This is a genomic window from Gemmobacter sp. 24YEA27, assembly GCF_030052995.1.
Classification (GTDB): domain Bacteria; phylum Pseudomonadota; class Alphaproteobacteria; order Rhodobacterales; family Rhodobacteraceae; genus Pseudogemmobacter.
Genome location: NZ_JASJPW010000002.1, coordinates 110643 through 339123 on the forward strand (window position 1 = coordinate 110643; position 228481 = coordinate 339123).

A 228481-nucleotide genomic window follows, 5' to 3' on the forward strand; every position below is an offset into this window, starting at 1 on the left:
CGGCTGCGCGAATACCAGGAGATCGGCATCGATACCGTGATCGCCTCGGGTTACCCGCATCTGGAAGAGGCCTATACGGTCGCGGAACTTTTGTTCCCCGAACTTGACATCAGACCGGCGACCGCTCCGCTGCGCCCGTCCTTCGGCGCGCCTGCGGTCTTTGGCGGCGGTGGCCATGGCGGCAATGTGAAGGCGACCAAAGCATGACCCTTTCAGCCAGCTATCCGATCAACCCGCCCGCCGCCCATGTGATCCGGGACGATACCGAAGCAATCCGGATCGCGCATGAGGTCGCGGCCTTCCTGCGCCCCGGCGCGGCAGAGCGCGATGCGACCCGCCAGGTGCCGGCAGAGGTGGTCGACCATTTCTCGAATTCCGGCCTCTGGGGCATCCAGGTACCCAAAGCCTATGGCGGGGCCGAGGTGTCTTACGCGACGCTGGCCGAAGTTATCGCGATCATCTCGGCGGCGGATCCGTCGCTGGGGCAGATCCCGCAAAATCATTACTGCCTGCTCGAAGACCTGCGACTGCAAGGGACGGAAGAGCAGAAGCGGCATTATTTCGGCCTCGTGCTGCAAGGTCATCGCTTCGCCAATGCGCTGTCCGAGACCGGCGGCAAAAACGTGGCCGATCTGCAAACCCGCCTCACCCGCGATGGCGAGGGCTATGAGATTTCGGGCCGCAAAGGCTATTGCACCGGCTCGCTTTACGCCCATTACCTCGGCGTGCTGGCGCTGGATGATCAGGATCGCGCGCAACTGGCCTTTGTCGCGCGTGAGACGCCGGGGCTCGTGGTGGTCGATGACTGGGACAGTATCGGCCAGCGCACCACATCCAGCGGCACGGTGCTGCTGGAACGGCTGCGGGTGCAGGATTTCAACCTGATCCCGAGTTACAAATCCTACGAATCCCCGACCCTTGCCGGCCCTTTCGCGCAGATCACCACTGCGGCGATTGATGCGGGCATTGCGCGCGCCGCGCTGGAGGACACAATCGCCTTTGTACGCGAGCAGGCCCGACCCTGGATCGATGCCGCGGTCGAACGCGCTTCGGAAGACCCGCTGACCATCCTCAGGATCGGGGAGCTCGAGATCCGTCAATCTGCTGCCGAGGCATTGCTGGAGCGCGCGGGGCGGGTGCTTGATGGCGCGAAACCGGCGCCGGATGAGGAGAATGTGGCCCTTGCCTCGGTCGCAGTGGCCAAGGCCAAGGTGCTGAGCACCGAGGTTGCGATCGAGGCCACCAACCGGCTGTTCGAGCTGGGCGGCACCAGGTCTTCCTTGCGAAAACACGCCTTTGACCGCCACTGGCGCAATGCGCGCGTCCATACGCTGCATGATCCGGTACGCTGGAAATATCACCTCGTGGGCAACTGGGCGCTGAATGGCGTGAAACCACCGCGCCACGACTGGAACTGAGATCGATGAAAACGGCGCAACGCGAAAGGGGCGCGGGGGAAGGTGATTCTCCCGCGCCCCTGTCCTTTGCGCGCACCCCTCGCGTGAAGTAGGGCGAATTTCCCCCACAGACCCGCCCTCGCCGCCCGCTTATTCTCCGCCCGCCCGAAATAAACACGTCTTATTTTATCGTGTTTATGCGAGACTGTCCTCAGACCCGCCTGTTCCCGGCTGCGAGAGGAAGAACTATGTCCCGCCACGAACCCTTGCTGCATCGGCCAACCCTTGCCGAACGTCTGGCGTCGGTGCCGCCGGGCAGCCCGATCCTGCGCGCCTTGCGCAACCGGCCAGAACTGCTGGCAGGCCTTGAATCCGGGTATCAGGATCTCTTGCGTCACAGCGGCGCCGCGCGAACCGAGGCGCTGGCGATTGCCGCTTTCACCGCGCATCTGCATGGCGAAGAGGCGGTCAGCGGCCATCTTCACGCGCTGCTTCAGGCGGCGGACAGCGAGCTTGCCCTCCTGATCGCGGAAGAGGCGGAGAACGCGGCTCTGCCCGGGCCTTACGGCACCTGGCCCCCCGGCCCGCTTTCGGCCGAGGATCTGGACGGGCCGGCCTGGCGCGCCGATCCGCCGCTGCGGCTGCGCCTTGGGGCGCGCCTGTCGGCGGCGCTGGAACATGCGCATCTGGTGACGCTGCACCCGCGCGACATCACTCCCGCGGCAGATGAGGCGCTGGAACGGGCCGGCTGGCTGCCCGCCGAGACGCTGGATCTGAACCGGCTGATTGCCTGGATCGGCGCGCTGAGCGCGGTGGTCGGTGGCCTCAGGGCTTATGCATATGCACGCCATTTGCAGCGCACAGGCACGACCGCCCAGGACCGTCCCGCCGGGTATGCCTATGGCTGACCCGCTGCTGCCCGAACCGGGGATTCCGGGCCAGGGCCTCGCCCCCTGCGGGGCACCGTCCGCTGAGCCGCCCGCGTCCCGCCTGCCTGACCGTTTTACCAGCCGTCGCCACGAATGGCGCCCCCGCAAACCCGCGCAGACGGCATTCCCGACGCCAATCCAGGTGCCGGAGGTCGAGACCGAGCCGGTTGCCTTTCTGCCTGCCGTGCTGGCCGGGGATGCGGGGCCCGTCCTTACAGCGTCAGCGGAATTTCTCGCCCGCCGCCGTGGCGCCGGGCTTGCCCAGGGGGAGCGCGATCTCGCGGCCACCGCTGTCGCGCGCCGCATCGGCTGTTTCTTCACCGCCGCCGCCCATGCCCGGCGCGCGGCTGCCGGCCTGAGGCGCAAGCGCGAGGTCGAGGTTCTGCTGGAAGAGGGTCTGCCAAGCCCGCTTGGGGGCCGCTCTGGCGGCGTGATCGCGGCAGCCTCGGCGCTGGCGGCGATCCCGGTCAGAGCCAGCCGCCAGGTCTTCTGGACACTGGAGGAGGAAAAGCTTGACGATCAGGAAATCACCGATCTGATCCTGGTGGCAGGCTTTGCGGCCTGGAATGCCCGCCTCGCGCTGGCCACCGGCGAGAGCCGTCGCCTTGATTCCGAACCCCGCCGGAGCGTCTCGCCATGAGTAAACCCTGGCGCCTGATCGCCCCGGCAGATCATACCCTGGCCGATGCGGTGCAGCTTGTGCTGCGGGCGCGGCAGCTGCCTGTCCTGCGCGATGAGTGCGGCCCGCTGCCGGCGCTCTTAGCGCCCGATGCGGATCCGGTACCCTTGCATGATGGCGCTGCGTTGCTCGCCGCGCTGCCGGATATGCCCGGAACTGCCCTGCCAGTGCTCGGGGCCGTGCATTCCGCCCAGGCGCGGCTGGCGGCGATCGACCCTGCGGCCTTTCCGGCCGATCTGGACCTGACCATCTACGCCCTGCGCCAGGAATTGCGCGCACTGGAACCCCTCGCCCCGCAAACGGCGCCGGAAAGCGATGCCGGGCTGATCATGGCGCCGCTTTTGTGGCGGGTCGGGATTTATGATCTCCATTTCGGGCTGTTCCTGCTCTCGGGCCTGCCGGGACTGACGACATTGCGTGCACAGCAGCGGATCAGCCCGCAGATTGCGGGCCTGCTGAACGCGGGCGGGGCACTGCGGATCCTGCAGCGCCCCGGGCGGCTGGCCGGGGCAACAGCCCCGCCGACCGACTGGTCCCGTGCGCTCGGCCCGGAGGGACGGGAGAAATCCCTTCTCCCAAAGGCGCAAAGAAGAAAAGATCCTTCCATTGGCAGCGGGGGTCACATTCGTTAGCCATCCGGCGCAGCGCGCGTAGTGCCAGTGACGGAGAGTTCGATGGACGGAGCCCCGGGGGAAACCATCGGTGATCAGGCGGCGGATGATGCCGCGCTGATCGCCCGCCTGACGGAACGGCTGCGCCTTTTGCGCATCGTCTCGCAGCAGCGGCGGTATCACGGGCGCCCGACGCCGCGCCTGCCCTCGAAACGCGCCATCATCGAACTGCTGAACGACATCGTTGCGACGCTTTACCCGCGCCATTTCGGCCCCCAGGACCTCGCGCCCGAGGCCACGGATACCTTCATCGCGCAGATGCTGGCCTCGATCCGTCTGCGCCTTGCCGATCTTGTCATCACCGAGCTGATGCTGGCCCCCGATGCCGAAGCGGCAGCGGCGCGCGCCCGGGGCGAGGCGCTGTCCCGCGCCTTCCTTGAACGGCTGGTGATCATCCGCGATCTGCATGACACCGATATTCTGGCGGCCTGGCAGGGCGACCCTTCCGCGATGAGCCTTGACGAGGTCGCCTTTTGCTTTCCCGGTGTGGCCGCGATCCTGCATCACCGCATCGCGCATGAGCTGAGCCGCGCCGGCATCCGCATGATCGCCCGCATCATGGCCGAGCATTCGCATTCCGTGACCGGGATCGACATCCATCCCGGCGCAAAAATCGGACCGGCCTTTTTCATCGACCACGGCACCGGTGTGGTGATCGGTGAGACGGCGGTGATCGGGCGCAATGTGCGGCTTTATCAACAGGTGACACTGGGCGCCAAGAGCTTCCAGGACGATGGCACCGGGGCGCTGGTCAAAGGGCAGCCGCGCCATCCGCAGATCGGCGATGATGTGGTGATCTATGCCGGGGCGACGATCCTTGGCCGGATCACGGTCGGCCAGGGCGCGGTAATCGGCGGCGGCGTCTGGCTTTTGGAAGACGTGGCCCCTGGCGCGATGGTCACCCAGGCGCGCCCGATGCTGCGGGTCGCTCCGGGCTGAAGGCGCTCGTCGGGCCCCATTGAACGGTTTTAGTCACAGATTCGCGGGAATTTCCGGCGCTGAGGCCTGCGCAGCTCCAGGCAGCCGCAGATCGCCCCTTCCCCAAACGCTGCGCGCGGAAGAGAAATTTTATCTCTTCCGAAGGCGCAGCAATCGGCCTGTTCCAAGTTTGGTGCCCGTGGGCAAAACGGGGCGAAAACCTGTTCCTGACCGGGATTTCCAGCGCTATCCTGACCCTGTTGCGGGCCCGGCCCGGCGGTTTGCGGACCCCGCAGCCAGGGCCGAAAAGTGGGAGTGTGATGATGAACCTTCGTGCCGATACCAGCTTTTCCGCGGTTCCCGTGGCGCAGGATGGCTTTGCCGGGGTCGTCGCGCCCCGCACCGCCTGGGATCTTGTCTCGCGCGGCGAGGCGGTGATCCTCGATGTGCGCACAGTGGAAGAGCGCGCCTATGTCGGGCGCGTTCCCGGCACGCTGCATGTCGCCTGGGCGACCGGAACCGCGATGAACCGCAACCCGCATTTCGCCCGCCAGGTGGCGGCGCTGGTGCCGGATAAGACATCGCGGCTCCTGCTTATCTGTCGCAGCGGTAAACGATCGGCGCTGGCGGCCGAGGCATTGACCAAAGCCGGCTGGACCCAGGCCTTCAGCGTGGCCGAGGGCTTCGAGGGCGAGCTGGATGCCGCTGGCCAGCGCGGCACCGCCGACGGCTGGCGCTTTCACGGCCTGCCCTGGCACCAGGATTAAAACGCCGCCCGTCCGGCCGCCCCCCCCCGGCTCCCCAGCCACGCCATCCCTGGTTTTACGGAGACAGCAATGCCCATCCCTGCCCGCGACCATGACGGTTTCGCGGAAGATATTTCGGCGACCATCGCCGGCCTCGCCGAAGCCCGCCATGACTGGCGCGTCTCACATCTGCGCCTTGAAGAGGCAGGGCCGCGAGAATTGCCCTCACCCGAGCGTGTCGCGGCGATTGTCACCGACCTGCGGGCGGTTTTGTTCCCGATGCGGCTTGGCCCGGCCGATCTGCGCCAGGAGAACGAGAATGAGTTCATTGCAATCACCCTCGCGCGCGCCGCGCAGGACCTGACCCGCGAAACCGCGCGCGAGCTTGACTGGGCGCGCCGCTATCTTGGCCCCGGCGCAGCGCCTGAGCCCGATGCCGCCCCGGCCATCGTCTCCGAATTCATCCAGAGCCTGGCCGGGATTCGCCGGGTCCTCGACACCGATGTTGTCGCCGCCTTCCGCGCCGATCCGGCTGCACGCGGGGTTGATGAGGTGCTTTTGTGCTATCCGGGTCTGCGCGCCCTGATCAACCATCGGCTCGCGCATCGGCTTTTCACCCTTGGCCTGCCGCTGATCGCGCGGCTGATTGCCGAGATGGCACATGGCGAGACCGGCATCGATATCCATCCCGGCGCCCGTATCGGCGAGAGCTTTTTCATCGACCACGGCACCGGCACCGTGATCGGCGCCACCGCCATCATCGGCGACCGGGTGCAGCTGTTTCAGGGCGTGACGCTGGGCGCCAAAAGCTTCCCGACCGACATACAGGGCAATGTGGTCAAAGGTCTGCCCCGCCATCCGATCATCGAAGACGATGTGGTGATCTATTCCGGCGCCACGGTGCTGGGCCGCGTGACCATCGGTCAGGGATCGGTCCTTGGTGGCAATGTCTGGGTCACCGGCGATGTCCCCCCCAGAAGCATGGTGTCGCAGGCCAGATCGCAATCGCAGGGGCAGCCAGAGAATGGACGTGTCAAAATTGCCTGACCCCCCTCCCGTTTATGGCAAAATATTCTACACAAATTGATTGAATTGGAAGTTTATTCCACCAAAGATATACAAAAGAGAACATAGTTTCACGCCCCTCCTCCCCCACCCCCTCAAGCGGAGCGCCTTATGGCCGATCTCTCCCCGCAATCTGCGCTTGGCGACAACGCCGCCCGGCAGCTTGCAAATGCCACCAAAACTGTTCCGATCCTTTCAACAATCAGCCCGCGCTGGCTTGTCCATCTCTTGCAATGGCTGCCGGTCGAGGCCGGGATCTACCGGCTGAACACGGTGAAAAACCCGCAGGATGTGCATGTCGCCTGCACCGCGCGCGAAGATGAATCTGAACTCCCGCAGACCTTTGTCGATTACGATGAGACCCCGCGCGAGTATTTCCTGAATGGCGTCTCGACCATCGTCGACGTTCACACCCGTATCTCGGATCTCTATTCCAGCCCGTTTGACCAGGTCAAAGAACAGCTGCGCCTGGCGATTGAGACCATCAAGGAGACCCAGGAAGGCCAGCTGATCAACAACCCGGATTACGGGTTGCTGGCCAATGTCCACCCCGATCAGGTCAACTACCCGCTGACCGGCGCGCCGACCCCGGATGATCTCGACCTGCTGATCGCGAAAGTCTGGAAAGAACCCGCGTTTTTCCTGACCCATCCCGATGCCATCGCCGCCTTTGGCCGCGAATGCACCCGCCGCGGGGTGCCGCCGCCGACCGTGTCGCTCTTTGGGTCGCAATTCCTGACCTGGCGCGGCATTCCGATCATCCCCTCCGACAAAGTGCCGGTCGTCGATGGCAAGACTAAGATCCTGCTGATCCGGGTTGGCGACAAGCGCCAGGGCGTGGTCGGCCTTTACCAGCCGGGGCTGGCGGGCGAACAGGCGCCGGGCTTGTCCGTGCGTTTCATGGGGATCAACCGCTCGGCGATCGCGTCTTACCTGATCAGCCTTTATTGCAGCCTCGTCGTGCAATCGCCCGATGCCCTGGCCGTGCTGGATGATGTGGAGATCGGCAAGTTCCATGACTATCCCGACACCTATAAGTAACCCGCTTCCCGCGCCGGATGCGGTGCCGCAGGGTCTGCCCGATGTGGCGGCCCTGACGAGCCTCGCCTCACAATTCTTCGCAGCGCTTCCGGGTTCTGCGGGGGTTGGAGGCGGTGCTGGTCATCTGCCGTCGAACCCGGTCCCCGCCAATCCGCAGCCAGCGGGCTTTTCGCCCGGGCCGCTGGCCAATGGCCTCGCTTTGCCCGGGACCTTTGCGCCCGGGGCAAATGCGGCGCCCGCCAACCCGCAGGACGGCGCGGCGGTGCTGGCCTCAACGCCCTCGCTGGCGCCCAAAGCGGCGGCGACCAATGGCCTGCCCGATCACGCAGCCATCGTGCCGCCCGCGCTGAACGGGCGGTTCGGGGGGCATTCGCTCGGCGTGCCGCAGGTTTCTCCGCGTGCAGCGCCCGCGACGGACAGCGCATCGCCCTTCTACTTCCTCGCCGATACCACGCCCTACGCGCCCCAGTCCAAAGCGCCGGATGTGCTAAGCGAGGATCTGGTTTCCGCCCGCAGCTTCGGCCTCCCCGGCGCGGATGATCTGCGAGCACTGCTGGCAGACAACCGGGCGCCCGCGCGCCCGGCCCCGGCAAGCCAGCCGCAGCGCGGGGCCTTTGACGTCCATGCCGTGCGTCGCGACTTCCCGATCCTGCAGGAACGGGTGAACGGGCGGCAACTCGTCTGGTTTGACAATGCAGCCACCACGCAGAAACCGCGCCAGGTAATCGAACGGGTCTCGTATTTCTACGAGCACGAGAATTCGAACATCCACCGCGCTGCGCATGAACTCGCCGCCCGCGCCACCGATGCCTATGAAAAGGCACGGGAATCCGTGCGGCGCTTCATCAATGCGCCCTCGGTGAATGAGGTGATCTTTACCCGGGGCACCACCGAGGCGATCAACCTGATCGCCAAGTCCTGGGGCGCAAAGAATATCGGCGAGGGCGATGAGATCATCGTCTCGAACCTTGAACATCACGCGAATATCGTGCCCTGGCAGCAGCTCGCCTGGGTGGTCGGCGCGAAGATCAAGGTGATCCCGGTTGATGAGGATGGCCAGGTGATCCTGTCGGAATATCAGCGCCTCCTGGGGCCGAAAGTGAAGCTAGTATCCGTGACCCAGGTCTCGAACGCGCTTGGCACCGTGGTGCCGGTGAAAGAGATCGTCGATCTGGCGCATCGGAACGGCGCAAAGGCGCTGGTCGATGGCGCGCAGTCGATCAGCCATATGCGGGTCGATGTGCAGGATATCGGCGCGGATTTCTTTGTCTTCTCCGGCCATAAGATTTTCGGCCCCACCGGCATCGGCGCGGTCTGGGCCAGGGCCGAGATCCTTGACGATATGCCGCCCTGGCAAGGCGGCGGCAATATGATCGAGGATGTCACTTTTGAGCGCACCCGCTTTCAGCCCGCGCCGAATAAGTTCGAGGCCGGGACCGGAAATATCGCCGATGCGGTCGGCCTTGGTGCCGCGCTGGAATATGTTGAGGGCTGGGGGATCGAAAATATCGGCCGTTATGAGCATGAGCTGCTGGATTACGCGACCCATCTTCTGCGGCCCATCAAAGGCGTGCGGCTGATTGGCACTGCGCGCGACAAGGCCTCGGTGCTCTCCTTCACGCTGGAGGGCTACACCACGCATGAGGTGGGCGTTGCGCTGAATGAGGAAGGTATCGCGGTGCGCACCGGCCATCATTGCGCACAGCCAATCCTGCGCCGCTTCGGGCTGGAGACGACCGTGCGGCCCTCGCTCGCGTTTTACAACACGCGCGATGAGGTCGACCGCTTCATCGCAGTGGTGCAGCGACTGTCGAAAGCGCCGCATTGAAACAGGCCCGCCCCGAAGGCACGGGACGGGCTATCTTTCGCTGAGGATCTGGTCAGTCGTCGCCAGCCGGATCTGATCCTCGCAGCGCGGGTAGATCAGGCGCAGGGCCGCCTCATGCGCTTCGCGGGCGGAACTGCCGACGGCATCGGTGACAATCGTCACGTCAAAGCCCAGATCCATCGCATCCATCACCGCCGCAAGCACGCAGACATCGGTTTCCACCCCGGAAAACACGATATGGCGCACGCCATCGGCGAATAGCCTCTCGGTCACGCCCGCGACCTTGAACGGCGAATAGACCAGCTTGTCGATCAACAGCGCTTTCGCCGCAAAGGGCTGCAATTCCGCCACAAGGTCGAGCAACGAACGGTCAATCCTTTCGCCGGTCAGCATATCCCAGCGTTGATAATAGCGCGCCCAGGTGCCGGTCGCGGCCTCCGCCGTCTCGGGCACGACAAAGCGCGCAAAGGCGTTCTGGCCGCGAAACCCCTCGCACAGCCGCACGACATTCGGCAGCACCTCGCGCAGCATCGGCGTATGCCAGACGGTTTCCTCGTCAAACAGGCGCTGCATGTCGATGACCATATGAAGCATATCGCGCATCTCAGCCCTCTACCAGGATCGTATGCGCGGCGCGCCAGCTGAGCGTGACCTCGGCGCCATTGGGCAGGATCACCCCGTCGCTGTTTTGCGCAAAGACCTTCAGCCGCTGGCCGCCTGGCCCTTCCATCAGATAGGTCAGGTTGGCGCCCGCATAGATCGCGTTCAGCACCTTCGCCTGCACCCGGTTTTCATGGGTCGCATCAAGGCTGATCTTTTCAGGCCTGACCGCCAGTGTCACCTCACGGCCCTCGGGCAGGCCAGGCGCGGTGATGCGGTGCGCCGCGACGGTGATCGCACCGCCCTCGACGCGGCCGGTGAAGAAATTGGCATCGCCAAGGAATTCGGCGGCAAAGCGGGTGGCGGGCCGTTCATAGATTGCCGCCGGCGCGCCCATCTGCACGATGCGCCCACGGTCTAGGATCGCCACCTGATCCGACAGGGTCAGCGCCTCTTCCTGATCATGGGTGACAAAGATCGTCGTGACACCGATCTCGCGTTGCAGGCTCAGAAGCTCGACCTGCATCTCCTGTCTGAGCCGCCGGTCCAGCGCGGAAAGCGGCTCATCCAGCAAAAGCACCTTCGGCCCGGTCACAATCGCCCGGGCCATCGCGACACGCTGCTGCTGACCGCCGGAAAGCTGTTTCGGAAGACGCTCGGCAAAGCCCGGCAGCCGCACCATCTCCAGCGCCTCGTCAACACGGCGCTTTGCCTCGGCGCCTTTGACCCCGCGCCGGCCAAGGCCGAAGGCGACATTGTCCCTCACGCTCATATGCGGGAACAGCGCGTAGCTCTGGAACACCATGCCGATATTGCGGGCCCAGACCGGGATGCGGGTGACGTCTTCGCCACCGATGGTCACCTGGCCCGCCTCGGGTGTGATAAAGCCCGCGATGATCCTCAGAAGCGTTGTCTTCCCCGAACCGGACGGGCCGAGAAGGCTGGTAAAGCTCCCCGATGGGAAATCGACGGTGATATCGGTCAGAACCGGGCTGCCGCCATAGGATTTGGCGATGCCCGTCAGTTTAACGTCGGACATCTTTCGCTCCGAACTTCGAGAAGATGAAATAGATCAGCACCAGCGCCATTGATGCGAGCAACAGCACCGTCGAGATGATGTTGATATCGGGGGTGAAGCCTTTGCGGATCGCGGAATAGATTTTCACCGGCAGCGTCGTATAGCCGGGCGTGGCCAGGAAATAAGAGATCACGAACTGATCGAGCGAGACCGCGAAGGCAAACAGCGCCGCGCCGATGATCGACGGGGTCAAGAGCGGCAAGGTCACCCGGAAAAAGGCGAAGAGCGGCGTGGCGCCGAGGCTCATCGCGGCCTCTTCGAGATCCTGGCGGATGGTTTGCAGGCCCGTCGAGACCACAAGCACCACGTATGGAATGGCCAGCGCGACATGGCCGATCAGCATGGCGTGAAAGCCGCGGCCGATGCCGCTCCAGTAAAACATCACGAGCATGGCGGTGCCGGTGATCAGCCAGGGGATGGCGATGGGCGGAAGCAGCATCACGCGCAGGAAGTTGCGCCCCGGAAACTCGCGCCTGTGCAGAGCCACGGCGGCAGCGGTGCCGATGGGCGTCGCGATCAGTGTCACGATTATGGCCACGATGACCGAGTTCTTACCGGCCTCGAGCAGCTCGGCATTCTGCCACAGCTCATGCCACCAGCGGGTCGAGAATTCAAATGGCAGCTGGTAATAGGGCGAGGCGTTAAAGCCCATGGCGATCATCACGCCGATGGGCAGGTAGAGAAAGAAGATCAACAGGCAGAGATAGACGCGACCAAAGGCTTTCATCCGCTCACAACTCCGCATTGCGGCGCAACACGCCGGAGAAGGTCGCGAAAATTGCCAGCACCACCGCGAGCAGCATGAAGGAAAGCGCGGCCCCTTGTGGCCAGTTGAAGCCCTGCGTGAAACTGTCCTCGATCACGGTGCCCAGTGTCACGCCCTGCGGGCCGCCAAGGATGCGCGGCTCCATGAACGCGCCCACCACGGGGACAAAGATCAGCACCGATCCGGCGATCAGGCCAGGCGCTGCCATCGGGATCAGAATGCGGCCAAGGATCGTCCACCACCGCGCGCCAAGGCTTTCCGCCGCCTCGACAATCGCATCATCAATGGTCGAGATCGCGATATAGCAGGTCAGGACCATATAGGGCAGATAGCCATGCACCAGGCCCAGCACGATTCCCGGGCGGGAATAGAGAAAGCCGACCGATGCGGCTTCGGGCAGGATGAACTGCACCACGGCGTCAAGGAACCCGCCCTCCCGGATCACCATGGTCCAGGAGAAGATCCGCACCAGCCCATTGGTCCAGAACGGCAGTAGGATCAGGATCAGGAAGATCCATTGCGACCGGCCAAGGCCCGACCGCGCCAGCGCCAGCGCCGCCAGAAAGCCGGTGATCGCGCAGATCAGTGTGGTCGCGAAAGCGATCTGGAAGGTCCAGGAGGCCACCTGCCACATATAGGGCTGGGTGAAGAATATTTTATACTGATCAATCGTGTAGCCGATTTCCTTGTTGCCGATGGGTGTGGCGGTCATGAAGGAAAAGAGGAACATCGCGCCCAAGGGCAGGAAGATCGCGATCAGCAGCCACCCATAGGCGGGCAAAAGCAGCGCCGTGGTCGCAACCCAGGGCGGCAGGCGCCTCCCGCCCATGTTCAGGGCGGGGGCTGTGGTGGCGGGGCCTGCGCTCATTTCGCGGCGTAATAGGCTTTCATTTCCTGCCAGAGCGCGTTGAATGTGTCGCGCCGCGCATCCGGCAGGGCAGACATGATCGACATCGTGTCGATATATTCCGCCTTATGGACCTGTTTCATCAGGTCATCCTCGGGCAGCTTCGCCACGGCATCGACATTGGCCGAAGCCGGCGCGCCCACCTCGGTCGCCCAGCGGAAATAGAAATCCGGGTCGATCATGTAATTGATGAACGCATGGGCGGCATCGACATCGGGCGCGGTGGTCGGCACAGCGAGGCCGTCGAGCCAGCCGATCGCGCCCTCTTTCGGCACCACGAAATGCACCGGCAGACCGCCATTGCGGAACGAGCGCACCACGCCGCCCGACCAGGCCACCGACAGATCGAACTCATTGGCGGCAAATGCCTTGTTCCACTGGTCTTCCGAGGTCCAGAGATTGTGCAGGTTCGGGCGCACCGATTGCAGGAAGCCTTTCACCGCCTCCAGGTCTTTCGGGTCATTCATGTCCTGACCGGTCGCCAGCGCGCCAAGGCCCACAGCGGTCACCGCATCATCGAACAGCGCGACCTTGCCCGCCCAGGCCGGGTCTGCCAGCGCGGCATAGCTGTCGGGATCGGTCTTGCCATCCCTGACGCCCAGCCCGTTCATCCCCCAGACCCAGGCGCAGCCGAAGGTCTCACCCTCATATTGCATATTGTCATGGTCTTTGAGCTTTGGCGCGAGGCCCGCCGCATTCGGGATCTTTGCGAAATCGACCGGCTGGATCAGCCCCTGCCCCGCCGCCTGCGCGATCCGGGCCGAGTTGATCAGCACCACATCATAGGCGCCGGGATTGGTCGCCAGTTTGGTGATCATCTCGGCTTCGGAATTGAAATAATCATGCACGACCTCGATGCCGGTCGCCGCCGTAAAGGCCTCAAGCGCCCATTTCTCGTCGGTGCCGTAGCCCTGCCAGTTCAGCACGGTGATCTTCGTCGCCGCCAGCGCGCGGCGCGGCCCCAGCAGCGTCGTTGCCAGAACCGTGCCGCCCATCAGTTGCACCATTGCGCGTCTGCTGAGTTTCATTTCCCGTCTCCCTCCCTGAAGGCCATGCGGGCGCGAACGGCTCCGGGCCTTTGATCTTCCTGCGATCTTGCCCCGCAAGGGACAGCGCAACTCCGTCACTGTCAAGCACCATGCCGGGTGTTGCGAAACCAGATCGAAAGCCGGGCCGGTCTGGCCGCCGACAGGCTCAGCTGCAAGGGGCCATCGCCGGGACCCTGGCGCAGCGGGGCGCCATCCAGCTCTACCGCCAGCACATCCGGCCTCCGGATCTGCGGCAGGCTCAGACTGCCCGCCTCGCAGGCGGGAATTTCACAGCTGAAACAGCCCTCACCAAAGCGGATATGCCTGAGTGGACCCGCGATATCGCTGACCAGCCGCGCCTGGCCCGTCGGGTCTGACAGCGTCAGCACCCCCCCTTCCCGGCTCACCACCACCGGCCCGAGCGGGCTTTCCAGCGGGCCCATGCGGCAATCGGGCCCGTTTTGCAGGCTCCACCCGGTCCAGGGGGAAAAGCCGCAGATCTCCTCGACCGCCATCAGTGGCAGCAGCCCCGCCCAGATGTAAAAGCCATCGGCATCACCCTGGTCGAGCACTTCGCCGGTTTCGGGGTTGTAATTCTCGCCCGCAATCCGCGCCTCGTCCCAGTTTCTTTGGAAAAGCGCGAGGCTTTCCGCCGCAAGACCTGCGGCGCGCGCGGTCTCGCCGGCGCGGTGCAGGCCCAGCCAGACAAGGTAATTCACATTGGGCCAGATCCGCCCGCGCCAATAGACATTGTCCTGATAGGCCGGATCGTCGCGGGTGGCATTGGGCAAGGGCCAGGGGCTGCGGAAGGTCTCAGGATCCTCCATATGCCGCATCAGGGCCGCCTGCTGGCCGGCATCCGCCGCGCCGCATAAAAGCGGGTAAAAGCTGGTCGGCGACAGCGATTTCACAAATGCCCCGCCGCGCTGGCGGTTGGCAAAGATCTGGCGGCTTTCATCCCAGAGCTTTTCGCGGATCAGCCGGCGATGCGTCCCGGCCAGTTCGCGCATTTCCGTCGCGGTGGCGGTATCGCCCAGCTCTGCCGCGATCAGCGAAAGCATCTCGGCATCCAGCGCGACCACGCAATTCAGCCCCAGATCCCAGGTCGAGAGGCTGCGGCTCTCCGCCTGCCAGACGGCCTCATCATGGGTGGCGCTGTTATCCATCCCCGTCTCATTCCGGGCACCGAAATGAGTGCCCTGATACAGCGCCGCGCCCACATCCGACGACCCGCAAGAGATCAGCCCGAACTGATCCGGATCGCGCTCCCGCCGCCACCAGCGATGGTTTCTCAGCAAAATCTCATATTGCGCCGACAGAAGCGAACGCTCGCCCAGGCGCAGGAACAGGGACCAGGCCACCAATGCGCCAAGCGGCGGCTGGCTGCGATCCACCCAGGCGTCGTTCGACGTCACGATACAGGCGATATTCCCCCGCGGCGTAGCGCCGCCATGCGCTACGGCCATGTTCTGCCGCGCAAGATCGGGGTCCAGCACGCCCGCCAGCAGCGCGGCATAGCATTGGTCATTATACCAGACCGCATAGCGCCCGAGATTCCAGATCCGCGTCACTTTGGTATAGGGGCGATGATTTTCGGCGTCCCAGACCGTGTTCCAGCCGGTGATGTCTCGAATGGCCTCCAGCGCACCGGCGGAAGCGCCCTCATGCAGCGATCCGGGCACAGGTGCGGGTGCGGCCAGCGCCGCTTTTGCCCCCGCCACAGCCAGGGCTTCGCTGTCAGCCACCGCCGCCGCCCAGGCGCCGTCTCGCATCATGTCGAGATTGAAACGCAATGCCAGCAAAGGGGCTGCATCAGCCCGGCTCTCCAGGCTGAAATAGCCGTTCTCTTCCAGATCCTCACGCAAAGCGCCCAGATCCTCGTGGCCGGATACGACAATCGCCGGATCGCGGCTGACAATCGCGGCCCAGCGATGGCCCATGCGGATCAGCACCGCCCCCGTCGCCTTGTCGAACCGCGCATCCGCCCCCTCGGCGGATATCGCCAGCGCCACCCAGAACCTCGCGCCCCATTCGCCAGTCTCGCGCGCCTCCCAGGCACCACGGATCACGAAAGGATCAACGGCTCCCGCCTGAAACCCGATCCTTGTGCCGGCGAAATCGGTCTCGAGCCCCGCGAAGCCGCCATCTGTCCGATGCGGTCCCAGCCGCACCACATCCGCCCGTGGCTCGATCAGCGAGGTCTTGCGCGCCCTGGTCGAGTAAAGGACCGGCGTCACCCTGAGCCCGAGCGGCTGGAAGATCATCTCGGCGGGCCGCTCGCCCCAGGTGAACCAGAGCCGCGACAGCGGCAGGGTCGTGGTCATCGACATCGGGGCCTCACGAAACGGGCGTCAGCAACATAGGCGGCGCGGTCAGCCCCGAAGCATCGGGCCAGAGCGCGCCCTGCCAGGGGGTGCCGGCATAGAAGCGGTTCGCGGCGGTATTGGCAATCTCAAGCCTGAGATGATGCATGCCCGCATCCAGCGTGCCGAGGGCAAGCCGGCAGGGCGGGTGCCAGATCCGGCCGACATAGCGCCCGTCAAGAAAGACCTGCGCCGCGCAGGCGAGACCTGGCAGTTCCAGCAGCGGCGCGGCAGGCTTTGCCAGCGTGAAGCGGGTCTCATAGATCCCGATGCCCGAGAAATCCGCATCGCCCTGATCCTGCCAGCCCCGGCAGACGCTGATCTGACGCGCCTCGCCCCGGGTTTGCAGGGTCCAGCCGCTGTCGAGCCTGTCGCGATGCCAGCGCGGCACAGGCTCGGTCAGCGTCCTGGCCTGACCTGCGGGCAAACCAGCCTCGCGCAGCCGCAGACAGCGCAATTCCTGCGGTTCGAGGTAAAGATCGAGCGCGGCGAGTGCCTCCGGCGCATCAACGTGATAATACCCGCCCGCGAGGCTGACCCGCGCCCGGAGCGGCGCAGCACTGTCATTGAACAGAACCAGACGCCATGCGCCCGTCGCATCGCGCCCGGCCAGATGGGAAACCAGATCACGGGACAGACCGGGCTCAGGCGTGACCACCGGCCCTTCGTCGGCGAGGAAGCGGTGCAGCCCGGGCAGATCCGGCGCGCCGCGCCAGACCGGCAGCGGCAGCGCATCAATGCGGGCCTGACTTGCCGGATCGGCAAAGCCCGTGACCGCTGGCAGCACAAGGGCCGCAAGGCGGCTGCCATAAAGCTCCGGCCCATTGGCGCCAGGGGTGATGCGCTGAAGACCCGCCTCATCAAGGATCAGCGGCGGCGGACCAAGCTGCCACAGCGCCTCGGCCCAGGCGCCGAACAGGCGGGCATGATCATGGCGCGGCCCTTCCGTCAGGGCGGTCTCGTAAGGGTAGAAAAGCGCTACCTGGGCCTGCGGCACCGCGCCTGCCAGAAAATCTGCGAGAGCGGTGATCTCGTCATTCAGCGCCCGCATCACCCCCCACCAGGGTTGCAGATTATAGCCCGGCGCAAAATCAAAGCGCATATTGGCCAGTGGCTCACAGCGCCCGTCGCCCGCATCGGCATAAAGCGCATGCAGGATCACCTGGCCCGCGCCCAGGAGATGCAGCCGGATCATCTGCGCGCGCAGGGCAGCGGGTGTAATCTCCCATTGTCCCGCGGCGCGGGTCTCGCTGCGTTCCGCTGTCAGATAAAGCTCGGTCAGACAGCCGCGCCGGCCGGAGGCGCGGGCGATACTGTCCCCAAGCATCGGCGCCAGCTGCGGGCCGAGGTTGTTGACGTCGACCGCCGTGATATCGCGCCATGCGTCCAGCCCGAAGAAATCCGCCGCCAGCGCCACACGCGGATCAATCGAGGAAAACCCGCCATTCAGCGCGAAAGAGGCGACATGCGGCAAGATCTCATGCCCGGTCAGCGCGAGGCCGTTGCGGTCACAAAACGCCCGGACCGGCGCGAAAAACGCCTCCCCGATCAGCCTTGTATAGAGACGCCAGATATGGCTGCGCGTGGCAGAGGTCCCGGGCCCGGTGTCAAAGAGCAGCGCGGCCAGTTGCGGACCGATGGCCCCCCGCGCCGCGATGCCGGCTGCGAGGTCTTCAGACCACAGGAAGCTGTTCAGCAGGTTCCCCTCTGCCTCGTTCCAGCGGTACAGAACCGGGGCGGGCTGGTCGAAAAACAGCTGATCCACCACGCCGGGGATCAGCCCCGTCAGCGCGGTCGCAAAGGGCGCCAGCCCGCGCTCGACAAAGCGCTGACCGGCTTCGGGCAGCAGGTAATTGATCACCCGCGAGCTGGCGATGCGGGTCGCAGCAAAGAGGATCCAGCGCGCGCCCTCTGGGAGGTCGTCGATCCGCGCCGTGGCGCCGGTCTCGCTCGTAGCGGTGAGCCGTGCCACCCCCTCCTCGATACGGCCATCGGGGTAGAGAACCACTGCCGCGACCAGATCCCAATCGGTGCAGACCGGATGGCCGCCCTCATGGATCCAGTCGCGCACCGCCGGGCCGAGGCTGGCGCCAAGCGTCGCGGTGATCCCGGAAATATGCGCCTCGGCGCGGGTGCTGACGGCCCAGAAAAGATGGCGCTCGCGAAGGTGATCCGCGCCCCCGACCACACGGCCCCCCGCCTGACCACTGGTCCAGGCATAGTCATCATAAAGCCCCGCCTTCAGCCCGAGCCTGCCCATGATGTCCACCGCCTCGCGATAAGCCGCGAGAAACCCGTCCGAGAGGTAAAGCGACAAGGGCATCGAAGGCCGCGCCTGGATATAGATGCGACTGAACCCGGCATCACGGAACTCTGTCAGCTGGGACAGCATGGCATCCCGTCCTGGCAGGCCAGACCAGAACCAATAGGCGGCGGGGCGGCCCGGTTCAGGCGTCTCGGTCATCTCTGGCTGGTTCTGCACTGCCTGTCTCCTCCCGCCGCCAGGCGGGATGCGGAGTATCTTCCTTCATCCGCCAGGCATAGGCGCGCAATATGCTGTAATAACTGGGGAAGACATAGCCGCCATTCAGCCGCTGCCACTCATCCCGTGCGGCGTTATAGGCTCCGGGCAGCCGATACCACGGCACGCGCGGCAGTTTGTGATGCACAAAATGCAGGTTATTAAACAAAAACAGCGGCGCGAGGAGCGAGCGTTCGACAATTATTGTCCGCCCGTTCGGGTCTTCGGCCCATTGATGTTCGCAATAGCTGCGGATCGCGATCAGCCCGAGCCCGATCCATCCCGGCCCCAGCATGTAGAGCCAGACCGGAATGCCCATCCCGAACTGGATAAACGGCAGAACCACCGCCAGCCCCGCCAGATGATGCGCCCAGGCGTTGCGGGTCCTGGCGTCGCCCGCCAGCATCCGGCGCGCCTCTGCCAGGGTGAAACCGATCACCGCAACCCATGGGCCAATCACCACCCGCCCGAGCAGCGTATTGTTGACCCGCAGCACCAGCCGCAACACTCCGGGCATCCGCGCCCAGGTGAAAAGCGCGATATAGTAGCTTTCGGGATCATCATAGGGGTCGGTCAGGCGCTCGTCATTATGGTGCTGAAGATGGGTCAGCTTATAGCTGCGATAGGCGTAGAAAATGCCGATCGGCAGCCAGACCAGGGCTTCATTCAACCCTGCGTTCCTGGTCGGATGGCCGTGCAGCACCTCATGCGCCAGCGAGGATTGCAGCGCCACCGCAACGCCCATCACGATCAGCGCAAGCCAGGGCAGGACCGGCCAGAGCCAGAGCCCCACTGCGAGCCAGCCGCCGTAACACAGCACGACCAGCCCCCAGGTCGGTGCCTCGAACCGCGGCGGCACCAGCATTTCCCGCGGCAGCACCGGAAGACGCTGCGGCACATTGGCCTCGCTCATAGCAGCACCGTGTCAGACACGCCTGAGCGCCCAGATCGCCAGCAAAGGCGCCTCGCCGGACCGCATCGCGTGCCGGACCGAGGGCTGATTGTAAAAGGTGCCGCCGGTTCCGGGGGTGAACCAGCCAGAGGTTTCACGCCAGAAATCGCCCTCGGACAGCGCCAGATAGACCTCTTCCGGCGCATGGTTGTGATCGGGGTAGCGCACATGCGGCGCCAGCAGCGAAAGGCCCAGCCAGACATCGCGTCGCTCTTCATGCCCGCCCGGGCCGAGCAGCGTGATTTCGGCATAGCTCCCGGATGCAAGGCCATTGCGCTCTTCGCCCGTCCATTCGAGATGCGGCTCGGCCGCCTCCAGCGCCGCGCAAAGCGGGGCGAGCTGCGGGGTTTGCGCGGCATGGACAAGTGCAGCCCCGAGATGCGTGCAGGCGGGTTGCCTTCCGGGGCTGCGCGGGGCCTGTGGATCGACCCGCTTCACGCCGTCGCGGATACCCGCGAGCGCCGCTTTTGCCTCGGGGGTCGCAGCCAGCTCTGCCATCAGTGCCAGCGTCACCTCGATGAAATTCTGAACCTCGGGGGGGCGGTTGTACAATGTCACAGTCGCGCCTTTCATCGGCTGGCCGCAGCGCAGAGTGCAGCTGCTCTGTCACACGAAATGATAGGAGGGCAAAAGGCCTGCGGCAATGGTTCTGTGAGGCTGACGCGCATAGCTTGTCACAAAGCGATAAACAGACTAAGTTTAACAGACTAAGTCAGATCGGGGCACTGTGATGAAAACCGTCAATATGCATGAAGCCAAGACACATCTCTCGCGCCTCGTCGAAGAGGCGGTGCAGGGGGAGCCTTTTATCATCGCCCGCGCCGGCAAGCCGCTGGTCAAGGTGGTGATGATCGAGACGGATGTGCCACGCCGCACCGGCTTTCTCGCCGGGCAGATCGACGTGCCCGAAGATTTCGATCACCGCGATGCGGATCTGATCCGTGGCCTCTTTGAGGATGACACTGGGTCTCAGCTGTGAATCTGCTGCTCGATACCCATTACCTGTTATGGGTGGCGGCGCGCCCGGATCTGATCCCGGCCCGGGCGCTGGCACTGATCGAGGATCCGGCGAACCGGCTCTGGTTCAGCGTCGCCAGCCTGTGGGAGGTGGCGATCAAGCGCGGCCTCGATCGCCCGGATTTCCGCAACGATCCGGGGGTACTCAGGGCCGGCCTGCTGTCAGCGGGCTATGAGGAACTGACCGTCGAAGGGCGTCATATCCTCGCGCTTGCGACCCTGCCGCCATTGCATCGTGACCCGTTCGACCGGCTGCTGGTCGCCCAGGCAGCGGCAGAGGGGATGCGCCTTTTGTCTCAGGATCGCTATGTGCTCGCCTATGGCGGGCCGGTGCTGGAAATTTAAGCGGCGTCAGATCGCAAGGGCGGTCTCGGCATGGGCCAGCAGATCTTCTGCGGCCTCACCGGGCGCATAATGCACCCGCTGGCTGCGGTCGCGGCGCAGGATCGTCACCAGCCGCGTCTCAATCTCCATCGCCACCAGCTCGCGCAGGACAAGCGCATGTTCGACCCCGAAAATCCGCGCGAAACTGCGGCTGTCGGAACAGATCCCCATATGTGCCGTGACCAGCAACATCGCCGCCATCATTGACGGCCCCCGTTCAGCAACCGCCTCGCTGAGCGCGATGAAGCGCTCTTCCCGGGGATCGGAACCGGTGCTCATTGCGGGTGCAGCGTGACGAGGATCGACTTGGAAACCGGCGTGAAACTGCCCTCGCCCCAGGCGTCATGCGGCACCAGAAGGTTCAGTTCGGGGTAATAGCCGGCGATGCAGCCCTGTGGGATGTCATAGGGCACGAGGCGGAACCCACTGGCCCTCCGGATCGCACCATCCGCTGCCTCGCTGATCAGATCGACCAGATCACCCGCGCCATGGTCCAGCCGGGCAAGGTCTTCGCGATTGATAAAGATCACCCGCCGTTCGCCATAAACCCCGCGATACCGGTCATCCATACCGTAAATGGTGGTGTTGTACTGGTCATGCGAGCGGAATGTCTGAAGGACAAGCCGCCCCGGCCCCGCCTGCTGCCATTCGGTCTGATCGGGCAGCCGGTCGGGGAAGAAATTCGCGCGCCCGGTGGCGGTGTTGAACTCGCGCTCCGATGCCGGGTTCCTCAGCCAGAAGCCGCGCTTTTGCCGCACCGCAGTGTTGTAATCGCCAAAGGCAGGCAACACGCGGGCGATCAGGTCGCGGATCCGGTCATTGTCATCGGCAAGGCCCGCCCAGTCGACATGTTCCGACCCCACCGTCGCCGCTGCGATCCCTGCGACAATCGCCACTTCGGATTTCAGCTCTTTCGAGGCAGGCATATTGATCCCGCCCGAGCCATGCACCATGCTCATCGAATCCTCGACAGTGACGATCTGACGGATGCCTTTGGAATTCTTGTCAATTTCTGTGCGCCCAAGGCAGGGAAGGATGTAAGACACCCGCCCCGGAAGCAGATGCGAATGGTTCAGCTTGGTCGCAACATGCACCGTCAGATCGAGGCTTTGCAGGATCTTTGCCACCAGATCACTGTCAGGCGTTGCGCGCGCGAAATTGCCGCCAAGCCCGATGAAGGCCTTCGCCCGGCCCGAGATCATGGCGCCAATGGCCTCGACCACGTTATGCCCGCGCGCGCGGGGCATCTTCACACCGATCTCGCGCTCCAGCGCATCGATCAGCGCTTTCGGGGCTTTCTCATTGATCCCGACGGTGCGGTCGCCCTGAACGTTGGAATGGCCGCGCACCGGGCAAAGCCCCGTGCCGGGCCGCCCGATATTGCCGCGCAGGAACATCAGACTGGCAATCTCGCGGATCGTCGCGACCGAATGACGGTGCTGCGTGACCCCCATGGCCCAGGTGCAGATCACCTTATCTGCGGCCAGATAGACCCCGGCCGCGCGGGTGATTTCCTCCAGCGTGAGGCCGGACTGTTCGAGAATCTGATCCCAGCAGGTGCCATCGACCTCGGCCTTCCAGGCCTCGAACCCGTGGGAATGTTCTGCGATAAAGGCGTGGTCGATCACCGAAGGGCGCCCTTCGGACAGGGCCTCAGCTTCCGCCGCGAAAACCAGTTTCGCCATTCCCCTGACCGCCGCCATATCTCCGCCAAGGCGCGGCTGGTAATAGTCGGTCGAGGTCGGCTCTGACCCGCCAAAGATCATTTCCAGCTTGTTCTGCGGATCGGCAAAGCGCTGAAGGCCCTTTTCTTTCAGCGGGTTGAAGACCACCACTTTCGCACCCCGCGCGGTCGCCTTCCGCAGATCGGCGAGCATACGCGGATGATTGGTGCCGGGGTTTTGCCCGATCACGAAAATCGCATCCGCCGCTTCGAAATCCTCCAGCAGCACAGTACCCTTGCCGATCCCGATCGCTTCGGTCAGCGCAACCCCCGAGGCCTCATGGCACATATTCGAACAATCGGGGAAGTTGTTGGTGCCGTAAAGCCGCACGAAAAGCTGGTACAGAAACGCCGCCTCATTCGAGGCCCGCCCCGAGGTGTAGAATTCCGCCCGGTCGGGATCATCCAGCGCCTTCAGCGCGGCGCCGATGGCGGTGAAGGCCTCGTCCCAGCTGGTCTGGCGGTAGCGGTCGCTGGCCGCCTCATAGACCATCGGATGGGTGAGCCTGCCCTGATGCTCCAGATCGAAATCCGACCAGGTGCGCAGCTCAGACACGCTATGGGCGGCAAAGAAATCAGGCGTGACACGCTTTTGGGTCGCCTCCCAGGCCACCGCCTTGACGCCGTTTTCGCAAAATTCAAACGAAGAGCCATGTTCCGGGTCGCCCCAGGCGCAGCCCGGGCAGTCAAATCCGTCGGGCTGGTTCGCCCTGAGCATGGTCCGGGCACCGGCAAGGGGATTGCCGGTCGCAAGCAGCCGCTTGCCACAGCTTTTCAGCGCACCCCAGCCGCCCGCCGCCGCCGAAGACTTGCCGATAAACTCGTTCTTGCCCATGACGGCCCCTTTTCGCGCGCAAAGCCCCCTCCCCCATCGCGGGATAGGGAAAATAAGGCCGGATTTATGGCTGACTGCTGCCGGAGGCCGCTTGTCCACAGCGGTCAAAGACCGGCGGGCAAGGCAAAAGCGCAAGGGTTGCCCGGGTGAAATAGCGCAGGATGCGGGAATTCCAAGGGCCAGATGCGCCTTTTCAGGCAGTGCATAGGGCATTTGCTTATTTTCCCATCAGGAATGTGTCTTTCTTGCCAGTGGTTGTAATGCCCCGGCTGGACGCGGCCCCCTGGCCGAGGTTGACAAATGCCGGCATTCCCGCCGGACTGCGGCACATGGCGACCGTAATAGACACCAAGATTCACCCCCCGCACCTTCGGTCGACGCTTTTGCGCCGCGAGGCGGCCCTTGCGCTGATGGATCAGGCGCTGGCGCATCCGCTGACGGTCCTGCGCGCGCCGGCAGGGTTTGGAAAATCGACATTGGTGGCGCAATGGGGCGCCGGGCTTGAGGAGACGGGTTTCGCCTGGCTTTCGCTGGATCCGATGGCCGACAGCGGCAGGTCGTTCATCCTGCATCTGATCCGCGCGGTCGGGCGCGCCTTGCCCGCGCCCGATATGGCGCTGCAAAACCTCACCACCTCGGAATCCCTGTCTGCGACCGGCGCGCTGGCGGCCCTTGTGGCGGCAATTCTGGCAGCGGGGCGACCGCTGGTGCTTGTGCTTGATGACCTTCACCGCCTGACCTCTGCCGAAGCGCTCGCCTTCCTGCAATCGCTGATCGACCACGCGCCCGCCCGGCTCCATATCGTGCTGATCTCGCGCAGCGATCCGCCTTTGCATCTGGCGCATCTGCGGGCACGCGGCCAGATGGTCCGCATCCCCGACAGCGCCCTGCGCTTCTCGCGGGCCGAGGCGGCGGATTTCCTGCATGAGAGCCTCGGGCTCACGATGGAGCCCGCAGAGCTGACGACGCTCCATTCCCGGACCGAGGGCTGGATCGCGGCGCTGCAACTCGCCGGTCTCGCGATGCATGAGGAAGGTGACCGACCCGGCTTTCTGGCGCGGTTTTCCGGCGCAGGCGGTGATATCGCCGCCTTTCTGGGCCAGGAGGTGCTGTCGCGCCTACCCGCCGATATGATGGATTTCCTCAGCCGCAGCGCGGTCCTGGAATGGTTCGATGCCGATCTGGCTGCGCGGGTGACCGGGCATCAGGATGCGGCGGCGATGATCCGGCGGATCGACCAGGCGAACCTGTTCCTTGTCGCGCTGACGCCCTCGCGCACGACCTTCCGCTACCATCACCTCTTTGCCGATCTCTTGCGCAGCCTGCCTTGCACCGCCGAACTGGCCCCGGATCTGAACCGCGCCGCCGCCGACTGCCTTTCCGCGCGCGGCCTGGAAATTGACGCCGTGCATTATGCCCTTGCGGCCGGAGATACGCTGCGCGCGGCCGAACTGGTCGAGACCTGCTGCATGGCGGCGGTCAAGCTCGGCCAGATCACCCGGCTGCGCGCCTGGCTGGAACGGCTGCCGCCGGGGGTGAATGACAGCCGCCCGCGTCTGTTGCTGGCCCAGGCCTGGGTCTATTTCCATTCCAGCGCGCCGCGCCGGGCGCTGACCTGCGTGCGCGCCGCCCGCGATCTCCTGCGCCAGATGCAGTCTGACGCAGCTTTGCCGCGCGAGGCCCATGCCGCGCTCTGGGCCGAGATGCAGGTGCTGGGGGTCGGCGCGCTTTCGGCCGGGGAACGCTCTGCCCGGGCGCGGCGGATGGCGCTGGCCTTATTGCCCGGCCTGCCACGTCAGGAGCATTTCCTGCGCGGCACGCTGAACAATGTGCTTGGGTTTTGCGAATATTCGCTGGGCAGCCTTGGCCCCGCGCGCCTTGCCTGCAGCCGGGGCCGCGCGGCGCATGAACAGGCGGGATCGGTCTTCGGTATGGCCTATTCCGAGCTGATCCTCGGGCTGATCGAGAAATCCGCCGGCAATCTGCAAATCGCGCGGCAGCATTTCGCCTCTGGCGCCGGGATGGCGCGCGAGGCGCTTGGCGCGGGATCTTATGCCGAGGCGATGGCGGCGGTTTTCCAGGCCGAACTGGCCTATGAAAGCGATGATCTCGACGCAGCCACGCGACATCTGGCCGACCATCGCGGCGAGATGGAGGCTTTTGGCCTGGTGGTCCATGAGATGACGGTGCGCCTGTCTGCCGCACGCCTTTCGGCGGCGCGGGGCGAGACGGCAGCCGCAATCGCGATCCTTTCCGAGGCAGAGGTTTCCGGCACCCGCAACCATTACCGCCGGCTGGTCGCATCGGCGCTGAATGACCATTTCCGGCTCTTGCTGGCCGGGGGTAATGCGGCGCTGGCGCGGGGGGTGCTGCTGGCACGCGGCGTCAGCGAAGACAGCAGTGAGAGCCCTGGCGCGCCTTCGACCGCGCATGAGATGGAACAGATCGCGCTTTCCAGGGTTCTGATCGCCGAAGGCAATCCCGCCGCCGCGCATGAGCGCCTGACCGGCATCGTCGGGCGGCTGCGCTATTCGGGGCGGCTCAGACGGCTGGTGCAGGTTCAGGCGGTGAACGCAATCGCCGCGCTGAACGCCGGCGAGCGCATGGCGGCGCTGAATGCGATTTCCGAAGCGGTCGAGACCGCCTTTCGCCAGGGTGCGCTGCGCAGCCTGCTCGATGAGGGCGCGGCCCTTGCACGGGTGATCGACTGGGCAAGGCCGCGCATCCCGTCCTGGTCGCGCGATGTGGCGCTTTCCGCCTTTGTCACGGGCCTTCATTCCCGGCTGTCTCCCTTTGCAACTGCAACCGGGCCACAGGCTCAGGCCGCGCCACCGCTCCTGTCACCCAAAGAGGCCGAGGTCGCGGCGGCCTTGCAGGCCGGGGCTTCGAACCGCGAGATTTCCGAACAGCTTGCGATTTCGATGGATACGGTGAAATGGCATCTGAAGAATATTTTCTCCAAGCTCGGTGTCTCCAACCGCATCCAGGCCGTGCTGGCTTTGTCGGCCAGGGGAGACCGCCCGGGCCCCCACCCGAAAGGGTAGTGAAGATTTTTCGCCGCCCCCCACCCCTAAGGGAGGCGCGTCCCCTTTGACCCTCGCCTAGCCTCCTCCCCGCAAGACCTGAGAATCACTGGGCGGGAGAAACGCGCGATGACCACCGGCCTCGTGTCGCATGAGCTGTATCACTGGCATAATACCCAGAACTGGAACCTGGTTTTCCCGCCAGGCCTGACGGTGCAGCCCGGCGAACATGTCGAAAACCACGAGACCAAGCGGCGGATCCGCAATCTGCTCGAGGTCTCTGGCCTGCTGGATTACCTCGCGCCGATCAAACCGCGCCCCGCGACCGAGGATGAGATCGCCCGCTTTCACACCCGCGACCATATCGCGAAGATCAAAGCGATCAGCGAGGCGGGCTGGGGCGATGCCTCTTACCTTACGCCGCTTGGCGCCGGAAGTTTCGACATCGCGCTGCTGGCGGCGGGCGGCACGATTGCCGCGATGGATGCGGTGCTGACGGGCCAGGTGCAGAATGCCTATGCCCTGGTGCGCCCGCCTGGACATCATGCCGAGCGCAATATCGGCATGGGGTTCTGCCTTTTCGGCAATGTGCCGGTGGCGATCATGCATGCCCAGGCGACGCATGGTCTGGGCCGTGTCGCGACGGTCGACTGGGATGTCCATCACGGCAACGGCACCCAGGACGCGTTTTATGACAGCGGCGATGTGCTGACGATCTCGCTGCATCAGGACCGGCTTTACCCGACCCATTCCGGCCTGCATTCCGAGCGCGGCACCGGCAAGGGTGAGGGCTACAACCTCAATATCCCGCTGCCGCCGGGCTGCGGCAATGGCGCCTATATCGAGGCGTTCCGCCGTGTCGTCCTGCCCGCGCTTGAGCGTTACAGGCCCGATCTGATCGTGGTGCCCTCAGGGTTCGACGCCTGCGCGGTTGATCCGATGGGGCGGATGATGGTGACTTCGGAAGGCTATCGCCAGATGACCGCCATGCTGATGGAGGCCGCAGACCGGCTGTGCGGCGGGCGCCTCCTGATGTCGCATGAGGGCGGTTATTCGGCGATGTATGCCCCCTATTGCGGCCTTGCGGTGCTGGAAGAAATGAGCGGCATCCGCACCCATGTCACCGACCCCTGGGCCGAACATGCAGGCTGGGGCCAGCAGGAATTGCAGCCACATCAGGCCGCGATGATTGCCGGGGCGGCGGCACTGCTCGACGCGATCAAATAAAAACACATATAAAACAACAGGGAAATGATCATGAAAACGCTGAAACTGGCAGCCCCCAATGTGATCCCCGGGCGGCGGACTTTCCTCAAGGGCGTCGCGGGCTTTGGCGGCGCGGCGGGCGCGATGCTTGCCGGAATGAATGAGGGCGCCCGCGCGCAGGGAGCCGCGATCCCGGTCGGCCAGGCGGCCCCCCTGACGGATTTCGCTGCCGCTGACGGGGTCGAATTTCGCAACGGTCTGATCATGGCCTGTGATGAGATCAACGCGCCTTGGCGGCATTCTGGGCCGCCCGCTGGAGCCTCAGTTCGAAGACACAAGCAGATGGGCGATGCCACCAACGTCCAGGCCGTGCAGCGTCTGATCGACCGCTACGGCGTCCATGCGGTGATCAACGGCTATAATGTCGGCTCGGGCTCGGCGATCCCGATGTGATCGCCGACAGCGGCATCATCTATGTGCATTATGATGCGACGCTTGGCCATACGAGCCTCATTGAATCCGACCCCGAACGCTATTTCGGCTCCTTCCAGGGCTGTGCTGCGGAATACTGGTACGGGCCGGGTTTCCTCGATTTCTCAAATCGCTGGAAGCGAATAAGGAATTCACCCGTCGAACAACAAGATGGCGGTGATCCTTTCGCGGGCGTCTATGCCGCGAATATCGCCATGGCGTCAAGGAACGCGCCGCCGAATATGGCTGGGAGATTCCATGTTCGAGACGGTTTCCGTGCCGATCTCGAATGGGGGCCGACGCTCGCGAAACTGCGCGAAGACCCGCCGGCAGTGATCTGCATCACCCATTTCTTCCCCGCCGATCTGGCGCAGTTCATGGTGCAATTCGCACCCAACCCCACGAATTCGCTGATCTATATGCAATATGGCCCGATGGTCCCCCGCCTTCCGCGAGATTGCCGGCAAGGCATCGGAAGGGGTGATCTATGCAACCCTGGTGGGCGATCTTCAGGATGAGATCGGGCTGGATTTCGAGAAACGTTTCAAAGAGCGGTTCCGGCGAAACTGCGGGCCATAATTCCGGGGCGCAACCTTATGATGATGGCGTATCTCTGGGCCGTGGGCGCGGCGCTCGCAGGGGGAGCGGCGAGCCGATAATGCCGACCAGAACCGCCTGGTCGCCGACCGGATGCGGAACCTCCATCTATCGCGGCGTCTGTGGCACCACGCGGATGAACCCGGCCAACAACGCCGCGCGCGCCTTCCGACCGAGGTCAACGACCCCTCGCTCGGCATGCCGCATCAGTTCCTGCAGATCCAGGATGCGGCCGTGGGCGGTAAGCTGATCGCGCCCTGGCCCTATGCGACCGGCCCCTATGTGAAACCGTCCTGGCTGAAATGACGGAGCCCGCGACGATCCTCGCCTGCTGGGCGCTTGAAAGCCGTCAACGCGCTGGACTTCACGGTCCGGCGCGGCGAGGTGCTGGGGATCGCGGGCCGAATGGTGCGGGAAAGACCACGCTTTTCGACGTACTCTCCGGCCTCTCGCCGCGACGCCCGCCGGGCGGGTGCTGCTGGCTGGCAAAGAGATCACCGCTGACGCCCCCGACCGCATCTGTCATCAGGGCCTTGCACGAACCTTCCAGCTGAATGCGGCCTTTGATTCCATGTCATTGCGCGACAATGTGCGGCTGGCGGCGCAATTCGGGCGCCGCGCGCGGCGATGCCCGGGCTGCGGCTTTCACGCGCGACGCAGAGGCCGCCGATCAGGCGCTGGACTTCGTGGGGCTGACCCGCGCAGGGCAACACTCGCGGGCCAGGCGCCGGTGATCGACCGTAAACTGCTGATGATCGCCTCGGCTTTGGCGACCGATCCGAAGATCCTGCTGATGGATGAACCCGTCGGCGGCCTGACCCATGCCGAGACCGATGTGATCATGGATTGCGTCCGGAGGCTGAAGGCGCGCGGCGTGACAATCATCCTGATCGAGCATGTGATGCGCTTTCTCGTTGGCCTGTCCGAACGCGTGATGATCCTCCATCACGGTGAGAAAATTTTCGAAGGCCCGCCCGGCGGACTGGTCGAAGATGCCACTGTGGTTGATGTCTATCTCGGGGCCGGCGCCTCTGAACGCTTGCGCGGTCATCTCAACGGGGGCGCAGCATGAGCCTGTTGGAAATCAGCGGCCTTGAGGTCGCTTATGGTGTGCAGCGGGTGATAAGCGGCATTTCGCTGACGGTCAAAGAGGGCGAATTCGCGGCGCTGGTCGGCCCGAACGGGCATGGGAAAACCACGGTTCTGCGCGCGATTTCAGGCCTTGCCCGCGCACGCGCCGGAGAGATCCGCCTTGACGGCCAGTCGCTGACCCGCGCGCGGCCCGACCGCATCGTCGCGGCGGGCATCATCCATGTACCGCAGGGCGACCTGTTATTTCCGGGCATGTCGGTGCTCGATAATCTCAGGATGGGCGCCTACCTTCCCGAAGCCGCGCGCGACGAGGCGCGCCGCCTTGATGAGGTCTTTACGCTGCTGCCGAAACTGAGGGACCGTCAGGCCAGACCGCCTCTACCCTTTCAGGTGGTGAACGGCGCATGGTCGGGATCGGGCGCGGGCTGATGGCGGGCGGGCGGATCCTGATGCTTGATGAGCCCTCTCTCGGGCTTGCCCCATCGTGATTGACCAGATCTATGAACTGGTACAGGCGCTGGCGAAATCGGGGCGCACCATTCTGGTGGTCGAGGAAAACGCCATCCGCATCGCCGATATGGCCGACCGGATGCATCTTCTCGACAATGGCGTCCTTGCCTGGTCGGGCACGGGACAGGAATTCCTGTCATCGCCGGAAATCTTCGCCACATATCTGGGGGGCTGAGCCATGGATGTTGCAACCCAGATCCTGATTTCCGGCCTGACTTTGGGGCGGTTTATGCGGTCTCGACCATTGGTCTTGCGCTGATCTACGGCGCGCTGAACATGCTGAACATGGCACAAGGCGGTCTGCTGGCGCTTGGCGGCTATATCGCGATGTGGGCGATGCAGGCGATGGGCTGGCCGGCGCCGCTGGCCGCGCTGGCCGCAATGGCGGCGGGGGCGATCGCGGGCGGGCTGATCTTTGTCGCGGCCGCGCGGCCGATGCTGGGCGGCGAAGGATTCGAGACCCGTATCTTCATCGCCACCATCGGCATCGGGCTGATGCTGGAAAGCGCGATCCTCAAAACCTTTGGCCCGCAACCCCAGGCGCAGAGCCTGAAGCTGGAAGGCGGCATCATGCTCGGCCAGGTCAACCTGCCCTGGCAAAATGTGCTGATCTTTGTTACCGCCCTGCTGATGCTGGTGCTGGTGGCGGGAATGCTGAACCGCTCGCGCCTCGGGCGGGCGATCCGGGCGACCTCGATGAACCGCGATGCGGCGCAGCTGATGGGGGTGCCGATCCGCCGGATCTACCTGACGATCCTGATGCTGTCCGGCGCATTGGCAGCGCTGTCGGGGATCATGATTTCCTCAATGTCGGGGCTGTTGCCGAATATGGGGGCCGACCCGATGCTGAAAGCCTTTATCATCTGTGTCGTGGCGGGGTTGGGGAATGTGCCGGGTGCCGCGCTGACCGCCTTTGCCATCGGCATGCTAGAGGCAGTCATCCAATACATCTTCGGCGTGCAATATGCCTTCGCGATCCTTCTGTGCCTCGTGATCGCGGTGCTGATCTGGAGACCTCAGGGCGTCTTTGGCCATAAGGAAGTGGTGCGGCTATGATCCGGTCTCCTGTCAGACGCGATGTCGTGATTGCGCTGGTGCTGTTTCTTCTGATGCTGGCGGTGCCGCTTTTGACCGGCACCCGCTATGTGCTGACGCAGCTGACGGTGTTCTTCATATGGGCGGTGGTGGCGAGCCAGTGGAACCTTGTCCTCGGCGTTGCGGGGATCTTTTCACTGGCGCAGATGGCGCTCTTCGCGGTCGGCGCCTATGCCACTGCGATGCTGGCCTATTATATCGGGCTGATGCTGCCTGCGGCGATGCTGCTGGCGGCCCTGGTGACGGTTGGGGTCTCGCTGGTGATCGGCTTTGCCTGCCTGAGGCTGAAAGGCCCCTATGTGGCGCTGCTGACGCTGGCAATCGGCCAGGTCATGTACCTTCTGGTCGTGAATGACACCGCCTGTTTCACCACCCCCGCCTCGGGCTGCCTGCCTTTGTTCGGCGGCGCGCGCGGCTTTTCGCGGTTCGGGGATCTGGGCTTTCGCGATCTTTTCGGCTCGAAATGGTATGTCGGGCATTACTATACCGGGCTGGTGCTGCTGCTTGCCGCGCAGCTGTTCTGCATCGCGATCATCCATGGCCCGCTGGGACTGGTCTTTCGGGGCCTGCGCGACAATCCCGGCCTTGCGCTGGCACGCGGCGTCTCGCGGATGCGCTATCAGCTCTGGGTCTTCGGCCTTTCCGCCTTTTTCACCGGCCTTGCCGGCGCCTTTCATGCCGCGCATTTCGGCGTGGTCGGGCCAACCGCCTTCGCTTTTGCAATGCTGCTCTTCATCCTTGCGATGATCGTGGTCGGCGGGCTTGGCACAACATGGGGGCCCCTGATCGGGGCCGCGCTTCTGATGTGGGCCGATGAGGGGCTGCGCGAAGTGTCGGACTGGCGCGAGATCGGCATCGGGCTTGTGCTGGCGGGCTGCGTGATCCTTTTTCCCAAAGGGCTTGCCGGGATCCGGTTCAGGTTCAGCCAGGGGCGCGGTCAAAAACCGGATGCACCACCTGCGCCCCCGCCTCATACCAGCCCGGTCTGACCGTCCGGAGCCGGAAACATCACCACCCCCCATTGGCGGGCAATCCGGTGCGGGCAGCGGGGGCCGGTGAAGCACAGGCCCCCGCCATGGGTCGGGCAAAGGGAGCAGCCCGGCCGGGGAAAAGCGACCATATCCCGGGAGGTCAGATGGCCTGTGGCCGGAAATCCGCATCGCGCGCAGGCATCACATTGCGCAAAAGCGTGATGGATTTCTCGAGACCTTCGAGCGAATTCAGCAGCACATCCTCATGCTCGATTGAGAGCCAGCCATCATACCCTGCCATCTTCAGCCGATAGCAGAAGTGCCGCCACCATTCCTCGCCATGGCCGAAACCAAGCGTAATGTAAGACCAGCTGCGCGCCGGAATATCCATCAGACCGCCGTTTTCCAGCAGGCTGGTCGTGGCCTGTTTCGGCGCATTGAGGAAGGTATCCTTGGCATGGACATGAAAGATCGCCGGCCCGAGCGCCCCGGCTGCGGCCAGCGGGTTGGCCCCCATCCAGAACAGATGGCTCGGATCGAGATTAGCACCGATCACCGGCCCGACCGCCTCGCGCAGCTTCAGAAGCGAGGGCACGTTATAGACGCATTGATTGCCATGCATCTCGAGCGCGATCTGCGATACGCCCGAAGCCGTCGCCAGATCAGACATCTCGCACCAGAACGGGATCAGCTTTTCCTGCCATTGCCATTCGAGGATCTTTTGCGTCTCGGGCGGCCAGCTTGCCACCACCCAGTTCGGCATCAGATCCCCCTCGCGCCCGGCCGGAAGCCCCGACATGGTCACGATCTTCGTGATCCCCATATCGCCCGCGATACGGATCGTGTCGCGCAGGCATTCCGCCTGGTGCGGCTCGGTCGGATGCAGCGGATTGCCGTTTGCATTCAGGCAGATCAGCTCCAGCCCGCGATCTGCAAAGGCCTTCAGGAAGGCCTTTCGTGCGCCCGCATCGCGCGCCATCAGCGCAAGGTCGAAATGCGGCGCGGTCGACCAGCCGCCGGTATTGACCTCAAGCCCCGCGACACCGAGACGGGCCGCCGTCTCCAGCACGCCCTCAAAGCTGTCCCCGCCGAGGCTGTCCGTTACGAAACCAAGCTTCATGGTCAGTCTGTCCTTTTGCGGTAGAATTCCGGCTGCGCGATCATGTCGACGACAACCCGTCGCCCCTCTTTCAGCGCTCTCACCCCGGCCTCGGCAATCACCGAGGCGGCATATCCATCCCAGGCACTGGCCCCATCCGCCGGAAAGACCCCGCTGCGGACAAAGTCGATGAAAGCGCGGTTCTGGCGGCGATAGGCCTCGGCAAAGCGCGGGCGCCAGTCGGCGGCATAGGTGGTGACCTGTTGCAAGCCTCGGTCGATGCGCGAATGCAGCGGGGCAGAAAGCGAAACCGCACCTGTTTCCCCGACCAGCTCGCCGCGCACGTCATAGCCATAGGCGGCGTTGTTATTGACCTCGATGGTGACGACCTGCCCCTGATCCGTTTCCAGCACCATCACCACGGGGCCGACCTTGCCGCTCGCGAGGTGTGGCGAGAAGGCCGTCACGGCGACATAATCCGCTCCCAGCACGAAACGGGCCACGTCAAATTCATGCGGCGCGGAATTGGTGATCGCCATATCGGCAGTGAAACCGGCGGCCGGGTTTTCGACATTGCGGTGGAAATTATGCATCATCACCGCGCGCCCGATCAGCCCGTCGCAAAGCGCCGCGCGCATCTCCTGGTAAGACTGGTCAAAGCGGCGCATGAAGCCAAGCTGCACCCGCTGCACACCCCCGGCGATCTCAGCCTCCATCACCTGCAGGCATTCGACGGACAGAGGCGACAATGGTTTTTCGCACAGAACCGCCTTGCCGGCTTTCAGACAGGCCAGCGTCAGGGGCGCATGGGTGAAGTCGGGGCTGGCGATCAGCACCGCGTCAATATCCGGTCTTGCAATCAGCGCCCCGGGGTCGGTGCCGGCCTCTGCGCCGAAGCGGCCGGCAAGGGCGCGGGCGCGGGCCGGATCGGCATCGACGATCTGCCGCAGTTCAGCCCCCGCCAGATCCTCGGCGAAGATCTTTGCATGATCGGCGCCCATTACCCCCGCGCCGATGATCCCAATTCTTACAACCATCTGTGTCATTCCTACCGTTTCACAGCCCATTGCCGCAGCAGCCGGTCGCCAAGCGCCGCCGCCACCACGATCAGCCCCAGTGTGAGGATGAACCATTGCGGCCTGACCCCCATTACCACCAGATAGGACTGGATCGACGACAGCACGAATGCACCCATCAGCGCGCCCGGCAGCGACACCCGCCCGCCTGCCAGCAGACAACCGCCCAACACGCAGGAGGCAATCGCCTGCAACTCCATCAGCCGGCCCATCGAGCCATCGGCAAAGCCGAGCTTGCCGGCTTCGAGCCCTCCGGCGAGGCCCGCAAGCAGCCCGCAGATCACGAAGGCCGAGAATTTGATCCGGTCGACCCGGACGCCGCGTGAATGGGCACTTGCGGCCGAGCCGCCGACCGCCAGCAGTCGATTGCCGAAGGGCGTGGCGCGCAGCAGGATCATCAGGACGACGAGGCTTACCCCCAGCCAGATCAATCCGGTGTTGAAGCCAAGAATATCGCCGCCGCCAAAGAGCCAGTAGGTAAAGCCCCCGCGCGCCGCGTAGGGGATCGAGAAGGAAAATCCGTCGGTCAGTGCAATAGCGATGCCGCGAAATATCATCAGCGATCCGAGCGTGATGATCAGCGAAGGTGTGCCGGTTTTCGTGATCAGCCAGCCATTGAAAGCCCCGATCAGCCCGCCTGTCGTCACCGCCGCCAGCATCGCAATCGCCGGGTCGATCTTGAGCGCCAGCCACAGATAGACCAGCGCGCCCATGCCAAAGGTCGATCCGACCGAAATGTCGATCTCGCCGGTGCCGATCACCAGCGCCACGCCCAGGGTCATCAGACCGAGCGTCGCCGTAACCTGCAAAATCGTCGCGAAATTATAGAGATTGGCCCAGCGGCCATCGGAACTGGTGGCGAAGAACGCCACCAGAAGGCCCGCGATCAGGAAGATGCCGATCTCGGAATGACGCCGCACCAGGCGCTTGAATCCTTGCGCCGCCATCAGACGGTCTCCCGCTTTTCGACCTTGCGGCCGCCCTGGCGGATGACCTCCTCCAGCTCGTCGGCAGTCATGGCGCTGGTGGCGGCGTCTTCGATTTTCTCGCCGTTTTCCATGATGATGATGCGGTCAGCGAGCTTGTGGACCTGGAAAATGTCATGGGTGATATAGATCACCAGCAGCCCCTGTTCCTTGAGCGCGACGGCCAGTTCGTTGACATGTTCGCGTTCGCGCACCGAAAGGTGGTTCGTGGGCTCATCCATGATGACAACGCGGTTCTTGAATTCGACCGCGCGGCCGATTTTCACCGACTGGCGTTCCCCCCCTGAAAGCCGCTCGACCTCGTCATCGGCCGAGACATTGTCGCGCAATCCGAATTCACGGATCACTTTGGTCGACATCTCGCGCATCTTTTTGAAATCGAGGATCGGGATGCCGAAAATGCGGCGCACCGGTTCGCGGCCAAGGTAGAAATTGCGCGCGATGGAGAGGTTGTCGCAAAGGCCCACCGATTGCTGAATGGTCTCGATCCCCTGATCGATGGCGAGTTTGGGGTGGAATTTTTCGACCCGCTCGCCATTGAACCAGACCTCGCCCGAGGTGGGTTTATGGATGCCGCAAAGCACGCGGATCAGCGTGGTCTTGCCCGCGCCATTGTCACCCACAAGGCCGATCAGCTCGCCTGCGTTGAAATCGACCGAGACATTTTTCAGCGCGTGAAAGGCCCCGAAGTAAAGCTGGAGGTTTTTGACCTGGATCAGCGGAGTGCCGGACATGGGAGGATCCTTTCGGGTCAGACAGAATGCCCTGCCCGGCGGGCAAGGGACTGGTTGAAGATGACGGCGACGATCAGGACCACGCCGACAAAGGTGATGAACCAGGAGGACGGCGCGCCAAGCGCGATCAGCTCATAGCGAAAGCTCGTGATGATAAAGGCGCCAAGCACCGCACCCACCAGCGAGCCGCGCCCGCCTGTCAGGAGGCAGCCGCCGATCACGGCTGCGGCAATCGCCTCCAGCTCCATCAGATCGCCCAGCGTCACATGGGTCTGCGGCTTGTCCGCCAGCGTCACGATCCCCGCGAAACCGGCCAGGAGCGCGCAAAGGGTGAAGGTGGCGATCTTGACGTGATCCGATCTGACGCCGCGCGACTCAGCACTGTCCTGCGCGCCGCCGGTCGCCAGCAGGCGGTTCCCGAACCTTGTACCCCAGAGCATGATATTCAGCGCGATACAGAGGCCGATCATCCAGAAAATCGCCGCCTCGATCCCGAAAAACTCGCCGCCGAACAGCCGGGTCAGCGGGTTGCTGCGCGCCGCTTCGGAGAAGTTGTTCACCGAGCCGCCGGTCCAGACATAGATCAGCCCGCGCGCGGCAAAGAGACCGCCCAGCGTCACGATCATCGAAGGAAGCTTTCCCTTCACAACCAGCAGGCCCTGGACCGCCCCCACCAGCGCCGCGATCAGCAGCGCGAGGATAATGGCGCCTCCGACCCCATATTGCGGCTCGAAAGTGATGAAGGCGACGCCCGTAAGCCCGTAGACCGACCCGACAGAGAGGTCGATTTCCTTTGTGATGATCACCAGCGCCTGGCCCATCGCAACAAGGCCGAGTATGGCCGAGAAATGCGCCACATTCGCCAGCGTCTGGCTGCGCCACCAGCCAGAGAAGTCAACAATGCTGAAGACGGCAAGCATCAGCACGACACCGATCACGGCGCCGAAGCTCTGGCTCCGGACGAGAGCTTGCAGGGGGGTTCGCATGAGGATCTTCCTCTGGCAGGCGGGCATATGCGGCGCGTTGGCAGGACTGGCCGGGAGACGCCCCCCGGCCGGCAATGGCACCAGGATTACCAGGTGTTTTGCTGATTATAGGCCTCTTCGCCAAAGACGCTGCGGACCAGATCAGACCATTTGTCAGCGTTTTCTCTGGTGATGATGATCGGGCCGGTCAGAATGTCCTGCTGCGGCGCATAGCCATGTTTTACATTCCAGTAGAGCCATTCCAGCGGCGCATAGCCCTGCAGCCAGAACCCCTGGCTGTTGGTGGCAAGGACATGCCCCTGACGGACGCCCTCAATCGAGACCGGGCCTTCGTCGACGGTCAGAACGGTCACGCCCTCCATATCGACATCGGGCGAAAGCCCCATCTCATTCGCGACCCCCCAGGCCCAGGGTGCCGACCAGCCGGCCACGGTGAAGATGTAATTGGTGTCGGTATTGGCCGAGAGATAAGATTGCAGCGTGTTGCGCGCGGTGGCGGGTTCGGCCCCGATGAACAACTCGTCGAATTTCGCGCCCGACGCCTCCATCACTTCACGCATCCCGGCGCACCGCTTTTTCAGCCCCTCATGCGCGCTGTCATGGCTGGCGCAGACCACCCGGGTCGGGGCCGGCACCACGCCCGCCTCGACCTGCGACAGGGCATATTCGCCCAGCTTGCGGCCAGTCAGCAGCTCGTCGCCGCCGACATAGGTGACGTAAGGAATGCGCTCGCCCTCGGGGCGGCCATCGGCGATGTTGAAGGCGACAACCGGAATGCCCGATTCAATCGCGCGGCGCAGCGGGCCTTCAAATGCGTCGGGGCTGACGATCGGCACCGCGATCCCGTCGGGACGGGTGGCAATCGCCTGTTCCAGCAGCCGCACATGTTCCTGGATCGAATAATTGTTGGTCGAGATATATTCGGCTTCAACATCAGGGTATTTCTTGCCGAATTCCTCCATCGCCATGGTCAGCCAGTTCATATTCGGATCGTTGGACCCAATATGCGAGACCACGACGAAGCGCAGTTTTTCACCATCTTGCGCCATGGCGGCGTCCGGAAGGGTCGCCGTGAGGGCGGTGGTCGCAAGCGCGGTCGCGGCCAGAATCCAGCCTTTGAACGTCATCATCTTATCTCCTCCTCCAAGGGTGCAATGAATATTGCAATCATGAGAAAATTGCGAAAGATGATTGAATGGCTGTTTCTGATGCAAATCACATCATTTGATGTCGCATAAGTCTTCGGGTGCCTTTGGGCTGCAGAGGGGGGCGGAAATGACGGAAAATTCCCACATGCAGGGCTGGAAAGGTCCAACGATAAAAGAGGTCGCGCGGCTTGCTGGCCTTGGCCCTGCAACAGTTGACCGCGTGCTGAACAACCGGCCGGGGGTGCGGGAAAAGACCCGCAACCGGGTTGTGGCGGCGCTCGACAAGCTCAGCCAGGAAAACCAGGGCCGTGAGGAGGCGCTGGATTTGCGGCTGTTCTGCGAATCCGGCACAAGCTTCAACGCCGCGATGGATGCGGCCGCCGATGCGGTGAACCGCTCGCTTCCCGGGGTGCGGATCAGCGGCTTTTATCTGACCACCCGCGAGGCCGATCCGGCGCTTTTCGCCCGCCAGATCGAACAGGGTGGCTGCGGGTCGGACGGGGTGATCGTAGTCGCGCGCGAACATCCCGCGATCAATGCGGCCTTACGCAAGCTGGGCCACCAGGGCGTTCCGGTCGTGTGCCTGACCAGCGATCTGCCCAGCTCGCGCCGCGCCGCCTATGTCGGCAATGACCAATATGCCGCCGGCAGCGTGGCGGCTTTGCTGATCGGCAGCCGCCTCTCGCAAAACCGCGCCAGCATCCTCATCGTCTCAAGCGTGCCCTTTCGCTGCCAGCAGGAGCGCGTGATGGGCTTTCGCCGCGTGTTGCGCAGCGATTTTCCGCATCTGCGTGTCCAGGAACAGGTGATCGCCAATGACGATCCCGAGACCACGCATCAGCAGCTGATCAGCCATTTCCGCGACCATGGCGTGCCGCTGGCGATCTATAATGTCGCCGGCGCCAATCGCGGCATCGCCTGGGCGCTCGAGGCGCTTGGCCGCGACCGTGATCCGGTTTTCGTGGGTCACGAGCTCACGCCGCATTCCCGCGATCTCCTGAGCAGCGGCGTGATGGATTTCGTGATCTCGCATGATTTCACCGCCGAGCTTTCCCAGGCCGCGCTCTGGATCCGCGATGCGGCGCGGGGTGTCACAGTGCAGCCTGCGGCCTCGCAGATCCTGCTGCACACGAAGTATAACTGCGCGCTATAGGGTTGCTTTGCGCTCTGGTCGCCACAGCATGAACAGGCCAAACGCCCATATCCCCGCCAGCGCGAACCAGGTGGCCGCATAGCCGAGATGGCTGTTTCGGAACTCTACCACCGTCAGCCCCGGCACCGGCAGCGTGCCCGGTGCCACCGCCTCGCCCGGCTGCCCCAGATCGAGGAACCAGGGCGCCACCTGGGGCAGCCCCAAAGACGCCGCAATAGCCACCACATCGCGCGAGAACCAGCGCCCCGCCGCCGGATTGTTTGACCGCAGGAAAGCGCCATCGGGCTGGCTCAGCCGCAAAAGCCCGGTGAGCCGCTGTTCGCCCCGGGGCGGGGCGGGCAGCGTGTCGCGGGCGGCTTCGGGGATAAAGCCGCGATTGATCAGGATGAACTGGCCATCATAACTGATGAAAGGGCTCATGACCCAAAAGCCGCGCCCCTGCACCGTGAGCGCCTGCACCAGGGTCGATGGCACTTCGAGATACTGACCCGTCAGCGCGAGGCGCATATATTCCGGCGCCTCAATCGCTGCGAAATCCGCCGCCCCCGGGGGGGCACCGGCTTTGCCATCAGCCGTGCTTCGGTCCGGGCGATCAGATCTGTCTTCCAGGCCAGGCGCTGGACCTGCCAGACGCCCAGCCCGATCAGCCCGGCAAAGACCAGCGCAGCCAGCACCAGCGCGACGATACCCGCCGCGCCGCTGCGCCGGACCGTCACGACCCGAAACCCTGCAAGGCCTCGTGGTTCATCTGCGGCATCATATTGGTGTTCATATGATACATGACCCAGATCGAGCCCGCGAGCATGATCACCACCACGATCAGCGTGAAGATGGTGGACATCATGGTCCAGCCTTCCTCGTGCCTGGTGGTCATATGCAGGAAATAGATCATATGGACGATGATCTGCACCACCGCGAAGCCCACGATCAGCGCGATGGTCGCAAGCCGGCTCTCAAAACCGCCGGACATGACCACCGCAAAGGGGATCGCGGTCAGGATCACCGACAGGATAAAGCCCCTGATATAGCTGGCATGGCTGCCATGCCCATGATCCTGGCCCCCGCTTTGGCCATGCGTGTCGTGATGCGCGCCCATCAGATCATCCCCAGCAGATAGACAAAGGTGAAAACGCCGATCCAGATGACGTCAAGGAAGTGCCAGAACATCGACAGGCAGCTCATCCGGCGGATATTCGGCCCTGTGATGCCTTTGACCGACAGTTGCACCATCATCGTCACCAGCCAGATTGACCCGAAGGTGACGTGCAGCCCATGGGTTCCGACCAGCGCAAAGAAAGACGACAGAAAGGCAGAGCGGCCAGGACCCGCGCCCTCATGGATCAGGTGGTAAAACTCGTAAATCTCGATCCCGAGAAAGGCGAGGCCAAAGAGCAGCGTGACAAAAAGCCAGCCCAGCATCCGCCCCTTCTGCCCGGCATACATCGAAAGCATCGCAAAGCCGAAGGTGATCGACGAGAAGAGAAGCATCGCCGTGTTGATCGCGACAAGGTTCAGATCAAACAGCACCTTCGGCCCCGGCCCCGCGGCATAAGAGGTGCCAAGCACCCCATAGACCGCGAAAAGCACCGCGAACATCAGGCAGTCGGACATCAGATAGACCCAGAATCCGAGGGGGGTCGACGCCCCCTCTTCCGGGTGATGTTCAGACTGGTCCCAGTATTTCGCGACCGCCTCAGGGTTGTTTTGCGCATAGATCGCGGCGGGATTGGCGGGAGAAAAAACGCTCATGATCAGCCCCCCGCCGCTGCTTGCAGCTGTCTGGTGCGCGCGGCCTCTTTCGCCTCGATCTCAGAGACCGGGATGTAGAAGTCGCGGTTGTAGTTGAAGGTATGCCAGATCGCGACCACGATCAGCGCCCCGAAGGACAGGATCGCGAGCCACCAGATATACCAGATCATCGCCATGCCGAAGACGGTCGCAATCGCCGAAAGCACCACACCCGTGCCGGTGTTTTTCGGCATATGGATGGCGTGATATTTGCCGGTCGGGCGCGCGGCCCCTTCGCGTTTCATATCCCACCAGGTGTCAAGCCCGTGGCTGACCGGCGTATAGGCGAAGTTGTAATCCGGCGGCGGCGAAGAGGTCGCCCATTCCAGCGTGCGGCCGTCCCAGGGATCGCCGGTCTCGTCGCGCATCGCGGGGTCGCCCCGCTTCCAGATCGAGACCCCCATCTGCACGAACATCGCCGCGATCCCGATGGCAATCAGCACCGCGCCAAAGGCCGCGACACCGAACCAGATCTGATAAGACGGGTCATCGAACACCCGCAGACGCCGCGTGACGCCCATCAGCCCCAGCACATAGAGCGGCATGAAGGCCATCCAGAAGCCCACGACCCAGAACCAGAACGAGACCTTGCCCCAGAAGACGTTCAGCTTGTAGCCAAAAGCCTTGGGCCACCAGAAGTTGATCGCGGCAAACAGACCGAACAGCACGCCGCCGATGATCACATTGTGGAAATGCGCCACCAGGAAAAGCGAATTGTGCAGCACGAAATCTGCCGGCGGCACGGCAAGCAGCACGCCGGTCATGCCGCCCACCGTGAAGGTCAGCATGAAGGCGATGGTCCACATCATCGGAAGCTCATACCGGATGCGGCCCTTATACATGGTGAAGAGCCAGTTGAAGAGCTTGGCCCCGGTCGGGATCGAGATGATCATCGTGGTGATCCCGAAGAACGAGTTGACGCTCGCCCCCGACCCCATGGTGAAGAAGTGGTGCAGCCAGACAAGGTAGGACAGGATCGTGATACAGATCGTGGCATAGACCATCGAGCTGTAGCCAAAGAGCCGCTTTCCGGAGAAGGTCGAGGTGACTTCCGAGAACACACCGAACAGCGGCAGGATCAGGATATAGACCTCGGGGTGACCCCAGATCCAGATCAGGTTGACATACATCATCGCATTGCCGCCCGCCTCATTGGTGAAGAAGGCAGTGCCGAGATAGCGGTCCAGCGTCAGAAGGATCAGCGTCATCGTCAGAATCGGGAAAGAGGCCACGATCAGGATATTGGCGCAAAGCGAGGTCCAGGTGAAAATCGGCATCCGCATCAGGGTCATGCCGGGCGCGCGCATTTTCAGGATCGTGATCAACAGGTTGATGCCCGACAGCGTGGTCCCCACGCCCGCGACCTGCAGGCCCCAGATGTAATAATCGACACCGACATAGGGGCTTGATTGCAGCCCCGACAGCGGCGGGAAGGCCAGCCAGCCGGTCTGTGCAAATTCCCCGATGAACAGGGATGCCATGGTGATCACTGCGCCGCCCACCGTCATCCAGAACGAGAAATTGTTCAGGAAGGGGAAGGACACATCGCGCGCCCCGATCTGCAGGGGCACCAGGTAGTTCATCAGCCCGGTGATGAAGGGCATCGCCACGAAGAAGATCATGATCACACCATGGGCGGTGAAGACCTGATCGTAATGGTGCGAGTTCAGATAGCCTTCAGATCCGCCAAAGGCCCACACCTGTTGCAGCCGCATCATCAGCGCATCGGCAAAGCCGCGCACGAACATGATCAGCGCGAGGATGATATACATGATGCCGATCTTCTTGTGATCGACCGATGTGAACCACTCTTTCCAGAGATAGCCCCAGAGCCTGAACTTCGTCAGCGCGGCCAGCAGCACGAGGCCGCCCAGAACAACACCGGCAAAGGTGACCCAGATGATCGGGTCTTTCGGAATGGCCTCCCAGTTCAGGCGGCCCAGAAGAAAGGTTGTGGGCTGAGCGCCCGGCGCATCTGCCATTTCTCAGCGTCCTTTCAGAAATCTTCGCCCGCAGCCGGTTCCGGCGCGATCTGGCTGAACTGGGTATTGGCCCGGCCGAAAAGGCCTGACGGCGGTGTCAGACCGGCACCGCGCATCGGGCCGGGCGCGGTCACTTCACGCGGCGCGATGACGACGCGCTGGCTGAGCATCCTGGCTTCTTCATCCGGGCCACAGAACCCCTGGATCATATTGGCATTGCCGCCGAGCACCGGGATCGCGAGGCTGCGGCCGTCGGCGCTGGCATATCTCGGCATCAGATTGAGGATGCCGGCACGCCCCGCGCCGCCTGCGGCGTCAATCTGCATCATTTCGGCGACGCAGATCTTGCCCTCTTCGACACAGATATTGACGACCCGCGCGAACAGCACCGGATCAACCCCGGCATAACCACGCGGCGGCTCGTTCTGGCTTGGGGCCGCAAGCTGCAGATAGGTGTCGCGGTCAAGCATCCCACCCGCCGCCTTCGTCTCGGAGACAAAGCCGTCAAACCCGGCCTGATCGGTCACCGTGGTCACAAAATGCATCCCCGAGAACCCGGCGCCGGAATAATGCGAGGCGATGCCTTTGTAATCGCCCTGCTCGTTCAGCACGCCATGGAGCTTGGTCTCCATCCCCGGCATGGCATAGATCATCCCGGCCATGGCGGGGATGTAGAAGGCATTCATCACCGTGGACGAGGTCAGGCTGAATTCAACCGGCGTATCTTCGGGCACCACAAGGCGGTTCACCGTGGCGATCCCCTGGTCGGGGTAGATGAACAGCCATTTCCAGTCGAGCGCGACCACTTCGACCTTCAGGGTCTCGTGGTCTTCGGTGACGGGGGTGTTCACATCTACGCGATCAAGCGGCCTATACGGGTCCAGAAGGTGGGTCCCCACCCAGGTCAGCGCGCCCAGACAGATGATCAGCAAAAGCGGCACTGCCCAGATCACCAGTTCGAGTTTGGTCGAATGATCCCAGTCGGGCTGATAGTCTGCCTCTTTGTTTTTGCTGCGATATTTCCATGCGAAAAACAGCGTGAGCAACATCACCGGCACGATGATGAGAAGCATAAGAAGCGTTGTCTGCACCAGCAGATCGCGCTGCCTTGCGGCGACATCCCCTGCGGGGGCCAGCACTTCTGCCTTGCATCCCGCCAGTGCCAGAACCGCGACCATCAGAAGAGTCGCCGGGGATTTTATAAATGATTTCATATGACTGCCTTCATCTGCCGAAGTGGTCACGCTGGGCGGGCCTGACTGCCAGGTCCCCTCGCCTCTATCGCCTAACGTCATGCGGCGGCGCAGAACATGCGGCGTTTTGCCATATGCCGGATATACCGTATTCAGGGGCAAGTGAGTACAGGCGCCCCACCGCGACCCCTGCAAAAGGGGGCCGGGGCAGATCCGGCGCTTCTGATCCTGCCCAATTCCTGAACCAGCCGGGACCCCATTCAGATGTCGAACTCTTCCGCCACTGGCCGCAGTGATACCAGCAACGAAGCGATCCATTCCGTGTCGCCCTCTGACATCGCGGTCGGCGTCATCATCGGCCGCGCGTCAGAGTTTTTCGATTTCTTCGTCTTTGCCATCGCCGCAGTGATCGTTTTCCCGAAACTGGTGTTTTCCTTCACCGATCCGCTTTCGGGCACGCTGATGTCCTTTGGCCTGCTGGCGCTGGCCTTTGTCGCACGCCCCATCGGCTCGCTTTTGTTCATGTGGCTCGACCGGCAGATCGGGCGGGTGGCAAAACTGACCATCGCACTATTCATGATGGGCACGGCCACTGTGGCGATGGGGCTTTTGCCCTCCTATGACACGGTCGGGATCTGGTCGGTGGTCATTCTGGCCGTGCTGCGGATCTGTCAGGGCCTGGCGCTGGCCGGCGCCTGGGACGGGATGCCGTCGCTGTTGGCGATGAACGCGCCAAAACATCAGCGCGGGCTTTACGCGATGGTGCCGCAACTGGGGGCGCCGATCGGGTTGATCGTGGCGACATTGCTGTTCGCCTATCTGCTCCACAGCCTCAGCCTGCAGGATTTCATGGAATTTGGCTGGCGCTATCCGTTCTTTGTGGCCTTCGCGGTCAATGTGGTGGCGCTGTTCGCGCGGCTGCGCATCGTCGCCTCGCATGAATTCCAGGAGCTCTATACCTCACGCGAATTGCAGCCGACCCCGGTGGGGCAGACGCTGCGCGAAGATGGCAGCACCGTGGTCCTTGGTATTTTCGTGCCGCTGGCCACATTCGCGATGTTCCATATGGTGACTGTGTTCCCGCTGTCCTGGATCAACCTTTACACCGATGAAACCATTGGAGAATATCTGCTGCTTGATGCCGGGGCCGCCGCGAACGGGATCCTTGCGGTGATCCTTTCGGGCTGGCTTGCAGATGCATTCGGACGGCGTCGGCTGTTGCAGGCCACCGCCGTTCTGATCGGGCTTTTCGCCATCGCGGCACCGGTGCTTTTGGCGGGCGGGCGCAGCGGAGAGGTGGTCTATCTGCTGCTGGGCTGGACCATTCTGGGGCTGAGCTTCGGCCAAAGCTCGGGCGCAGTCGGCGCGCTTTTCGGGGCGAAGAACCGCTATACCGGCTCTGCCATCGTCTCGGACCTGGCATGGATGTTTGGCGCCGGCTTCGCGCCCATCACCGCGCTGTTCCTGGCCTCGTCGCTTGGGCTGCCGGCCGCCGGTCTATACCTGCTTTCCGGGGCAGTCTGTTCGATCATCGCAATCTGGATCGCCGGCCGGCTGGAATTCCGCGCCGCCGGCTGAGCCAGGCATTTCTCATGCGCTGTGCCGCATTTCGGCGGCAGAGCCCTGCATCTGATCACAGGCACAAAGCCCGTGCCGGAGATGGCGCCGCACCAGATCGCGGCCCTCTCGACCGTTCAGCAGCCGCCGCGCCGGATCAGGCAGGCGCGTGGCAAGGCCTGGCAGAACCGCCAGGATCTCGGCCAGCGCGCCGGGGCGCAGCATTTTCTGCGCCTCAGACCCGGGCAGGAAGGATTCCGCCGCCGCCCCCTCGGCGTGGATCACTTCATGAGCATCAAACAGCAGATGGAAATATTCGGTCTCTGACGCATCCTCGCAGATCGCAATCCCGTCAAAACCGCTCATATGCTTTGCCGCAAGCAGGATCCCCTCGCGCGCGAAAAGATGGCTGACAATGCGCGAGGACATCAAAAACCGGTGCTGCTGCGACACGATAAGATCACGCAGCGGCAGACCATTTCCAAGCGCTCCTGCCCGGAGCCGGACCGGGCGCAGCCCCGGATCCGCCTGCATCTGCGGCGCGCTTACCTGGCGCGAGCCGATCCAGCGCAGCACCTGCGGCCCGTGATCCAGTGTCAGCACGAGATCGCCCGCCACGAGATCTTCGACCGCAATTTCGCCCCTGGGCGTCGCAATCCTGGTGCCGCGCGTAAAACAGATCACACCGGTCGTTTCGGTGTTCAGCGCCATGGCGTCGACCGTCATGCCGCCATTCTGGATCCGCAGCCCGCCCGCAACCGCGTTCAGCACCCCATCCGCCAGATCGGCGCGCATCCATTGCAGCGGATTGCCATAGGTCTGGCCGGGATGTGCGGCATTCCAGGCGTCCAGCGCCGCGTGATTGTAATAGGCGGTCAGGTCGACGAAGTCATTGTTGAGGCTGTTGCCGTCATTGATCGCCCCGGTATTGCCGGTGCCGAAATCGGCGATCAGAACCTGCCCGGTCGTGGTATTGATATAAAAGACGTCATTGCCGTCGCCGCCGTAAAGCGTGTCATTGCCGCCATCGGCGTAAAGCGAGTCGCGGCCCGCGCCGCCATAAAGCAGATCAGACCCCGCGCCGCCGTAAAGCCGGTCATCGCCGACATCACCGTAAAGCGTATCATTCCCGGCATCGCCATATAGAACATCATTGCCGTCACCGCCAAAGGCTGTGTCATTGCCGGCGCCGCCATAGATCAGATCGCTGCCGCCATCGCCGCGGATAATGTCGTTATCGGCATCGCCATAGAGCGTATCATTGCCCTCGCCGCCCTCGACCGTATCATTGCCGGTGCCGCCGTAAATCGTGTCATTGCCGGTGCCGCCATAAAGGGAATCGTCGCCGCCCCGGCCCTCGATACTGTCGTTTCCGGCGCCGCCGCTGATATGGTTCGTATAGGAATCGGCCCCGGTCCCCATCTCGTCATAACCGATCAGCGTATCGTCGTAGCTGGACCCGACAATGCCATCCACGCCTGCATAAGTGTCGCCGGCAGCATGGCCTCCCGACCCGGTCCAGGTCGTCAGGTTGACATTCACCGCTGCGTTGGAGGCCGAATAATCAACAATATCAAGACCGGCGCCGCCGCTCAGGTAATCCGCGCCCTCGCCGCCGACCAGAGTATCCGCCCCATCGCCGCCATAGAGCGAGTCATTGCCCGCGCCGCCATAGAGAAGATCGTCGCCGGCCTCGCCGTTCAGAACGTCATTGCCACCGCCGCCGTAAAGTGTGTCGTTTCCCGCGCGGCCGTTAAGCGTATCGGCGCTGTTACTGCCCGTCAGAGCATCATTGCCGTTCGAACCATTATACGTTGGCATGGTGAGGGTTCCACACGAGAAAGACCGCCAAAGAACACAGCGGCCCGTACTGTCTACCCTCCCGTTATGATTAAAGTTCGACAAGATTGCGGCGGATTGCCGACGCGGCAACAGGCGCCGCGCCGGGTCTGGCAGTCAGGCATGCGGGCGGATCTCTTCGCCCTTTTCTGCGCCAGCCTGGTCGCGGGTCTTGTGGCGGATCACCAGCCCGGCAAGGACCAGGGCAAGAATGGCCGCGACGGTGACCCCGGTGAAAGCCTGTTCAAAGGCCGCGCGGGCCAGGGTGATCACCTGATCGGCCTCACGCTGCGGCAGGCTGGCCGCAAGGATCAGCGCCTCGTCGAGACTGTCGCGCGCCTCGCCTGCGATGGCGATGCCTTCGGGCAGAACGAGGCTGCGGGTGTAAAGCGCCGACATCAGACTGCCCAGCAGCGCCACGCCCAGGGCGCCGCCCAGCTCATAGGACACTTCCTCGACCGAGGCCGCCATGCCCGCCCGCTCTTCCGGCGCCGAAAGCATGATCGCGACCGACGCGCCGGTCATCGCCGCGCCGATCCCGAACCCCATCACCGTCAGGGCGGCCAGCCAGGCCCAGGCCGGGCCCTGATGCAGCGCCAGATAGGCCGCCAGCGCGAAGCCTGACAACAGAAGCGACCCCCAGAGCACCCGTGACGCGCCAAGACGCGGCAGCGCCAGCCCGGTCAGCGGCCCGGACAGGAACGAGGCCAGCGGGATCGGCAGGATCAGCAGCCCGGCCTCAAGCGGAGAGAGCCCGTCGACCAGCTGCAGACGCTGGCTGAACACCAGCTCGAACCCGATCAGCGCCGCCGAAGCGGTCAGCGCGGTCACCACACCGGCCGAAAACCGGGCATTGCGGAACAGGCTGAAGTCGATCAGCGGTCGGCTCGCGCGCAGCTGGCGGCGCAGGAAGATCCACATGGCCAGCGCCCCGATCCCCGCCGAAAGCGCCAGCGCCAGCAGATCCGGCTCGCGTTTGGCAAGTTCCTTGATGGCAAAGACGAGGCCGACCAGCCCGACCATCACCTGGACCGATCCGGCCAGATCCCAGGGGATGTCCGGATTGCCCGGACGCCGCTTCAGCAGCATTGCGCCGCTGATCAGCGCCAGGATCACCACCGGCACATTGATCAGAAAGACCGAACCCCACCAGAACCATTCCAGCAGCACGCCGCCCACCACCGGGCCAAGCGCCGCCCCACCCGAGGCGACCGCCGCCCAGATGCCGATCGCGAATGCGCGCTCTTTCTCATCGGTGAAGGTCAGCCGGATCAAAGACAGCGTGGCCGGCATCATCATCGCGGCCCCTAGCGCCAGCAGCACCCTCGCGAAGATCAGCATCGAAGGCGTGGGCGAGAAAGCGGCGACCACCGAGGCGAGGCCGAAGACGCAGAGCCCCGCAAGGAACATCTGCTTATGGCCCAGCCGGTCGCCGAGCGTCCCCAGCCCAGGCAAAAGCCCGGCTACGACCAGCGGATAGGCATTGACGATCCAGAGTTTCTCGGTTGCCGTAGCACCGAGATCATGGGTCAGGCGCGGCAATGCGGTATAGAGAACCGTCATATCGATGACGATCAGGAACAGGGCACTTGAGATAATGGCAAGAACAAGCCAGCGATTGGCGGCAGACATCGGAAGGATCCGTTACTCGGTGAGGGCGTCATGCGCCCCGGCTGCAATATAAATACAACTGCATTGAAATGAAAGAGCCAAGATGTCGGGACGCCCGCGCAGCATAGACCGCGAGAAACTGCTTGATGCGGCGGAAGCAATTGTCGCGGCTGAAGGCGCGGCGGGACTGAGCTTTGGCGCTCTGGCAAAAGCCGTCGGGGTCACGCGCGGTGGCGTGCAATATGCCTTTGGCACCAAAGAGAACCTGATCCGCGCCATGGTCGACCGCTGGTCGGACAGTTTCGAGACCGATGTGCTGGGCGGCCTTGACCCCGACCCGACGCCAAAGGCGGTGATCCAAAGCCATGTCCGCGCCAATGTCGCGGCGGCCGATGCCGATTTTGCCCGCTCGGCCATGATGATGACCGCGATTTTCCAAAGCCCGGACCAGGTGGCTGAAACCCGGGCCTGGTATGACAGGCGGCTGGGCGGGCTTGATGTCAGCCGCCCCGAAGACCGCGACGCCGCCATTGCCTTTCTCGCCAGCGAGGGGGTGTTTTTCCTCAGGAGCTTTGGGCTGATCGGGCTGGATGACGCCGCCTGGCAACAGATCTTCGCCGGAATCACGCGCCTTGCGGCTGGCCCGGGAGAAAGCGAACCCTGACGGGGCCGAACCTCTGTGGATCGCTCCGCAAAGGCACCAGCTCAGCCCGGTTCGGCACAAGACCCGGCCAGGCGCTCTGTCTCAGCCGCCGCCATTCTGACCCGCCTGAGGCTCGATCCGGCGCCTTATATCCGCAGCAGCCTTGCGTCATCCTCGCCGGTCACCGGCGAAGCAATCACACGCCTGCCAGTGATGCTATCACCTGCCCGTATGCGGCCTTCCGCATCTGGCGCCTCGTTCCGGCCCTTCGGCGCGGCAAGCCGGTGCGGCTCCCGGGGAGGAACATCGGGCGGCGTGAACCGAACCCGGACGGCTCTTTGTGCAGGAGCGCATCACACGGGCACTGCTTCCCTGGCTGCGCAAGGCCGGGGCCCCGGCCTCCATCGGGCTCCCCCTGATCTCTGCGCCGCTGGTCGGGCCGCTGACTGACCGCGCCGCGTTTGACGCTGTGCAAAAGCCCATTGCCGCTGCCCGCGCGCGTGATGGCCAGGTGACCGGCGGCGAGTAGGGGCGTGTCGAAGGTGCTGCAACCTTCTGGATCCGACCGGCCCTGATCGAACTGCAATTGGCACGGGGTTCTCTTCATCGATCTTCACCGCCGATCTGCCCGAGACAGAGCAGCGCCCCTCGGCGGCGGGCGCGAAAGCGGCCCGGACGCGTGGAGGGGGGCAGATGCGGCGCAAGACCAATACGATCAAATACCCCAACAGACTGCGGCGGGGCCAGGGCGTGGTTTCGACACTGGTTGAGCGCCTCGCGCGCCGCTCATCGAGAATTGCACTGCTGTTCGTGTCGCATTGGGGTAAACTCGGCCGCAGGGCATATGCCGGGGGGAAGATGGCAAGGAACAGGCGGCGCGCCATGACAGGTCGGCTATGACAGAAAAGGGCCTCTCTGCGCCCCAGAAGGCATTGCTTGCCGAAGCACAAACCGCGCCGGGCGGGATCCTGTCGCTGAAAGACGATCCGCGTGGCGAAGAGGTGGTCGCCCTGGCCGAGCGGCTGACCGATCTTGGCCTGTTGCGCATCGTGACCGCGCGGCGCTACCGGCTGAGCGATGCTGGCCGGGCCGCGCTCGAGGTGAAAGCGGGACAACGCCGCGCCGCCCGCAGCCAGCCAGCCGCGACTGCAATGGATGCCGAAACCGAAGCCGGAAAACCACCGGGATTCTGGGCCCGCCTTTTTGGAGGCAAAAGTTGATTTCTGGCCCGGTTCACTCCGCCAAACCCGGCTGAACCGGGCCCGAAGGCAGCTGCAATTCCACCTCCAGGCCGCCACCCGCCCGGTTCCTCAGCGCCATCGTGCCGCCATGCGCTGCGACGATCTTGCGGGTGATCGCGAGGCCGAGACCAATGCCGCCGGTCTCGCGTGAGCGGCTTTCCTCGCCGCGGACAAAGGGCTGCAGCACATCGGCAAGCCGGTTCTCCGGGATCCCCGGGCCGCGGTCGCTGACCGTAATCACCGCCGCCCCCCGGATACGTTCAAGGCTCACCCGGGCCGAGCCCGCATAGCGCTGCGCATTGTCGATCAGATTGCCAACGGCGCGGCGGATCGCCACCTCCTGCACCGGAGCGATCACCGGCTCATGCGCCGCGAGATTTACCCCCGCCCCCGCGCAAAGATCGGCCAGCACCTCGCGCAGATCGGTCTCACGGCGCTCTTCTTCCGGCCCGGATCCGGTGGTGTAGCGCAGGATATCATCGGTCATCACCGTCATATCTTCGAGGATGCGGATCATCGGCAGGCGCAGCGCATCCTCATCTACCCCTTCGACGCGCAACCGCAGGCTGGTGATGGGCGTGCGCAGGTCATGGCCAACTGACGCCAGCATCCGGCGCCGGTCCTCTTCAAATGCGGCGATCTGGCTTTGCATCGTGTTGAACGACGTCGCCGCATCGCGGATCTCGCGCGGGCCGGTTTCAGTCAGGCGCACCGAATGATCCCCCCGCCCTGCCGCCAGCGAAGCAGCGGCCAGCTTTTGCAGCGGGCGCGTCATCTGGTTCAGGAAGAAAAGCCCGATCGCCAGTGCCACCGAAAGCGACGCGATCAGCGGGATGAAAAACGTCGATTTCTGCCGCCAGACATTCGAGAGACCCAGCGGATAGACCAGTGAATTGAGCCATTCCCCCTGACGCACTCCCTTGGCCAGCTGGACCGAGATGATCAGAAGCGCCGGGCTGTGCAGATCGGCGCTTTGCCGGGCGATGGGCCGGGCCACAAGGATCACATGGTTCGGCAGTGCACGGCGGATCTCATCGGCGATATCACCCAGCTCCTCCCCCGCATTGCGGGTCAGCGGGTCAGGTTCGATGGAAAAACGGGTGTATCCGGTCATCGAGCGGGTGACGATCGCCTCGCCGGTCTCGCGGTCGGTCTCTTCAATGGTGTCAATCAGCGCGACGAGACGGCCCATATCATGCTGCACCCGGATCGCCTGGTCAAAGGCCGACCCTTCCTGCGCCAGAAGCCAGGCGGCGGCGACATTGCAAAACAACAGCGAGGCAATCAGCAAAAGCGCGAAACGGCCATGGATACTGTCAGGAAGACGAAACTGCATGCCTCAGCCGTCCGGCCGGACATCGTCAACAATCCGGTAGCCGCCACCCCAGTCGGTCAGGAGGATCTTCGGCGCCCGCGCATTGTCCCCAAGCTTGCGCCGCAGCCGGAATATGCAATTGTCGGCGGCACGCATCGTCGTCGTATCCCCCTTGCGGCTGATCAGCTTTGCGATGTCCTCGCGGCTCAGGACCCCGCCCGGATGATCAAGCAGCGCCTCAAGAAGCCGGTTCTCGCCCGAGGTCAGCCCGACCTCGGCCCCGTCGGGCAGCAGCAATGCCTGTAGCTGAGGATCGTGCACGATCCCGGCAAAACGCCGCCTTTCCCGCGCCGGCCCGGGTTTTGCGAGGCTGCCCCGCCGCAAAACGGCATGAATGCGCGACAACAGCTCGCGCGGATTGAAGGGTTTGGTCACATAATCATCAGCGCCCAGATCGAGGCCCCGGATCTTATTGGCGTCACTGTGCAGCGCCGTCAGCATGATCACCGGAATGCGCGCCCCGGTGCTGCTGTTCATCAGCGCGCGGTAGAAACTTAGCCCGTCTTCGCCCGGCATCATCAGATCAAGGATAATGAGGCTGATCGTTTCATCGTGCAAAACCGCCCGCGCCTCATCCGCCGATGCGGCGCCAACCGCCTCGAACCCGTTCCTCGCGAGATAGTGGCAAAGCGGATCGCGGATATCGGCGGCGTCATCGACCACCAGCAGTTTCGGTATGTATGTCTTCTGCATTCGCCAGGGGCCCCGGAGCCTCGGCTGCCGGAATGATGTCCAGGAGATTCCCCCGACCGGAGCCAAACCCATAGTAAACCCGGCCACCGGCCCGGACAACGTGGCGAGGTTGTCACATTCCTGAGTGAATTTCCAGGACAAATCCGGCGAAACCCGTCAGCCAGAGACAGTTCGCGACAGTTCTGTCGCAAACGGCTTGCCCCGCCCGGGTGTCGCGGCATGAACCGGGCCAAAGCCCGCATTCAGCCAGCCAGAAACCCCGATTCCACGGAGTCTTGTGATGCAGACCCATTCATCGCGCCTTGCATCCGGCACGGCGCTGTTTCTGGTGCTTTCCACCGGTTTTTTGGTGACCCCGGCCCTTGCCCAGTCGAGCTCGGAAGAGGACGAGGCGGTCGAACTTGGCACCATCGTTCTTTCGGCCGAAGACCAGATCAAACAGGCGCTAGGCGTCTCGACCATCACCGCAGAAGATCTGGCAAAAACCCCGGTGATGAATGACATCTCGGAAGTCGTGCGCAAGATGCCGGGCGTCAACCTGACAGGGGCCTCGGCTTCGGGTCAGCGCGGCAACCAGCGCCAGATCGACCTGCGCGGCATGGGGCCGGAAAACACCCTGATCCTGATCGACGGCAAACCGGTCAATTCGCGCAATGCGGTCAAGATGGGCCGCAATGGCGAGCGTGACACCCGGGGCGATTCCAACTGGGTTCCGGCAGAGCTCATCGAGCGGATCGAAGTCATTCGCGGCCCGGCGGCGGCGCGCTACGGTTCGGGCGCCTCGGGCGGTGTGGTCAATATCGTGACCAAACGCCCTGACAGTTTTACCGGTCAGGTCGGGCTGCATTACACCGCGCCCGATAACAGCAAGGAAGGCGACAGCTATCGCGGGTCTTTCATGCTGGCGGGCCCGGTGGGCGAGAGGCTCAGCCTGCGGATCTTCGGCGGCTATAACAAGACCAATGGCGATGCGGCCGATCTCAACCCTCCGACCGCGACCGGTGCCACGCCCCTGGCCGGCAAAGAAGGTGTTTCGAACAAGGATATCGGCGCTCTGGCCACCTGGAAGATCGCCGAGAACCACGAGCTGGATTTCGAGATGAACTTCTCGCGCCAGGGCAATAAATTCGCCGGCGACTCGCAGCTTGGCAGCTGGCCGGCGAACTCGGCCACCCAGCCCCATATCGTCGAGGATTACCTGGGGCTTATCGGCACCGAAACCAATAAGATGTACCGCCGCACCTTCGCGATCACCCATCGCGGCGACTATGATTTCGGCACGTCGAACAGCTTTATCCAGCTGGAAAACACCACCAATACGCGGCTTTGTGAAGGCGTCGCCGGCGCAGGCGAGGGCCGGATCAGCTATTGCGCGGATGCCGATGGTGATGGCGTCAATGACAGCTTCGCCTTCCGCACCATCAAGCTGGAGAACATCACCGCCAAGTCGGAATGGATCCTGCCGATGCATCTTTTCGGCCGTGGAGCGACGGTGACGCTGGGCGGTGAATTCCGCCGCGAGAAGATCGACGATCCGGTCTCGATCGTCACCAGCCTGCCCGGCTCCATCACCGACCCGACGCTGATCAACAATGCCGCCAGCCGCGACCCGGTTCTCGCGATGAACCGCGTCGGGCTTTATGCCGAAGCCAATATCGAATGGTCGGACAATCTGATCATCACCCCCGGCCTGCGCTACGACTATTCCAGCGATTTTGGCGGCAATGCCTCGCCCAGCCTGAATGCTGAATACCGTTTCAGCGATGAATGGAAGATGAAGCTCGGCATCGCCCGCGCCTTCAAGACGCCGAACGTGTTCCAGCTGAACCCGGGCTATGTCTATACGACCAACGGCAATGGCTGTCCCTGGGTCAATGGTGTGCGTCTGACCGGCCCCTGTTTTGTGGTCGGCAATCCCGATCTTGATCCCGAGATCAGCGTCAACAAGGAAATCGGGTTCGCCTATGAGGGCGATAACGGCATCAATGCCAGCCTGACCTATTTCCACAACGACTATAAGAACAAGATCCAGTCGGGCCAGATCCAGGAAAATCCCGGCGCCACCACCAACCGCCTGTTCCGCTGGGAAAACACCGGGCCGGCTGTGGTCGAGGGGATCGAAGGTAATTTTGCGACCCGGCTCAGCGACACGATCTCGCTGAACACCAATGTCACCTATATGATCGACTCGAAGATTAAATCGACCGGCCAGCCGCTTTCGCTGGTCCCCGATTATACGATCAATGCCACGCTTGACTGGCAGGCCCGTGACGATCTGGGCTTCTCGCTCGGCGCCACCCATTACGGCCCGATCCAGCCTTCGGCGATCAGCTCGGTGTCCAATGCGGTCACCACCGACCCCAATGAGCGCGGCGGCTACACCCTGTTCAACATTGGCATGAACTGGGATGTCACCGAGACCGCCCGCATGACCGCCGGTGTGACCAACCTCCTGGACAAGAAGATCTACCGCACCGAGACCAGCGGTGGCTCGAACACCTTCAACGAGCCAGGCCGCGCCTTCTATGTCGGTCTGACCAAATCCTTCTGAGCGATGCAAATGTCCCGGCCGGATGATCCGGCCGGGCACCCTCTTGTCAGAAAGAAACATCATGTTTTCCAAAGCATTCCGCCCGCTTCTCAGCGCCTCGACCCTTGCGATCCTGCTGGCTGGCCCGGTCTCAGCCGATAGCGTCTTCACCCCGGTCCGGGATTTCCAGGGCCGCGTCAGCGCCGCCAGCTCCGAGCGCGGCGCGCCGGTCTATACTGGCAGCAAGGTCACCATTTCGGGCGAAGGGCTGATCCCCGATCAGGAAATCACCCTGATGCGCGGCCCCAATGTCCTGAATGCCGACGGCCCGCTGCTGGTCGATGCTGAAGGCGCATTCAGCTTTGACCTTGACGTCGATGCCGATGCCGCAACCGGGCTGCAGCCGATCCTGGTCATTGCCGAAAACCCCGCCGCCGCCGAGGTGGTGACGCTGAAAATCTCGCCCGAAGTGCCACTTTCGGGCGCAGATAAATTCACCATCGCCAATGGTCCGGTGACGCGTGGCCTCTATCAGGTGGCTTATTCAAAAGCCTCGGATGCGGTGTTCGTGACCTCGGCCGTCGGCCGCCCGCCGGTCAAACAATCGGCGCTGACCAAGCTTGATGCCAATACGCTGGAACAGCTGGCCCAGGTCACACCCGAGGCCGCACCCGCGCGCGAGAATGGCGAGGATGCCGGGCTTTTCGCGGTTTACGGCGTGGGCGTGGATGATGTGAATGGCAATGTCTGGGTGACAAACACCCGGCAGGACACCATTTCGGTCTATAAGCAATCCGACCTTTCTCTGGTCCGGCAATTCGCGCCGGGCTCGGTCAACCATGCCCGCGATGTGGTGATCGACGAGGCGAATGGCCGGGCCTATGCCTCGGCCACCCGCACCGGCAATATCGAAGTGTTCGACACCGCAACGCTGGAGCAGCTGGCACCGATCACCATCACTTCGGGCGAACGCGGCGGTGCATGGTCGGCGATGGCGCTGGATATCGACCCGGCCTCGGGCATTCTCGTCAATGTTTCGATGAGCACCAATGAGCTTGCCGTGATCGATCTGAAATCGGGCGATGTCAGAGTGATCGCGCTGCCCGGTGCCAAAGGTGCCGCCGGTGTGGCCTATGATGCGGCCCAGGGCCTTGCCTTTGTCGTCTCGCAGCAATCGGACAATGTGCTGGTGGTCGATGTCGCGAAAGGCGAAGTGATCCATGATGTGGCGGTCGGCGCGCAGCCGCTGAACGTCACCTATGACGCGGCCTCGAATGCCGCCTATATCGCCAATCGCGGCGCGGGCACGATCACGGTGGTCAATGGGCAGGGCGAAATCCTCGCCAATCTGGACGCCGGCAACTCGACCAACCAGCTCCGCGCCGATGGCCAGGGCCGGATCTGGGCGGTGAACAAGGCGCGCGGCGAAGACGATCCGACCGGCGACAATCTCTGGCGCCTGACGCCGGCACAATAAAAGCCCACCACCTGCGGCGCCCTGGCTGTGGTCGGGGCGCCGCATCAAGGCGGTCAGATCTGCAATGGCTCTTGGATTTTTGCAAAACCTGTTGCAAAATACTGGAGGGAGACCTCCGCATGACCGATATGACGCCGCCGAAAGACTATGAAGAGCTGATCCGCCTCATCCATGAGCGCCATGATCAGATGAGCAAGACCTATCAGCGGATCTCGGTCTTCCTGACCCAGAACCCCAATGAGGTCGCGGTGCAGTCGGTTAATGCGATTGCCGAGCGCTGCGGCATCCATGCCTCAAGCTTTGTGCGCTTTGCCCAGGCCCTGGGATATAAGGGCTTCAAAGAGCTGCAGGCGCTGTTCCAGCGCCGTCTTGCAACCGCTGCGCCGGGGTTCGAGGCGCGGGTCAAGCTGCTGGAAACCGAGCTGCACACCTCGGGCGGGCGCTCGGAGCTGAGCTTCCTCAGCGATCTGGTGGTGCGTGATATCGCCTCGCTGCAGGAAATGCTGAACGATATCCGCCAGGAAGATCTGGTCCAGGCCGCGACCCTCTTTCAGGAGGCCGAGACGGTTTACCTTGTGGGTCAGATGCGCTCGCTCCCGGTGGTGGAGCTGATGCGCTACCAGCTGACCATGATCGGCAAACGCTGCATCCTTCTCGATTCCGCAGGCGGTCTTTCGACCTATGTCGCCCGCACCATGGGGCCGAAGGATGTTCTGATGGCAGTCTCGTTCCGGTTCTATGCGAAAGAGGTCGTGTCCATCGTCGAAGAGGCGGGCGCGCGCGGAGTGGGGATCGTGGCGATCTCGGACAGCACGCTGTCACCGCTGGCGAAATCGGCGACCGTGCTGTTTCCGGTGCCGGAACATGATTACACCTTCTCGCGCTCGCTGGCGGCGCCAATGTGTCTGGCGCAGGCGCTGACCGTCGCCGTGGCAGCGCGGGTGCAACAAAATGTCGAGGCGCCCCGTATCCCGACCGTAACGGGAACCTGATACCCCCTGATCTATAGCCCCGCCAGCCCGTCCCCGATAAGCTTGACCGCGACCAGCGCGACCGAGACATAGGTCAGCAGATAGAAGATATCGGCCCGCATCCGCCGGACGGCCCAGGCCCCTGCCCAGGTCGAGACAACCGCAAGCGGCAAAAGCAGCGCCGAGGCGGTGAGGTTTTCGGCCCCGAACTGGCCAAGCGCGAAATAGGGGATCAGTTTCAGCGCATTGGTGATCGCGAAGAACATCACCAAAGTGCCGGTGTAGAGCTTCGGATCCAGCTTCAGCGGCATCATATAGATCTGCAATGGCGGCGCACCGGCATGGGCGACAAAGCTGGTATATCCCGCAATGCCGGCCCAGAACTGCGCCTGGGCCGGGCGCTGTCCGCGAGGGCGCACCTCTCGCCGCATCAGATGCTGGCCGAGGACGCGCAGCACGAAAGCGGCAGACACCACGCCCACAATCAACCGCACCACGGCATCCGAGACCATCTCGGCGGTGAACCAGCCAATGCCGATCCCCGCCAGCGCCCCGGGCATCAAAAGCGCAATCAGCCGCCAGTCGACCCATTTGCGCCAGCTCGCGACGCTGACCACATCCATCACCACCAGCACCGGCAGCAGAATCGCGGCCGCCGTCACCGGCGACATCACCATCGCCATGATCGGCACGCCCAGAAGGCTCATGCCGCCAAGACCACCCTTTGACAGCCCGACAAGGATCACTGCGATCAGGGTGGCGATCAGCGCGCCAGGCGTGTCAAGGATCGGCATTTCGTCACCATATTAAAAACCTGGCCCGGCGCGAGGGAACGCCGGGCCATCATGTGACCAGGGAGCGGGCCACATGAAAGCGGCGGATCAGTCGCGATCCGCCATCTGGGTCCAGATGCCGCCCGCCTCATGGCTGTCGGCGCAGGCCTCGACGAAATCCATGCCTCTGAGCCCGTCTGCGACACCGGAGAGCCTGGTCGAGGCCTGACCCAGATCGCGCCCTGAGCGGCGGGCGGCAATCACGATCCCGGCCTCGGCGTAAAGATTGGCCCAGGCATCTGTCAGGGTCTCGCCATGGCCCCGCGGCAGATGGATCAAAGCTTCGGCTGCCGGGCGGATGCCCTGGGCGGCACCCCTGCGGAAGATACGCTCTTCGGCCTCGGCAGGGGTGAAACGCAGCTCTTCGGGCTTTTCCTGATCCCAGTCGAGCGCGCCCTTGTCGCCCCAGACCCGGATCCTCAGCGCGCAATATTGCCCGACCGCCGCATTGGAAAGCTGCATCGTCGCCGGCGCTCCATTGCTGAGCTTCAGCCCGATATGGGCGGTATCCGGCTGCGGTTTCAGGCCGCCACAGGTGAACATATCGGCACGCAGACTGGCCACGTCGAGGCCGGTGAAGGTATGGAGCAGGTGATGGGCATGTGTGCCAATATCGCCCACGATCGAGCTGCGGCCCACCCGTTTGGGATCCTGCCGCCAGGGCGCGCCATCCAGGGCTTGCGCCGCCAGGTTCCAGTCCTGGAGATATTCGACATGCACCTGCGCAATGCGGCCCAGGGCACCCTCATCGACCAGCGCGCGAGCCTGGCGCACCATAGCGTGATGCGAGAACGGATAGGTCATGGTCAGGCTGACGCCGGTCTTTTGCTGCACCGCGACCAGTGCCTCGGCCTCAGCCAGCATCGCCGTCATCGGCTTATCCAGGATCACGTCGATCCCGGCCTCGAGAAAGGCAATCGCCACCGCCGCATGGCTGTCATTCGGGGTGCAGATCGCCACCGCGTCGATGCCATCGGGCCGGGCGGCCTCGGCCCGCGCCATCTCGCGGTAGTCACTATAGCTGCGATCCGCCGGGATCACCCAGTCTGCCGCAGAAAGCCTCGCCGTGTCCAGGCGGGAAGACAGCGCCCCCGCCACAACATCGAAATGGTTCGAAAGCCGCGCGCCCGAGAAGTGCCAGCTGCCCACGAGCCCGCCCCGCCCGCCGCCCACAAAACCAAGGCGAAGGCGCCGCCCCAGTGGGGGCTGACGCAGATTGCTTCTGTCCGTAAAGCTCATCGCTTTTCCTTAAATCGTGCCGCCCAGCGAGGATTCCAGCTCGGCCAGTTCCTGCCCGCCCGCCATCAGATCCTGCAGACGCGCGGCATCGACATCGCCCTTGGTCGCGGTGCCCAAAGTCTGGCCCCGGTTCAGCACGGTGAACCTGTCGCCAACCGCCATGGCATGGCGCACGTTATGGGTGATGAACACAACGCCGATGCCCTGCTTTCTGACCCGGTCGATGGTGCCCAGCACATTCGCGGTCTGGCGCACCCCCAGAGCCGAGGTCGGCTCGTCAAGGATCAGCACTTTCGCCCCGAAATAGACGGCGCGGGCAATGGCGACGGTCTGGCGTTCGCCCCCGGAAAGGGTGCCCACCGCCTGATCCGGGCCGCGCAGGTTGATCCCCATCTTCTTCATCTCGGACATGGTGACCTCTTCGGCCTTTTTCATATCGAGATTGCGGAAGGGCCAGATGCCTTTTTCCGGCTCGCGCCCCATCCAGAAGTTGCGCACCACCGACATCAGCGGGATCATCGCGAGATCCTGGTAGACGGTGGCGATGCCCGCCCCATAGCGTCACGGGGGGATTCAAAAGTGACGGGTTTGCCCTCGATCACCATCGTTCCGGAAGAGGGCCGGTGAACCCCCGACATCGTCTTGATGAAGGTCGATTTCCCGGCGCCGTTATCGCCCAGCAGGCAATGGCATTCACCCGCTTTCACATCAAAGGACACCCCGTTCAGCGCGATTACATGGCCGAAGTTCTTCTTGATATTGCGCATTTCCACGATTGGAGTCGTCATCAGCGTTCTCCCGTGATGATGCGGCGGATATAGGTGTTCATGATGACGGCGACCAAAAGGATGGCGCCAAGGAAGACCCGGAACAGCGAGCTTTCGGCATTGGCGAAGAACAGGCCCTGTTGCACGACCCCGAAGATCACAGCGCCCAAAGCCGCACCGATCACCGATCCGTAACCGCCGGTCAGAAGCGCGCCGCCGATCACCACGCAGATGATTGCCTCGAATTCTTTCAGCATCCCGCGGTCAGCTGCGGCCGAGCCGAATTCCATCACCTGGCAGGTGGCGAAGACACAGGCGCAAAAGGCCGAGAACATGAACATCGAGATTTTCACCCGGTTCACCGGCACGCCGACATAGCGCGCGGCCTGGGCGTCGCCGCCCGAAGCAAAGATCCAGTTGCCGAATTTGGTGCGGGTCAGAAGCAGATGGCCTAGGATGACCAGCGCCAGCGCCCAGACAACCAGCATCGGGATGCCGTCAACCACCGGCTGCCCCGCGCGCGAGCCGCGGGTAAAGGTAGCGATCCAGCCCGCCTCGCCCATCCAGGCGAAAAAGCCGGTCAGGATCTTGCCGCCAAAAACCGGCGCAAGCCAGTCGCCCTGGGCTTTCTCGGCGACGCCGCCGATAATGGTCTGGCGGGTGAAATAGACCGAGCCCCAGATTGTCAGGCCCCGCAGGATGAACAGGAATGCAAGCGTCACGATGAAAGAAGGCAGCCCGGTCTTGACCACAAGCCAGCCGTTCAGCGCGCCGATCAGCATACAAAAGGCAAAGGTAAACAGGATTGCCGCCCAGAGCGGCCAGCCCATATGCACGGAAAGGATCGCCATCACGGTTCCGGCAAAGCCGATCATCGAGCCGGTCGAAAGGTCGAACTCGCCCGCGATCATCAAGAGGCAGGCGCCGACCGCAATGATCATGAACTGCGCGGAGACCACGGTCCAGTTCATGATGCCTTCGGCCCGGAACATGCCGGAATCGCCGGCGATGGCACCGAACAGCAGGAAGACAAGGATGGTGCCGCAAATGCCGCCCAGTTCGGGCCGGATCAGCGCGCGGCGCAAGGGCGAGACGGTTCTGACGCGCTCGTCTTTTTGAGCCTGGACGGCTTCTGTCATTTGGATAATCCCCACAGGTAAAACGGGCCGGGTGCGTTTTGTGCCCCGGCCCTTGCACCAGATCAGCGATATTCGCCGGCGAGAGACTCGACGAATTCGATATTCTCTTTGGTGACGAAGCCCGGACCGGTGAAGACCGAGTTCGACGGCGCCACGCCATAACGGACATAGGCGGTCAGAACCTGGATCGGCACCGAGCCTTGCAGGAAGGGCTGCTGGTCAATAGCGAAATTGATGGTTCCGTCTTTGATCGCGCCCGAGATTTCCGACGACAGGTCAAAGGTGCCGAAATAGATTTCGCCATCGAGGCCAAGTTCCTTGACCGCACGGATCGACGGCTCGGCCGAATTCGGACCAAGGGTCAGGATCGCGCCGGTATCGGGGTTCGCGGTAAGATAGGCTTTCACTTTATTGGCGACTTCCGACGGGTCCATGCCCGAGTCGATCATCTGGCTGCCGAGCTCGACGCCCAGACCGTCGGCAAAACCACGGCAACGCTCTACCGATGCAGGATTGGTGATATAGTGGTTGACGCAAAGAAAGGTGGTGATCCCCGCCTCTTTAGCACGCTCGCCTGCGCCGAGACCCGCCTCATATTCCGGCTGACCGACATGGAGCAGCGCACCGAGTTTCTTGCTTTCTTCGACAGTGCCCGAGTTCACGGTGACGACCGGGATCCCCTTGGCGACGGCGTCCTTGATCGGGCCTTCCAGCACATTGTAATCGGCGATGGTAACGATGATACCGTCGACATCGGCGGCGGCGGCCTGCTGTACGATCCGCGCCATATCGGCGAGGTCGCCGGTCGCGGGGTTACGGTATTCGGTGTTCACACCCATCTGCTCATTGGTGACCTTGATCGCATTCTTGATCACGTTGAACCAGCTGTCACTGTCCGGGCCATGGCTGATCCAGACGAATTGTTCGCCTTCTGCCTTTGCAGAGCTGACCATAGCGGTCACCGCAAGAACCGCCCCGATGGCGACCGATCTCAGCATTGATTTCATTGTGGTAATCCTCCCTTTGCGGCTTCCCTCTGTGACCGCCGGAAGCCATGGCGGATTCTGGTTTGACAGGTGTTACGGGCGGCGTTTTGCCTCCTGCGCGTCCAGCGCTGCGTCGAGCCTTGCGGCGTCCCAGCCCTCAGACACCGCGCGCGCCAGCAGATCCTGCTGGGTTTCAGGCGCAAGACCGCCAATCGGCGGATCGGTGTCGAGATTGGTCGGGAAGGGATAGCCATCCGCCGTGGCCGCGATCACCGCATGCCGGCCCTCGGGTGATAGCGCTGCGAGATGCGGAAAAACGGCACGGCACATCGCGGTGCGGTCAATCGCCTCCATATGGCGGGCAAAGGCGCTGGCGGTCTGGATCAGGTTCACCATCCGCACAACGTCAGAGGTCCTGTTCTCACCCGCCGCATGGAACAGGGCCGGGCTGAAAAAGATTGCATCACCTTTTTCCAGCGGCAGCTGAACGTGATGCTCTTCGAAATACTCGCGAAACGCGGGCCGGGTGGCGGCGATATAGCCCTGCAGGAAGCGCTGCGAATGCGGCAGCAGTTTCGTGGTTCCGCTCTCGACCGGCATATCACAATGCGCGACGCCGCCTTGCAGGATCAGCGTCGGGCCGGTCGCGTGGATATGATCCGGATATTGCGCCATCTGATCCGGCGACATGAAACCGAGGTGATAGTCGCGATGCGGTGCCTGTGCCTTGCCGCCAGGACGGACCTGGTTCACCTGAGTTGCGATCTGATAGCCCGGCCCAAGCCAGGCGCGGCAGGCAATATCAATCACCGGATTGGCCATATAGCGGGCATAAACCGCCGGATCATGCAGGCAGAGCTTTTGCAGGCTGTTCCAGATCCGGTCATTGGCGCCGGCCTTGGCGAAATGATCGCCTGCCGCAACGCCGGTCTCACGCTCATGCGCGATAATCGCGCGAAACGCGTCCGAGGCTGCATCAATCGCGCCCTTGTCGGCAAAGGCGTTCTTGACCACGAAAACCCCGGCGCCCTCGCCGATCACCTGCGCCCATTCGCGTGAAATCTCCGCGCTGACACGCGCGCCATCATAGATCGGAATATTCTTTTCAATGGCGATGGCCGAGGGGCAATGCTCGATGGTGGTCACCGTCTCCACCTGAGCGCGAAACTCTTCAAGACTGATCTCGGGGACCAAATCCTTCACGATGCTCTCCCTTCATCGTCGACCTGTCGGATCAGGCGACAAGACATCAGCCGACCGTGCCGGCCCCGCGTCCTCCACGCGATGCCGGTTGTCTGCTTCTGTAAAATTGCAACCTGATTAGTTTGGCAATATTGATTGCAGAAATTTGAGTGTGTCAACCTTTAATTCAGAAATCTGTCCTGATCCCAATGGGTGCATCTGGCGCGCGGGCGCAGATTTGATTTGAAAAAATGATTTATCTTATTGGGTTATTTGAATTTTCTGACCTTACACGGTGCAACCGTCCCCATGGCAGCGGCACCGGCTTCGATTGCGGTCTTGCAATTTTCCTTGCAGAAAATCGTCCCCCGGCAAGTCCCGGTCTTTGATTCGATCCGCCGCAAAACCCCTTCAATCCTGCATCCTGACGGCAGTCTCAGGACCGAGGGTGTGTCAAAACTCGGTGGCATGCTATGCTTTCTCGGTAGCGGGGGATCAGCATGGCGGGTTTCATCGAGGGCGTTCAGCGCAGCCAGACGGTGCTTTTCCCGGAGCGGCTGGAGGACTGGATCGGCGAAGATGATCTTGTCCGCGTTGTAGATCTGTTCGTCGATGAGCTTGATCTGTCTGACCTTGGTTTCGTGCGCTCGACCTCGGCACGCACAGGTCGACCGGGGTATCATCCTGCGGTGCCGCTGAAGCTGTTCATTTATGGCTATCTGAACCGGATCCCGTCGAGCCGTCGACTGGAACGCGAGGCGGGACGCAATGTCGAGGTGATGTGGCTGATCGGCAGGCTGGTGCCAGACCACAAGACCATCGCCGAGTTCCGCCGCACGAATGGTCCCGCGATCCGCAGGACCTGCGCCCAGTTCGTGGAATTGTGTCGCCGGATCGGGGTGCTGAAGGGCGATTGCGTGGCCATCGACGGGAGCAAGTTCAAGGCCGTCAACAATCGTGACAGGAACTTCACGAAGAACAAGATCGCGAGCCGTCTCGCCCATCTTGAGGCAGATGTAGACCGCTATATCAATGAGATGGAGCGCATTGACCGGCAGGAAGAGGGCGAGGCCCACGCCGCGAAAGCACTGCACCTTGCCCGCAGATATGGCCGTATCCGGCAAGAGATCGCTCGATTGAAGGTAATGGACAAGGCCTTGGCCGATGTCCCGGATGGCCAGATTTCCCTGACCGACCCCGATGCCCGCGCCATGGCGACCAGCGCCCGGCACAGCGGTATGGTGGGCTACAACGTCCAGACCGCCGTCGATACAGAGAGCCACATCATTGTTGCGCATGAAGTCACCAATCAGGGCTTCGACCGCGACCAGCTCAGCCCGATGGTGATCGCAGCCAGGGAGGCCCTCCACCGCGACGATCTGCATGCCATCGCCGACAAGGGTTACTTCAGCGGCCCCGAGATCCTCGCCTGCCATGAGGCGGGCATCACCACGACCGTGCCGCGCCCAACCACTTCGGGAAATGCGGTTAAGGGTATGTATGTGAAGGCCGACTTTGCCTATGACACGGAACGCGACGTCTATGTTTGCCCGGCTGGCGAAGAGCTCATCTACCGCTACACCACCGAGGAGCGTGGCGTTCAGGTCCGGCGATACTGGATCAACGAGTGCCAGACCTGCCCGTTGCAAAGCAGATGCACCACCGGCACGGAACGCCGCATCACCCGCTGGGAGCACGAGCATCTGATCGACGCGATGCGCGAAAGGCTGAGCCGGGACACCGATCCGATGACCCTGCGCCGCTGCACCGTCGAACACCCCTTCGGCACGATCAAGGCATGGATGGGGCACACCCATTTCCTGACCCGAACGCTGAAAAACGTCCGCACCGAAATGACCCTGAACGTTCTGGCCTATAACATCAAGCGGGTCGTCTCCCTGATCGGCATCCGGCAACTGATGCAGGCTATCCCGGCCTGATCGGGGTTCAGATGTCCCACTTCCAGGCGCAGCGATGCGTCTGGAGAGGCCCATCAGGCCGGCAACCGCGAAAAAGGAAGAACTGACGACGAAAAGCTGGGCAACTCGGAAAGCCATCCTCAGACAGATCCCACCGCTGAGTTTTGACACAGCCTCGGCCAATTGCCGCCCGCCGCTGTCAGATACTCTCGGGCAGGATCAGCCGCATAGGCAGGAAAACCTGGCCCTGGCCCTCCGCCACCGCCTCGCCCCTGACCGCCTGACGGGAGAGGGAGATCAGCGCGTCGCAGATCTCGCGCAATGGCGTGTCGATCACCAGCGACACGATGCCCTCGGCCATCGCGCGCCGTGTCGTCTCGGTCAGTTCATTGGCGATCACGTCGATCTCGCCATGGCGGCGCTCTTCGCGTACGGCGCGGATCACGCCATTGCGCCCGCCGCCGCAGCAATAGATGCCACAAAGCGATTTGTGCCGCGCCATCAGCGCAATTGCCGCCTCATAGGTCAGATCATCCGTGTCGAGATTGATCTGTGTGTCGAGCAGGACGAGATCCGGCCGCTCACGACGGATATAGCTGCGAAACCCGGTCTCGCGCAGCTCATGCCCATGCCAGAGCTGGCCGCCGACAAACAGCGCGAGCGCTCCCCCTGCCCCTTTGGGCACACCCCGCGCCAGCATCGCCGCCGCGACCCGCCCGACCTTGAGATTATTGACCCCCAGACAGGCATGGCGCACGCCCTGGGCCAGGTCGGATAACAGCGCGATCACCGGGATGCCTTTGGCCTTCAGATCCGCCACTGCCTCGGTGACCCTGGGATGATCCACCGCGACGAGGCCGATCGCCTGCACTTTCGGCGCCAGCCGTTCCAGCGCGGCAATACTGGCGGCGGGGCTGGAATTGGCGGCATATTCGGTCACGATACGGAGCCGCAGGCCGGTTTGGGCAAGGGCTGCCGCCTCGGCCTCGGCCTGGAACTGGCGGTAGAAGTCCGGCTCGGTCGGCAAAAGCACCAGGCCGATGGTCAGGCTTTCCTTTTCACCGATCAGGCGTTTCTCCAGCAGCGGGGCGGCGTGAAACCCCATCTCTCGGGCGACGTCCAGCACGTGCATCGCCGTGGCCTGCCGGACCGTGCTGCGCCCGTTCAGCACCCGGTCGACGGTCGCGGCGGAAACCCCGGCAGCTTTGGCAAGATCGGTGATCGTTACACGTTTGCGCATCGGCAAAATCCATCAAAAACCATCATTACCCATCATCATTCTGATGTGAATTGCAATAAACGAATCTGGAAAATCGCAATTTTCGTTGCAATGCTATCGGGAGAGGCCGCAAGTCTGAGGTCAGGAACCGTCGCTGTGCAGGAGGGGAAACAGGTCATGAGCCATACGAACCGCGATTACGCGCTGCTTGGGCGCGATGCCAGGCTGGCCGAAGAGATCGGCCTCGTCTCCGCCCAATGGTATCATACCGACCTGCCGCGCAAGGTGATGAAAGAGCTGATGACACGGTCGGATCAGCCCGCAATCCGCGACACGATCATCCTGTTTGGCGTGATGATCGCCTCGGCGGCAATGGGCATCTGGCTCTGGCCGTCCTGGTGGTCTGCACCCTTCTGGCTGGTTTACGGCGTGCTCTATGCCTCGGCCATGGACAGTCGCTGGCATGAATGCGGCCATGGAACGGCGTTCAGGACGCGCTGGATGAATGATGCGGTTTATCAGGTCGCGTGCTTTTGCATGATGCGCAATCCGGTGACCTGGCGTTGGAGCCATACCCGCCACCACACCGACACGATCATCGTCGGCCATGACCCCGAGATCATCGCGATGCGCCCGGCGGTCGTCGCCCGGCTGATCCTGAATTTCTTCGGGATCTTCGAGCTTTGGGGCAATGCAAAAACTACGTTGCAGCTGATCGCCGGCTATATGCCCGAAACCACGAAGTCCTTCGTGCCGGAGCCCGAGCGCAAACGCGCCTTCCTGATCGCCCGGATCTGGGCCGTGATCTATCTGGGCGTCGCGGCGCTGGCCTTCTGGATGCAGTCGATCCTGCCCTTCATGGTCGTGGGTCTGCCGATCCTCTTTGGCAGCTGGCATATGGTGATGACCGGCTACATGCAGCATCTGGGCCTGGCGGAAAACGTGCTCGACCACCGGCTGAATTCGCGCACCGTCTATGTGAACCCCATCTCGCGCTTCATCTACTGGAACATGAATTTCCATGTCGAACATCACATGTTCCCGATGGTGCCTTATCACGCGCTGCCCCGGATGCATGAGCTGGTGAAACATGACATGCCACCCGCGCATCCCTCGATCCTGTCGGCTTACCGCGAGATCATCCCGACCCTGATCCGCCAGTTCAAAAACCCCGACTGGTTCGTCAAGCGCGAGCTGCCCGCCAGCGCCCAGCCCTACCGCGCCGAATATCACGGCGACCTGGAACCTGGTGCCCCCACCCCCGGCATCGCAGGCTATGACGCGCAGGCGCGTCCGATCGCCGCCGAATAGCCCTGCCGGACACCCGCTCCCATCCCGCCCGATTGCCAGATATCTTTGGAGGAGAAGACATGCCCTGGATTGCCGCCTGTTCGGCCGATGACATCGACACCGAAGACCTGATCCGCTGGGATCACGCCGGTCGCAGCTATGCGATCTATCGCAGCCCCGATGACGATTATTTCTGCACCGACGGCTTTTGCACCCATGAGGCGATCCATCTCGCCGATGGGCTGGTGATGGATTACGTTGTCGAATGCCCCAAACATAACGGCCAGTTCGACTATCGAAGCGGCGAGGCGGTGCGGCTGCCGGCCTGCAAGAACCTCAACACCTGGCAGACCCGGGTTGAAAACGGCCAGGTCGAAATCCTGATCGACTGAGATCACGCACAGAAATCCCCGGGGGACATCATGGTTCAGAAAAGCACAAGACCGACCGTTGCCGATATCCGTGCGATGAAGGCGCAGGGGCAGAAGCTCTCGATGCTATACGTCACCACGCCGGGTGAGGCGGCAGCGGCGGCGGCAGCGGGGGTCGACCTCCTGTCGATCGAGGGGCAGTATTTCACGCCCGCGATGCGCGAGGCGGCGGGTGACTGCTTTGTGCAGATCGGCCTGCCCTATGGCCCCGCCGGCGACCTGGTGACCGCCGAGGATTACCTGCGCGCCGCCTTTCAGTTCACCAAACTCGGCGGCGATTGCTTTTATTGCGCGGCATCTTTGCAGATCCAGAAAGCGCTTTGTGACAACCGCGTGCCAGTCGTCGGCCATGTCGGCCTGATCCCGTCGCAAGCGACCTGGACCGGGGGCTTCCGCGCGGTCGGGAAGAGCGCTGCCAGCGCCTGCGCGGTCTGGGATCACATCAAACGGCTGGAAGAGATCGGCTGTTTCGGTGCCGAGCTTGAGGTCGTTCCGGTCGGAGTGGCGAAGATCATCACCGAAAACTCCCCGCTGCTCATCCTCGGGATGGGCGCCGGTCCCTATGCCGATGCGCAGTATCTCTTTGCCGAAGACGTGCTGGGCTATACCACGGGCCATAAGCCGCGCCACGCCAAAAGCTACCGCAATTTCGCCGCCGAATTCGCCCGGTTGCAAGAGGAACGCATCTCGGCCTTCCGCGAATTTGTCGCCGATGTGAACAAGGGCGCCTATCCTGCCCCACTTCACAATGTTACCGATAACGAGGCCGAACTTGCCGCCTTCCGCAAGATGGTCGGCCTGTGACGCCCTGCGGCGCCGCCCTTCCCTGACCTGCCCGCGCCTGCATCGCAACACAGGATTGCCAGTATCTATCATTGGCAATCTGTATTGCATTTCTTTGAGATCTTGCTATGCCGGTGCTGTCAGAGAACGCTGCGTTCCGGGGAAGTCGCAGCCGGTCTGATACCCGAGGGGGATCGCACCATAGACCTGATTTCAGCGCGAAAGGTTCCGCCTCTTGCGCCGGTGAAAGCTGCGCACTGATCAGCGGCAGAGGGTTTGCGGCGCGCTCGCACGGCCGGGCAGAAAGGGGAGGACATGCAGAAATCTGCTACGGGCGGCGGGCTTGAGATCCGCAATGTTACACATTTCTACGGGCCGAACCGGGTGCTTGCGGGCATCGACCTCACGCTGCGGCCGGGCGAGGTTGTGGCGCTTGCAGGTGAGAATGGCGCCGGAAAATCGACATTGATGCGGATCATCGGCGGCTATCAGGCGCCGGGGTCGGGCACGGTCCAGTGGCGCGGCGCGCCTGTGCCCGCCGATCTGCACCGCGCTGAAAAGATGGGGATCACGCTTGTCCATCAGGAATTCGCGCTGATCCCTGATATGAATGTCGCCGAAAACATCCATCTCGGGCGCGAGCCGGGCCGGTTCGGCGTGGTCAATCGCCGCAAGATGCGTGACCAGGCCGCCGCCGCGCTGAAGCTTTTGCGCGCGAATATCCACCCCGAGGCCGCGATGCGCGATCTGCCGGTGGCAAGCTGGCAGGTGGTTGAGCTTGCCAAGGCCTTTGGCGCGGGCCCCTCGCTGTTGCTGATGGATGAACCCACCGCGGTTCTGGGCCGCGAGGAAACCGCCGCGCTTTTTGACCGGATCCGCGCCTTCCGCGCGGCAGGTGGCGCGGTGATCTTCACCTCACACCGGCTGGACGAGGTCCGCGAGATTGCCGACCGGGTCACGGTTTTGCGCGATGGCACCATCACCATGGACCGCCCCACCTCGGACGTTTCCGAACATGACATCGCCACCGCCATGGTCGGGCGCGAAATCTCCGACCTCTTCCTGCCCCGCAGCCCGGCGCCTGTCGCCGCCCCTGTCCTGGAAGTCGAGGGGCTTGACGTGCCGCGCGAGATCGGCGCCCCGGTGCGGGATGCGGGCTTTGCGCTCCATCCGGGCGAGATCCTTGGCGTGGCAGGCCTGGTCGGATCGGGCCGCACCGAGATGTTCGAGGGCCTTGTCGGCCTGCGCCCCGCCCGCGCGCGCCGCTTTACCCTGCGCGGTGAGACGCGGGCGCTGCCGAAAAGCCGTGAGGCCTGGGCAAAGGGCATCGCCTATCTGACCGAAGACCGCAAAAGCCGGGGCCTGCTGCTGGAGGCGAGCCAGATCGTCAATGCCGATCTGACGCTGGGGGCCCTGTCGGGCGGGCCGCTGCTTGACCAGGCGGGCGAGCGCGCGCGCTATGCGAAGGCGCGCGAGACATTCGACATCCGCTCGGCCAATCCACTGATCCCGGCGGGGCGGCTCTCGGGCGGCAATCAGCAGAAACTGCTGCTGGCGAAGACGCTCGCGAGCCAACCGGATATCGTCATCCTCGACGAGCCGACACGCGGCGTCGATATCGGCGCCAAGGCCCAGATCTACCGCCTGATCGCCGGGCTCGCCGCCGAAGGCCGCGCCGTTGTCGTGATCTCGTCGGAACTGCCCGAGCTGATCGGCCTGGCCCATCGCATCCTCGTCATGGATCGCGGGCGCATCGCCGGCACGCTGCACCAGCCCGAGGGTGGCCAGGTGAGCGAGGCCGATATCCTGCGCCTCGGCCTTGGCCTTTCCACCGATTCAGAGAAGGAAATCCCCGCATGAGCGACGCAACCCTCGCCCCCGCCGCCACGCCGCTGCGCCAGAGGATTGGCCAGCTCGGGCCGCTGATCGCGCTGATCCTGCTGGTGATCCTCGGCGCCGTGTCCAGCGAGACCTTCCTGACCGCCGAGAATGTCCTCAATGTGCTGACAAGGTCCTCGATCATCGGGATCATCGCGATCGGTGCGACCTTTGTGATTACCGCACGCGGGCTTGACCTGTCGGTCGGGGCGATGGCCGCGCTGGTGGCGGGGCTGGGTATCATGGGGATGAACTGGTTTCTCGCCCATATGTCGCCGATGGCCGCGCTGATCAGTGGCATGACGCTGGCTTTGGTGATCGGGATGCTGGCCGGGCTTTTGAACGGCTCGCTGGTGGTGTTTGCCCGGATCGAGGCCTTCATCGTCACGCTGGGCACGATGGGGATCATGCGCTCGCTGGTGACCTGGATGTCGGATGGCGGCTCGATCTCGCTCGATTTCGCGCTGCGCGATGCCGGGCGCGGGCTTTACTATGGCGCGCTGCTGGGGATCCCGTTGCCGGTGATCATTTTCGCGGTGCTGGCGGCGCTCGGTGAATTCGTCATGACCCGGATGCGCTTTGGCCGCCATGTCACGGCCATCGGCTCGAACCCGGATGTCTCGCGCTATTCCGCGATCCCGGTGAATGGGGTGCGGCTTGCGACCTATGTGCTGCAGGGCGCCTGCGTGGGCCTCGCCACGCTGATCTATGTGCCGCGCCTGGGTGCCGTCACGCCCTCGACCGGCATGTTGTGGGAACTGGAGGCGATTGCCGCCGTGATCATCGGCGGCACGGCGCTGGCGGGCGGCTACGGGCGGGTCTGGGGCACGGTGGTTGGTGTGCTGATCCTTGGCCTCGTCGCGAATATCCTCAACCTCACCTCGTATTTCAGCCCGCATCTCAATGGCGCCTTCCAGGGCACCATCATCGTCATCGCCGTCCTGCTGCAACGCCGGCGCAGCGGCACCTGATTTTCAACCGGAGGAGAACCCCAATGAAAGCCCAACTGTCCCGCCGCAATATGCTGGTGGCATCGGCCGCAGGCATGGCGCTGCCGCTGGCCGCCCTGCCCGCCCGCGCACAAGAGAAAGTCGCGAAAATCGGCATCGCGATCCCGGCCGCCACCCATGGCTGGACCGGCGGTCTGAACTATCACACCGAGCGCACCGTCAAATCCTTGCAGGCCGCCTTCCCGCAGCTTGATTTCGTGGTGACCACCGCCGGCGACGTCCAGGCCCAGGTGAACAATGTCGAAGACCTGATCGCCCAGGGCATCACTGCGCTGGTGATCCTGCCGATGGAAAGCGATCCGCTGACCGAGCCGGTCAAGGCCGCCAAGGCCCGTGGCATCTTTATCACCGCCGTTGACCGTGGCCTGTCCGAGCCAGGCGTTGAAGATCTCTATGTCGGCGGCAACAACCCGCAATATGGCAAGATCGCCGCCGATTACTTCAAGGGCAAGCTGCCGGATGGCGGCAAGATCGTCGTCATGCGCGGCATCCCGACCGCCATCGACAATATCCGCATCGAGGCCTTCAATGCCGCGCTTGAAGGGTCGGGGATCGAAGTTCTCGACATGCAATATGCCAACTGGAACCCCGATAAGGGGTTCGAGGTGATGCAGGACTTCCTGACCCGCTTCCCCCAGATCGACGGGGTCTGGGCCGGTGACGATGACGCGGCGCTCGGTGCCAAAGCGGCCATCGAACAGGCGGGCCGCGCGGAGGGGATGAAGCTGCTGGGCGGATCGGGGATGAACCGGGTGATCAAGCTGATCATGGATGGGGATACGCTGATCGACGCTGACATCTTCTACCCGCCGACTCTGATCATCCCCGCGATCACCGTCACCGCCGCGCGCTATGCGGTGCAATCGCCGGTGCATGGCATCTACACGCTCGACAGCCCGCTGATCACGGCTGAAAACGCGGCGGAATATTACTTCCCCGACAGCCCCTACTGAACCTGTCCGAAACGCGAGAGGGCGCGGGATGTTTCCCGCGCCCTCTTTCGTTTTCATGGCTCACTTCATCAGAAATTCAACCGCCGGATCCGCCACAAAGCGCCAGTTGCGGCGCGGGCCGGCCATGACGTTGAGGTAGTAAAGTTCAAACCCATAGGGCGCACCGCAGGGGTGATGGCCGCGCGGAACAAGCACCACATCGCCATCTTTCACCGCCATGACCTCATCAAACTGCCCGTCATCGGTATAGACGCGCTGAAAGGCAAAGCCATCGCCCGGGTTCAGGCGATGGTAATAGGTCTCTTCGAGATAGGTGATGCGGGGGAAATCATCCTCGTCATGGCGATGGCTGGGATAGGATGACCAGTTGCCGGCGGGGGTATAAACTTCGGTCACCAGCAGGCTGTCACAGACGTCATGCATCTCCATCGCGATATTGTTCACCAGCCGCAGATTGCAGCCCGATCCGCGCTCGGTCAGGGTGATGCCATCAGGGCCAAGCCGTCGCGCCGGGTAATTGCCCTTGCCGGGCGCGGCGCAGACCGCGATGGTGCAGGCGGTCTCGGCCACCGCGCGCCAGTCCTGCCCCGGCGGCACATAAAGGCTGTGCGGTGGCGTCTTTTCAAAGACATTCATCCGCTCGCCAAGCAGGCCCCAGTCCTGACCGGCGGCGGTGAAAGCGGCCTTGCCCTCGATCATGACCAGGATCACCTCATCACTGCCGGTCGCTTCCGCCGCCGTCTCGCCGGGCCGCAGCCGATAGAGCGAAAAGCCGACATAGCGCCAGCCGGCCGAGGCGGGGGTGACCTGGTGCACCTTGCCCGTGGTGCCGAAGGGTTTCAGTTGCAATTGGCTCATGAATACGTTCCCTGTCACTGGCACGGGCGCGGGCATCAGCCGGCGCTGGCGCGCCTTGCCTGATCCCAGATCTCACACAGCCGGCTGTAGCGCGCCGTCATATCCGCGACCGCCCCGGTGTCATCCATCTTTCCCTCCATCCAGGCCCGCGCCACATCGCCAAAGATCGACCGTCCGACCGCAAACCCCCGAACCAGCGGCTGCGCCGCCGCAACGCGGAAGCTTGCGGCCAGCTCGGCCTCGGGCGCGTCAAGGCCAAGGATCACGATGCCGCGCGTGTTCGGGTCGTTATCCTCGATGGCGGCGACGGCATTGGCCCAGGCCTCAGCCGTCTTCATCGGCTCAAGCTTCCACCAGTCGGGATAAATGCCCAGATCGTAAAAGCGACGGATGATCCTGGCCGTGGTCAGGTCATCGACCGGTGCCACCTTGGACGGGATCACTTCGAGCAGGAATTCCAGCCGGTTCCGGCGTGCTGCGGCAAACAGACGTTTGACCACGTCTTCCTGCTGCGCCCAGGTTGTGGCATCGTCATCGGGGTGGCAGAAACACAGCACCTTGACCACATGATCCAGCGGCCATTCGGCCAGCCCGCCGTAATCCGGCCCGATCTCGGGCTCAAGGCTTAAGGGGCGCGAGCCCGGCCATTCCACCGGACGCCCGACCCAGAGCCCGCTTCCCGCGGTGGCATGCAGTGCAGTCTTGCCAACGCGGTTGTCGCACAGAATGCCATAGCCCGGCCGGCCCGCCTGGACGCCCTGCGCGGCCGCAAGGCACAGCTCTTTGAAGGCTCCGATTTTGGCCGGCGTTGCGCCTTGCATCTGCTCCAGCTGCATCCGGTGATCAAAAGCAAAGACGCGGATATCCCGCCACGGATTGCCCCGGCTTTCGCCCCGCAGCGCCCGGCGGTTGGTCGACCAGTGGATCTGTTCCAGCGCTGCGTCGTTTCTCAGATCCGGGCGGGTCACACCGCGATCCAGGAAGAATTCCAGTTCGGCCAGCGAGGGATAGGCCGGCGCACAACCATGGCGCGACACCGCGAAAGCCCCGCAGGCATTGGCATATTCCAGGGCGCGCGGCCATTTTTCATCATCCAGCCAGCCCTTCAGCAGGCCCGACATGAACCCGTCCCCCGCGCCCAGCACGTTGAACACCTCGATCGGGAACCCCGGCCCGGCCTCGCCCGCATCAAGGCTGTCGGGCACTGCGCCGGTAAAGGCCACCGCCCCCGCCGCGCCGCGTTTGCACACCAGCGTGGCGGTGCTGAGCGCGCGCACGGCCCGAAGCGCCGCGATCGTATCGGTCGAACCGCCCGCGATATGGAATTCTTCCTCGGTCCCGACGATCAGGTCGAAGAGATGCAGCGTGGTTTGCAGTTTCGCCGTCACCTCGGCGCTTTCGACGAAGCGGCTTTCGCCATCCCCATGGCCCGCGACGCCCCAGAGGTTCGGGCGGTAATCGATATCCAGCGCTGTCCGCGCGCCATGCTGGCGGGCCAGCGCCAGCGCCTTCAGTACTGCCGCCTTGGTGCGCGGATGCGAAAGATGAGTTCCCGTCGCGACCACTGCGCGGCTGTCCGCAATCAGCGCCTCGTCGATGTCATCCTCGCACAGCCCCATATCGGCGCAATTCTCGCGGTAAAAGATCAGCGGGAACTGATGTTCGTCGCGGATCCCCAGCAGAACCAGCGCCGTCAGTCGTTCCGGGTCGGTCACCACGCCGCGCGTATCGACGCCTTCACGCGCCAGTTCCTCGCGCAGGAACCGGCCCATATGTTCATCGCCCACCCGGGTGATCAGTGCCGATTTCAGCCCCAGCCGCGCCGTCCCCACCGCCATATTGGTCGGGGAGCCGCCGACATATTTCTGAAACGCGCCCATATCTTCCAGCCGGCCACCCACCTGCGCCCCATAGAGGTCAATGGAGGACCGGCCAATGGTCACGAGATCCAGCTTTTTCGTCATCTCACAAACCCCCTCCCCCGGGGTGAACTCCTGGTCTCAAACGGCAACAGGCGTGATCCAGGGCTGATCAACCGCCTCATGGCTGTCGACAACTGCCTCGACAAAGGCGACACCCTTTACCCCGTCCCGGATCAGCGGAAGGTCCTGGCCGATGGGTGCAGGCACGCGGCCCTCTGCCCGGGCGTGGATCGCTTCGGCAAAGCCAAGATAAAGATTGGCGAAGGCCTCGAGATAGCCTTCGGGATGACCCGGAGGCGTGCGGGTCCGCGCCTTTGCCGCCGGTGACAGATCACCCGCGCCGCGCTTGATGGTCTGCACGCGGCCCTCAAGCGGGGTCAGGACCAGCTCATTGGGCTGTTCCTGATACCAGGCAAGCGATCCCTTGCCACCAAAGACCCGGATCCGCACACCGTTGGAATTGCCGATGGCGACCTGGCTCGACCACAAAAGCCCACGCGCGCCGCCCTCATAGCGCAGCATGACATGCGCATTGTCATCAAGCGAACGACCGTTCACAAATGTCGCCAGATCGGCGGTCAGCGATTCCAGTCGCAGCCCGGTGACAAAGCCCGCAAGGTGATAGGCATGGGTTCCGATATCGCCGATGGAGCCGCCGCGCCCGTTCTTTTTCGGGTCGGTCCGCCAGGCGGCCTGGGCATTGCCCTGGGCCTCGATGGCGGTTGCCATCCATTCCAGCGGATATTCGACCTGCACGGTCCGGACAGCGCCGATCTCTCCGGCCGCGACCCGCGCGCGGGCCTCATGCACCATTGGGTAACCGGAATATGTATAGGTGACGCCGACGAAAACACCCCGCGCCCGGGCGAGTTCCTCCAGCGCCAGGGCCTCTTCCAGCGTGGCGGTCAGCGGCTTTTCACAGATCACCGCAATGCCCGCCTCGATCAACGCCTTCGCCATCGGATAATGGGTGAAATTGGGTGTACAGATCGCCACCGCATCGACGCGGTCCTCGCGGGCGAGTTCCCCCGCGATCAGCTCCTGATATGTCCCATAGCTGCGATCTTCAGCGATGCCCTGGCTTTGCGCGAAAGCCCTGCCCTTTGCGGGATCTGCATCAAAGGCCCCCGCCACAAGCACCCATGCGCCATCGAGCCGCGCCGCCAGGCGGTGGATATTGCCGATATAGGCCCCCTCGCCGCCACCGATCATTCCAAGCCGCAATTGCCGCGTCATGCTTCCCCCAGCCCGAGCATCGCCCGGTTGGCTGCCCGGTCTGCGCCGGATTTCACGAAATCGTCAAAGGCCCGGTCCGAGACGCGGATGATGTGGTCTTTGATGAACTGAGCGCCCTCACGCGCGCCGTCTTCGGGGTTTTTGATGAAACATTCCCATTCCAGAACTGCCCAGCCGTCAAAGCCGTAAGTGGACAGCTTCGTGAAGATGGCACCAAAATCGACCTGACCATCGCCGGGGCTGCGGAAGCGGCCGGCGCGTTTTGCCCAGGGCATATAGCCGCCGTAAGCGCCGGATTTGCCATCCGGGCGAAACTCGGCATCCTTCACATGGAAGGTGCGGATGCGGTCATGGTAGTGGTCGATGAAACTCAGATAATCCATGCCCTGCAGAACCAGATGGCTCGGGTCATACATCAGATTGGCCCGGGGATGGTTGTTCACTTTACCCAGGAAATACTCCCAGGAATGCCCGTCATGCAGGTCTTCCATCGGATGGATTTCATAGCAGACATCCACGCCATGCGCGTCGAAATCATTGAGGATCGGCGTCCAGCGGCGGGCGAGCTCGTCAAACCCTTCCTCGACCAGCCCCTCGGGCCATTGCGGATAGGGGTAGAGATAGGGCCACAAAAGCGCGCCCGAGAAGGTCACATGCCGGTCGATCCCGAACCGCTGCGAGGCGCGGGCCGCGAAGCGCAACTGTTCTTCGGCCCAGGCGCGGCGGCGCGCCGGATTGCCGCGCACATGTTCGGGCGCGAAAGCATCCAGCACCCCGTCATGTGCGGGATGCGCCGCGACCAGCTGCCCGGTGATATGCGAGGCAAATTCGGTGATTTCCAGCCCGTGATCGGCCAGAAGGCCTTTGATCTCATCGCAGTAAGCGTCTGAGGTCGCGGCTTTCTCCATATCTATCAGCCGCGTCTCCCAGGTCGGGATCTGCACACCTTTGAACCCCTTTTCCGCCGCCCAGGCAGCCAGACCCGGCAACGTGTTATAGGGCGCGTCATCCGCGGCAAACTGCGCGAGGAAGACCCCCGGCCCTTTGATCGTGCGCATCGCTCAGCCCTCCAGCGCGACCGCAGGCACGGGCGCGTCGTCATAGCCGCCATAGACCGACTGGTCGAAGGGGATCACCGCGCCGGTCATCATGCCGCCATCGTCAGAGGCCATCCACAAAACCGCGCGCGCCACTTCTTTCGGGTCGAGAATGCGGCCAAAGGGCTTTGCCGCCGCCGCGCGGTCGATGAAATCCGGGTCGCCGGTTTCCGAGAGCACAAGCGCCCGTTCATGATCCGAATTCATCCAGCCGATATCGAGCTGGTTGATATGGATCTTATGGCGCATCAGCGCGAAACCCGCATGGCGCGTCAGTGTCGACAACGCGCCTTTCGAGGTCGAGTAAGGCGCGAGGAACGGCTGCCCCGCCAGACCCGACATCGAACCGATATTGACCACCCGGCCCTCGATCCCTTCACGGATCATCACCTTGGCCGCATCCTGGATCAGGAAGAACGGCGCGCGGGTATTGACCGCGATCATGCGGTCAAAGAGCTCGGGCGAGGTGTTGAGCATATTGCCGCGATCCGTCAGGCCCGCCGCATTGACGAGGATATCGACCCGGCCAAAACGCTTGTCAGCCGCCGGGACGATCTTCGCCACATCGTCGATACTGCCGAGGTCGGCGAGCACCAGCTCGACCGGTACGCCGGTCGCATCGAAGATCGATTTCGCAACAGCGCGACCCTTGTCCTCGCCGCGCCCGACGATCACGATCCCGGCTGCGCCCGCCTCGGAAAAGAGCCGGGCAATCGCGGCCCCAAGGCCCTGGGTGCCGCCGGTGACAATTGCAACCTTCCCGTCGATCCGGTTCATTTCGCCACCTCATAGCCGGCGGCGGCCATTACGCGCATCAGCTCTTTATGGCCCTTCACCGCCATTTCCAGCGGCGGGGAAACCTTCGGATCCTGCTCGGCCTCGACCACGAACCAGCCCTCATAGCCTTTCTGGGCCAGCGCCCTGACGATGGCTTCAAAGTCCAGCGAGCCATCGCCCGGCACGGTGAAAGCCCCCTTGATCACCGCATCAAGGAAGCTCTCCGATCTGCGGTCCAGCCCGTCGATCACCGATTGCCTTATGTCCTTGGTATGGACATGGGTAAAGCGCGCATGATGGTTGTCGATCACCCGCATCAGATCGCCGCCCGCAAAGGCCAGGTGGCCCGCATCAAACAAGAGCGGCACCGAGGAGTGTTTGAGGAAGAGGTCGATCTCCGCCTCTGTCTCGACCACCGCCGCCATATGGTGATGATACGAGATCGGCATCCCCTGTTTGGCGCACCAATCCGCAAAATCGCTCATCTTACGCCCGTAGGCGGCCATCTCTGGCTCGGTCAGTTTAGGCTTTGTCGCGAGCGGCGCCGAGCGCACGCCCTGGATCGAACGCGCGGTCTCGCCATAGACGATGCAGGGCGCTTTGGCGGCGATGAAAAACGCCATCTGTTCCGCGATGCGGTCCTTTTCGACCTCGATATCGCCATCGACCAGCAGGCCCGAGAACCAGCCGCCACAGACCGAGATGCCGAAGCGGTCCAGGATGGGGCCAAGCTCTGCCATATCCATCGGGAAGCGGCGGCCGGTCTCCATTCCGGTAAATCCTGCAACCGAGGCCTGACGCAGACATTCCTCGAGGCTTACATCATCCGAGAGCTCGGCGAGATCGTCATTCCACCAGGCGATCGGGGCAATTCCAAGTTTCGCTTTCCCAGCCTTAATTGTCATGGTCTCAGACCCCGATACGCTGTTGTTTGCGGATTTTTTCCTGATTGGCCCGCGCGGTGCGGACCGATTCAAAGGTGGAAACCTCTGGCACGCCGACATCCCAGTCGGCATCGCCGGGCGTCCAGGTCCAGGCATCGGTGACGATGGACAGCACCGTCACGCCGTCCTGGCCGTAGGCCCATTCGAGGGCTGCGGGCAGATCGGCCAGGCTTTCGACATGTTTCGCCGCCGCGCCCATCGCTTTGGCATGGGCCACGAAATCGACATGCAGCGGATTGTTGCGATCGCGGATGCGGCAGTCTTTCAACAGGTTGTTGAAGCCCGGCACACCCTTGGCCTGTTGCAGCCGGTTGATGACCGCATAGCCGCCATTGTCGCAAACGATCACGATCATCTTATGGCCGGTCAGCGCCGCCGAATAAATATCGGAATTCCCCATCATATAGGTGCCGTCACCCAGCATCACGATGGGCGTGCCGCCGGTGCCGCCCGGGCCTTCCTGCGCCATGGCCGCGCCCCAGCCCGCCGGGATCTCGTATCCCATGCAGGAGAACCCGAATTCGCAGTCAAATGTATGCGGGTCTTTGACGCGCCAGCCCTTGACGACCTCGCCCGGCAGACCACCTGCGGCAGTAACGAGCGTATCGCCCGGACGCGCCGCCTGGTTCACCACATTGACGACCTGCTGGTAGGACGGCACGGCCGCATCGGTCGGCGCCTGCAGGCTGTCGAGCAGCTTGTTCCATTCCGCGAACAGCTTCTTGCCGCGCGGCAAGAGCCCCGCGTCAGCCTTCCAGGCTCCAAGCGCTGCGTCGAGCTCCAGAATGCCTTCCTTCGCATCGCCCACAACCGACAGCGCCCGGTGCTTGATCGCATCAAACCGTGCGGCGTTCAGCGAGATGAACTGCGCCGAAGGCGAGAATGCCGTCCAGGAGCCGGTGGTGAAATCCTGCAGCCTGGTGCCGATGGCCAGGATCACATCCGCCTCGCGCGCCAGCTCATTCGCCGAGGTCGAGCCGAGGATGCCCACTGGGCCGATATGCACCGGATGGTCATGGGTGAAGGCACCCTTGCCGGCCACGGTTTCCACAACCGGGATACCGCGTCTGGCGGCGAAATCAGCCAGAGCCTGTTCGGCACGGCTATAGCGCACGCCACCGCCCGAGATGATCAGCGGCAGTTTCGCGCGCTGAAGCACCTCGGCAGCTTGCGCCACCGAATCGCGGTCGGGACGCGGACGCGGGATCTTCCAGACCTTCGGCTCGAAGAAGACTTCCGGATAGTCGTAGGCGATCTCCTGCGTATCCTGAGCGAGACCAATGAAAGCCGGGCCGCAATCGGCGGGGTCGAGCATCACGGCGACCGCCTGGGGCAGCGACTGGATGATTTGTTCTGGCAAAACAATGCGATCCCAATAGCGCACCACCGGCTTGAAGGCGTCATTCACCGTGATCGAGGGATTGTTGTAATGCTCAACCTGTTGCAGCACCGGGTCGGGAATACGGTTCGCGAATGTATCGCCCGCGATCAGCAGGACCGGCAGCCGGTTCGCCATCGCCACACCCGCCGCCGTGATCATATTCGCCGCGCCAGGGCCAATCGAAGTCGCCGCGACCATGATCTGACGGCGCTGCTTGGCTTTCGCGAATCCAATCGCCGCCAGCGCCATCGACTGTTCATTCTGGCCGCGCCAGGTCGGAAGCTGGTCCTGAACCGTCTCAAGCGCTTCGGACAGGCAGGTCACATTGCCATGGCCGAAGATGCCGAAAACACCTGCGAAAAGCGGAACGCGCTGCCCGTCAATCTCGGTGAACTGGTTGCAAAGGTAACGAACAAGGGCCTGCGCCATAGTCAGGCGCACAGTAGATCCGGTCATCTCGCCTCCTCCTGCGGATGTATCTTTTCTCAATGCTTACGGAATGCATATTGACAATGCAACGTCATAGCAATGATTATTGCAACAAAGTTGAGGAGGAGACTCAATGCTCAGGATTGCAGTAATCGGCACGGGCCGCATTGGCCGTATGCATGCCGAAAATATCGCAGCACACCCGCGTGCGGCCCTCGCCGGTGTCTATGATATTCATACCCCATCTGCCGCCGAAACGGCCGAAAAACTGGGTGTGACCCGGTTCGACAGCGCCGAAGCGCTGATCGCCTCGAAAGATGTCGATGCAATTCTTATCGCCTCCTCGACCGCCACCCATGCCGATCTGATCGAAGCCGCGGTCGCTGCCGGCAAGCCCGCTTTGTGCGAAAAGCCGATTGATCTGTCGCTCGCCCGCGTCAATGCCTGCGCTGCAAAGATCAAAGGTACAAGCGTTCCGATCATGCTCGGCTTCGTGCGCCGGATGGACAAGGGCCATGCGGGCGTGCAGGCGGCGATTGCCTCGGGCCAGATCGGTGATCTGCACCAGGTCATCATCACGTCACGCGACCCCGACATGGCACCCGACGCTTACATGGAAGTGTCGGGCGGCATCTTCCGCGATATGACGATCCATGATTTCGACATGGCGCGTTTCATGCTGGGCGAGGATGTGACCGAGGTTTCCGCGACCGGCTCGCGCCTCGTGAAGCCAGGACTGATGGAAAAGCTTGGCGATTACGACACCGTCACCGTGGTGCTGAAAACCGCCTCCGGCAAGCAGGCGATCATCAACAATTCGCGCCGCGCGGTCTATGGCTATGACCAGCGCGTCGAGGCCTTCGGGTCGAAAGGCATGGCAATTTCGGAAAACCACGCCATGACCAAAGTGCGCCTGTTCAATGCCGAACAGACCGAGGCCGCGCCGCCGCTCCTGAACTTCTTCATCGAGCGCTATGACGACGCTTTCGCCGCCGAGATCGGCGCTTTTGTCGATGCGGTCGAGAACGGCACCACGCCGCCGATAACCTTTGAAGACGGTCGCCAGGCGCTGATCCTCGCCGAGGCCGCGATCAGATCGGTGGCCGAGGGCCGCACCATCCTCACGAAAGACATCGGGTAACCCCATGTACGACAATTTCGGCCTGTTCACAGGTGGCGCCTGGATCTCCGGCGCCACAACGGGAGAGGTGTACTCTCCGGTCACCGGCGCATCCCTCGGCACGGTTGCCTTCGCCTCGGCTGCGCAGACTTGCGCGGCGCTGGATAGCGCAGCCGCCGCGCAAGACCCCTTGCGCGCCATGGGCGGTTTTGGTCGTGCCGACGCGCTGCACCGGGCTGCCGATGAGATGATCCGCCGCACGGATGAAGGCGCGCGGATGATCTCGCTCGAGACCGGGAAGCCCATCGCCCAGGCAGGCCGGGAATGGGTGCTCGCCTGTGATCAGTTCCGCTGGTATGCCGAAGAGGCACGGCGGATTTATGGCCGCATCGTGGACAGCCGGGTGCCCGGCGGACGGTTCGAGATCAGCCACGAGCCGGTCGGCATCGTGGGGGCCTTCACTGCCTGGAATTTTCCCGCCGCGCTGCCCGCACGCAAGCTGGCCCCTGCTCTGGCCGCCGGCTGCCCGGTGGTGCTGCGCCCGTCTTCGCAGACCCCGGGTGTGGCCATGGTGATCGTCGATTGCCTGCGTGCAGCCGGCCTGCCGGATGGCGCGGTCTCCCTGGTGGTCGGGTCAACCGCCGACACCTATGCGCCGATCATGGCAGATAAACGGGTGCGCAAGGTATCGCTCACTGGCTCGACCCGGGTGGGTCAACAGATGATCCGCGACGCGGCGGAAACAGTGAAAAAGGTCTCGATGGAACTTGGCGGCAATGCGCCGCTGATCATCTTCGATGATGCCGATCTCGACGCCGCGCTGGATCTGTCAGTGGCGACCAAATACGCCAATGCGGGCCAGGTCTGCGTCACCGCCGACCGTTTCTTCGTGCATGAAAGCCTGCATGACGCTTTTGTCGAGGGCTTTGTCGCACGCGCCGCAAAGATCAAAGTGGGCGATGGTATGGACCCGGAAACCGGCATGGGCCCCCTGATCAATGCCGGGCGCCTTTCAGAAATCGAAACGATCGTCGCCGACGCGCTCACCGCAGGTGCAAGCCTGAAACTTGGCGGTCGCCGCCCCGCCCATCTGAACAAAGGCCATTTCTACGAGCCAACCGTGCTTACCGATGTGCGCGATGACATGCGCGTCTTCGCCGAGGAAAACTTCGGCCCCATCGCCGCGATCACCCGGTTCTCGGGTGAAGACGAGGTCATCGCCCGTGCCAATGCCTCCGACATGGGGCTTTCGGCCTATGCCTTCACCCGCTCGCCCGAGCGCGCGCGGCGCGTCACGGCAGCACTGAAATCCGGCATGGTCGGGATCAACAGCTTTGCCCTTGCAGCCTCCGAGGCGCCTTTCGGCGGTACCAACCATTCCGGCATGGGCCGCGAAGGCGGGTCCGAAGGGATCCGGGACTATCTCGACACCAAACTCGCCCAAATCCTGTTCTGACCAGATCGCGCTCATAAAGGAACCGGCATGTTCACCAACCGGCTGAAACAACAGTGGTCCGAGGGGCGCGCCGCCATCAATGGCTGGCTTTCCATCGGAAACCCCTTCACCGCCGAGATCATGGCGGCGCAGGGCTATGACAGTATCACCATCGACGCCCAGCATGGCGCGCTGGATTACACGGCCGTGCTGCCAATGCTCCAGGCGATGCGCGCCTCGGGGGTGACGCCGATGGTGCGTGTGCCCTGGCGCGAGCCGGGGGCGATCATGAAAGCGCTGGATGCCGGTGCCCAGGGCATCATCTGCCCGATGGTGAATTCCGCCGCCGAGGCCGCCGAATTCGTCAGCTACACCCGCTATCCCCCGCAGGGGCAGCGCAGCTATGGCCCGACCCGCGCGGCTGTGGCCTATGGGGGCTATGGTTCGGCCGCGAATGACCAGGTCCTCGCGCTCGCGATGATCGAGACGCAAGGCGGCGTCGACAATATTGAATCCATCGCCGCCACACCCGGCCTTGACGGCATCTATATCGGCCCCGCCGATCTGACGCTTGGCACCACCGGCACAAAGCACCCCATCGGCTTTGATCGCGAAGAGCCGGAGCTGATCGCGCTGATCCGGCACATCCTCGCGGTCTGCAAGGCGAACAATATCCGGGCCTGCCTGCATTGCGGAAGCGCCGATTACGCCGCCCGTGCGATCGGCTGGGGTTTTGATCTCACCACAGTTGGCGGCGACTCGCGGCTGCTGGCAGCAGCGGCCTCGGCTTCGGTCGCGAAATGGCGTGATCTGACGGGTGCCGCCCCCGCCCCATTGCCGCGAAAGGGGGCTATTGATGCCGCATCTCCTGATCGCCGGAAAGCTGCATCCTTCGGGCACCGCGCTGCTGGAGGTTCTGAAGACGAAGGGCTTCACCATCGACTATGTCGAAGAGGTCTCCGAGCCCTCCTGCGCCGCGCTGATCCATAAGGCGGATGCGCTGGTGATCCGTACCCAGCCGCTCTCCGCGGCAACCATCGCCAAAGCAGAGCGGCTGAAAGTGGTCTCGCGCCATGGGGTCGGCTACGATTCCGTGGATCTTGCGGCGCTGAATGCGCGCGGGATCGCGCTGACCATTGTCGGCGATGTCAATTCGGTCTCGGTCGCAGAACATGCGATGATGCAGCTGCTCGCGGGCGCGAAGCGTGTGCTGCTCGCGGACCGCGCTGTACGCGAGCCGTCCGAATGGAACTGGCGCAACCGGCTGGAAGCGCATGAGATTTCCGATAAGAACCTCCTGATCATCGGCTATGGCCGCACCGGACAGCGGCTGGCGAAAATGGCGGCGGGCTTCGATATGAAGATCCGCGCCTATGACCCCTGGCTCTCGCGCAATGGCTGGCCGAAGGGCCCGGTGGGCGAGGTCACCGACCTCGCAGAAGCACTGGCCTGGGCCGATTGCATCTCGGTCCATGTGCCGAAAGCCGACCGCCCGACCATTGGCGCCGAAGAGATCGCCCTGATGAAACCAGGCGTCGTTCTTGCCAATACCGCGCGCGGCGGCGTGGTCGATGAAGACGCGCTGACGGCGGCGCTGGTTTCGGGCCAGGTTGGTGCCGCCGGTCTGGATGTCTTTGCAGAAGAACCACCCGGCCGGCATATTCCGCTCTTTGACCTGCCCAATGCGGTTCTGTCGCCGCATATTGCCGGCCTCACCGCCGAATGCGCGGCGCGAATGGCGGTTGCCTCCATCGAGAACGCGGTCAATTTCCTTGCGGGCAGCATCGACCCGCAGCTCATCGTCAACCGGGATGTCGCCAATGCCAGTTAATCAAATCACGGATAAACCAAAACTCCGGATCGGCCTGATCGGCACCGGCTTCATGGGCAAGGCCCATGTCTTCGGCTTCACCTCGGCGCCCAAGGTGTTCGAACTGCCCTATGACCTCGAGCTGCACACCGTGGCCGATGTGACGGTTGAAACAGCCACCCGCGCCGCGCGCGAACTCGGCTTCGCGCATTGGACAACCGACTGGCGCGACCTGATCAGCAATCCGGAAATCGACCTGATCTCGATCACCGCGCCGAACGCTTTGCATAAGGAAATGTCGCTGGCGGCGATTGCGGCCGGAAAACATGTCTATTGCGAGAAGCCGCTGGCGCCGCTGGCCACAGACGCGCTGGAGATGACGCTGGCCGCCGAAAAGGCCGGGGTGAAAACCCAGGTCGGCTTCAACTATCTGTGCAACCCGATGCTGCGGCTGGCGCGCGACATGATCGCGGGTGGCGAGCTGGGCGAGATCCGGGGCTATCGCGGTCTTCATGCCGAGGATTACATGGCCGACCCGAACGGCCCCTGGACCTTCCGCCATGACCCGGCGGGGGCGGCGCGCTTGCCGATATCGGCAGCCATGCCCTGGCGACAGCCGAGTTCCTGCTCGGCCCGATCACCGAGGTGATGGGCGATTGCCTGACGCTGATCCCATCCCGCCCCGATGGCAAAGGTGGCACCCGCCGCGTCGAGGTGGATGATGTGGGCCGCGCCTTCATTCGTTTCGCCAGCGGTGCGCAGGGTTCGGTCGAGGGCAACTGGATCGCGACAGGCCGCAAGATGCAGCATGACTTCGAGGTCTATGGCACCAAAGGCGCGCTGTCCTTCAGCCAGGAACGCTTCAGCGAGCTGCATTTCTACGCGACCGGTGACGGCCCGGGCCGCCGGGGTTTCCGCCGGATCGAGGCTGCGCCGGATCATGAGCCTTACGGGCGGTTCTGCGTGGCGCCGGGTCATCAGCTCGGCTTCAACGATCTGAAAGCCATCGAAGTCGAGGGTTACATCCGCGCCATCGCAGGCGAGGCGCCCGAGCCCTTCAATTTCCGGGCGGGCCTCAGGATCCAGACCCTGGTCGAGACGATCCAGCGCTCCTCTGCCGCGCGCGCATGGCTGAGCATCCCGGCCTGACCTTTGCCGGCGCGCGTCAGCTGCGCGCGCCGCCCCCTCGCGGATCCAGCCGAAGTAATCCTCGCTGCCCATCTGGCCACCTTTCAGCGCAATCTCCAGCCCGTCGAAATCGCCCGCCGCATGGGCGCGCGACAGCGAGGCGCCCGGAATGGTCGGCGCCAGCGCCTCAAGCGCGAAGATCCCCATCTGCCGCATGGCATGACCCGATGTATCGCCGCCCGAGATCACCACCCGTTTCAGCCTGGCCTCCCGCGTGAGACACGCGAGCAAGGCGCCCAGCGTCTCGCCAATCTGCTGGTTGAACACCGCCGGATCAGTGCCGGTTTCCGCCAGCGCCTGCGCCAGAGCGGCCACGCCCGGATCCTGCGGCCCCTCGGCGGTATGGACCAGCACATCCTCGCCCGCCGTTAGCGCGGCCAGGGCGGCTGCGCGCAACGGTGCCACCACATCCTCACCCCGGCACATCGCCGCCGCATCCAGCGCGAAAGTGGTGAAACCGTTCGCGCGCGCCCAGCCGATCTGTGCCGCCGTGGTCGGTGACACCGATCCCGAGACCACCATGACCGGCCCCTCAGCCCGCCCGCGACTGGCCAGCGGCGGCGGCAATACATGCTGGCCCGAGGCCACCAGATGCCGGATCACCGCATATTCCACGCCTTGCGAGCCGATTGCGAACAAAGGTTCATGTTCTGATGCCTGCCAGATCAGGCGACCGGCCTCGGCCTCAGACCCCGCATCCATCTCGTCCAAAGTCACCGCCCGCACACCGCGGGCGAGCAGGGCGGCCAGCGCTGCATCCGCGCCGCTTGCGTAATCTTCCAGCGTCAGGCAGCCGATCGCCACATTGGTCTGGCGCGACAGATGCAGCGCCACGTCGGCCTCATCCATCGGCGTCACCGGGTGATGTGCCATCACCGGATGCCGGTCGAGCCGATGCACCCCGGCGCCGACCCCGGCAAACAAATGCCCGAAGGCCTGATACCGCCGCATCTGCGGCGCAGCGATCACCACCGGCACGAAAGCATTGTCAAAAAGCTCCAGCCCGATCTCAAGCGCGCATCCGATATTGCCGATATGCGGTGCGGAATCGAGGGTCGAGCAGACCTTGTAATGGATCACCCGCGCGCCCAGATCCGCCAGCGCCCGGAAGGCCCCGGGCAGGTTCTCCCGCATCCAGTCAGGGCTTTCCGTGCGCGAGGTCGAGGCAACACCCACCCCCCGCAGCCCGGGAAAGCGGGCGAGCTGTTCTGCGGTCGGTGGTTCCAGAAACAGCACCGCCGGCAGGCCGCCAAAGGCCAGCGCCTCCATCGTGGCGGCGGCGCCGGTGAAGTCATCACCATACCAGGCGAAATCGAGCGCGTATTCCTGCGGCATCATTTCTTCCCGAACTTCGCGAGCGAGGCCGCCAGTTCCGGATGGGTCAGCGCATGGGCCTCAAGCGCGATGTCTGACGCCGCCGCGTCCCAGGCCTGTCGGATGGCGCGCACACCGCCCGCAGTCCCCATCGGATGACCGTGGATACCGCCACCGCCCAGATACATCAGATCCAGCGCGCCGCCGGTGCCCTGATATGTCGCGGTCGCCTGACCGCCCCATTGCCCCGACCCGCAAACCGGCAATGCGCGGTCCGAAGGCGAGAAAATCGGCGCCGCCATGTCAGCGAAGGACCGCAGGAAGCTCTCATCCGGTTCCCAGTATTTCGCGGCTATGCCGTTGATCTGAAACTGGTCAACACCCAGCAGCCGCCAGATCTTCTGATAGGGGCGAAAGGCCATGCCAATACCCGGATGCCGGGTCATGAGATCCCAGCCATTCCGATGCGCATGCAGCGCCAGCTGCGCGCGCTTACGCAAAAACGTCATGCCGCCATAGCCGATGGAGTTGATATTGACGACCGCCGCCTGACCGCCATGCTTCACCACCACATCATGGCGGCGCAGCATTTCTTCCGGGTCAGCCGAAGACAGACCAAAGGCATAGACCACCTTTTTCCCGGTCTTCTGCGCATGATTATCAATCACCCGCATGATCGCGGCCACGCGGTCGTCAAAGGGCGAATAAGCGGGCGAGGTCAGCTTTTCATCATCCTTGATGAAATCGACCCCCGCCTCGCAGAGCTCGCGCACCATGCCGGCAACCTCTTCGGGCAGAAGGCCCAGCGACGGCTTGATGATTGAGGCAATGATCGGCGCCCTGGCCGGAAAATCGAGACCACAGAGCCGGTAAGACCCTTCGACCCCGAATTGCGGGCCGGGATGCAACGCATAGGCTTGCGGCAATTCGATATCCAGAAGCCGCGCGCCTGTCAGGCCACGCGTCGCATAAAGCGCATTGATGCCAATGGTTTGCAGCGAGGCGAAATCCGTGCCGATGCTTTCCAGCGGAAAGTCAATCACCACATTGGCGCGGCGGAACGGTCCGGGCGCATCTGCCGGCCAGGCCGGCACTGTTGCCGGTTCCAGTTCCGTCACCGAAACCACCCTTGCGGCGCAGCGCGCCTTCACACCCGCCGTCTCTCCCGGCAGATCGGTAAACGTTCCAGTCGACTGATCGGTCGCGATTTTCACCGCCATCCGCTCGGGGTCATCCGGCGTCTCGATCAGGTAGTGAAAGCGGATCTGGTCCTGGGCCATCGTCTTACTCGCCCCTCCCCGGTCACGAGGTGCACCCGCCGCGCCGGGGGAGGAGGCGGGGCGCGACAGGTGGTCTTTCACCTTTTCAGGTGATGCGGATGATCGAGGCCTTGATCTCCTTGAAATCAAAAACACGCTTCCAGTCGTCGCGCATCAGCACCGGCTTGCCGAATTCGATTGCCTTGTTGCAGGCATCCGAGAACTGTCCCGGAACCTCGTCAAAGATCACCGCGCCGAGAATGTTCATATGGCCGAGCAGGAAGTCGCGGGCGCAGTCATAGGTGACGCCGGTCTTGATGACCTCATCCATCGCTTCGCGCATCACAACGAGCAGCGAGGCGCAGACGGTTTCCGACAGGCCCGGCTCCAGATAGGCCATCTGTTCAACCGTGACGCGGTGGCTGCGGGCAACCGGCGCGTAGATGGTTTTCGCGACTTTCTCGCCAAGCGCATAATGCTCTTCCGGCCCTTGCATCAGCGCATTCACCACGCCTTGTTGGGCTGCGATGCCGCCGAAATGGTCCTTACGGCCTTCCGGAGTGGATTCGTCATTGAAGATCGGAGGGTGGCAGGGATGGGTCACGAAATAGGTGATATCGGCGCGCTCGGGCAGATGATCGGCAAAGGGTGCCGCGGCATCAAGGCAAACCACCATCGTGCCGGGGTTCAGCTTCGGCACGATATCGCGGGCGACCGCGCCAATGGCGGTATCGGGCACCGCGAGCACCACGATTTCGGCGTTTTTGACTGCCTCGTCCGGGCCGACGCACTCAACACCATGCGCGTCTTTCGCGCGCTGGCGACCGGCTTCCGAGACCTCGACATAGGTCACATCGAAATCGCCGGACAGCAGGTTGCGCGTCAGGCGCATCCCCATTTTTCCACCGGCACCGAACAGGGCCAATCTGGTCATCTTCTCTCTCCTCACACTCAACTGGTATAATGAGTGCGCCAGTCGGTGCGAAAATACAAGAGGCCACGCGCCCCGATTTAAGAAACTGTGATCCAGATCCTGAGGGGCCGCATCAGCCGGGGAAGAAACCGGCTCCAGGCCCTCTCAATGAAATGCGATCCGGAGTGCCTGACCCCGGTGCCGCGCGACCACCAGCGCGACCTTGCGGCCGAAGCCATCCGGCAAGGGACCCCGAAATCCCGCCCCGCAGCGGAGCGGCAAGCTGCATCTGCAGGAAATTCCCCTTTGTCCACGACAGGCTTGAGGCAATGCCATTGTTCACATCCTGGGCATCAAATCGCCCATGTTCCCAACCACATCGCGGCTGAGGTTTTTTACTTCGCTGTCGTTTCCTCTGAAGCTTCCGATGAGGGAGACGGCAGAAGCCGGCGCTGAAACCGCCTCTTCCCACCGCGATTGTTGCAGCGATGCGTTCAGCGTCGCGAGGCTGTGAAACGGGAGGTCGCGAGGGTCGCTGCCCGAGACCTTCAGCGCGTCAAAGAACCCCCTGGGCAGCGCCATGCGGATCCCGGTCCGGTCCGAAGTTTCGACTTAAGTCTTCTGTCTGCCCGAGGTTTCCGTAGCCCGAGGCTCTTCTGGAAGCCGCGGATCATTGCCGGGAATGACAGAAACATATCGGGCGCAATCGACTGCGCTGTCGACAGAAGTGCAAAGGACAGACACAACCAAAAGGAACAATGCCGCTCAACAAGATCAGATCACAGAACCCGTTCTTACTCAGGGCGAGCAACGGCCCGGCCCGGGCAATCGGCGATGCACTGCATGGCCCTGGTCCAGCGCGACAGAAGCGGGCGGCTCAGTCCGTCTCTTCACCGGCGACCGGCAGATCCAGCGCCACATCGTTGCGGGGTTTCAGCAGCCCCGCATCCTCCAGGGCCTCAAGGTCGGGCAGATCGCGCAGCGTCTCCAGCCCGAATTGCGCCAGAAAGCCCGGCGTCGTGACATAGGTATAAGGCGCACCGGGCTCCGGGCTGCGCGGCCCGCGCGCGATCAGCGCCTGGCGATGCAGCCGGGCGATCAGGTCGCGGCTGACCTCGCGCCCGGTCAGGCGCGAAATCCCGCCGCGCGTCACCGGCTGCATATAGGCGATGATGGTCAGGACAAGCGCCTCATTGCGGGTCATGTCGCGACTGGTCTCTTCGCCACCACGCGCCACCCGGATCGCCGCCGCGTATTGCGACCGCGTCCGGAACTGCCAGCCACCGGCAATGCGGGCGATCTCATAGGGGCGATCGCTCAGCTCGGTCGCAAGATCCCCGATCAGAAGATCGAGCGAGCAGTCCCGCCCGACCACCCGCGAAAGCATCTCGCGTGTCACCGGCCCGGATGCGGCAAAAAGCACCGCCTCGACCCGCGCCATCCATTCCCGCCAGCGCAGCGCCTGGGGCAAAGCCGCCAGTTCGGTATCCAGCGTCTCCTGCGGGTCCGCCATCTCAGAGCCCATACAGCCGGAAGCTTGACCGCCCGGTCAGCTCGCGCACCAGGCCCAGCGAAATGAGCCGGTCAAACAGCCGCCGCGCCGCGCGGTCGCTGGCCTCGGCCCCCGCCCTGGCAATCAGCGCATCCTCGCTCAAAAGCGCAGCGATGATCTGGCCAGTATCCTTTCCCGGACGCCGCAGCGTCACCGAGCGCAGTGCATTTCCGCGCCGCAAAAGCTCGGCCCAGAGATCACAGGCGGCAATCGCTGCCTTCGCCCAGGCCCCGGCACAGGCGGCAAGCCAGGCCTCCCCCTCAAGCCGAAACGCCGCACGCGGCAGCTGTGTCGCCAGCAGCGGCACCGGACGCTCCCAGCCAAGCGCCCGCGCCAGCAGCGCATCTGCCAGCCAGAGCGCGAGGCCGCGACAGGCCGGCCCAAGCGTCAGAACCTCCCCCGCGGCAGCCGCGGCAAAGCGCAAGGGCGGTGTGCGGCCGATAAACCTGGCGCCAGCATCTTGCAGGCCCCCCGCGACCAGAACAGGCGACAGATCGAAAAACCCCAGCAGCCGCACCGGCCATTCCGCCGACCGCAGCGCCCGCGCCTCGCCAAGAGCGCGCCAGCCCAGCAGCATCCGTCCCGCCGGGCCTGGATCATCCCCCGCACGCCGAAGGGCGAAAGCATCGCGCAACTGGGCCTCGCCTTCACGCCGTCCCTCAAACCCCGAAACCGCCGTCGCAGCCTCAAGGGCCAGCCGCTTGCGCCACAGCCCTCCGACCGGGTCGTCCGAGCGCGCTGCCACATCCAGGGCAGCAAGCGCCGCGCCGGCAGAAAACATCGCCGCTTCAATATCATCGCGACTCACAGCCTGCCGGATCCAGCGCGGCAGCGCAGGCGGGCCTGGCACGGGGATAAAGGAGGGTTTCGGAGCACGCGACATGCCACAGCCTCGCATATATCGGCGGTTTACGCCAGTTCCCTGAAAACTAACCGCCGCACCTGTCGCGTGGCAGCACCGGATGGAAATGGAGTGCGTTTTGCCCCGGACAGGCTTATTTTGGAACCTCCCCGCAGCCTGGCCCGGCGATGCCTCTGCAGGTGCCTGCACCTCAGCACTGAAAAACCGCGCTGATCCCAGGGTTCAGACCACCAGACTGCCTCTGGCCATCGGTCCCCACGATATCTGATTACCTGTTTCTAACAATGGCATAGCGCATCATAACCCCATATCTGGCCCGTTTCTGCGAGTTGCCGACAATACCGCCTGTGCCGGAGCCGTTCCTTCGCGCAAGGGTGACAATATGCCCTCCCCGAAAGCAAATGCCTGTCGGCCCCCGGTGATAACCGGTATATCTGCAATTGACGCCGGAGGAGGCGCATCGTGTCACAATCGTCGCGTCAAAAGCAGCGAGGGGCATCCCTGACAACCTGCGCGACCGGCCAATGGCCTTGAACTCCCGGCCCGAATGCCCCCAGATAGGGTAAAGCCGTTCTGAACCCTGCAAACAGCCCGAAATCCGTCCGCTGTCAGGCGAGACGGACAGCACCAGCGCCCTGAGGACCCCACGTGACGGACGAGGCCCCCTCCCCCGCCTTGCGCGACCACCAGCCGCTCGCTCTCCGCGATCTGGCAGAGCGCGCGCGCGGCTATGCCGAGGCCGCAAGCTCTGCCAATACCCGCAAGGCCTATGCCGCGGACTGGAAGCATTTTGCCGATTGGTGCCGGCGCGAGGGCCTGGATCCCATTGCACCCGATCCGCAGATGGTTGGTCTTTACATTACCGCTTGCGCCAGCGGGACGAAATCTGTCGGCGGCCGGAAAAACGCGGTTTCGACCATCGAGCGGCGGCTGTCGGCGCTGGTCTGGGCCTATACGCAGCGCGGGCTGATGCTTGACCGGCGCGACCGCCATATCGCCACCGTTCTCGCCGGCATCCGCAACAGCCATGCCGAACCACCGCGCCAGAAAGAAGCGATCCTGCCCGAGGATCTGCTCGCCATGCTGGAAACCTGCAATCGGGCCACGCTTCGCGGGCTGCGCGACCGCGCCATGCTGCTGATCGGTTTTGCCGGTGGCCTCAGGCGGTCTGAAATCACCGGGCTCGATATGGGCCGTGACCAGACCAGCGACGGGCGTGGCTGGGTCGAGGTTCTGCCAGGTGGTCTCCTCCTCAGGCTGCGCGGCAAGACCGGATGGCGCGAGGTCGAGATCGGGCGCGGCTCTTCGCCCCTCACCTGCCCGGTCGAGGCGCTGGAACTGTGGCTGCGCCTTGCGCGGATTTCGCGGGGACCGCTTTTCCGCCGTATTACGGGCCAGGGCAAGGAACCGGGGCCGCTGCGGCTGAATGACCGCGAGATCGCCCGCCTTGTAAAACGCGCGGCCCAGGCCGCAGGATTGCGCGGCGACCGGCCCGAGGCCGAGCGACCCGCCCTCTTTTCCGGCCATAGCCTGCGCGCCGGCCTCGCCTCTTCTGCCGAAGTCGATGAGCGCCATGTGCAAAAGCAGCTCGGCCATGCCAGCGCCGAAATGACCCGCCGCTACCAGCGCCGGCGCGACAGGTTCAGAGTCAATCTGACCCAGGCCGCAGGGCTTTGACCCCTGCAGAATCGCTCCGCGGGGCGAAGAGGCCAGCCGGCGTTTCCGCCCGGCAGTTTCAGACCAAGTGCTGAATGCGATATAGTTTATCAGGGCGCCGGAGCAGTCCTGCCTATACCCGGACCTGGAAAGACTACTCACCCGTGTTGAACTTTCTGCATGGCGATGACTGCCGGAATGTAAACAGGGCTTGAAGCCGGTGAGCACCTGCGTATAGACACCCCGTGATGGACAGTTGGCCGAGTGGTCGAAGGCGCACGCCTGGAAAGTGTGTAGGCGGGGAACCGTCTCGAGGGTTCGAATCCCTCACTGTCCGCCATTAACCCTTGAAATCATTGGATAATTTCAGAGGTTAGGCGACATACCCGCCTATAATCCCGCCATCCTATTTGCGATTGGGTGCTATCCGTTGCAACACTGGGCAGGCCATTCACCAGCCGCCCCGGCACCTTTCCGAAAATCTCCAATTAGCTCATATCTTGCGCAAAGGCCCACACGCTGGTCCCCGCTGAGGGGCGAAAGTCCGAGACCATCCCCCCGGTGCAACCCTCGATCCGGCCGCCGGTCAGGGGTGCCACCCTGGCACGGGTCACCGGAACGGCCCCGATTGCCGGATGCGAAGCCGTCTCTCCTCAGCCTCCTGCCCCTCGGTGGAATGCCGGTCGATCCAGCGCCATGCCTCGGCATCGGTGGCGCAGACCGCCAGAACATCACCGCCCAGCGTCCGCACCTCGTGCCTGCCATCCTCTCGGGCATGGATGCGCAAACCCGCCTCACGCATCGGCCTGCACCTTCTGCCACGCGGGAAAGCCCGGCATGTCCAGCGAGGCCCTGAGCCGCGACAGAGCCATTGCCCGGGCCGCCTCATGGGCAAGCGCCCGGCTCCCATCCTTGGCGCACTGCATCGCATACGTGCCACGGCCAGACACATCGACACCAACGGCCAGCCAAGTCACGCCACCGGGTAGCAGTCTCTTCTCTCCCTCATGAAGCGGAAAGGCGCAGGCCTCAGCCTCGGACAGCGGCACGGCCATGGGTTCGCCCCCGGCCTGCATCATGCGGGTGAAGGCCCTTTCCAGCACCGTGATGGCGAGGGGATCAGCCACGGGCAGCATGGCGTTCCCGTCATAGTCGAAGCAGCAGCGGGCCAGCAGGGCGGCATTGGCGGCGGCATTGCGCTTCATGGCGCGGCGCTGGTGGCGGTTCTTGTTCATGCGCCTGCTCCCATCGCCTGGTGGGTCTGGTCGGCCAATGCCTCGGCGGTCTTGAGGCAGCGGTGCAGATCCACAGCCAGCTTGCGCGGGTCAGTCGCGCCCTCAGCGATATGCCGGGCGGTGATGGCGCACACGGCCACATCGGCGGGATGGCAGCTCATGCCTGCACCTCCGGCCAATCGGTCAGGGCGCGGTCGATGCAAAGCCGGGCCAGCCTGAGACGGGCGACGTTCACCTCGGCATAGCGGGACTGGCGGCGGCGCTTCCTTGCCCCAGTCACAAGCCTGCCCGTGAACAGCAACAGATCATCTGCGGGGATGAGGGGCACCAGTTCAGCTAGGGCGGCATCTGCCGGGGCCATGATGACGCTGTGACTATCGAGGACGAACGGGGCGGCGGGGATATGCAGCACCCGGCCATCGGTAAGGCGAACGCTGCTCATCCCCGGCCCTCCAGTCCTGCGGATGCCTGATATCCAGCGATGCGGGCCTGTCCCTCGGCCACCGGTTGACCCTTGCCCTGCAGGCCGATAGATCGGCAAGCGAAATGATGCGGCACGCCATCTTGCGCAAACCTTGGGTGGCCCCGATACTTCTCGGAAGGGTTAGCGAGACGAGGGGCGTCGAGATTGGCAGAACGAGACACTGATCTGGACGAGCTGAACCGGCAGCACGCACTGCGAGCGCATCAGGTTCATTACTCTTATCTCGAAAAGGGGAATGAAGCCGCGATTTCCAGCGGACAGGCAGCGGTCAAAAACCTCTTCCTTATGCATGGCGGTGCCCTTGTCGCTATGATGGCGTTCACATCCGGCATCCTGACGAACAACGCCTCCACAGTGCGGGCGGATGGCCTGGTTGATCCGATGATGCGTTTCGCGTTCGGGCTCGCGTTGGCTGCGGCCGCCTCGGCCGGAACATACCTGACAAACTATTGCTACTTGGCCGGAGCGCACAACCAAACACTGGTTTGGAGTCACCCCTATCTGGAAAAGGGCCGCGCGTCGAAGGTTTGGGAGGGCATCGGCGTTGCCCTCCATGTCGCCACGGTGGCGCTGGCCTTTGGCTCCCTCGTCTTGTTCGTCTGCGGTTTCATGGGGGTGAAAGACGCTCTGGCGGCCGCACATGATGCCGCCCAGATCGAGGACACCAGCGACGCTTTGGCCGAGAATGCAGAGCAGCCTGTGTCAGCTCCGGTCGAAGCTGGTCGAGATGCCGGAACTGAGGCCAGCGCCATCACGCCAAGTGTCGCTGAAGAGCCATGAAGATACGCCTCCCTCCCCCAGTCGCTGACATCTACCGCGCGGCCGAAGCACTCTCCGCCGCCTGCCCTGGCCGGAAGTTCACGCCAGACGGTCATCTGGTCGGATCAATTGGCGAAGTTGTCGCGGCTGAGCCCCTTGGCCTGACGCTATATCCGGGTTCGCATCCTGGGCATGATGCCGTCGACGCAGATGGTCGGGATGTGCAGATCAAGATGACCGGCGGTAAGTCTGTATCGCTTTATGCGACCTGCGACCGGCTGGTGGTCCTGAAGGTGATATCCCCGGAGGAGGCTGAGGTCGTTTATGACGGGCCGGGGGCCCCGGCATGGGATGCGGCGGGGGCCATGCAAAAGAACGGTCAGAGACCCATCAGCCTGGCAAGGTTGCGAGGCATCGTCACCCCTCAGGGTGCTCAACGTATCCAATCCCCCGAGGGCGGTCAGGCGGCGACCGGTCCGGACATTACTATCGGGATAATGGAATGAAGAATATCAGCAAGGTGGGGCCTGATGCGGCCCTGATGTGGTGGTCACAAGCTCACTATCTTAGAATAGCCCTATCTGAGAACCTGCAGCTTCTTCGCAGGCGTGAGGAAGAGCTGAGGGCCTCCCCGAGCGCGGAACTCGCATTCACTCTTACGGGGTTAGGACTCAACATTGGCATTCTGCAGTGCAGCTGCCTCGAGTTTGCCCTGAAGGCTCTGATATCATTCACGCAGGAACCGCCGAAGGGGTGGGAAGGTCACGATTGCGAGAAGCTTTGGCCTCTCGTTTCCAATGAAGATCGGCAAGAAATTCTTACGGCATCTGGACTTGCCAATGTTGAAGTCGAAGCGTTGCTCGTAGAGGGCTCGAAAAGCGTTGACTGGCGATATGCCATCACCCCATCCGATAAGCCGGTGCCTCCGAGGATGGACCAGATCAAGCATTTTCGCCTGCTAAACACTGCGATGTCCATCGGGCAAGGGCGCGCCAAGGAGCTGCGAGGCTGATGCTATCTTGCCGCCGCCCCTTGCCCATGCTTCCACCTTCCCCGCGAAAGCGTTGCGTGACCTGAGAATGCTCCTTGAGCGAGGAAAGCGTCACAAGGTGCGCAATGAACCTGTGCCGCGACGCATTCGATGCAGGGCGCCTAGCGGCCCTCCCAGCAGTAAAATCAATTCCAGCTTGCAGAATCAGGGTGATGCATCGTCGAGTTTGGTCGGGCGACATTTCCATGACCGGACCGACTTTTGATCTGCACCCTTACTGGCATTGCGACACAACCCACCAATGGCCGCACACGGCCGGTAAGGGTTTTCTGTGAAGCTCCTGACGGGACCGAATTTGAGGCCTATCTCAAGGGACCGCAGCTGGGCGAGAAGCGCTTTCCCTGCCTGTTGGAGCGTGAGTGGTTCGGTGGACGGCTGGCAAAGCAGCTCGGATTGCCCTGCGCACTGCCCCTTCAAATTAGCCTAGACCCGGACGTTGTAGCAACAACACAGGAACCCTTGCTACGGGCCGGCTTGCAAGCAGGGCCGGATATCTTGTTCGGATCACTTGATGGGGGGCCAGGTTGGAACATATGGACTGATGCGATGCCTGTTTCGCGCGACCAGGCGCAGCTCGCCGCGGAAATCTACTTGTTCGATACCATCATCCAGAACTGGGACCGCAGCGCAGAAAACCCCAATCTTCTCGTGAAGGGGCATCGGTTCCTGATGATCGACCATGGTGAAGCATTCGCGTATGCTACCACTGAGGGGAGCGAACAAGACCTGACGCCTAAGCCCTGGGCTATCGGCGGGGTAGTGAACCACCACCAAGGCGAGTGGGAAACGCATCCACTCTGGCCAAAATTGCGCCCCAAAAGCCTTGTAGACTTCACGGCGGCGGCAGATCGCTGGAAGGCCTTGCCTGATGACACTTTCGCGCTTATCGCCGCCGATGTGCCAGACTGCTGGAACAAGGTGACGGCTTCGCGGATTGCAGCCTACATGACCGAAGCTATGGAAAACGTGAACGAGATAGTCGCCAACATAGAGCATAATTTCCACCGATGACAAAGCACGCCTACTCATATGCGGTTCTTCAGTATCGTCACGACGTTTGGGTCGGCGAGGCGCTGAACGCTGGCGTGCTGTTGTTCAGCGAGAGCGCACGCTTTCTCAAGCTCAAGACTCGGACAGGCCAGGGCAGGCTGGCTCAGGCCTATCCTGATCTTGACCATGGCGCGTTCCGGGATGCCGTGAAGGCCATGGGTCGCCGGTTCGATAGGATCGCCTCGACCTCGGGACTATTCATGCCCTCCGGCGGTGCTTTGGAAGTAGGAAAGACGGTTCTGCGCCCCGATGACAGCAGCCTCTCTTGGGGCATGACTGGCTCCGGTGTGGCTGTCGATCCTGAAGAGGCTCTTGAAAAACTATATGGCCGGTTCGTCGGTCGATACGATAAGGCTGCGGGCCGTGAGCCGCGCACCGATGAGATGGTCTTCGAGACTGTGCGGCGCAAGCTGGAGTTGGCAGAGCTATATCAGCGGGTCCAGCCCAAGCTGGTGAAATCAAAATTTGGGTCCATCCAGTTTAAACACACCATCGAGAACGGTGTCCTGCACGTCATTCAGCCAGTCTCATTCGACTCTGCCGATGCAGACAACATGCTCGACAAGGCAGCCAAGTGGGCCGGACGCTTGCAAAGCATTGCGGAGCTGGAAGGTCAGGTGCGTCCCTATTTCGTGACAGGGCGGCCCTCTGATCGTGCCCTTATGGGGCAGTATGACCGGATGGTCGCACTGCTTAAGGCCAGCCCTCTAGATCCGGTCGTAATGGACGAGGGGCAATCAGGCGATCTGGTGGCAAAGATCGAAGAACGTCTGCACTGAGCAGTTGCGAGCCTGCCATAGCTGCTCAGGCAACCGGCGCTTTTTAGCTGTTCATTGATAGGGCAACCCAAGAATGGCCACGCAGGTTTTTCCTCGAGGCTCAATCGGCACTTTCACCTAGAAGGGACGCGCTAGAATTGCCCAACTATCATATCGCATCCGGGAACACCGCCTGCTTCTGCTGGATCTGTGCCTCGAGCTGGGCGTTCCGCAGGGCCATCGTCTCCCGGTATTCCTGCGCCTCGATGTCCCGGAAGAACGATGCGCCCGGGGCAAGGCGCGTCACAGCCTCCTCGACTTGGTCCAGCGAGACGCGGAAGAACTCCTTCCGCATATTGGTGGCGTTCACCCTCGCTTTGGCGAACTCGGTATGGAGCGCACGTTCGAGGGCCGGTGCCTCGTCGCTGTAGATGATGGCATGGGTGTCGAAAAAGAATGGAACGCTGGCATCGCCCAGCTCGCGCACCCGGTCGGTGGGGTCCAGCCGCCGTGTCAGGCCGATCTTCACCATGTCAGGTCCGAAGGCCCCCATGTTCGAGATGATGTAGACATAGCCAGAGCGCGTCATTTCGGCCATCGCCTGCGCCCGTTCGACCTTCGCATGAGCCTCAGCAAGGTCACGTTCCAGAATTTCGATTTGCTGCGAGTAGGCTTCCAGCTTCGCACCATGGGCACCGATGGCTTCGTTCTTGGCCTTCTCAAGCAGCTTCTGGTATTTCGCCTCTTCCCGCTCGGCCTCCTCCATTTCGCGGATCAGCTTCTGCTCTTCACGTGCGGCCCGTGCGGCTTCCCGGCTGGCCCGCGCGGCGTTGACCTCAAGCAGCCGGTTGAGTTCACCCAGCCAGGCACCCAGCTTCGGGCGCGGCTGCACCGTCCGGGTATAGGTGAACTCGGTAATCCCGGTGCGGACCACCTTCCGCACCACCTTCTTCGACAGCTTCAGGTCACGGCAGATCGTCTTGATCCCCTTGCCCTCGGTGAAATGTAGCCGCCTGATTTTTGCTATTGTCTCCACGATCAGCATCCCGTGCTCGGCCTCCGATAATCATCGAAGGCACAATGGACCCAACCCCCGGTCGGTGGGGTCCCTTTTGGACGCCGATCACCCCAGAAGCGGGGTCCTTATTGCAAGCCGTTCAACACCCCATGAAACCGATCCTGCGCGGCACCACCTATCACCTCCGCAAACGTGTCCCGCAGCGGTATGCGTTGGTCGAACCCCGAAACACGGTCTGGATCAGCCTACATACCGATTCCGAGAAAATGGCCAAAGCGAAAGCGCCGGCAGCTTGGTCGGAGCTCGTAGAGGCGTGGGAAGCCAGGCTGGTCGGTAAAGATGCTGACGCCGAGCAATTCTTCGAGGCCGCTAAGCAACTCGCGCAAGCGCGTGGTTTTAGGTACATGCCGGTCGGGCTGGTGTCTGCCTTGCCGCTTGGGGAGCTTTTGAATCGCGTTGACCGGCATTTTGTCCCGCCAGAGATGACGGGGACTACCCATCTGGCAAAGAAGAAAAGTCATTAAGGGCGGGAAGCGGTCGTTGGCTGCGGCTGGGATGAACGTCCGGTTCGGAGCCGCTCGGTGTGAGAAACCACCGTGAAATTCTCTCTTGGCACGGGAAGCGGATTTGGGAGATTGTGGGCAGATGAAATGGCCGGCCGCGGCGCCTAGCGGCAGAGGCTCTTTAGCCGCTCAAAGTGCTTAGCATCGACTCTACTGATTGTTTGGAAGAGCGCTGCCGCCGCTCCTTTCGTTTCCTCCAGCGTCATGGTTGAGAAGGATAGCAAATCGTCAATGTTATCAGAATGGGATTCGACTTGGGCGAGCCGCTCCAACGCAGCCAGCTGTTCCCGGTCTAGCTCGGGGTAGTCGACACATAGCTTGTCGAGCTGTCCGGGCAGCCCGCCGCCGCCTGGGCACTTGAAGGCCAAGAAAACGTCAAGAACTCTTCGGATGACATTAGGCATCATGTAGCCATGGTCATCATAGACGTCGGGCTGCTCCACGAATCTGAGCACGTGGCTGAATAGAAAATGGTATTCGGAATCGTATTCTCGGAGCAGCTTCGACATCTCGATGATCGTCGAGGTCCTACGGGGCTGCCCCTCAGGGATCGTTACATCTATGAAGAGAAATGTGGCTGTGGGCTCCTTTCCTGCCGGAGGACGAACCTTGCCTTTCCACGCCTTCCTGAACTCGTTCATGCATTGCAAATTGTGAGTGAGGATAAACACTTGCGCCGCCTTTTCGAGGCGGGATCTCACCAAGGAGCACGCAAAATTTAGCGCCTTAGTGTCTAGGCTCGACACTGGGTCGTCAACAACCACGATGAGGTTACTAAGCTTCCTGTTGTCCGCCTCGATGGACGACAGAAAGTAGGAGATCGCGATCGCCGTCTTCTCGCCTTCGCTCGGCACGCCGGTGATCGGCGTTCCGTGCCGCTGGAGTTCATAGCCGTCGTCGATGGGATTTATCGTGAGCTCGCCGTGTCCAAGATAGGCCGCAATCAGCCTATTAATTACACCGGCGGCGGGTCCGTGTGTCCTTATTTTCTGGCGCAGCTCGTTCGCTTGAGCCCGCAGTGCAGCAACGTTCTTCACCTCGGCCTCATGCTGGACCGTCGCGTCGTTAAGCTCCTTTGCCGTCTTTGCATAGTCGTCGCGGCAGTCGATAATGAAGTGCCGCCGTATCGAGGCCTCCGCGGCCGCCTTGTGCTTCGCGAAATTGGTGACAGCTTGGTTGTGGGCCGAAATCGTCTTGTTTGCGGTTGCGAAGCCCGCATCAAGCCGCTCTGCGGTGGAGAGGAAGTCCGCCTCTGCGGCGATCTCTTGCATATCGGCGGGTGTCGCTGGACGCTCGAGCTTGGCGAACAGGACACTCTGCAACGTACTAAGCTGGTTCACGAGTAGCCGCACGTCCTTCAATAGAGTTTCCCTGACCTCCCTAAAACCTATTCGAAACTCGGTTGCCAGATCATCTAGTGTGGGCAATTGAGTGCCCATTTTGGTCGACGAATCGATAAGAACCCCCAGCCGCTCGACGGTCTTGTTGAGACGTGCGACGAACTGATCTACCCTGTCGTCGAGGGCGGCGGCTAGTACCGCGCGTCGCTCGGGCGAGATTGCGTTACCGCAGAGGAGGCAGTCGGCGATCCCGTGAGATTCGTGGTACTCGTGCCCCTGCTTCAGCCAAAGTAATATGTCGGGATATTTCTGAACCTCGTCGAGCGCCACGGTCGCCAACGACTGGCCGCAGACGTCGACGATAAAGCGATAGGCTGCCACGATGGTCGCTTTGTCGAATGATATCATTTCGAGGCGCGGCATCGGCTCAGCAAGCCGGCATGTGTCCTCAGCCACCTTCAGTTCGTCGTCCGTGAGTGCGGGCCCATAATCATCTTTCCAGGTATCGTAATCCTTGGCAAGCGCTGGTGCCTCGTACTTGCGGTTGGCAAGGTGTAGGCGGGATGCAACCGACTTCGCACGCTCCCTCTTGAAGCTGACGAGCGTTTTTTCGGCAGCTTTTTCGGTGATGGATGCCGATTCCTTTTTAGCGTCCGCCTTAATGATGTCGCGCTCGACCTTTGTCAGTTCGTTCGCGGCTTCAGCCTGATCAGCACCTATGTAGAACACGGGGTTGGCGCGCCCTACGGCCCATTGCAGGTTCTGCTCTATATAATCTGAGTTAAAGACAAGTATTCTCTGCTCGAGACCGACTGGATTGGTTGGGCATCCGAACGCCGAGCCATCTTCCAGCGCCACCTCGAATGTCCCGCCTACGGGTAGCTTGGGATGTGGTCTGCCGGCCTCTAGACTTGCGAATAGGCGCGACAGGGTGCTCTTTCCCGAACCATTGAAGCCATAAACGAGGTTGTAACGGCGGAATTTGAGGGAAGGCGAGCGCGCGCCGCGATCGGCGTATATTCCCATTCCTTGCAGCGATTTGATGTTCGATACGATAGCCATATCTGGATTTCATGCGCCGACTAGGTCGAAGTCAACTACTGATTGCGCAAAGCTGACGCACGGATCGCGCGTGAATCGCTGTTTCGCTCTTTTTCGGTTGATCAGGGTAACCGCGCTGGATTGCAGTATCAGCTTTCCACTCGATGAACGATGACTCTTGGGCGACCGGTAGGCTATCTGAACGGACACAATGAAATGCCAAGCGGACTTCGCGAGAAAAATGGTTGAATGGCCGCAATGGGCCGCGCTCGCCTGCCGTGGGGAGTGGACGGGCCGGCCACCGTTTCGGTCGCGGGCGATGAACTGAATGCCAGAGTGCGCGCTGAGCAGGCTTCCACAGTGATAAGCTCGTTATTGGGCAGCGGGTCAATCACCTGTCGCCTATCCAGGTCGCAGATCATCGTTCCGTAACGCTGGCGTTCAATACGGATCTGTTGATATCTTTTGCGCGTGTCTGGTGGAGATCGACTGCTCACCTTGCCTCTCCGGCTGCATTCTCTCGGCTAGATTGGGCCACTTCTTTCTGCAGCCAGTCGATGAGCGTCTGGCACCGCGCGGGCAGGCTGCGTCCCCGCGGATGGACGAGCCAGTAACGATATTCATTCAGAACAATGTCAAAGGGCTGGATCAGTTCACCGGATTCGATTTGTGACTTCAGAAGTGCAGCTGCCCCCAGCATGATCCCCTGACCGCTGAGCATGCTTTGATAGCGCACATTCGTATCATCGATGAGATAAGATTGCCGCCCTTCAGTCGCCGGTGCGCCGGCATGATCGAACCATTCAGTCCAGCCGAGCCGGGTTTCCTCATGCAGCAGGGTGAAGTTCTTCAGATCGGCGGGGCATTGCGGCACCCCGAGCCGCCCTGCAAGCGAGATATGCATGATAGGTGAAAGCCCGGCAGAGACCAGTGGAACGGCGATCATATTTGCCGGCGGCGCCTTGCCCCAGGTCACCGCCAGGTCCGCCCGGTCGAAATCGGAGGCGGCGAGAGTGTTCTGATGGATCAGATTGAGCGACACGCGTGGATAGGCCGCCCAGAAGGAATGCAGGCGCGATGCCATCCAGAAACTTGAGAAAAACGGGCGGCAGATCAGGTTGACCTGCTGGGAGCTGCTCTTTTGCCGCATCTGGTCGACTGTGGACTCAATAGCGCGGAAGGGGCCTGAGAGCTTTTGCCAGAGATGGTTTCCTTCATGGGTGAGCACAAGCTGTCTAGGCTCTCGCAGAAAGAGCCTGGTGCCCAGATAATCCTCAAGGATCCGCACCTGATGGCTGATGGCCGAGGGCGACACGTTCAGCTCTTTCGCAGCCAGAGCAAAGCTCAGATGGCTGGCTGCGACGGAGAATACCCGCAGCGCATTGAGATGGATATCGGTTCCGGAAGCCATGGCCGCAGTTCCTTACTTGCCGGTGGGAAGCGGAAATCCTGATGCTGACCGCTGACCCAGACAAGGGCAGATATGTGGAATATGGGTGAGATTTTCTCATCTGTTGCTGAGAAATCGATGTTTTTCAGATTCGACTTCCACGCCTAGTCCTTGGTTAAGCGAAACGTCGCAATGCGGCACAGCCATCAGGGTTTTCCCATGAACAAGCCCCTATTTCCGTCCCCGATTCCTCTCGAAGACCTGCATGCCAGCACGCTGGATGCGAAGAATGTCATTGCTTTGCCTTCAGATGTCTTCACCAGCGATGAATTTTTTAAGTTCGAGATGAATGCGGTATGGCGGCATGAATGGTTCTGCGTCGGTCATTCCAGCGAGATCCCGAATGTCGGGGATTACTATACGATACAGGTGGGTAAAGACCCGCTGGTGGTTCTGCGCGACCGTAGCAATGAGGTCTCGGTTCTTGCCAATGTGTGCCAGCACCGGGGGATGATCCTTGTGGAGGGTCGCGGCAACCTGCGCCGTCTGCGGTGCCCGCTTCATGCCTGGACCTATGATCTGGGCGGCAAGCTGATTGCGGCTCCGGGACTGACGGATGGCGGTTCCGAAGAAAATGAGGCGATTGCCGGGATCTGCATTCCCCGGATGCGCACAGAGATCTGGGAAGGCTTCATCTTCATCACCTTCGATGAAAGCCTCAGTCCGGTGGGCGAGCGCCTTGCCAAGCTGGGGGAGCAGCTCAAGGCCTATAATATGAGCGCGCTGCGGGGGGCCTATCCTCTCCACCTCGAAGAGATGGCCTGGAACTGGAAGATCTTTAACGATGAGTGCTATCACTGCATGTATCTCCACTCCAGTTCCTGGGGGGATATGTACGCGCTCAATCGCGGGGAAACCCTTGATGAAGCGGTCGAGTTCAATGATCTCGATAAGGGTGTGATCTCTTACAATCTTTGCAGTACGCATCGCGACGCGGCCCCCACGCATACCGGCGATATTCTGCAACCGCCGATCAGCGGGCTGGATGACCAGCAACGCAGCCAGCTGAGCTATGTGACGGTGGCGCCGAACCTGCTGATCGTCGCAATGCCGGATAAGGTGAAATATTTCCTCTGGCTGCCGCTCGAGGCGCAGAAATCGCTTTACGGCGTCAGCTGGATGTATCCCGAGGAGACCCTTGCCCGTGAGGGGTTCCGTGAGAATTATGATCGTGAGATCAAAGACCTGGGCCCGGTTATGGAGGAAGACCTCTATGCCTGGAGCAGCTGCCAGAAAGGCTATAATTCGGGCTTCTCTGCCCGCGGGCCCCTGGCTCCCGAAGAAGAGGTGATCAAGCGGCTTCAGACCTGGCTTGTGCGGAAATATGCCGCTGAGGAAGGTCGGGCACAGGCTGCCCGGCAAGCGGCTGAATGATGCAGGGCCGCCGGAGCATTCATGCAAGGATCGAGGCGATGGAGCCAGCCGGGGAAGCCATTCTCCGGCTTATCCTGAAGCCTGTTGACGCGCAGTGTTTTCCGGCATGGCAACCGGGGGCGCATGTGGATCTGATCCTGCCCACGACAGTGGGCGAGGCCGAACCGCTGATCCGCCAGTACTCAATCTGCAGCGATCCGGCAGATCTGGGCCAATACCGGCTCGGCATCCTGCGAGACGCTGGCGGACGGGGCGGCTCTGTACGGATCCATGACAAGCTGAAGCCCGGCGATGAGGTCATGATCAGCGCCCCGCGTAATCATTTTCCCTTTGCCTGCACGGGGCGGCTTTTGTTCATTGCCGGTGGTATCGGCATCACGCCGATCCTGCCAATGGTCCACGAGGCGATGGCCGCCGGGCAGGACTGGCATCTGGTTGTCGCAGCACGGAACCGGGCGCGGCTTCCGTTCCTGTCCGATCTTACATCCCTTCCACCGGAACGCGTCAGCCTGCATTGCGACGAAGAGGCGGGCCTTCTCGATCTGGCCGGGCTTCTCAGCGCTGAGGGCGAGGGCACCACCGTCTATTCCTGCGGCCCCGGCCCAATGCTGGACGCTTTGCAGGCCCTGAATACCGATGCGCCCTGGCAGCTGCGGATCGAGCGTTTTGCGGCGGCTCCGGTGGTCGACAGCGCGGCCGATCACGGCTTTGACCTCAATTGCCGCAAGAGCGGCAAGACCCTCTGGGTTCCGGCAGACAAGAGTGTTCTCCAGGTCCTGCGTGAGGCGGGGATCAGGGTCGAGAGTTCGTGCAGGGATGGCGTCTGCGGCACTTGTGAAACGCGTGTTCTGGCGGGCGTTCCCAGCCACCGCGACAGCGTCCTGACCGCCGAAGAGCGGGAAGAAGGCACATTTATGATGGTCTGCGTCTCCCGCGCTGCGGGGGATTTTCTTGAACTCGATATCTAGGAAGGTCTGCTTATGGAGCGGCTGAAAATTGTGGTCACCGGTGGCTCGGGCAGGGTTGGACGACAGGTTGTAGCCTGCCTTGCTGAGCGTCACGAGGTGGTCAATGCCGATCTGACGCCGCCCACCGGCCCCTGCGCGGCGCAGTACATGCGCGCCGATGTGATGCAGATTGACGAGTTGCAACAGGCGTTTGCCGGCGCAGAGGTGGTCATTCATCTTGCCGGTCTCGACTACGACTGGGGTTGCCCGGACGAGGCCTATATCAACGTGAACACCAGGGGCAGCTGGCATGTGCTGCAGGCCGCCGAAGCTGTGGGTGTAAAGCGGGTCGTGCTTTGCTCATCCATTTCGATCTGTGGCCTCCAGGAGATGCGCGCGGACTGGAAGCCCCAGAGCCTGCCGATTACCGAAGAGCACGAAAATCGTCCGATCTATGCCTATGGCGTCAGCAAACAGATTGCCGAGATTATGGGGCAGAGCTTTGAGCGCCGCGGCAGGATGGAAGTTGTCAGCCTGCGCCCGCTCGCCGTCGTGCTGCCTGAAACGCTTTCGCAGTATATAGCCTTTGTCGACAAACCGGATCTTCACTGGCTGTTCTACTATGTCACTGCTGCGGACCTGGCCCGCGCCTTCCGGGCCGCTGCGGAAACACCCGGTATCAGCGGCGAGAGCTTTTACATCGGCGCCGATGACAGCTCGCATCGCGAGGCGACGCTGGAATGGGCGTCACGCATCCTGGAAGACCTGCCGGCAGATCAGGATCCCGCCTGGTTCGTGGCAAATCCCCGGGCCTCTGTCTTCAGCAATGCCAAGGCGCGCCGCCTGCTCGGCTGGCGCCCGACTTCGGATTTCAACTCCCTCCGGCTCCAGGCAGCCGAGGGGCAGAGTGGCGACCTGGAAGGGGTTTGAGCATGGATTACGTCAGAAAAGGCAAAGTCGAATGGACCGGGGACAACCCGCCGATCTATCTGAAGACCGACACGAACGGCGACTGGTCGACGCTGGCGCTTTTCTTCCGTGTCAACGGATCAGACTATGGTCGCGGTCATATGATCCTCGTGCTGGAGGATCCCTATAATCGCGGGCAGGCAAATCCGGTCAGGCTGTGCTCCACCGATAACGAACAGCTGGCGCGCTATCTGCTTGATGACTTCGTGCGCAAATTCGGCCTGTTCCGCCCGGCCCAACAGGCCATCGATGCGCTGCAGGTCATCGGCGGCGCGACGTTCTCGGTCGAGGCGGATTATCCGCGTCACGTGACCGAGATTGCCAGTTTCGGCGGTCATCGTGTCGAAATGCGCTGGAGTGATCTTCAGGACATGTTCGCGGTCGCACAGCCGCCGAAGGACAGTCAGACCGGCAGGCATGAAATGTTCAGCGTGTTCCAGCCAGCCGGGTCGGCCTCGATCACTGTCGATGGTCGCAGGCTGGCCGGGGAGACCGTTGAACGCGATTTCTTCGATCGCCGCGCCCAGTCCGCCGCCCTGGCGCATAGCGAGTCCTGGATCTGCGAAGAACAGACTTGACCTGCGAACAACCGGCCTGAAACCCGCGCCCCCCACAGAAGCGAAAGACTGCCCATGTCACAGCCAGATCCTAATGATATTGCCTTTGCGCGGATGAATGCCGTTCAGCCGGAATGGATCGGGCTGCGGCGTCTGGGGGATCTGCCGGGCCTTGATCGCCGGGTCGTGCTTCATGCTGGCCCGCCCTTTGACCGCTTTGCCGCGATACCGGCTGCGCTGCGCAATTCGCTGAGCAATATCGTGCGGCGCGAAGGCTGGGCGGTTGATCAGGGTCAGGCGCTGACCCTGCTTGAAAGCGGCGATGTGGTCATCGAGCCCGCACAAAATCACGGCGTCTATGTGCCGCTCGCCGGTGCGGCCGGGCCGTCGACGATGCTGATCGAGGTCGCCGACAGGGCCAGCGGCCGGTCCGCCTTCAGCCCGATCAATGAGGGCATGGTGCATTGCACCCGTCTCGGTATTCTGCATGAGGATCTGATTGCCCATCTGCGCTGGCTCGATGACATTCTGGCACCTTGGATCAGCGAAAGGCTCGGGCAGGCTCCGCTGCCGCTTTTCCCGTTACTGAAGCAAGCCATTGCGCATGAGGATGATTGCCATTCCCGGACAATTGCGGGGTCGGAGGCGTTGGTCGCGGCGCTGCTCGCGATCAAACCTGCCGGCACCGGCGACGGGCAGTTAGCGGCTTTCCTGCACGGAGCCCCGGCATTCGCCCTGAATGTCTGGATGGCGACCTGTGGGCTGATCGCCTCTGCTGCGGCGGGAGTTGCGGGCTCTGATCTTGTGACCCATGCCGGTGGAAATGGCGTGCATTTCGGCTATCACCTCGCGGGCAATCCGGGTCATTGGCACCTTGTTCCCGCTCCCGCGATCCGGGGCGATGTCGGGGCGGGTTTTGCACAGAGCGCGCCGCTTCCGGCGCTTGGTGACAGCGCAATCGTAGATGTACTTGGTCTCGGCGGGCAGATCCTTGCAACTGCGGCACCCGTGCGCGCAGCCCTCGCAGCCCATCTCCCCGCAGATGCGACCACGCGCCCGGCGACCTTTCTTCACGGGGTGCTTGATGGATTCGGTGCCCTCGCCGCAACGGATGCGGCAAAGGTCCGGGCCACGAATACCGGCCCGATCATTCTTCTTGGCATTATTGACGGTCACGGCCGCTTTGGCCGCGTTGGCGGCGGATGTGTTGTGGGAGACGACAAGACCTTCCCGAACTGAACCCAGGCAATGGCGGCCCCTGACGCGGGCCGCCGCACCGAGGAAAGACAAGATGCGATATCTTCACACGATGGTCCGGGTCGCTGATCTTGAGGCTTCGCTTGCGTTTTATTGTGGCGTGCTCGGCCTGCAGGAGACGAGGCGGCGCAGTTCTGAGGCCGGGCGCTACACAATCGTCTATCTGGCCGCGCCGGATGATCTTGCGGCTGTCGCAGCACAGGATGCCCCCATTCTGGAACTGACCTGGAACTGGGATCCGGAGGCATACATAGGGGGCAGGAACTTTGGCCACCTCGCCTATGAAGTGGCGGATATCCATGAGACCTGCGCCCGGATTGCGGCGGCGGGGATCACGATAAACCGGCCTCCGCGGGACGGCTATATGGCCTTTATTCGTTCCCCGGACGGAATTTCCATCGAGTTTCTCCAGCACGGTGAGCGGCTTACCCCAGAGGAGCCATGGGCGTCGCTGCCAAACAGCGGCAGCTGGTGACGCTTCCCGCCTTCAACCCAGATCGGACAGTAGCATCATGTCTTTCACAGACCATTTCGCGGATTGTCAGGCAAGGATCCTGGCTGACGAGGCGCAGATCCGTGCCTTTTCCGCGATTGATTACGGGGTTTTGCAGGCCGAGTTGGACAATGCTCCGACCAGCGGAGCCCTTGCCGGGCGGCTGATCGGGGTCAAGGATATCATCGACGCGCGGCCTTACACGACCTCCAGCGGCTCTCCTCTGCACCAAGGGCGCAAACCCGCCGCCGATGCCGCTGCCGTTGCTCAGTTGCGCGCAGCGGGCGCCGTGATCGCGGGGAAGACAGTCACCACCGAATTCGCCTTCTTCTCACCTGGCCCGACCCGGAACCCTCATGATCTGACGCGCACGCCGGGAGGGTCCTCCAGCGGATCGGCGGCCGCCGTGGCCTGCGGCTTCGTCGATATCGCATTGGGATCCCAGACGGCGGCCTCCATCACGCGCCCGGCCTCCTATTGCGGCGTGGTTGGCTTCAAGCCAGGCTTTGGCAGCTACAGCCTGGTGGGTGTCGGAACGCTTGCCCCGTCTTTCGACACGCTCGGGCTTCTGGCCGCAGATGTCCGCAGCCTGGCCGAAGCCCATGCTGTTCTGGCAGCCCCCGTTGCTGCCAAAGCGGTGCGCGAGCCACGCCCGGCGCGCCGCATCGGGCTTTGTCGTACCCCGTGGTGGGATCAGGCTGAGGATGCGACCCGGCAGGCGATCCAGACAGCCGGTATGATCTTTGCCGCTGAAGCGGAGATAGTCGAAACCGATCTTGAAGCCTTCGCGGATGGGGCACGGCTGCAGGCTGACATCATGGCCTACGAGGCAGCACAAAGCCTGTTTCAGGAGATGCAGCATGCAGACATGATGAGCCCGGTTCTGCACAGGATGTTGGTCCACGGCAGCGACATTTCCCGCGCCGAACATCTGAAAAACCTGTGCCAGGCCGAGGAGCTGCGGCTGCGGATGGCGGAACTCATCGCGGGTTTCGACATCCTTCTTGCCCCAGCTGCACCGGGCGAGGCCCCGGTCGGGCTAGCTTCCACCGGCGATCCGGTCTTCAGCCGTTTGTGGAGCCTCCTGCGGCTGCCCTCGATCACTTTGCCGGGACTGACCGGGCGGTCTGGTCTGCCGGTCGGCGTCCAGCTGCTGTCGGCCAGCCAGCAGGACGAAGAGCTGCTTGGCCATGCGCTCTGGGCCGAACGTCTGCTGCCCGATCGCCCCCGAACGAAGCTGCGTGACATCCGGCAAAAAGCGCAAGAAGGCGCGGGACCGATTTCCTGACCAGAGAACACCGATCCGGGGAATAGCCCGGACATCGCGGAGGTAACCAATTCAGATGGCCCATGATACTGGCGAATATGTCGCCTTCAGGAATGTACAGAAAAGCTATGATGGTGAGACACTTGTCGTCAAAGACCTGAATCTCTCAATCAGCCAGGGGGAGTTCCTGACCATGCTCGGCCCGTCGGGTTCGGGCAAGACAACCTCCCTAATGATGCTTGCAGGTTTTGAAACTGCGACCAATGGGCAGATCCTGCTTGATGGCCGACCGATCAATCAGGTGCCGCCGCATAAACGCGGCATTGGAATGGTCTTCCAGAATTACGCACTGTTCCCGCACATGACCGTTGGCGAAAATCTTGCCTTCCCGCTGGAAGTGCGCAGCATGGGCAAGGATGAGCGCGAAACGCGGATCAAACGCGCGCTGGATATGGTGCAGATGGGGTCCTTTGCCGCGCGCCGCCCTGCTCAGCTTTCAGGTGGTCAGCAACAGCGGATTGCTCTTGCGCGGGCGCTGGTATTTGATCCGAAATTGGTGCTGATGGATGAACCGCTCGGAGCGCTGGATAAACAGCTGCGTGAACATATGCAGTTTGAGATCAAGCATCTGCATGACTCTCTCGGTATCACGGTTGTTTATGTGACCCATGATCAGGGCGAGGCCCTGACAATGTCTGATCGGGTTGCGGTCTTTAATGATGGCCGTATTCAGCAGCTCGCCCCTCCGGCCGATCTTTATGAACGCCCCGGGAACAGTTTCGTCGCGCAATTTATTGGCGAGAATAACAAACTTCCGGGAATTGTCGAAGAACTGCGTGATGACAGAGCTTTGATCCGTATGGCCACCGGCGAGCTGATTGATGCAACTGCGGTCAACATTCAAAAAAAAGGTGAGAAGACCATAGTTTCAATCCGCCCCGAGCGAGTGGAAATCAATACTGAACTGATGCCAGAAAATGCCCATCTTCTGGACGCTGAAGTCCGGGAGATCATCTATATGGGCGATATTCTGCGTGCCCGTATGCGGGTTGCAGGATCCGAGGATTTCGTCGTGAAGCTCAGAAATTCCATCGGGCAAAGACGCCTTAATCCGGGCGAAAAGATTCGGATCGGCTGGCATCCGCAGGATGCGCGTGCGCTTGACGCTGTCTGAAGACCAGTCGTTGAAGACCCCGGCCCTGCGCAGCCGGTCAATAAAAAATCAACCGGGAGAAATGAAATGAGAAAACTGCTTCTTTCCACTGTTCTGAGTTGTATGGCTTTCACGAGCCAGGCAGACGTCACTGTTATGTCCTGGGGTGGTGCATATGGAACTGCACAGAATGAAGCGCATCTGAAACCATTCACAGAAAAGACTGGAATACGTACTAAGATGGTCGATACCGACAATGCGGCTTCGCCAATTCGCGCCATGGTCGAAGCTGGGAATGTCACGGTTGATGTAGCCTCCATCGAGCTGGCAGATGCCACCCGTCTTTGCGATGAAGGAATGCTTGAGCCCATCGACCCGGCCACATTGCCTGCCGGCTCGGATGGAACTGCTGCGGAAGAGGATTTCTTTCATGGTGGCATAACAGATTGCGCTGTCGGAACAGACCTCTGGGCGAATATCATTGCCTTTGACTCTACTAAGTTCAGCGGCGAAGCACCTTCGAAAGCCGCGGACTTTTTTGACACTGAAAAATTCCCGGGCAAACGGGGTCTGAAAAAGAATCCTAAAGCTGTTCTGGAGCTCGCACTGATGGCCGATGGGGTACCGGCAGATGAGGTCTATGCCATTCTGGAAACCCCCGAAGGCCGTGATCGCGCATTTGCCAAACTCGATACGATCAAAAAGGATATCGTCTGGTGGGAAGCCGGCGCGCAGCCGCCACAATTGCTGGCGGATGGCGAAGTTCTGATGACCACTGCCTATAATGGACGGATCTTCAATGCATACATTGAAGAGGGAAAGCCCTTTGAAATCATCTGGGATGGTCAGATTTACGAGCTGAACACCTATGCCATCCCGAAGGGGGCGCCCAATCTGGAAGAAGCGATGGAATTCGTCCGGTTCGCCACTTCGACCGAAGGACTGGCTGAGCAGTCAAGGTATATCTCTTACGGACCTCCTCGCAAATCCTCTAACGCGATGGAGATTATCTACAAGGACGGGAAAACCGTCATGGCTCCGAATTTGCCGAGCTCACCAGAAAACCGGGAAAATGCACTTGAAACCTCCATCGAATTCTGGGTCGACCGGGATACCGAATTGAATGAGCGTTTCAACAACTGGCTGATTGCGAACTGAGCACTATGCCGGACCGGCCAGGGGACATCCCCCTGGCCTGGACGCAACTTCAGGGAAGAGATCGATGGCCAGTATCACCCAGACAGCCGTTCCTGCCAGTTCACTGGCATCGGAAGGCCTGCCCCTTAAATTCAGACTCGCGCGCGCCCAGGCACGAAGCAGGCGCAGGGCCTTCCTACTGGTCCTACCATTGTTGCTTTTCGTCACGCTGACCTTCGTTCTTCCGATTGGCCAGATGCTTCAGCGCTCACTGTATCACGATGGCTTCTCAGCTGCGGCACCCTCGCTGGCCCAATGGTTCAGTGAAAACCCCGAAGACACCCGGCCCGATGAGGCGGGTTTTGCGGCCCTTGCCGCGGATCTGCGCTACATGAAAGAGCAAAATCTGGCCGGAGCCGCTGGAACCCGGATCAATTACAGTGTGCCTGGCAGCCGTTCGCTTTTCACCAGCGCTGCACGCAGAACGGATGATCTGGAAGCGCCCTACAGGGATGCCATCCTCGGCCTGGATCAAAAATGGGATGATCCTCAGATTTGGGTCGCCATGCGCGAAGCTTCCTCGCCGTGGACGTCAGATTTTTATCTGACCGCACTGGATATTCAGCGCGGAGCAGACGGAACGCTGGAACGTGTGGATGAGCACTCGCGCGTTTATCTCGCGCTTTACGGCAAGACATTCTTGCTCTCGGGCGTGATTACGGTCATCTGCCTGGTGCTGGCCTTTCCGATTGCGCATCTTCTGGCGACATTGCCGATGGGCAAGGCCAATCTCCTGATGATCCTTGTACTCCTGCCGTTCTGGACGTCGCTGCTTGTGCGTACCACGTCCTGGATTGTCTTACTGCAGGGCCAGGGCGTCCTGAACTCGCTGTTGATTTCTGCAGGCATCATCGGGGAGGACGGACGCCTCGCACTGATCTATAATCAGACCGGAACCATCATAGTGATGGTCCACATCTTGCTGCCTTTCATGGTTCTCCCGATCTATTCGGTGATGCGGGTGATCCCTCCTGCCTATGCAAGGGCGGCGCGCAGCCTTGGCGCCACTTCCTGGACCACCTTCCGCCGCATCTATGCACCCCAAACCCTGCCGGGGATCGGTGCGGGTGTACTTTTGGTCTTTATCCTCGCCGTCGGTTACTACATCACCCCCGCTTTGGTCGGGGGCGCTGACGGACAACTCTTCTCCAACCAGATCCAGTTCCACATGACCCGCTCGAATTGGAGCCAGGCTGCCGCTCAGGCCGCGATGTTGCTTGCCGGGGTTCTGGTGCTCTACTGGCTCTACGACCGCCTTATCGGCATCGACAAACTCAAGCTCGGCTAAGGAAAAAAGATATGGCCCTCCAAACCTATGCCGATCCGCTTGAGCGCGCCTGGTACTATGCCTATATGGTGATTTGCACGCTGATTTTCATCTTTCTAATCGCGCCTATCCTTGTCATCATCCCGCTATCCTTCAACGCCGAGCCCTATTTTACCTTTACCGAGAAAATGCTGACTTTCGACCCGGCGGGATATTCCCTCAGGTGGTATGATGCCCTGGTCTCAACGGGAATGCAGCAACCTGACGCCGTCAGTGGCTGGTGGTCAGATATGTGGGCCAACGCGGCCTGGGTAAAAGCGGCCCGGAACTCGCTGATCATAGGTTTCTGGTCAACGATCCTTGCCACCACTCTCGGCACCCTTGCTGCTCTTGGCCTGTCGCGCCCGGAAATGCCCTATCGGCGACTGATCATGGCCTTGCTCATCTCGCCGATGATCGTGCCGATCATCATCGTGGCGACGGGGATGTTTTTCTTCTACTCTAACCCATGTTCGATTATCGGCATGCAATGTGGTCGCCTGACCTCGACATATACCGGAATTGTGCTTGCCCATGCCGTGCTTGGCATCCCCTTTGTCATCATCACTGTCACGGCAACACTGTCGGGTTTCGATCAGTCGCTGATCCGCGCTGCCGCAAGCCTCGGGGCAAACCCCAGAATTACGTTCTTCAAAGTGATCATGCCGCTGATTCTGCCCGGGGTTATTTCCGGCGGCCTGTTTGCATTCGTCACATCTTTTGATGAGGTGGTCGCGGTCCTGTTCATTGCGGGCCCGGATCAGCAAACCATCCCGCGGCAAATGTGGAATGGAATTCGCGAATCCATCAGCCCGGCAATCCTCGCGGTTGCAACAATACTTGTGGTGCTTTCGATTGCACTCCTGACAACTATTGAGATTTTGCGTCGCAGATCCGACCGTTTGAGAGGTGTGAGCTGACAAATATGCGTCGTTGGCCCGCACCCACTAAGAAAGAAGATCGATAAAATCTGCCATGTCCGCTCCATCGCACATTTCAACCATCATGTCCGATACTATGCTGTGGTGTAAGTCGAACGGCAGCTTCCAGGAATACGGCGATGCAGCATCAGGGAGAACTGAGCGGCGGCTATGGGCCGTGCCCGTTTGGGGTGGCGCTTGGTGCATCAGATTGTAGGTTGGATCGAAATTTGCGGAGGTGCTCTACTGTTGAAATCGCGTACAGATTGGAAAGTTGTGCGTTGGGAAACCGTGAAGGGTGTTGCAAGCAACGACTTCACGCGGGTCGTAGGGCTGATACCTATAGCCGGTTACCTGATCCTTTTTAACGATGAAATCGCTGGGATTCTTTCTTTCGATGCACTAGCAGGCGTTGCTGGAACTGAGAGATCTCCCTTCCTCTTGGACGGCCTGACCAAGCTTCGATTGGTGTTCTTCGGCAGCCTATGCGTGTTCTGTTCATTTCTGACCTACAGATTGTTCCGCCCAGAAGTGTTGGAAGCCGCCAAAAGCGACCTGGAATTTTCTGAAGTAGTAAGGCAGCGATACAGCGTCTACGATCTGGCCCAGATAGAAGAGCGCGTTCATTCTGAAGCGTGGGTCGAACGGACAGAGGCATTTTGGATAGTGTTGGGCACGCAGCGCTCCAAGAAGCCCGTGGTTTCAGGTTTTAGGCCAGACGTCAGAGCCGAAATGTTCTCTAAGCATGGCGACTACATAGGCTTTCTCGCCAGAGAATGGTGGGTTGGTATGATGCACACCTATAAGCCCGCACGAATATGCGCCCTGGTGCTTGGAGTTCTGGGATATGCCATGCTGGCAGTTCCCACCTTGGACATCGCTCAAGCCGTTCTACGGCACATATTCACCAGCTAGTGCGCACTTGCGGCGAAGATCTGGTCTGGCGCGCCGCACTGCGGCGTGGCTGGAAAATAACCAATGTCCGATTAGGGCCGTCCTATTGGAAGGGCGTGATACCCCGCCCTCCGACATGGTCCAAGCTACCTGACTCCCCGAAATTCCTCCCCCTCAAAGACCTTGCACGGGTCACCGCGCTGGATCTGGCCGTGCATGTCATGCACCGCCGCTTTTTGCGTGGCCAGAGCCTGTGCCCGATCGGCCGAGATCAGCACCGACAGGCGGTCCAGCGCGACGCGGCGGTTCATGTGCTGTGAGCGGCTGTCCCTGACCACTACCGACCAGGCCCGCCCCTCCGGATCGACCCAGCGGGCGCGGATCGCGCTTGAGGTCTTGTTCTGATGCTGCCCCCCGGGACCGCCGGCACGGATGGCCTGCATCTCCACCGTCTCCGCGTCGATTCGGATCGCGACGGGAACTGGCGCAAGGCGGAAGATCTGGGCGAACCAGTTCTTCCTTGGGTGCTTTGGCCGCAGACTGCTGGCGCAGCGCCAAAGGATGCTGCCCTCCCATTCCCGCACCATTTCCGCAGCACCTGTGCCTGTCAGAACGATCACCGCCGAGGCGGGGCCATGCAGCGCGGGACGTTCGGCCACGTCCATATCGAGACCCAGCAGCTCGGCCTCTTCAGCGAGCCGGACCAGCAGATGTGCCACAGCCTGACGGCATTCGCCGGGGCCGTTGCCACTGGACAGCAAAAGGGTTTCCCGTTCCGTCATTCTGCATCTCCCGCAACGGCTTTGCCAGCCGTCTTGAAGGTAATCAGCGGCACCAGCCGCGCGATGGGCTGGGCCAAGCCGAAATCGGCCAGATCACTCACCACCGCTTCGGGGTTCTTGTAGGCGGAGCCAGCCTCTTCCATCAGCAGATCCCGGTCCGCGCAGACCACGCGCCCGCCAAAGCGGTTGCGGGTCAGCGCCGCGAGGTCAGACTTCGCCTTGCGCACGCGCCCATGCATCGAGGCGCGGTCATAGCGGCGCCCCGCCCCATGTGACACCGATCCAAGCGCCTCAGGCACAAGGTCCGGCACCGACAGAACGTAGCTGGGCGCATCGCGCGACCCGGCCAGGGGCACCAGGCCCTGATCAGCTCCCGCCGCGCCCTTGCGGTGCAGCCACAGCCCGTCCTGAGCCACGACCTGATTGTGAACGGTATCGCAGATCAGGCAAGCCTCACAGGACAGCGCCTCGGCCGCTAGAGCGGCAATCAGCGCGCGATTCAGCCGCGCCCAGACCATCGCGGCATCGTGCAAGGCCAGATAGCGACCGGCCGCAGCGCTGTCCGGGGCGTAGCCTTGCTTCCAGCTGTCATCCAGTCCCTCGAAGATCTGTGCGCCCCGCCCGCGCGAGCCGGAATGGACCAGCAGGCATAGATCACCCGGCCGCAGCGTGGTTGCTTCCGGGCCGCTGATCTCTTCAACGGCCTGCACCTCGCAGAAGTGGTTGCCGCCGCCAATGCTGCCCAGACCATCGGCGGCGATCAGCCCTTCGATGCCTGCGGTGACCAGCGCGCTGGCGGCATCCTCAGGATCGGCACCATCGTCCAGCACGGCCAACCGTCGGACAGCTTTGTCGATCTTCAGCCGGTGACGCGGCAGATCAAGCCGCCAGAGAGCCATACCGCAGCCGATGTCCGGCCCTACCAGTTGCGGCCAGATGCGGTCGGCCAGAAAGCTGGCGCCGACTGGGCCGAAGCGGCCGGGATGCAGGTCGGGGAAGCCTGCGACGGCCACCATGCCGGGCCAGCCAGCCACCTGAGCAAGCTGATCCTCGGCCCGGCCCTCGATCCAGGCTTGCGATGAATAGAAACGGGAGATGCGGGCGCGCGCGGCGCTCTGCTCCCCCAAAATGGGAGTGCCCATCGGGTTTGTCTTTCCATGACAGAACACGCGACCAAAATGGCCGCAGATGGATCGACGGGTGAAAGGAAAGCCCCGAGGGCTGTCAGACCCGCGTCAGATCCGAAGGAAGGGTTGTGATGATGAATGCTGTCATGTCATGCCCTCCTTGGCTGCGGGTGTGGTTCGTCTCTGGCAGATATACTTTTGCGCTGCACGGCGAAAGTGGGCGCCGGAAACACGCCGTCACCTGATGCACAGCGGATACACATCTGCCTGATGCGGGCTTTTGCGATCATCAAATGCGCGGCCTTACTTGAACGACAGCTTTGCGGAATGCGGCTAGGGCGACCGGCAACTCCGTCCCGCATCGCTGCCGACTTGGCTGGGTGTTTGCTGCGGAGCAAGACGACCGGCAGCTTCCGGGAACGCCGCCGCGCAGCATCGGTCGGGGCTGAGCGTCCGCAATGGGCCGAGCCTGTGTCAAAACCAAAAATCCCCTCAACAGCGACGAACGATTTTCTGTTTGAAGTGGATATCATGCGCGGCGATTGAACGATACTCCCTCCTATTGCACTATCATGGAACATTGTTCCAGGGTCAGCGGGCCATGGATGAGTTTTGACACAGGCTCGGCCGAGGGTGTGTCAAAACTCGACTTTATGGCAGTGACGCAGAATAAAATTCCATTACGAAGCCAACAATAGGTCTCCGATTCGCACCGATGCGAGCACAGGACCTTCGTTTTGGAATATCATTCTCCATCGCAGCTCCGGAACCCAGTTATGACACAGCCTCGGCCGGGGACGAATGCGGCACCGTTGATAGTTTGCTACAGAATAGCGCTTGGCGTGCCGAGGAGAAGCTGCTGATCAGCCAAATCGCCTATCGCTCCTATCGTGCAGCGGCAGGACAGGCGCTGGCCGTACACGGTGCGGAACTGGATGACGACGAAATCGAGCAGGCCCTGAAGATCAGGGTCCGGGAGGTTAACGTATTCGGCGAACCATCGGTGGAAACGGAGGAGACGGGGTTGATCCCGTTCGGCCAAGTGTTCAAGCCGTCTCGGGCTTTCCCGGGAAGCCATGGCGAGCGCACTGCTCACTACGAAGACGGCGAGGCCTACGTCTACCTCGCCGTCTTCGAGGGCGACGGACACGCGCGGCTCACTCGGAAGAAGGAGTTCGGCGACAAGTCCGTCGCCATGAAAATTGGCGTTTCAAACGACACCAAACGCCGACTGGTGGAGCTGAACGCAGGCATCCCCCCCGCTGCCAGCGGCAAGTGGAGGATCAGTATGATCTCGCAGCCCTTTGCGGACAAGAAATCCGCTGAAGCGAGCGAAGCGCTGTTCAAGGATCAGGCCCAATCTCGAATGGAAAGCTTGGGCCGAGAGTTCTTTTGGGGCAGGCTTAACGACGCCAACTCCGTCTTCTGGTCACTGCCCGGCATAGCTCGGTTCGCTAGGAAATAGGCCGCCGTCATCCTGCGTATCGTCATGGCGCGCATGCTGCGTACGGCGCAGGTCGATGTGTATGCCGAACACAAAAGTGCGCCCAAGATACAACATTATCATAGAGCCGCTTTGTCGTCCCTCGCATTCTTGTGAAATGCCGTTTCCGACATCTGTCTTCCACGATTCTTTCCAAGCTTCCGCGTCCGCAATAGGCTTGGACCCTTCTTTCGCTGCATTTGGCGTGAATGTCGGCTTTGGGCCGCCCACGCCTAGCAAATGCTGCGCCACGGATGATGCAGTCCATACTTCCGGTGTTTTGCCGCGTCAGGTTCCTTGAAGTCAATTTTATAGGCAGGTAGCTGTCCCCAGTCGAGCGCTTGGCCGTTCTCAATCACTCGATGAAGAGTTCATCCGGATCAATCCGCAGCAGCCCGTCCAGCCCGTTCTTTCGCCAGGCAGGATGCGTGTCGGAATATGGTGCTTTGATGGTCAGCCAAAAAAAAATTCCCTCATTTCCGATTTCGAGACTGATGGGATCTGCGGAGAAGTCAAGTCGATGATCGATTGCAATGCTGGTACCGTCAACGATTTGGATGGCAGCATCGCTGTAGACGGGCTGTTGCCCATGCTTGCGATTGGGTTCCTCCGCCCAAACCATGTCACGGTTGAACCACACTATCAGAGATTCACGACGCTCGAGCGCTTTGTTATAAGCGGGTCAGTTAGGTGTTCGGTCGGTCAGAGTGCTCGGGCTGCACATCGACCCCAGCTATCACGATGGTTTCACAACAGGAACCATAATAGGATTTGTGCAACGGAGCCCGGTAGCCGCCCAATTCACACTCATAACTTATAACTCAGCCAAGGCGGAATCTTGAATGATTCGACCATGTAATCCACGAATGCTCTTATTCTCGGTAACGGATGCCTCTCCGGCAAATATACCGCCTGAATCGCCGTTTGATCAACAAATTCATGAGAACGCAAAAGTCTGACAAGTTTTCCTTGCCGAATATAGGGAAGCGCCAAATGCTCTGCCATACGCATGATTCCGCAACCAGCCAGGCAATGATTTGACAGCGCAAGGCCATCGGTGCTTTTGAAATTACCCGCGATTTGTATGATACGCTGCTCACCGTCAACTATGAAAGGCCATCTATTCAGATGTTCCCGACGACCGAACCACATCAAGCAATTATGACCGGAAAGATCCGTCGGGGTGTCCGGCAAGCCATATTTCGCAATATAAGACGGCGCTGCCACAACCAGCCGCCTGAGATCACAGAGCTTTCGTCGAATTAAAGTTGAATTTTCCATTACCCCCATTCGAATTGCAACATCAAATCCGTTCTCTATAAGGTTTGCTACCTCGTCGTTCAGATTGACCGTTATTTCTATGTCAGGGTGTTGCTCCATGAACTGTGGCAACCTGGGAAGAATTTGATCGTAGCCAAAGGCAACAGGGATTGTAATACGCAAAGATCCCGACACCTGCGCGCGCAAACTTAAAAAATCGCTCTCAAACTGGTCAACACTGTCTGTAATGCGGGCGGCCTCTGTAACATAGTACTCACCCTCGGCAGTCAGCCGGTGTCCGCGTGTACTGCGATGCAGGAGTTTTACGCCTAAACGTTTTTCCAGGCCGTGGATAGCCTGGCTGATAAATGCCTGACTGACCCCAAGCTGTCTCGCGGCTGCACTAAAGCCCCCAGCTTCGACGATGGCGCGGACAACGCGCATTTCCAACAGCCTGTTGTCTTTCAACTGCTCCCCCCTTTTACCGGCCGCTCGCGCTGCGGCGAGCTTCGGTTGGTTTGCACGGTCAGGATATTGCAACAGGGTGCTGCGAACTTCGCGCGGGCCTGTCATCAGCTTTATGTGACATTCCGGGCAGAATTCCGCAACCGGGCGCTGTGTGCGGGGCAGGGCATCTCCACTTTCCGCCGGCGATGCTCAGAGTCTGTCGGAAAGTTCGGGAACCAGGGTGAAGAGGTCGCCCACCAGGCCATAATCGGCGACCTGGAAGATCGGGGCTTCTTCATCCTTGTTGATGGCGACGATCACCTTCGAGTCCTTCATACCGGCAAGATGCTGGATCGCGCCCGAAATACCAATCGCGACATAAAGGTTTGGCGCCACCACCTTTCCGGTCTGACCGACCTGCCAGTCATTCGGCGCATAGCCCGCATCGACGGCTGCGCGGCTGGCCCCCAGGGCGGCATTCAGTTTGTCGGCCAGCGCCGCAATCACCGCAAAGCTTTCCTTCGAACCGACGCCGCGGCCACCTGAGACCACGATTTTGGCGGAGGTCAGATCCGGGCGTTCAGAGGCGGCCAAACGGTTTTCTACCAGGGTTGAAAGACCGGTTGCCGCCACATCGGACACAGTTTCGACGGGAGCAGAGCCAGTTTCAGGCATCGGCGCAAAGGCCGCCGTTCGGACAGAGAAGACCTTTTTCGCATCCGAGGATCTCACAGTCTGCATCGCGTTGCCGGCATAGATCGGGCGCTCGAATGTATCGGCGCCGATCACGGAGGTCACATCCGAGGTCACCATGACATCCAGAAGGGCCGCCACGCGCGGCAATATGTTCTTGTTACTGGCGGTCGCAGGACCGGTGATATGGCTGTAGGCGCCGGCCAGGCCGACCACCAGATCGGCCAGCGGCTCTGCAAGCCCGTTACCATCGTCGGCATTGAGCACTTTTGCCACGCCTTCGAGCTTTGCTGCGGCGGCTGCCGCAGCCGCAGGACCCGCGACCAGCAGATGCACTTCGCCAAGGAATTTTACCGCGGTTACGGTTCTGGCAACCGAATCCGTGGCAAGATGCCCTTCATTCACGTCAGCAATCAGCAAAACAGCCATCAGATCACGCCCTCTTCGTCTTTGAGTTTTGCCACCAGCTCATCGACCGAGGCAAGTTTGACACCGGCCTTGCGGCCCGCCGGCTCGGTGGTCTTAATAACGGTCAGGCGCGGCGTGATATCGACGCCGCAATCTGCCGGTGTCCTGACAGTCAGGGGCTTTGCCTTGGCCTTCATGATATTCGGCAGGCTTGCATAGCGCGGCTCATTGAGGCGCAGATCGACCGTGATGACCGCTGGCAGCTTCACTTCGATGACCTGAAGGCCGCCATCGACCTCACGGGTGACTTTGGCTTTGTCGCCCTCGATGACAATCTCTGAGGCAAAGGTTGCCTGGGCCTGCCCCAGAAGCGCTGCCAGCATCTGGCCGGTTGCGTTCAGATCATTGTCGATCGCCTGCTTTCCGGCCAGAACCAGGCCGGGGGCTTCTTCTTTCACCACAGCGGCCAGCAGTTTCGCAACCGCCAGCGGCTCGACATCGGTATGCACATCCGAGGCCGCCTCGATCAGGATCGCGCGGTCTGCGCCCATCGCAAGTGCAGTCCTGAGCGTTTCCTGCGCCTGTTTGACGCCTATCGAAACCACTACGACCTCGGTCGCGATACCCTTTTCCTTCAGGCGGATCGCCTCTTCCACCGCGATCTCGTCAAAAGGGTTCATCGACATTTTGACATTCGCGAGATCGACACCCGATCCGTTCGCTTTCACGCGAACTTTCACATTGTAGTCAATCACCCGTTTGACAGGTACCAATACCTTCATGCCCTAACTCTCACTTTTTCCGTTATGGGGGGCTGTGCATCGCCCATTACGATTCAGATATGCGTGTAGACGTCGCCGCGACCAACGGGGCCTTCGATCAGAGAGATGATCTCGTCATAATCGACCGTTTCGCGCATTTCGGACTGGCCACGATATCCCAGCCTTTCATTCACCTCGGCATTCATGAAATAGGCTCCCGCGATAACACGGCTGATCAGCCCGAAATCCGTATCAGAGAGAGTAAGCAGCCCGTCGAGATCGACAGGGGCAAGCTCTGCAGCGCGCCCGACCGCCAGAACGAAGCCGGGTGCCAGATCGTCACGCCGCAGAAGGGCCGCGCGCAGATGGCGGTCCAGCACCCCCGCCTTGGATGCCGAGGGCATGGCACGTTCAGGATCGGCCGGGATCAGCGTATCCATGATTTTCTGCAGCAAAGCGCCGTTATGGGCAAAAAAAGCGTCAAGGGTCTTGGTGTCCGGCATATCCGGCTCCTTTCTTCAAAGCTGGGGGCTCAGACGTTTGCCAGGCTGACGCTCTGATTGCGGGCGGTTTCGAGGATGTGCTCTGCCGAGCGCAAGGCCAGAGCGGCGACGGTGCCGGTCGGGTTCACGCAGCTGGATGTCGGCATCACGCTGCCATCGGCAATGAAGAGGTTTTTCACCTCATGCGATCGCCCGTAAGAGTCCACGACAGATTGGGTGGGATCCTCGCCCATCACGCATGTGCCCAGCATGTGCCAGCCGGTCTCGCGGAAGAATGGGGCGCGCAGCACCTCATAGGCACCCGCCTCCCTGAGGCTTTCTTCAGCCCGTTCCACGTTGAACTGCATCAGGCGCCGGGTGTTTTCGTTGTTGCGATAGACCATCTTCGGTGCCGGAAGCCCGTCCTCATCCGTCATGGTCGGATGTAGCGTGACATAGTTTGTCTCTTCCGGAAGATCTTCGGCGATGATTGACCAGTCGATGGAACGGCCAAAGCGCTGATGGACGGTCTTGTGGAAGTCCTTGCCCCAGCCGGCATTGTCGCCCCAGGGGAAGGCACCGATGGTGTTGAGCGGCCCGCCGGTTCCCATAAGTTGCCATTTAGCACCGCGCAGGAAATCGGTGTCCTTGCGGGTTTCCGCGAACTCCATCGAATAGAGGCGCTGTCCGAAGGGCCCCTGCCAGTTCTCGAAGAAATCCTCGAAGAGGCCGATCACCGTGGCATATGGGTGCATCATCAGCCGTTTGCCTACCATGCCGGAGCGATTGCCCAGCCCGTCGGCAAACGCATTGCTGACAGAGTTCAGCAAGAGCCTTGGCGTTCCAAGCCCATTGGCTGCAAGCACGATGATCCGCCCGCGCTGGCGATAGGTTGTCCCGGTTTCGCGATCAACATAGATAACCGCCCGCGCAAGGCCTTCCTTGTCCACCTCGATTTGCTGCACCCGCGCATTGGTCAGCAGGACGGCACCGAGACGTCGCGCCTTCGGCCAATGTGTCCGGTCAGGAGAGGCTTTCGCGCCATCGAAACAGCCCCAGAGGCAGGCCCCGCGACGGACGCAGGGTTCAAGCCCGTTGTGTTTGATGCTGGCAATCGAATTAGAGCCCGGCCACCAGTGCCAGCCAAGGCGATCATGCGCCTCGATCATCTTCTTTTCCATCACCTTCAGGTTGAAGGGGGGCAGCGGAACATCGTGATAGGGCCATGCCGGATCGCCTGCCACACCCGAGACCGAGAAATCCACGCTGACCCGGTCGTAATAGGGTGCCAGATCCTCATAGGAAATCGGCCAGTCATCGGCGACACCATCCAGCGTACGCACCCTGAAATCACTGGGGCGAAACCGATGCCAGGCAGCGGCATAGAGCACGGCGCTTCCGCCCACACCGTTCCACATCAGGGGCGCCACATCGGATTCGGAATCGTCCACCGGGTAATCCGAGGGCGCCGCGCGATGGTTTGGGTTCCAGCTGAAATGCCGGTCTTTGGTGAATTCGAAATCCACGCCCTGGTTCTTGATGAGAGCATAGTCGGGGAAGCTTCCCTGCTCGAGGCAGACCACACTAAGTCCCTGTTCTGAAAGACGTTTGGCAACCACCGCCCCGCTAGGTCCGGCCCCGACGATCACCACATCGGCAATCGTCTTCGACATCGCAAGTTTCTCGCTCATTTGGCTATCCGTTTCGCTGATTCAGGCTTCAGGTCAGAGCAGTTTGAGGCTGCTGGTGCGCGAGACGATGGAGACGGCAATAACGATAACGATGCCTTTCACCATGCTCTGGATGTAGGTGTCCATGCCGATCAGGTTCAGACCGTTATTCATCACACCGATCAGCAATGCCCCGAAAAAGGTGCCGGGGATCGTGGCCGTTCCCGGCTTGATCATGGTCATGCCGATGAAAACGGCGGCCAGCCCGTCAAGCAGATAGGTCTCTCCGCCATTCGGCTGACCAGAGCCCAGCCTTGCAGAAAGCAGAAGCCCCGCGACTGAGGCGAAGAGGGCGCAAAGCACCAGACCCGTCACCCGATACCGGTTCACGCGCACTCCCGACAACTCAGCCGCGCGAGGATTGCCCCAACCGCATAGAGCCGGCGTCCGAACACCGTTTTTTCCAGGAGCAGCCACGAGAGGACGACCGTTACAAGCATCATGACCGCAGGGGTCGGGATACCGAGAATCTGCCCCTGACCGATCACCAGAAAATCCGGCGGCAGGCCGCCATAGATTGCCCTGCCGCCGGAAATGGTAAAGTTCACGCCGAACATAATCGAGCCCACCGCGAGCGTGGCGATCAGCGATGGCACTCCGATCGCGACGACCAGAAAGGCATTCAGCATCCCCACAAGCAACCCGCCCGCCATCGCCGCCGCAAGCGAAAGCCAGACCGGCCAGCCCGCCACCAGCATAAGCGGGGCCGCAAGCCCGGCAAAGCCGACGATATATCCGACCGAAAGATCCATCTCGCGTGTCGCGAAAGCGAAGGTCAGCCCTGTCGCTACGATGGTCAGCATCGAGATCTGCTGCAGGATGTTGAGCAGGTTCGAAATGCTGAGAAACCTGTCGCTGGCAAGGCCGCAGACGGCAACCACAATGACAAGCACGATGAGCGTGCCATATTTCTGTAGGGTTTTCAGTGTGGGGGTGCGATCGCGCCGCAGCCTGATGGTGTCATTGGTGGCTTCGGTCATGCTACCTCTCCTGCAATTGAATCAATCAGGCGCTGCTCATTGAAATCGGAGCGCGGGATGGGCCTGCCGGCCCGGCCTTGTACGAAGGGAACGATCCTGTGTGCCAGGGCGGTAACCTCCGGCAGATCGGAGGAGGCGATAAAAACCGCAGCCCCCTGGCTGGCGAGCCGGCGGATCACCCGGTGAATTTCGGCCTTCGAGTGGATATCGACGCCCTCAGTGGGCTCGACGAAAATAAAGAGCTTCCGCTCCACCCCGGAACAAAGCCAGCGCGCGATGGAGACCTTCTGTTTGTTGCCCCCGCTCAGCTCGCTGACCTTTTGCTCGACCGAGGACATTCTGACATTCAGGTTGGCCGCAGCCTCCCGTGTTGCCTGAGCCTCGAGATCTGGTCTGATGAAACGCATAACCGTATTTGCCAGCCGCCGCAGGCTGACCAGAGATGTGTTCTCGCGGATGCTCCAGTCGGCGATCAGCGCATTGATCATGCGGTGGTCGGGGATGAAGGCCGCCCCCGCGACCATCATCTGGCGGCAGGTGTTGCGCGATACATCGCGATCAAAAAAACTCAGCTGGCCCTGCCGGGCGATGCGCGGATCAAACAGCGAGCCTGCAAAACGGAAATGGCCCGCCCCCGTTAAGCCGATCAGTCCCACGATCTCGCCTTTGGCGATCTGAAATTCATCCACCGCGAATTCGGGGCTGCGCCATCCCTTGCAGGACAAGACGATGCTGTCGGGGTCGATATGGGTAAGCTCATCCTCGAGAAGGCTGTCCTGTGCGGTTTCCAGGCTGTCATGGACTTCGCGTGAGAACATCATCTCGACGAGGTCGCGTTCGCTGCGTCCTGCCGCGGCAGTGGTTGTGACCAGCCGCCCATCGCGCAAAGCCGTGATGTGATCAGACAGATGCAGCACTTCTGACATGAAATGGCTGATCAGCACCACGCCCACCCCGGCATCCGAAATTGCGCGGATAAGCGCCCAGAGGCTTTGCTTCTCGCGGGCCGGCAAGGTGGCTGTGGGTTCGTCGAGGATCAGGATACGCGGCTCGGAACTCAGCGCGCGCAGGATCTCGATAATCTTCTGATCGGCATAAGGCAGGTCGGAACAGGGACAGGACAGATCGATCCGGGTGCCGGGAAACCAACGGGCCAGCATCGCACCAGCATGAGCCAGGGCCCGAGCCCCGTCTACGATTTGGCCAAAGCGGGTGAATTCGTGCCCGAGGGTAATGTTTTCCGCGCCCGAGAAGGAAGGGATCAGGCTCCCCTCCTGAGAAACCAGCGCGATCCCCTTTCCAACCGCATCTGCGGCCTTGGCGAAGGTGGTTTCCTGACCGTCTATCGAGATATGACCATGCGTCGGCCGTTTGTAGCCGCTCAACACACTCATGAGTGTGGATTTTCCCGCTCCGTTCTCGCCGATGACGCCGTGAACCTCGCCTTCGCGGAATTCGACAGTCACGCCATCAAGGGCCTTCACCCCGGGATAGTGAACCTTGATATCTGAAAGAAGAATTGCCATCGCGCTGCCTCCCCTGCAGGCTGGTTGACCGGGCCCCCGCCGGGGCGCTGTCAGGGGGCGGCCCTCCCCGCCGCCCCCTGCAGTCCTGTCATTCGCAGTTGGCTCTGGTGAAGAGCGTAGCCGGCAGATACTCGATATCCGAGATCTTAACCGCCTCGGGCGCCTCGCCATCTTCGGCAACCCGTTTGATGCTGGTTGCAAGCCTGGCACCCCAGACCTCAAATTGCTGACGACCGGTGACGAGAAAGCTGCTGTTTTCCGCACAGATCGCATCCAGCGCGGTCTGATGACCATCCATGCCGCTGACCGGCACATCTGTCAGTCCTGCAGCCGCAAGCGCTGTCACTGCGGCCTGGGCCGGTTCGTCCCAGGGGCCCATACGGCATCGACATCATCGCCAAACCGGGTTGCAATATCCTGTGTTGCGTTCATCGCATCCTGATAGAAGTTCGCAACATTCAGATCATGTTCAGCGATGATCCTGATATTGGGGTATTCGTTCAGAATCGCACGCAGCGTGTCGGTGCGCTCGCGCACGGGCTTAATCCCCGAGGCGGTCAGAACAACCAGATTGCCCCTGCCCCGCATTTTCCCCACCAGCGCCAGCGTGACTTCAGAAGCCATTTGCCAGTTATTGGTGGTCACATCGGTAACAACGCCTGGAATCCAGCCACTGTCTGCGGTGAATACCGGGATTCCGGCTTTCTCGGCATCCGCCAATGCGCTTTCCGAGGCACGCAGATCAGCCACCGTCACCACGATAAAATCCGAACCGCGAGACACCGCATCCTGAATATTGTTCGCCACTTTCTCGGCCGAACCGGCGCTGTCCAGATAGGTGACGTTCCAGCCCTCTACCCCGGTATCGGCGACATGCTGATTGAAGCCGTCCGGATGCGGTGTTCGGTCTGGAGCGCGGCGTTGCCGGCAATCCAGGTCACAGTGATGTCTCTTGCCGATGCGGCGGCCGCGGACAGGGCAAGCGCACTCAGAGCGCCCCCGATGAAAGTGCGATACATGTTATCCTCCCTCTTGTATCATTGGTTCCTGGCAGTCTCAGGCCTGCATGTAGACGATGTGTGTCTCCGTATAGGCATAGAGCCCGTGCTTGCCGTCAGTGCCTCCAATACCCGACTTCTTGCGGCCGGCGTGGAAACCCTGAATTGCTTCGAAGTTGTTGCGATTGATAAAGGTTTCGCCGAACTGCAACTCGCGGGCGGCATGCATGGCGCTGGCCAGATCACGGGTGAAGATCGATGATGTCAGCCCGTAATCCGACGCATTGGCCAGACTGATCGCCTCGTCCAGATCGTCCACGGCCTGGATCGGCAGAACGGGACCAAAGATCTCGCGCCGCATGATGTCCATTTCGGAATTGCAGTTGATCAGCACGGTCGGCTCATAGTGATAGCCGGGCTGGCTGCGGCAGATCCGACCGCCGACCAAGGCTTCGGCACCACCCGCCTTCGCCTCGCTGACAAGACCGTCGATCTTGCGCAGGGCGGCTTCATTGATCAGCGGCCCCATCATCACTTCGGTTTTGCCGAAGGGATCACCATAGGTCGTCCCAGCCATGACTTTAGCGATCCTGTCATTGAACGCATCAAGCACACCGCGCTGCACATAGATCCGCTCGGGGCAATTGCAGAGCTGGCCGGTATTCGCGATGCGGGATTCGTGAATTGCCTTCACCGCCACATCGAGATCAGCGTCATTCATAACAATCGCGGGTGCTTTGCCACCCAGTTCCAAGTTTACCCGCGTCAGATTGTGTGCCGCTGCGGCCATAATGCTCATCCCTGTCGAGACCGAGCCGGTGAAGCTGATAAGCCCGACATCGCGATGCGAGGACAGCGCACTGCCCGTTGTGCCACCGCGGCCGCTGATGATGTTGACCACACCGCGCGGCAGTTCCACCTCCGCCAGAATCCGGGCGAAGAGTGCGGCATTGATGGGGGTTTCCTCGCTTGATTTCACGACAACCGTGTTTCCGGTCAGAATGGCGGGAGCCACCTTTCTGGCAATCAGGAAGAACGGGAAATTCCAAGGCAGAATGGCACCAACGACACCGATCGGTTTGCGCTGCAGCAGGATCATTTCACCGGGCACTTCGCTTGAGACGATCTCGCCCTCGATCCGCAAAGCCCATTCCGCGACATAGTCCAGATAATTCGCGGCGAGATTCACCTCATGTGTCGCAAGTGGAAGCACCTTCCCCTGTTCGCGCGAGATGACTTCGGCCAGCATCGTCACCCGCTCGCGGATCTTCGTCGCAATCCTGCGCAGGTAGACTGCCCGCTGAGAATGTGAAAGCCGCGACCAGGCAGGAAAGGCATCCTTCGCCGCCCTGACGGCGAAACAGACATCCTCGGCCGAAGATTCCGGCACCTGCGCAATGACCGCGCAGGTCGCCGGGTTAACGACATCGACAAGGATCGCCGAGTCGGCGTCAACGAAGGCACCGTCGACAAAGTTTTGGTATTTTTCCATGATCATCCCTCTATCTCAGATACAGATATGCCCGGCGCTTGCGCCGGGCATTCCGGGTCAGGCGTAGATGTCAGGATTGTCGCGCTTGATCTGCTCGACGATCGGCTGGAAGTGCAGCCAGCCGATATAGTCCGAGCCGACATGTTCCCTGCTGTAATTGGCACGGTCCTCGGGCACGAGGAATGGCTTGTGCCCGCTTGCATCCAGCATCAGCTGTTGGTGGCAGCACCGCTCCAGCGCGATGAACCAGAAAGCCGCAGAATCGATCGAATGGCGGCTGGCGGTCAGAAGGCCATGGTTCTGATGGATCGCGGCCTTCACGCCGCGAAATGCCTCTGCGACGCTCTGACCCGATTTGTGTTCGACAGCTACAGCGCCCGCCGAAGCACCGATCACGGTGTGATCATTGTAGAAAGCGCAGGCATCCTGGGTCACAGGTTCGAGCGGCCGGCCCAAAGCAGCAAAGGCCGTACCATAAAGAGTATGGGCATGGCACATTGCGATGATATCCGGGTGCGCCTCATGCACATTGGCATGCAGGATAAATCCGGCCCGGTTTACGGCATAATCACCTTCAACAACCATACCTTCGTGATCTACGAGGATAAGGTTCGACATCCGGACCTCGTCGAAGGCCACGGCCATCGGATTGGTCCAGTAGAGCTCGGGGCGCTCGGGGTCACGCACGGTCAGATGGCCGGCAAACCCGTACTCGAAACCTTCCTTCGCAAAGGCACGGCAGGCGATGATCAGACGCTCTTTGCGATGAAAGCGTTCCTTTTCGAAGCTCTCAAATTCGCGCAATTCGGGGTACTTAAGCCCCGGCTGCACGGGCTGATAAATTGACACTCTGTTTCCCAGATCCATGACGGCAGCTACTCCTAGCAAGTGTAGTTTTCGTTTACCCGGAAGCAGTCAACGCCATTCCTCACCACCTGACAATCTGCCGGGATGCGATAACACTTATTACAGATTCGGGTTTTCCTGCCTCAGTTCAGCCCAGGGTAGGACAGGTCAGAGCGGTAGGAGCCAATCCGGCAATACGTCGTATCGGAGAACTGAGCGCTACTTCATTTTCAGCACGGAGGATGTAAGGACCGTACACAAGCCAGCACTCGTAGCCTCTATTGTGTTCGCTTAAGATCCGTTGGTAGGTCCATTGCGCACCATTACCAGTGACTGCTCGGCGGGACAAAGCTGTCATCTTGGCCGTGGCTTCGCTGCGCTGCCAGTCGAATGTCAGTTTATGGGAATGCTGCAGTACAGCATCGGGATGGCCTGACCGGCCGCTATGGGCCGAGCCTTTGTCAAAACCAAAAATCCCCTCAACAGCGACGAACGATTTTCTGTTTGAAGTGGATATCATGCGCGGCGATTGAACGATACTCCCTCCTATTGCACTATCATGGAACATTGTTCCAGAGTCAGCGGGCCATGGATGAGTTTTGACACAGGCTCGGCCGAGGGTGTGTCAAAACTCGACTTTATGGCAGTGACGCAGAATGAAATTCCATTACGAAGCCAATAATAGGTCGCCGATTCGCACCGATGCGAGCACAGGACCTTCGTTTTGGAATATCATTCTCCATCGCAGCTCCGGAACCCAGTTTTGACACAGCCTCGGCCGGGGACGAATGCGGCACCGTTGATAGTTTGCTACCGAATAGCGCTTGTCGGTTCATGAAGGCAGGGTAGTGCGCCCACTCGTGACAAAATGTCACTTTTGCCACGAGTGTGGGTTTGGCGGGCGGATCGGTCAGTGTAATAGAAGCTGGAACTGACCAGTTACTTTTGCTACACATTATGCTGCACAAACTGCTGCACCATTATATTTTAAGCTATTGTTATTGAATAATAATATCATATTATGGATCGAATCTGACGCACTCACTGTCCGCCATTTCGCATTTACTAGGCGAAACATTCCCTAACATATTGAAGGGTAAGGACGTTTTCGGGGTTCGAAACCCCGTTTCGGGCGCGTATTCCAGCCTATCGCAAAACGCCAATTTCAGCACCAGTTTCTGACACTCAATTCTGCCGAGATTCCATATTTTTGAAGGGTTTGAGAGGAATCCGAAGGCGAGTTCGAACAACTCCTCAAAGGTCCCATGCCGCTGGGTGCTGCGTGCACGCTTTTCCTCAAGAGCAACCTTACTGCGCTCAAGGCTGTGAATCCGCTTCTCGTAGGCGGTAACCACACTTTGAGACGTAGTATCAACGATCCGATCAAGCAGCCCCTCAATCTGGGTTTCCACCTTAGCGATCTCACGCTCATAGGTCTTTGCCACGGCCTTGGCCTGAGCCATGCGCTGCGTCCACGCATCTTTGAACATGGCATGAGCCAGCGTGAACAGTTTGGGCGCAGGCGTCAGCGTGTCGAGTATGGCAACAAACTGCCGCTCGACCAGATCACGCCGGATATGCTTGTTGCGGCGCTCACAGCCCTTGGTGAAGCACAGATAGTAAGGGTGACGCTCACCCGTCTTGCTGCGGCACCATGAGGCCGTGAACGGCCTGCCACAACACGCACAGGCAATGGCACCACGCAAGGGGAAGTCAGCCGACACATCGACGCGCACGGGTACGCGCCCCCTCTTTCAAGCGGGCTTGGATGCGCTCAAAGGTCGCGAAGTCGATCAAGCCTTCATGCCTACCCTTGGTCAGCGGCACCCCCCAGTCGGGCGCTTCGACGTAACCCGCATAGAGCGACTTCGTGAGCATCTGCTTCACAAGCTCATTGCGCACTTCCCCGCGCTTGTTCTTGCCCGGAAAGGCCGGACAGGATTCAAAGAAGCGTTTGACCTCGCTCTGCTGCTGAAAGCGACCAGAAGCATAACCTTCAAGCCCTTCCTGAATGATTGAGGCCACAGGCTCATCACGTACGAGGATTTTGCCTTCTCCCGGACTGTGTCTGAACTTGTAGCCTGCGCAGGAAATGAACGGCCAGAATCCGCTCTGAATGCGTGCCCTCATCCTATTTCGGGTCTGTTCAGCATTCTTCTGTCGCTGGTGCTGCGAGACACTGGCGAGCAGGTTCTCAACCAGAATGGAGTCAGAATCCTCGCCAAACTCAATGGAAGGGCTTTCGAGCCGTGCGCCCGCAGCTGAGATCGCGCTGCGCAATTCAAGATGCGCCTTTACGTCCCGCGCTAGGCGCGAGATGTCGTCAATCAGCACGACGTAAGAGCCAGACTTCTTCCGAGCATTCAGCCATGCCAGCATGGCCGACATGCCGGGGCGGTCAATCAGGCCACCCGTCACAGCACCGTCGGTGAACACCTCGGCAATTTCGTATCCTTTCATCCGCGCAAATTCTCGGCATCGGGTTTCTTGCGAGACCATTCCATGGCCTTTAGAGACCTGCGCAGCACTTGACACTCTCGCATATATTACGGCACGGTTTACCATTGCATTGTGATTGTTTTTATTGGGATTCATGACTCCTTCCTTTCCGCAGGAGGCCGCTTACGTGCCTTTGCAGGTTTGGGGTTAGCGTTTTTCGTGAATTGGCCCACACATCCTAGGGTCAGGACCCATTGATGTTGGGGTTTCAGTCTGATTCAGGCTCCGCAAGGAGACTGATGAATGAGCAACCTTTACTGGCTGACGGATGCGCAGATGGCGCGTCTTGAGCCGTTTTTTCCGAAGAGTCATGGAAAGCCGCGTGTCGATGATCGTCGCGTTTTGAGCGGTATTATATTTATAAATCGCAATGGGTTACGGTGGCGAGATGCACCCAGGGAATACGGTCCTGCGAAAACCCTCTACAACCGATGGAAGCGGTGGAGCGACCGGGGTGTGTTCGCCCGCATGATGCATGGCCTGGCGGCAGAGGCGGCGGTTCCGACGACGGTGATGATCGACGCCACATATTTGAAGGCGCACCGCACGGCCTCCAGCCTGCGGATAAAAAAGGGGGCGCAGACGACAGACGGGGGCGCGCAATCGGTCGAACCAAAGGCGGGATGAACAGCAAACTGCACGCCGTGGCTGACACGACGGGACGCCCGATCCGGTTCTTCATGACCGCAGGCCAGGTCAGTGACTACACTGGGGCCGCCGCGTTGCTGAGCGGCCTGCCACCCGCTGACTGGCTGCTTGCAGACCGTGGATACGATGCAGACTGGTTCCGAGAGGCCTTAAAAGACAAGGGGATAAAGCCGTGCATCCCGGGCAGGAAATCCCGAGCCAAGCCCGTCAAATATGACAAACGCCGCTACAAGCGCCGAAATCGGATCGAGATCATGTTCGGCAGACTGAAGGACTGGCGGCGGGTCGCAACGCGATATGACAGGTGCCCAAAGGTGTTCCTCTCGGCAATCGCCCTCGCCGCAACCATCATCTTCTGGCTATGAAACAACAACGAGTCCTGACCCTAAGTATAGTCCTTCTTGTCACTGCTATCGCCCGCATATGCCCACGCATCGACCATGGACGGCGAAGCAAGAGCCATGCTTACCACGATACCCGCAAGCGTCGATGTGACATTCAGTGTTTTCATGTGTTTACTCCATCAGATCATTGGCAGCGATCAGTCATTCCGGCGATACCACCGCTTCGGTAGTGGAATGAAATATATTCCAATGCCGATCAAGATGATGGTTATGCCAACCGCAACATTTGCCGTCATGCCAAACAAACCAAACATCCCGACCGCAGCGCCGACTTTGGACAATGCATGGCTGCTGCGATAATTCGCCCCACACCCTTTGCAGATAGTGAACCCGCTCATCACTTCCGTTCCACAAAACCCACAGAGCATTCCATCTTGTGACATATCTCACCTGATTTGTAGTTGAATTTGAAAGTCAGACAGAGTGTTTTTCTATCTGATTGTCCGCCTTGTTCATTGTGGTGGGGGCGGAGGCAGAAGATTTTCAACACCTTCATCTAAGAAATTGTAAGGCTTTCCGGATAGCATTTCGGGATCAAATTCATCCCCAAACCTCTCCTTAGGTCATGTTGACAAATGACGGAGCCAGAGCCTGATGCAGGCGACGTCGACGAAGCCCAGGAAGCTTTCGGCGGTTTTGTCGTAGCGGGTTGCAAGGCGGCGGCTGTTTTTCAGCTTGTTGAAGCAGCGCTCGACCATGTTGCGCAGGGTATAGATGGTCATGTCGACAGCCTTGCGCACCCTTCGGTTCTTTCGCGTCGGTATCATGGGCAGGGCGTTGCGGCTCTCGATGTCTTCCCGAATTTTATCAGAGCCATAGCCCCTGTCGGCGACCAGAACTGTCGGTTGGGGCAGATTGTCAGCCATCACCAGATCATAGCCGGTGTAGTCGGAATCCTGCCCAGGCGTGATCTCGGTCCTCATCGGGAGGCCTGCGCCGTTGACGCGGAGATGGATCTTGGTCGAGAAGTGGAAGGTGGTCCAGAAAACGATCCAGTGGATCGTTTTCCCACCGGACGCTCTCGAACGGCCAGGAGCCTCTTGTCAGCAGTCCCCCTTTTGCGCCCGCCGCATGATGATGAGCGCGGATCACAGTGCTGTCGACCATCTGGAGCTTGTCTGGCGCGATCCCAGCGTGGTTCAGCGCATCCAGGATATCCTCCCACAATCCCGCCAAAGTCCACCGGCGGAACTGACGGTAGACCGAGGACCACTTGCCAAACTCTTTGGGCAGATCACGCCATGGCGCACCAGTCCTTGTGATCCAGAAAATTCCATCGAGAACAAGACGATGGTCCGCAGGTTTCCGCCCGTTAGAGTGCCGGGCGGCACGAATGAAGCCCTCGAAGAAGGTCCACTCATCGTCGGATATCAGGTTGCGTGCCAAGCTCATCTCCCACGTAGAGATGAGCTTGAATCATAGGACGAATGCCAGCGGAATCCCTTTTGTCAACACGACCTAGCAAAGAAGGCGGTGCATCTGGAAGACCAGCTTCTGCCCAAGAAATGCGGCCATCTGAACGATAAAAAACTCGCCCCGGCATCGGATATGGCCGCCAAAGTTGCCGCCGCCGCCCGGGCGGCGCGCGATCTGGTGGTGATCGCCCGCACCGATGCGGTGGCGTCAGAGGGGCTGGAGGGCGCGGTAGCGCGGGCAAAGCTATATGTCGAAGCCGGGGCCCACGCGATCTTTCCCGAGGCACTGACCAGTATCGAGATGTTTCGCGAGATGCGGGCGGCGCTGCCCGGGGTGAGGCTCCTTGCCAATATGACCGAGTTTGGCCGCACGCCCGCTTTGAGCGCGCAGGAATTCGAGGCGCTCGGCTATGATATGGTGATCTGGCCGGTTTCGTCGCTGCGCGTTGCGAACAAGGCGCAGGAACGGCTCTATGCGGCGCTTGCCCGTGACGGGGCGACGACGGCGATGATCCCGGAGATGCAGACAAGGACCGAGCTTTACGATGTGATTCGCCTCAACACCTTCGAGGCGCTGGACCGCAGTATCGCTCTGTCGGTGCTGCCAATGCCATCGTGACAGGACGCCGCCCGCAACGGGGCGGCGTCTCTTTCAGGTCAGGAGGCAAGACCGCCATGCGGGTCAGGCATATATTTCCGCGCGACACCCTGATCAAAGCTTCACGCAGGAAAGATCTGGCTGGCCCGCTGTGCTCATCGACCTCCGTCCCGGCATCTGAGCGGCTGGTCGATGTAAACCTCGCAGAGACCTGATATCGTCCGAGCTGCTCCGCACGGGCGGCCTGGTGGCGCAAGCCGAAGGGCGCGCTATGGGAGGCCCTGCGAGCCCATCATCGCGCGCATTCCATGCACCGCCACGGCACCTGCCACGACAACGCGACCGTTTACAGCGTCTTCAGACACATTTGCGATGCTCCGCGCGGCGCCGGTGAAATCTCTCTCGCCGTGTCTCTGGAATACAGCTAACATTTCCCCGGTCACAGGTATGTGATCCGTTGCCCGAATGGTTGTGGCTCGGCTTACGATTGCAACAGGAGAACCGCAGATGGCGGAACAGGTGGCAGGGGCGGCCGACGCGGCTGCGCTTCACGGCGGCGGGGTCGATCTGACCACCATTGTCATTCTTCTGGCTGCGGCGGTGATCGCGGTGCCATTGTTCAGGCGGCTCGGGCTTGGCTCGGTCCTGGGGTTCCTTGCCGCGGGGCTTCTGATCGGGCCATTCGGCCTCAGGGTGATCGAGGATGCCGAGGCCGTCATTCATGTCGCAGAACTCGGTGTTGTTCTGTTTCTGTTTGTGATCGGGCTTGAAATGCAGCCCTCGCGGCTCTGGTCGATGCGCGGCGAGATCTTCGGGCTGGGGCTGATCCAGGTGGTCGGGGCCATTGCAGTGCTGACCTGCGTCGGGCTGGCGCTTGGCTATCCGGCCTCGGCGAGCTTTGTCGCGGGCACCGGCTTTGTGCTGACCTCGACCGCGGTCGTCATGCAGATGCTGTCCGAGCGGCGGCAAATGGAGACCCCGGCCGGGCGGCGCATCATTTCGATCCTTTTGCTCGAGGATCTCGCCATCGTGCCGCTGCTGGCGATCGTCGCCTTTATCGCGCCGGGCGCCGAGGAAGCCACAGTGCTGGACCGGGTGCAGGACATCGGGGCGGGGCTTGGCTGTATCGTGGTGCTGGTTGTGGCCGGGCGCTATCTGCTTGATCCGATGTTTGGGTTTCTGGCGCGGTTTGGCGGGCGCGATGTGATGACGGCGGCCGCGCTGCTTGTCGTGCTGGCGGCGGCGCTATTGATGCAGGCGGGCGGGCTTTCGATGGCGATGGGCGCCTTCCTCGCGGGCGTGCTCCTGTCGGAATCGAGCTATCGTCACCAGCTGGAAACAGATGTGGAACCCTTCCGGGGCCTCTTGCTCGGCCTCTTTTTCATGGGGGTCGGGATGGCGCTGAACCTCACCGTGATCCGCGAGAATGCGGCGCTGATCGCCTTTTGCGTCCCGGTCTATATCATCCTGAAAATGCTGGTGATCTACAGCGTGGCCCGGCTTTTAAAAACGCCGAGAGCCGAGGCGCGGGAACGCGCGGTCGTTATGGCCCAGGGCGGTGAATTTGCCTTCGTGCTCTATGCCACCGCGACACAGGTCGGAGTGTTGACGACCGAATGGAACGCGAACCTGACCGCGATTGTCATTTGCTCGATGGCACTTACCCCCCTGATGATGATCCTTTTTGACCGTTTTTCGCCGAAAGCCGTGGTTTCGATGGAAGGGGTCGAGGAAGCAAGCGGCCTGAACGCCAATATCCTGCTGATCGGCTTTGGCCGCTTTGGCCAGATGGTCAGCCAGCCGCTGCTGAAGCGCGGCTATACGGTCTCGATCATCGATTCCGATGCGCAGGTGATCCGCGACGCGGCTGATTTCGGCTTCCGCGTCTGGTATGGCGATGGCACGCGGCTTGACATCCTCAGGAATGCCGGTGCGGCAGAGGCAAGCCTGATCGTCGCCGCCACCGATGACCGCGAGGCCACGCTGAAAATCGTCGAACTTGTGAAACACGAATTCCCGCTGGTGCCGGTCTTCGCCCGCGCCTGGGACCGGGAACATGCGGTTGCGCTGATGAAGGCAGATGCAGATTTCCAGATCCGGGAGACCCGCGATTCGGCGCTGGCCCTTGGCCGCGCGGCACTGGTGCGGCTGGGCGACACCCCGGAAGAGGCCGATGATCTGATTCAGGATGTGCGGACCAATGACATTCAGCGCCTCGCCATCGACTTCACCGAAGGCCTCGCGGCGGGTGCGGGCCTGATCCAGGGCAACAAGGCTGCGCCCTCGCATCACTGACGCGCCGGTTTACCCCTCGCGCAGTGTTGATCGGGCCCTCAGATGGTCCGATCAGGGTCACACTTGAAACTGTTCCCTTTATGTTCTATTTTCATCTTTATGAACAGAAGGGAGACCGCTATGGAAGCTGCCAGTTTCATCATGCCGGTGACACCGCGCCAGATTGCCTATGCCCGCTCGCTGGCACTGCGCAACAAGACCCTCCTGCCCCGGGAGGTTCAGCAGGATCGCCGCAGTCTCAGCGCCTGGATCGAGGCGCAGGCGGGGCTGAAACCAGTGCAGGACAATCAGCCGACCTCGAAACAGGTCGCATTCGCCGAAAAGCTTGCCCGGATCAAACATCGCGCAGTGCCGGATGAATGCTTCCGCGACCGTCAGCTCCTGTCGCGCTGGATCGACAGCAACCGCTGAGATCTCAGCTGCCGCCCCCGGTGGCCAGCCCGAGAAAGGCACCAAACACCCGGGCGGGAGGCGACAGCGCCCTGCCCTTCGACCAGCTCAGCCCGACATCCATGCGGGGCACCCCTTCGGCGACCGGGCGCTGTTCGATCCGCTGCCCTTCAAGCGACCAGGGCCGGTAGACCATATCGCTCAGGATGGTGACGCCCATGCCGCTCGCCACCATCGAGCGCACGGCTTCGACCGATGAGGTTTCGAAAATCACCCGGGGCCGGATGCCGAAGCCTTGCCAGAACTTCGCCTGGGTGCGGTCGGCCTCATCCACCGTCAGCATGATATAGGGCTCGCGGATCACCGCCTCGACCGGCACCAGCGGCTCGGTCAGCAATGGGTGTTCAGTCGCGAGCCAGAGCCTGCGGCGCGAGCGGAACAAGGTCTCGAAATCCAGCTCCTCTTTATTGTCGAGGTTAGAGGTCAGCATCACCGCGATATCCAGATCGCCCGCCACAAGGGCGACCTCGATGGCCGGGCGCGACATCTCATGCAATTCCAGCGTGATTCCGGGGTAAGACCGCCGGAACGCTGCCGCATGGCGCGCCATGAAATAGCCCGCCACCGTGTAGGACATGCCGAGGCGAAGCCGCCCCGTCGCGCCCGCCTCATCGCCGAGCGGAAAGCGGGCGACGAGCTGCCGATCGGCCAGGGCACGGCGAGCAAGGGCACGGGCGGTAAGGGATCGGTGCCGGAGGCGTTGCGCCGTCAGCCCGGCAATCCGGCGGAACTCAGGATGCTGCCGGGACTTTACTGGCACCGCATCACGGCGGAGGCGGGCAAACAGTTCTTTGCAGATACCTGGAAGGTCGCGCCCGAGGCGGACCGGATCGGCTATCGGTTCAAAGGCGGCACAGCGCTGGATTTCGTGCCCCGCGAGCAGCCCTTTGGCGCGGGGTCGAACCCCTCGAACGTCGTTGATGCCTGCTATCCTTACGGCTCGATCCAGGTCCCGGGCGGGACCGAACCCATCGTGCTGCACCGCGATGCGGTCTCAGGCGGCGGTTATATGATGCTGGGCTGCGTGATTTCGGCAGATATGGATCTGATCGGCCAGTTGCAGCCGCATTCTCCCGCGCGGTTCACCGAGGTCTCGATGGATCAGGCGCTGGCCGCGCGTGATGACCGTAAGGCGGCGCTGGCGCGGCTTCGCGCGCATCTCGGGCGCTGAAGGGTGGAGCGGGGGCGCAATATGATCAACAGAGCCCCCGCCTCAGCCGCGCCCGCTCGCCTCTTTCGGGGTCATGCCGAACCGGGCGCGAAAGGCGCGCGAGAATTGCGCCTGATCGGGAAAGCCCCGCGTCCAGGCGATTTCACCAATGGAACGCCGGTCGCCGGGGGTCGCCAGATCCTCCTGCGCCGCCGTCAGCCGCATGTCGCGGATCCAGGCGCCAAGCGTGGTGTTCGTGTCGCGCAGGACTTCATGCAGATAGCGCACCGATATGCCGCAGCCCGCAGACACAGAATCCGGCCCAAGATCGGGGTCGTCGAGATGGCGACGCACAAAGCCCTCGATCCGCATCAGATGACCGGCCCGGACCGAAGACACGCCCGATTGCATCACCCGGTCATCAGCCTGGATCGCCAGCGCCAGCAGATCCGCGAGCTGTCGTCCCACGGTCGAACGCGTCTCCTCGCTCATCGCGTCGTAACGCGCCGGGATCAGATGGACCATATCGGTGAAAAACCCGCTCGCGCCATTGGTCGCGTCGAATTCCAGGCTGCAAAAGCGATCGGGCGCGCGGATGCGCCCGCCGAGCATATCCGCGGTGACCTTCATCACCCAGAGGTCGGCTGGATCGTCATGGCTGAAATCATAGGGCTCATGGCTGCGTTCGATGAACCAGGCACCGGGATTGGCGCGGATCTCCTTGCCGCCCTGGCTGAACCGCACCTCGGAGCGCGACGGAATGGTGATCAGATATTCCTCAGGCCCCGGCTCGCGGAAATGGCGCGGCAGGCGGCGGTAGAGGAGCGAGTCCGAGGTCAGGCGCGACAGCGAGACCTGGCCCAGCTGCCAGTTGGTGATCACCCCGTCAAAGGCCTCGGGGCGGCGGAAGGTCAGGTCGAGCGGGAAATAGGCACGCGCGATGGTGTCATGCCAGTGGCGGCTTCTTCCGGCGAGGTCGACCCCTTCGGTCGTGATGGTGGTTTTCATTATTGTGCCCCCTGTTCCGATCATCAGGCCATGGGGAAAATCCCCTGTAAAGCCTGGCGTCTCAGACCGGCGATGCGGTGCACTCAGACGCAAAACTCCATGCGCAGGCAGCAAAGACAGGGCGCGAAAAGCGGCATTAGCCTTTGCCCTACAGCGGTGCAACAGACGCCGCGTGACAGGGAGATCACTCGATTCGACCGGGCATTCCGCCCGAACGATGCCCTGGTGCGCGGCCTCCAACGGGAGGTTCTGCAATGACGGATCCCACAGGCAAACAGATCGAGGTTGACCCGATCACTCTTTCCGTGGTGCGCGGTATTCTTGAGACGACACAGCGTGAAATGACGCTTTCACTGGAAAAGACCGCGCGGTCTTCGTCTTCAACCTGGCACATGATTATTCGACGGCGCTCTTCAATCACCGGCCCGAGATGATCCTCCAGGGCCAGGATATTCCAATCCATCTCGGATCGCTGATCCCGGCGATGAAGGTGGTCGCGAAGTATTTCGATGGAGAAATCAATGAAGGTGATCTTTTCATCCATAACGATCCGGCCTGGGGTGGCAGCCACGCGATCGATACCTGTTTCTACCGCCCGGTGTTCTGGAAAGGGCGGCTGAAATACTGGACCGTCTGCAAAGGGCATCTGACCGATGTCGGAGGACCGGTCCCGGCGGGCTATAACCCGAACGCCAAAGAGATCTATGCCGAATGCCTGCGTATTCCGCCGGTCAAGATCTGGGATCACGGTCAGCCACGCAAGGACGTGCTGAACATGATCCTGACCAATATGCGCGCGCGCCGCGACCAGGAGGGCGATTTCAACGCCCTGATCGGCGCCTGCCAGGTTGGCGAACGCGCGCTCATCCGGATGCTGGAGAAATACGGCGAAGAGCAGGTCGACGCCTGTATCGACATGCTTCTGAACATGGCCGAGAAACAGATGCGCAGCCTGATCTCTGACGTGCCTGATGGCAGTTATGAAGGGATGGCAATCCTCGAAGATGCCGGTCACGGCCTTGGCGATTTCGAGATCCATGCGAAGGTCACCATCACCGGCGACAATTGCCATATCGCGATCTCGTCGCCGCCGCAGATCCCTTATTTCATCAACTCTTACGAGGGGAACAGCCATTCCGGCGTCTATCTCGGGCTGATGATGTTCGCACAGCTGCCGCCGCCCTATAATGAAGGGCTCTATCGCTGCGTCTCGGTCGATTTCGGCCCCAAAGGCACCATCTGCAACGCCCAGGAACCGGCGCCGCATATGAACTGCACCACGACGCCGATGGAGACGCTGACCGATGCGGTGCGCCTGGCGTTTGAGAAGGCCGTTCCATCGAAGGTTTCCGCCTCCTGGGGTCATGCCAACGGGCTGAACATCGCGGGCTGGGACAAGCGCCATGATGAGGAATATGTCACCATGGTTCTCGCTACGATCATCTCGGGCGCAGGCGCCACGCCCAGCCAGGACGGCTGGCACGCCTGCGGGCCGGAATGCTGTTTCGGCGCGCTGACCTCCGGCGATGTCGAACTGCTGGAATACAGCTACCCGATCATCATCCACCGCTATTCGCTGATGGAAGACAGCGGCGGCGCGGGGAAATTCCGAGGCGGGTCCGGCACCGCCTGGGAGGTGGAGCCTCTGAACAACGACATGACCTTCATCACCTTTGGCGAGGGACGCCGCATCCCGGCTGTGGGTGCAGCAGGTGCGGGATCGACCATTATCGACACAAAGGTCGGGCGGCTGGAACTGGTGAAGGACGGTGTTGAGACCACCATCCGCGAAAACATCATCGAGGTGATCAGACCTGGTGACCGCATCACCAACAAGAACCCGGGCGGCGGCGGCTATGGCGACCCGATGCTGCGCGTCGTCGAAAGCGTTGTGACGGATGTGAAAAACGGCCTCGTCTCAATCCGGGGCGCGAAGGAGGATTACGGCGTCATCATCTCCGACGCGGTGACGCCTGGCGTCGATCTGGGTGCAACCGAAGCCCTGCGTGCGACCCGTCGCGCCCAGGCGGCAGAATAAGGGGGTAAGGCTATGAAATCCGAATACAGACTTGGCATCGACGCCGGCGGCACCTTCACCGATTTCGTGCTGGCCGACAGGTCCGGGCAGGTGCGGCTTTTCAAGGCACTGTCCACGCCGCAGGATCCGACGCTCGCCATCAAAAACGGCCTCGCGATCATCGCGGAGGAGATCGGCGTGCCCGCCGATCAGATCATCCCGAATTGCGATCTTTGTATCAATGGGACGACCGTCGGCCTTAACGCGCTGATCCAGCATAAGGGTGCGAAAACCGGGCTGATCTGCACCGCCGGCCATGAAGACAGCCTGGAAATCCGGCTGGGCCATAAGGAAGACGGCTACCGTTACGACCCGGAATATCCGCCCGCGACGATGCTGGTGCCGCGTTACCTGCGGCGCGGCATCAGCGAACGTGTGCTTTCGACGGGCGAAGTGCGGGTGCCCCTGAACGAGGCCGATATCCGGGCCGCCTGCGAGATTTTCCGCGCCGAAGGGATCGACACGGTGGCGATCAGTTTCGTCTGGTCGGTGCTGCATCCCGGTCACGAACGCCGGGCCGGCGAGATCGTGCGCGAGATGATGCCCGGCGTGATCCTGACACTGGGGAGCGAGCTTTACCCGCAGGTGCGTGAATATACCCGCACCTCGACGGCGGTCGTAAATGGCTATCTCGCACCGATCATGAAACGTTATGTCGAGGCGGTGGACGGCTACTTCCGCTCTCTCGGCGCAAAGCAACCGGTGCGCTACTACCAGTCGAATGGCGGTCTCGCAGTTGGCCAGGTGATGACGGACCGGTCGGTCTATGCAATCAATTCCGGGCCAGCCTCGGCGCCGGTCGCGGGGCAATATGTCTGCGCGCCCTTTGGCAGGAAAGACGTGATCACCGTCGATATGGGGGGCACCTCTTTCGACATCACGCTGACGAAAGACGGCTCGACCAATATCAACAAAAACATCGACTTCCTGCGCTACCGGATCGGGGTGCCGATGATTCAGGTCGAGACTTTGGGCGCCGGTGGCGGATCTGTCGGCTGGATCGACGAAATGGGGCTGATGCAGATGGGGCCGCAATCGGCGGGCTCCAGCCCCGGGCCGGCCTGTTACGGTCAGGGCGGGACCGAGCCGACGGTATCGGATGCGAACCTGGTGCTGGGCTATCTGAACCCCGACGGCCTCGTGGGGGGCCGCCTGCCGCTGGATGCCGAAAAGGCCGCAGCGGCGGTGAAGACGCGGCTCGCGGACCCGCTGAATATGAGCGTTGAGCGCGCGGCTTACGGCATGTTCACCATCGTCAACGCCAATATGGTGAATGGCATCCGCCGGGTGACGGTTGAGCGCGGCTATGACCCGCGCGATTTCGTGCTGGTGGGCGCAGGCGGTGCCACGGCGGCGCATATCACGGCGCTGGCGGATGCGATCGGGATCGACACGATCGTGCTGCCGAAACTCGCCTCCGGGCTCTGCGCCTTTGGCCAGATCATCTCGGATGTGAAATACAATTACATGGCCACCTCGCCGTTGCGGCTGGATGCGCCCGGCGCGCCTGCAAAAATCGACGCGCTGTTCAGCCAGATCGAGGCCCAGGGCCTTGAACATCTGCGCGGGGACGGCTTTGGCCAGGCGACCAGCCGGGTCAAACGCAGCCTCGATATGCGCTATGTCGGCCAGGTCCATGAATGCACCGTGGAAATCGACACTTTTGTGGTCGATGACACCAGCATCGCGCGGATCAAAGACGCGTTCCACCGCCGCCATGAACAGCTCTACACCTATGCCGAGCCGCATTCAGTGGTCGAGGTCGTCAATATCGAAAGCACGGTTTACGGGCTGGTCGACAAACCAGCGCGGATGACGATTGCGGCGGGAAAAGGGGCCGACAGCGCGGTGAAGTCCCACCGTGATGCGGTGTTCCGGGCAGACGGCACCCGGGTGCAAACCCCTATCTATGACGGTGCGAAACTGGGCGCGGGCGACCGTATCACCGGCCCTGCCGTGATCGAGGAAGTCACCACCACCATTGTCATCGAGCCGGGCTGGACGGCCAGTCTCGACCAAAGCGGGTCCTATCTGATCACCAAAGGACCAGATCATCAAAGGAATGGGGCAAAATGAGCGAACTCAGCGCAGACGGGGTTTCGGTCGCCTTTGCCGGGCTTAAAGCCCTGTCAGAGGTCAGCCTTCAGCTCAGATCCGGCCAGATCCTCGGGCTGATCGGGCCGAACGGCGCGGGCAAGACCACCCTCGTCAATGTGCTGACGGGGTTTCAGGCCCCGACCTCTGGCGCTGTCCTGCTGGACGGCGCCAGCCTCACGGGGCTTGCGGCGCATGAGGTGCGGCGGCGCGGCGTTGCCCGCACCTTCCAGGGCGGCCGGCTGTTTCGTGACCTGCCGGTGATCGACAATCTGGAAGTCACCGGACTTGGCCTCGGCCTGTCGCGCGCCGCCGCAATCCGCGAGGCCGGGGAGATGCTCGACTGGATCGGCATATCAGCCCTGGCCGACCGCATCGCCGGCACCCTGCCCTATACCGACGAGCGCCGCGTCGCCATTGGCCGCGCTTTGATGCGGGCGCCGGACTTCCTGTTGCTGGACGAACCTGCGGCCGGGATGAGCCCCCAGGAGGCCCGCGACCTCTCCGACCTGATCCGTCGCATCGCCCGCGAACGGGGCTGCGGTGTTTTGCTGATCGAGCATAATGTCGGCCTTGTTCTGGGGGTCTGTGACCATATCGTCGTGCTCGACTCCGGCGCCGTGATCGAGACCGGCCCGCCCGCCGCCATCCGCGCAAGCGAGAGGGTGCGCCACGCCTATATGGGCACCGCCGCCGATACCGGTCTGCCAGTTCAGGAGGCGCTGGTATGAGCCTGTTGAAGGTCTCGGATATCGGGGTGCGCTATTCCCGCCTGACCGCTGTCAGAAATGTCAGCTTCACCCTGGAAGAAGGCGAAGTGCTCTTCATCACCGGTCCGAACGGGGCGGGGAAAAGCTCGCTCCTGCGTGCGATTGCCGGGGTGACGCCGCCCGCCGGCGGCCGCATCGACTTTGCCGGGCGCGATATTACCGGACTTGTGCCAGAGACAATCGCGCGGCTTGGGCTGTCGATGGTGCCCGAGGGCCGCGATGTCTTCGCCAGCCTGACCATCGAGGAAAACCTGATGGTCGGCACCGGGATGCATTCGGGCGAGAACGGCTGGCGCGCCCGGGCGGCAGCGGAACTCGAGACCGTCTATGCGACCTTCCCGATCCTGAAAGAGCGCCGCCATTCCCAGGCCGGTCTGCTCTCGGGGGGCAACAGCAGATGCTGGTGATCGGGCGGGCGCTGATGACGCATCCGCGGCTGATCGCGATTGATGAACCCTCACTCGGCCTCGCGCCGAACATCACCGATCAGGTTTACGAGCGCCTGATCGCTTTGCAGCAGGAACGCCGCCTGACGCTGCTGATCGTCGAGCAAAGCTCGACCCGCGCGATGCTGGTCGGGGGCCGCATGATGCTGATGCGGGGGGGCGAGATCGTGCTGGACGGCGACGCGCGCGCGCCTGGCAAAAGCGAGGCCATCGAGGCCGCCTATTTCGGATATGGAGAACAGGTATGAGCGCGCTTCAGATCATCTTCGACGCGCTGTCTCTGGGCTCGCTTTACGCGCTTGGCGCCCTGGGGATCGCGCTGATCTTCGGAGTGATGCGGCTGGTGAATTTCGCCCATGGCGATGTGATCGCCTTTTGCGTTTTCGCGCTTTTATGGCCCTCGGTCGATGCCATCGCCATTGTTTTCGCAGGCAATCTGCCCTGGTACCTGCTGATCCCCTTCGTGCTGGCGATGGGAGCAGGGCTTTCGGTCCTGTGCGAACTGGTCGTCTTTCGCAGGTTCCGCAACACCAACCCGGCAACCATGATGATCGCCTCTTTCGCGCTTGGCTTTGTCATCCGCTATTTCCTGCTGATGCTGTTTTCCAGCCGGCCGAAATCCATCGCGCTGCTTCCTGAACTGAGCCAACCGGTCACCGTCCTCGGCGCCCGCGTGCCGCTGTTGCAGCTGATCACCATCCTCGTGACGGTGGGCGTTCTGCTTGGGCTGACGGTCTTCCTGCGACGCACCCGTTTCGGGCTTGAGATGCGGGCGGCGGCCGAGAATTTCACCATGGCGCGGATGCTGGGTGTGCGCGCCAACCGGGTGATCATGGTCGCCTTCGCGCTGTCGGGGGCGCTGGCCGGGGCCATTGCGCTGATCCTCGGCAGCCAGACCGGCACCGCCAATATCGTGATGGGTGCCAATGTCATGCTGATGGCCTTTATCGCGACCGTGATTGGCGGCATGGGCAGCCTTGCCGGCGCGGTGCTTGCAGGCTTTTTGCTGGGCGCCACCGCGACTCTTTTGCAATCCCTTCTGCCCCCAGAGGCCCGCGTCTTCCGCGATGCCTTTGTCTATGGCGCGGTGATCCTTGTGCTGATCTTCCGCCCGCAGGGGATCCTGAGCGCACGCGGCATGAAGGAAAGGGTGTAAATCATGCGTCAGACCTCCTCCCTGACCATTTTGCGCAGATCCCTTGCGACCCCGGTGATCCTGATCCTGCTGCTCGTCGCCTTCGCGATCCTGTCCTGGGCGGTCGGGTCGCGCCCCTTCAACCAGACGATCATCGACATGCTGGTGCAGGTGACGCTGGTGACCGGGCTTTATATCTTCATCGGCAATTCGGGCGTGATCAGTTTCGGCCATGCCGCTTTTGCCTGCCTTGGCGGTTATGTCGTGGCCTGGACCACGATCAGGCCGATGATGAAGAAAAACGCCATGCCCGGCCTGCCCGACTGGCTGATGAGCATGGAGATCGGCTGGTGGGCCGCCGCTGGCCTCGCCGCGCTCTGGGCCGCGCTCTGGGCAGGCATCTTCGGCGCAATCCTGATGCGGCTCTCCGGCATCGCCGCCTCGATTGCCACTTTCGCGATGCTCGCGATGATCAATGCGATCTATTCCAACTGGTCAGGCGTGACCGGCGGCACCTCGTCGATTGTCGGCATCCCGATCATCCGCTCGGTCTGGCCCTATCTGGGGGTCGCGAGCCTCGCCGTGATCGTGGCCTGGGCCTATTCGATCTCGCGCCAGGGGCTGATCCTCAGGGCCGCGCGCGACGAGCCGACCGCCGCCCGAGCCTCGGGCGTCGATATCCCTCGCGCGAGGCTGATCGCTTTCATCCTTTCCGGCGCGGTGATGGGCGCAGGCGGTGCCATGCTCGCGCTGTCAATCGGGGTGGTGACGCCGAACTCCTTCTATCTCGGGCTCACCTTCACCACGCTTTCGATGCTGGTGGTCGGCGGCATGGCGTCATTGTCGGGGGCGGTTCTGGGCGTGCTGATCCTGTCATCCCTGATCCAGGCTCTGCGCTGGCTGGAGGCGGGGGTGCAGATCGGTGACACGACCTTCGCGCTGCCCGGCGGCGTGCAGGAGATCGGGCTTGGCCTGGTGATGATCCTGATCCTGATGTTCCGCCCCTCCGGCATCATGGGCAATCGCGAATTGAAACTCCCCAGGCGGCGCTGACCGCGAGGGGCATGACAGGCGACGGCTGAACCGTCGCGATAACCCAAGCAACAGGGAGCCTGAAAATGAAAAAACTGATGACCATGCTGGCCGCGTCCACCTGCCTTGCCGGCCCGGCGCTGGCAGATGACGCGCGGATCGTGGTGGGCTTTGCCACCGCCCAGACCGGTTTCATGCAGGGCTATGACAAGCCCGCCGAAGACGCGGCGATGATCCGCATCAGGGAGATCAACGAGGCCGGAGGCCTTCTGGGCAAACAGATCGAGGTGGTGACCGCCGACACCAAAACCGATATGGCCGAAGGCGCGAAGGCCGGGCTTTCGGTCGTGGATCAGGGCGCGGATCTGGTCGTGGTCTCCTGCGATTATGACTTCGGCGCGCCTGCCGCACTTGCGGCGGAAAGCCTCGGGGTGATTTCCTTCTTCATCTGCGCGGAATCGGTGAAGGCAGGCATCCAGGGCGTCGGGCCGAACAGCTTTTCGGCCTCGGTTCTGGCACCGGTCCAGGGCGCGACCATGGCGGAATGGTCCTATAAGGAAAAAGGCGCACGGAGCTATTACCGCCTGCTCGACACCTGGACCGAATATAACAAAGGGATCTGTGACGGCTTTGACTGGATGCTGCCGCAATTGCCGGAAGCAAAGCTGGTCGGCGAGGATACGTTCGTGAACGAGGATGCCTCCATCGCGGCACAGATCTCGCGGATCAAGGCGCTGCCGGAAGAGCCCGATGCGATCATGCTCTGCTCGATGATGCCGGGCTTTGTCTCGGCGGTGAAACAGATCCGCGCGGCGGGGATCAATTCGATGCTCCTGAACGGCTCGGGCGCCGATGGCAGCTACTGGATGTCGGCGGTGCCCGATCTGTCGAATTTCTACGTGCCGGCGCAGGGTTCGGTCTTCGGCGATGACCCGAGTGCCGATGTGAACGCCTTTGTGAAGAAATATGCAGAGGCCACCGGCGCGCCCCCCGCGACGCAGTATACCTTCCCGGGCTATGTGATGATTGACGTCTGGGCAAAGGCGGTCGAGCGCGCCGGCACCACCGAGACCGCAGCCGTTGTCGCCGAGCTGGAGAAGATGAATGAAGAGCCGACCCTCTTCGGCCCGCGCACCTTCACCACCGAGCTGCACCACCAGAACAAGGCCGAATATCGCATCATCGGCACCGAAAACGGCAAGCCGGCCGTGGTCGGCACCTGGACGATCTCGGAACCCGTGCCGCTGGATGCCCTGCTGAAATAGCCGCTTTTGCGGGCCGGAGCGCAGGCTTCGGCCCGAAATTTACGCAAAAGACCGAAGAAAGCCGGTATCCTCCCGGTTCCGGCTTCCCTTCGGATCGCAGCCGCGTTACCGTTATGTCAAATACCGGCAGCCACGCCCCGTTCTGATCGCGTTATCCACGCAGATCGGCGCGGGGTTTTTTGCATTTTTGGGGCGTGATGAAACGCAGCATCGATATCGGCATCCTGCAATCGCAGAGCGGCAATTACGCCGCCCTTTCGGTCATCAGCCGGGCAGGACTGTTGCGCGGCGTGGCCGAGGTCAATGCGAGCCCCGATTACGACCTGTGTTTCCGCGTCTGCGGGCGCGACCCCGAAGGCCGCACCGACCGCTATGCACCTTTGTGCCGCGAGATCCTGCGCGAAACCGGGGCGCGCCATATCTTCGGCTGTGTCACCTCGTCCAGCCGCAAAGAGGTGATCCCCGAGCTGGAACGCTTTGACGGCGTGCTCTGGTATCCGCTGCCCTATGAGGGGTTCGAGGCCTCGGAACGTGTGGCCTATCTGCATTCCTGCCCGAACCAGCATCTGCTGCCGCTGCTGGACTGGGCGCTGCCCGCGCTCGGGCGGCGCGGCTATCTGGTCGGCTCGAATTACATCTGGGGCTGGGAGATCGCGCAGATCGCGCGCGAACGGATCGCGTCGCTTGGCGGCGAGGTGGCGGGCGACCGCTATCTGGCGCTTGGCGATTGCGATTCCAGTCATATCATCAATGAGATCGCGGCTTTGCAGCCCGATTTCATCCTGAATTCGCTGGTCGGGGAAAGCGATTATGCCTTCCTGTCGCAGCTCCGGGATCTGCGCGACAGGACCGGGGCGCGGCTGCAGGTGCTGTCGTGCAATTTCACCGAATGCGAGATCGAAAGCAGCCAGGGCGGGGCCGAGGGTCTGATCGCGGCCGGCCCCTGGTTCGAGCCCGGCGAGGGGCGCGGCGGCTCGATTGCCGAGGTGGCGCGCCGTTCGGTACATGAGCTCGCGCGGCTGTTGCATGGCCGCCCCGGGGCCGAGCGGCTGAGCCTTGCAGACCTGCTTCGCGATGCGCCGGGGGGCGCGCGCTCCCGCCTCGATCCGACCCATTTCCACGCTGCGCAGCCGGTGGTGATCGCACAGATCCGGGAGGGGCGCTTTCACGAGATCCTGCGCCATGCGCCGCGCGCCGCCGACCCCTATCTGACCGCGCGCGACCGCGATCTGCCCTCTGCCCCGATCTTGCGGGTGGTGTCATGACGCGGCTCCGCACCGAAAACCTCGGCAATGCGCTGGCCTTTGTGTTGCACCGGCCGCATCCCGCGATCCAGGGGCTGACGCGCCAGCTCCGGGTCATCGGGCTCGAGCTGCGCGAGGCCTGGCCCGATCTGCCCGCCGAGGCGTTCAGCGCCGATTTCATCTTTTACGACGCCGATACCGGCCATGACGAACAATTCCCCTGGGCGCCGGGGGCCTCGCCCATGCCGATGATCGCGCTGATCGGGTCCGAGGCACCGGGGCGGCTGAACTGGGCGCTGACCATGGGCGCCCATGCGCAGCTTCTGAAACCCGTGAGCGACAAGGGCGTCTATGCAGCGCTTCTGGTGGCGCGGGCGAATTACGACCGGGCGCGCGCCTCGGATGCGCTGATCGCCGATCTGGAAGACCGGCTTTCGGCACGGCAGACCGTGGTCCAGGCCGTGATGATCTTCGTCCTGCGCGGCAAATCCGAAGCCGAGGCCTATGAGCTTTTGCGCCAGACCGCCATGGCCTGGCGCGTCACCATCGAGATCGCTGCCGCAAGGCTGGTGGCCAATCACCGGGCGGAAGCCCCGGGCAAAGAGGACCGCAAATGACCGCCGCTGCCCCTATCGCAACCGCGCCCGCCGACAAAGCGCCGTCGGTGCTGCGCCGCCTTATGGGGCGCAAACTGGCGCTGTTCGGCTTTCTGATCATCGTAATCTGCGTCGGCGGCGCGGTCTTCGCCAACTGGCTGGCGCCCTTCGATCCGAATGAGCAGTTTTTCGACGGCCTGACCCTTGAGGGCGCGCCGCTGCCGCCCGGACCGGTCTATTGGTTCGGAACCGACCTTCTGGGCCGCGATCTGCTGTCACGGCTGTTATACGGCGCGCAGACCTCGCTGATCATCGGGCTGGTGGCCAATGGCGCGGCTTTGTTCATCGGCACGCTGGTCGGGGTCACCGCGGGCTATTTCCGGGGGTCATCGGCACGGTCCTGATGCGGTTCACCGATCTGATGATGGCTTTTCCGGCGCTGTTGCTGGCGATTTGCCTCGCCGCGATCTTTCAGCCGTCTTTGTGGATCGTCGCCCTGGTGATCGCTTTCGTGAACTGGGTCCAGACAGCCCGGGTGATCTTTACCCAGACCTCCTCGCTGGCCGAGCGCGATTTCATCGCAGCCGAAAAGACGCTGGGCGCCGGGCATGGACGGATCCTCTTTCGCCACATCCTGCCGCATCTTCTGCCGACGCTGATTGTCTGGGGCACATTGGGGATCTCGACCACCGTGCTTCTGGAGGCGACTTTGTCTTTCCTTGGCGTGGGCGTGCAGCCGCCGATCCCGTCCTGGGGCAATATCATCTTTGAAAACCAGACCTGGTTCCAGGCCGCACCCTGGCTGGTGTTTATCCCCGGCGCCGCGATCCTTCTGCTCGCGCTCGCCTTCAACCTGGTCGGAGACGCTTTGCGTGACATTCTCGACCCGACACAACAGGGGCGCGACTGATGCTGGCCTATATCCTGCGCCGCCTTGCGCTCTCTGCGCTGATCCTCCTTGGGGTCTCGTTCATCACCTTCGTGCTGCTTTACGTGCTGCCCGCCGACCCGGTGCGCCAGATCGCTGGCCGCTCTGCCACCCCCGAAACGGTCGCGAGCATCCGGCGCCAGCTGGGCCTCGATCAGCCCTTCGTCGTGCAATATGGCCATTATCTGTGGAACCTGCTGCAAGGCGATCTGGGCCGCTCATATCTGCAAAAGACCGAAGTGGCGGCGTTGATCACCTCGCGCCTGCCGGCGACGCTCTTGCTGATGCTGGCCGCGATCACCTGCGAGCTGGTGATCGGCCTGACCCTTGGCGTCGTCGCGGCGCTTTACCGGGGCCGTGCGCTCGACAATGTGCTGATGCTCTCAAGCTTTGTCACCGTATCCGCGCCGCAATTCGTGGTGGCGCTGCTGCTCCTTTATGTCTTTGCGGTCAAGCTCGGCTGGTTCCCGATCGGCGGCTACGGCACATTCGCGCATCTGGTGCTGCCGGCGCTGACTTTGGGGATCCTCGGTTCGGGCTGGTATGCGCGGATCATGCGGTCCTCGATGCTGGATGTGCTGCGCGCCGATTTCATCCGCACCGCCCGGGCCAAGGGTCTCGGGCGCGGGCGGATCATCCTTGGCCATGCCATCCCCAATGCCATCCTGCCGGTGATCGCCATGATCGGCATTGATATCGGCATCTTCATGTCCGGGATCGTGGTGGTGGAAAGCGTCTTTGGCTGGCCCGGCATCGGCCAGCTGGCCTGGCAGGCGATCCAGCGCGTCGATATCCCGATCATCATGGGCGTCACGCTTGTCTCGGCCTTTGCGATCGTGATCGGCAATCTGCTTGCCGACCTGATTTCCCCGCTTATCGACCCGCGCATCAAACTGCGCTGACCAAACCAACAGGAGAGAAACAATGAAAAAACTTATCCTTTCTACGGCCCTTGCCACCATGATGGCGATGAGCCCGACGCTTGCAGAGACCCCCACCCGGGCGGCAATATGATCTTGACCTACAAAGACGATGTCGCGACGCTCGACCCGGCGATCGGCTATGACTGGCAGAACTGGTCGATGATCAAATCGGTCTTTGACGGGCTGATGGATTATGAGCCGGGCACCACCACGCTGCGCCCCGGTCTGGCCGAAAGCTACGAGATTTCCGAAGACGGGCTGACCTATACGTTCAAACTCCGCCCCGGGGTGAAGTTCCACAATGGCCGTGAGATGACCTCTGAAGACGTGGTCTACTCGATCAACCGGGTGGTGAACCCGGCAACGCAATCGCCGGGCCAGGGCTTTTTCGGCATGATCGACGGCTTTGACGCCACCGCCGCTGACGGTTCGGCGCTGACGGGTGTCTCGGCGCCGGATGCCGCGACGGTAGTGTTCAGACTGTCGCGTCCCGATGCGACCTTCCTGCATGTCATGGCGCTGAATTTCTCTTATGTGGTGCCGAAAGAGGTGGTCGAGGCAGAAGGCGCCGATTTCGGCAAGAAGCCGGTCGGGACCGGCGCGTTTAAGCTGGCGGAATGGACGCTTGGCCAGCGTCTCGTCTTCGAGAAAAACGCGGATTACTGGATTGCGGGCGTTCCCTATCTCGACAGCTTCACGGTTGAGGTTGGCCAGGAGCCGGTCGTGGCACTTCTGCGGGCGCAAAACGGCGAAGTGGATATTCCCGGCGACGGCATCCCACCCGCGAAATTCGTCGAGGTAATGAGCGACCCGGCCCAGGCTGCGAATGTGGTCGAAGGCGGCCAGCTCCATACCGGCTATGTCACGATGAATGTCACCGCTGCCCCCTTTGACAAGGTCGAGGTGCGCCGCGCCGTCAATATGGCGATCAATAAGGACCGGATCGTCCAGGTGATCAATGGCCGTGCGGTTCCGGCAAACCAGCCGCTGCCGCCTTCAATGCCCGGCTATACCAAAGACTATGCGGGCTATGCCTATGACGTCGACGCAGCAAAGGCGCTGCTGAGCGAGGCCGGCTACGCGGACGGGTTCGAGACCGAGCTTTACGTGATGAACACCGACCCGAACCCGCGCATCGCGCAGGCGATCCAGCAGGATCTGAAAGCCATCGGCATCACCGCGAATATCCGCTCGCTCGCCCAGGCCAATGTGATCGAGGCTGGCGGTGCGGGCACGGCCCCGATGATCTGGTCCGGTGGCATGGCCTGGATTGCCGACTTCCCCGATCCCTCGAATTTCTACGGCCCGATCCTTGGCTGTGGCGGCGCGGTCGAAGGCGGCTGGAACTGGTCGAAATATTGCAACGAGGGTCTCGACGCGATGGCGGCGAAAGCGGACAGCACCGTTGATCCGGCGAAAGCCGACGAGCGCCTGAAACTCTGGTCCGATGTCTATATGGGCGTGATGGAAGATGCTCCCTGGGCGCCGGTGTTCAACGAACAGCGCTTTACGCTGAAATCGCCGCGTATGGGCGGGGCGGATGCGCTGTATGTCGATCCGGTCTCGATCCCGGTCAACTACGATTACGTCTATATCAAGGAGTGAGCACGGATCATGTGTAAGCACTGCAATCATACGATCCACGCCCATCAGCACCATTTCGGCTGGGACAATTCTTTCGCGCCCGCGCTGAAAGCCGCCCCGGGTGAGACGATCCTGTTCCAGTGCCTCGACAGTTCCGGGGGCCAGCTTGGCCCCCGCTCGACTGTCGCGGATGTGGCGGCGCTGGATTTTGGCAAGATCAACCCGGTCTCCGGGCCGGTCTTTGTCGATGGCGCAAAGCCGGGGGACGTGCTGAAGGTCACGATTGACAGCTTCACGCCGCAACAGCGCGACGGCGCGGGCTTTGGCTGGACCGCGAATATCCCGGGCTTTGGCCTTCTGACCGACCAGTTCGAGGAACCGGCGCTGAATGTCTGGAAATTCGATGCGACCAGCCTGGAACCCGCCCTGTTCGGCCGCCACGCCCGTGTGCCGCTGAAGCCTTTCGCCGGCACCATCGGCAATGCGCTGGCCGAGGCAGGGCATCATTCGATCGTGCCGCCGCGCCGGGTGGGCGGCAATCTCGACATCCGTGATCTGAGCGCCGGAACAACGCTTTACCTGCCGGTCGAAGTTGAAGGCGCGCTGTTTTCCGTAGGGGACACCCATGCCGCCCAGGGCGATGGCGAGGTCTGCGGCACTGCGATTGAAAGCCCGTTCGATGTGGTACTGACCCTTGATCTGATCAAAGGCCAGCCGCTGAAAACCCCGCGTTTCACCACACCAGGGCCGGTAACGCGCCATCTTGACGCGAAGGGCTATGAGGCGACAACCGGCATCGGACCCGATCTCTGGACGGCGGCGAAGGATGCGGTTTCGGCGATGATCGACCTGCTCTGCGTGACGCAGAGACTCGAGCCGGTCGACGCCTATATGCTCTGTTCAGTCTGCGGCGATCTCAGAATCTCCGAGATTGTGGACATGCCGAATGTAGTGGTCAGCTTCTACTTCCCGCGTGCAGTTTTCGAATGACCAGGCCCGCGCCTTCCCCCGCTGATGATGTGGTGCTTTCGCTGCGGGACCTCAGGGTCTCGGCACGCTCCGACCAGGGGCTGATCCCCCTTATCGAGGGACTGAGCCTTGAGCTCAGACGCGGCGAGACCCTGGCGATTGCGGGGGAAAGCGGCTCGGGGAAGTCGATCACCTCGCTCGCCATCATGGGGTTGTTGCCGCAGCCAGCGGTCAGGGTCACCGGCGGCACGATCCATCTGGGCGAGACCGAGCTGACCGGTCTGTCCGAGGCAAAGATGCAACGCCTGCGTGGTGCCCGGATCGCCATGATCTTTCAGGAGCCGATGACGGCCCTGAACCCGGTCATGTCCATCGGCCGCCAGCTGACCGAGGCGATCCGCGCACATGAGCCACTGTCGATGCGCCAGGCCCGCGCCCGTGCGCTTGAGGCGCTGAAGGCGGTGCGGCTGTCACAGCCCGAGCGCAGGCTGGAACAATTCCCGCATGAGCTGTCCGGCGGCATGCGTCAGCGGGTGATGATCGCCATGGCGATTGCGCTGAAACCCGATGTGCTGATCGCCGATGAGCCGACCACGGCGCTGGATGTGACGGTGCAGCGCGAAGTGCTGGATCTGGTCCGCGACCTGCAACGCGATCTGGGCACGGCGGTCATTCTGATCACGCATGACATGGGCGTGGTTGCGGAAATGGCCGACCGGGTGATCGTGATGCAAAAGGGCCGGGTCGTAGAGACCGCCAAGACGATTGACCTCTTCGACGCCCCCGCGAAACCTATACGCGTGAGCTGCTCGCCGCCGTGCCAAGGATCGGCGGGGGGCCGGCGCGGACCACGACGGCGACAGAGGATGTGCTGGTGCGCTACCAGGATGTCTCGGTCCGCTTTCCGATCCGCCAGGGGTTGCTCGGTCGGGTGACGGCGCAGGTTCATGCGGTCGAGCAGGTATCGCTGGAAATTTTCAAAGGCGAGACGCTGTCGCTGGTCGGTGAATCCGGCTGCGGGAAATCGACCATGGCGCGGGCGCTGGTCGGCCTCTTGCCCCATAGCGGGCGGATCGAGGTCGCAGGCCGGGCGCTGGCAGAGCTTGACGGAGCCGCGCGCAAGGCGCTGCGCCGGGATTTACAGATCGTCTTCCAGGACCCGATGGCGGCGCTTGATGCGCGGATGACGGTAGGCGAACTGATCCGCGAGCCATTGCTGATCCATGGTATCGGCACAGCGGCAGAACAGCGCGCAAGGGTCTGTGACCTGCTGGAGCGGGTCGGCCTGTCAGCCTCGGTCTACAACCGCTACCCGCATCAGTTTTCCGGCGGGCAGCGACAACGGATCTGCATCGCCCGCGCGCTGGCGCTGAAGCCGAAGCTGATCGTCTGCGATGAAAGCGTCGCCGCGCTGGATGTGTCGATTCAGGCCAAGGTGCTGGAGCTGCTGCGTGATTTGCAGCGCGAGAGGGGGGTGAGTTTCCTCTTCATCAGCCATGACATGGCGGTGGTCGAGAATGTCTCGGACCGGGTGGCGGTGATGTATCTCGGCCAGATTGTCGAGATGGGCACGCGCGCGCAGCTGTTTGGCAACCCGCAGCACCCCTATACACAGCGCCTGCTGGAAGCCGTGCCGGTGCCCGATCCGAAACGCCCGCGCGCAGCTGCGGCCCGGATGGCGGGCGAGATCCCGAGCCCGGTCTGGCCTTTGGGCCAGGGACCGGCCCGCGTGCGACTGGAAGATATCGGCGGCGGCCACCTCGTCGCGCGTCAGGCTCCTCTCGCGAGCCGCGCCGCCTGCTGAAGCGCGGTAAAGGCCTGAAAGCGCCGCTCATGCAGCGCTTTCGCCCCGCCGCCCGCCGGCTGATGCGCCTCGCCAGGGCCGGACAATCCGGCCATGGCGGGGCGCATATCGGGGAAAAGCCCCCCCGCCACCGCGCCAAGTGTGGCCGAACCCAGCAGCACCGGCTCATCCGAGGCCGAGCCCATCACCACACGCCCGGTGGCATCGGCCAGGATCTGGCGGATCAGCCGCGATTCCCCGGCGCCGCCGGAAATCACGATCTTTTCGACCCTGGCCCCGGCCGCATCCTGCACATCAAGGATCTGCCTGAGCCCGTAAGCCACGCCGCAGATCCCGGCGAGGTAAAGCGCCTCGAGGTTTTCCAGGTCGCGCTCCATCCCCAGCCCCGCGATCACGGCGCGGGCATGCGGATCGGCATGGGGGGCGCGGTTGCCAAGGAATTCCGGCACCACATGCAGATCCCCCGCCAGCGCTGCCGCCTGTGACAGATCAGGCGCGCGGGCAAGGATCCGCTGCGTCAGCCAGAGCGCCAGTGACTGGCCCTTGCCCCGGGCCTCCGCCCTGGCCCCGGCGCTTGCGGGGTGGAAATCGAGCAACTGGTCAATCGCTGCCCCCGCCGCCGATTGCCCGCCTTCGCTGAGCCAGAGCCCCGGAACCATGGCCGAGAAATACGGGCCCCAGACCCCGGGCACGAAGACCGGCTCTGCCGTCGAGGTCATGGTGCAGGACGAGGTGCCGAAAACATAGGCCATATGGGTCAGGGGCGAGCCTTCGATCCCGACCGTGCCGATACCACCGGCATGGGCGTCGATCATCCCCGCCGCAACCGGCGTGCCGGGCGCAAGGCCAAGATCGGCCGCCGCCGCCGCCGTCAGCCCCTGGCCAAGGGAAGTTCCCGGCGGCACCACACGCGTGCCGATACGGGCGAACTGTTCATCGGCCAGCTCTTCCAGCCCGATCTGGCGGAAGTAAGACGGATCCCAGCGGTTTTCATGCGCCAGATAGGTCCATTTGCAGGTGACGGTACAGGTCGAACGCGCCTCATCCCCCGTGGCCTTCCAGGTCAGGAAATCCGCCAGGTCAAAGAAATGCCGCGCGTCCGCGAAGATCTGCGGCCGGTTTTCTTTCAGCCATAAAAGCTTCGGCGTCTCCATCTCGGGCGAGATTTTACCGCCGACATAGGCCAGAACCGCATGGCCCTGTGCGTTGATCCGTTCGGCCTGATCGACCGCACGGTGATCCATCCAGACGATCACATCACGTGCCGGGTCTTCCGACGGGCCAACGGGCAGCGACACGCCGCCCTCGCCCAGAACCACCAGCGAACAGGTCGCGTCAAAGCCGATCCCGGCGACGAGGGCAGGATCTGCCCCCGCCATCACCTCGCGCACGCATTGCGCCACCGCCCCCCAGATCTGCACGCTGGATTGTTCGACCATCGCCCCCGGCCCGCGCCAGAGCGTGATCTCGCGCTTTGCCGATGCGAGCAGACGGCCGGTCTGGTCAAACAGACCCGCGCGGGCGCTGCCGGTGCCGACATCGACACCGATCAGATATTTGGGGGCAGTGGTCATGGCAGTGCCTCAGAGATCAAAGGTCGCGGGCAGGATCACCAGATCGCGGATCGTCACGGTCCGGGGACGGGTCAGCATGAAGAGAACCGCTTCGGCCACTTCTTTCGCCTGCATCAGGCTGCCATTGGCCAGCGCCTCATCCATCTTGGCTTTCGGCCAGTCATCGAGCAGCGCGGTCACGACCGGACCGGGCAGCACCGCGCCCACCCTGACACCATGCGGCGCGACCTGGCGGCGCGTGGCATGGACAAAGCCCTGGACTGCGAATTTCGACGCGGTATAGACCGGCTCCCAGATCACCGGCACCACGCCCGCGACCGACGAGGTAAACAGGATATCCCCAGATTTCTGAGCGATCAGATGCGGCAGCACCGCATGGACAGACCGGAAGGCCGCATTGATATTGAGGTTCAGCATCCGGTCCCAGGCGTCGGGGTCGCCCTCGGCCACCGGACCGCCGATATAGGCGCCGGCATTGGCATAGAACACATCCAGCCGCCCGGCGAGATCAAGGATCTTCGGAAGGATCGCCGAGACCTGCTTGCCATCCAGCAGATCCACGACCAAAGGCAGCGCGTTCGGGCCCATCTCGGCGCAAAGCTGCTTAAGCCGGTCTTCCGCACGGTCGATCAGCACCACTTTCGCACCGGCCGCGACCAGGGTGCGGGCGCATTCCAGCCCGATCCCCGAGGCCGCACCGGTGATCGCAACGACCTTGTCCTGCATTGATTCAGCCATTTCTTAACTCCTGTATATCAACCGCGCCCATGGGTCGCACGCGACTGGCGGGCAAGGGAATCGACGATCACAGCAATGGCCAGCACGGCTCCGGTGATCATGTAACGCAGGCTCGACGACAGGTTCAGAAGCGTCAGCCCGTTGGAAATCGCCTGGATCACGATGATCCCCAAAAGCGCCGCCCAGGCAGAACCGCGCCCGCCAAAGAGCGACGTGCCCCCGATCACCGCAGCCGCAATGGCGTTGAGGTTCACATCCCCCGTGCCGGCCTGCTGGCTGGAAGAGGCAAGCCGCCCCGCCGCCAGCACCCCGCCCAGAGCGGCCAGCGTGGAGCACAGCATGAAGGCCGAATAATAGATCCGCCGCACATTGATGCCCGACCGCCGCGCCGCCTCGCGATTGCCGCCGACCGCGAAAAGCGAACGGCCCCATTTGGTGCGGGTCAGCGCATATTGCATCGCAACGACAAGGCCGACGAACAGCCCGAACATCCACGGCACGCCGCGGCCAAGGTTCAGGTACCAGACCGCGAATTGCAGTGCCGCCGTCAGGACGCCCGCCTTGATCAGCAAAAGGCTCAGCGGCATCGCGGTCAGCCCGGCGGCGCGGCGGCGCTTTGCCGTATTAAGCCCGCCGAACAGCACGACAAGCCCCGGGATCAGCGCAAGGCCATGCGACAGCCAGGCCGGCATCACCAGAAGCTGGCCAAAGGCCACCAGCGGCGAGGAAAACGGCAGGTTGATCGAGCCGGTCGGCCCAAGAATGTAAAGCTGCATCCCCAGAATGGCGAGAAGCCCGGCAAGTGTCGCCACGAAACTCGGCATACCCAGCCTTGTGTAAAGCGTGGCATAGACAAAGCCGATCACCATGCCCGCAATCAGCGCCGCGCCAATTGCCACCGGCAAAGGCAGGCCCATATTCACCCAGATCACACCCACCAGGGCCGAGGCGAAGCCGCTCATCGAGCCCACGGAAAGGTCGATCTCTCCCAGCATCAGCACGCAGACGATGCCAAGCGAGATCACCCCAACTGTCGCACAGTCAAAAAGCAGGTTCACAAGGTTATTCGGCAGCAGGAACACCGGGTTCAGGCTGGAGAAAACCACCGAAATAACCACCAGCCCGACCGCGACCGGCAGGATGCCCAGATCGCCCGCCCGCACCCGGTCGATGAACAGCCGCACCGCACCGGAAAGGCTGTCATCGTTTCTGACCCGCTCATCCGCCCGGTCAAGGGGTTTGGGGGCGAGTTTCACGTCACTCATGGTGCTCCTCCGCCGCCTTGCGGCTTGCGCGGCGCGAGACCGCATTTTCCGACGCGCCGGTGATGGCCGCGACCAGTTCCTGGTTGCTCGACTCGGGCGTGAAGACCCCGCCGTTCTTCCCCAGCCTGAGCACGACGATACGGTCCGCCACCGCGCGGACATCTTCCATATTATGACTGATAACGATCACACCGAGCCCGCGCGCGCGCACCCGGTCGATCAGGTTCAGAACCTCGGCCGTCTGCGCCACGCCAAGCGCCGCCGTCGGCTCGTCCAGCATGATAATCTTCGGGTCCGTCAGCAGCGAGCGCGCAATCGCCACCGTCTGGCGCTGCCCGCCCGAAAGCGAGGCGACGGGTTCGCGCACCGAGGGTATCCGCGCCGCAAGTTCACGCAAAAGCGTCCAGGCCCGAACCTCCATCTGCACCTCGTCGAGGCGCCAGGGCGAAATCTCATGGCCGAGAAACAGGTTCGAGACGACATCGAGGTTTTCACACAGAGCAAGGTCCTGGAAGACGGTCGCGATCCCCAGATCCAGCGCTTTGGCCGGGCTGTCGAGGGTCACGGGTTTCCCCATGAACCGCACCTCGCCCGCCGAGGGCTGATGCACCCCCGCCAGCACCTTCACCAGCGTCGATTTACCGGCACCATTATCGCCGACCAGCGCCACGACCTCACCGGCATGGACCTCAAGCTCGATATCGCTCAGCGCCGACACGGCCCCGAAATTCTTTGAAACACCTGTGAGCTGCAACAGCAGCTCCCCTTTCGGGGGTTTGTCGTCACTCATCGCTGCGCCTTCCGCAATAGAATGTGGCCCGACCGCCAGGGAGCAATGCGGTCGGGCCAGAGCACGGGAGCTTACTCGGTGATCCCGAGCGCCTTGCAGCCTTCGGCATATTCGCCGGTGCAGATCTGCTCAGCGGTCTGGATCCCCTTGTCGAAGATCTCGGCCTTGATGTTTTCCTTCGTCACCACGGCGGGAACGAAGAGCTCGGACGGCGTGTCATAAAGCGTGGTCTTTGCCTCGGGCGTTTCGCCATTGAGGAAGGTGACCGCAATATTCGCCGCCGCTGCCGCCACAATCTCAGAGGGTTTCGAGATCGTGTTATACTGGTCGCCCGAAATGATCAGCTGCAGCGCCGCGATGGTCGCGTCATTGCCGGTCACGGGGGAACCGGGCTCACGCCCGCCGCCTTGAAGGCCGCAACCGCGCCGCCGCCAGTGCCGTCATTCGCCGCGACCACACCGGTAATTTCGGCGCCGAAACGGGTGATCTGACCCGCCGCCCATTCCTGCGCCTTCGGCGGCGCCCAATCGGGCGTGTCGAATTCGGCAAGCGTCTTGTAGGGGGATTCCTTCAGCGCTCGATGGATGCCGTCGCGGATCAGCCCGGCTGCCGCATCGGTGGGCGATCCATTGATCTGCAGCACCCCTGCCCCATCTGCGACGCCCGAGGCTTTCAGATGATCGGTCAGCGATTTCGCGATGGCGTAGCCAATGCCTTCATTGTCGAAAGACACATAGAAATCAGCCGGCGTTGCCGGGATCGGGCGGTCATAGGCGATGACCTTGACGCCCTGCGCCTGCGCCAGCGTCACCAGCCCCGCCGCCGCCGCCGAGTCGACCGGATCCAGCACGATGACCTTTGCGCCCTGGGTCAGCAGCGCATTGAACTGCTGCTGTTGCAGTGCCACATCGGCATTGGCGTTCTGGTAGATCACCTCGCAAGACGGGCAAAGCTTGTCCATCTCGGCCTTGAAGCCGGGGAAGTCATGCTCTTCATAGCGGGTCGAAGCCTGGTCGGGCATCAGGAAGCCCACCACACCCGAAGGCTCCGCCAGGGCAGCAGTACCAAGCAACATGGCCAGCGCTGTCGCCATTACGGGCGCCGTTGCGGGCAAGGCATGAAATTTCATCTCGTCTCTCCTCCACATGGGGCGGGCGGCCCATGCCCCCGCTGATCGCCAACACGGCCAATCCCGCTCCGGATGGTAAGGCCGACGAGGAGAGATGCGCCGCCAGAAAACACCGGTGATCCGGCGCATTTCTGACTTTGCTGATATCCTCCCCAGGCTCCCGAAACCGGGCCGGTGGCGCAGATTATTCGTGTTCCATCGATGTAGCCCTCCTGCTCAACCGATGTAGCAAAAGGTTGTGTCAGCGCAGCGAAACTGTCAAGCTGCATTTCCAGGGAATGAGGAAACCGTGACACCACTCCGTCCAAAACCTGCGCCAACGCGTGCGCGGCGCACCACGATTTACGATCTGGCGGTGCTGGTGGGCGCCTCGCCGACGGCGGTCAGCGCGGTTCTTAACGGCACCTGGAAAAAGCGCCGCATCTCTGCCTCGCTCGCGGAACGCATCACCCGCACGGCCGAGGAACAGGGCTATGCGCTGAACCTTCAGGCCAGCGGCCTGCGGCGGGAAAAATCACGGCTGATCGGGATGATCGTGCCGAAATACGACAACCGCTATTTTGGGTCTATCGTTGAACGCTTCGAGGCAATGGCGCGGGAACGCGACCTTTTCCCAATCATTACCTGCACGATGCGCGACCCGGCGCTGGAAATACAGGCAGCGCGCGAGATGATCTCGCATCAGGTCGATTGCCTGATTGCGACCGGCGCCACCGATCCCGACCGGATCTCGAAGATCTGCGAGGCGGCGGGGGTGCGCTCGCTCAACCTCGATCTGCCCGGCAGCCGCGCGCCTTCGGTGATCTCGGATAATTTTGGCGGTGCGCTGGCACTGACACGGCGCATCCTTGCCGCCTCGGCCAGCCAGCGCCATCGCGGCGAGCCGATCCCCTTCATCGGCGGAAGGGCGAGCGATCACAACACATCCGAGCGGATCCGGGGCTTTCGTGCCGCCCATGCAGAGGCCGGAATCACGGTGGATGAGACGATGATTCTCGCCACCGGCTACGCGCCGGACCGGGCGATCACCGCGCTGGAAGCCCTGGCCACCAGGCGCGGCCAGCTGCCGCGCGCCATATTCGTCAATTCGACCATCGCGCTGGAAGGCGTTTTGCACTGGACACGCTCCAGCGGGCATTTCGGCTCTGTCGCGCCCCATGTGGGCTGTTTCGACTGGGATCCGCTGGCGGCAGTGCTGACGGAAAATATCGTTATGGTGCAACAGGATGTTCCGGCGATGCTGGGGGCATTGTTCCGCCTGATCGACGCCGATGACCCTGCTCCGGGGCTGAGCGAGATCCCCACCCATTTCGCGCCGCAGCCCTTTGCGGGCACTGCCGCAACAGTGGGCGCCGACTGAGCGGACCGCCATGCAACACCGGTGCGCCATAATTCCCAGGGCCTCTTGTCAGGAAATACCGGGGCGGCTACCGCTTGCCCGGAAACAGACCCCTGTCCAACCAGCCAAGGGTGACCAGTCTTGGAAAAAAAGCGGCTCGGCGAACTCATTGGCGCTTTTATGACGCTGCGGCCCCGGCTTCTCGCCATGGCCCAGGCGCAGCTGGGCAACCGCGCGCTGGCCGAAGATCTGGTCCAGGACACCTGGATCCGGCTGGAAACGGCACAAAGCGACAGCAGCATCGCGAATGCGGCGGGCTTTGTGTCTCAGGTCACCAAAAACGGCATCCGCGATCATTTCCGCAAGGAAAGGCGCCGCGCAGAGATCGACGCCGAGGTGCGCGATCTTCTGTGGGAACAATCCGATGAGGTCTCGGCCGAGCGCGCGGTGATGGGGCGGGACATGCTGGCCCGGGTGCAGGCGGCGCTGGAGGAACTCCCGGAAAAGACCCGCCGCATCTTTCTGATGAACCGGATCGACGGGGTGCCACATCGCAAGATTGCGCAACGGCTCGAAATGAGCGACGAAGCCGTCTATTATCACATCCGCCGCGCGCTGGAGCATCTTGCCGATCTGCGCGACGCCATGAACGATTGATCCGCCCTGCCCGTGCCGCTCTGCTCCGGCAGGTCGCGGCGCCAACGGGTTATCGCCGAGCCACAGGAATGAGTGACGCCGCCCCCCGGACCAAGGCCGATGCAAAGCTCGCCCGTGAGGCGCGGGACTGGGTCGTGCGTCTTGCCTCGGGCGAGGTGGCCGCCACAGAGCTGCAACAGTTCCGCGCCTGGAAGGCACAGTCAGAGGCCCATGCCCGCGCCTTTGCCGGGGAACGCCGTTTCTGGCAACAGCTTGACGGGCTTGGGGAAGTGGCCGGCCCGGTCCCGCCGGTGGCAAAGCCTGCCGCGCCCCGGATCGGACGGCGCGGTTTTCTGGCCGGAGGCATCGCCGCAGGCGCCGGAGCATGGGCGCTGGATCTGCCGCATCGCTGGCAGGACTGGACCGCCGATCTTCATACCGGTTTTGGCGAGATGGCGGGGATGACCCTCCCCGATGGCACGATCGCCACGCTGAACACCGACAGCGCGCTGGCGCTGGAATTCACGCAAGGGCAGCGACAGGTCAGGCTCCTGCGCGGCGAGGCCGAGTTCCGGGTGCAGGCCGGAACCAGCCCCCTGCGGGTCACGGCGCTGGATGGTGTGACCGAGGCGCAGGCCAGCCTGTTCTCGGTCGGGCTTGCAGATCGCGAGGCGCGCGTCACGGTGTCTGAGGGTCGGGTTCGGGTAAGCTCCGCTCTGGGCCAGGCGCTCGATCTTGCCGCATCGGAACAGGCGGTCTATGGCACGGGCCTGGCGGTGGCCGCGCGCGGCCCGGTCGACCGCGAGATCGCCTTCGCCTGGCGCGAGGGCCGGATCATCTTTGACGGCCGCCGCTTTGACCAGGCGGTGAGCGAACTCGCGCGGTATGTGCCCGAAAAGGTGATGCTCGGCCCCGGCGTTGATGCCGCCCTGCCGGTCAGCGCGGTCTTTTCGACCAGCGCCGCGCATGAGGCTATCGGGGCACTGGCACTGACCCAGGGCCTGTCTGTCCGGCATATTCCGCAGGTCATGATCCTGCTGAGCTGAGCTGCGACGGGGCCTCAATGCCAGGTCCGTAGAATTTATTTCAGTTTTGTCTTTAGGCAAAGCCCGGCCTCACCCGTCACTGATAGGAAGGGTCCAGGCAGGCCAATACCCACGCTCTTCGCTTCACCGGCCCCGGCGATGGGGTCCGTTGCAATGACAGAAAGGGTAAGGGTCTGATGCCTGCCAGTTTCCTCCATTTCCGGCGCGCGGCCGCGCGGCGCCTGACCGTTCTTTTCTCGGGGACTGCGCTCAGTCTGGGTGTGCTGGCAGGTGGCCCGGCGCTTATGGTGCTGACCGCGCCTGCGGTCATGGCGCAGAATGCGACGACCCACCGGCTGGATATTGCGGCCAAACCGCTGGGTCAGGCGCTGCGGGATCTGGCGCGCCAGACCGGGCTGCAGATCGCCTATCGGACCTCGGTCGCAGCGGGCGCGACGGCCCCGGCGGTCAGCGGCACGATGACGGCGGAACAGGCGCTGTCGCGACTTCTGGCAGGATCCGGGCTGAATTACAGCTTCACCGGCGCCACCACTGTGACCATTCTCGGCAACGCCTCCGACGCCTCCAGTGTTGGCGGCACTGTGGACGGCGCGCAGAACCTCGGGACGATCCTGCTGGTCACTGACCCGACCACCACAGAGGGCAGCAATTCCTATACCACGGGCGCGGCGACAGGATCGACCGGCCTGCCGATGAGCCTGAAGGAAACGCCGCAATCGGTGAGCGTGATCACCAGTCAGCGGCTGAAAGACCAGAATCTCGGCACCACACAGCAGATGCTGGCCTACACGACCGGCGTGCATTCGGCGATTTTCGAGACCGACCGCGACAATACCTGGTCGCGCGGGCAATGGGTCTCAAGCTATATCGTGGATGGTGTGGTGATCGATGGCGGCATCGGCTTCATGTCGGGGGTAGGCCTGCAATCCTCGACCTCGACCTATGATCATGCCGAGGTGGTGCGCGGCGCGACCGGCCTGCTGACCGGCCCCGGCGACCCTTCTGCCGCTGTTCGGATGGAGCGCAAGAAGGCCACTGCAACCGAGCTGACCGGCAGCATTGAGACACGCTATGGCAGCTGGAACCGCATGGGTCTGGGGCTGGATGTCTCGAACAAGCTGAATGAAAGCGGGTCTTTGCGCGGGCGTCTGGTCGTCGACCTCTACAGCGGCGACAGTTTCCGCGACCGATACAGCGTTGATAAACAAACGATCTATGGCACGCTGGCCTGGGATATAGATGACGCGACCACGCTGTCATTCAGCTATGAACACCGCAATCACGACCCGAAGGGCTCGGAATGGAGTGCCTTCCCGACGCTCTTCGCTGACGGCACTCCGACGCTTTTCCCGCGCAACTGGTCGAGCGCGCCATATTGGGCGTTCTGGTCGAGCAAACAGGATATGGCAACGATCCGGGCCGACCATGATTTCGGCGGCGGCTGGACCGGCAATGCGACGCTCAGCGGTGTTCTGCGCAGCTATTCGGCAGAAAACACCCGTTTCTATGGTCGACCGGACCCGGTGACCGGCCTTGGCATGACGCTGTTTGCCCGCAAGGCCGAGGAATGGGCGCGCCAGATCGCGCTGGATGCCTCGGTCTCCGGCCCTGTCGAGGCCTTTGGCCGCACGCATAATCTGAACTTCGGCCTCCATGCCGGGCGCGACTGGGGCAAGGCGGATGACTATGCCATCGTCGGGGCGCAGCCGGTCATGGGCAGTGTCTATAGCTGGGATGGCAGCCTCCCCCGGCCGCAATTCACCCTGCCCCAGGCCGGGGAGTGGACCAGGAAGGCCACGGAATACTCCGCCTATGGCGCGGCCCGGGTCTCGCTGGCCGACCCGCTGACTGCAATTCTCGGTCTTCGCTATACCGACTGGAGCGCGGATACCCGCAATTTCAAGGTTTTCACTCCCTATTTCGACACCGACGACATCTCGGTCTTTGCGAGCCATACTCAGATCTTCAACCCGCAAAGCTATCGTGACACCAACCGCAATTACCTCGACCCGGTTGAGGGCAAAAGCCAAGAGGTCGGCATCAAGGGCGAATGGTATGAAGGGCGGCTGAATGCCTCGCTGTCCTATTACCGCACCTATCAGGACAATGTCGCGACCGGTCTGGAAGATGCCAATGGCAATCCGATCTATGTGCCGGGCAGCAACGATCAGGCCTATTACGGCGCGATGGGCCAGTCGACCCGCGGCATCGAGCTGGAAGTTTCGGGCGAGATCGCGCCCGGCTGGAACCTGTTCTTCGGCGCGGCGAAGATGAAGGCCACCAACCCCGATGGCAGCCAGGCCAACAGCTTCCTGCCGGAAAATACCCTGAAGATCTTTACCACGTACAATCTGCCGGGCGAAAACAGCCAGTGGACCATCGGTGGCGGCGCGCGCTGGCAGAGCGAAAGCTGGAACACGCTGGGCGTTCCGGGTGTCGGGTCGGTGCGGAATTCGCAGCCTTCTTTCGCGGTAGTGGATGCGATGCTGCGCTATGACATCAACGACAAATGGTCGGCACAGCTCAACATCAACAACCTCTTCGATGAGAGCTATTACCATTCCGCCAGCGTCGCAGGCGTCTATGGCGAGCCGCGCAATGCGATGTTCACCCTGACATCGCGCTTCTGATGCCTGGCCCCGGTGCTGGCCGCCGGGGCTTTCAGACCACTCGCAAAGGCAGATTTCCCATGACTTTTCTTCCACGCAGGGGGCTCGCGCTGGCAGTCCTCCTCTTCACCGCATCGCCCCTGCTGGCCGAGGGCCTTCCTCAGATGCTGCCGGACGAATTCGCGCCCGCTGCCACCCGCACCAGCACCATTCCCGGCGGCTATGAGGTGCTCTCGGTTCCCGAGCTCGGCGCGGTGTTTGCCGCCTCGGTGCCCGATTTCACCGATGGCGCATCAGGCGATGTCTATATGCTCGATGCAGACACCCTCGCCCCGATCCGGCGCATCCAGCTGAAACGCCGGCCCTTCGCGCTGGCGGTCGATCATGCGAGGGGCTTGCTTTACGCCGGGAATACAAAGGACGGGTCGCTGTCGGTGATCGATGCGCGCAGCGGCCTGTTCCTGCGCACGATCCAGCTCGGGAAAACCGGTGCCAATGGCAAGATGGAACATACCCGCATGATCGAGGTCGATCAGACAACAGGCCGCGTTTTCGTCACCGGCCCGACCGATGAGGGCATTGTCTGGATCATTGACGGCGCAACCGGCGAGGTCACCTCGCGCACCGATAAAGCGGTGATCTGGGCGGCGGGTCTGGCGTTTGACGGGCGTGACCGCCTCTATGTCGGGGGGGCGGGGCCGAGGAAATCCTCGTTCTGAACGCGGTAACCGGCGAGAAGATCACCACCTTCTCGACCGGCGATACGCCGCCCGGCCAGGGCGATAAATCCGCGCATTTCATGGTGAACCTCTCGCTGGATGCGGCGGGTGGCCGGCTCTTTGCCGTCGACAGCCATGAGGGCAGGCTCTACGTCTTCAACACCGCTGATGGCAGTATTCTGGCCCAGGTGCCGATTGGTCCTGGCGCGCTGGATGTGATCTGGAACCCGGTGCGCGATGAGGCCTATGTCACCTGGTATGGCATCAACAGCCAGCTGCGCGACGGCACCGGCGGCATCACCGTGGTCAATACCAAAGACTACAGCGTCACCCGTGATCTCGCGGTCAAGACCTTCCCGAGCAACCTTTCGCTGGACGAGAGCGGGCAGGTTCTGTTCGCCTCGGTCTCGGAACCCTCAAATGACCAGCATCCGGATTATGCCCCGGGCACAATCGGATCGGTGATCCGGCTGGATCTGGCGATCCTTGGCGATCTGATGGCGGCTAAAACCCCCTGACCCCGACCGGAAGGCCCCATTCGCCCCCCCTGCCCTCTGACCCGCGCCTTTGGCGCGGGTCATGTCATTTCTGCGCGTCAGGAGAACAATTTTCCCGTCAGTAGCATGATACTACCCCCGTGATCCGGTTCTGTCCTTTGCTGTACCAAAGCAAGGAGACACTATGGCCCGGATGATTCACACCATGATCCGCGTGCTGGACGAAGCCCGTTCGCTCGCATTCTATGACCAGGCTTTCGGCCTGAACGTGGTGGAACGCCTCGATTTCGAGACCTTCACCCTGATCTACCTCGCCAATGCCGAAACCGGGTTCGAGCTGGAGCTGACCGTCAACAAGGGCCGTGTTGAGCCCTATAACCTCGGCGATGGTTACGGCCATCTCGCGGTCTCGGTCACTGATGTGAATGCAGAACATGCGCGCCTGGAAGCTGCCGGTCTTGCCCCGCGCAAACTGGTCGATTTCGCCCCAGGCGGCGACGTCATCGCCCGGTTTTTCTTTATCGCCGATCCCGACGGTTACCAGATCGAAGTGCTGCAGCGCGCGGGGCGCTACCAATAATCTGAAACGGCATCCCTGCGCGGAAGAGGAGCCGCGCCGGGAACTCCCAGCCGACTGAGAAAGCAAGGAGGAGACTATGACGACCCTGACCGCAAATCGCGGACTGAGGGCGAACGCCCTCACCCGTCGCCAGCTGATCTCGCGCAGCTTTGCCGCAAGCGCGGGAATGATCATCGGCGCGGGCTTTATCGCCGCCCCCGATGCCGCCTGGGCCTATGAGGCGACCACGCTGAAGCCTGAGACCATGGCTTCGCTGGTGCGCATGGCGCGCGACATCTACCCCCATGACCGCATCGCCGATGAATTCTATGTCATTGCCGTCAAAGGCTATGACACGCCCGAAACCGCCCCGGAATTGAAGCCGGGATCGCCGCGCTGAATGCGGCGGCGCAGGGCGCAGGGCACAGCGACTATCTCTCCATCGGGTGGGAGGATGACCGGGTGGCACTGCTGCGCGGCATGGAGAACTCCGCCTTTTTCCAGCAGATCCGCGGTGGCCTCGTGACCGGTCTTTATAACCAGAAGGCCGTCTGGCCGATCTTTGGCTATGAAGGCGAGTCCTTCAGCCAGGGCGGTTATCTGCATCGCGGTTTTGACGATATCAGCTGGCTCTGAGGGGGGCGGATCAATGGTTGCGAAATTTGAACTGGACGACGATTCCGTCGTTCTGATCATCGGCACAGGCTCGGGCGGCGGTGTACTGGCGAATGAACTGGCGCAAAAAGGCGTCAAAGTCGTCTCGCTGGAGGCCGGTGGGCGCTATATGCCCGAAGACTATATCAACGACGAGTGGGACAGCTTTGCACAGCTGGCCTGGACCGACACGCGCACCACATCGGGCGACTGGCGGGTGGCAAATGACTTTTCCGGCCTTCCCGCCTGGATCGTCAAGGCCGTGGGCGGCACCTCGATCCACTGGGCAGGGGCCAGCTTGCGCTTTCAGGACCATGAATGGAAAGCGCGCACCAATTATGGCCATGTCACCGGGGCGAACCTGCTCGACTGGCCGATTGACGGCGCGGAAATGGCGCCCTGGTATGAGAAGGCCGAGACCAAACTTGGCGTGACCCGTACCGGCGACCGCCCCGGCCTGCCCGGCAACAACAATTACAAGGTGCTGGAAAAGGGCGCTAAGGCGCTTGGCTATAAAGAGGTCCATACCGGTCGCATGGCGATCAATTCGGTCGATTACGATGACCGTCTCGCCTGCCAGCAGACCGGGTTCTGTTTCCAGGGCTGCAAATGGGGCGCGAAATGGTCCTCGGCCTATACCGATATCCCGAAAGGCGAGGCGACCGGAAATCTGGAAGTCCGCGACCGTTGTCATGCGCTGAAGATCGAGCATGACGACAAAGGCCGTGTCACCGGCGTGCTTTATGCCGACAAGGATGGCAATCACCACTTCCAGAAAGCGCGCGTGGTCTGCGTCGCGGGCAACTCGATCGAGAGCCCCCGGATCCTTTTGAATTCGGCGTCTTCGATGTTCCCGGACGGGCTCGCGAATTCCTCGGGCCAGGTCGGACGCAACTATCTCCGTCACGTCACCGGATCGGTTTACGGCGTGTTTGAGAAGCCGGTGAAGATGTGGCGCGGCACCACCATGGCGGGGATCGTGCAGGACGAGGCACGGCTTGACCCCTCGCGCGGGTTCGTCGGCGGCTATGAGCTGGAGACGCTTTCGCTTGGCATCCCCTTCATGGCGGCCTTCCTTGATCCGGGCGGCTGGGGGCGCAGCTTCACCTCGGCGATGGATGGCTATGAGAACATGGCCGGGATGTGGATCGTGGGCGAGGATATGCCGCAGGAGACGAACCGCATCACGCTGTCGGCCACCGCTGTCGACCAGTTCGGAATGCCTGCCCCGAATGTGCATTTCGATGATCACCCCAATGATATCGCGATGCGCAACCATGCCTATGCACGGGGCGAGGCGATCTACCGCGCCGCAGGTGCCACGCGAACCCTGCCGACGCCGCCCTATCCGTCGACGCATAACCTCGGCACCAACCGGATGTCGGAAAATCCACGGGACGGCGTGGTGAACAAACACGGCCAAAGCCATGACATCCCGAACCTTTTCGTGTCAGACGGCAGCCAGTTCACCAGCGGCGCGGCCGAGAACCCGACATTGACCATCGTCGCCCTTGCGATCCGTCAGGCCGAGTTCATCGCGGGCGAGCTGTCGAAACAGAACCTCTGAACAAGAAAGGGCGGAACCTCGGTTCCGCCCTTTTCCTTACTCGCCCAGCGTCGCGAGATAAGCCAGCAGATCCGCGCGTTCCTCGGGCTTTTTCAGCCCGGCAAAGGTCATCTTATTGCCCGGCAGCACGGTTTTCGGGGCCTCGATAAAGGCGTCGATCTCTTCCGCCGTCCAGATATGCCCCTCTTCGCCCCAGGCCTGCATCGCGTTGGAATAGGCATAGCCCTCGACCGAGGCCGTCTTGCGCCCGATGATCCCGAAGAGGTTTGGCCCGGCTTTCGGGGGCGCATCCGCCGCAAAGGCATGGCAGGCGAAGCATTTCTTCGCGACTTTCTCGCCCTGTTCCGCATCACCGGCAAAGGCGGCCTGAACGAGGAACAAAGACATCAACAGGGACAAAACGGGGGTCTTAACGGACAGCACTCCTTGCAAAAGCTCGGGTAATCGGGGGATCAGTGGGTCTGGCCGCAGCATGAGCTGCCTTGCCAGTTGCGGGCGGTGGGGGTCTGGCCAAGCCCTGGGTTCAGGCTGTTGGTCGGGTCGAGCCCCTGGTAGAACGCGGCCAGCTGCGGCGGCGCCTTATAAAGATGCCCGACATTATGTTCCGCCGGGTATTGGGCGCCGCGCTGGTCCAGAATCTTCCACATCGCATGTTCCAGACCAAGGCAGTCGGTGCCCTTTTTCGCCACATAATCCTGATGGAAGACATGGCAAAAGAAATGCCCGTAATAGAGCTTGTGCGCGATCTGCGCCTCAAGATCCGGCGGCAGGGTTTCGACCCAGTCACGGTCATTGCGTCTCAACGCAATATCAAGCGCGACAATATCCTCGACCTCGCGCTTATGCACGGCGCGGTAGCGGTTGGCAGCCCCGGCCACGGCAAACCGGTGCAGGAAGGCGGCAGCGCCCTCGCTGGCCGTGGCCTCGAACATATCGCCACTGGCGGAAGGGAAGCGGCGCGCAAGGTAATCGCGGGCCTCCGCGATGCCCTGACCGCCCATCCGCAGAAAGAGGTGATGGTCATAGCGCGCGCGGAAATCGCGCAGACGGGGCGGGAGATGTTTCGGGAAAAGCCGCGACAGGGCCTGCGCGATCCGGTCCGACAGCGTGGTGCCAAGGCCCAGCCGTTCGGTCCAGCCATCGATCTTTGATTTCAGCGCGAAGATGCCGGAAATGCGCTGCGTGCCAAGCCGGCGGATCAGAAGGAACGTATCCTTGCCGTAGCGTTCGGCAATATCCCAGGCGGTGCCGTGGATATATTCGCCGGCAATCGGCAGGCTGTTGAACCCGGCCAGCATATCACGGCGGATCGCGGTCAGCTCATCCGGGTCACTGGTGCCGATGCAGAATACGGCAGTCTCGGTTTCGGCCTCGAATGTGTCAAGCCGCACCGCAAAAACCGCGAGCCTGCCCGCCGATCCCGACGCTTCGTGCAACCGTCGCCGATCGGCATTGAACCGTGCCGGCGTGTCCGCATCGACATCGCGGACATGTCCAGCATAGTCGCGGTCAGACCCCCAGGCCTCGCCCGGAGCGGGTGCCGGCAGGTCGCCTGCTTCAACCCTTGCAAGGATCGTTTCGGGGTCATCGCCGAGATCAAAGCCCAGATGGTTGACCAGCGCGACCGTGCCATCCGCCCGCACCTCGGCATAAAGCGCCATTTCGGTATAGGCCGGGCCGCGCCGGATCAGCGCGCCGCCCGAATTGTTGCAGATCCCCCCAGCACCGAGGCGCCGATACAGCTTGACCCGATCACCGAATGCGGCTCGCGGCCCAGAGGTTTCAGCGTGCGCTCCAGCCCGTCCAGCGTCGATCCGGGCAGACAGAGCACCTGTTTGCCAGCGTCGATCAGATGGATACCCCGCAGCCGCATGACGCTGATCAGCACCACAGGCCGGTCATAATCGTCCCCCCAGGGCGTCGAGCCGCCGGTAAGGCCGGTATTCGCCGCCTGAAAGATCACCACCCGGCCCGCCGCGATCACAGCAGTCAGGGCGCGCCACATCTCGACCAGCGATCCGGGGCAAAGCACCGCCTCGACCTGGCCGCCGCCATAGCGGATGCCGCGCGTGAAACGCCGCGTGGCCCGCGCGTCGGTCAGCACATGGCCGGGCCCGATCAGCTGACGCAGCCCGGCCAGCAGCTCACCCGTGTCGCGCATCTCTGTCTCCCCCCCGGTTCCCGGCTGCCATAATGGCCCGGTCCGGTGAGAAGCGGGTAGTATCATATTGTCCGCAAAGCGTTTTTGGGCAGGACGTTTTACTGCGGGGCCTTATCAGGCCACGGCGCGGCTGACCGGCATCTGGGCAGCGCGGCGGGTTTCCATGCGCACCAGACAGGTGCAGCGCAAAAGCGAGGCAAAATTCCCCGGCTCACCGTGGAATTCCAGCACCTCGCGATGCAACGTCGAGAGAAACGCCCCGGTCGATTCCCCCTGTTCACGGGCAATTTCGTCCAGGATCGTCCAGAAGGCAGCCTCAAGCCGCACCGAGGTGCTTTGCCCGTTCAGGCGGATGCGGCGGGTGACCGGCACATAACGGTCCGGATCCTGCCTGGCGAATAATTCACACATCTGATCCGGTCCTCCTCCCGTTTGATGTTGCCTCAGTCTATGCCCGCCCGGGGCGGGGCGTCCAGCACAGGAATCGGCAATTCCGCAATCTGACCTACAGAGGGCGGCATGAGAGGCGGCATTCAGTCTGGATGGATCCAGCGATAGCCGATCCCGGCCTCGGTCCGGATCGCGCTGGCATCAAAGCCGGCCAGGTCGAGCTTTTGCCGCAGCTGCCCGATAAAGACCCGCAGATAAACGATATCCTCGACATGTGCCGGCCCCCAGACCCTGAGCAGAAGCTGGCGATGGGTCACGATCCGGTCCGGCTGCTCCAGCAGCGCTAGCAACAGGTCGAATTCTTTCGGGGTCAGCTTTACCGGAGCCCCCAGCACTGTCACTTCGCGCAGATCGCGCGACAGCGCAAGGTTGCCGCTGCGCAGCAAGGCTGCCTGCCCCGTTGTCCCTCCTGCGGCCGCGCGTCTTGGCCGCAATGTGGCACGCAACCGTGCCAGCAGTTCGCCAATGGCAAAGGGTTTGGCCACGAAATCATTGGCGCCCAGATCCAGCGCGAGGATCTTCTCCATCTCCTGATCATGGGCCGAAAGCACGATCACCGGCAGGTCAGAGCTGGCCCGGAGCTGTTCGATCACCGTCTTGCCGTTCATATCCGGCAGCCCGAGATCAAGCACCATCAGATCGGGCCTGTGCTGCGCGACCGCCTCCAGCGCGCCGGCACCGGTTGCGGCAAGGGTGGTGTCATAGCCAGACGCCGTCAGCGCGTGAACAAGGAAGCGCTGGATCTGCGGTTCGTCATCGACCACGAGGATAAGCTGGCGCGCGGTCATATCGGGCCGCCCGCGCCCGTAGGGGTAACCGCCGGCAGGATCAGGGCGAGCCGCGCGCCGGGGCCGGGCCGGGCCTCCAGCCGCCCGCCAAGGAGCTGCGCGATCCCCTTGCAGATCGGCAGGCCAAGGCCGCTTTTCTCTTCGCCCCGGGTCAGGTCCGGAGTGGCAAGCCAGGCCAGCACGGACCCGGGCAGGCCTGGCCCCTGGTCGTGGACCTCCAGTCTGATATCGGGGCCGTCCGTTGCGCCGGTGACCAGAACCGGCCCCGGCGCATAGGCTTTCGCGTTTTCGATCAGGCTGAACACCACCTGTTCGACCAGCCCCGCCTCGGCCATCACGAGCGGCAGATCGGGAAGATCGGCGGTGATCGAGGCGGCGGGAAAGGCGCGCTGCGCGCGGCTGGCCGCGGCCCGGGCGCAATCCGCCGGTGCAACCGGGTGCAGAGCGACCGAAGCCCCCGTCAGCAGCCGCGTCATTTGCAACAGGTTTTCGACATAGCGCGCCAGCCGCGTGGCCTCTTCCGATGTGGCGCTCAGCAGGTCTTCCTGGGCCTCGGGCGGCAGGCTGCCCCGCAGGTCGCGCAAAGTGGTGACCGATCCGAGAATCGTCGCAAGCGGCGTGCGCAGATCATGCGACAGCGACGAGAGCAGCGCGGCGCGCAGCGCCTGGCGGTCGGAAATCTCGCGCTCTTCACTGGCTTTTCGGCCCAGTTCCAGCCGCTCCAGCGCGGCACCGGCCTGGCGCAGCACATTGTCGATGGCCTGTTCGCGGTAGCCGGTATCGCGGTCGACGGCCTCGGGCAGCCGGTGCCCGATCGCATGGCGCGCCGCCGCGCCCAGAGGCAGCGGATGGAAGGTCAGATGCGACCCGGTCCAGCCATCGGCAATCGCCATCTCGACCCGGCCCCGGATCAGCGCCTGTTCCGCCGCCTGGAGATCCGCCTCGCGCGGCGTCAGACTGCCAGGCGCGGGGACCAGCCCGGCGGGGCTGCGGCTCAGCAGCGCAACCGGCGCGTCAGAAAGGGTGGTCACATGGCGGATCACGGTATCGAGGATCTGCGCCTCGCTGCCTGCCCGGCCAAGCGCACCACTGGCCGAGGACAGGACCTCAAGCACCACCGCCCGGTCCCGCGCGCTGTCGACCTGTTCGCGCATCCGCCCGGCGAGGAACCCGGTCAGACCCGCCGCCGTCAAAAAAGCCAGCAATACGACCATATCCTGGGGCTGCGCCGCCATCAGACTGAGATGCGGCTCGACGAAAAAGAAATTGAACACCGCCAGCGCAACCAGCGCCGAACCGAGCCCGGGCCAGAAACCGAATGCGGCGGCATTGACCAGGACCGCCATCAGCAAAAGCAATAATGCGACGATCTCGCTCATCCAGCCGCGCGATGGCACCACAATCGCCGTCACCACGACGAGCACCAGCACCGCCGCCAGGATCTGCTGCGGACGTTTCGACAGGGGACCGGCCGGACGCGGGCCGGAAACGGGAGGATCGACAAACACTGGCTCCATGTGCTGATCAAACCCTGGCCACCGGATTTGTCCACAATCTTTATGCGATCCTTATGCCGCCCGGCGCTTTCCCCATCGCTTCCTTACACGGCGAAGCACAGATCTGTGAAACCGTCACGAGGCTTCTGCCACAGCCCCGACCGACAGGAGAAAGACAATGCAGAATATTGCGCTGACCGCCGCGCCGGAAAAACCGCAGGACACACCGCATGCCATCCCTGGCGAAGGGCACAGTGCCCGAAAACCCGCCATGGCGGCGCTCACGCTTGGGGTGCTGGGCGTGGTTTATGGCGATATCGGCACCTCGCCGCTTTATGCGCTGCGCGAGGCGATGGTGGCGAGCGGCGCCACAAGGGGTCATGTGCCGGCTGAGAACATCTTCGGGGTGATCTCGCTGATCATCTGGACGCTGACGCTGATCGTGTCGGTGAAATATGTCGGCATCCTTTTGCGCGCCGATAATGACGGCGAGGGCGGCACGTTGTCGCTGCTGGCGCTTGCGCAGCGCGCGCTTGGCCAGATGCGCGGCCGCAGAGCGCTGGTTCTGGTGGTGCTCGGTATCCTCGGCGCCGCGCTCTTTTCCGGTGATGCCGTGATCACGCCGGCGGTCTCGGTCCTGTCCGCGGTCGAAGGGCTGAAGCTGATCGCACCTGGTACAGCGCCCTTTGTCGAGCCGGTCGCCATGGCGGTGATCGTCCTGCTGTTCTGGGTGCAAAAACACGGCACCGATTTTGTGTCGCGCTTTTTCGGCCCCGTCATGCTTTTGTGGTTTCTGGTGCTGGCGGCGGGCGGGCTCTGGCGGCTTTGCGAAGCGCCTGAGGTTCTCTCTGCCCTGTCGCCACATCACGCTTTGCAGTTCCTGCTGGCGCATCAGGGCGTGGCGCTGGCGGTGCTGGGGTCGGTCTTTCTGGCTGTCACCGGGGCCGAGGCGCTTTACGCCGATATGGGCCATTTCGGCGCCAGACCCATCCGGATCGGCTGGTTTTACCTCACCTTCCCGGCTTTGGTGCTGAATTACCTCGGCCAGGGTGCCGAACTTCTGACCCGCCCCGAAGCGCTGGAAAGCCCGTTCTACCTTATGTTCCCGCCGCAGCTGCTGGTGCCGATGGTGGTGCTGGCGATGCTTGCAACTGTGATCGCCTCGCAGGCGGTGATCACTGGTGCGTTTTCCCTGGCGCAGCAGGCGATCCAGCTCAGGCTTTCGCCGCGGCTGAAGATCCGCCAGACCTCCGAGGAACAGCAGGGCCAGATCTACCTGCCGCTGATCAACGGGCTTTTGATGTTCGGGGTGCTGGCGCTGGTGCTGACCTTTGGCAGCTCCTCGGCGCTGGCGGCGGCTTACGGGATCTCAGTCTCGGGGGCGATGCTGGTGACCTCGCTTCTGGCAATGGTGGTGGTGCGCTGGCACTGGCGCTGGCCGGTGATCGCGATCCTCGCCGTGATGGGCCCGCTGGTCGCGCTGGAAGTGGTTTTCTTTGGCTCGAACCTGATAAAGGTGGCGGATGGGGGTTATGTGCCGCTGGCGCTGGCCGGAGCCTTGCTGGTCGTCATGCTGATCTGGCGGCGCGGCACTGCCATTGTCCAGGCGAAAGATGCCGAGGGGCAATTGCCGCTGGCGGCGCTGGTGACCAGGCTGGGCAGTGACCGCATCGCGAAGGTTCCGGGCACCGCCGTCTTCCTGACCGCCTCGCCCGAAAACGCGCCGGTTGCGCTTTTGCACAGTCTGAAACATTTCCGGGCGCTGCATGAGCAGAATATCATCCTCTCGATCGTCACCCGCGATCTGCCCCGGCTGAGCGATGAGACCAGGCTGAGATATGAAGAGATCGCCCCGGGCTTTCGCCGCATCATCCTGCAATATGGCTATGCCGAAGAGCCGGATGTGCCGCGCGCCCTGATGCTGGCGCGGCAAAAGGGGCTGAAATTCGACATCATGGCGACCTCCTTCATCCTGTCGCGCCGCAGCCTGCGCCCGTCTGTGCGGCCCCGGATGCCGATGTGGCAGGCCCGGCTTTTCATCTGGATGTCGCGCAATGCCGCCAGTGCCCAGGACTATTTCCGCATTCCCGCCGGGCGTGTGGTCGAGATCGGCACCCAGGTGAGCCTCTGATGCCGGCCACTGTGATCAGTCTCTCACTGGCGCCGCGCCCGCGCCCGGCTTAAGTCTGGCTTAAGCCGGGCGTGGCATGGCCCGCCCCGGTCCGGCGGAAAGATGTTCCGCCGGAAAAATGGGGATGCAATGCGGCTCTTGATTGTCGAGGATGACGACCTTTTGCGCGACGGGCTCAGCGTCGGGCTGCGGCTGGCCGGGTTCTCGCCCGATGCCGTAGGGTCGGTGGCAGATGCCAGGGCGGCGCTGACGGCAGGAAATTTCGAAGCGATGGTGCTGGATCTGATGCTGCCGGATGGCTCCGGTCTCGAACTGCTGCGCGAAATGCGCGCGACGGAAAGCGATCTGCCGGTCCTTTTGCTGACCGCGCGCGATCGGCTGGAGGATAAGGTCGCGGGCCTTGATGCCGGCGCCGATGATTACCTTGGCAAACCGTTCGAGCTGGACGAGCTTGCGGCGCGGCTGCGCGCGATTCTGAGGCGTCGCCAGGGCCGGGCGGAAAGTCATCTCAGCTGGAACGGGTTTGTGCTTGACCCGGCCCGGATGCGCGGCATCATCGCCGGGCGCGAGGTGATCTTTCCCAATCGCGAATTCACCCTGATCCAGGCATTGATGGAACGCCCCGGCGCGATCCTTGGAAAATCCTTCCTCGAAGACCGGCTTTATGGCTGGCAGGAAGAGGTCGGCTCGAACACGGTCGAAGTGCATATCCATAAACTCCGCACCAAACTCGGCGCCGATTTCATCGAGACAGTGCGGGGCGCCGGATACCGGCTGGCCCCCGAGGGCGAGGTATGATGTCGTCGATCCGGATGCGGCTCTTCCTGATCCTGCTGGCGGCGACCGGGGCGGTCTGGCTCTCGGCGGTGGTCTGGATCCAGTATACCACCCGCACCGAGGTCAATCATGTGCTGGACCGGCGCCTTCAGGAATCGGCGCATATGGTGGCCTCGCTGATCGCGCGCAATGGCGGCGTTGTAGGGGAGGCCGTGGAAATGCTGGCCCATCCCCGTCCGCATATTCTGCCCGATGATGGCCCCGAGGGCTATTCACATGAGCTGATCTGCCAGGTCTGGGGCTTTGACGGCCGGCTGAAGAGCGAATCCGATGGCGCGCCGAAGACCCGGCTTGCCGATGATGCGGCCGGGTTCTCCGAACGTGAGGTCGATGGCGAGACCTGGCGCGTCTATTCCCATATCGACCCCGAGATGGGCGTCCGCGTCATGGTCGGCGATGCGCTTTCGATGCGCGAGCGGCTGGTACGTGGGGTGATCCTTGGCCTTCTGGTGCCGGCTCTGGCCATTCTTCCGGTGCTGGCGGCGCTGATCTGGTTCGCGGTCGGGCGCGGCCTTGCGCCGCTTGACCGGCTGGCGCGGGGCTGACCCTGCGCCCGGCGACCGATCTCTCGGCCATAGACCCCGCCCCCGGCCCGCGCGAATTGCGCCCGATGGTTACCGCCCTGAACGGGCTTTTTCGCCGGGTCGAGGCCGCGCGCGAACACGAGCGCAGCTTTACCGCCTTTGCCGCACATGAGCTTAAGACGCCGCTTGCCGGGCTGAAAACCCAGGCCCAGGTCGCGGTGATCGCCCCTGATGAGGCGACACGCAACCGCGCACTGGCGCAGATCTCGACCGGGGTGGCCAGAACCGACCGTATGGTGCGCCAGCTTCTCGACATGACAGCCGCAGAGAATGCCGATGGCAGCGGCCCGGATCAGGATGGCGCGCGGCTCCTTGCCGACCTGGCCGAGGGCCTGCAGGGGCTGGCGGCCCAACGCGGCGTGGCGCTTGAGATCCGGGGCGCAACCGGGCTCTGGCATACGGCGCATGCGATGCTGCTGGCGCCCGCTTTGCGCAATCTGATCGAGAATGCGATCCTTGCCTCACCTGCCGGTGGCATGGTCGAGGCAGGTCTTGCGCGCGCGGGTAATGAGGTGCGCTTCACCGTGCTGGATCGTGGCCCCGGCATCCCTGACGCCGACCGCGCCCATGTGACGGAACGGTTCTGGCGCGGCGCGTCCAGCCCTTCGGGCCAGGGCAGCGGGCTGGGCCTGGCCATCGTCGCGGCGGTGATGGAACGGATGGGCGGCAGATTGTCTCTCTCGGCCCGGGAGGGCGGCGGTGAGCGGGCAGAGTTGATCCTGCCCGCCTGAGCGGCCCGTTACCTGCCCCGCCCGGTTACCTGACCGCTCTGATCAGATGATCCGCACGCGGGTTCCCACCGGCACCACGGCAAAAAGCTGTTCGATATGCTCATTGTAAAGCCCGACGCAGCCCGAAGAGGACGGCCGCCCGATCTTGCGGGTGTCATGGGTGCCGTGGATCAGATAGGCAGGCCAGCTGAGATACATCGCATGGGTGCCCAGCGGATTGTCCTTGCCCGGCGGCAGATAGGCCGGCAGCGAGGGGTCGCGGCGGCGCATATCGGCGGTTGGCGTCCAGTCCGGCCCGACACGTTTGCGCACGACCTCGGTATAGCCGCGCTTCGTCAGCTCTTCGGTCAGAGGCACCGAGGTCGGAAACAGCCGGTAATCCTGGCCATTCCCCGACCAGTAATGCAGCGCACGCGAGCCGAAATCCGCGACGATGACACCCGAGCCGAGACTGTCGAAATGGTCACGCCAGTCCTGCATCTGAAAGCCCGAGGAATTGTGCCTCGGATAGGCCGGCAGCGCCTGGGTTTCGGCGCGCAAAAGCCCGGGCGCCGCCAGGGCGGTGAGCCCGGCGGCGGCGGTCAGCAGGGCGCGGCGGCGGGTGGGGTTGGTGCTCATCTCGGGTCTCCTTGGCAGGCACGCTTAACATGCTCAGAGCATGCAGTTGGGTCAGATACGGGCTTTGCCCCATCCCCGCCCGGATCACCCGCCGCGCTTAACCGAAGCTTAAGCCTGCCGCCTCAGCGCACCACGATTTTGGCGCCGATGGTCACTCTGGCGTGAAGATCAATGACGTCCTGGTTCAGCATACGGATGCAACCGGCAGAAACCGCGCGCCCCACCGAGGTCGGATCATTGGTGCCATGCACCCGGTAATAGGTGTCGCGCCCGTCCTTTTGCATATAAAGCGCCCGCGCGCCGAGCGGGTTCGAAATGCCGCCGGGCACCCCGTCCTTATATTTCAGGTAACGGCCCGGATTGCGCTTGACCATATCAGCGGTCGGAATCCAGCGCGGCCAGGACTGTTTGCGGTCGATCACCGCATCACCGCCATCAAACCGCATCGCATCGGGGCCAACACCGACAGCATAGCGCAGCGCCTTGCCCTCGGGCATCAGGAAATAAAGCGCGCGCGCGCCCTGATCGACGATGATGGTGCCAGGGACCTCACTGGTCTGGAATTCGACCACGCGGCGGACATGATCCGGGTTCATCTTTGCAGGGTCGATGCCGGCAATGATCTGGCCGCCATCTTCACGCGCGGCATACATCGCGGCGACATCACCGCTGACCGGCGCAAAGGCGATGCGCTTTTGCGCCTCGGCCCGTTCAGCTTCGGCCTTTGCTTCAGCGGCGGCAGCAGCGGCAACGGGATCGACAGGGATCGGCTCCACCGGCACACAGGCGGCAATGGCAAAAAGCGACAGCGCAAGCAAGGCGGCGCTGGACAGGTTCGGCATGGGACTACTCCGACAGATTTCGCGCGGGTCTTGCCCGCATAGCTTAAGCAGAACTTAAATACCTCAGGCCTGTCGCATCTGGGCGGCACGTGCGATCCATATGCCACAAAGCACGATCACCCCGCCAAGGGCCTGGCTCAGGGTCAGGGCCTCATCCAGCACCGCCCAGGCCAGCAGCGCGGCAATGACCGGCTGGAGCAAAAGCGTCAGCGAGGAAAAGGTCGCCGGAAGAAAGGCCAGTGCCCAGGCGATCAGGCTCTGGCCGCCGGCCTGGCTGATCCAGGACAGGCCGACCAGCACGCCCCAGCCCGCAAGCGTCAGGGGGATCAGGCTCGGGTCGGTGATCAGCGCGAAGGGGAAGACGGCGATCGCGGCGGCTGCGGTGCTCCAGAGCATGATCACGCCGGTGGCGAAGCGCTGCCGCGCCCGGCCAAGCATCAGGATATAGGCGGCGTACAGCATGGCGGCGAAAATCGCGATACCATCGCCCCTGAGATCGCCACCGCGCAAAGCCTCCGGCCCGCCCTTGAGCACGACAACCCCGACAATCGTGACTGCCAGCGCCAGGGCAAACAGCCGCCCCGGCGGTTTTTTCAGCACGATCCAGGCGAAAAGCGCCACGAAAACCGGCGCCATATTCACCAGGAGCGTCGAATTCGCGACCGACGTCAGATGCAGCGAGATATGCCAGGCCACCAGTTCGGCGCCAAGGATCACGCCGGGCAGGCTGATCTCGACCCGGTCACGCAGGGTTTTCGGCCGCCCTGCACCGCCTGACCGGCCCCCGCCCGCCATAAGCGCGAGCGGGATCAGCGCCAGCGCCAGTCGCCAGAAGGCGGTCGAGACCGAGCCGGTCTCGGACAGCCGCACCCAGATCGGCGAGCAGCCGATCAGCACGCCCCCCAAAAGCAGCCCCGGCAGGGCAAAGCGGTTCGGTTCGGTGGGGATTTGCATGGCGAAAGCATCCGGATCCGGCGCTCCGGCAGCACCTCTGACCGCTTTGTCACTTGCCGCGCAGGCGAAGACAAGCCCGCTTGCCCGCCAGGACCGCCGGGCGGATTGTCGCGAAACTGCTGCCCCGCTGCTGCACCCCTGTTACAATGCCCGGTCAGGTTCCGCCCATCTTCCCGATGAGGCATCCGGTCATGAAAAAACTCCTTCCCGCGCTGGCGCTGCTGGCAACCAGCACCGCAGCTTTCGCCAATCCGGTCCAGATCACCTGGTGGCACGGCATGGGTGGCGCCAATGAACAGGTGATCAATCAGGTCGCCGGGAAATTCAACGAGGCGCAATCCGCCTGCGCCATCACGCCTGTTTCGAAAGGCACCTATGAAGAAGCCCTGGCGTCCGGGATCGCGGCTTTCCGTTCGGGCGAGCAGCCGAATATCCTCCAGGTGTTTGACGCCGGTGCCGCCACCATCATCAACGCCAAAGGCGCCACTATCCCTGCCGAAGACCTGCTGATCCAGAATGGCCACAGCTTTGATCGCGACGCCTTTGTCGACGGGATCCGCTATTTCTATGCCGATGCGACGGGCAAGTTCATCGGAATGCCGTTCAATTCTTCGGCGCCGATCCTGTATCTGAACACCGAGGCTTTCGCGAAAGCCGGTGTCGAGGCCCCGAAGACCTGGGCCGAATTCGAAGCGGTCGCGCCGAAGCTGAAAGAGGCGGGCTATATCCCGCTGACCGCCAGCCAGCTGACCTGGCAGCTTTTCGAGAATTTCTACTCGCGCAACAACGTCCAGATGGCCACGAACCAGAATGGCTATGACGGGTTCGACGGCACCGAGCTGCGCGCCACCGCGCCCGAGATGATCGCCTTCTGGACCCGCCTCGCCGCCTGGCACAAAGACGGTCTCTTCGGCTTCTATGGCGCCGGCTGGGCCGACAACCAGAAGCCGTTCGAAGAAGGCAAGGTTGCAATGTGGATCGGGTCTTCGGGTCGTTCGGCGGGTTGTCGAAAACCGCGACCATGCCCTTCTCTGCCACGTTCATGCCCTATGATGAAACCATCACTGACGGCAACAAATCGACCTTCATCGGCGGTGCAGCGCTGTTTGCCATGTCCGGCAAACCCGATGACCAGAACAAATGCTCGGCGGATTTCTTCAACTTCCTGACCACGACCGATGTGCAGGCCTTCTACCATCAGGCCACCGGCTATGTGCCGATCACCAAAGCAGCCTATGAGAAATCGAAAGCTGATGGCTGGTATGAGGCGAACCCGGTTGCGGAAGTCGGCATCCTGCAACTTCTTGAGCCGCAGGGCGAATGGTCCAAAGGGTACCGCCTCGGCTTTTATCCGCAGATCCGCGTGATCGAAGAGCGCGAATTCAACAAGATCTTTTCGGGTGACACAACCGTCGAAGACGCGTTCAAAGCCATCGAGACCGAAGGCAATGAGCTTCTCGCCCGTTTCGCGAAAACCTCGGGCTGATCACCCCGCATGACCGGCCGGGCCTGCAGTTTTGCGGGCCCGGCTTTCGCCGTTTCTTTCCGCCCGCTTCTTTCCCCTGTGAAAGCCCAAGATGAGTGACGCCCCCCATCCCGCGCCCCCCGGTCTGATCCGGCGCTGGCTGAGCCGCCCCGGCCCCGCGCCCGAACCCGCAAAGCGCGTGCAATTCGACCAGCCGCTTTTGCCCTGGCTGTTCCTCGCGCCGCAGCTCGCGGTGATTTTCGTGTTTTTCTACTGGCCTTCGGTCCAGGCGATCACCTCGTCTTTCTATATCGAGGACCCGTTCGGGTTCGGCTCAACCTTTGTCGGTATCGACAATTACAAGGACGCGCTCGGCGCGCGCGAATATCAGCGGATCGCCGGTTTTACCGCGCTCTTCACCGTATTGGTGACGGTATTCTCGCTGGGCCTCGGGCTTCTCTTCGCGGTCAAGGCCGACAAGGTGATCCGGGGTCGCACCAGCTACCGCACCGCGCTGATCGCGGTATATGCGATCGCGCCGCCGGTGGCCGGGCTGATGGGGATGATGCTGTTTGATCAGCATATCGGGCCTTTCGTGCGCCTTGCGGCCTGGTTCGGCTATGACATGAGGGTGGGCATCAATTACTGGGATACCGCCTTCGCGATGATCCTGGTTTCCGTGTGGAAACAGGTGCCCTACAACTTCATCTTCTTCCTCTCGGGCCTGCAAAGCATCCCGGCCAGCGTGCGCGAAGCCTCGGTGATCGATTGCCGCAACGGCTTTACCCGGTTCCGCACCGCGATCCTGCCATTGCTGGCGCCGACGGCGTTTTTCCTCCTGATCATCAACATCACCTATGCGCTGTTCGACACTTTCGCGGTGATCGATGTGATGGTGAAGGACAAGCCGGCGAACAACCCGATGACGCTGGTCTACAAGGTCTATAATGACGGCTTTCGCGGCAATGATATCGGCGGATCAGCGGCGCAATCGGTGATCCTCATGGGGGTCGTGCTGGTGCTGACACTGATCCAGTTCCGCTGGCTGGAACGCCGCGTGCATTACGGGTGATGTGATGAACCGGATCAAACCCTTCGACCACATCATCCTCATCCTCGGCACACTTTTCATGTGCGTGCCGGTGCTGGTTGCGCTGATGACATCGACCCATTCGGCGGTCGATATCCATATGAACGGCCTCTACCTCACCCCGGGCGATAACGGGATCAAGACCTATCAGACCGTGCTGACCCGGCAGGGCGGCTTTACCGGCCAGGTGACTGGCCTGACGATGCTGATGAATTCGCTGATCCTCGGGATCGGGTTCGCGGTGGGCAAGATCGTGCTCTCGATGGCCGCCGCTTACGCCCTGGTCTATTTCCGCTTTCGGTTTGCGACTTTCCTCTTCTGGATCATCTTCACGACGCTTCTCCTGCCGCTGGAGGTCCGGATCATGCCGTCCTACCAGGTCATGTCCTCGCTGGGGCTTCTGAACAGCTATACCGGGCTGATCGTGCCGCTGCTGGCCTCGGCCACCGGCACGTTCTACTTCCGCCAGTTCTTCAAATCCGTCCCGGATGAGCTTTTGGAGGCTGCGCGGATCGATGGCGCAGGCCCGTGGAAATTCCTGATCGATATTCTGATCCCCCTGTCGAAAACCATGATGGCGGCGATCTTCATCATCATGTTCGTCTATGGCTGGAACCAGTATCTCTGGCCGATGCTGATGACGACCGAGGAACGGTTCTTCACCCTGATGCGCGGCATCAAGCAGATCCTCCAGGTCTGGATCGGCTCCCAGATCCCCGATTACAACGAAGCCTTCGCCCTTGCCGTTCTGGCCCTGCTGCCGCCCGTGATCGTGGTGGTGGTGTTCCAGCGCTGGTTCATCAGGGGCCTGACGGAAAGCGATAAATAATGGCCTCGATCACAATCACCGACGTCTCGAAAACCTATCCGGGGGCGAAAGCGCCATCGGTATCGGGCATCAGTCTTGCGATCCGGGATGGCGAGCTTATCGTGCTGGTCGGCCCGTCGGGCTGCGGCAAATCCACCTTGCTGCGCATGGTGGCGGGGCTGGAAGATATCTCGGGCGGCGAGGTGAAGATCGGGGATCGCATGGTGAACCGCATCGATCCCGCCGACCGCGATATCGCGATGGTGTTCCAGAATTACGCGCTCTACCCGCATATGACGGTGCGCGAGAATATGGCTTACGGGCTGAAGAACCGCCGCACGCCGGGGCCCGAGATCGAGGCCCGTGTCGCTGAGGCCGCGCGTATGCTGGAGCTCGGCCCCTATCTCGACCGCAAGCCCCGCGCGCTTTCGGGCGGACAGCGCCAGCGCGTCGCGATGGGCCGCGCGGTGGTGCGCCAGCCCTCGGCCTTCCTCTTTGACGAGCCGCTGTCGAACCTCGATGCGAAACTGCGGGTGACGATGCGCGGCGAGATCCGGCGGCTGCAAAAGCGGCTTGGCACCACCTCGCTTTACGTGACGCATGACCAGCTGGAAGCCATGACGCTTGCCGACCGGCTGGTGGTGCTGAACGAGGGCAGGATCGAACAGGTCGGTGCGCCGCTGGACATCTATCTGCGCCCGGCCTCGACCTTTGTCGCCTCTTTCATCGGTGCGCCGGCGATGAACCTGCTCGACGCGGAGCTCGACGGCGCACGGCTGCGCCTTGGCACTTCGGTGATCGAGCTGGGGCAGCTGCCGGGCGCGAAAGGTGCCGTGACGTTGGGGATCCGCGCCGAAGATCTGGTGCCATCGGCCACTGGCCTGCCCTTCCGCACAGATTTCATCGAAGAGCTGGGCGCGCAGCGTCTGGTGCATGGCCATATTGACCGCCAGCCGCTGGTGCTGACGCTTGATCCAGCCATGCAGATCGACAGCGAGATGCGGCTTTCGGTAGCTTCGGCAAAGCTGCATCTGTTCGAGACCAGCACCGGCAAACGCATCGCCACAGCCGCCCGCTCCGGCCTTGCGGTGCCCCAGACGGCGTGACCAGAGACCGTCTGATCAAAGACCCTCGCGGCGCATAACCTCAATCATATAGCCGCGCTTATCGGTGCCAAGCTCTTGCTCGATCCCGACCTCTTCCAGGAAGTCAAAGCCCTGAGAGGCGGCGATCAGCAAAAGCGACATCCGGTTCACGTCGAGATCTTCGGGGAAATCCTCTGCCGCCACCCCTTCTGCCAGGCTGGCGCAGACTTCGTTGCGCATTTTGCAGACGCCTTCGACAATCGCGGCCCGAACGGCGGAATCGCGACGCGTTTCCCAGGCCTCGTTCCAGAGCCGTTCGGCGACCCGAAGCAGCGGATCATCCTCGCCCAGGATCTGCGTCTTGCAGCCCGAAAGCACCGTGATCAGCCTTTCGCGTGGCGATAACTTGCGCAAGGCCGCGACGAGTTGCGGCTCCAGCCGGCTCCAGACCTCGCGCACGGCCTCGGCGCGCAGGGCTTCGGCCGAATCGAAATGGTGGTGGATCTGGCCGGGCGAACATTGCAGCTGGCAGGCGATGCGGCGCACCGTCGCCGCCGCAAGCCCTTCCTGCGCAACCAGTTCGACCACAGCATTCATGATCTGCTCACGCCGTTCCTCGCGCGACATATAGGCCAAATCATTGCCTCCGATTTCAGCATTTCATTCATTTTAGCAGGTCATGACACAAAAACAAGCTGGACACGTGTTCAAGTTGGACATATGCCCAGAACAAACCTGACTCCTCCTCCTTGCTTTTCAGGACATCCTATGCCCGTTTCGATTTTCCGTGCCCTGGCCGTTGTTGCCGGCATGTCTCTGTTGTCGACCACGTCCCTCCTGGCGCAGGAGGGCGGGATGCCGCCTGCCTCGGTGGGTGTCGTGATGGTTCAGCCAGAAAGCATCTCCGTAACCTCCGAGCTTCCGGGTCGCGTCTCGGCCACGCAGGTCGCCGATGTGCGCCCGCGAGTGGGCGGCATCATCGAGACCCGGGTGTTCGAACAGGGCAGCCTTGTGACGGCGGGCGATGTGCTGTTCCGCCTTGACAGCGCCAGCTATGAAATCGCGGTCGAAGCGGCTAAGGCCTCTGTCGCCCGTGCCGAGGCCGTGCTGGCCGAGGCCGAGGCGACCGAGCGGCGCTATGCCTCGCTCAATGAACGCAATATCACGAGCCAGGCCGAATTCGAGACGGCGACCGCAACGCGCCTCCAGGCCGCCGCCGCGCTGGCCGAAGCCAAAGCACAGCTGCGCGCCGCCGAGATCAACCTGAGCTATACCGAGGTCAAGGCGCCGATTTCGGGCCGTATCGGCCGCGCCCAGGTGACCGAAGGCGCGCTGGTTTCGGCGCAGGGCGAGGTGCTGACCACGATCCAGCAACTTGACCCGGTCTATGCCGATATGCAGCAGCCGGTCTCGGAACTCCTGCGTCTGCGCCAGGCGCTGGATTCGGGCGAACTGACCCAGGTCGAGCCAGGCGCCGCCCGGGTGGTTCTTTTGCTGGATGACGGCTCGCAATATGCCCATCCCGGCAAGCTTTTGTTCGCCGAAGCCTCGGTCGAACGGTCTTCGGGCCAGGTGACGCTGCGCGCTGAATTCCCCAATCCGGATGGCATCCTGCTGCCGGGCATGTATGTGCGGGTCTCGGTCGAACAGGCCACCGAAGCAGCGGCCTTCGCCATTCCGGGCCAGGCGGTGCAGCGCGATGCTTCGGGCAAAGCCATGGTCTATGTAGTGACGAAAGGCGCGGCCGAGCTGCGCACGGTCGGCCTTGGCCGGTCGGTCGGCAACCGCGTGACCGTGCATGACGGCCTGACTGCCGGCGATATGCTGATCGTTGACGGGTTCCAGAAAATGGGCCCCGGCGCGCCGGTTTCTCCGGTCTGCTGGGCAGACCCCTCGACCGGTGATACCCCCCCCGATGTCTGCGCAAAAGCGCTCGCTGCTCCGGCAGAAGCCGGCACGAACTGAGACCTGATCCATGGCAAAGTTTTTTATCGACAACCCGGTCCTTGCCTGGGTCATCGCGATCTTCATAACACTGGCGGGGGCGCTGTCGCTGCCGATGCTGCCGGTCTCGCAGTATCCTGATGTTGCGCCGCCGCAGGTCTCGATCTCGACCCGTTTCGCGGGCGCTTCGCCCGAAGATCTGTATCGGCAGGTCACCCAGCCCATCGAAGAAGAGCTGAACGGCATCCCCGGCATGCTCTACTTCCAGAGCACCTCGGAATCGACCGGGGCGGTGACCATCGACGTCACCTTCGAAGCCGGGACCGAAGTGGCCCAGGCCGTGGTCGACACCCAGAACCGTCTGCGCCGGGTCGAATCCTCCCTGCCGCAGCAGGTGCAGCAACAGGGCGTTCTGGTCGAAGAGGCAGGCGCGGGCTTTCTGATGCTGGTGGCGCTGACCGCGACACCGGAATCGGGTCTCGATGCCGTGGCACTTGGAGACTATATTTCGCGCAATGTCGTCAATGAGTTGCGCCGTGTTCCCGGCGTGGGCCGTGCCCAGGTCTTTGCGACCGAACGCGCGCTTCGCGTCTGGGTCGATCCGGCGAAACTGGTGGGTCTGGATCTTTCCGTGACCGACATCACCACAGCCATTGCCGAACAGAACGCCCAGGTCGCGGCAGGTTCCATCGGCGCCGAACCCGCGCCCGAGGGCACCCAGATCCAGGCGACGCTGCTGGTGACCGGCCAGCTTTCCAACCCCGAGCAATTCGGCAATATCGTGCTGCGCTCGGCCGAGGGTGGCGGCCTGGTGCTGTTGAAAGACGTCGCGCGCATCGAAATCGATGCCGAGATGTATGCGTTCAAGACCTTCCTCAACGGGCAGGAAACCGCGGCCATCGGCATCCAGCTGTCGCCGACCGGCAATGCGCTGGACACCGCCTCCGGCGTGCGTTCCGTGATGGAACGGCTGGCGCCGATGTTCCCCGAAGGGATCGGCTATGAGATCCCCTATGACACCACGCCCTTCGTCTCGGCCTCGATCCACAAAGTGGTGATGACGCTGCTGGAAGCCGTGGGCCTGGTCTTTGTCGTGATGTTCGTCTTCCTGCAGAATTTCCGCTATACCGTGATCCCGACCCTCGTGGTGCCGATCGCGCTGGCGGGGACGCTGGCGGTGATGCTGGCGGCGGGGTTCTCGATCAACGTGCTGACCATGTTCGCGATGATCCTTGCCATCGGTATTCTGGTCGATGACGCCATCGTGGTCGTCGAAAACGTCGAGCGGATCATGTCCGAAGAAGGGCTGCCACCGAAAGAAGCCTCGAAAAAGGCAATGGGGCAGATTTCCGGCGCGATTGTCGGGATCACGCTGGCGCTGATGGCGGTGTTCATTCCGCTGGCCTTCTTCCCCGGCTCGGTCGGCATCATCTACCAGCAATTCTCGCTGACTATGGTGGTCTCGATTGCCTTTTCGGCCTTCCTTGCGCTTTCGCTGACGCCGGCGCTTTGTGCGACCTTCCTCAAGCCGGTCGCGAAAGGGCATGGCCATGCGAAACGCGGCCTCTTTGGCTGGTTCAACCGCAATTTCGACCGCGCCACCAAGGGCTATACCGGCGCAGTTGGCGGGCTGACGCGGCGTGCGGGGCGGATGATGATCATCTATGTCGCCCTGGTGGCTGGCCTTGGCTGGTTCTATGTCAAAATCCCCTCGGCCTTCCTGCCAGATGAGGATCAGGGCTTCCTGATCGCCAACCTCCAGGCTCCGCCCGGCGCCACCACCTACCGGCTGCGCGAAGTCACCAAACAGGCCGAAGGCTTTGCTCTTGGCATGGACGGCGTCGATTCCATCGTGGTGATCCAGGGCTATTCCTTCTTTGGCCAGGGGCCGAATTCGGGGCTTGCCTTCGTGACGCTGGATGACTGGGCCCAACGCAAGACGCCGGAACTCTCGGCGCCGGGCCTTGCGGGCCAGCTTTCGGGAATGCTGTTCTCGATCCGCGATTCCATCGCCTTCGCGCTGTCGCCGCCGCCGATCCAGGGGCTGGGGACCAGTTCCGGCTTTGCCTTCCGGCTGCAGGACCGCGCCAATATGGGCAATGCGGCACTGCAGGATGCGGCGAACCAGATCCTTGCCGGCGCGGCCGACAGCCCGATCCTCGGCCAGATGTATGTCGAAGGCCTTCCCGCCGGCCCGCAGCTGAGCCTGCGTGTCGACCGCGAAAAGGCCAATGCTTTCGGCGTCACCTTTGGCGAGATCAACCGCACCATCTCGGTCGCGCTTGGCTCGGGCTATGTGAACGACTTCCCGAATGACGGCAAAATGCAGCGTGTCATGGTCCAGGCCGAGGCGTCGAGCCGGATGAACATCGAGGACGTGATGAAGATCAACGTCCGCAATGTGCAGGGTGGCATGGTGCCGCTGTCATCCTTTGCCACCGCCGAATGGGGCTACGGCCCGACGCAGATCGTCGGCTATAACGGCTACCCCGCGCTGAGGATCAATGGCGAGGCGGCACCGGGCTATTCCTCGGCGAGGCCATCGCCGAGATGGAGCGTCTGGCGGGCGAGCTTCCCACCGGTTTCGCCTATGAATGGACCGGCCAGTCGAAGCAGGAGATCGAAAGCGGCAGCCAGGCGCCCATGCTGATCGGTCTGTCGATCCTCTTCGTCTTCCTCTGCCTTGCCGGTCTTTACGGCAGCTGGTCGATCCCGCTCTCGGTCATGCTGATTGTCCCGATGGGCGCTATTGGCTCGGTCGCGGCGGTGATGTGGGCGGGGCTGTCGAATGACGTCTTCTTCACCGTGGGCCTGATCACGATTGTCGGGCTCTCGGCCAAGAATGCCATTCTGATCGTCGAGGTCGCGAAAGACCTGATCGCCGAAGGTCAGGAGCTGATGGCGGCCACCATCGAGGCCTGCCGTCTGCGCTTCCGCCCGATCCTGATGACGTCCCTTGCCTTCACCATGGGCGTGGTGCCTATGGCGGTGGCGACCGGCCCCTCGGCGGCCAGCCAGAACGCCATCGGGATCAATGTGGTCGGCGGTATGATCGCGGCCACGGTCCTTGGTGTGCTCTTCGCGCCAATCTTCTTCGTCTTCGTGATGAAACTCTTCGGGACGCATAAACGTCTCAAAAAGACGGGTTCCGCCAATGATACCCAAGGATCTGTCCATCCGGCGGAATAACCCTGGCGGGGGCATGGCAGAGCATGCCCCCGTCGCTTTCTTTGTCTTCCCATTCCGGCCCCATAACAAAAAGACCGCATCCATGAGCAGCACCCCATTCCGGCCCCGCCTCGGGCGTTACCTCGCGATCCTGCCGCTGACGCTGGCGCTTTCGGCCTGTGTCACGACAGAATATACCGCACCGACCGCAGACACCGCCGCCGCTTTCGCAACCAGTGCTCCCGCCCGCAGCGCCAATGGTGCCTGGTGGCTCAGCTTCCAGGACAGGACCATGGACGGGCTGATCACGACGGCCCTTGCGCGCAACCTCTCGATCCATGAGGCGGTCGCAGCCATTGACGAGGCGGGCGCCGGTGTCGCCGCTGCCCGCGCAGCCAGCCTGCCACAGGCCAGCGCCGGCGCCAGCGCGACGCGGGGCGACAGCCAGGGCTCCGGCGCGATCACGGAAAGCACTTCCGCGACGCTTTCAACCTCGTGGATGTTTGACATTTTCGGCGGCAACCGCTCGGCCCGGGCCGCGGCCATTGCCGAACTCGAGGCTTCGAAGCTATCCGAAGAGGCCGCGCGCCGCGCCGTCACCGCCGCCGTGGCCACGACCTATATCGACCTGCGCTATTACCAGCAAAGCATCGCTTTGACCCGGCAAAGCATCAGCAGCCGGCGCGAGACGCTGCGCCTGACCCAGGACATGCTGGAAGTCGGCCAGGCCAGCCGCCTTGACGTGCTTCAGGCCGAACAGGCCGTGGCCCAGGCCGAAGCGAGCCTGCCGGTGCTGGAGACCGGTTTCGATCAGGCGGTGAACCGGCTTGCGACGCTGACAGCCTCGCGCACCGCCGTTCTGCGCCCGCAGCTGCAAAAAGGCGGCGCGCAGCCCTCCGCGCGCTCGAACCCCTCGGTCGGTTTGCCTGCCGACGTGATCCGCGCCCGTCCCGATGTGCAGATCGCCGAGCGCAGCCTTGCTGCCGCCGTCGCGCGGATCGGTGTGGCCGAGGCAGAGTTCTGGCCTTCGGTCAGCCTGTCAGGCTCGATCCGCCCGATGAATGTCAGGGGCGGCGCCAACCCGACCTCCTGGTCCTTCGGACCTGCGATCAACCTGCCGATCTTCACCGGCGGCGCCAACCGGGCCAATCTGAAAGCCGCAGAATCGCGGGCGGTCCAGGCCCATATCCGCTGGCAGGCCGAAGTGCTCGACGCGGTGGAAGAGGTCGAGAACGGCCTTTCCGCCTGGCGGCGCGGCGGCACCAATGTGGCGGCACAGCGCAAGCTGGTCTCGACCGCGCAAGAGACGGTGACACTGGCACGTGATGCCTGGCAGGCCGGACAGACCGATTTCTTCACCGTGCTGGATGCCGAACGCACCGCGCTTACCGCCCGCACCGCACTGGCGGGCGCCGTGCGGGATCAGGCGGCGGCCTATGTTGCGGTCTCGATCGCCGCAGCCGCTCCGATGAAGTGAGGCGGGATCCGGGTTTTCATACAGCTGTCACCGGGGTTATGGTTTCATAACCCCCGGTGCAGGCCCGCATTTCCCGCCTGCACCTTCCCCGGATGACCAGCGGAGTGCCCCTCATTGCGCCCTGCCCTGATCCTTGTGCTTGTGCTGGCGGTGCTGGCCTGTACCCCGCGCCCCGGGCCAGATGTACTTTTGCCAGTGGCTGAGGGAACCCTTCCCGACGCCACGACCCGGCGCGTCTGGATTGTCACCACCCGCGCCCGCGACCCGGTCAATGCCTGGAGTTTCGGATCAGGCCGCGCGCCCTCACCGGACTATGGCTATTTCGACATCTCGGTGCCACCCGGCCATAAGCCCGGCGCGATTGAATGGCCGAAAGGGCGCCCCGATCCCGCGACTGATTTCGTCACGCTCGGCCAGGTCAGCCTGGCCCCACGCGCCTTTCTGCAGGATCTGGGCCATGAGCAGACCGGCGTCTATGTCCATGGCTTCAATACGTCATTCCAGGAAGCGCTTTATCGCCTCGCGCAGCTCTCGGCGGATGCGCATGTCCCCGGCAATCCGGTCCTGTTCTCCTGGCCGTCCCAGGCCCATGTCGCGGGCTATATCGCTGATCGTGACGGGGCGGATTACTCGCGTTCGGCGCTGGCGGGCCTCCTTTCGGATCTGAGCCGGGGGCGCAAAACCACCGAGCCCGTGATGGTGCTTGGCCATTCCATGGGCGGGCGCCTGGTGATGGAGGCCTTGCGGCAGCTGCAGCTTGAAGGCCGCAGCGATGTGCTGGACCGGCTGGAGGTGATCCTGGCCGCGCCCGATATCGATCTGGATATGTTTCGCGAACAGATGGCCGTGATCGGGCAGCTGAAGCATCCGCTGACGGTGCTGGTCTCATCCGATGACAAGGCGCTGGCCTTTTCCGCCCGCCTGGCGGCACGGCGCGAGCGGCTCGGAACCGTCGATGTCAAGGATCCCGCGATCCGCGAACTGGCGCGTCGGCTGGGGATCCGCATCATTGATATCACCGATCTGCCCAGCGATGACCCGGCCCATAGCCGCTATGTCAGCCTTCTGTCCGGGGCCGGGGAAAGCGCGGTGACCAACGTGTTTCAGGGGCTGCGCCAGGCCGGGGCCTATGCCCTGGATCAGCTGGGGCTCTGATCCCCCTGCCCCGCCGAAGGGGCGCTGGCGCCGGGCAGCGAGATTTCGACCCGCGCCATGCCATCCGCGATCCGGCGGGTGATTTTCGCCCCCATGGCCGAGGCCAGTTCGGCGCTGATGGTCAGACCGAGCCCGGTACCGGTCGATCCCGGTCGTTTGGCGAAAGCCTGATCATGGAATTCCGTGCCACTGGTCGGATTCTCGATCAGCACCTCAGCTCCGGCGCCGGGCGCTTCGCGGATCCGCAGCAAGACCTGGCCGCTGCCATGCTCCACCGCATTCTCGATCAGATTGCGCAACAGGATCGCAAGTGCATCGGGGTCGGCGGCAACCTGAACCGCCTCAAGATCGCCGTCATCGAACCGGATCTGCCCCGCCCCGGTTTCGCGCAGCAAAAGCCGGGTGATCCGGATCAGATCCGCCGGTCCGCGCCCGAGCCCGAGACCCGCCTCGGATCGCGAGAGCTGCAAGAGCCGCTCCACCCGCCGCGTCAGTGCATCAAGCATCGGCAGCGTCGCGCGGGCATCGGCATCCTGCGACAGATCAAGCCGGGCGCGGATCGCGGCGACCGGTGTGCGCAATTCATGCGAAGCATTGGCGATAAAGGCGCGTTCGGCATCACGCAGCGCACTGACCCGCGCGATATACTGGTTCAGCCCATGGGCCAGCGGATGGAGTTCATCGGGCAGCCCGGCCTCGGGCACCGGCGAAAGATCGGCGGGCGGGCGGCCTGCAATCCCTGCGGTCAGATCTTCCAGCGGCGCAAACCCCTTTGCCAGGCTCTGACGCAGGCCCCAGATCAGCAAGAGGACCATCGGCAGGATCAGCACCAGAAAGGCCGAGGCCGCCTCGAACATTTCCTCGCGCCGCCAGGCCTCATTATGGGCGACCTCGATCACGGCGTTTTCCGCACTCACCCGCAGAACCCGCCAGCCATTCGCATTATGGAAACCATCGCTGGCAAGTGCGGGCCAGGGCTCGGTCGGCACCGGATCCCCCGCCCGCAGGATCCGCAGCACCCGCTCGCCATTTCCGGGATCGATGCCGATATTGCGGGGATCACCTGACCGGGGCTCGCCTCGATGTAAAGCACCGTGGTTTCCGCCATGGCCTGGAGCTCTTCATCCAGCATCTCGTTGATTTCATGGTCCAGAAACAGCGTCGCCAGCGCAATCGCGCCCAGCCAGGCCAAAAGCACAAGCCACAGCACGCGCCGGGTCAGACGGCGACGGATCGACCAGGACTTGCGGCCCGCGCCGCTCATGTCAGCACATATCCGAGGCCGCGCCTTGTCTCGATCATCCCGGCACCGATCTTTTGCCTGAGCCGCGAAATATAGACCTCGACCGCGTTCCCTTCGATGGTCGCGTCGAAATTATAAAGCGCCTCTTCCAGCGCGGGTTTTCCCAGCACCCGCCCCCGCGCACCCAGAAGCGCGTCAAACAGCGCCCATTCGCGCGAGGTCAGGCGGATCTCCTCAGCCCCGCGCCAGAGCCGTGCCGCCGCGCGGTCGACCTCGATCCCGCCGATCTGCAGCCGGGCCTCCGGCAGGAACTGGCCGCGCCGCGCATGGGCGCGGATGCGCGCCGACAGCTCGGCCAGATCAAAGGGTTTGACGACATAATCATCGGCACCGGCATCAAGCCCCGCGATCCGGTCGCTGATCTGGTCGAGCGCGGTCGCGATGATCACTGGCGTCCGGTCGCCCGCCCTGCGACGCTCGCGCAGGACCGACAGGCCGGAACCATCGGGCAGGCCCAGATCCAGGATCACACAGGCATAGTCCCCGACCGCCAGCGCGGCCAGCGCGCCCGCGGCATCAGCGGCATGATCAACCGCATGGCCCGCAGCCGTCAGATGACGCAGCACGGAACCGGCGAGATCAGGGGAATCCTCGACAAGAAGCAGGCGCATATTGGCTGCATAGCCTGCGGATGCGGCTGAGGCGAGAGAATTGCGGGCCCATTAGACGCCTGCGCAGAAAAACGATTTCGCGGGGGAGGCTGCAAGCCTGGCGCAAGGTTCGGCGGCGACAAGCCAGGGATAAATGGCCCGCATGTGGCCAATGTTTACCAGGGCCCGGCCCCAGCCGGCGCCAGAAAGACAGGCATATGTCGCTTTTCGAATCCCTCCGGCGTCTTCCGCGCCCTGTTGTCCCGCATCTCGTGCTGAACCTTGCAGTGGCCTCCTTTGTGATGCTGGCGCTCAATCACGGGTTCTGGACGCGGCTGATGGCGGAATTTCCCGCAGCGCCCGGCCGGGTGGTGATGTTCGGCTTCGGGGTCTGGGCGCTGACGCTGCTGAGCCTTGAATTGCTCGGCCCCGGGCGCCTGCAAAAGCCGGTGGCGGCGGTGCTGATCCTCCTCGCCGCCACCGCCAGCTATTATGAGCGCAATTTCGGCGTGCTGATCGACCGCGAGATGGTGCGCAATATCTTTGAGACCACGGTCACGGAATCGCGCCATCTGATCACGCTGCGGATGGCCGCCGAAATCTTTCTAACCGGCGTGCTGCCGGCAGCGCTGGTCTTCTGGCCGCGTGTCAGCCGTGTCGGGCTGATGCATCAGCTCTGGCGCTGGCCTCTGGGCGTGGCGCTGAGTTTTGCACTGATGACCGGCGCCTTGTTCAGCCATTACAAGGATTACTCGGCCATGCTGCGCGAGCGCCATGACCTGATGGGGTCCTATCAGCCTGGCGCCAGCCTGACCGCAGGCATTCGCTATGCGCGCGAGCAGTGGAAGACCGCCGACCCCACCGCCGCGCCTTATGGCCGGGATGCGAAACCTGGCGAAGCGCTGGCCCGCGCAGACAAGCCCGTCTTGCTGGTCGTCTTTGTCGGAGAGACCGCGCGGGCGCAGAATTTCGGCCTGAACGGCTATGCGCGCAACACCACACCGGAGCTCGCGAAGCGCGATGTGATCGCCTTTACCGATGCCTCTTCCTGCGGCACCTCGACCGCCGTGTCGGTGCCCTGCATGTTCTCGGGCCTCGGCAAGGCCAGCTACAGCCGCGAGGGCGCGCTTGGCCGCGAGAATCTGATGGATATCCTCGGCCATGCCGGGATCACCCCGCTCTGGGTCGATAATAATACCGGCGATCAGAATGTGGCCAGCCGTACCGGCTGGGCGCGGGTCGATGCCAGCCTTGCGCCGGAAGCCTGCGCGGTCGAATGCACGGATGAGGCACTTTTGCCGGTAATCCGCGACCGGCTGGCAAAGATCGACCGCGATACGGTGCTGGTTCTGCATATGATCGGCAGCCATGGCCCCGCCTATTACCTGCGCTACGGGCCGGAGCGCGCGGGTTTTGCCCCTGCCTGCGAAAGCGCGCAATTCTCGGATTGCACCGCAGAGGAGATCGTCAACGCCTATGACAATTCGATCCTCGAGACCGATCACGTTCTGGCCAGCACCATCGACATGCTTGCCGCAGCTCAGAATGTGATCCCGGCCATGGTGTTTATGTCGGACCATGGTGAATCACTGGGAGAAAACGGCCTCTACCTGCATGCCGCCCCCTCGTTCATGGCGCCTGCCGAACAGACAAAAGTGCCCTTCGTCCTCTGGCTGGATCCGCGCTTCTCAGGCGCGATGGGGCTCGACACCACCTGCCTTGCGCAGGAGGCGGCACAGCCGGTCAGCCATGACAATTTCTTCCACACCGTGCTGGGGCTGATGGATGTCAGCACTTCGGCCCGCGACGCCGCGCTGGATCTGACCGCGCCCTGCCGCAACCCGGGCCTTATGTGAGGCGGATGCCATCGTCGCCGAAGACCAGTTCGGCCCCGGCGATGGCCTCCGCGAAATCGCGGTCATGGGTCACCGCAAGGATGGTGGTGCCCTGCGCCGCCTCCGCGCGGATCAGCCGGATTACCTTTTGCCGGTTGATCCGGTCCAGCCCGCGCTGGATCTCATCAAGCAGCAAAAGGCGCGGCCCATGCGCGATGGCCGAAGCCAGCGCGACCAGGCGTTTCTCGCCAGCGTCAAGATCAAGCGGGTGCTGCGCCGCGAGGCCCGCAATCCCGAGCCGTTCCAGCGCCTGAGCGGCCAGCGCGGCGGGGTCCGGCAGGTCGAGATTGCGGGCAGTCAGCGCCACCTCGTCCTGAACTTTCGTGCGCAGGAAATGGCGGTCTGAGGATTGTGCGACCATGCCCGCAACCCGGGCCAGATCGCGGGCTTCCGGGCCTGCCGGATCGACACCCGCGACCGAGATCCTGCCCGAAAGCGGCTTTTCCAGCCCCGCGAAAAGCCGCAAGAGGCTGCTTTTGCCACGGCCGTTGGGGCCAAGTACCGCCACCACCGCCCCAGGGGCAAATCGCAGCGAAAGCCGCTCAAAAAGCCGGGCCTGGCCGGGATAGCCGAAGCTCAGATCCTCTGCGATCACCGTATCTTCGCGCGTCATGCCGGTTGTCCTGCCAGAAAAATACGCTCGGGCAGCGGCGTCGCGAACAGCGCCTCTGTCGTCAGCGGGCCGCGCATCTCACCCTGATCCAGCAGCAAATGGTGATCCACCAGCCCCGCCATCCAGGACTGCCAGCCAATATCAAGGAAGATCACCGCCATCTCCCAGGGCAGGCTGCGCAGATGCCCGGCCAGGGCATCGCGGCTTTCGGCATCGAGATCGGTCATCGGCTCGTCCAGGATCAGCAGGCGCGGCCGCATCGCAAGCGCGCCGGCCAGCGCCGCGCGCTGTGTCTCACCGCCCGAGAGCCGACGGCAATCGCGCTCTGCGAGATGGGTCAGGTTCAGGAAATGCAGGGCTTCTGCCGTGCGCGCGCGGATCTCGGCCACCGGCAGGCCAAGATTTTCCGGCCCGAATGCCACCTCTTCACGCAGGCTGTAGCCGCGCCCGCTGAGCTGCAAATGCGGCCGCTGCCCCACGACCTGTACAAGGCGCGCATGATCCGCACGCGACATGGACCGCAGCGCCTCGCCCTGCCAGTCGAGCCCGCCCTCTGTTGTCAGGAACCCCGCAAGGCCGCGCGCCAGCGTGGTCTTGCCCATGCCATTTCCGGCCAGGATCGAGAGCCGTTCTCCCGGCGCCAGGGTGAAAGACAGCCCGCTGAACAAAGGGGGTTTGCCCGGCCAGGAAAAGGAAAGATCACTTACGTTCAGCGCCATAGCAGCAAAAGCCCCAGTTGCAGCAGCGCAAGCGCCAAAAGGCCCCGGCGCAGCCAGATCTCGCGCGCCGTGTCTTCCACCGGGTCGATGAGCCCGCGCTTCGGGCTGGCGCGAAAGCCGCGCAACTCCAGCGCCTCGGCGCGGACAGGGGCTTCGGTGATCAGCCCGCGCACCAGCGGATTGACCATGCCAACCAGCATCCGGAACCGCTCGCGCAGGGGGCCGCGCGCCGAAAGGCCGCGCATCTGCAGACTGTCGCGGATCTGCCGCGCTTCCTGGCCGACGCTTTCCACCAGCGATAAGGGCGCCGTCAGCAGATAAGAGACCGAGGGTCTGACCCCTGCCCCGTCCAGCGCCCGCGCCAGATCTGAAGGGCGCGTGGTCATCACGAAAATCAGGCTGACGGACAGCAAAAGCGCCAGCCGCGAAAAGACCAGCAGCGCATAGCGCAGCCCTTCGGGATAGCAGGCAAAGGGGCCGCATATGCCGGGCGGCCCCCGCTCGATCAGGAAGCCATGCACAAGGCCAAGCGCGAGCCCGACCGGCAACATCAGCACCAGCAGCCGCAGCCCCAGGGCGCGACCAAAGCCAAGCCCTGCCGCCCCTGCCAGCGCAAGACACAGCGCCCCCAGCAGCACCGGCGCCGGCCAGAGGGGCAGCATCGCCGCCACCACCGCCAGCACCGCGAGCCGCGTCAGAGGGCTGGAGCGCCGCCAGGAATTATCAGGGCCGGGCCTGTACATGACAAAAGCCGCTCAGGCCCGGCTATGGGCGAGGAAGGGCCAGTCCGAAGTCGCGCGCCCGGGCAGGCCACGCACGATCCCCCAGACCAGCACCGCGGTCAGCACCTTGTCGGCGATGTTCCAGCCCAGCACGGTGGTCAGCACCGACGGGAAAAGATCCTGACCGAGCTTGAGCAGATAGGCGGTCAGGAAATCCGCGCCCGAGCCGGTGACACCGCCGAAGAGGTAGATCCGGATCGGCACGGCGACAAAAGCAAGCGCGATGGTGATGACCACGCCGGACAGCGCCGCCTGCCAGATTTCACGGAAAAAACCCGCGCGCGCCAGGAGGCCGGCGACCACCCCGATCACCAGCGCGACCGGAGCAAAGAAGGCGACCGTCGGCCCCTGGATCAGCCCCCAGAGCAGATTGGTCAGGAGCCCGGTCAGCCCGCCGATCACCGGCCCGGCCAGCACTGCCGCCAGCACGGTCCCGATCGAGTCGAGGAAGATCGGCAGTTTCAGAAATGAGGCCGTCTGGCCAAGCGCGATGTTCAGCGCAATACCGATGGCGGCGAGCACCAGGTTGCGGGTAGAGAAAAGTCCGGATGTCATTGGGATGGCTCCTCGGGGTTGGGGCGGTGCGCATGGGTCCCGTCGGTCGCGGGGTGAATGACGAGTTCGTCATAACCGGACAGGGCGCAGGGTTCGCGGGTGAAAACCAGGTCATCAAGCAAAAGGACGGTGATCTCGGCGGTGGTATAGACCGCCGATTCTGCCAGCAGATGGCCGCCAAAAGCGCGGCCCTCACCATCGGTTATGGTCAGATGCAGATGCTCGCCATCGGGGTCGATGGTTCCGGTCAGCGAGGTGATCTCGAAATGCCCTTCGTAAAGCGTGCCAGCGGGCGTGTTCGCATGGCGGATCAGCACCCGGGTCAGGCTGCCGACGCAGGTGACGACCGAAATGGCGGCAGCCCCGCTGTGGCGCTGAAAGGCATGGAGGGCGGCGATGAGATCGGCGCCGGGCGGCAGCCGGAACACGCCAAAGCGGCCCCACGAGATCCCGGATGAGTATGGAAAGTCAGCGGCAGAAGCCGGCTGTGAAGAATGACTGGTCAAAACAGCTCCTGAAGATGCCGGTACGGCATGGCCGGTGTAATATCGATAGTCCGGGCCTTGCCCTGACGGGGCGTTTAGGTGGCCTTACTGTTGTGATGCTCGTCGAATATAACAAATCTGTCAATTCTTCTAACATTATGCAATTCAAAAGGAATATTCTCTGACGGGGGCTTGTGGCAGAGAGTGTGACCCATTGCATTGCCGCGCCCGGGGACTAGTATCGCGCCGATATGATCAAATGACAGGATCGGCCTATGTCTCTCAGTCTCACGCTGGCTCAGCCCGGCAGCAGTGAACCGTCGCAACAGGACGGGGTGATTGTGCTTTTGCGCAATGGCAAGGGCGCTCTGGGCCCGAAAGCGGCCGCGCTGGATGCCGCGACCGGAGGGGCGATCAGCCGCGCGGCGCTGGCGCCGCGCTTTACCGGCAAGGCCGGGGACTGCATTGACCTGCTGGCGCCGCAGGGGCTGAAAGCGCGCCGGGTGGTGGTGCTGGATCTCGGGCCGGCGGATCAGCTTACGAGCCTGGTTGCCAGCCGCGCGGGCTCGGCGCTTGCGAAACATCTCGAGACCGAGGCAGAGACGGCCGCGCTGATGCTGTTTGAAACAGCACCCGCTGCCCTGGATGATGCCGGGGTTCTGGCGCAGATCCTGCTGGGGATGCGGCTTCGCAATTACCGCTTTGAACTGATGGCGAAGACGGAAAAGCCCTTTGATCTGGCGCTGTCCGTCGAGGCGGAGGACAGCCCTGCGCTGACCCGCAGCACGGCCCAGGCCGAAGGCGTCTGCCTGGCCCGCAGCCTGGTGAATTATCCGGCGAGCCATCTGAACCCGGACAATTTCGCCGATTTCCTTGGCCCGCTGTGCGAGGCCGGGATCGGGGTCGAAGTGCTGGAACAGGCCGATCTGGAGCGGCTTGGCATGGGGGCGGTGCTGGCGGTCGGCAATGGCTCGGCCCGCCCGCCGCGGGTGATCGTGCTGACATGGGCGGGCGCGGAAGGTCAGCCGCTCGCGCTGGTGGGCAAGGGCATGTGTTTTGATGCGGGCGGACTTTGCATCAAGACCGGGCCGCAGATGTTCTCTATGAAAGGGGATATGGGCGGGGCGGCGGCTGTGATCGGCACCATGCTGGCGCTGGCGCGGCAGAAGGCGGCGGTGCATGTGGTCGGCGTGCTGGGCGTGGCGGAAAACATGCTCTCGGGCTCGTCCTACAAACCGGGCGATGTGGTCACCACCATGTCGGGCCGCACGGTCGAGGTGTTTGACACCGATTGCGAAGGCCGGATGGTGCTGGCCGATGTGCTGCATTACACCGCGACCCGGTTCAGCCCGACGGCCATCGTTGATCTCGCGACCCTGACCTATTCGGTGATGCGCGGCCTTGGCCATGTCTTTGCCGGGCTTTTTGCCACCCATGACGGATTGGCCGATCCGCTGCTGGCCGCCGGCGAGACGGTGGGCGAGCGGTTCTGGCGGCTGCCTCTCGACCCGGCCTATGATGAGAGCCTCGTCTCACCGATTGCAGATCTGCGCCAGCATGGCCGTGATCTGGAGGATGGCGATGCCCCGGTCGCGGCTGCCTTCCTGAAGCATTTCGCGGAAGGGGTGCCCTATGTCCATCTCGACATCGCCGGCAAAGAGCTGATCGACGAGGACCGTCTGCATGCGCGGGCGGGCGGGGCCGGGTTCGGGGTGCAATTGCTGGAGGAATGGATTTCTTCCGGCGCGGCCGCACGGTTTACGGCTGGCTGAGCGTCTGGCAGACATCCGGAGGGGTTTTGCACCCCTCCGGACCTCCCCGCAGAGTATTTGGGTCAAGAGGAAAGGACGGAACGGGAGGGGGCGAAGCCCTCTGTCAGTTTTCCAGCATGACCAGGTGGCCCGGTGAGACTTCTTCGTAGCGCCGGGCTGGCGGTTTGAAGTCAAGGGGGCGGATCGGGGTTTTCAGCTCTTTGACCTGCTGGTTGCGGCGCAGATGGCGGCGCCCTGGATCGGGGACCGTGACCGCGCCGATCAGCTGGCGGGTATAGGCGTGGCGTGGGCGCTCCATGATTTCGGCGCGCGGGCCGATTTCGACGATCTCGCCCATATACATCACCGCGATCCGGTGGCTGACCCGTTCGACCACGGCGATGTCATGGCTGATGAACAGGAAGGCGATGCCGAGCCGGTCCTGAATGTCGAGAAGCAGGTTCACCACCTGGGCCTTAACCGAGACATCCAGTGCAGAGACGGATTCATCCGCGATGATCAGTTTCGGGTCGAGCATCAGCGCGCGGGCGATACAGACGCGCTGACGCTGGCCGCCCGAAAACTCATGCGGGTAGCGTTCCAGCATGGCGCGGGTCAGGCCGACCTGTTCCATCAGCGTTGCGGCCTTTGCCCGGGCGTCAGTGGCGCTGCCCATCCGATGTTCGGTGAAGGGTTCGACCAGCGCATCGCCCACCGTCATGCGGGGGTTCATGCTTGCCAGCGGATCCTGCGGGATCATCTGGATCTCGCGCCGCTTGAGCCGCATCGCCTCGGGGCGGAGCGCGAAGAGCTCATCCCCGCCCATCCTGACCGATCCGGTAGAGCGGTTGTTCAGCCGGATGATCGATTTGCCGGTTGTCGATTTGCCGCAACCGGATTCACCGACCAGCGACAGCGTCTCGCCCGGGAAGATGCGGAAGGAGACGTTTTCCACCGCATGGATCTGCGCCACGCGGCGGTTGAACAACCCGCCGCGCATGTCAAACCGGGTGACGAGATTCTGAACGTCAAGGATCGGCGCGCGCATATCCGGGCTGCTTTGCAGTGGCAGCGCCGCGCCTGCGATACCGCTGGACATATCGACCAGCGGGAAGCGCAGGGGCGCGGGCTTTCCGGTCATGCTGCCCAGCACCGGGACAGAGGCGAGCAGTGCCTTAGTATAAGGCTCGCGCGGGGTGGCGAAGATCTCGGCCGTCGGCCCCTGTTCGACCGAACGGCCGCGCAGCATGACGACGGTGCGGTCTGCCATCTCGGCCACCACCCCCATATCATGGGTGATGAACAGCATCGCCATACCATATTCGGCCTGGAGATCTTTCAGGAGGTCAAGGATCTCGCCCTGAACTGTCACATCCAGCGCCGTGGTCGGCTCATCCGCGATCAGGAGTTTCGGGCGCGAGGCCAGCGCCATCGCGATCATCACGCGCTGGCGCATGCCGCCGGAAAAGGCATGCGGATAGTCATCCATCCGCCGCGCCGCATTGGGGATGCGGACCCGTTCAAGGAGCGCAATCGCCTGTTTGCGTGCCTCGGCTTTTGGCATCGGATGATGCGAGGTCAGTGCCTCGATGATCTGATCGCCCACCCGGTAGATCGGGTGCAGCGAGGTCATCGGCTCCTGGAAAATCATCGCCGCCGCCTGGCCGCGAATATGGCGGATCATCCCCGCCTCATCCAGTTTCAGCACGTCATGACCGGCCAGGCTGATCTCGCCCTCAACGCGCGAGGTGGCCGGGTCCAGAAGGCCCATGACCGAAAGCGAGGTCACGCTTTTGCCCGATCCGGATTCGCCGACCAGCGCCACGGTCTCGCCGGGGCTGATATCGAAGGAAAGGCCCTCGATCACCCGGTTCCAGCTTTTGCGGGCGCCGAGGAATGAGACCGAGAGGTCGCGGATCGACAGGATCGGCGCGGTTGTGTCAGGGGTCACGGTCATGCGCGGCGCATCCTCGGGTCGATCAGCAGGCAAAGGAGGTCGACCACCGCATTGGCCACCACCACGAAGAAAGAGGCGTAAAGCACGGTCGCCATGATCATCGGCAGATCAAGCACTTTCAGCGCCTGATAGGTCAGCCGTCCGACACCGTTGATGCCAAAGACCACCTCGGTCAGAACAGCCGCGCCGCCAACCAGCACGCCGAAATCCATGCCGAACATGATGACGATCGGGATGATCGCGGAACGGGTCGCGTGTTTCAGCAGCACCTTGCGCCCGGTGAGCCCCTTGGCGCGGGCGGTGCGGATGAAATCCTCCTGATAGGTCTCGATGATGCCGGTTCTGAGCATCCGGCCGTAAAGCCCGATATAAAGGAAGGCGAGCGTGAGCCAGGGGAAGACCATTGACCGGAACCACAGGCCCGGGTCCTGCGAGAACGGCGTATAGCCAAGCGCCGGCACCCAGGAAAATGCCCAGGTGTCATGCAGCCGGTTTTGTGTGACCAGATTGACCATCTCGCCGACCCAGAAGACCGGCATGGCAACCGCCATCATCGAGATCCCCATCAGGATCTTGTCCGGCCAGCGCCCCCGGAAGGCCGCCGCCGTGATGCCGGTGACAATACCGCCCAGCATCCACAACACCGCTGCTCCCGAGACCAGTGACAGCGTTGCAGGTGCCGCCGCCATCACCGTCGGCACGATCTGCTGGCCCCGATTGGCGAAAGAGGTCAGATCCCGGGTGATGAAGAGCTTCTCCATCATCAGCCCGTATTGAACGTAAAGCGGGCGGTCGAGGCCGAAGTCTTTGCGCACCGCCTCGATGGTTTCCTGCGCGGCATTGCGGCCCGCGATACGGGCGGCAGGGTCCGAGGCGGGGGTTGCGAAAAAGATCAGGAAGGTGATGACGGAAATCCCGAACATCACCACGACCATGCGCAGGAGCCGCTTGAGAATGGCTGCGATCATCTCAGCGCCCCCTTGCAGATTTCGGGTCGAGCACGTCGCGAAGCACATCCCCGAAGAGGTTCAGGAGAAGCACAGTGACCATGATCGCGAGACCCGGCGCCAGCGAGACCCAGGGCCGCGAATACAATAGCGTCTGGCCGTCCTGAAGGATCGTCCCCCAGCTGGCATTCGGCGGCTGCACCCCCACCGACAGAAAGGAGAGCGAGCTTTCCGTGACGATGTTCAGCGCCATCAGCATCGGAGCAAAAACGATCAGCGTGGTCGAGACATTGGGCAGGATATGGCGCAGCAGGATCTTCCAGCGGCGGATGCCAAGCCCGCGCGCCGCCATGATGAATTCGGACTGGTTGATCGCCATGACGCGGCCGCGAATGGGGCGGGCGACATAGGGCACATAGACGAGGCCGATGATCAGGATGGGCACGATCAGACTGCCCGAGGATATCTCGAACGGCCCGAGCGCGAAACTTTTGCCGATCATCACGATAGAAAGCGAGATCGCCAGCAGATAGACCGGAAAGGCCCAGATCATGTCGATCAGGTTCGACAGAACACCATCAACCAAGCCGCCCGAATAGCCGGCGGCAATCCCGATAATCGCGGCGAAGAACAGGCAGATCAGCGTCGAGGCGCCGGCGATCAGCAGCGAATTGCGGCCCCCATAAAGCATCCGCGCCGCGACATCGCGGCCCTGCCCATCGGCGCCCAGCATATATTGCGGCCCCCAGGTCGGCCCAATGGGCGTGACGCCAAGGCCAAGGCCCTCGGTCGATTGCTGCATCACAGGCGTGGGCTTGCCGTCGATTTTGATCTTTGCAGACAGGCCCGAGCGGAACGGATCCGTCCCCGAAACATGTTTCGCATAGACCGGCGCGAGCAAAGTCGCGACCACGATCAGCAGCAGGAGCCCCGCGGAAATCATGGCGGTCGGGCTGGCGATCAGCCCCTGGAAGACCCGCTTCCAGGGACCGCGCCGCGCACCCGTCTCCTCCCCGGCGGCTGCCGCCGGGGAAAGAGCGTGACTGTCGGTTTCAGGCAACATCGCGAGAGGTCACTGAACCCAGGCGGTGCCGACCAGCCAATGGAACTGGCTGGTGAACTCGTAATTGCCAACACGGGCCGAGATCAGGTCGACATCTTTCGGGGTGAACATCGGGATCGCCGGCGCGAGCTTCATGAAGTCATAGTCGATATCGCCCCATTCCTTCAGCGCGGCCTCGTGATCGGTCGAACCAAGCGCCATCGCCGCTTTCATACGGTCATCAAGGCCCTTATCGCAGATCCCCGACATATTGACCGAGCTGTCCGAACCCGGCGTGAAGCTGTCACAGCCAAAGAGCACATTCAGGAAGTTCGAGGGTGCCGGGTAATCCTGGTACCATTGCGAGACCGAGATCTGCACATTGTTATTGGTGTTCTGGATATAGGTGAACTGGATATCGCCCGAGATCGACTGCACGGTGGCGTCATAGCCCAGATCGGTCAGCACGGTCTGCAGATAGGTGCCGACACCGCGCGAGGTCACGGAATCGTCCGTCACCACGGTGACTTTCTGACCCTTGGTGCCCGAAGCCTCGACCAGCTCAAGCGCCTTATCCATATCGGGGGCAGACCAGAACTCGCCCGGATCGGCGGTATAGTCGCAGCGGTCGACATGGCCGGGCATATCCGGCGGCAGGATGGTGCAGACGGGGGTCGCCAGTGCCGGGCCGCCGAAGATCGAGACCAGCGCATCGCGGTCAACCGCGTAATTGATCGCCTGACGGGCCTCGAGGCTGTTGAAAGGCGCGATATTGACGTTCAGCGGCGCATACCACCATGCCACCAGCGGCGAGACGCGCAGCTGATCGGGATGCGAAACGCTGAGTTCCGCCAGACGGTCGGTCGGGACCGGCTCATACATGAAATCGGCCTGGCCATTCAGGATCGCATTGACCGCAGCCTCTTCGGTGCCGCCGAATGTGTATTCGATCCGGTCAACATAGCCTTTGGGCTGTGCCTCTTTGCTCCATTCCTGGAAATGCGGATTGCGCACCATGATCAGCGAGGCATTCGGGTCATAGCTTTCGAACGCATAGGTGCCGGTGCCGGGGATCGGCTCATTGCCGGCATCTTTCATGATCGTGTCGGCGGGCACGATCGAGGCATGCGGCACGGCGATCTTGTAGAGGAACTCGGCATCCGGGGCGACGAGGTTGATGGTGATGGTATTGGTCGCAGCATCCCCGATCACGCCGCCTTCCAGCGTACAGGTAGCCGCCTCGGCGAGACACTTATCGGCACCGACGATGCCATTATAGAAGCTGCCCGAGGTCGGGCTCGAGACTTTGAAGATGCGCTGGAACGAGGCCACGACGTCTTCGACCGTCAGATCCTTGCCATTAGAGAATTTGATCCCCTGGCGCAGCTTGAACGTGTAGGTCTTGCCGTCATTCGACAGCACCGGCATGTCTTCCGCCAGATCCGGCACCACTTCGGCGCTTTCCGGCCCATTGACCTTTTTGAACGCCATCAGACCATCATGGGTCCAGATGAACAGCGGCCAGTAACGCGCGGTATAATTGATCATCGGATCAAGGGTGCCCTCGGAGGAAACACCGAGAAGCTTGAGCGTGCCACCGTAATGGCTCTCATCGGCGAAGGCCGGCATCGCGGCGCCAAGCGCCAGCGCCGCCGTGCCACACAAAATACCTCCGCGCATCCGCGACATCAGAGACAGCGATTCACTCATGGTAAGAGACTCCCTCGGGGTGAAATGGCGGTCATTGCCGCCGTGATGGGCCGGCCTTGAGGCCAGAGTTTAACAGGTTCAGCGGGCGGCGTCGCATTCCGCAAGGAAGGCGGCAACCAGAGTTATACAAGCGTCAAATTCCTCGACATGCGGCATATGGCTCGCATTCGGGAAGATATGCCAGCGGGTATCAGGAATATTCCCGGCGAAGGGTTGAATCGTCGCCGGGGTAGCCTCGTCATAGGCCCCGGATATAAGCAGCACCGGCACGGTGATCCTGTGGACCCGGTCGCTGACATCCCAGTCTTTCAGGCTGCCGGTGATGTGGAATTCATTCGGGCCGATCATCAGATTATAGACATGCGCATCTGCCGCCATCGCGCGATTGGTGCGCTGCACCTCATCAGGCGCGGGGTCGAGACGGCAGACATGGCGGGCGTTGAAGGCTTTGGTCGCCCGGGCATAATCGGGGTGATCGGTGGTGCCTGCGGCCTCGTGCAGGTCAAGAACCGCCCGGATATCAGCCGGCAGATCCGCACGCAGCCGGGCGGTCTCGCTGATCCATATGGGCATCGAGGCCGGGCTGTCGGCAAGGATCAGCGACACAAGGCCAGGGGGCTGCGTCACGCCAAATTCGGCGCCCAGCATCCCGCCCCAGGACTGGCCAAGCAGATGATAGCGCGAAAGCCCGAGATGGGCGATCAGGTTTCTCAGTTCATCCAGGAACAGATCGACCGTCCAGAAATCGGCGCCTTTTTCCGGCAGCCGCGTCGAATTGCCATTGCCGATCTGGTCATAATGGATGACCGCGCGCCCGGTTTCGGCGATCGCTGCAAAGCTTTCGACATAATCCCAGGTACAGCCCGGTCCGCCATGCGCCACGATCAGCGGCGGCAGGCCTGAGTCCAGGTCACCGGCGATGCGATACCAGGTTTTATAGGACCCGAAAGCAGCGAAGCCTTCGGTGATTTTTGCGCTTGTATACATGCCAGTTCCCCTCCGGTTATCCCGGAAAATCCCCTTCAGCCCTGCCAAATTCAGTCATGGCGGACATAATCGAGCCCCCGCGCCAGCCAGCAGCCAAGACCAAGCCCCGTCACCCGACCCGAAGCGTCGCGCCTGACCTGAAGCGTCCAGTCGCCCGGCGCCGGCGCATCCATCGCGCGCCTAGTGCGGATAAGCCAGGTATCGGGGCCGGCGGCCAGAACCGGCTCCATTCGCCCCGCGCCAAGCCGGCCGGAAAAGAGGGCAAAGACCGCCCCGTCCCGCGCCTCGAGCCGCAGCGAAGTGCCGGTTTCCGCACAATGATACTGCCCCGCAATCTCTGCGCCATCGGCCGTTTCAAGCGGCGCAAGCGGCACCAGCAGAGTGTCGATATTGTCGCGCAACCGGCGCATATGCAGCCGGTCACCCTGACGTTCCAGCCGCACCTCATCCGAGGCGAGGACGCCCGGCGCGGCCTGGTACAGGGTCTCGGGCCCGGTGGCGAAACGCAGCTTCACCGCCGTAGCCGCCGGTTCCAGCCGCGCGATCAGCCCGGTCCCGGGGCAAAGCCACTGGCTCTCCCAGCCGGGTTCAACCGGCTGCGGCGCGGGGTCGGCCTGACCAAGCGCCGCACGCATCAGAAAGAGCGCCGCATCATGGGCCGAAGCCTCGTGGTTGAACATCACCACCACCGAGATCCGCGCCTCAGCCGCATGGAAGCGCTGTGCCCGAAAGCCCCGGAGCGCGCCGCCATGACCGGTCAGCGCCACGCCGCCAAGCGTCTCATGCACGAGGCCAAAACTGTAAAATGCGGGATTGCCATCGCTGAACGCGACCGGCGCCGAGAGGCGGCGATAGATGCCGTTTTCGTCGTCACGCGTCGCGTCGATCCAGGCCTCATAGGCCAGCATATCATCAAGCGAAGCCGAGATCCCGGCATCCCCCACCCAGAAAATTCCATTGTCCGCCGGGAAAAACCCGGTCGAATCAGTGCCTTCATAGCCGGTGACACCGTCTTCGGGCTGCCTCGTGTCAGAGGTCAGCGTCGCGGTTTTCATCCCTGCCGGCCCCCAGATATGCTGATGATACAGATCAATCAGCGCACGACCATTCGCCTTGCGGATCAGTTCGGGCAAGAGGCGGAAATTGCAGTTGCAATAGGAATAGCCGGTCCCGGGCGCGAAATGGCCCTGGCGGATCGCGGCGACCATCGGCACTGCCTCATCCTCCGGGAAGACCTGCTCGGCGGTCGCGCCCTCGACCACTGTCATCGCCCAGTAATCGCGCAGACCCGACTGGTTGTGACACATCTGGCGGACCAGCGGGCGCGGGCTTTCCAGCCCCGGAAGGAAGTCCGGCAGCACGGCGTCCAGCGCCTCGGGCCCGCCGAATTCCGCGAGCACCGCGCCACAGGTGAATTGTTTCGAGATCGAACAGATCGGCAGGCGTGTCGCCCGCGTCATGGGCTGATGGCGGTCCAGACTGGCATATCCCCAGGCCCGCGCGGCCACCTCGCGCCCGTCCTGCAAGACAACCGCAACGCCCCCCGGCCCCGCAAAACGGCGCGGCAGCAGATCGAGGGCTTTTGCAAGCGGGAGGGGAGAGGTGCTGGTCATGATCCGCGCATCTATTGCCGGAAACCGGCAGAGTTCAAGAGGGTGACTGCCGCCCTCCCGGTGCCCGAAGAGAAGGTTACGGCATCTCCTGCGACCAGGGAGAAATCGGCCATTGCCGAAATTGGATAGTCAGAGCCGGAGGAGAGGCGAATAGTGGCCGGATCAAAATCAAAAAACTCGCATCCAACAGGGAAACATCACCATGAGGAAAACCTCTCCGCCACTGCTGATGAATCGCCGCCGCCTGCTGACCACCGGCGCCGTTGCTCTGGCCGCACCGGCGATTCTTCCGCGCAGCGCCTTCAGCCAGCCCCATAAGACCATTAAAATCGGCGGTGCGGTGCCGCTTTCCGGTCCGGTCGCCTATTGGGGCCACTCGACCGCCCAGGGCTTTACCGACGGGGCGGCCGTGATCAATGCCGCCGGCGGCGTCATGATCAATGGCGAGCCACATATGCTTGAGGTCATCGACTATGACACCAAGGGCGAGGTCGCCGACAGCCGCGCCGCCACCCTGCGCCTCGTCGAGCAGGACAAGGTGAAATATGTCTACAGCCAGGCTGCGGCCTCGACCGTCGGCATGTTGCAGGTGACCGAACCCGCCGGCGTTTTGTCGATTGTCGCCTGCTGGGGCTATCTTGAGCTTTTCGGCAAGGACTACCCGCTGCATTTCCGTGCCGAGATGTCGGATTATGAACAAGGCTTTGCCTATCTCCCCTTCATGCAGGAAAAATACGGCAAGGACGCACTGAAGACGGCCGCTTTCATTGGCCCGAATGACCAGGACGGCACCGATTGCCATGCCTCTTACAAGCGGCTGATGGATTATTACGGCATCACCCAGAAATCGGCCGAATTCTACAATTGGGAAGACACCGATTTCTATCCCATCGTCGCGAAGACCATTTCCGACCGGCCCGATTTTATCGTGACCTCGCCCTCGCCCCCCGGCATCACCGCCTCGATCGTCAAGGCGGCGCGCGAGCTGGGCTATACCGGCCCGATCTCGTCACCGGCCGCGTCCGAGACCACGACGATCCTTGAGGTTGCGGGCGAACATGCCGACGGCGTCGTGCTGCCGGTGACCAATGTCTCGCCTTCGACCGACACACAGAAAGCCATCGAAAAGCGCTTTATGGACCGCTTTGGCACCTTTAACGCGCTGGCAGGCAACTATTCCTGGTGGATCTATTCGCTGAAAGCGGCATGGGAGATGGCGGGCACCGCCGAAGACACCAAGGCCGTCGCCGAGGCCCTGGCACAGGTGCAGCTGGATGACACCTATGTCGGCCATGTGAAATGGGGCGGCGAGAAGTCTTTCGGGGTGGCGCGCCAGGGCATTTACGACTGTTACACCACCACCATCGATAAGGGTGTGGCCCAGGTCGAAGACGTGCGTTTCCCCGCCCTTCCCGACGATTACTGATCATTCAGGCAATGCTGCCGGCCCGGGGTGATCCGGGCCGGTAAAGGCGGCAGGCGCGGTCTGTCGTCTGTATTCTGTGCGGCCTCCGGAGTATTCCACGCATGAGCGACTTTCTGCAAATGGGCCTGACCGGCCTGAGCCTTGGCCTGATGTATGCGCTGATCGCCATCGGGTTGACGCTGATTTTCGGGGTGATGCGCATCATCCAATATGCGCATGGCGAGATGTTCATGCTGGGCGCCTTTGCCCTGTATTACTGGCATGCAGAGCTGGGCCTGCCCTATTGGGCCGGGGTGGCCTTTTCGGCCGGGCTGATTTTCTGCCTTGGCGCGGTCTTGCAGGTGGTGCTGTTCAAGCCCTTGCAGGGTAAGAACATTCTCTACTCGCTCGCGGTCTCTCTGGGACTGGTTCTGATCATCTCAGGCTCGGGTCAGCTCCTGTTCGGGACCACGACCAAGGGCATTCCCTCTGCTGTTTCCGGCGGCATGCTGATCGGCGGCGCCTATCTGTCCTATGAGCGGATCGTGATTTCGGCGGTTTCCATCGGGCTGATCATCGCGCTCTGGGCCTTCCTGCGCCACTCGGTCACCGGCTTTGCCATCCGCGCCGTGGCCGAAGACCCGCAGACCGCCGCATTGCAGGGGATCCGCACCGACCGTGTCCACTGGATCGCCTTTGGCATCGGATCGGCCATGGCGGCGATTGCCGGCTGTATGATGGGCACGCTTCTGTCGATCGTGCCGACCATGGGCTTTCTGGCCACGATCAAGGCCTTCATGATCGTGATCATGGGGGGGCTGGGCTCGGTGATCGGGGCCCTGGTCGGAGGCCTGATCCTCGGGATGATCGACTCGGTGATCACCACCACAATCTCGGGCGATATCGCGATCATCCTGAGCTTCGTGGTGATCTTCCTGATCCTTGTCTTCCGGCCCTCGGGTCTCTTTGGCCAGAACTGGGACTGAGGGGGCGATCATGGATAAATCTGACATCATCGCCAGCCCGAACCGCCTTGTCTGGGGCGGGCTCCTCGCCCTGGCCCTCGCCGCACCGGCGCTGGTCGGCTTCGACCTCTACATGATCCATGTCGGCATCACGATCAGCTTCAACGTGGCCCTTGCCACGAGCCTCTGGATGATCTGGTCTCTTGGCGTAATCTCTTTCGCCCATGCCGGTTTCATGGGGATCGGCGCCTATGCCTCGGCCCTGGTGCTGACGAAACTGGGGCTTTCGATGTGGTATGGCCTGTGGATCGGCGCCGCGGTCTCTGCCCTTTTCGCCATGCTGATCGCGGTGCCCCTGATGCGGACCCGGGCGGTCTATTTCTTCATGGCCTCCTGGGCGGTGGGCGAGGTGATCAAACGCAACTTCGCCTATTTCAAAAGCTTCTTCGGCGGCTGGGACGGGATCTTCGATATCAAACCGCCGGTCCTTGACCTTGGCTTCCTGCAAATCGACTTTGCGAACCGCATCGCCTATTACTATCTGGCGCTGTTCTTCGTCTCGCTGACGGTCTGGATCATCTACCGCATGAATGCGTCGCGCACCGGCACGATCTGGTGGGCGATCCATGAAAATGAACTGCTGGCGCAACATACCGGCATCAATGTCTTCCGCCAGAAAGTCGTCTGTTTCACCATCGCCTGCACCCTCGTCGGCGTGACCGGCGCGCTTTACGCGCATTACCAGACCTATATCAGCCCCAAAAGTTTCGACATCTGGAAGTCGGAATTCGCGCTGGTGCATCTGATCGTCGGCGGGCTGACCACAGTTGGCGGACCGGTCGCGGGCGCAATCTCTCTGACCATGGTCGATGAGGCTTTGCGCGCCACCGGCTATTTCCGCACCATTTTCTTCGGGGTGGTGCTGATCGCCTCGGTCCTGCTGCTCCCGGGCGGGCTTGAGACGGTCCCTGCCCGTATCCGCAAGCTCTTCAACCGCAATTCGCAGAAGTGAGGCCCGTGTCATGCATGAATTAGAGGCGCGCGGCCTTCAGATGAAATTCGGCGGTGTCACCGCGATTGCCGGCCTCGATCTGACGGTCGAGGAAGGTGAGATCCGCGGGCTGATCGGCCCGAACGGCGCCGGCAAGACCACGTTTTTCAACGCCTGTTCCGGGCGCTATCCGGTGACGGCAGGGGAAATCCGATACCGGGGCCAGAGGATCAGCGGTATGAAGCCGCATCAGATCGCGGCAGAGGGGCTGGTCAGGACCTTCCAGCATGTCACTCTGTTCAAACAGTTTTCCGTGCTGAAAAACGTGGTCGCCGGGAACTACCTTCATGCGCGCCATTCCTATTGGGGATCGCTGCTCAGAACCCGCAAGACGCGCGAGGCCGAGGCCGGATCGGTCGCCCGCGCGCGTGAAATCCTGGATTTCGTGGGCCTCGGAGGGCTGGTCGATCAACAGGCCTCGACCCTGGCACATGGGCATCAGAAGATGCTCGGCATCGCCATCGCGCTCGCGGCAGAACCGAAAATGCTGCTTCTCGACGAGCCTTGTGCCGGCATGAACAGCGATGAGAGCCGCGAGATGATCCATCTCGTCCGCCGTATCCGCGAGACCGGCATCACCATCATGCTGATCGAACATGACATGAAGGTGGTGATGGGGCTGTGCGACCGCATCACGGTCCTGAACTTCGGCAATGAGATCGCCGACGGCACGCCCGAAGCGGTGCGCGCCAATGCGCAGGTGCGCGAAGCCTATCTGGGGAGCCAGGCCCATGTTGCTTGAGATACGCGATCTGTGGGTCCATTACGGCAAGGTCGAGGCGGTCAAAGGCGTCTCGATGGCGCTGGAAGAGGGCGGCGTCATCACCCTGATCGGGGCGAATGGCGCGGGAAAAAGCTCGATCCTGAAGGCGGTTTCGGGGCTGGAAAAACCGTCGCGCGGCGAGGTGCGTTTCAATGGCCAGGTGATCACCGGCCGCCCCGCGCATGAGATCGTCGGCCTTGGCATCGTCAATGTCCCCGAAGGGCGCAAGCTCTTCAAGCTGATGACGGTGAAGGAAAATCTGCGTATCGGCGCCTATCTCGACAGCGACCGCGCGCGGATCGCAAAGGGGATCGAAGAGGTGTTCGACCGCTTCCCCATCCTGCGCGAGAAACAGAACCAGCCGGCGGGAAAGCTTTCGGGCGGGCAACAGCAGATGGTCGCAATCGGTCGGGCGCTGATGGCAAGGCCGAAGGTTCTTCTGATGGACGAGCCGTCGCTGGGCCTTTCGCCGGTGATGATCGACGAGATCGCGGCGCTGATCCGTGAATTGCGCGCCTCTGGCCTGTCGATCGTGCTGGTCGAACAGAATGCAAGCCTTGCGCTGCAGCTTTCCGATCATGGTTACGTGCTCGAAACCGGGGCGATTGCGCTGCAGGGCCGGTCCGCCGATCTGCTGACCGACCCCGAAGTCGCCCGCGCCTATCTCGGCGCCTGAGGAAAAGACGATGAATGATATTCCGCCCCCCGGCGACGATTTCGCGATGCTCGGCTATGTCGATCTCGACGGGCTGATCCGGGGCAAATACGCGACAAGTGCCAAGCTTAAATCCTGGCAGGAAAAGGGGGTGCCTTTTGCTCGGTGGTGCTGGGCTGGGACAGCCGCGACGCGCTGTATCAGAACCGGCATACCGGCTGGCATACCGGCTATCATGATGACCCGATCCGCGTGGTGCCGGGGCCGGGCCGGGTGATGCCCGGCGACGGTCGGCGGTTTCACCTGGTCGAATATGCCGATGGGCCGGGCGCGGCCCTTTGCCCGCGCCGGCTGGCGGGGCGGGTGCTGGACGAGGCCCGCGCCATGGGGTTCACCGCGCTGGCCGGGTTTGAGTATGAATTCTACGTTTTCCGCGAGACACCCGCCTCGGCTCTGGCCAAGGGCTATCGCGGCCTCACCCCCCTTAACCCGACAACCGGCGGCTATTCGGTGCAGCGGATGGCGGTTGAAGACGGCCTCTTCTCGGGGCTGATGGCGCTGGCGCGTCAGCTGGAAACGCCGCTGGAGGCGATCCATCCCGAAGCCGGTGAGGGCGCGATGGAATTCGCCTTCACCCCGTCAGAGCCGCTGGAAGGCGCCGACCGGGCGGCGATTTTCAAGGCGTTTTCAAGGGCCTGGGGCAATCAGAACGGGCTGAGCCTGTGCTATATGGCAAAACCGCTGAACGGCTTGCCCGGCTGCGGCGGCCATACGCATCTGTCTTTGTGGCAAGGGGAGCAGTCGGCCTTATATGACCTTGACGGCGAAGGTGGCCTGTCGCAGACCGCGCGCCATTTCATCGCGGGCCAGCTGAAATACATGCCTGAACTGCTGGCGCTTTACGCCCCGACGATCAATTCCTTCACCCGTCTTGCGCCCGGGTTCTGGGCGCCGACCGGTGCGACCTGGGGTTTCGACAACCGCACCTGCAGCCTGCGCGTCGTCGGCGACAGCGCAAAATCGATCCGGGTCGAGATGCGGCCCCCGGCAGCGGATGCGAACCCTTATCTGGTGCTGGCCGCAGCCCTCGCCTCGGGCCTGCAAGGGATCCGCGAAGGCCTCGACCCCGGCCCGGCGCTCAAAGGCAATGGCTATGAGGCGGACCTGCCGCCCGAACGCCGCTTTCCGGCCTCGCTGGCCGAGGCCGCCGCGCGATTGCGTGGATCGGATATGGCGCGCGCCTGGTTTGGCGACGCTTTTACCGACCATTTCGCCACCTCACGCGAGGCAGAGGTCACGGCACAACGCGCCTGGGTATCGGACTGGGAACTGAACCGTTACTTTGAGATGATCTGATGACTTACCCCCTGACTGCCCGCTGGACCTACCCGACCACCATCCATGCCGGAGCCGGCAAGATCGCCGGGCTCGGCGCCCATACCATTGCGGCCGGCATCCGGCGCCCGCTGGTTGTCACCGATAAGGGCCTTGCGCATCTGCCCTTTATCACCGCCGCGCTGGCGGCGCTGACAGCCGCTGGCCTTACACCCGCGCTGTTTTCCGATGTCCAGGGCAACCCGACCGATCTGAACCTCGAAGCCGGGATCGAAGCCTTCCGCAAAGGCGCGCATGACGGGGTGATCGTGATCGGCGGCGGCTCGGCGATGGATGTCGGCAAACTGGTCGCGCTGATGGAGGGGCAGACCATTCCGGTCTGGGATCTCGAAGATATCGGCGACTGGTGGACCCGCGCCGATGCCGACCGTATCCATCCGATTATCGCGGTGCCGACCACCGCCGGGACCGGGTCCGAGGTCGGGCGGGCGGCGGTTCTCACCAACACGACCGACCATACCAAGAAGATCATCTTCCACCCGAAAATGCTGCCGGTCCTGGTGATCGGCGATCCGGAACTGGCGCTCGGCCTGCCGCCCGCACTGACGGCGGCAACGGGCATGGACGCTTTCACCCATTGTTTCGAGACCTTCTGCGTCGAGAGCTTTCATCCGATGGCGGATGGTATCGCGCTGGAAGGCCTCAGGATTATCCGCGACGCCCTGCCGCGCGCGGTGAAGAACGGCCAGGATCTCGAGGCGCGGACGATGATGTTTGCCGCCGCGATGATGGGGGGCGTGGCGTTCCAGAAAGGTCTCGGCGCGGTGCATTCGCTGGCGCATCCGCTGGGGGCGATCCATGACATCCAGCATGGTCTCGCCAATGCGGTGATCCTGCCCTATGTGGTCGCCTTCAACCGCCGGGCGATTGAGGCGAAAGTCGCCCATGTCGCGCATAGCCTTGAAATTGAAGGCGGGTTTGACGGGTTCATGGCCTGGCTCCTCGACTTCCGTCGCGATCTGGGCATCCCGCATACCCTGGCCGAACTTGGCGCGACGGCAGAGCGCGCCGATGAGATCGCCGCGAAAGCGCTGGCAGATCCTTCGACCGGGGCGAACCCGCGCAAAATGGATCAGGATGATTTCCGCCGCCTCTACCTCGCCGCGCTGAGCGGTGATCTCACGATTTCATAAGGGAGGAAGCCCGATGTTCACCAGCCTGAATGGACAAAGCGCCATCGTCACCGGCGCGTCAAAGGGCATCGGGCGCGGCATCGCCCGCGCGCTGGCCGCAAGCGGTGCGCAAGTGACCCTGGTCGCGCGCGGCATTCCGGCGCTGGAGGCGGGGCGGGATGCCATCCTCGCGGATCTGCCCGGCGCGAAACTGCGGCTTGCCAGCTGCGACATTGCCGACTGGGCCGCCGTGAAAGCCATGGTCGATGAGGCGGCGGCAGCACAGGGTGGCCTCAATATCCTCTGCGCCAATGGCGGCATCTATCCGCAGACGACGATGGAGGCGATGGAGCCTTCCGAATGGGATCAGGTCATGGCGGTGAACACGCGGTCTTCCTTTCTGGCCGTGAAAGCCGCGCAGCCGCATTTCCGGAAAGCGGGCGGGGGGCGCGTCGTGCTGACCTCATCGATCACCGGCCCGATCACCGGCTATCGCGGCTGGACCCATTACGGCGCCTCCAAGGCGGCGCAGCTTGGCTTCATGCGCTCGGCTGCGATGGAGCTGGCGAAGGATAAGGTCACCATCAACGCCGTTCTGCCCGGCAATATCATCACCGAAGGCTTCGAGGGCAACGGGCCGGAATACCTGGCCGCGATGGAGGCGTCGGTGCCGCTGGGGCGGCTTGGAACGGTCGATGACATCGCCAATGCGGTGCTGTTCCTCGCCTCGGATCTTGCCGGCTATATCACCGCGCAGACCATCGTGATCGATGGCGGCCAGGTGGTGCCGGAATCGCTCGACGCGATGGCATAGGAACAGACGCAGATGTCAGACACCGTTCAGGTCAATCGCTGGCGCCGCTATTCTGACTGGGACGAGCGCCCCTTGCGGCTGGATCGTTTCGCAAAGGAAGATCCGGCCAATGGCTTTGCCGCCTTCAAAAGCCCGGCCGATCCGAAACCGGGGCTGACGCTCAGCGGCGGCCGGATCGCCTCGATGGATGGCGTTCTGGCGCATGATTTCGACATGATCGACGCCTTTATCGCCGAATATCACCTCGACCCGGCCATCGCCCCCGAGGCGATGGCAATGGGTTCGGGCGAGGTCGCGCGGATGCTTGTCGATATGCATGTCCCACGCGAGACGCTGGTGCGGCTGGCGCATGGCATGACGCCTGCAAAACTGGTCGATGTGGTGTCGCAGCTGAACGCGATGGAAATCGCCTTCGCATATTCGAAAATGCGCCCCAGGAAGACGCCCGGCAACCAGGCCCATGTGACCAATGCGAAAGACGATCCGCTGCAACTGGCCGCCGATGCGGCGGTGGCGGCGGGGCATGGGTTTGACGAGGTCGAGACCACGATGCGCGTCGCCCGCTGCGCCTGGTCGAATGCGCTGGCCTGCCTCGTGGGATCGTCGGTCGGCGAATGGGGGACCCTGTTCCAGTGTTCCTCGGAAGAGGCCGAAGAGCTGCGGATCGGCATGGCGGGCTTTACCTCTTACGCCGAAACCGTGTCGGTCTATGGCACGGAACGCAGCTTTACCGATGGCGATGATACGCCCTGGTCCAAGGCTTTCCTGGTGGCCGCCTATGCCTCGCGCGGGATCAAGGCGCGCTGCACCTCGGGTGGCGGGTCAGAGCTGCTGATGGGCTATCACGAGGCGAAATCGCTTCTGTATCTCGAAGCCCGCTGCCTTTGCCTGCAACGTGGCATGGGGGTGCAGGGCACCCAGAATGGCGGCATCGACGGCGCCCCGATCACCGCGTCAATCGCGGGCGGCATGCGCGAGATGATGGCGGAAAACCTGCTCGCGGTCTGGCTGGATCTGGAATGCGCATCGGGAAATGACGCGCGCGCGACCGAATCGGAAATCCGCGTCGGCGCCAAGATCCTGCCCTATCTGATCGCGGGCTCGGACCTGATCTGCTCGGGCTTTGGCTCGATCCTGAAATATGACAATTCCTTTAACCCATCGCTGTTCAACGGCGAGGAGATGGAGGATTTCCTCACCCTGCAACGCGATTTCGAGGCCGATGGCGGGCTGACCCCAATCCCCGAAGCCGAGGCGCTGTCACTGCGCATCCGCGCGGTCGGGGCGATCTCGGCGGTGCTCGAGGAACTCGGGCTGGCATCACCGACCGAGGCGATGAAGACCAGCGTCATCGCGGCATCGGGCTCGCGCGAGACACAGACCTTTTCCACCGGCGAGACGGCGCGGATCTCGGAAGAGATCCAGGCGCGCGGCATCAATGTGATCGATGTGATTCAGGCACTGGCAAAGCGCGGCTTCCAGCCCGAGGCCGAAAACCTTTTGAAAATCGTCAAGCTGCGGGTCTCGGGCGATTACCTGCAGACCTCGTCGATCATTCGCCAGGGCCGTATTCTTTCGGCAATCAATGACCCCAATGATTACGCGGGCCCCGGCACCGGCTATCGCATGACCGAGGCGCGCCGCGATGAGATCAACGAGATCCGCGATCTGATCGGCCAGTCCGAGGTGCTCTCGGACCAGGCCCGCCACCGGCGCGGCGAAAGCCGCCGCATCGCCTATGCGCCCCAGGGCGCGGCCCCGAAAGGCGCGGCCCCGCATGAGGTGGTGATCGGCATTTCGCCCGCCTTTGGCCTGCAACTTTACCAGACGACCGCCGGGCTGGCGCTCTCGGATGTGCTGGCGGCCCTGATCCGAGGCATCACCGCCGGGGGCGGCGTGGCGCGGATCCTCAGGATGCATCATACGGCGGATACGTCTTTTCTGGGGCTGACAGCGGCGGAAATGTCGGGCTCGGGCTTTGGCATCGGCATCCAGGCCAAGGGGACGGCGGTGATCCATCAGCGCGGCCGGATGCCGCATAACAATCTGGAACTCTTCTCGAACGCGCCGATCACCACCCTCGCGCATTATGAGAACATGGGCCGGAATGCCGCGCGCTGGACCCATGGCGAACGCCCCGAACCGGTCTCGGTGCCGACCGATGGCCAGGCCCTCGGGGCGCGGTTCCACGCCCAGGTCGCGCTGATCTATGCGATTGAAACCGGCCTGACCGATCCGAACCGCGCGCCCGAAGACATCACCGTGACCTTTCTGGATGCGGGCCCGGAGACAGGGGAAAAGCCATGACCACCAGACCACCCCGCCCCCTGACACGGGCCGATTTCCCCCTGGCCGAGACCGCGCCCGAAAAGGTGCGGGGCGCGCGCGGCAAGCCACTTGACGCGCTGACGCTGGACGCCGTGATGACGGGCGAGGTTACCATCGAAGACCTGCGCATCACGCCGCAGGCGCTGCTGGCCCAGGCCGAGATTGCCCGCGATGCCGGCCGCGCGGCGCTGGCCGCGAATTTCGAACGCGCCGCCGAGCTGGTCCATGTGCCGCAGGATCTCATCATGGAAACCTATGAGATGCTGCGGCCGGGGCGGGTGAAAGACAGCGCCGCGCTGCGCGCCCGGGCCGCGATGCTGCGCCGTGACCACGGCGCCGAAAAGCTGGCGGAATTCCTTGAAACCGCCGCGATCCATTACCAGCGCCGTGGTCTGACGCCCGGCTGAAAGGAGGCCCGCGATGCGGCTTGACGGAAAAATCGCCTTTGTCACCGGGGCCGGATCGGGGATCGGGCGCGGTTCGGCCCGGGCGCTGGCCGGAGCGGGCGCAATGGTGGTGGTTAGCGACCGCAATGGTGCCGCCGCCGGCCTGGTGGCCGCAGAGATCACCGGCTCCGGCCAGCGCGCCGAGGCGATGGCGCTCGACATGACCGACACGGCTGCGATCCGCGCAGCGATCCATGAGGTCATCACCCGCCACGGGCGCATCGACGTGCTGCATTCCCATGCCGGGATCCAGATCGAAGGCCGGCTCGATCAGGTGAGCCCGGATCAGATGGATGCGTCATGGGTGATGAATGTGCGTTCGCATTTCGTGGCGGCACAGGCGGTGATCACGCAGATGCAGGCGCAGAAAAGCGGCTCGATCA

Annotated in this window: 213 protein-coding genes, 1 tRNA gene and 11 pseudogenes (2 of these 225 only partly in view); 121 read left to right on the forward strand and 104 right to left on the reverse strand. The window is 62.7% G+C overall.

All coding sequences use genetic code 11. The annotated features are described in order from the left end of the window. The 10 genes from ssuD to QNO18_RS18125 all read left to right on the forward strand — a co-directional run. Window positions 1-207, forward strand: the 3' end of a protein-coding gene (ssuD, locus tag QNO18_RS18080; RefSeq protein WP_283178947.1) for an FMNH2-dependent alkanesulfonate monooxygenase. 960 nt of this gene lie to the left of the window's left edge; 207 of the gene's 1167 nt are visible here — the last part of the coding sequence; its start codon lies off the left edge, out of view; the stop codon is at window positions 205-207. Further along, window positions 204-1418, forward strand: a complete 1215-nt coding sequence (locus QNO18_RS18085) for an SfnB family sulfur acquisition oxidoreductase (protein ID WP_283178948.1) — start codon at window positions 204-206, stop codon at window positions 1416-1418. Before ssuD ends, QNO18_RS18085 begins: the two co-directional genes overlap by 4 nt. Before the next feature lie 227 nt (window positions 1419-1645). Next, a complete protein-coding gene (locus QNO18_RS18090; protein WP_283178949.1) occupies window positions 1646-2305 on the forward strand; it encodes a CMD domain protein in 660 nt (219 codons plus the stop codon). Further along, window positions 2298-2966: a hypothetical protein gene (locus QNO18_RS18095; RefSeq protein WP_283178950.1), complete on the forward strand. Its 669-nt coding sequence runs from the start codon at window positions 2298-2300 to the stop codon at window positions 2964-2966. Before QNO18_RS18090 ends, QNO18_RS18095 begins: the two co-directional genes overlap by 8 nt. After that, entirely contained in the window at window positions 2963-3637 is a 675-nt protein-coding gene (locus QNO18_RS18100; RefSeq protein ID WP_283178951.1) for a hypothetical protein, read from the forward strand. Before QNO18_RS18095 ends, QNO18_RS18100 begins: the two co-directional genes overlap by 4 nt. A gap of 42 nt (window positions 3638-3679) precedes the next feature. Further along, on the forward strand, window positions 3680-4615 hold the full coding sequence (locus QNO18_RS18105; RefSeq protein ID WP_283178952.1) for a serine acetyltransferase: 936 nt from the start codon (window positions 3680-3682) through the stop codon (window positions 4613-4615). A gap of 302 nt (window positions 4616-4917) precedes the next feature. Further along, window positions 4918-5361, forward strand: a complete 444-nt coding sequence (locus QNO18_RS18110; RefSeq protein ID WP_283178953.1) for a rhodanese-like domain-containing protein — start codon at window positions 4918-4920, stop codon at window positions 5359-5361. A gap of 69 nt (window positions 5362-5430) precedes the next feature. Then, entirely contained in the window at window positions 5431-6387 is a 957-nt protein-coding gene (gene epsC, locus QNO18_RS18115) for a serine O-acetyltransferase EpsC (protein ID WP_283178954.1), read from the forward strand. Window positions 6388-6516: 129 nt separating this feature from the next. Beyond that, window positions 6517-7446 (forward strand): family 2A encapsulin nanocompartment shell protein, encoded by a 930-nt coding sequence (locus QNO18_RS18120; RefSeq protein ID WP_249498595.1) that lies wholly within the window; start codon window positions 6517-6519, stop codon window positions 7444-7446. Then, window positions 7421-9274, forward strand: a complete 1854-nt coding sequence (locus QNO18_RS18125; protein ID WP_283178955.1) for a family 2A encapsulin nanocompartment cargo protein cysteine desulfurase — start codon at window positions 7421-7423, stop codon at window positions 9272-9274. The genes QNO18_RS18120 and QNO18_RS18125 overlap by 26 nt, the downstream gene beginning before the upstream one ends. A 30-nt stretch (window positions 9275-9304) precedes the next feature. On the opposite strand, the gene QNO18_RS18130 is transcribed toward QNO18_RS18125, so the two are convergent. The 9 genes from QNO18_RS18130 to QNO18_RS18170 form a co-directional block, all read right to left on the reverse strand. Beyond that, window positions 9305-9877: an isochorismatase family cysteine hydrolase gene (locus QNO18_RS18130; RefSeq protein WP_283178956.1), complete on the reverse strand. Its 573-nt coding sequence runs from the start codon at window positions 9875-9877 to the stop codon at window positions 9305-9307. A 1-nt stretch (window position 9878) separates the two neighbouring features. Then, a complete protein-coding gene (locus QNO18_RS18135) occupies window positions 9879-10913 on the reverse strand; it encodes an ABC transporter ATP-binding protein (RefSeq protein WP_283178957.1) in 1035 nt (344 codons plus the stop codon). Then, window positions 10900-11679 carry an ABC transporter permease gene (locus QNO18_RS18140; protein WP_283178958.1) on the reverse strand — a complete coding sequence of 260 codons (780 nt, stop codon included), beginning with the start codon at window positions 11677-11679 and terminating at the stop codon, window positions 10900-10902. Before QNO18_RS18140 ends, QNO18_RS18135 begins: the two co-directional genes overlap by 14 nt. A 4-nt stretch (window positions 11680-11683) precedes the next feature. Continuing rightward, on the reverse strand, window positions 11684-12586 hold the full coding sequence (locus QNO18_RS18145; protein WP_283178959.1) for an ABC transporter permease: 903 nt from the start codon (window positions 12584-12586) through the stop codon (window positions 11684-11686). Next, complete coding sequence (locus QNO18_RS18150) at window positions 12583-13653, reverse strand: extracellular solute-binding protein (RefSeq protein ID WP_283178960.1); 1071 nt, start codon at window positions 13651-13653, stop codon at window positions 12583-12585. Before QNO18_RS18150 ends, QNO18_RS18145 begins: the two co-directional genes overlap by 4 nt. Before the next feature lie 101 nt (window positions 13654-13754). Continuing rightward, entirely contained in the window at window positions 13755-15983 is a 2229-nt protein-coding gene (locus tag QNO18_RS18155; protein WP_283178961.1) for a trehalase family glycosidase, read from the reverse strand. Window positions 15984-15990: 7 nt separating this feature from the next. Continuing rightward, on the reverse strand, window positions 15991-18498 hold the full coding sequence (locus tag QNO18_RS18160; protein ID WP_283178962.1) for a hypothetical protein: 2508 nt from the start codon (window positions 18496-18498) through the stop codon (window positions 15991-15993). Then, window positions 18464-19450 carry a fatty acid desaturase gene (locus QNO18_RS18165; protein ID WP_283178963.1) on the reverse strand — a complete coding sequence of 329 codons (987 nt, stop codon included), beginning with the start codon at window positions 19448-19450 and terminating at the stop codon, window positions 18464-18466. The genes QNO18_RS18160 and QNO18_RS18165 overlap by 35 nt, the downstream gene beginning before the upstream one ends. 12 nt (window positions 19451-19462) lie before the next feature. Beyond that, a complete protein-coding gene (locus tag QNO18_RS18170; protein WP_283178964.1) occupies window positions 19463-20062 on the reverse strand; it encodes a dimethylsulfonioproprionate lyase family protein in 600 nt (199 codons plus the stop codon). A 157-nt stretch (window positions 20063-20219) separates the two neighbouring features. On the opposite strand from QNO18_RS18170, the gene QNO18_RS18175 reads away from it, so the two are divergent. Continuing rightward, window positions 20220-20468 carry a type II toxin-antitoxin system prevent-host-death family antitoxin gene (locus QNO18_RS18175; protein WP_283178965.1) on the forward strand — a complete coding sequence of 83 codons (249 nt, stop codon included), beginning with the start codon at window positions 20220-20222 and terminating at the stop codon, window positions 20466-20468. Then, a complete protein-coding gene (locus QNO18_RS18180) occupies window positions 20465-20851 on the forward strand; it encodes a type II toxin-antitoxin system VapC family toxin (protein ID WP_283178966.1) in 387 nt (128 codons plus the stop codon). The genes QNO18_RS18175 and QNO18_RS18180 overlap by 4 nt, the downstream gene beginning before the upstream one ends. A gap of 6 nt (window positions 20852-20857) precedes the next feature. On the opposite strand, the gene QNO18_RS18185 is transcribed toward QNO18_RS18180, so the two are convergent. Both QNO18_RS18185 and QNO18_RS18190 read right to left on the reverse strand, forming a co-directional pair. Continuing rightward, window positions 20858-21169, reverse strand: coding sequence for a hypothetical protein (locus QNO18_RS18185; protein WP_283178967.1), 312 nt, complete (start codon window positions 21167-21169; stop codon window positions 20858-20860). Continuing rightward, complete coding sequence (locus tag QNO18_RS18190; RefSeq protein WP_283178968.1) at window positions 21166-23448, reverse strand: FdhF/YdeP family oxidoreductase; 2283 nt, start codon at window positions 23446-23448, stop codon at window positions 21166-21168. The genes QNO18_RS18185 and QNO18_RS18190 overlap by 4 nt, the downstream gene beginning before the upstream one ends. Window positions 23449-23777: 329 nt before the next feature. Here QNO18_RS18190 and QNO18_RS18195 point away from each other — a divergent pair, with 329 nt between their 5' ends. The 11 genes from QNO18_RS18195 to QNO18_RS18245 all read left to right on the forward strand — a co-directional run bounded on the left by QNO18_RS18195 (window position 23778) and on the right by QNO18_RS18245 (window position 32431). Beyond that, the gene (locus tag QNO18_RS18195) at window positions 23778-26492 is read left to right on the forward strand and encodes a LuxR C-terminal-related transcriptional regulator (protein WP_283178969.1); all 2715 of its coding nucleotides are present in this window, start codon (window positions 23778-23780) and stop codon (window positions 26490-26492) included. Between the two features lie 108 nt (window positions 26493-26600). Continuing rightward, window positions 26601-27698 carry a class II histone deacetylase gene (locus QNO18_RS18200; protein ID WP_283178970.1) on the forward strand — a complete coding sequence of 366 codons (1098 nt, stop codon included), beginning with the start codon at window positions 26601-26603 and terminating at the stop codon, window positions 27696-27698. Window positions 27699-27728: 30 nt separating this feature from the next. Continuing rightward, the gene (locus tag QNO18_RS18205; RefSeq protein ID WP_283178971.1) at window positions 27729-28130 is read left to right on the forward strand and encodes a hypothetical protein; all 402 of its coding nucleotides are present in this window, start codon (window positions 27729-27731) and stop codon (window positions 28128-28130) included. Then, window positions 28127-28666, forward strand: coding sequence for a hypothetical protein (locus QNO18_RS18210; protein ID WP_283178972.1), 540 nt, complete (start codon window positions 28127-28129; stop codon window positions 28664-28666). Before QNO18_RS18205 ends, QNO18_RS18210 begins: the two co-directional genes overlap by 4 nt. A gap of 172 nt (window positions 28667-28838) precedes the next feature. Beyond that, the gene (locus QNO18_RS18215) at window positions 28839-29051 is read left to right on the forward strand and encodes a hypothetical protein (protein WP_283178973.1); all 213 of its coding nucleotides are present in this window, start codon (window positions 28839-28841) and stop codon (window positions 29049-29051) included. Window positions 29052-29217: 166 nt separating this feature from the next. Beyond that, on the forward strand, window positions 29218-29817 hold the full coding sequence (locus tag QNO18_RS18220) for a hypothetical protein (protein WP_283178974.1): 600 nt from the start codon (window positions 29218-29220) through the stop codon (window positions 29815-29817). Then, on the forward strand, window positions 29814-30266 hold the full coding sequence (locus QNO18_RS18225; protein WP_283178975.1) for an ATP-binding cassette domain-containing protein: 453 nt from the start codon (window positions 29814-29816) through the stop codon (window positions 30264-30266). Before QNO18_RS18220 ends, QNO18_RS18225 begins: the two co-directional genes overlap by 4 nt. Next, a complete protein-coding gene (locus QNO18_RS18230) occupies window positions 30242-30325 on the forward strand; it encodes a hypothetical protein (protein WP_283179273.1) in 84 nt (27 codons plus the stop codon). The genes QNO18_RS18225 and QNO18_RS18230 overlap by 25 nt, the downstream gene beginning before the upstream one ends. Then, window positions 30322-30522 carry a hypothetical protein gene (locus tag QNO18_RS18235; protein ID WP_283178976.1) on the forward strand — a complete coding sequence of 67 codons (201 nt, stop codon included), beginning with the start codon at window positions 30322-30324 and terminating at the stop codon, window positions 30520-30522. The genes QNO18_RS18230 and QNO18_RS18235 overlap by 4 nt, the downstream gene beginning before the upstream one ends. A gap of 101 nt (window positions 30523-30623) precedes the next feature. Next, window positions 30624-31403 carry a branched-chain amino acid ABC transporter permease gene (locus tag QNO18_RS18240; protein WP_283178977.1) on the forward strand — a complete coding sequence of 260 codons (780 nt, stop codon included), beginning with the start codon at window positions 30624-30626 and terminating at the stop codon, window positions 31401-31403. Next, window positions 31400-32431 carry a branched-chain amino acid ABC transporter permease gene (locus tag QNO18_RS18245; protein WP_283178978.1) on the forward strand — a complete coding sequence of 344 codons (1032 nt, stop codon included), beginning with the start codon at window positions 31400-31402 and terminating at the stop codon, window positions 32429-32431. Before QNO18_RS18240 ends, QNO18_RS18245 begins: the two co-directional genes overlap by 4 nt. Window positions 32432-32573: 142 nt before the next feature. On the opposite strand, the gene QNO18_RS18250 is transcribed toward QNO18_RS18245, so the two are convergent. From QNO18_RS18250 to QNO18_RS18275, 6 genes are all read right to left on the reverse strand, one after another. Continuing rightward, the gene (locus QNO18_RS18250; protein WP_283178979.1) at window positions 32574-33533 is read right to left on the reverse strand and encodes a sugar phosphate isomerase/epimerase; all 960 of its coding nucleotides are present in this window, start codon (window positions 33531-33533) and stop codon (window positions 32574-32576) included. Between the two features lie 2 nt (window positions 33534-33535). Continuing rightward, complete coding sequence (locus tag QNO18_RS18255) at window positions 33536-34549, reverse strand: Gfo/Idh/MocA family oxidoreductase (RefSeq protein ID WP_283178980.1); 1014 nt, start codon at window positions 34547-34549, stop codon at window positions 33536-33538. Between the two features lie 11 nt (window positions 34550-34560). Then, complete coding sequence (locus QNO18_RS18260) at window positions 34561-35535, reverse strand: ABC transporter permease (protein WP_283178981.1); 975 nt, start codon at window positions 35533-35535, stop codon at window positions 34561-34563. Continuing rightward, complete coding sequence (locus QNO18_RS18265) at window positions 35535-36308, reverse strand: ATP-binding cassette domain-containing protein (RefSeq protein ID WP_283178982.1); 774 nt, start codon at window positions 36306-36308, stop codon at window positions 35535-35537. The genes QNO18_RS18260 and QNO18_RS18265 overlap by 1 nt, the downstream gene beginning before the upstream one ends. Window positions 36309-36325: 17 nt before the next feature. After that, entirely contained in the window at window positions 36326-37294 is a 969-nt protein-coding gene (locus QNO18_RS18270; protein ID WP_283178983.1) for an ABC transporter permease, read from the reverse strand. Between the two features lie 86 nt (window positions 37295-37380). Further along, a complete protein-coding gene (locus QNO18_RS18275) occupies window positions 37381-38424 on the reverse strand; it encodes a sugar ABC transporter substrate-binding protein (RefSeq protein WP_283178984.1) in 1044 nt (347 codons plus the stop codon). Window positions 38425-38569: 145 nt separating this feature from the next. Between QNO18_RS18275 and QNO18_RS18280 the strand changes: the two genes are divergently transcribed. Then, entirely contained in the window at window positions 38570-39595 is a 1026-nt protein-coding gene (locus tag QNO18_RS18280; RefSeq protein ID WP_283178985.1) for a LacI family DNA-binding transcriptional regulator, read from the forward strand. Here QNO18_RS18280 and QNO18_RS18285 read toward each other — a convergent pair. The 6 genes from QNO18_RS18285 to cyoA are packed head-to-tail and all read right to left on the reverse strand — an operon-like array spanning window position 39590 to window position 44579. Next, window positions 39590-40102 carry an SURF1 family cytochrome oxidase biogenesis protein gene (locus tag QNO18_RS18285; RefSeq protein WP_283178986.1) on the reverse strand — a complete coding sequence of 171 codons (513 nt, stop codon included), beginning with the start codon at window positions 40100-40102 and terminating at the stop codon, window positions 39590-39592. The two genes, QNO18_RS18280 and QNO18_RS18285, sit on opposite strands and share 6 nt — an antisense overlap. Continuing rightward, window positions 40087-40311: an SURF1 family cytochrome oxidase biogenesis protein gene (locus tag QNO18_RS18290; RefSeq protein WP_283178987.1), complete on the reverse strand. Its 225-nt coding sequence runs from the start codon at window positions 40309-40311 to the stop codon at window positions 40087-40089. Before QNO18_RS18290 ends, QNO18_RS18285 begins: the two co-directional genes overlap by 16 nt. Then, window positions 40308-40691, reverse strand: a complete 384-nt coding sequence (cyoD, locus tag QNO18_RS18295) for a cytochrome o ubiquinol oxidase subunit IV (protein WP_283178988.1) — start codon at window positions 40689-40691, stop codon at window positions 40308-40310. The genes QNO18_RS18290 and cyoD overlap by 4 nt, the downstream gene beginning before the upstream one ends. Continuing rightward, window positions 40691-41344 carry a cytochrome o ubiquinol oxidase subunit III gene (gene cyoC, locus QNO18_RS18300; RefSeq protein WP_283178989.1) on the reverse strand — a complete coding sequence of 218 codons (654 nt, stop codon included), beginning with the start codon at window positions 41342-41344 and terminating at the stop codon, window positions 40691-40693. The genes cyoD and cyoC overlap by 1 nt, the downstream gene beginning before the upstream one ends. Window positions 41345-41346: 2 nt before the next feature. After that, the gene (gene cyoB / locus QNO18_RS18305; protein ID WP_283178990.1) at window positions 41347-43365 is read right to left on the reverse strand and encodes a cytochrome o ubiquinol oxidase subunit I; all 2019 of its coding nucleotides are present in this window, start codon (window positions 43363-43365) and stop codon (window positions 41347-41349) included. 14 nt (window positions 43366-43379) lie between these two features. Beyond that, window positions 43380-44579, reverse strand: coding sequence for a ubiquinol oxidase subunit II (gene cyoA, locus QNO18_RS18310; RefSeq protein WP_283178991.1), 1200 nt, complete (start codon window positions 44577-44579; stop codon window positions 43380-43382). 243 nt (window positions 44580-44822) lie between these two features. Between cyoA and QNO18_RS18315 the strand changes: the two genes are divergently transcribed. Then, on the forward strand, window positions 44823-46136 hold the full coding sequence (locus QNO18_RS18315; RefSeq protein WP_283178992.1) for an MFS transporter: 1314 nt from the start codon (window positions 44823-44825) through the stop codon (window positions 46134-46136). Window positions 46137-46148: 12 nt separating this feature from the next. On the opposite strand, the gene QNO18_RS18320 is transcribed toward QNO18_RS18315, so the two are convergent. Then, window positions 46149-47936, reverse strand: coding sequence for a Hint domain-containing protein (locus QNO18_RS18320; protein WP_283178993.1), 1788 nt, complete (start codon window positions 47934-47936; stop codon window positions 46149-46151). Between the two features lie 135 nt (window positions 47937-48071). Continuing rightward, complete coding sequence (locus QNO18_RS18325; protein WP_283178994.1) at window positions 48072-49586, reverse strand: MFS transporter; 1515 nt, start codon at window positions 49584-49586, stop codon at window positions 48072-48074. A gap of 82 nt (window positions 49587-49668) precedes the next feature. Here QNO18_RS18325 and QNO18_RS18330 point away from each other — a divergent pair, with 82 nt between their 5' ends. The 3 genes from QNO18_RS18330 (at window position 49669) to QNO18_RS18340 (ending at window position 51428) form a co-directional block, all read left to right on the forward strand. After that, a complete protein-coding gene (locus QNO18_RS18330) occupies window positions 49669-50229 on the forward strand; it encodes a TetR/AcrR family transcriptional regulator (protein ID WP_283178995.1) in 561 nt (186 codons plus the stop codon). Between the two features lie 319 nt (window positions 50230-50548). After that, window positions 50549-50737 (forward strand): hypothetical protein, encoded by a 189-nt coding sequence (locus tag QNO18_RS18335; protein ID WP_283178996.1) that lies wholly within the window; start codon window positions 50549-50551, stop codon window positions 50735-50737. Window positions 50738-51104: 367 nt separating this feature from the next. After that, on the forward strand, window positions 51105-51428 hold the full coding sequence (locus QNO18_RS18340) for a hypothetical protein (protein ID WP_283178997.1): 324 nt from the start codon (window positions 51105-51107) through the stop codon (window positions 51426-51428). A 13-nt stretch (window positions 51429-51441) separates the two neighbouring features. Here QNO18_RS18340 and QNO18_RS18345 read toward each other — a convergent pair whose 3' ends face one another. Further along, window positions 51442-52785 (reverse strand): ATP-binding protein, encoded by a 1344-nt coding sequence (locus tag QNO18_RS18345; RefSeq protein ID WP_283178998.1) that lies wholly within the window; start codon window positions 52783-52785, stop codon window positions 51442-51444. A gap of 3 nt (window positions 52786-52788) precedes the next feature. After that, window positions 52789-53517: a response regulator transcription factor gene (locus QNO18_RS18350; RefSeq protein ID WP_283178999.1), complete on the reverse strand. Its 729-nt coding sequence runs from the start codon at window positions 53515-53517 to the stop codon at window positions 52789-52791. Between the two features lie 280 nt (window positions 53518-53797). On the opposite strand from QNO18_RS18350, the gene QNO18_RS18355 reads away from it, so the two are divergent. From QNO18_RS18355 to QNO18_RS18365, 3 genes are all read left to right on the forward strand, one after another. Next, the gene (locus tag QNO18_RS18355) at window positions 53798-56068 is read left to right on the forward strand and encodes a FepA family TonB-dependent siderophore receptor (protein ID WP_283179000.1); all 2271 of its coding nucleotides are present in this window, start codon (window positions 53798-53800) and stop codon (window positions 56066-56068) included. 61 nt (window positions 56069-56129) lie between these two features. Further along, window positions 56130-57524, forward strand: coding sequence for a YncE family protein (locus QNO18_RS18360; RefSeq protein WP_283179001.1), 1395 nt, complete (start codon window positions 56130-56132; stop codon window positions 57522-57524). A gap of 119 nt (window positions 57525-57643) precedes the next feature. Next, window positions 57644-58516: a MurR/RpiR family transcriptional regulator gene (locus tag QNO18_RS18365; RefSeq protein ID WP_198835083.1), complete on the forward strand. Its 873-nt coding sequence runs from the start codon at window positions 57644-57646 to the stop codon at window positions 58514-58516. Window positions 58517-58527: 11 nt separating this feature from the next. Here the strand turns inward: QNO18_RS18365 and QNO18_RS18370 are convergent, their stop codons facing one another. From QNO18_RS18370 to QNO18_RS18395, 6 genes and pseudogenes are all read right to left on the reverse strand, one after another. Next, window positions 58528-59289 (reverse strand): sulfite exporter TauE/SafE family protein, encoded by a 762-nt coding sequence (locus QNO18_RS18370; protein WP_283179002.1) that lies wholly within the window; start codon window positions 59287-59289, stop codon window positions 58528-58530. Between the two features lie 87 nt (window positions 59290-59376). Continuing rightward, window positions 59377-60567: a Gfo/Idh/MocA family oxidoreductase gene (locus QNO18_RS18375; protein WP_283179003.1), complete on the reverse strand. Its 1191-nt coding sequence runs from the start codon at window positions 60565-60567 to the stop codon at window positions 59377-59379. A 9-nt stretch (window positions 60568-60576) separates the two neighbouring features. Next, window positions 60577-61355: pseudogene (locus QNO18_RS18380) on the reverse strand (ATP-binding cassette domain-containing protein). Continuing rightward, window positions 61355-62473: an ABC transporter permease gene (locus QNO18_RS18385; RefSeq protein ID WP_283179004.1), complete on the reverse strand. Its 1119-nt coding sequence runs from the start codon at window positions 62471-62473 to the stop codon at window positions 61355-61357. Before QNO18_RS18385 ends, QNO18_RS18380 begins: the two are co-directional and overlap by 1 nt. 62 nt (window positions 62474-62535) lie before the next feature. After that, complete coding sequence (locus tag QNO18_RS18390; protein ID WP_283179005.1) at window positions 62536-63480, reverse strand: sugar ABC transporter substrate-binding protein; 945 nt, start codon at window positions 63478-63480, stop codon at window positions 62536-62538. Between the two features lie 72 nt (window positions 63481-63552). Further along, on the reverse strand, window positions 63553-64662 hold the full coding sequence (locus tag QNO18_RS18395) for a phytanoyl-CoA dioxygenase family protein (RefSeq protein WP_283179006.1): 1110 nt from the start codon (window positions 64660-64662) through the stop codon (window positions 63553-63555). A 479-nt stretch (window positions 64663-65141) separates the two neighbouring features. Between QNO18_RS18395 and QNO18_RS18400 the strand changes: the two genes are divergently transcribed. Further along, window positions 65142-66581 (forward strand): IS1182 family transposase, encoded by a 1440-nt coding sequence (locus tag QNO18_RS18400; protein ID WP_283179007.1) that lies wholly within the window; start codon window positions 65142-65144, stop codon window positions 66579-66581. A 178-nt stretch (window positions 66582-66759) separates the two neighbouring features. Here the strand turns inward: QNO18_RS18400 and QNO18_RS18405 are convergent, their stop codons facing one another. Further along, on the reverse strand, window positions 66760-67800 hold the full coding sequence (locus QNO18_RS18405; protein ID WP_283179008.1) for a LacI family DNA-binding transcriptional regulator: 1041 nt from the start codon (window positions 67798-67800) through the stop codon (window positions 66760-66762). 156 nt (window positions 67801-67956) lie between these two features. Here QNO18_RS18405 and QNO18_RS18410 point away from each other — a divergent pair, with 156 nt between their 5' ends. The 6 genes from QNO18_RS18410 (at window position 67957) to QNO18_RS18435 (ending at window position 74124) form a co-directional block, all read left to right on the forward strand. Next, complete coding sequence (locus QNO18_RS18410; protein WP_283179009.1) at window positions 67957-69090, forward strand: fatty acid desaturase family protein; 1134 nt, start codon at window positions 67957-67959, stop codon at window positions 69088-69090. Between the two features lie 59 nt (window positions 69091-69149). After that, window positions 69150-69461, forward strand: a complete 312-nt coding sequence (locus QNO18_RS18415; protein ID WP_198835075.1) for a MocE family 2Fe-2S type ferredoxin — start codon at window positions 69150-69152, stop codon at window positions 69459-69461. Window positions 69462-69491: 30 nt separating this feature from the next. Then, a complete protein-coding gene (locus tag QNO18_RS18420) occupies window positions 69492-70304 on the forward strand; it encodes a 3-methyl-2-oxobutanoate hydroxymethyltransferase (protein WP_283179010.1) in 813 nt (270 codons plus the stop codon). A 294-nt stretch (window positions 70305-70598) separates the two neighbouring features. Then, the gene (locus QNO18_RS18425) at window positions 70599-72143 is read left to right on the forward strand and encodes a sugar ABC transporter ATP-binding protein (protein ID WP_283179011.1); all 1545 of its coding nucleotides are present in this window, start codon (window positions 70599-70601) and stop codon (window positions 72141-72143) included. Next, window positions 72140-73132 carry an ABC transporter permease gene (locus QNO18_RS18430; protein WP_283179012.1) on the forward strand — a complete coding sequence of 331 codons (993 nt, stop codon included), beginning with the start codon at window positions 72140-72142 and terminating at the stop codon, window positions 73130-73132. Before QNO18_RS18425 ends, QNO18_RS18430 begins: the two co-directional genes overlap by 4 nt. Window positions 73133-73155: 23 nt before the next feature. Continuing rightward, window positions 73156-74124: a substrate-binding domain-containing protein gene (locus QNO18_RS18435; RefSeq protein ID WP_283179013.1), complete on the forward strand. Its 969-nt coding sequence runs from the start codon at window positions 73156-73158 to the stop codon at window positions 74122-74124. A 60-nt stretch (window positions 74125-74184) separates the two neighbouring features. On the opposite strand, the gene iolB is transcribed toward QNO18_RS18435, so the two are convergent. Genes iolB through iolD form a run of 7 tightly spaced genes read right to left on the reverse strand, consistent with a single transcriptional unit; the run spans window position 74185 to window position 82795 of the window. Then, complete coding sequence (gene iolB, locus QNO18_RS18440; RefSeq protein WP_283179014.1) at window positions 74185-74982, reverse strand: 5-deoxy-glucuronate isomerase; 798 nt, start codon at window positions 74980-74982, stop codon at window positions 74185-74187. Between the two features lie 35 nt (window positions 74983-75017). Next, window positions 75018-76946 carry a 5-dehydro-2-deoxygluconokinase gene (gene iolC / locus QNO18_RS18445; protein WP_283179015.1) on the reverse strand — a complete coding sequence of 643 codons (1929 nt, stop codon included), beginning with the start codon at window positions 76944-76946 and terminating at the stop codon, window positions 75018-75020. Between the two features lie 36 nt (window positions 76947-76982). Beyond that, window positions 76983-78116 carry a Gfo/Idh/MocA family oxidoreductase gene (locus tag QNO18_RS18450; protein ID WP_283179274.1) on the reverse strand — a complete coding sequence of 378 codons (1134 nt, stop codon included), beginning with the start codon at window positions 78114-78116 and terminating at the stop codon, window positions 76983-76985. A 20-nt stretch (window positions 78117-78136) separates the two neighbouring features. Further along, window positions 78137-79198 (reverse strand): sugar phosphate isomerase/epimerase, encoded by a 1062-nt coding sequence (locus QNO18_RS18455; protein ID WP_283179016.1) that lies wholly within the window; start codon window positions 79196-79198, stop codon window positions 78137-78139. A 3-nt stretch (window positions 79199-79201) separates the two neighbouring features. Beyond that, the gene (locus QNO18_RS18460) at window positions 79202-80014 is read right to left on the reverse strand and encodes an SDR family oxidoreductase (protein WP_283179017.1); all 813 of its coding nucleotides are present in this window, start codon (window positions 80012-80014) and stop codon (window positions 79202-79204) included. After that, on the reverse strand, window positions 80011-80919 hold the full coding sequence (iolE, locus tag QNO18_RS18465) for a myo-inosose-2 dehydratase (RefSeq protein ID WP_283179018.1): 909 nt from the start codon (window positions 80917-80919) through the stop codon (window positions 80011-80013). Before iolE ends, QNO18_RS18460 begins: the two co-directional genes overlap by 4 nt. Before the next feature lie 4 nt (window positions 80920-80923). Continuing rightward, entirely contained in the window at window positions 80924-82795 is a 1872-nt protein-coding gene (gene iolD / locus QNO18_RS18470) for a 3D-(3,5/4)-trihydroxycyclohexane-1,2-dione acylhydrolase (decyclizing) (RefSeq protein ID WP_283179019.1), read from the reverse strand. Between the two features lie 106 nt (window positions 82796-82901). Between iolD and iolG the strand changes: the two genes are divergently transcribed. Genes iolG through QNO18_RS18500 form a run of 6 tightly spaced genes read left to right on the forward strand, consistent with a single transcriptional unit; the run spans window position 82902 to window position 88282 of the window. Beyond that, a complete protein-coding gene (gene iolG, locus QNO18_RS18475; RefSeq protein ID WP_283179020.1) occupies window positions 82902-83909 on the forward strand; it encodes an inositol 2-dehydrogenase in 1008 nt (335 codons plus the stop codon). Window positions 83910-83913: 4 nt separating this feature from the next. Continuing rightward, the gene (locus QNO18_RS18480; RefSeq protein WP_283179021.1) at window positions 83914-85344 is read left to right on the forward strand and encodes an NAD-dependent succinate-semialdehyde dehydrogenase; all 1431 of its coding nucleotides are present in this window, start codon (window positions 83914-83916) and stop codon (window positions 85342-85344) included. A gap of 27 nt (window positions 85345-85371) precedes the next feature. Continuing rightward, a complete protein-coding gene (locus tag QNO18_RS18485) occupies window positions 85372-86313 on the forward strand; it encodes an aldolase/citrate lyase family protein (RefSeq protein ID WP_283179022.1) in 942 nt (313 codons plus the stop codon). After that, window positions 86240-87154 (forward strand): hydroxyacid dehydrogenase, encoded by a 915-nt coding sequence (locus tag QNO18_RS18490; protein ID WP_283179275.1) that lies wholly within the window; start codon window positions 86240-86242, stop codon window positions 87152-87154. The genes QNO18_RS18485 and QNO18_RS18490 overlap by 74 nt, the downstream gene beginning before the upstream one ends. Further along, a complete protein-coding gene (locus QNO18_RS18495; protein WP_283179023.1) occupies window positions 87144-87782 on the forward strand; it encodes a Gfo/Idh/MocA family oxidoreductase in 639 nt (212 codons plus the stop codon). Before QNO18_RS18490 ends, QNO18_RS18495 begins: the two co-directional genes overlap by 11 nt. Next, on the forward strand, window positions 87758-88282 hold the full coding sequence (locus tag QNO18_RS18500) for a Gfo/Idh/MocA family oxidoreductase (RefSeq protein ID WP_283179276.1): 525 nt from the start codon (window positions 87758-87760) through the stop codon (window positions 88280-88282). The genes QNO18_RS18495 and QNO18_RS18500 overlap by 25 nt, the downstream gene beginning before the upstream one ends. A gap of 63 nt (window positions 88283-88345) precedes the next feature. Here the strand turns inward: QNO18_RS18500 and QNO18_RS18505 are convergent. From QNO18_RS18505 to QNO18_RS18530, 6 genes and pseudogenes are all read right to left on the reverse strand, one after another. After that, a pseudogene (locus tag QNO18_RS18505) lies at window positions 88346-89659 on the reverse strand (four-carbon acid sugar kinase family protein); the annotation flags it as partial. Continuing rightward, window positions 89656-90915 carry a RuBisCO large subunit C-terminal-like domain-containing protein gene (locus tag QNO18_RS18510; RefSeq protein WP_283179024.1) on the reverse strand — a complete coding sequence of 420 codons (1260 nt, stop codon included), beginning with the start codon at window positions 90913-90915 and terminating at the stop codon, window positions 89656-89658. The pseudogene QNO18_RS18505 and the gene QNO18_RS18510, both read right to left, overlap by 4 nt. Window positions 90916-91000: 85 nt before the next feature. Continuing rightward, complete coding sequence (locus tag QNO18_RS18515; protein ID WP_283179025.1) at window positions 91001-91828, reverse strand: phosphogluconate dehydrogenase C-terminal domain-containing protein; 828 nt, start codon at window positions 91826-91828, stop codon at window positions 91001-91003. A gap of 318 nt (window positions 91829-92146) precedes the next feature. After that, window positions 92147-92389: a hypothetical protein gene (locus tag QNO18_RS18520; protein ID WP_283179026.1), complete on the reverse strand. Its 243-nt coding sequence runs from the start codon at window positions 92387-92389 to the stop codon at window positions 92147-92149. Window positions 92390-92684: 295 nt separating this feature from the next. Beyond that, a complete protein-coding gene (locus QNO18_RS18525; RefSeq protein ID WP_283179027.1) occupies window positions 92685-93320 on the reverse strand; it encodes an SMC-Scp complex subunit ScpB in 636 nt (211 codons plus the stop codon). A gap of 1 nt (window position 93321) precedes the next feature. Then, complete coding sequence (locus tag QNO18_RS18530) at window positions 93322-94167, reverse strand: DUF1403 family protein (RefSeq protein WP_283179028.1); 846 nt, start codon at window positions 94165-94167, stop codon at window positions 93322-93324. 702 nt (window positions 94168-94869) lie between these two features. Here QNO18_RS18530 and QNO18_RS18535 point away from each other — a divergent pair. After that, window positions 94870-95898 (forward strand): tyrosine-type recombinase/integrase, encoded by a 1029-nt coding sequence (locus QNO18_RS18535; RefSeq protein ID WP_283179029.1) that lies wholly within the window; start codon window positions 94870-94872, stop codon window positions 95896-95898. 229 nt (window positions 95899-96127) lie between these two features. Next, window positions 96128-96217: transfer RNA gene (locus QNO18_RS18540), tRNA-Ser, on the forward strand. Between the two features lie 270 nt (window positions 96218-96487). Here the strand turns inward: QNO18_RS18540 and QNO18_RS18545 are convergent. From QNO18_RS18545 to QNO18_RS18560, 4 genes are read right to left on the reverse strand one after another with little or no spacing between them, the layout of a single operon-like run. Next, a complete protein-coding gene (locus QNO18_RS18545; protein ID WP_283179030.1) occupies window positions 96488-96679 on the reverse strand; it encodes a hypothetical protein in 192 nt (63 codons plus the stop codon). After that, window positions 96672-97112, reverse strand: coding sequence for a hypothetical protein (locus QNO18_RS18550; RefSeq protein WP_283179031.1), 441 nt, complete (start codon window positions 97110-97112; stop codon window positions 96672-96674). The genes QNO18_RS18545 and QNO18_RS18550 overlap by 8 nt, the downstream gene beginning before the upstream one ends. Continuing rightward, the gene (locus tag QNO18_RS18555; protein ID WP_283179032.1) at window positions 97109-97273 is read right to left on the reverse strand and encodes a hypothetical protein; all 165 of its coding nucleotides are present in this window, start codon (window positions 97271-97273) and stop codon (window positions 97109-97111) included. The genes QNO18_RS18550 and QNO18_RS18555 overlap by 4 nt, the downstream gene beginning before the upstream one ends. Beyond that, the gene (locus QNO18_RS18560; protein ID WP_283179033.1) at window positions 97270-97554 is read right to left on the reverse strand and encodes a hypothetical protein; all 285 of its coding nucleotides are present in this window, start codon (window positions 97552-97554) and stop codon (window positions 97270-97272) included. Before QNO18_RS18560 ends, QNO18_RS18555 begins: the two co-directional genes overlap by 4 nt. A gap of 186 nt (window positions 97555-97740) precedes the next feature. On the opposite strand from QNO18_RS18560, the gene QNO18_RS18565 reads away from it, so the two are divergent. The 5 genes from QNO18_RS18565 to QNO18_RS18585 all read left to right on the forward strand — a co-directional run bounded on the left by QNO18_RS18565 (window position 97741) and on the right by QNO18_RS18585 (window position 101235). Further along, entirely contained in the window at window positions 97741-98376 is a 636-nt protein-coding gene (locus tag QNO18_RS18565) for a hypothetical protein (protein ID WP_283179034.1), read from the forward strand. After that, on the forward strand, window positions 98373-98861 hold the full coding sequence (locus tag QNO18_RS18570) for a hypothetical protein (protein WP_283179035.1): 489 nt from the start codon (window positions 98373-98375) through the stop codon (window positions 98859-98861). Before QNO18_RS18565 ends, QNO18_RS18570 begins: the two co-directional genes overlap by 4 nt. After that, window positions 98858-99367, forward strand: coding sequence for a hypothetical protein (locus QNO18_RS18575; protein WP_283179036.1), 510 nt, complete (start codon window positions 98858-98860; stop codon window positions 99365-99367). The genes QNO18_RS18570 and QNO18_RS18575 overlap by 4 nt, the downstream gene beginning before the upstream one ends. Window positions 99368-99607: 240 nt before the next feature. Further along, window positions 99608-100417 carry a HipA family kinase gene (locus QNO18_RS18580; RefSeq protein ID WP_283179037.1) on the forward strand — a complete coding sequence of 270 codons (810 nt, stop codon included), beginning with the start codon at window positions 99608-99610 and terminating at the stop codon, window positions 100415-100417. Further along, window positions 100414-101235: a DUF3037 domain-containing protein gene (locus QNO18_RS18585; protein ID WP_283179038.1), complete on the forward strand. Its 822-nt coding sequence runs from the start codon at window positions 100414-100416 to the stop codon at window positions 101233-101235. The genes QNO18_RS18580 and QNO18_RS18585 overlap by 4 nt, the downstream gene beginning before the upstream one ends. Window positions 101236-101383: 148 nt before the next feature. Here the strand turns inward: QNO18_RS18585 and QNO18_RS18590 are convergent, their stop codons facing one another. Continuing rightward, window positions 101384-102259: a GIY-YIG nuclease family protein gene (locus tag QNO18_RS18590; RefSeq protein ID WP_283179039.1), complete on the reverse strand. Its 876-nt coding sequence runs from the start codon at window positions 102257-102259 to the stop codon at window positions 101384-101386. A 122-nt stretch (window positions 102260-102381) separates the two neighbouring features. Between QNO18_RS18590 and QNO18_RS18595 the strand changes: the two genes are divergently transcribed. Further along, window positions 102382-102756 (forward strand): DUF6538 domain-containing protein, encoded by a 375-nt coding sequence (locus tag QNO18_RS18595; protein WP_283179040.1) that lies wholly within the window; start codon window positions 102382-102384, stop codon window positions 102754-102756. A gap of 143 nt (window positions 102757-102899) precedes the next feature. Here the strand turns inward: QNO18_RS18595 and QNO18_RS18600 are convergent, their stop codons facing one another. Together QNO18_RS18600 and QNO18_RS18605 are read right to left on the reverse strand one after the other, a co-directional pair. After that, a complete protein-coding gene (locus QNO18_RS18600; protein ID WP_283179041.1) occupies window positions 102900-105197 on the reverse strand; it encodes an AAA family ATPase in 2298 nt (765 codons plus the stop codon). A gap of 472 nt (window positions 105198-105669) precedes the next feature. Beyond that, the gene (locus QNO18_RS18605) at window positions 105670-106587 is read right to left on the reverse strand and encodes a LysR substrate-binding domain-containing protein (RefSeq protein ID WP_198839358.1); all 918 of its coding nucleotides are present in this window, start codon (window positions 106585-106587) and stop codon (window positions 105670-105672) included. A 198-nt stretch (window positions 106588-106785) separates the two neighbouring features. On the opposite strand from QNO18_RS18605, the gene QNO18_RS18610 reads away from it, so the two are divergent. The 12 genes from QNO18_RS18610 to QNO18_RS18665 all read left to right on the forward strand — a co-directional run bounded on the left by QNO18_RS18610 (window position 106786) and on the right by QNO18_RS18665 (window position 118981). After that, entirely contained in the window at window positions 106786-108000 is a 1215-nt protein-coding gene (locus QNO18_RS18610; protein ID WP_283179042.1) for an aromatic ring-hydroxylating dioxygenase subunit alpha, read from the forward strand. Window positions 108001-108038: 38 nt separating this feature from the next. Then, on the forward strand, window positions 108039-108968 hold the full coding sequence (locus QNO18_RS18615; RefSeq protein WP_283179043.1) for a PDR/VanB family oxidoreductase: 930 nt from the start codon (window positions 108039-108041) through the stop codon (window positions 108966-108968). 12 nt (window positions 108969-108980) lie between these two features. Next, a complete protein-coding gene (locus tag QNO18_RS18620; protein WP_198839355.1) occupies window positions 108981-109877 on the forward strand; it encodes an NAD(P)-dependent oxidoreductase in 897 nt (298 codons plus the stop codon). A 2-nt stretch (window positions 109878-109879) separates the two neighbouring features. Continuing rightward, a complete protein-coding gene (locus QNO18_RS18625) occupies window positions 109880-110494 on the forward strand; it encodes a hypothetical protein (RefSeq protein ID WP_283179044.1) in 615 nt (204 codons plus the stop codon). A 54-nt stretch (window positions 110495-110548) separates the two neighbouring features. Further along, on the forward strand, window positions 110549-111712 hold the full coding sequence (locus QNO18_RS18630; RefSeq protein WP_283179045.1) for a DUF1116 domain-containing protein: 1164 nt from the start codon (window positions 110549-110551) through the stop codon (window positions 111710-111712). A 52-nt stretch (window positions 111713-111764) separates the two neighbouring features. Next, window positions 111765-112205, forward strand: coding sequence for a VOC family protein (locus QNO18_RS18635; RefSeq protein ID WP_283179046.1), 441 nt, complete (start codon window positions 111765-111767; stop codon window positions 112203-112205). 37 nt (window positions 112206-112242) lie between these two features. Further along, complete coding sequence (locus tag QNO18_RS18640; RefSeq protein ID WP_283179047.1) at window positions 112243-113511, forward strand: amidase; 1269 nt, start codon at window positions 112243-112245, stop codon at window positions 113509-113511. A gap of 55 nt (window positions 113512-113566) precedes the next feature. Beyond that, on the forward strand, window positions 113567-114664 hold the full coding sequence (locus QNO18_RS18645; RefSeq protein WP_283179048.1) for an ABC transporter ATP-binding protein: 1098 nt from the start codon (window positions 113567-113569) through the stop codon (window positions 114662-114664). A gap of 66 nt (window positions 114665-114730) precedes the next feature. Continuing rightward, complete coding sequence (locus tag QNO18_RS18650; RefSeq protein WP_283179049.1) at window positions 114731-115801, forward strand: ABC transporter substrate-binding protein; 1071 nt, start codon at window positions 114731-114733, stop codon at window positions 115799-115801. Between the two features lie 64 nt (window positions 115802-115865). Continuing rightward, window positions 115866-117128, forward strand: a complete 1263-nt coding sequence (locus QNO18_RS18655) for an ABC transporter permease (protein ID WP_283179050.1) — start codon at window positions 115866-115868, stop codon at window positions 117126-117128. An 11-nt stretch (window positions 117129-117139) separates the two neighbouring features. Beyond that, on the forward strand, window positions 117140-118066 hold the full coding sequence (locus tag QNO18_RS18660) for an ABC transporter permease (RefSeq protein WP_283179051.1): 927 nt from the start codon (window positions 117140-117142) through the stop codon (window positions 118064-118066). Window positions 118067-118237: 171 nt separating this feature from the next. Continuing rightward, on the forward strand, window positions 118238-118981 hold the full coding sequence (locus QNO18_RS18665) for a hypothetical protein (RefSeq protein ID WP_283179052.1): 744 nt from the start codon (window positions 118238-118240) through the stop codon (window positions 118979-118981). A 125-nt stretch (window positions 118982-119106) separates the two neighbouring features. On the opposite strand, the gene QNO18_RS18670 is transcribed toward QNO18_RS18665, so the two are convergent. Both QNO18_RS18670 and QNO18_RS18675 read right to left on the reverse strand, forming a co-directional pair. After that, window positions 119107-119742 (reverse strand): peptide chain release factor-like protein, encoded by a 636-nt coding sequence (locus QNO18_RS18670; protein ID WP_283179053.1) that lies wholly within the window; start codon window positions 119740-119742, stop codon window positions 119107-119109. Beyond that, a complete protein-coding gene (locus tag QNO18_RS18675; RefSeq protein ID WP_283179054.1) occupies window positions 119739-120884 on the reverse strand; it encodes an RNA ligase RtcB family protein in 1146 nt (381 codons plus the stop codon). Before QNO18_RS18675 ends, QNO18_RS18670 begins: the two co-directional genes overlap by 4 nt. A 700-nt stretch (window positions 120885-121584) precedes the next feature. Between QNO18_RS18675 and QNO18_RS18680 the strand changes: the two genes are divergently transcribed. After that, the gene (locus tag QNO18_RS18680) at window positions 121585-122334 is read left to right on the forward strand and encodes a GIY-YIG nuclease family protein (protein ID WP_283179055.1); all 750 of its coding nucleotides are present in this window, start codon (window positions 121585-121587) and stop codon (window positions 122332-122334) included. A 571-nt stretch (window positions 122335-122905) separates the two neighbouring features. Here QNO18_RS18680 and QNO18_RS18685 read toward each other — a convergent pair. From QNO18_RS18685 to QNO18_RS18755, 15 genes and pseudogenes are all read right to left on the reverse strand, one after another. Next, a pseudogene (locus tag QNO18_RS18685) lies at window positions 122906-123028 on the reverse strand (transposase); the annotation flags it as partial. A 131-nt stretch (window positions 123029-123159) separates the two neighbouring features. Beyond that, a complete protein-coding gene (locus tag QNO18_RS18690; protein ID WP_283179056.1) occupies window positions 123160-124185 on the reverse strand; it encodes a LysR family transcriptional regulator in 1026 nt (341 codons plus the stop codon). A gap of 84 nt (window positions 124186-124269) precedes the next feature. Beyond that, entirely contained in the window at window positions 124270-125181 is a 912-nt protein-coding gene (locus QNO18_RS18695; RefSeq protein ID WP_283179057.1) for an electron transfer flavoprotein subunit alpha/FixB family protein, read from the reverse strand. After that, the gene (locus tag QNO18_RS18700; RefSeq protein WP_283179058.1) at window positions 125181-125942 is read right to left on the reverse strand and encodes an electron transfer flavoprotein subunit beta/FixA family protein; all 762 of its coding nucleotides are present in this window, start codon (window positions 125940-125942) and stop codon (window positions 125181-125183) included. Before QNO18_RS18700 ends, QNO18_RS18695 begins: the two co-directional genes overlap by 1 nt. A gap of 53 nt (window positions 125943-125995) precedes the next feature. Further along, on the reverse strand, window positions 125996-126424 hold the full coding sequence (locus QNO18_RS18705; RefSeq protein ID WP_283179059.1) for a hypothetical protein: 429 nt from the start codon (window positions 126422-126424) through the stop codon (window positions 125996-125998). A gap of 29 nt (window positions 126425-126453) precedes the next feature. Continuing rightward, window positions 126454-128094 carry a GMC family oxidoreductase gene (locus tag QNO18_RS18710; RefSeq protein ID WP_283179060.1) on the reverse strand — a complete coding sequence of 547 codons (1641 nt, stop codon included), beginning with the start codon at window positions 128092-128094 and terminating at the stop codon, window positions 126454-126456. 33 nt (window positions 128095-128127) lie between these two features. Further along, window positions 128128-128463 (reverse strand): hypothetical protein, encoded by a 336-nt coding sequence (locus tag QNO18_RS18715; protein ID WP_283179061.1) that lies wholly within the window; start codon window positions 128461-128463, stop codon window positions 128128-128130. After that, entirely contained in the window at window positions 128460-129113 is a 654-nt protein-coding gene (locus QNO18_RS18720) for an ABC transporter permease (protein ID WP_283179062.1), read from the reverse strand. The genes QNO18_RS18715 and QNO18_RS18720 overlap by 4 nt, the downstream gene beginning before the upstream one ends. Continuing rightward, window positions 129110-130639, reverse strand: coding sequence for a sugar ABC transporter ATP-binding protein (locus tag QNO18_RS18725; RefSeq protein WP_283179063.1), 1530 nt, complete (start codon window positions 130637-130639; stop codon window positions 129110-129112). The genes QNO18_RS18720 and QNO18_RS18725 overlap by 4 nt, the downstream gene beginning before the upstream one ends. Window positions 130640-130727: 88 nt before the next feature. Next, a complete protein-coding gene (locus QNO18_RS18730) occupies window positions 130728-131018 on the reverse strand; it encodes a hypothetical protein (RefSeq protein WP_283179064.1) in 291 nt (96 codons plus the stop codon). Continuing rightward, window positions 130982-131599 carry a sugar ABC transporter substrate-binding protein gene (locus QNO18_RS18735; RefSeq protein WP_349293907.1) on the reverse strand — a complete coding sequence of 206 codons (618 nt, stop codon included), beginning with the start codon at window positions 131597-131599 and terminating at the stop codon, window positions 130982-130984. Before QNO18_RS18735 ends, QNO18_RS18730 begins: the two co-directional genes overlap by 37 nt. 96 nt (window positions 131600-131695) lie before the next feature. Next, window positions 131696-133129, reverse strand: coding sequence for an aldehyde dehydrogenase (gene aldA, locus QNO18_RS18740; RefSeq protein ID WP_283179065.1), 1434 nt, complete (start codon window positions 133127-133129; stop codon window positions 131696-131698). Between the two features lie 57 nt (window positions 133130-133186). After that, on the reverse strand, window positions 133187-133978 hold the full coding sequence (locus tag QNO18_RS18745) for a class II aldolase/adducin family protein (protein WP_283179066.1): 792 nt from the start codon (window positions 133976-133978) through the stop codon (window positions 133187-133189). 1016 nt (window positions 133979-134994) lie between these two features. After that, window positions 134995-135711, reverse strand: coding sequence for a recombinase zinc beta ribbon domain-containing protein (locus tag QNO18_RS18750; protein ID WP_283179067.1), 717 nt, complete (start codon window positions 135709-135711; stop codon window positions 134995-134997). Next, complete coding sequence (locus tag QNO18_RS18755; protein ID WP_283179068.1) at window positions 135689-136570, reverse strand: recombinase family protein; 882 nt, start codon at window positions 136568-136570, stop codon at window positions 135689-135691. Before QNO18_RS18755 ends, QNO18_RS18750 begins: the two co-directional genes overlap by 23 nt. 147 nt (window positions 136571-136717) lie before the next feature. On the opposite strand from QNO18_RS18755, the pseudogene QNO18_RS18760 reads away from it, so the two are divergent. After that, window positions 136718-137487, forward strand: a pseudogene (locus QNO18_RS18760) (IS5 family transposase). Window positions 137488-138089: 602 nt separating this feature from the next. Here the strand turns inward: QNO18_RS18760 and QNO18_RS18765 are convergent. After that, window positions 138090-138918, reverse strand: a protein-coding gene (locus tag QNO18_RS18765) for an IS5 family transposase (RefSeq protein WP_283179069.1) whose coding sequence is annotated in 2 segments (ribosomal slippage) — window positions 138090-138569 and window positions 138571-138918 — 828 coding nt in all. Because the reading frame shifts where the segments join, the coding sequence is not laid out codon by codon here. A gap of 78 nt (window positions 138919-138996) precedes the next feature. Here QNO18_RS18765 and QNO18_RS18770 point away from each other — a divergent pair. The 3 genes and pseudogenes from QNO18_RS18770 to QNO18_RS18780 form a co-directional block, all read left to right on the forward strand. Continuing rightward, a pseudogene (locus QNO18_RS18770) lies at window positions 138997-139560 on the forward strand (isocitrate lyase/phosphoenolpyruvate mutase family protein); the annotation flags it as partial. 486 nt (window positions 139561-140046) lie between these two features. Further along, window positions 140047-141834, forward strand: a complete 1788-nt coding sequence (locus QNO18_RS18775; protein ID WP_283179070.1) for a monovalent cation:proton antiporter-2 (CPA2) family protein — start codon at window positions 140047-140049, stop codon at window positions 141832-141834. A gap of 120 nt (window positions 141835-141954) precedes the next feature. Beyond that, on the forward strand, window positions 141955-142245 hold the full coding sequence (locus tag QNO18_RS18780; protein ID WP_283179071.1) for a hypothetical protein: 291 nt from the start codon (window positions 141955-141957) through the stop codon (window positions 142243-142245). 4 nt (window positions 142246-142249) lie between these two features. Here the strand turns inward: QNO18_RS18780 and QNO18_RS18785 are convergent, their stop codons facing one another. Continuing rightward, window positions 142250-142861, reverse strand: a complete 612-nt coding sequence (locus QNO18_RS18785; protein ID WP_283179072.1) for a LysR substrate-binding domain-containing protein — start codon at window positions 142859-142861, stop codon at window positions 142250-142252. A gap of 48 nt (window positions 142862-142909) precedes the next feature. Between QNO18_RS18785 and QNO18_RS18790 the strand changes: the two are divergent. Continuing rightward, a pseudogene (locus QNO18_RS18790) lies at window positions 142910-143455 on the forward strand (allophanate hydrolase); the annotation flags it as partial. A gap of 42 nt (window positions 143456-143497) precedes the next feature. Here the strand turns inward: QNO18_RS18790 and QNO18_RS18795 are convergent. After that, window positions 143498-144442, reverse strand: a complete 945-nt coding sequence (locus QNO18_RS18795; RefSeq protein ID WP_283179073.1) for an AraC family transcriptional regulator — start codon at window positions 144440-144442, stop codon at window positions 143498-143500. A gap of 254 nt (window positions 144443-144696) precedes the next feature. Here QNO18_RS18795 and QNO18_RS18800 point away from each other — a divergent pair, with 254 nt between their 5' ends. The 17 genes and pseudogenes from QNO18_RS18800 to QNO18_RS18875 all read left to right on the forward strand — a co-directional run bounded on the left by QNO18_RS18800 (window position 144697) and on the right by QNO18_RS18875 (window position 161309). Next, the gene (locus QNO18_RS18800) at window positions 144697-144876 is read left to right on the forward strand and encodes a hypothetical protein (protein ID WP_283179074.1); all 180 of its coding nucleotides are present in this window, start codon (window positions 144697-144699) and stop codon (window positions 144874-144876) included. Then, window positions 144873-146480, forward strand: coding sequence for a hydantoinase B/oxoprolinase family protein (locus tag QNO18_RS18805; RefSeq protein ID WP_283179075.1), 1608 nt, complete (start codon window positions 144873-144875; stop codon window positions 146478-146480). The genes QNO18_RS18800 and QNO18_RS18805 overlap by 4 nt, the downstream gene beginning before the upstream one ends. 12 nt (window positions 146481-146492) lie before the next feature. Beyond that, window positions 146493-148595: a hydantoinase/oxoprolinase family protein gene (locus tag QNO18_RS18810; protein ID WP_283179076.1), complete on the forward strand. Its 2103-nt coding sequence runs from the start codon at window positions 146493-146495 to the stop codon at window positions 148593-148595. After that, on the forward strand, window positions 148592-149344 hold the full coding sequence (locus tag QNO18_RS18815) for an ABC transporter ATP-binding protein (RefSeq protein WP_283179077.1): 753 nt from the start codon (window positions 148592-148594) through the stop codon (window positions 149342-149344). Before QNO18_RS18810 ends, QNO18_RS18815 begins: the two co-directional genes overlap by 4 nt. Next, window positions 149341-149790: an ATP-binding cassette domain-containing protein gene (locus QNO18_RS18820; protein ID WP_283179078.1), complete on the forward strand. Its 450-nt coding sequence runs from the start codon at window positions 149341-149343 to the stop codon at window positions 149788-149790. The genes QNO18_RS18815 and QNO18_RS18820 overlap by 4 nt, the downstream gene beginning before the upstream one ends. Continuing rightward, complete coding sequence (locus QNO18_RS18825) at window positions 149781-150077, forward strand: hypothetical protein (RefSeq protein ID WP_283179079.1); 297 nt, start codon at window positions 149781-149783, stop codon at window positions 150075-150077. The genes QNO18_RS18820 and QNO18_RS18825 overlap by 10 nt, the downstream gene beginning before the upstream one ends. Beyond that, window positions 150074-150985 (forward strand): branched-chain amino acid ABC transporter permease, encoded by a 912-nt coding sequence (locus QNO18_RS18830; RefSeq protein WP_283179080.1) that lies wholly within the window; start codon window positions 150074-150076, stop codon window positions 150983-150985. The genes QNO18_RS18825 and QNO18_RS18830 overlap by 4 nt, the downstream gene beginning before the upstream one ends. A gap of 3 nt (window positions 150986-150988) precedes the next feature. Then, window positions 150989-152017, forward strand: a complete 1029-nt coding sequence (locus QNO18_RS18835; protein ID WP_283179081.1) for a branched-chain amino acid ABC transporter permease — start codon at window positions 150989-150991, stop codon at window positions 152015-152017. Window positions 152018-152082: 65 nt separating this feature from the next. Further along, window positions 152083-153261, forward strand: a complete 1179-nt coding sequence (locus QNO18_RS18840; RefSeq protein ID WP_283179082.1) for an ABC transporter substrate-binding protein — start codon at window positions 152083-152085, stop codon at window positions 153259-153261. A gap of 197 nt (window positions 153262-153458) precedes the next feature. Beyond that, complete coding sequence (locus QNO18_RS18845; protein ID WP_283179083.1) at window positions 153459-154526, forward strand: transporter substrate-binding protein; 1068 nt, start codon at window positions 153459-153461, stop codon at window positions 154524-154526. Next, a complete protein-coding gene (locus QNO18_RS18850; protein ID WP_283179084.1) occupies window positions 154523-155122 on the forward strand; it encodes an ANTAR domain-containing protein in 600 nt (199 codons plus the stop codon). The genes QNO18_RS18845 and QNO18_RS18850 overlap by 4 nt, the downstream gene beginning before the upstream one ends. Beyond that, window positions 155119-155505 carry a hypothetical protein gene (locus QNO18_RS25725; protein ID WP_349293892.1) on the forward strand — a complete coding sequence of 129 codons (387 nt, stop codon included), beginning with the start codon at window positions 155119-155121 and terminating at the stop codon, window positions 155503-155505. Before QNO18_RS18850 ends, QNO18_RS25725 begins: the two co-directional genes overlap by 4 nt. Next, window positions 155505-156011: an ABC transporter permease gene (locus tag QNO18_RS25730; protein ID WP_349293893.1), complete on the forward strand. Its 507-nt coding sequence runs from the start codon at window positions 155505-155507 to the stop codon at window positions 156009-156011. The genes QNO18_RS25725 and QNO18_RS25730 overlap by 1 nt, the downstream gene beginning before the upstream one ends. Beyond that, window positions 156011-156931 carry an ABC transporter permease gene (locus QNO18_RS18860; RefSeq protein WP_283179085.1) on the forward strand — a complete coding sequence of 307 codons (921 nt, stop codon included), beginning with the start codon at window positions 156011-156013 and terminating at the stop codon, window positions 156929-156931. Before QNO18_RS25730 ends, QNO18_RS18860 begins: the two co-directional genes overlap by 1 nt. Window positions 156932-156953: 22 nt before the next feature. Next, a pseudogene (locus QNO18_RS18865) lies at window positions 156954-158557 on the forward strand (ABC transporter substrate-binding protein). Between the two features lie 9 nt (window positions 158558-158566). Further along, entirely contained in the window at window positions 158567-159526 is a 960-nt protein-coding gene (locus tag QNO18_RS18870) for an acetamidase/formamidase family protein (RefSeq protein WP_283179087.1), read from the forward strand. After that, window positions 159523-161309: pseudogene (locus QNO18_RS18875) on the forward strand (ABC transporter ATP-binding protein). Before QNO18_RS18870 ends, QNO18_RS18875 begins: the two are co-directional and overlap by 4 nt. Here the strand turns inward: QNO18_RS18875 and QNO18_RS18880 are convergent. The 6 genes from QNO18_RS18880 to QNO18_RS18905 all read right to left on the reverse strand — a co-directional run bounded on the left by QNO18_RS18880 (window position 161276) and on the right by QNO18_RS18905 (window position 166805). Further along, on the reverse strand, window positions 161276-162883 hold the full coding sequence (locus QNO18_RS18880; RefSeq protein WP_283179088.1) for an FGGY-family carbohydrate kinase: 1608 nt from the start codon (window positions 162881-162883) through the stop codon (window positions 161276-161278). The pseudogene QNO18_RS18875 and the gene QNO18_RS18880 sit on opposite strands and share 34 nt — an antisense overlap. A 9-nt stretch (window positions 162884-162892) precedes the next feature. Further along, a complete protein-coding gene (locus tag QNO18_RS18885) occupies window positions 162893-163621 on the reverse strand; it encodes an SDR family oxidoreductase (RefSeq protein ID WP_283179089.1) in 729 nt (242 codons plus the stop codon). A gap of 17 nt (window positions 163622-163638) precedes the next feature. After that, window positions 163639-164886 carry a sugar ABC transporter permease gene (locus QNO18_RS18890; RefSeq protein ID WP_283179090.1) on the reverse strand — a complete coding sequence of 416 codons (1248 nt, stop codon included), beginning with the start codon at window positions 164884-164886 and terminating at the stop codon, window positions 163639-163641. After that, window positions 164879-165676: an ATP-binding cassette domain-containing protein gene (locus QNO18_RS18895; RefSeq protein WP_283179091.1), complete on the reverse strand. Its 798-nt coding sequence runs from the start codon at window positions 165674-165676 to the stop codon at window positions 164879-164881. The genes QNO18_RS18890 and QNO18_RS18895 overlap by 8 nt, the downstream gene beginning before the upstream one ends. A gap of 71 nt (window positions 165677-165747) precedes the next feature. After that, window positions 165748-166056, reverse strand: a complete 309-nt coding sequence (locus QNO18_RS18900) for a hypothetical protein (protein ID WP_283179092.1) — start codon at window positions 166054-166056, stop codon at window positions 165748-165750. Continuing rightward, on the reverse strand, window positions 166053-166805 hold the full coding sequence (locus QNO18_RS18905; RefSeq protein WP_283179093.1) for a substrate-binding domain-containing protein: 753 nt from the start codon (window positions 166803-166805) through the stop codon (window positions 166053-166055). Before QNO18_RS18905 ends, QNO18_RS18900 begins: the two co-directional genes overlap by 4 nt. 289 nt (window positions 166806-167094) lie before the next feature. Here QNO18_RS18905 and QNO18_RS18910 point away from each other — a divergent pair, with 289 nt between their 5' ends. The 9 genes and pseudogenes from QNO18_RS18910 (at window position 167095) to QNO18_RS18950 (ending at window position 176431) form a co-directional block, all read left to right on the forward strand. Next, a complete protein-coding gene (locus tag QNO18_RS18910) occupies window positions 167095-168165 on the forward strand; it encodes a LacI family DNA-binding transcriptional regulator (RefSeq protein ID WP_283179094.1) in 1071 nt (356 codons plus the stop codon). 159 nt (window positions 168166-168324) lie between these two features. Beyond that, a complete protein-coding gene (locus QNO18_RS18915; protein WP_283179095.1) occupies window positions 168325-168801 on the forward strand; it encodes a sigma-70 family RNA polymerase sigma factor in 477 nt (158 codons plus the stop codon). A 68-nt stretch (window positions 168802-168869) separates the two neighbouring features. Further along, entirely contained in the window at window positions 168870-169826 is a 957-nt protein-coding gene (locus QNO18_RS18920) for a FecR domain-containing protein (RefSeq protein ID WP_283179096.1), read from the forward strand. 176 nt (window positions 169827-170002) lie between these two features. Beyond that, window positions 170003-172456, forward strand: coding sequence for a TonB-dependent receptor (locus QNO18_RS18925; protein WP_283179097.1), 2454 nt, complete (start codon window positions 170003-170005; stop codon window positions 172454-172456). 59 nt (window positions 172457-172515) lie between these two features. Continuing rightward, the gene (locus QNO18_RS18930; RefSeq protein WP_283179098.1) at window positions 172516-173154 is read left to right on the forward strand and encodes a hypothetical protein; all 639 of its coding nucleotides are present in this window, start codon (window positions 172516-172518) and stop codon (window positions 173152-173154) included. Window positions 173155-173234: 80 nt separating this feature from the next. Further along, window positions 173235-173672 carry a hypothetical protein gene (locus QNO18_RS18935; RefSeq protein WP_283179099.1) on the forward strand — a complete coding sequence of 146 codons (438 nt, stop codon included), beginning with the start codon at window positions 173235-173237 and terminating at the stop codon, window positions 173670-173672. A gap of 163 nt (window positions 173673-173835) precedes the next feature. Next, the gene (locus QNO18_RS18940) at window positions 173836-174231 is read left to right on the forward strand and encodes a VOC family protein (protein ID WP_283179100.1); all 396 of its coding nucleotides are present in this window, start codon (window positions 173836-173838) and stop codon (window positions 174229-174231) included. Between the two features lie 76 nt (window positions 174232-174307). After that, window positions 174308-174846: pseudogene (locus tag QNO18_RS18945) on the forward strand (Twin-arginine translocation pathway signal). Window positions 174847-174859: 13 nt separating this feature from the next. Beyond that, entirely contained in the window at window positions 174860-176431 is a 1572-nt protein-coding gene (locus QNO18_RS18950) for a GMC family oxidoreductase (RefSeq protein ID WP_283179101.1), read from the forward strand. A 36-nt stretch (window positions 176432-176467) separates the two neighbouring features. Here the strand turns inward: QNO18_RS18950 and QNO18_RS18955 are convergent, their stop codons facing one another. The 6 genes from QNO18_RS18955 to QNO18_RS18975 all read right to left on the reverse strand — a co-directional run bounded on the left by QNO18_RS18955 (window position 176468) and on the right by QNO18_RS18975 (window position 181347). Further along, window positions 176468-176830, reverse strand: a complete 363-nt coding sequence (locus QNO18_RS18955) for a cytochrome c family protein (protein ID WP_283179102.1) — start codon at window positions 176828-176830, stop codon at window positions 176468-176470. A gap of 53 nt (window positions 176831-176883) precedes the next feature. Further along, window positions 176884-178092 carry a D-lactate dehydrogenase gene (dld, locus tag QNO18_RS18960; RefSeq protein ID WP_349293894.1) on the reverse strand — a complete coding sequence of 403 codons (1209 nt, stop codon included), beginning with the start codon at window positions 178090-178092 and terminating at the stop codon, window positions 176884-176886. Window positions 178093-178118: 26 nt separating this feature from the next. Then, on the reverse strand, window positions 178119-178592 hold the full coding sequence (locus QNO18_RS25735) for an FAD-binding protein (RefSeq protein ID WP_349293895.1): 474 nt from the start codon (window positions 178590-178592) through the stop codon (window positions 178119-178121). Window positions 178593-178706: 114 nt separating this feature from the next. Beyond that, window positions 178707-179003: a ribbon-helix-helix domain-containing protein gene (locus tag QNO18_RS18965; protein WP_092902274.1), complete on the reverse strand. Its 297-nt coding sequence runs from the start codon at window positions 179001-179003 to the stop codon at window positions 178707-178709. A gap of 122 nt (window positions 179004-179125) precedes the next feature. Further along, the gene (locus QNO18_RS18970; RefSeq protein WP_283179103.1) at window positions 179126-179830 is read right to left on the reverse strand and encodes a response regulator transcription factor; all 705 of its coding nucleotides are present in this window, start codon (window positions 179828-179830) and stop codon (window positions 179126-179128) included. After that, the gene (locus QNO18_RS18975) at window positions 179827-181347 is read right to left on the reverse strand and encodes a DUF4118 domain-containing protein (protein ID WP_283179104.1); all 1521 of its coding nucleotides are present in this window, start codon (window positions 181345-181347) and stop codon (window positions 179827-179829) included. The genes QNO18_RS18970 and QNO18_RS18975 overlap by 4 nt, the downstream gene beginning before the upstream one ends. Window positions 181348-181504: 157 nt before the next feature. Between QNO18_RS18975 and QNO18_RS18980 the strand changes: the two genes are divergently transcribed. From QNO18_RS18980 to QNO18_RS18995, 4 genes are all read left to right on the forward strand, one after another. Next, window positions 181505-183457: a potassium transporter Kup gene (locus QNO18_RS18980; RefSeq protein ID WP_283179105.1), complete on the forward strand. Its 1953-nt coding sequence runs from the start codon at window positions 181505-181507 to the stop codon at window positions 183455-183457. 129 nt (window positions 183458-183586) lie between these two features. Next, on the forward strand, window positions 183587-184255 hold the full coding sequence (locus QNO18_RS18985) for a response regulator (protein WP_283179106.1): 669 nt from the start codon (window positions 183587-183589) through the stop codon (window positions 184253-184255). Beyond that, entirely contained in the window at window positions 184255-184839 is a 585-nt protein-coding gene (locus tag QNO18_RS18990) for a sensor histidine kinase N-terminal domain-containing protein (RefSeq protein WP_283179107.1), read from the forward strand. The genes QNO18_RS18985 and QNO18_RS18990 overlap by 1 nt, the downstream gene beginning before the upstream one ends. Before the next feature lie 65 nt (window positions 184840-184904). Continuing rightward, window positions 184905-185609, forward strand: a complete 705-nt coding sequence (locus tag QNO18_RS18995) for an ATP-binding protein (protein ID WP_283179108.1) — start codon at window positions 184905-184907, stop codon at window positions 185607-185609. A 42-nt stretch (window positions 185610-185651) separates the two neighbouring features. Here QNO18_RS18995 and QNO18_RS19000 read toward each other — a convergent pair whose 3' ends face one another. The 3 genes from QNO18_RS19000 to QNO18_RS19010 form a co-directional block, all read right to left on the reverse strand. Further along, window positions 185652-186227, reverse strand: coding sequence for a L,D-transpeptidase family protein (locus QNO18_RS19000; protein WP_092902264.1), 576 nt, complete (start codon window positions 186225-186227; stop codon window positions 185652-185654). A 122-nt stretch (window positions 186228-186349) separates the two neighbouring features. Then, on the reverse strand, window positions 186350-187069 hold the full coding sequence (locus tag QNO18_RS19005) for a L,D-transpeptidase (protein WP_283179109.1): 720 nt from the start codon (window positions 187067-187069) through the stop codon (window positions 186350-186352). 63 nt (window positions 187070-187132) lie between these two features. Beyond that, a complete protein-coding gene (locus QNO18_RS19010) occupies window positions 187133-188023 on the reverse strand; it encodes a DMT family transporter (RefSeq protein ID WP_283179110.1) in 891 nt (296 codons plus the stop codon). 191 nt (window positions 188024-188214) lie between these two features. Here QNO18_RS19010 and QNO18_RS19015 point away from each other — a divergent pair. From QNO18_RS19015 to ugpC, 4 genes and pseudogenes are all read left to right on the forward strand, one after another. Beyond that, a pseudogene (locus QNO18_RS19015) lies at window positions 188215-189509 on the forward strand (extracellular solute-binding protein). Window positions 189510-189600: 91 nt separating this feature from the next. Next, the gene (locus QNO18_RS19020; protein WP_283179111.1) at window positions 189601-190560 is read left to right on the forward strand and encodes an ABC transporter permease subunit; all 960 of its coding nucleotides are present in this window, start codon (window positions 189601-189603) and stop codon (window positions 190558-190560) included. Window positions 190561-190564: 4 nt separating this feature from the next. Then, window positions 190565-191407: an ABC transporter permease subunit gene (locus QNO18_RS19025; RefSeq protein ID WP_283179112.1), complete on the forward strand. Its 843-nt coding sequence runs from the start codon at window positions 190565-190567 to the stop codon at window positions 191405-191407. After that, window positions 191407-192492 (forward strand): sn-glycerol-3-phosphate ABC transporter ATP-binding protein UgpC, encoded by a 1086-nt coding sequence (ugpC, locus tag QNO18_RS19030; protein WP_283179113.1) that lies wholly within the window; start codon window positions 191407-191409, stop codon window positions 192490-192492. Before QNO18_RS19025 ends, ugpC begins: the two co-directional genes overlap by 1 nt. A 15-nt stretch (window positions 192493-192507) precedes the next feature. Here the strand turns inward: ugpC and QNO18_RS19035 are convergent, their stop codons facing one another. Further along, window positions 192508-193098, reverse strand: a complete 591-nt coding sequence (locus tag QNO18_RS19035) for a TetR family transcriptional regulator (RefSeq protein WP_283179278.1) — start codon at window positions 193096-193098, stop codon at window positions 192508-192510. Window positions 193099-193239: 141 nt separating this feature from the next. Between QNO18_RS19035 and QNO18_RS19040 the strand changes: the two genes are divergently transcribed. The 4 genes and pseudogenes from QNO18_RS19040 (at window position 193240) to QNO18_RS19055 (ending at window position 200215) form a co-directional block, all read left to right on the forward strand. Further along, window positions 193240-194436 carry an efflux RND transporter periplasmic adaptor subunit gene (locus QNO18_RS19040; RefSeq protein WP_283179114.1) on the forward strand — a complete coding sequence of 399 codons (1197 nt, stop codon included), beginning with the start codon at window positions 193240-193242 and terminating at the stop codon, window positions 194434-194436. A gap of 10 nt (window positions 194437-194446) precedes the next feature. Continuing rightward, window positions 194447-197604: pseudogene (locus QNO18_RS19045) on the forward strand (multidrug efflux RND transporter permease subunit). 82 nt (window positions 197605-197686) lie between these two features. Then, window positions 197687-199060 (forward strand): efflux transporter outer membrane subunit, encoded by a 1374-nt coding sequence (locus QNO18_RS19050; protein WP_283179115.1) that lies wholly within the window; start codon window positions 197687-197689, stop codon window positions 199058-199060. A 114-nt stretch (window positions 199061-199174) separates the two neighbouring features. After that, window positions 199175-200215 (forward strand): alpha/beta fold hydrolase, encoded by a 1041-nt coding sequence (locus tag QNO18_RS19055; RefSeq protein ID WP_283179116.1) that lies wholly within the window; start codon window positions 199175-199177, stop codon window positions 200213-200215. Here QNO18_RS19055 and QNO18_RS19060 read toward each other — a convergent pair. The 3 genes from QNO18_RS19060 to QNO18_RS19070 are packed head-to-tail and all read right to left on the reverse strand — an operon-like array spanning window position 200200 to window position 202129. Then, on the reverse strand, window positions 200200-201204 hold the full coding sequence (locus QNO18_RS19060; RefSeq protein WP_283179117.1) for a HAMP domain-containing sensor histidine kinase: 1005 nt from the start codon (window positions 201202-201204) through the stop codon (window positions 200200-200202). The genes QNO18_RS19055 and QNO18_RS19060 overlap by 16 nt on opposite strands. Further along, on the reverse strand, window positions 201129-201479 hold the full coding sequence (locus QNO18_RS19065; RefSeq protein WP_283179118.1) for a hypothetical protein: 351 nt from the start codon (window positions 201477-201479) through the stop codon (window positions 201129-201131). Before QNO18_RS19065 ends, QNO18_RS19060 begins: the two co-directional genes overlap by 76 nt. Further along, the gene (locus QNO18_RS19070; protein WP_283179119.1) at window positions 201476-202129 is read right to left on the reverse strand and encodes a response regulator transcription factor; all 654 of its coding nucleotides are present in this window, start codon (window positions 202127-202129) and stop codon (window positions 201476-201478) included. The genes QNO18_RS19065 and QNO18_RS19070 overlap by 4 nt, the downstream gene beginning before the upstream one ends. Before the next feature lie 197 nt (window positions 202130-202326). Here QNO18_RS19070 and QNO18_RS19075 point away from each other — a divergent pair, with 197 nt between their 5' ends. Continuing rightward, window positions 202327-203964 (forward strand): sulfatase-like hydrolase/transferase, encoded by a 1638-nt coding sequence (locus QNO18_RS19075; protein WP_283179120.1) that lies wholly within the window; start codon window positions 202327-202329, stop codon window positions 203962-203964. Here the strand turns inward: QNO18_RS19075 and QNO18_RS19080 are convergent. From QNO18_RS19080 to QNO18_RS19100, 5 genes are read right to left on the reverse strand one after another with little or no spacing between them, the layout of a single operon-like run. Continuing rightward, window positions 203957-204616 carry an ABC transporter ATP-binding protein gene (locus QNO18_RS19080; RefSeq protein WP_283179121.1) on the reverse strand — a complete coding sequence of 220 codons (660 nt, stop codon included), beginning with the start codon at window positions 204614-204616 and terminating at the stop codon, window positions 203957-203959. The genes QNO18_RS19075 and QNO18_RS19080 overlap by 8 nt on opposite strands. Continuing rightward, entirely contained in the window at window positions 204613-205335 is a 723-nt protein-coding gene (locus QNO18_RS19085; RefSeq protein WP_283179122.1) for an ABC transporter ATP-binding protein, read from the reverse strand. The genes QNO18_RS19080 and QNO18_RS19085 overlap by 4 nt, the downstream gene beginning before the upstream one ends. Then, window positions 205326-206078, reverse strand: coding sequence for an energy-coupling factor transporter transmembrane component T (locus tag QNO18_RS19090; RefSeq protein ID WP_283179123.1), 753 nt, complete (start codon window positions 206076-206078; stop codon window positions 205326-205328). Before QNO18_RS19090 ends, QNO18_RS19085 begins: the two co-directional genes overlap by 10 nt. 12 nt (window positions 206079-206090) lie before the next feature. Then, window positions 206091-206672 carry an ECF transporter S component gene (locus QNO18_RS19095; RefSeq protein ID WP_092902233.1) on the reverse strand — a complete coding sequence of 194 codons (582 nt, stop codon included), beginning with the start codon at window positions 206670-206672 and terminating at the stop codon, window positions 206091-206093. Beyond that, the gene (locus QNO18_RS19100; protein WP_283179124.1) at window positions 206669-207178 is read right to left on the reverse strand and encodes a PPC domain-containing DNA-binding protein; all 510 of its coding nucleotides are present in this window, start codon (window positions 207176-207178) and stop codon (window positions 206669-206671) included. Before QNO18_RS19100 ends, QNO18_RS19095 begins: the two co-directional genes overlap by 4 nt. 254 nt (window positions 207179-207432) lie before the next feature. On the opposite strand from QNO18_RS19100, the gene QNO18_RS19105 reads away from it, so the two are divergent. Beyond that, on the forward strand, window positions 207433-208929 hold the full coding sequence (locus QNO18_RS19105) for a leucyl aminopeptidase (protein WP_283179125.1): 1497 nt from the start codon (window positions 207433-207435) through the stop codon (window positions 208927-208929). Window positions 208930-209032: 103 nt separating this feature from the next. On the opposite strand, the gene QNO18_RS19110 is transcribed toward QNO18_RS19105, so the two are convergent. From QNO18_RS19110 to QNO18_RS19135, 6 genes are all read right to left on the reverse strand, one after another. Next, window positions 209033-210865, reverse strand: coding sequence for an ABC transporter ATP-binding protein (locus QNO18_RS19110; protein WP_283179126.1), 1833 nt, complete (start codon window positions 210863-210865; stop codon window positions 209033-209035). Then, entirely contained in the window at window positions 210862-211833 is a 972-nt protein-coding gene (locus tag QNO18_RS19115; RefSeq protein ID WP_283179127.1) for an ABC transporter permease, read from the reverse strand. The genes QNO18_RS19110 and QNO18_RS19115 overlap by 4 nt, the downstream gene beginning before the upstream one ends. A gap of 1 nt (window position 211834) precedes the next feature. Continuing rightward, the gene (locus tag QNO18_RS19120) at window positions 211835-212875 is read right to left on the reverse strand and encodes an ABC transporter permease (RefSeq protein WP_283179128.1); all 1041 of its coding nucleotides are present in this window, start codon (window positions 212873-212875) and stop codon (window positions 211835-211837) included. 9 nt (window positions 212876-212884) lie between these two features. Beyond that, window positions 212885-214564, reverse strand: coding sequence for an ABC transporter substrate-binding protein (locus tag QNO18_RS19125; RefSeq protein ID WP_283179129.1), 1680 nt, complete (start codon window positions 214562-214564; stop codon window positions 212885-212887). Between the two features lie 78 nt (window positions 214565-214642). Continuing rightward, entirely contained in the window at window positions 214643-215551 is a 909-nt protein-coding gene (locus QNO18_RS19130) for a proline iminopeptidase-family hydrolase (protein ID WP_283179130.1), read from the reverse strand. 50 nt (window positions 215552-215601) lie between these two features. Then, on the reverse strand, window positions 215602-217164 hold the full coding sequence (locus QNO18_RS19135) for a D-aminopeptidase (protein ID WP_283179131.1): 1563 nt from the start codon (window positions 217162-217164) through the stop codon (window positions 215602-215604). A 202-nt stretch (window positions 217165-217366) separates the two neighbouring features. Between QNO18_RS19135 and QNO18_RS19140 the strand changes: the two genes are divergently transcribed. The 11 genes from QNO18_RS19140 to QNO18_RS19190 all read left to right on the forward strand — a co-directional run. Further along, window positions 217367-218590, forward strand: coding sequence for an ABC transporter substrate-binding protein (locus tag QNO18_RS19140; protein WP_283179132.1), 1224 nt, complete (start codon window positions 217367-217369; stop codon window positions 218588-218590). A gap of 101 nt (window positions 218591-218691) precedes the next feature. After that, window positions 218692-219555: a branched-chain amino acid ABC transporter permease gene (locus QNO18_RS19145; protein WP_092902215.1), complete on the forward strand. Its 864-nt coding sequence runs from the start codon at window positions 218692-218694 to the stop codon at window positions 219553-219555. A gap of 10 nt (window positions 219556-219565) precedes the next feature. Next, window positions 219566-220546 (forward strand): branched-chain amino acid ABC transporter permease, encoded by a 981-nt coding sequence (locus tag QNO18_RS19150; RefSeq protein ID WP_283179133.1) that lies wholly within the window; start codon window positions 219566-219568, stop codon window positions 220544-220546. 10 nt (window positions 220547-220556) lie between these two features. Then, on the forward strand, window positions 220557-221327 hold the full coding sequence (locus QNO18_RS19155; protein ID WP_092902211.1) for an ABC transporter ATP-binding protein: 771 nt from the start codon (window positions 220557-220559) through the stop codon (window positions 221325-221327). Beyond that, window positions 221317-222024 carry an ABC transporter ATP-binding protein gene (locus QNO18_RS19160; RefSeq protein WP_198834958.1) on the forward strand — a complete coding sequence of 236 codons (708 nt, stop codon included), beginning with the start codon at window positions 221317-221319 and terminating at the stop codon, window positions 222022-222024. Before QNO18_RS19155 ends, QNO18_RS19160 begins: the two co-directional genes overlap by 11 nt. A gap of 144 nt (window positions 222025-222168) precedes the next feature. Next, a complete protein-coding gene (locus QNO18_RS19165) occupies window positions 222169-223359 on the forward strand; it encodes a glutamine synthetase (protein ID WP_283179134.1) in 1191 nt (396 codons plus the stop codon). Beyond that, a complete protein-coding gene (locus QNO18_RS19170; protein WP_283179135.1) occupies window positions 223359-224531 on the forward strand; it encodes an iron-containing alcohol dehydrogenase in 1173 nt (390 codons plus the stop codon). Before QNO18_RS19165 ends, QNO18_RS19170 begins: the two co-directional genes overlap by 1 nt. Window positions 224532-224544: 13 nt before the next feature. After that, a complete protein-coding gene (gene fabG / locus QNO18_RS19175) occupies window positions 224545-225324 on the forward strand; it encodes a 3-oxoacyl-ACP reductase FabG (RefSeq protein ID WP_283179136.1) in 780 nt (259 codons plus the stop codon). A 12-nt stretch (window positions 225325-225336) separates the two neighbouring features. Then, complete coding sequence (locus QNO18_RS19180) at window positions 225337-227631, forward strand: propanediol/glycerol family dehydratase large subunit (RefSeq protein WP_283179137.1); 2295 nt, start codon at window positions 225337-225339, stop codon at window positions 227629-227631. Continuing rightward, complete coding sequence (locus QNO18_RS19185; protein WP_283179138.1) at window positions 227628-228059, forward strand: diol dehydratase small subunit; 432 nt, start codon at window positions 227628-227630, stop codon at window positions 228057-228059. The genes QNO18_RS19180 and QNO18_RS19185 overlap by 4 nt, the downstream gene beginning before the upstream one ends. A 13-nt stretch (window positions 228060-228072) precedes the next feature. Continuing rightward, a protein-coding gene (locus QNO18_RS19190) for an SDR family oxidoreductase (protein ID WP_283179139.1) crosses the window boundary here: on the forward strand, window positions 228073-228481 show its 5' portion. It continues 623 nt past the right edge of the window; 409 of the gene's 1032 nt are visible here — the first part of the coding sequence; it begins with the start codon at window positions 228073-228075; the stop codon falls past the right edge of the window.

Coding starts and splice junctions, on each gene's coding strand:
- QNO18_RS18085 (WP_283178948.1), top strand. CDS start 204: ATGACCCTTTCAGCCAGCTATCCGATCAACCCGCCCGCCGCCCATGTG.
- QNO18_RS18090 (WP_283178949.1), top strand. CDS start 1,646: ATGTCCCGCCACGAACCCTTGCTGCATCGGCCAACCCTTGCCGAACGT.
- QNO18_RS18095 (WP_283178950.1), top strand. CDS start 2,298: ATGGCTGACCCGCTGCTGCCCGAACCGGGGATTCCGGGCCAGGGCCTC.
- QNO18_RS18100 (WP_283178951.1), top strand. CDS start 2,963: ATGAGTAAACCCTGGCGCCTGATCGCCCCGGCAGATCATACCCTGGCC.
- QNO18_RS18105 (WP_283178952.1), top strand. CDS start 3,680: ATGGACGGAGCCCCGGGGGAAACCATCGGTGATCAGGCGGCGGATGAT.
- QNO18_RS18110 (WP_283178953.1), top strand. CDS start 4,918: ATGAACCTTCGTGCCGATACCAGCTTTTCCGCGGTTCCCGTGGCGCAG.
- epsC (WP_283178954.1), top strand. CDS start 5,431: ATGCCCATCCCTGCCCGCGACCATGACGGTTTCGCGGAAGATATTTCG.
- QNO18_RS18120 (WP_249498595.1), top strand. CDS start 6,517: ATGGCCGATCTCTCCCCGCAATCTGCGCTTGGCGACAACGCCGCCCGG.
- QNO18_RS18125 (WP_283178955.1), top strand. CDS start 7,421: ATGACTATCCCGACACCTATAAGTAACCCGCTTCCCGCGCCGGATGCG.
- QNO18_RS18130 (WP_283178956.1), bottom strand. CDS start 9,877: ATGCGCGATATGCTTCATATGGTCATCGACATGCAGCGCCTGTTTGAC.
- QNO18_RS18135 (WP_283178957.1), bottom strand. CDS start 10,913: ATGTCCGACGTTAAACTGACGGGCATCGCCAAATCCTATGGCGGCAGC.
- QNO18_RS18140 (WP_283178958.1), bottom strand. CDS start 11,679: ATGAAAGCCTTTGGTCGCGTCTATCTCTGCCTGTTGATCTTCTTTCTC.
- QNO18_RS18145 (WP_283178959.1), bottom strand. CDS start 12,586: ATGAGCGCAGGCCCCGCCACCACAGCCCCCGCCCTGAACATGGGCGGG.
- QNO18_RS18150 (WP_283178960.1), bottom strand. CDS start 13,653: ATGAAACTCAGCAGACGCGCAATGGTGCAACTGATGGGCGGCACGGTT.
- QNO18_RS18155 (WP_283178961.1), bottom strand. CDS start 15,983: ATGTCGATGACCACGACCCTGCCGCTGTCGCGGCTCTGGTTCACCTGG.
- QNO18_RS18165 (WP_283178963.1), bottom strand. CDS start 19,450: ATGAGCGAGGCCAATGTGCCGCAGCGTCTTCCGGTGCTGCCGCGGGAA.
- QNO18_RS18170 (WP_283178964.1), bottom strand. CDS start 20,062: ATGAAAGGCGCGACTGTGACATTGTACAACCGCCCCCCCGAGGTTCAG.
- QNO18_RS18175 (WP_283178965.1), top strand. CDS start 20,220: ATGAAAACCGTCAATATGCATGAAGCCAAGACACATCTCTCGCGCCTC.
- QNO18_RS18185 (WP_283178967.1), bottom strand. CDS start 21,169: ATGAGCACCGGTTCCGATCCCCGGGAAGAGCGCTTCATCGCGCTCAGC.
- QNO18_RS18190 (WP_283178968.1), bottom strand. CDS start 23,448: ATGGGCAAGAACGAGTTTATCGGCAAGTCTTCGGCGGCGGCGGGCGGC.
- QNO18_RS18195 (WP_283178969.1), top strand. CDS start 23,778: ATGGCGACCGTAATAGACACCAAGATTCACCCCCCGCACCTTCGGTCG.
- QNO18_RS18200 (WP_283178970.1), top strand. CDS start 26,601: ATGACCACCGGCCTCGTGTCGCATGAGCTGTATCACTGGCATAATACC.
- QNO18_RS18205 (WP_283178971.1), top strand. CDS start 27,729: ATGAAAACGCTGAAACTGGCAGCCCCCAATGTGATCCCCGGGCGGCGG.
- QNO18_RS18215 (WP_283178973.1), top strand. CDS start 28,839: ATGCGGAACCTCCATCTATCGCGGCGTCTGTGGCACCACGCGGATGAA.
- QNO18_RS18225 (WP_283178975.1), top strand. CDS start 29,814: ATGAGCCTGTTGGAAATCAGCGGCCTTGAGGTCGCTTATGGTGTGCAG.
- QNO18_RS18230 (WP_283179273.1), top strand. CDS start 30,242: ATGGTCGGGATCGGGCGCGGGCTGATGGCGGGCGGGCGGATCCTGATG.
- QNO18_RS18240 (WP_283178977.1), top strand. CDS start 30,624: ATGCTGAACATGGCACAAGGCGGTCTGCTGGCGCTTGGCGGCTATATC.
- QNO18_RS18245 (WP_283178978.1), top strand. CDS start 31,400: ATGATCCGGTCTCCTGTCAGACGCGATGTCGTGATTGCGCTGGTGCTG.
- QNO18_RS18250 (WP_283178979.1), bottom strand. CDS start 33,533: ATGAAGCTTGGTTTCGTAACGGACAGCCTCGGCGGGGACAGCTTTGAG.
- QNO18_RS18255 (WP_283178980.1), bottom strand. CDS start 34,549: ATGGTTGTAAGAATTGGGATCATCGGCGCGGGGGTAATGGGCGCCGAT.
- QNO18_RS18260 (WP_283178981.1), bottom strand. CDS start 35,535: ATGGCGGCGCAAGGATTCAAGCGCCTGGTGCGGCGTCATTCCGAGATC.
- QNO18_RS18265 (WP_283178982.1), bottom strand. CDS start 36,308: ATGTCCGGCACTCCGCTGATCCAGGTCAAAAACCTCCAGCTTTACTTC.
- QNO18_RS18270 (WP_283178983.1), bottom strand. CDS start 37,294: ATGCGAACCCCCCTGCAAGCTCTCGTCCGGAGCCAGAGCTTCGGCGCC.
- QNO18_RS18275 (WP_283178984.1), bottom strand. CDS start 38,424: ATGATGACGTTCAAAGGCTGGATTCTGGCCGCGACCGCGCTTGCGACC.
- QNO18_RS18280 (WP_283178985.1), top strand. CDS start 38,570: ATGACGGAAAATTCCCACATGCAGGGCTGGAAAGGTCCAACGATAAAA.
- QNO18_RS18285 (WP_283178986.1), bottom strand. CDS start 40,102: ATGCGCCTCGCGCTGACGGGTCAGTATCTCGAAGTGCCATCGACCCTG.
- cyoD (WP_283178988.1), bottom strand. CDS start 40,691: ATGGGCGCGCATCACGACACGCATGGCCAAAGCGGGGGCCAGGATCAT.
- cyoC (WP_283178989.1), bottom strand. CDS start 41,344: ATGAGCGTTTTTTCTCCCGCCAATCCCGCCGCGATCTATGCGCAAAAC.
- cyoB (WP_283178990.1), bottom strand. CDS start 43,365: ATGGCAGATGCGCCGGGCGCTCAGCCCACAACCTTTCTTCTGGGCCGC.
- cyoA (WP_283178991.1), bottom strand. CDS start 44,579: ATGAAATCATTTATAAAATCCCCGGCGACTCTTCTGATGGTCGCGGTT.
- QNO18_RS18315 (WP_283178992.1), top strand. CDS start 44,823: ATGTCGAACTCTTCCGCCACTGGCCGCAGTGATACCAGCAACGAAGCG.
- QNO18_RS18320 (WP_283178993.1), bottom strand. CDS start 47,936: ATGCCAACGTATAATGGTTCGAACGGCAATGATGCTCTGACGGGCAGT.
- QNO18_RS18325 (WP_283178994.1), bottom strand. CDS start 49,586: ATGTCTGCCGCCAATCGCTGGCTTGTTCTTGCCATTATCTCAAGTGCC.
- QNO18_RS18330 (WP_283178995.1), top strand. CDS start 49,669: ATGTCGGGACGCCCGCGCAGCATAGACCGCGAGAAACTGCTTGATGCG.
- QNO18_RS18340 (WP_283178997.1), top strand. CDS start 51,105: ATGACAGAAAAGGGCCTCTCTGCGCCCCAGAAGGCATTGCTTGCCGAA.
- QNO18_RS18345 (WP_283178998.1), bottom strand. CDS start 52,785: ATGCAGTTTCGTCTTCCTGACAGTATCCATGGCCGTTTCGCGCTTTTG.
- QNO18_RS18350 (WP_283178999.1), bottom strand. CDS start 53,517: ATGCAGAAGACATACATACCGAAACTGCTGGTGGTCGATGACGCCGCC.
- QNO18_RS18355 (WP_283179000.1), top strand. CDS start 53,798: ATGCAGACCCATTCATCGCGCCTTGCATCCGGCACGGCGCTGTTTCTG.
- QNO18_RS18360 (WP_283179001.1), top strand. CDS start 56,130: ATGTTTTCCAAAGCATTCCGCCCGCTTCTCAGCGCCTCGACCCTTGCG.
- QNO18_RS18365 (WP_198835083.1), top strand. CDS start 57,644: ATGACCGATATGACGCCGCCGAAAGACTATGAAGAGCTGATCCGCCTC.
- QNO18_RS18370 (WP_283179002.1), bottom strand. CDS start 59,289: ATGCCGATCCTTGACACGCCTGGCGCGCTGATCGCCACCCTGATCGCA.
- QNO18_RS18375 (WP_283179003.1), bottom strand. CDS start 60,567: ATGAGCTTTACGGACAGAAGCAATCTGCGTCAGCCCCCACTGGGGCGG.
- QNO18_RS18385 (WP_283179004.1), bottom strand. CDS start 62,473: ATGACAGAAGCCGTCCAGGCTCAAAAAGACGAGCGCGTCAGAACCGTC.
- QNO18_RS18390 (WP_283179005.1), bottom strand. CDS start 63,480: ATGAAATCAATGCTGAGATCGGTCGCCATCGGGGCGGTTCTTGCGGTG.
- QNO18_RS18400 (WP_283179007.1), top strand. CDS start 65,142: ATGGCGGGTTTCATCGAGGGCGTTCAGCGCAGCCAGACGGTGCTTTTC.
- QNO18_RS18405 (WP_283179008.1), bottom strand. CDS start 67,800: ATGCGCAAACGTGTAACGATCACCGATCTTGCCAAAGCTGCCGGGGTT.
- QNO18_RS18410 (WP_283179009.1), top strand. CDS start 67,957: ATGAGCCATACGAACCGCGATTACGCGCTGCTTGGGCGCGATGCCAGG.
- QNO18_RS18415 (WP_198835075.1), top strand. CDS start 69,150: ATGCCCTGGATTGCCGCCTGTTCGGCCGATGACATCGACACCGAAGAC.
- QNO18_RS18420 (WP_283179010.1), top strand. CDS start 69,492: ATGGTTCAGAAAAGCACAAGACCGACCGTTGCCGATATCCGTGCGATG.
- QNO18_RS18425 (WP_283179011.1), top strand. CDS start 70,599: ATGCAGAAATCTGCTACGGGCGGCGGGCTTGAGATCCGCAATGTTACA.
- QNO18_RS18430 (WP_283179012.1), top strand. CDS start 72,140: ATGAGCGACGCAACCCTCGCCCCCGCCGCCACGCCGCTGCGCCAGAGG.
- QNO18_RS18435 (WP_283179013.1), top strand. CDS start 73,156: ATGAAAGCCCAACTGTCCCGCCGCAATATGCTGGTGGCATCGGCCGCA.
- iolB (WP_283179014.1), bottom strand. CDS start 74,982: ATGAGCCAATTGCAACTGAAACCCTTCGGCACCACGGGCAAGGTGCAC.
- iolC (WP_283179015.1), bottom strand. CDS start 76,946: ATGACGAAAAAGCTGGATCTCGTGACCATTGGCCGGTCCTCCATTGAC.
- QNO18_RS18450 (WP_283179274.1), bottom strand. CDS start 78,116: ATGATCGGTGGCGGCGAGGGGGCCTATATCGGCAATATCCACCGCCTG.
- QNO18_RS18455 (WP_283179016.1), bottom strand. CDS start 79,198: ATGCGCACGATCAAAGGGCCGGGGGTCTTCCTCGCGCAGTTTGCCGCG.
- QNO18_RS18460 (WP_283179017.1), bottom strand. CDS start 80,014: ATGAACCGGATCGACGGGAAGGTTGCAATTGTCACCGGCGGCACCCAG.
- iolE (WP_283179018.1), bottom strand. CDS start 80,919: ATGACAATTAAGGCTGGGAAAGCGAAACTTGGAATTGCCCCGATCGCC.
- iolD (WP_283179019.1), bottom strand. CDS start 82,795: ATGACCGGATCTACTGTGCGCCTGACTATGGCGCAGGCCCTTGTTCGT.
- iolG (WP_283179020.1), top strand. CDS start 82,902: ATGCTCAGGATTGCAGTAATCGGCACGGGCCGCATTGGCCGTATGCAT.
- QNO18_RS18480 (WP_283179021.1), top strand. CDS start 83,914: ATGTACGACAATTTCGGCCTGTTCACAGGTGGCGCCTGGATCTCCGGC.
- QNO18_RS18485 (WP_283179022.1), top strand. CDS start 85,372: ATGTTCACCAACCGGCTGAAACAACAGTGGTCCGAGGGGCGCGCCGCC.
- QNO18_RS18495 (WP_283179023.1), top strand. CDS start 87,144: ATGCCAGTTAATCAAATCACGGATAAACCAAAACTCCGGATCGGCCTG.
- QNO18_RS18510 (WP_283179024.1), bottom strand. CDS start 90,915: ATGGCCCAGGACCAGATCCGCTTTCACTACCTGATCGAGACGCCGGAT.
- QNO18_RS18515 (WP_283179025.1), bottom strand. CDS start 91,828: ATGACCAGATTGGCCCTGTTCGGTGCCGGTGGAAAAATGGGGATGCGC.
- QNO18_RS18520 (WP_283179026.1), bottom strand. CDS start 92,389: ATGGCGCTGCCCAGGGGGTTCTTTGACGCGCTGAAGGTCTCGGGCAGC.
- QNO18_RS18525 (WP_283179027.1), bottom strand. CDS start 93,320: ATGGCGGACCCGCAGGAGACGCTGGATACCGAACTGGCGGCTTTGCCC.
- QNO18_RS18545 (WP_283179030.1), bottom strand. CDS start 96,679: ATGCGTGAGGCGGGTTTGCGCATCCATGCCCGAGAGGATGGCAGGCAC.
- QNO18_RS18550 (WP_283179031.1), bottom strand. CDS start 97,112: ATGAACAAGAACCGCCACCAGCGCCGCGCCATGAAGCGCAATGCCGCC.
- QNO18_RS18555 (WP_283179032.1), bottom strand. CDS start 97,273: ATGAGCTGCCATCCCGCCGATGTGGCCGTGTGCGCCATCACCGCCCGG.
- QNO18_RS18560 (WP_283179033.1), bottom strand. CDS start 97,554: ATGAGCAGCGTTCGCCTTACCGATGGCCGGGTGCTGCATATCCCCGCC.
- QNO18_RS18570 (WP_283179035.1), top strand. CDS start 98,373: ATGAAGATACGCCTCCCTCCCCCAGTCGCTGACATCTACCGCGCGGCC.
- QNO18_RS18575 (WP_283179036.1), top strand. CDS start 98,858: ATGAAGAATATCAGCAAGGTGGGGCCTGATGCGGCCCTGATGTGGTGG.
- QNO18_RS18585 (WP_283179038.1), top strand. CDS start 100,414: ATGACAAAGCACGCCTACTCATATGCGGTTCTTCAGTATCGTCACGAC.
- QNO18_RS18590 (WP_283179039.1), bottom strand. CDS start 102,259: ATGCTGATCGTGGAGACAATAGCAAAAATCAGGCGGCTACATTTCACC.
- QNO18_RS18595 (WP_283179040.1), top strand. CDS start 102,382: ATGAAACCGATCCTGCGCGGCACCACCTATCACCTCCGCAAACGTGTC.
- QNO18_RS18600 (WP_283179041.1), bottom strand. CDS start 105,197: ATGGCTATCGTATCGAACATCAAATCGCTGCAAGGAATGGGAATATAC.
- QNO18_RS18605 (WP_198839358.1), bottom strand. CDS start 106,587: ATGGCTTCCGGAACCGATATCCATCTCAATGCGCTGCGGGTATTCTCC.
- QNO18_RS18610 (WP_283179042.1), top strand. CDS start 106,786: ATGAACAAGCCCCTATTTCCGTCCCCGATTCCTCTCGAAGACCTGCAT.
- QNO18_RS18615 (WP_283179043.1), top strand. CDS start 108,039: ATGGAGCCAGCCGGGGAAGCCATTCTCCGGCTTATCCTGAAGCCTGTT.
- QNO18_RS18620 (WP_198839355.1), top strand. CDS start 108,981: ATGGAGCGGCTGAAAATTGTGGTCACCGGTGGCTCGGGCAGGGTTGGA.
- QNO18_RS18625 (WP_283179044.1), top strand. CDS start 109,880: ATGGATTACGTCAGAAAAGGCAAAGTCGAATGGACCGGGGACAACCCG.
- QNO18_RS18630 (WP_283179045.1), top strand. CDS start 110,549: ATGTCACAGCCAGATCCTAATGATATTGCCTTTGCGCGGATGAATGCC.
- QNO18_RS18635 (WP_283179046.1), top strand. CDS start 111,765: ATGCGATATCTTCACACGATGGTCCGGGTCGCTGATCTTGAGGCTTCG.
- QNO18_RS18640 (WP_283179047.1), top strand. CDS start 112,243: ATGTCTTTCACAGACCATTTCGCGGATTGTCAGGCAAGGATCCTGGCT.
- QNO18_RS18645 (WP_283179048.1), top strand. CDS start 113,567: ATGGCCCATGATACTGGCGAATATGTCGCCTTCAGGAATGTACAGAAA.
- QNO18_RS18650 (WP_283179049.1), top strand. CDS start 114,731: ATGAGAAAACTGCTTCTTTCCACTGTTCTGAGTTGTATGGCTTTCACG.
- QNO18_RS18655 (WP_283179050.1), top strand. CDS start 115,866: ATGGCCAGTATCACCCAGACAGCCGTTCCTGCCAGTTCACTGGCATCG.
- QNO18_RS18660 (WP_283179051.1), top strand. CDS start 117,140: ATGGCCCTCCAAACCTATGCCGATCCGCTTGAGCGCGCCTGGTACTAT.
- QNO18_RS18665 (WP_283179052.1), top strand. CDS start 118,238: ATGGGCCGTGCCCGTTTGGGGTGGCGCTTGGTGCATCAGATTGTAGGT.
- QNO18_RS18670 (WP_283179053.1), bottom strand. CDS start 119,742: ATGACGGAACGGGAAACCCTTTTGCTGTCCAGTGGCAACGGCCCCGGC.
- QNO18_RS18675 (WP_283179054.1), bottom strand. CDS start 120,884: ATGGGCACTCCCATTTTGGGGGAGCAGAGCGCCGCGCGCGCCCGCATC.
- QNO18_RS18680 (WP_283179055.1), top strand. CDS start 121,585: ATGCGAGCACAGGACCTTCGTTTTGGAATATCATTCTCCATCGCAGCT.
- QNO18_RS18690 (WP_283179056.1), bottom strand. CDS start 124,185: ATGACAGGCCCGCGCGAAGTTCGCAGCACCCTGTTGCAATATCCTGAC.
- QNO18_RS18695 (WP_283179057.1), bottom strand. CDS start 125,181: ATGGCTGTTTTGCTGATTGCTGACGTGAATGAAGGGCATCTTGCCACG.
- QNO18_RS18700 (WP_283179058.1), bottom strand. CDS start 125,942: ATGAAGGTATTGGTACCTGTCAAACGGGTGATTGACTACAATGTGAAA.
- QNO18_RS18705 (WP_283179059.1), bottom strand. CDS start 126,424: ATGCCGGACACCAAGACCCTTGACGCTTTTTTTGCCCATAACGGCGCT.
- QNO18_RS18710 (WP_283179060.1), bottom strand. CDS start 128,094: ATGAGCGAGAAACTTGCGATGTCGAAGACGATTGCCGATGTGGTGATC.
- QNO18_RS18720 (WP_283179062.1), bottom strand. CDS start 129,113: ATGACCGAAGCCACCAATGACACCATCAGGCTGCGGCGCGATCGCACC.
- QNO18_RS18725 (WP_283179063.1), bottom strand. CDS start 130,639: ATGGCAATTCTTCTTTCAGATATCAAGGTTCACTATCCCGGGGTGAAG.
- QNO18_RS18730 (WP_283179064.1), bottom strand. CDS start 131,018: ATGGGCCCCTGGGACGAACCGGCCCAGGCCGCAGTGACAGCGCTTGCG.
- aldA (WP_283179065.1), bottom strand. CDS start 133,129: ATGGAAAAATACCAAAACTTTGTCGACGGTGCCTTCGTTGACGCCGAC.
- QNO18_RS18755 (WP_283179068.1), bottom strand. CDS start 136,570: ATGAATCCCAATAAAAACAATCACAATGCAATGGTAAACCGTGCCGTA.
- QNO18_RS18775 (WP_283179070.1), top strand. CDS start 140,047: ATGGCGGAACAGGTGGCAGGGGCGGCCGACGCGGCTGCGCTTCACGGC.
- QNO18_RS18780 (WP_283179071.1), top strand. CDS start 141,955: ATGGAAGCTGCCAGTTTCATCATGCCGGTGACACCGCGCCAGATTGCC.
- QNO18_RS18785 (WP_283179072.1), bottom strand. CDS start 142,861: ATGTCCTACACGGTGGCGGGCTATTTCATGGCGCGCCATGCGGCAGCG.
- QNO18_RS18795 (WP_283179073.1), bottom strand. CDS start 144,442: ATGAAAACCACCATCACGACCGAAGGGGTCGACCTCGCCGGAAGAAGC.
- QNO18_RS18800 (WP_283179074.1), top strand. CDS start 144,697: ATGACGGATCCCACAGGCAAACAGATCGAGGTTGACCCGATCACTCTT.
- QNO18_RS18805 (WP_283179075.1), top strand. CDS start 144,873: ATGATCCTCCAGGGCCAGGATATTCCAATCCATCTCGGATCGCTGATC.
- QNO18_RS18810 (WP_283179076.1), top strand. CDS start 146,493: ATGAAATCCGAATACAGACTTGGCATCGACGCCGGCGGCACCTTCACC.
- QNO18_RS18815 (WP_283179077.1), top strand. CDS start 148,592: ATGAGCGAACTCAGCGCAGACGGGGTTTCGGTCGCCTTTGCCGGGCTT.
- QNO18_RS18820 (WP_283179078.1), top strand. CDS start 149,341: ATGAGCCTGTTGAAGGTCTCGGATATCGGGGTGCGCTATTCCCGCCTG.
- QNO18_RS18825 (WP_283179079.1), top strand. CDS start 149,781: ATGCTGGTGATCGGGCGGGCGCTGATGACGCATCCGCGGCTGATCGCG.
- QNO18_RS18830 (WP_283179080.1), top strand. CDS start 150,074: ATGAGCGCGCTTCAGATCATCTTCGACGCGCTGTCTCTGGGCTCGCTT.
- QNO18_RS18835 (WP_283179081.1), top strand. CDS start 150,989: ATGCGTCAGACCTCCTCCCTGACCATTTTGCGCAGATCCCTTGCGACC.
- QNO18_RS18840 (WP_283179082.1), top strand. CDS start 152,083: ATGAAAAAACTGATGACCATGCTGGCCGCGTCCACCTGCCTTGCCGGC.
- QNO18_RS18845 (WP_283179083.1), top strand. CDS start 153,459: ATGAAACGCAGCATCGATATCGGCATCCTGCAATCGCAGAGCGGCAAT.
- QNO18_RS18850 (WP_283179084.1), top strand. CDS start 154,523: ATGACGCGGCTCCGCACCGAAAACCTCGGCAATGCGCTGGCCTTTGTG.
- QNO18_RS25725 (WP_349293892.1), top strand. CDS start 155,119: ATGACCGCCGCTGCCCCTATCGCAACCGCGCCCGCCGACAAAGCGCCG.
- QNO18_RS25730 (WP_349293893.1), top strand. CDS start 155,505: ATGCGGTTCACCGATCTGATGATGGCTTTTCCGGCGCTGTTGCTGGCG.
- QNO18_RS18860 (WP_283179085.1), top strand. CDS start 156,011: ATGCTGGCCTATATCCTGCGCCGCCTTGCGCTCTCTGCGCTGATCCTC.
- QNO18_RS18870 (WP_283179087.1), top strand. CDS start 158,567: ATGTGTAAGCACTGCAATCATACGATCCACGCCCATCAGCACCATTTC.
- QNO18_RS18880 (WP_283179088.1), bottom strand. CDS start 162,883: ATGACCACTGCCCCCAAATATCTGATCGGTGTCGATGTCGGCACCGGC.
- QNO18_RS18885 (WP_283179089.1), bottom strand. CDS start 163,621: ATGGCTGAATCAATGCAGGACAAGGTCGTTGCGATCACCGGTGCGGCC.
- QNO18_RS18890 (WP_283179090.1), bottom strand. CDS start 164,886: ATGAGTGACGTGAAACTCGCCCCCAAACCCCTTGACCGGGCGGATGAG.
- QNO18_RS18895 (WP_283179091.1), bottom strand. CDS start 165,676: ATGAGTGACGACAAACCCCCGAAAGGGGAGCTGCTGTTGCAGCTCACA.
- QNO18_RS18905 (WP_283179093.1), bottom strand. CDS start 166,805: ATGAAATTTCATGCCTTGCCCGCAACGGCGCCCGTAATGGCGACAGCG.
- QNO18_RS18915 (WP_283179095.1), top strand. CDS start 168,325: ATGACGCTGCGGCCCCGGCTTCTCGCCATGGCCCAGGCGCAGCTGGGC.
- QNO18_RS18920 (WP_283179096.1), top strand. CDS start 168,870: ATGAGTGACGCCGCCCCCCGGACCAAGGCCGATGCAAAGCTCGCCCGT.
- QNO18_RS18925 (WP_283179097.1), top strand. CDS start 170,003: ATGCCTGCCAGTTTCCTCCATTTCCGGCGCGCGGCCGCGCGGCGCCTG.
- QNO18_RS18930 (WP_283179098.1), top strand. CDS start 172,516: ATGACTTTTCTTCCACGCAGGGGGCTCGCGCTGGCAGTCCTCCTCTTC.
- QNO18_RS18935 (WP_283179099.1), top strand. CDS start 173,235: ATGGTGAACCTCTCGCTGGATGCGGCGGGTGGCCGGCTCTTTGCCGTC.
- QNO18_RS18940 (WP_283179100.1), top strand. CDS start 173,836: ATGGCCCGGATGATTCACACCATGATCCGCGTGCTGGACGAAGCCCGT.
- QNO18_RS18950 (WP_283179101.1), top strand. CDS start 174,860: ATGGTTGCGAAATTTGAACTGGACGACGATTCCGTCGTTCTGATCATC.
- dld (WP_349293894.1), bottom strand. CDS start 178,092: ATGGCGCTTTATGCCGAGGTGCGGGCGGATGGCACGGTCGCGCTGGTC.
- QNO18_RS25735 (WP_349293895.1), bottom strand. CDS start 178,592: ATGCGCGACACGGGTGAGCTGCTGGCCGGGCTGCGTCAGCTGATCGGG.
- QNO18_RS18965 (WP_092902274.1), bottom strand. CDS start 179,003: ATGTGTGAATTATTCGCCAGGCAGGATCCGGACCGTTATGTGCCGGTC.
- QNO18_RS18970 (WP_283179103.1), bottom strand. CDS start 179,830: ATGACCGCGCGCCAGCTTATCCTCGTGGTCGATGACGAACCGCAGATC.
- QNO18_RS18975 (WP_283179104.1), bottom strand. CDS start 181,347: ATGGAGCCAGTGTTTGTCGATCCTCCCGTTTCCGGCCCGCGTCCGGCC.
- QNO18_RS18980 (WP_283179105.1), top strand. CDS start 181,505: ATGCAGAATATTGCGCTGACCGCCGCGCCGGAAAAACCGCAGGACACA.
- QNO18_RS18985 (WP_283179106.1), top strand. CDS start 183,587: ATGCGGCTCTTGATTGTCGAGGATGACGACCTTTTGCGCGACGGGCTC.
- QNO18_RS18990 (WP_283179107.1), top strand. CDS start 184,255: ATGTCGTCGATCCGGATGCGGCTCTTCCTGATCCTGCTGGCGGCGACC.
- QNO18_RS18995 (WP_283179108.1), top strand. CDS start 184,905: ATGGTTACCGCCCTGAACGGGCTTTTTCGCCGGGTCGAGGCCGCGCGC.
- QNO18_RS19000 (WP_092902264.1), bottom strand. CDS start 186,227: ATGAGCACCAACCCCACCCGCCGCCGCGCCCTGCTGACCGCCGCCGCC.
- QNO18_RS19005 (WP_283179109.1), bottom strand. CDS start 187,069: ATGCCGAACCTGTCCAGCGCCGCCTTGCTTGCGCTGTCGCTTTTTGCC.
- QNO18_RS19010 (WP_283179110.1), bottom strand. CDS start 188,023: ATGCAAATCCCCACCGAACCGAACCGCTTTGCCCTGCCGGGGCTGCTT.
- QNO18_RS19020 (WP_283179111.1), top strand. CDS start 189,601: ATGAGTGACGCCCCCCATCCCGCGCCCCCCGGTCTGATCCGGCGCTGG.
- QNO18_RS19025 (WP_283179112.1), top strand. CDS start 190,565: ATGAACCGGATCAAACCCTTCGACCACATCATCCTCATCCTCGGCACA.
- ugpC (WP_283179113.1), top strand. CDS start 191,407: ATGGCCTCGATCACAATCACCGACGTCTCGAAAACCTATCCGGGGGCG.
- QNO18_RS19035 (WP_283179278.1), bottom strand. CDS start 193,098: ATGTCGCGCGAGGAACGGCGTGAGCAGATCATGAATGCTGTGGTCGAA.
- QNO18_RS19040 (WP_283179114.1), top strand. CDS start 193,240: ATGCCCGTTTCGATTTTCCGTGCCCTGGCCGTTGTTGCCGGCATGTCT.
- QNO18_RS19050 (WP_283179115.1), top strand. CDS start 197,687: ATGAGCAGCACCCCATTCCGGCCCCGCCTCGGGCGTTACCTCGCGATC.
- QNO18_RS19065 (WP_283179118.1), bottom strand. CDS start 201,479: ATGAGCGGCGCGGGCCGCAAGTCCTGGTCGATCCGTCGCCGTCTGACC.
- QNO18_RS19070 (WP_283179119.1), bottom strand. CDS start 202,129: ATGCGCCTGCTTCTTGTCGAGGATTCCCCTGATCTCGCCGGTTCCGTG.
- QNO18_RS19075 (WP_283179120.1), top strand. CDS start 202,327: ATGTCGCTTTTCGAATCCCTCCGGCGTCTTCCGCGCCCTGTTGTCCCG.
- QNO18_RS19080 (WP_283179121.1), bottom strand. CDS start 204,616: ATGACGCGCGAAGATACGGTGATCGCAGAGGATCTGAGCTTCGGCTAT.
- QNO18_RS19085 (WP_283179122.1), bottom strand. CDS start 205,335: ATGGCGCTGAACGTAAGTGATCTTTCCTTTTCCTGGCCGGGCAAACCC.
- QNO18_RS19090 (WP_283179123.1), bottom strand. CDS start 206,078: ATGTACAGGCCCGGCCCTGATAATTCCTGGCGGCGCTCCAGCCCTCTG.
- QNO18_RS19095 (WP_092902233.1), bottom strand. CDS start 206,672: ATGACATCCGGACTTTTCTCTACCCGCAACCTGGTGCTCGCCGCCATC.
- QNO18_RS19105 (WP_283179125.1), top strand. CDS start 207,433: ATGTCTCTCAGTCTCACGCTGGCTCAGCCCGGCAGCAGTGAACCGTCG.
- QNO18_RS19110 (WP_283179126.1), bottom strand. CDS start 210,865: ATGACCGTGACCCCTGACACAACCGCGCCGATCCTGTCGATCCGCGAC.
- QNO18_RS19115 (WP_283179127.1), bottom strand. CDS start 211,833: ATGATCGCAGCCATTCTCAAGCGGCTCCTGCGCATGGTCGTGGTGATG.
- QNO18_RS19120 (WP_283179128.1), bottom strand. CDS start 212,875: ATGTTGCCTGAAACCGACAGTCACGCTCTTTCCCCGGCGGCAGCCGCC.
- QNO18_RS19125 (WP_283179129.1), bottom strand. CDS start 214,564: ATGAGTGAATCGCTGTCTCTGATGTCGCGGATGCGCGGAGGTATTTTG.
- QNO18_RS19130 (WP_283179130.1), bottom strand. CDS start 215,551: ATGTATACAAGCGCAAAAATCACCGAAGGCTTCGCTGCTTTCGGGTCC.
- QNO18_RS19135 (WP_283179131.1), bottom strand. CDS start 217,164: ATGACCAGCACCTCTCCCCTCCCGCTTGCAAAAGCCCTCGATCTGCTG.
- QNO18_RS19140 (WP_283179132.1), top strand. CDS start 217,367: ATGAGGAAAACCTCTCCGCCACTGCTGATGAATCGCCGCCGCCTGCTG.
- QNO18_RS19145 (WP_092902215.1), top strand. CDS start 218,692: ATGAGCGACTTTCTGCAAATGGGCCTGACCGGCCTGAGCCTTGGCCTG.
- QNO18_RS19150 (WP_283179133.1), top strand. CDS start 219,566: ATGGATAAATCTGACATCATCGCCAGCCCGAACCGCCTTGTCTGGGGC.
- QNO18_RS19155 (WP_092902211.1), top strand. CDS start 220,557: ATGCATGAATTAGAGGCGCGCGGCCTTCAGATGAAATTCGGCGGTGTC.
- QNO18_RS19160 (WP_198834958.1), top strand. CDS start 221,317: ATGTTGCTTGAGATACGCGATCTGTGGGTCCATTACGGCAAGGTCGAG.
- QNO18_RS19170 (WP_283179135.1), top strand. CDS start 223,359: ATGACTTACCCCCTGACTGCCCGCTGGACCTACCCGACCACCATCCAT.
- fabG (WP_283179136.1), top strand. CDS start 224,545: ATGTTCACCAGCCTGAATGGACAAAGCGCCATCGTCACCGGCGCGTCA.
- QNO18_RS19180 (WP_283179137.1), top strand. CDS start 225,337: ATGTCAGACACCGTTCAGGTCAATCGCTGGCGCCGCTATTCTGACTGG.
- QNO18_RS19185 (WP_283179138.1), top strand. CDS start 227,628: ATGACCACCAGACCACCCCGCCCCCTGACACGGGCCGATTTCCCCCTG.